The sequence below is a fragment of the Pseudomonas sp. PDM16 genome (assembly GCF_014851865.1).
Classification (GTDB): domain Bacteria; phylum Pseudomonadota; class Gammaproteobacteria; order Pseudomonadales; family Pseudomonadaceae; genus Aquipseudomonas.
Genome location: NZ_JACVAM010000004.1, coordinates 57,672 through 284,138, shown reverse-complemented (window position 1 = coordinate 284,138; position 226,467 = coordinate 57,672). Strand labels below are relative to the sequence as shown.

Genomic DNA, 226,467 nt, shown 5'->3' with positions numbered 1-226,467 from the left:
TTATCGGAGCAGGTATCGACGGAGGCTTCTTTCGTTCGCAGCAGGACTTCTCCAGTGACCGCGGCTGCCCACTGATCGTGCTGTACAGCGCGGACCTCAATGCCACCCAGAACTCGGTCGAAGCGGCTGGAGGGCAAATCCTCAAGCCGGTGTTCGCTTTTCCAGGTGGCCGACGCTTTCACTTCGCCGATCCCAGCGGCAACGAGTACGCCGTCTGGTCGGAATAAGGCGACTTATTCGCCTTTTCAGGCGGCGAAACAGCCGTTTTCGACGCTTTATCGTCAACTGTTCGCCGTCACCTCTTTGACTGGGTAAGCTGGTTGCAGGCGAAATGCCACCAGAGAGTTTGCACACTCAAGGCGCTGTGATCTTCGCCGATATGCTCGACAACTAATAAGAATGGAGCCAACTCCCATGCAACAAGGGCTGTTAGCCACGCTCGTGCCTCAGACCGAGCAGAATCACAGTGATCAGTTGCTGAGCCGCATGCTTGCCTTCTTCTGTCTATGCGGCATTGCCATCGGCCTCTACAGCGGTATCAAGTGGGGCCGCCTGGGCAACGATGCTCTTGTGCAAGGCTCCCTGCTACTGATCATCGGCATGCCCATCGCCTTGCTGGTCCTTCGCCAGGCCTGGCTGCCCGCTCGTGGGGCGGCCAACTTCGCCATGGCGCTGATCAGCAGCTACGCCATGATCCTCATCTACCAGCTCGGCGGGCTGCACTCCGCACACATTTTCTGGCCACTGGTGGTGATCGGTTTTGCCTACTTGCTGTTGGGTGGGCGCAGTGCCGCCTTCTGGGGGCTGTTGCAGCTGGTCTTCGTGTTCTGGCTGATCCGCCTGGACCGTACCGGTGCCACCCTGCCCCAGTTCGAGCTGAGCCCCCGCGATGCCATGGTCAACGAATACTCCGGCTACCTGCTTCCCGTGATCACCATGTGGCTGGCTCAGTGGTACAGCGCGCGCATGCGCCAGGAGGCACTGGACGGTGCCCAGCAGCATCTGGAAGAAGCGGAGCGGGTCGGCAAGAGTGCCACTGCTGGCAGTCAGCAACTGGCCACTCTGCTCGACGAAGTGCGCCATAGCGCTGGCGATCTGCGTCAGCTTTCGCAGCAGCTCTATCGCACGCTCGACAGCATGCGCCAGCGCTGCCAGAGCATAGACGGCGACGTGCAGCAGCAAGCCGACGCCATGCAGCAGCTCGATCTGGCGGTACATGACGTGCTCGCCAGCCTGGCACAGAGCACCGCACATATGCAGCAACTGAGCCAGGACACTCAGCACAGCAGCAGCCAGGTCAATGCCTGCGCCAGCCGCATGCAACAGGCCCAGGACAGCATGCAGGCCATACAGTCGAGCAACCAGCGCATCGCCGAATCCATGCAGATGATCAGTGCCATTGCTCAGCAAACCAATCTGTTGGCACTCAACGCAGCCATCGAGGCGGCACGCGCTGGAGAGCACGGCCGTGGCTTCGCCGTGGTAGCCGACGAGGTGCGCTCGCTGTCCCAGCGCAGCAACCAGACCGCCGATACGGTGCAGAGCGTACTCGGTCAATCCGAGCAGACGGTCAACACCGGCGCCATCCAGGTCAGCGAGGTCGGTGATGCCCTGGTCGAGAACGCCACGCTGACCGCCAACCTGTCCAGCGCCATCCTCGACCACAGCGAGGCCCTGGACAAGGCACACAGCCAACTGGTGAAAGTCCGCGACCATAGCGCCGCGCAGCGCGAGGCCAGCCAGCACCAGCGGGCCGCCACCGCCGAACTGCTCGATGCCCAGGAGTCGCTGGTGAACCTTGGCGAGCGTCTGGACCAGCTGTCCCAGCAGCTGCACCAACGGGTCGAACAGCGCTGAGCCTGCCGCGTACCGCCAGGCGACTTAGCCTGGCCCTGCTGATGCTGCTGATCGGTGCAATCGCCACAGTAGCACTGCAGATCGCCTGCTACACACCTGAGCCTGCCCCAGCCAAGGTCGATGCAGCCATCGTGCTCGGTGCAGCCGTATGGCAAGGCCAGCCTTCCCCGGTGTTCGAGGAACGAATCAAGCACGGCATACAACTGGTGCAGAGCCAGGCCGTGGATTATCTGATTCTCACCGGCAGTGTCGGTGCCGGAGATATCCACGCCGAGTCCGCCGTTGCCTATCAATACGCCCTTGCGGCCGGTGTGCCGCCTCAGCGGATGCTGACCGAGGCAACCTCGACCGTCACTGCCGAGAACCTGGCCGAGGCCTGTGCGTTGATGAAACAACATCGGCTCGGCAATGCCCTGATCGTCAGCGACCCGCTGCACATGAAACGTGCGATGACGCTGGCAGAGGACATCGGCCTTGCAGCCTACGCCTCCCCAACTCCCACCAGCCGCTACCGCAGCTGGAACACCAAGGCCAAGTCGCTGGCCTACGAGACCTTCTTCTACCTCACCCATCTCGTCAGCCGGCTCGCAGGCTCCACGCCACACTGCGCCAGCTGACCGACCTCTTCAGCCTCTAAGGCGCGACCTTGAGCTTCGCATGCCGAAACATCCCGGCACAGTGCCAGGCTTTCTTGACGGCAGGCAGTTGTCCTACAACTGCCGTTTTCCCACCGTCAGGAGTTCCCCATGCCACGGTTAAGCCACACCCTGTTGTTCGCCTCTCTGCTAGCGAGCAGCGCCCTCGCCCAGGCCGCCACGCCCAGTTATGGGGAACAGCTGGAAGGCTTCGACTACCCACATCCACAGCAGCGTTTCGAGTTCCAGTCCCAGGGCCAGACCCTGTCCATGGCCTATATGGATGTCGCCGCCAAGGGTCAGGCCAACGGTCGTACCGTGGTGCTGCTGCATGGTAAGAACTTCTGCGGCGCCACCTGGGAGCAGACCATCACCACCCTGACGGACAAGGGCTACCGAGTGATCGCACCAGACCAGATCGGCTTCTGCGCCTCGAGCAAACCCCGCGGCTATCAGTTCAGCTTCAACCAACTGGCCTTGAACACCCAGGCGCTGCTGGACAAGCTCGGCGTCAGCCAGGCTACTGTGGTCGGTCACTCCATGGGCGGCATGCTCGCCGCACGTTTCGCCATCAACCATCCACAGAGCGTGCAACAGCTGGTGTTGGTCAACCCCATCGGCCTGGAGGATTGGCAAGCGCAAGGCGTTCCGTACGCCAGTATCGATCAGCTCAACCAGGGTGAGCTGAAGGCCAACCACGAAAGCATCAAGAACTACCAACTGCGCTTCTACTACAACGGCCAATGGAAACCGGAGTACGACCACTGGGTGGACATGCAGGTCGGCCTTTACCACGGCAAGGGCCGCGAGATCGTCGCCTGGAACCAGGCACAGACCGCCGACATGCTGTTTACGCAGCCGGTGATCCACGAATTCGGCCGCATTCAGGCTCCGACCCTATTGCTGATCGGCGGCAAGGACCGCACTGCACCCGGCGCCAACCGGGCGCCCAAGGAAGTGGCCGAGCGCCTGGGCAACTACCCGGAACTGGGTCGCAAGGCCAAGGCACTGCTGGCCAAGGGTACGCTGGTGGAGTTCCCCGAATTGGGGCATTCGCCGCAAGTCGAGGCTCCGGAACGCTTCCACCAGGCGCTGCTGGAGGGTCTGGCTCAGCAGTAATTGTCTGGACATGAAAAAGCCGGCTCGACGCCGGCTTTTTTTGTGCTGCGTGCAGCCTAGCGATCAATGATCTGTCCGCGCATGGGTGCCAGGCGCGCCAGCAGGCCATTCTGCGCCGGAACCGGAATGTGCTCGGCATCCATCGCGTCGATCAGGTCCTCGACCAACGCATTGAAGTCGCCGCGATCGATGTTCAACCCCTTGTGGCTTTCCTCCATGCTGTCACCGGTGTATTCGCAGGGGCCACCTGCCTCGACGCAGATCTGCTCGACCAGCTTGTCACGCAGGCGCTCGATGTCGATATCCTGAAAGTGGTGGGAGATACGTGGATTGCGCGCCGAATTCAGCAACATGCCCTCGACGATACGGGTGATCCCTGCACGCTCGCCGAGGGCGCGATACAGGCTATCGCCCTTCGGCGGCTGGTTGGCACAGGAGGCAAGCAGGAAAACCAGCAGCAGCGACAACACGCGCATTTTCAGAAACTCCCCTGCAGCGACAGGTAAACTCCGTCCTGGTTGTCCAGGCTGGCGATCTCGCCGAGCCTGGCATAGGCCAGCACCACCGCCAGGTGCTTGTTGGGGAAATAGCCTACAAACACGTCCGACCAGTCGCTCTCGCCTGCGAAGCTCAGGTTGTCCGGCTTCTCCCGATACTCCACACCCACTGCCCAGCGCGGGTTGAGCAGCACCGCGACGGAGCCTTCCTTGAGCACCGAATGCTCGTCGCGACGGTCGCCACCGAAGCCCAGCAGCCCCTGCTCGTTGGCCCGGCTGTAGCGCAGGTTGCCGTTGACCAGCAGGTTGTAGCCGAACGCCGCACCAAGGAACAGGCGACTAGCGGCCAGGTAGGCCTCGGTATCTTCGTCACGCTGGGCGCCAACCAGGCTGGGGACCAGGAAATCGCGCTGGCGTTTGTGTTCGAGCCCCAGGGATACCTGCGGCAGGCGATCGTAGATCAGGTCGCCGAACAGGCGCACCTTCAGGCCGAGAATGTCCTGACTGAGGCTGTTATCCGGCAGGCTCAGGTCCCGCGCCAGGGTGCCCAGATCGAAACGCTGGCGGGCGTAGGACAACTCGACGCGATTGCCATAAGACACGGCCAGGCCACCGACATCGAGGCGGTAATCACCAGTCTCCACTCGCGTCAGAAAACTGGTCGCGCCCCATTCGCCCTCTTCTCCATAGCCGGCGATAACCGCCCAGGGCACGATGCCGCCGCCGGCCGCACCGTCAATACTGGTGGCGCCGCCGGTGGCCAACAGACGCCCCTGCTCCGCGAACGCCGTGACAGGCAGCAAACTGCAGAAGAGAAGGATCAGGCGTTTTCGCATGCTCAGAATACCTTTGCCAGGAGTGAGCTCTGCCACTGCCGCAGCCAGTCTTCGAAGGCCGCCGCCGGCATGGGTTTGCCAATCAGATAGCCCTGGGCGGTATCGCAGCCCCAGCGCGCCAGTAGTTCCAATGTAGACGCATGCTCCACCCCCTCGACGACTACCTTGAGGCCCAGGCTGTGGCTCATCTCGATGGTGGAACGGACAATCACTGCATCCTCGCTATGCTCGCCCAGTTCGCGAATGAAGGACTGATCGATCTTCAGCTCCTGCACCGGCATGCGCTTGAGCTGGGCCAGCGACGAATACCCGGTACCGAAGTCATCCACCGATAGCTGGATACCGCATGCCCGCAGCCTATGCAGCACTTCGAGGGCAAGCTGCTGATCGCGCATCATCGCGCTCTCGGTAATCTCGAACACCAGTTGCTCGGCAGCCAGCCCCTGAGCGACCAGTTGCTCCTCGACACGTGCGGCGAGACCGAGGTCAGCGAGATCCTCTGCGGAGATGTTCAGCGACACCTGCATGTTCACACCGCGGTCATTCCACTCGCGCAACTGGCGCATCGCCTCGCCGATCACCCAGGCGGTCAGCAGCTGGATACTGCCCGTCCGCTCCGCCAGGGGAATGAACTCCCCTGGGGAAACCATGCCGTAATGCGGATGGTTCCAGCGCAGTAGCGCCTCGGATTGCTCCACCGTGCGACTGCCGATTTCGAGCTTCGGCTGATAGTAGAGCACCAGCTCACCGTGTTCGGCGGCGTAGCGCAGATCGCGTACCAGCCGGATCTGGCGCTGGTGGGCATCATCACGGCCCTCCTGATAGATCTCCAGCCGGCCGGAGCTCTGCGCCGCGTCCTGCATCGCAATGACAGCCCGGCGTAGCAGGTCGTCGGGATTATCGCCATGGGCCGGAAAGCTGGCGATACCGATGCAACAGTCCAGCGCCACCCCCACGTTGCCGATGCGCATGGGCTTGAGCAATAGCTGCTGCAGGCGGTCACCGGCCGCAATCGCGCTGTCGGCATTGCTATTCTCGAGAATCAGCAGCATCTCGTCATTGACCATGCGCGCCAGAGTGTCCCCGGGACGCAGCGTGGCCTGCAGGCGCTGGCTGACCTGTTGCAACAGCAGGTCGGCGCCATCCACTCCACAGTTCTCCAGAACCGTGCGGAAATTCACGATACCGATGTACAGCAACGCGGTGGGTCGTGCCGCGCTGATGGCACTACCGAGCCGCTCAAGCGCCAGAGTGCGATTGGGCAATCCTGTAAGCGGGTCGTGCAGGGCGTTGTGCGCCAGCTGCCGCTCACGCTCTGCAATATCCTCCTGCATGCTGGTGAAGGCCTTCGCCAGACTACCCAGCTCATCACGCCGCTGCAGGGTGACCGGAATGCGATAATCGCCCTGACCGATACGCCGAGCAGCGTGCGCCAGCATCTGCACCGGCTGAGCCAGGCTGCGGGCAAGCAGCAGCGCCGCGAGCAGGGAGCCGCACAACGCTGCCAGTGCGATGAGCAGGATGTCATGATCAAGTGGTGCAAATGCTCTCTGCGCCTGGTCCAGCGACTTGTGCAGCAGCGCCACCACCTGATAGTCCCCGGAGCTGGCCAGCGGCCGCCACTCGCTCAGATAACGCTCATCGCTGTCTTCCAGAAGACGGCCGCTGCTGCCCTGTCCCTGTTGCAGAATTTCCTTGCGCAGACGCCCATGCAAACTGGCTGGCAAGGTGCTGAGCCAGCCGGTGGCCGCTCCCCGCTCGATGGAGATCAGCGTGAGCTCTAGGTGCGTGAGCTCACGCAGCTCCTGAGCGAAGGCGTCGTTTATACGAAAGCCCATCACCACGCGCGCGATGGGCAGCGGCGCATTCACTGTCGCCGCCACCAGCAGATAGACCTCTCCCTTGAGCGGAAGCAGAAGTACCTGGCCGGCTTGCCTGGCCACCGACGACGTCAAGCGCTCCGCAGCGGCGCTGCCGATACGCTGATCGCTGCTCACCTGCAGGCTGCCATCGAGAGCCAACAGCAACACGATGTCGGCATTGATGCGCGTGCCATGATTGGCCAGAGCCGAGCGAATAGTGTCATCGTCACCGCTGGCCACGGCTTCCTTGAAGCCGAAGTCCGCCGCCAGCACTTGCACCGCATCGCGCAGCTGGCGGCCGCGTAGCTCAATCAACTGCTCCAGCACCCGACCGCCGACCCCCAGCTCCTCGCGTAGTTGTCCCTGCACCGCCGCACTGGTCGCGGCCTTGACCGAGAAGTACAGGGCCCCGACCACCACCAGCAGGAGAAGGATCAGAACCCCGGCGATACGTGCCTGAAAGCTATGGCTGAACGTCACTCGCTGCCTTCCTGAAAGCCTCGCCAAATGCGCCGGGTTTGGGTGCAGCCGGTGCCAGCACGGTGCCTGCCAGCGCCAGAGCGAAACGCTTGCTGATGCCCGCCGCCGGTACCTCCAGCGTACCGCCCGTGACTGGCAGCATGTTCTCCAGTTGCGGATGCCATAGCGTCACCTCGTAGCTGCCTGCTGGCAGCCCGTCGAGAATCAGCCGTCCCTGCTCGTCGCTGACGGCGAACCAGGGGTCTTCGGTGACATAGATGTAGCCGATCATCCAGTCGTGAATATTGCAACCAAGCACTACCACGCCGGGCTTGTCGAACAGTACAGGCTCGCTCGGAGTGCCCTTGTACAAGCGCAGCTCGAAGCGCTTGGCCGGCGAGAAGGAGTAGACCTGGTGGCGGATGTCATCGCTATTGGGAAACTTCACCGAGGTGCCGCTGTGCACGGCCAGTACGGTGGGCATGAACTGTTTATTACGCTGGTCCATGATCGCCGGCTCGCTGTGAGCCGTGGTCCCCACACCCTTGAGGCTGAGTACGGTGTTGGCCAGGGGCTGGCCCTGGCCATCAACCATTTCTGCCGCCAGACCGGAGGCTGCGGCAGGCCGGATGATGCAGCTCAGGAGCAGAGCCAGGATGAAGAGTTGGCGCTTCATGGCGATGACGTCCACTGCCCGCTGGCGCGGGCGACTGTGCTTCGGGAGTTCTCGCAGCGTAGCCGACAGCCCGGCCAAGTTCACCTCAGGACAATACGCTGCGATCGAAAATGAACCCTCCGGCAGCCTGCGGCCGGTGCTCCAGCAGGTTCTGCGGGCGGCCCATCTTCGGCTGGTTCTTTTCCCCGGTATCGAGGATCCAGCCGTACTGTTTCATCTTCTCCAGACGTCCGCGCAGGGTGGTGTGCTGCACCGCCTGGCCAAGGCAGGCCTGGAATGCGGCCAGCGCCTCGGTCACAGTGAAACGCGGCGCCAGCAGGTAGAGAGGAAGCGAGGTGTATACCGCCTTGCTGGCCAGGCGCTCGGCGGCCTGAGCCACCAGTTGGGCGTGATCGAAAGGCAGCTGCAGCTCGCCCTGTAGCACCTCGCCCAGGGCCACGAAGCGCAGATCATCGCCCTGCAGCTCGGTATCCGGCGCCAACAGAGCCAGGTAGAAGGTGGACAGCGACCAGCCGCGTGGATCGCGCAGCGCGCTGCCCACGGTGGCCACCTGTTCCAGGTGGGCCGGCACGATGCGCGCCTTGTCCTGCAGCGCACGCTCGGCCGCGGCATCCAGGCTGATATCGGCGCAGCGGCCGTTGACCAGCACGCCAGGCAGCGCCCATTCGCCAGCAAACGGCGCCTGGGCGCGGCGGATCAGCAACAGCTCCAGCCCCGCCTCGCCCAGGCGCAGCGCGACGATATCCACCCCGGCCAGCACTTCGGCGGAAGCCATGCCCTCTCCTTCGTAATTTTCAGACTTATTTCATCTTGACGAATAAATCTCGGAGTTTCACCCCGTCGAGATAAAAATCGCTTGCCAACTTATTTCATCAGATGGAATATGTAGTCACCTCAACGGCAACAAGGAATGCCAAGATGAAAATCGCCAGCTTCGACGTCGATGCGCAAAAGGGCTTCACTCCCCTGTGCCCGAACGAGCTGCCGGTTCCCGGCGGCGATGCCATAGCCCCTGCCCTCAACCAGTTGGCCGAACGCGCCGCCATGCGCCTGGGCAGCAAGGACGCGCACAGCCCGCAAGCCGCCTGGGTGGCACCGAGCCACGCGGAGATGCTCAAGCCGTTGCCGCTGGCCAATGCCGACCTGTCCTGGGTCCGCCACTGCGTGCCGGGTACACCGGGCTTCGAGCTGCTCGACGAGCTGCCCGCCCCGCTGGACTACGACTACTTCGTCTGGAAAGGCGTGGAGCCGGACCTGCACCCCTACGGCGCCTGCTACCACGACCTGGCCGAGAAGCGCAGCACGGGCGCCATCGAGTTTCTCCGGCAGAATGGTGTGGAGCGCGTGCTGGTCGGTGGCCTGGCCCTGGACTACTGCGTCAAGACCACTGCCCTGCAACTGCGCCGCGCCGGCTTCACGGTCGATGTCTACCTGCCGGCCTGCCGGGCCATTGCCGAAGACACCGCGAACGCCGCCTGCGCCGAGATGCGCGCCGCCGGCATCGCCCTGCATGCCAGCCTGGATGAGCTGGATGCAGCGCTGAACATGGATGGAGACAACTGAGATGACCGAGAGCGTATTCGCCGAGCGCATCGTGCAGAACCTGCTGGACACCGACTTCTACAAGCTGACGATGATGCAGGCGGTGCTGCACAACTACCCCAACGCCGAGGTGGAGTGGGAGTTCCGCTGCCGCAACAGCGAGGACCTGACGCCCTACCTGGCCGAGATCCGCTACCAGATCGAACGCCTGGCCGAGCTTGAGGTCACCGCCGACCAGTTGGGCTTCCTCGAACGCATCCCGTTCATGAAGGCCGACTTCATCCGCTTCCTCGGCCTGTTCCGCTTCAATCCGCGCCACGTTCAGGCCGGCATCGAGGACGGCCAGCTGTGCATCCGCCTGCGCGGCCCCTGGTTGCATGTGATCCTCTACGAGATCCCGTTACTGGCGATCATCAGCGAGGTGCGCAACCGCTATCGCTACCGCGAAGTGCTGCTGGAGCAGGCCAGCGAGCGCCTGTACGAGAAGTTCGACTGGCTCAAGCGCGAGGCTTCGGCCGATGAGCTGGACGGCTTCCAGGTCGCTGATTTCGGCACCCGCCGGCGCTTCTCCTACCGCGTGCAGGAGCAAATGGTGCGGATCATGAAGCGCGACTTCCCCGGGCGTTTCGTCGGCACCAGCAACGTACACCTGGCTCGTGAGCTGGACCTCAAGCCGCTCGGCACCATGGCCCACGAATGGCTGATGGCCCACCAGCAGCTCGGCCCGCGCCTGATCGACAGCCAGAGTGCTGCCCTGGATTGCTGGGTACGCGAGTACCGCGGCCTGCTCGGCATCGCCCTGACCGACTGCATCACCATGGATGCCTTCCTGCGCGACTTCGATCTGTACTTCGCCAAGCTGTTCGACGGCCTACGCCATGACTCGGGCGATCCGCTGCAATGGGCGGAGAAGGCCATCGCCCACTACGATAAACTGGGCATCGACCCCATGAGCAAGACCCTGGTGTTCTCCGACGGCCTCGACTTCGAGAAGTCGCTGCAGCTCTACCGTGCACTTTCCGGTCGTATCCACGTAAGCTTCGGCGTCGGCACCAAGCTGACCTGCGACATCCCCGGCGTCGAACCGATGAACATCGTGATCAAGATGACCGCCTGCAACGGCCAGCCCGTCGCCAAGATTTCCGACACACCGGGCAAGACCCAGTGCCGCGACGAGAATTTCGTCAGCTACCTGAAACACGTTTTCCGCGTATGAGGACCCAGTCATGAGCAACCGCCAAGCCGAAATCGCCGCCGCCCTCGACGTAGTGCCGCCCTTTGCCGACGAAGCCGCCCTGCTGGCGCAGATCGACAAGCGCAAGGCCTTCATCAAGAACTGCCTGCAGAACTCCGGCCTCAAGGTGCTGGTACTGGGCATCAGCGGCGGCGTCGACTCGCTGACAGCCGGGCGCCTGGCCCAGCTGTCGGTCGAGGAGCTGCGCGCCGAGACTGGAGATTCGGGGTATCGCTTTATCGCCGTGCGCCTGCCCCACGATACCCAGCACGACGAGCACGATGCCCAGGATTCGCTGACTTTCATCCGTGCCGACGAGAACGACACGGTCAATATCGCCGGCAGCGTGCGCGGCCTCGGCGAGCAGGTCGCCCACCTGCAGAAGCTGCCCGATGCCCGCCGCGACTTCGTCAACGGCAACATCAAGGCGCGCATCCGCATGGTCGCCCAGTTCGCCATCGCCAACGCCAACAATGGCCTGGTGATCGGCACCGACCACGCCGCCGAAGCGGTGATGGGCTTCTTCACCAAGTTCGGCGACGGCGCCTGCGACCTGGCCCCGCTGTCCGGCCTGGTGAAAAACCAGGTGCGCGGCATAGCCAAATACCTGGGCGCGCCGCAGCACCTGGTGCAGAAGACACCGACCGCCGACTTGGAAGAGCTACGCCCGGGCAAGCCGGACGAAGAGGCCCACGGCGTGACCTACGCCGAGATCGACGCCTTCCTGCATGGCGAGACGGTCAGCGACGCGGCCTACGCCACCATCGTGCGCACCTACGACAACACCCGCCACAAGCGCGAACTGCCGCTGGTGCCTTGAGCAGGGTTTCAGTGCAGGGCGATTGGCGTGGGTGGCGGCTGGTCCGGAACGGTCGGCACGCCAGGCGGAGGCGGCAAGTCCGGCTCCTGCGGCAAATCCGGCGTATCCGGGTCGGGCTGGCCGGGAATGGCGCCGCTCAGTTGCCAGCCACGCGGGCCGGGTGGAAAGAAGCGGGTCGATGCTGCGTACATGGGATGCCCTCCACGGCAAACTCTGAAGGGTAGAGTCCGCCCCGGCGGAAGAATTCACAGCATTTAGGGTTCGTACAACACGCTGATAGACACCAGCACCGGCTGTTCGGGGTCATCACCCAGGTGATAGTCCGGCGCCGGACCATAGCCCAGCCAGATCTGCCGACCGTTCTTGGTTACTACATCGGAGCGCTCGTCGCCCGCCCCCTCCAGCCCGACCAGGAAGCTACCCACCTGATCACGGGGCATACCCAGGCGCAGCTGCTCGTCGACCACGAAGCCCTCGGGCTGCCCCTCACGCTGCACATCCTGTAGCCAACCGACGAACAACTCGTCGGTGAACTGCGCCACCGCCCAGCAACGCACCTCGCGCAGGCGCTCGCCTTCGAACACCAGCAGCAGTGCATTGCCATACAGCAGACCGTGGCGCCCCTGCTGCAACGGCAGTTCGACGGTCGGCGGACCAAGCCGCTCGACGAAGGAGGCCCTGGCAGCATCCGGCGCCAGACCGAAAACCTCCCCTCCCGTCTGCAAGGTCAACTCGGCACGAACTACGCCGGAGCTGGCCAGTAGCAAAATAACCATCCACTTCAGCATCTTCATCGCCCTCTCCCTGAACTTGCCCTTGTTAGCGGGTACAAAAAAGCCGGGCATAGCCCGGCCTTTCACTCTAGCGCCGATCAGGTCTTCGGCAGGGTCACGCCGGTCTGGCCTTGGTACTTGCCACCACGGTCGGCGTAGGACACTTCGCAAGCCTCGTCGGACTGCAGGAACAGCATCTGCGCCACGCCCTCGTTGGCGTAGATCTTCGCCGGCAACGTGGTGGTGTTGGAGAACTCCAGGGTTACGTGACCTTCCCACTCGGGCTCCAGCGGCGTGACGTTGACGATGATGCCGCAACGCGCGTAGGTGCTCTTGCCCAGGCAGATGGTCAGCACGTCACGCGGGATGCGGAAGTACTCGACGGTGCGGGCCAGGGCGAAGGAGTTTGGCGGAATGATACACACCGGCCCCTTCACATCGACGAAGCTCTTTTCGTCGAAGTTCTTCGGATCGACAGTAGCCGAGTGGATATTGGTGAACACCTTGAATTCATCGGCGCAGCGTACGTCGTAGCCGTAGCTGGAAACGCCGTAGGAAATCAGGCGCTCGCTGCCTTCGGTGCGCACCTGGCGCTCGACGAAGGGCTCGATCATCCCGTGATCCTGGGCCATGCGGCGAATCCACTTGTCCGATTTGATGCTCATGGCGGGAGTCCTGAAGCTATTGGCTGAAAAATGATCGCGCATCTTACCGGAGGCACACTATCGCGCAAAGTGTCGCACCACCGGTCGACGGCCAAGCTGTGCCCCGTTAGGCTGCGCAGCCTTTCAATCAGGAACGGATGCCTTCATGTTCAAGAACCTGACTCCACTGCTCTACCTGAAGCTCAGATCACAGAGCATCAGCGGCCTTCATCTGCCGTCCGGCACGGTCTTCGACGAACCTCCGGTGCTAGCACTGCAAACCATCAAGGGCAAACGCGAAGCCATCGCCGCAGGCCACGCCGCGATGAAACTGAAGGGGCAAACGCAGGTAGAAGTGCTCAATGGTTTCGACCACCCACGCTCACTGCTGGCCGACTTCACCATCGCCGAGAAGACCCTGAAGCTGCTTTTTCTCCAGCTACCCGCCAAATCCCTGCTGAAGCTGGCACCCACGGTGGTCCTGCATCCGCTGGAGCACCTGGAAGGCGGCCTGACGCAAGTGGAGATACGCGGCCTGTACGAATTGTGCCGCAGCGCAGGTGCCAAGCAGGTTCAGCTGTGGATCGGCCGCGAGCTGAGCATCGAGGAACTGCGCTCGCGGCAGTTCCCCACAGATGGCGGATCGCTGCTGACACCCTGAGGCGTCAGTCGTCGCTGATCTCGATGGTCGGCATGGCACCACTACCCAGACCACCTTGGGCGATGCGAGCCCCGACGCTGCGGGCCATCTCCTGGTAGATCATGGCGATCTGGCTCTCGATGTCGGCCACCACGGTCGGTTTGCCGCCGTCGGCCTGCATGCGGATGGCCATGGACAACGGCAACGAGGCCAGCAAGTCGACGCCATACTGAGCCGCCAGCTTCTCACCGCCGCCTTCACCGAACAGGTGCTCGGCATGGCCGCAGTTGCTGCAGATGTGCACGGCCATGTTCTCCACCACGCCCAGTACCGGGATGTTGACCTTGCGGAACATCTCCACGCCCTTCTTGGCGTCCAACAGAGCCAGGTCCTGCGGGGTGGTAACCACCACCGCACCGGCCACCGGCACTTTCTGCGCCAGGGTCAGCTGGATATCACCGGTGCCCGGCGGCATGTCGACGATCAGGTAGTCCAGATCGTCCCAGGCGGTCTGGGTCACCAGCTGCAGCAATGCACCGGAAACCATCGGGCCGCGCCACACCACCGGAGTGTTGTCATCGGTCAGGAAGGCCATGGACATCACCTGCACGCCATGCGCTTCCAGCGGCACGAAGAACTTCTGGTCGCGCACCTTGGGCCGGGTGCCCTCCGGGATACCGAACATGATGCCCTGGCTGGGGCCGTAGATATCCGCGTCGAGAATGCCGACGCGGGCGCCTTCGCGAGCCAGGGCCAGGGCCAGGTTGGCGGCGGTGGTGGACTTGCCCACCCCGCCCTTGCCGGAGGCCACGGCGATGATATTCTTCACCCCGGCTAATGTCGGCACCTGCTCCTGAGCCTTGTGCGCGGCGATGGCTACATCGACCTGTACCCGCGCCGACTCCACGCCGTCCAGGCCTTCCAGGGCCATCTGCAGCATCTGCGCCCAGCCGTTCTTGAACAGCCCGGCGGCGTAGCCCAGCTCCAGGCGTACGGTGACCTTGCCGTCCTGGATATCGACTTCGCGCAGACAACCGGCGCTGACCGGGTCCTGATTCAGATGGGGGTCGGTGAACTGACGCAGGCGGGCTTCTACCGCTTCACGGGTGACGGCGCTCATGAGCAACTCCGAAAGACTGAGCAAAACAGACGGGCATCTTACCGTAGGCAGGAAAGCCGCCGTAGGCCCATTTCGCCGCAGTGGCTATTAGCATCGCAAAGCACGGCGTATTCCCCGCGACACAGGCCCGCGGATGAAAAAAAACGTCCGCACCTTTATAGTGGCCGACTTCCTTCGTAATACCGTCACGGCCCGATCACCATGTCCGAAGCCCGCAAGATTCTCGTTACCAGCGCCCTGCCCTACGCCAACGGCTCGATCCACCTCGGCCACATGCTCGAGTACATCCAGACCGACATGTGGGTGCGCTTCCAGAAACTGCGTGGCAACCAGGCCATCTATGTCTGCGCCGACGACGCCCACGGCTCGGCCATCATGCTGCGCGCCGAGAAAGAAGGCATCACGCCGGAACAGCTGATTGCCAACGTCCAGGCCGAGCACATGGCCGACTTCGCCGACTTCGGCGTGGACTTCGACAACTACCACTCGACCCACGGCGAAGAAAATCGCGAGCTGTCCGCTGCCATCTACCTCAAGCTGCGCGACGCCGGCCATATCGCCACACGCTCGGTGACCCAGTATTTCGACCCCGAGAAGGGCATGTTCCTCGCCGACCGCTTCATCAAGGGCACCTGCCCGAAATGCGCGGCCGAGGACCAGTACGGCGACAACTGCGAGAAATGCGGCGCCACCTACGAGCCGACCGAGCTGAAGAACCCGCGCTCGGCCATCTCCGGCGCCGTGCCGGTGCTCAAGGACTCCAAGCACTTCTTCTTCAAGCTGCCCGACTTCGAGGCCATGCTGAAGACCTGGACCCGCTCCGGCACCCTGCAGGACGCCGTGGCCAACAAGATCGCCGAATGGCTGGATGGCGGCCTGCAGGAGTGGGACATCTCCCGCGATGCGCCCTACTTCGGCTTCGAGATTCCCGACGAGCCGGGCAAGTACTTCTACGTCTGGCTGGACGCACCGATCGGCTATATGGCCAGCTTCAAGAACCTCTGTGCCAAGCGCCCGGAGCTGGACTTCGACGCGTTCTGGAACAAGGATTCGACCGCCGAGCTGTACCACTTCATCGGCAAGGACATCGTCAACTTCCACGCCCTGTTCTGGCCGGCCATGCTCGAAGGTGCCGGCTACCGCAAGCCGACCGGGGTCAACGTGCACGGCTACCTGACCGTCAACGGCCAGAAGATGTCCAAGTCGCGCGGCACCTTCGTCAAGGCGCGCACCTACCTGGACCACCTCAACCCGGAATACCTGCGCTACTACTACGCCTCCAAGTTGGGCCGCGGCGTGGACGACCTCGACCTGAACCTCGAAGACTTCGTGCAGAAGGTCAACTCCGACCTGGTCGGCAAGGTAGTCAACATCGCCAGCCGCTGCGCCGGCTTCATCCACAAGGGCAATAACGGCGTGCTGGTCGACGCCAACCCCGAGCCGGAACTGTGGGCCGCCTTCCAGGCCGCCGCACCGAGCATCGCCGACGCCTACGAAGCCCGCGACTTCTCCCGCGCCATGCGCGAGATCATGGCCCTGGCCGACCGCGCCAACGCCTGGATCGCCGACAAGGCACCCTGGGCGCTGAACAAGGTCGAGGGCAAGCAGGCCGAGGTGCAGGACATCTGCGCCCTGGGCATCAACCTGTTCCGCCAGTTGGTGATCCTGCTCAAGCCGGTACTGCCGAAGCTGGCTGCCGACGCCGAGGCCTTCCTCAACGTCGCCCCGCTGACCTGGAATGATCTGGCCACCCCGCTGGCCAACCACCAGCTGAACCCGTTCAACCCGCTGCTGACCCGTATCGAACCCGCGAAGATCGAAGCCATGACCGAAGCCTCCAAGGAAGACCTCGCCGCCGAAGCCACCAAGCCAGCTGGCAATGGCGAGCTGACCAAGGACCCGCTGGCCGCCGAGATCAACTTCGACGCCTTCGCCGCCGTGGATCTGCGCATCGCTCTGATCGAGAAGTGCGAGTTCGTCGAGGGTGCCGACAAGCTGCTGCGCCTGTCGCTGGATATCGGCGACGAGAAGCGCAACGTGTTCTCCGGCATCAAGTCCGCCTACCCGGACCCGAGCAAGCTGGAAGGCCGCCTAACCCTGTACGTGGCCAACCTGGCCCCGCGCAAGATGAAGTTCGGCGTGTCCGAAGGCATGGTCCTGGCCGCCGGCCCGGGCGGCGAGGAAATCTACCTGCTCAGCCCGGACAGCGGCGCCAAGCCCGGCCAGCGCGTCAAGTAAGCTGGGCTAGCCTTGTAACAGGCGCGTAGCACCCGCCGCGCGCCTGGAGCCTAAGTGCATGAGCGACTTCCTCTTCGCCCTGATCGGCGCCGCGCTGGTCAGCAACCTGATCCTCGGGCTGCCGCTCGCCGCCGATGCCCTGCGCCATGCCCGCGCGCAGGCGCTGGGCCCGGCCGGTGCACTGCTGATTCTGCTCACCGCGCCCACTGCCTGGCTGCTGCAACAGGCTCTGTTGGCTGTCGACCTGGTTTATCTCTACCTGCTGATCGGCATACCGCTGCTGGCAGCGCTGAGCTGGCTCAGCCTGGCCCTGTTGCAGCGCCTGCGTCCTGCCCTCGACCAATCCGGCCTGTGGCCGCTGCTGATTGGCAACGGTCTGGGTGCCATGCTTCTGGCTCGTTCGCTGGACGGTTTCACCGCAGCGCTGGCCCTGGGCATCGGTGGCGGTCTGGGCTTCTGGCTGGTGTTGCAGCTGATGAGCGACCTGATCGAGCGCATCGAACAGTGCGATGTGCCAATCGCCTTGCGCGGCACGCCGATCCTGCTGATCACCGCCGGCCTGATGAGCCTGGCCTTCCTTGGCTTCAACGGCATGGGGGCGGCATGAGCAACGCCCTGCGTAGCGACGCCCGACGCATTCAGGCCATCGACGCCCTGCTGCCGCAGACCCAGTGCGGCAAATGCGGCCATCCGGGCTGCAAGCCCTACGCCGAGGGCATCGCGGCTGGCGAGGCGATCAACAAGTGCCCGCCGGGCGGCAGCGCCACCATCCATGCCCTGGCACAGCTGCTCAAGGTGCCGGAGCTACCGCTGGAACTACCCGCCGTACCGGCGCAGATCGCCCTGATCCGCGAAGCCGAGTGCATCGGCTGCACCAAGTGCATACAAGCCTGCCCGGTGGACGCCATCGTCGGCGCGGCCAAACTCATGCACACGGTGATCACCGCCGAGTGCACCGGCTGCGAGCTGTGCGTGGCGCCCTGCCCGGTGGACTGCATCGATATCCTGCCGCTGGCCGGCGCCGAGGCACTGCAGCAGCGTGAGCGCGCCGACCAATTCCGCAGCCGCCATGAAGCTCATCTGGCGCGCTTGGCTCGCACCGACGCCAAGCGCCAGGCCGAACGTGCCGCCCGCGCGCCGGCAATTCAGGCCGCAACTCCGGCGCCGACGGCAGCCAGCAACGATGACCAATACAAACGCCTGAAGATCGAGGCAGCCATGGCCAAGGTGGTGCTGACCAAGGCCGAGAAGCAACTGGCCCAGCACGGCAGCCCCGAACTGCAGCGCCAGGTGGACGAACTGCGCCAGGCCGCCGAACGTGCTCAACAGGCCCTGGAACAGGCCACGCCACCAGCCCCGGCGGCTCCCACTGCCGGCATCGCCGCACTCAAACAGGCCAAGATCCAGTTCGCCCTGCGCCGCGCCGAGCTGGACAAGGCCACACGCCAGGGCGCGGACGACGCCACGCTGCAAGCGCTGCGTGCCAACCTGGAGGCCGCCGCTCAGGCCCTGCACGCCGCCGAAGAAGCCAGCGGCAAGCCGCTGCCCGACCTGGTGCGCACCGACAAGCAGCCGGTCGACCTCAAGCTCCGTGAGCTGAAGACCGAGCACGCCTATGCCCGCGCCGAGCTGCAGCGCCTGGAGCGACGCCTGACGGCCAATCCCGCAGCGACATCGGCCGATACCCTGCAGCAGGCCCGCCAGCGCCTGGCGAATGCCGAGCAACAGCTGCATGACTACCAGCAGCCCTGAAATCGCCTTCGACCCGCGCCCGAGCATGCAACGGGTGCTGCTCGCCTGCCTGCCCGGCGTCCTGGCCCTGCTCTGGCTCAACGGCTGGGGCCTGCTGGTCCAGCTGCTACTGGCCGCCCTCACCTGCTGCGCCTGCGACCTGCTGAGCCGCCATTTGCGCGGCCAGGCGCTCGCCGATAAAGAGCGCAGCCTGTTCGAACTGCCACTGCTGGCCGAAGGCAGCGGCCTGGTCAGTGCCCTGCTGCTGGCCCTGGCCCTGCCCGGCTACGCGCCCTGGTGGCTGACCGTGGCCAGCGCCGCCTTCGCCAGCCTGTTCGGCAAGACGTTGTTCGGCGGCTTCGGCAACAACCCCTTCAACCCGGCCATGCTCGGCTACGTCTTCGCCTTGGTCGCCTTCCCGGCGCAGATGGTGCACTGGCCCGCGCCAGGGGGCGGCCACGACCTGCTCGCCGGACTGCAGCAGATCTTCGGCTTCGGCCCCGGCCTGCCAGATGGCTGGAGCCAGGCCACGGTGCTGGACAGCCTGCGCCACAACGACCGCCTGACCATCGACGAGCTGTTCGCCAGTCACCCTGCTTTCGGTGGCGTCGGCGGGCGTGGCGCGGAATGGGTCAATCTGGCCTTCCTCGCCGGCGGCCTGTTCCTGCTGCAGCAGAAGGTGATCCGCTGGCAGGCACCGGTCGGCATGCTCGGCGCCCTGTTCGTCGCCAGCCTGCTGTGCTGGAACGGCTCGGGTTCGGACTCCAACGGCTCGCCGCTGCTGCACCTGTTCAGTGGCGCCACCATGCTCGGCGCCTTCTTCATCGTTACCGAGCCGGTCAGCGGTCCGGACAGTGCGCGCGGGCGCCTGTACTTCGGCATCGGCGTCGGCCTGCTGACCTACTCTATTCGCACCTGGGGCGGCTATCCGGACGGCCTGGCCTTCGCCGTGCTGCTGATGAATCTGTGCGTCACCCGCCTGGATCGCCTGGGAGCCGCACGATGAAACGCAGCGCCGCACTCCTGCTGGCGATTGCCCTGTGTGGCGCAACCCTGCTCGCCACGCTCCAGCATTTCGCCGCGCCACGCATCGAGCAGCAGCGCCAAGCCGCCGCCGAGCGCGCCCTGCTCGACCTGCTGTCCGCCGGCAGCTACGACAATCGCCCCCTGCAACAGCCTATCGCGCTGCCGGCCGACGGCCTGCTGGGCAACGCACGCGCCGAGCAGGGCTACCTGGCCAGCCTGAACGGCCAACCCAGCGCCGTGCTGCTGCCGGTGACCAGCAAAGGCTACGAGGGGCCGATCCGCCTGCTGGTAGCGATAACCCCGGATGGCCAGCTGCTCGCCAGCAAGGTCCTGCAGCAGCAGGAGACACCCGGCCTGGCCGATCTGCTAGCTCCCAACCGCGCTGCCTGGCTACACAGGTTTGCCGGCAAGACATTGCACGACGACATAGCGACCTGGACGCTGCGTGCCGACCAGGGCCAGGTCGACCAGATCGCCGGCGCCACCATCACCTCGCGCGCAGTGACCGACGCCCTGCAACGCGCCCTGCGCTTCTTTGACGCCGAGCGGCAACGGCTACTGGAGGCGCGACCATGAAGCGCAACCTGCAGCTGCTCGCCTTCGCCCCGCTGGTGGGCGGCACCGACCTGCTGATCAAGGGCATAGGCATAGGCCTGGGCGGCCTTTTGCTGATATTGCTGTGCGGTCTGCTGCAGGCGCCGCTGCGCCGGCACCTACCCGCTCACGGCCGGCTGCTCGCCACGCTGCTGGCAGGCGCCATGCTAGTCGGCAGCCTCGACCTGCTTCTGCAAACCCTCAGCAGCGAACTGGCCGCCGCCCTCGCGCTCTACCTGCCGCTGTTGTTGCTGCCCTGCCTGGCACTGGCCCTGGATGAGCAGATGGAAGCAAAACGCGGCCTCCGGCTGGGACTATGGTTTGCCCTGTTCGCCGTGCTGCTCGGCGCCCTGCGCGAGGTCTTCGGCCATGGCAGCCTGCTGGCCCACGCCGATTGGCTGCTGGGCCCCGGCTTCTCCGGCTGGCATTGGCAAACCGGCCTGCCGCTACTGACGCAGGCCGCCGGCGGCTTTATCCTGCTCGGCCTGCTAGTTGCCCTCTTTCGCCATTTCGACCAAGACGACGCCCGATGAACGCCGCCAAACGCTTTGAGATCTTCCGTCGCCTGCACGAAGACAACCCCGAGCCCAAGACCGAGCTGGCCTACACCACACCGTTCGAGCTGTTGATTGCGGTAATCCTCTCCGCCCAGGCCACCGATGTCGGGGTGAACAAGGCCACCGCCAAGCTCTACCCAGTGGCCAACACCCCGGAAGCCATCTATGCGCTGGGCGTCGAGGGCCTCTCCGAGTACATCAAGACCATCGGCCTGTTCAACAGCAAGGCGAAGAACGTCATCGAGACCTGCCGCATCCTGGTCGAGAAACATGGCAGCCAGGTGCCGGACAACCGCGAGGACCTGGAAGCGCTGCCCGGGGTCGGCCGCAAGACCGCCAACGTGGTACTCAACACCGCGTTCCGGCAATTGGCCATGGCAGTGGACACGCATATCTTCCGCGTCAGCAACCGCACCGGCATCGCTCCCGGCAAGAACGTGGTGGAAGTGGAAAACAAGCTGCTCAAGTTCGTGCCGAAGGAGTTTTTGCTCGACGCCCACCACTGGCTGATCCTCCATGGCCGCTACGTCTGCCAGGCGCGCAAGCCACGGTGTGGCGCCTGCCGCATCGAGGATCTGTGCGAGTACAAGGCCAAGACCTCTGACGATTGATTGGCCCACGAATCAGGCATGGGCCTGATTGAAAAAATCTTTTTTACCAGCCCCAGACTTTGCCGCTATAAGGTGCGCCATCAGCCTCCGAACCCTGGAGTTGGCACATGAGCACTGACAAAGAAGAACTCGAAGTCGAAAACGACTTCACCGCCGAAGATAGCGAAGACGCTGGCGAGCGCACGGTGGAAGTCGCCAAGACCAACCTGGCCAAGCGCCGCATGATCGACAACATGCTCGCCGAACGCCGTCTACAAAGGCAGCTCAACGACTACGATTTCGATTTCTGAAGCCGAGCCAGCCTCCAACGAGTAGCCACGCCCTACCAGCGCCACCATGCTGACAGGGCGTTTTCTTTCCGGTTTTCATCCTCCTACTCGCCTTGTCCCGAGCACCGCGCCCTGAGCACGCAGGCTCTCCAACAGCACCAGTCCTGCAGGCACAACCTCTTCCACCGCCATCCCGGCCAACTCGGCTAGTCGGAGCAGATGCTCTCTGCCACTACGGTCATGCTGCTGAAGCGACCTCAGCATCGCATGCGCGAGCGGCGCAAGCCTCGAGAAATGCACCCTCTGGTCCGCCCGACGCTGGGCCAGGATCAGCGTCGGTTGCTCGGGAATCTGCGGCGGCGGATGGTCTGGGCCGATCTCCGACACCGGCCAGCGATAGGCCAGCGGCCACGCCAGCGAGGACAGCACAAGCACGCCGTCGAGCAGATCGCCCTGCGGGTCGTGGTCCGGCTCGGCCACATCGCTGAGCAGCAACAGGCTTTCCACCCGCTCGTAGTGGGCCAGCTCGGCGAGCCACTCGGGCACATCCGGTGCCCCGCCCGCCTCCAGGTAGTCGACGAATTCGCCGGCCATTTCGGTGAACAAGGGCGTGCGACAGCGATAATCGGCGTAGAAGGCCTGCACCAGGGCCTGCCAGCGGTCCGTGCCCAGGCTTGCCCGTGCCACCGGAAAAGCCCCGGACAGCAGCGATTCTAGATTACCGAAGAACAGCTGCCGATAGACCGCCAGGCGCCGCGCCTCGATACCCGGTGGCGGCGCATGGTGCTGTGGATCGCGCACATGGCGGGCCATGCGCAGCAGTTGCTCGTGCAGTGCCTCAGCCATGGCACACCTCCGGCAGCCGGGCGGCGCGCTGGTGGCCGCGAATCTGCTCGACCTCGGTCAGCAGCTCGGCCAACGGCGGGAAGTTGAAGTCCCGCTCCAGCAGGGTCGGCACCTCGCCGAAGCGCGCGTAGGCCTGCGACAGCAGCGCCCATACATCGTCCTTCACGGCAGCGCCGTGGGTGTCGATCTTAAGGTCCGGAGCCTCGTCGTAATGCCCAGCCACATGCAGACAGACCACCCGCGCGGCAGGAATCGTCGCCAGGTAGCTCGCTGCGTCGTAACCATGGTTGATGGCGTTGACGAACAGGTTGTTGACGTCCAGCAGCAGGTCGCAGTCTGCCTCGTCCAGCACCGCGCGAAGGAAGTCGATCTCGCTCAGCGCCTGGTAGGGCGCCGCGTAGTAGGAAACGTTTTCCACGGCGATGCGTCGGCCCAGCACATCCTGAGCCTGGCGGATGCGCGCGGCCACGTGGCGCACCGCCTCGTCGGTGAACGGCAGCGGCAGCAGGTCGTACAACTGGCCGTCGTCCGAGCAGTAGCTCAGGTGTTCGCTGTACAGCGGCACCCGATGGCGTTCGAGAAAGCTGCGGGTGCGCGTCAGCAGATCGATGTCCAGCGGCGCCGGGCCGCCGAGCGACAGCGACAGGCCATGGCAGGTCAACGGGATACGTTCGACCAATGCCGCGAGGCCATCGCCATGGGCGCCGCCGACGCCGATCCAGTTGTCCGGCGCGCATTCGAGAAAATCCACGCTGCCGGGCGCCATCGCCAGCAGCTCAGGCAGCAAGGCACGGCGCAGGCCGAGGCCGGCGCCATGCACGGGAGCAAGAATGGTCATAAGGCTTCTCCAGATGGACGAACGCCCTCCCGGTCGGCGACAGGGAGGGCGTGGTGACAGAGGCGGATCAGTCCTTGGCCTGGCTCATCTTGGTGAACAGCTCGGTCGGCACCGGCTTGCCGTTGCTGGTGTACTGGTTGCTGCGGAAGGTGTAGACCTCGGCCTCGGACAGGTAGCCATCATGATTGGCGTCCATGGCGTTGAATTCCGGGGTGCCGTTCGGCGCCACGCTCAGTAGTTCCTTGAGCGAGACACGACCATCGCCATCGGTGTCGGTACGGGCGAAGGACGCATCGCCGCACTTGCCTTCACCACATTTGCCTTCGGCTTGGGTGGTCTTTTCGCTACCACCGCATTTGCCTTCGCCACACTTGCCTTCACCGGCCTTGTCGGCAGCGGCCAGTTGGTAGCCCTGGGGCAGCGCCTCGACGGCGAACGCATTGGAAGCCAGGTTCATGCCACCGGCCAGGGCGACAGCGAGCAGGCCGATGCGGGTCTTGTTAGAAACGGGGGTATGGGACATGGAAGTTCTCCGGTGCTGGGCGCGATGGCTCGCGGATGTGCCACAGGGCGATTGGCCGGCAGAGCCGCGTAGTGCGGGTCTCTTTCGGGTGTCGCCATTTGGCCGCGCGCTTGTATCTGGCACGTATCAGAGAGGCGCTCGCTTTGTATGCCAGCCGCGCTCAAGGCGCGGCAGATACAGAGTGATACGCAGGGTGGCGTTCAGGCGTCAGTCGCCCACTGGCGCTGCTGTTCCATGATGAAGTCGATGAACGCGCGCAGGCGCAGCGGCATGTGCCGGCCCTGGGGATACAGCAGGGTGAAGGGCCGCGAGCGGCCGGCGAACGGCTGCAGCACCTCGACCAGCGAGCCCTCGGCCAGCTCCCGCTCGACGATGAAGCGATAGGTCTGAAACAGCCCTGCGCCATGCTTGGCCAGGGTCACGCCGCCCAGCACATCGTCCGAGCAGACGTAGCCTCCGTCGGTAAGGATTTCCCGCTCCTGGCCGCCCTCGTTGAACAGCCAGGTGATGCGCCGGCCGCTACTGGGCAGTTCGAACTGGATGCAGTCGTGCCGCGCCAGGTCGTCCAGGCCCTGCGGCACGCCGGCGCGCGCCAGGTACGCGGGCGTCGCCACCACCACCAGGCGGGCATCCTCCAGGGGCCGGGCGATCAGGGTCGAATCCGGCTGCGCACGCACGCGAATGGCCAGGTCATAGCCCTCGCCGACGAAGTCGATATTGCGGTTGCCCAGGTGGATATCGACCTGCACCTTCGGGTAGCGCAGGCGGAACTCGGGCAGCAACGGCAGGATGCGGTGGTGGCCATAGGTGGTCGGCAGGCTGATGCGCAGGGTGCCCGAGGGCTCCTGCTGCTGGCCGCTCACCGCGCGCTCGGCTTCCACCAACTGGGTCAGCGCCTGGCGGCACTGCTGGTAGTAGCCACGGCCGCCCTCGGTCAGGCGAATGCTACGTGTTGTACGCACGAACAGCCGCGAACCCAGGCGCTCCTCCAGGCGGCCGATCGAGCGACTGACCGCCGCCGGCGTCACGCCGGCCGCCAGCCCAGCCGCCGTAAAGCTGCCCAGCTCCGCCGCCAGACAGAACAGCTCGATGCTGCCGAGCAGGATGTCGTCGAATTGGCGCTGCATGATTGATTACACCATGTATCAACTGAAGTTCTCTAAGCCATATTTATCCGCATAACGCGCAAAAATATAGTCCTCCCAACGGCGCCACTCGGTGCCTCCTCATTGGGAGAAGCGACATGAGCAACAACAGAACCGTGGTGATCACCGGCGCCTCCAGCGGCATCGGCTTCGGCCTGGTCCAGGCCTTCCTGGCCAATGGCTTCAACGTGGTCGGCAATGCCCGCTCCGCCGAGGGGCTGGAAAAAGCCCGGGCGCAACTGGATGGCCCTGCAACCTTCATCGGCGTGGCCGGCGACATCGCCAAACCGGACACTGCGCGCCGCCTGATCCAGACTGGCATCGAAGCCTTCGGCCAGGTCGACGTGCTGGTCAACAACGCCGGCTTCTTCCTGCCCAAGCCCTTCATCGAATACAGCCCGGACGACATCGACGGCCTGCTGGAGACCAACCTCAAGGGCGTGGTCTACGCCTCCCAGGCCGCCGCCGCGCACATGATCGAGCGGCGCCAGGGCCACATCATCAACATCACCGCCGCCGTGGCGCTGCAGGCCAACATCAGCGTGCCGGCGACACTGCCGGTGCTGATCAAGGGTGGCCTGAACCAGGTCACCCGCGCCCTGGCGCTGGAACTGTCGCCGCACAACATTCAGGTCAACGCGGTCGCTCCCGGCATCATCGAGACACCTATGCACGACCCGGCCTCGTATGACTTCCTCAACCACCTGCAACCGGCCGGGCGCATGGGCAGGGTCGAGGAAGTCGCCGACGCCGTGCTGTACCTGGCCAGCGCCAATTTCACCACGGGTGCGGTGCTGCCAGTTGACGGCGGCATGAGCGCCGGCAAATGGTAATAGGCTGATCGATCACCACCATTCATCCACACAGGAGCAAGACCATGCCCTTCGTCAGCGTCCGCATCACCCGCGACGGCGTCACCCGCGAGCAGAAAGCTCAGGTCATCAAGGAAATCACCGAGACTCTGGAGCGCGTTCTGAACAAGAAGCCCGAACTCACCCATATCGTGATCGAAGAAGTCGACACCGATAACTGGGGCTACGCGGGCATCACCACCACCGAGCACCGCAGCAAACCACCCAAAGGCTAGCAGTGCCGCATCAACTGGTTTCGCGTTGTCGCCACTGCCGTGGCGACAAACCGCTCCAGCGTTTGAAGGCACGTGAGAAGGCACTCTCGTCGGCATAGCCGAGGTTGAGCGCAAGCTCGGTGATGGACTGGGCCGACAGCCGCAACTGCTCCTGGGCTTCGTGATAGCGCACCTGTTCGAGCAGGCTGCGGAAGCTCAGCCCTTGCGTCTGCAATTCCATCTGCAGACTGCGCGGGTGCTTGCCGAGCAGGCGCGCGATCACCTCCAGGCTGGCGTCGCCGGTAGGCAGGATCGATTGCAGGGTGTAGCGCAACTGTTCGAGCAGGTCCGGCTGGCGGTGATGACGCTGGGCGTACTGCTCGATCAGGTGCGACTTGAGCTGGCGGCGCTGCTCCAGCGGGCGTAGCTGATCGATATCGGCCTGGGTGACGAACGCGCTCACCGATTGCTCGAAGCTCACCGGACAACCGAAGAAACACTCGTACTCGGCCGCATCGCCCATGCAGCCGTGGCCAACCAGCAAACGGGACGGCTGCCAGGCCTCGCCGAACAGGGTACGCATCGAGCGCTGCACCACGCCCAGGCCCAGCTCGCGCAGCTGACGCAGGTCCACCGGCTCGGGCAGTTGCAGGCAGTACTCCACTCGCAACTGGCCGTCCTCGCTCTTCGGCCGCAAGGCAATGCCCTGGGCATGCAGGTGGATGTACTGCTGCGTCAGCCGCAGCACCTCGGTGAAGCTCTCCGCCTGGGCCAGCAGCAGGCCAAACGGGCCGAACACCAGGTAATCGTGGTACTCGCTGAGTTGCAGGCCGAAGTTGCTGATGCCGCTCTCCTCAGCCGCCAGGTTCAGCGCCTGGGCCAGGTGCGCATAGGGCACGTAGAGATCCGGGCGGCGCAGCACCACCGGGTCCACGCCACAGCGCCGCAGCAGCGCGAGCGGGTTGAGGCCGAACTTGCGGCACAGGCTGTCATAGCCGATGAAAACGGCACTTCGGGCGATACGGGTCATGCCAGAGACTCTGCCACGTTTTGCCTAGTGCGCCTGCGCGACTCGTGAAATGTCAAATTTCCATTCGTGAAATATCAGGATATGTCTGCCGCTTCGCTCCTACCCTGCGCCGAAAGGATTCGTCGGAGGTCACATGGGCACGGTTCGTTATCGTTGTGAAAACCTGGTGGTGGGTGGAGGGCTCGCGGGCATCGTCACCGCGCTGGAGCTGCTGAGCCTGGGGCGCAGCGTGCTGCTGCTGGATGCCGGCCCGCGCGAAAAGCTGGGCGGCCAGGCCAGCGATGCCTTCGGCGGCATGTTGCTCTGTGGCACCGAGGAACAGCGGCACAATGGCGTGAGCGACTCGCCCGAGCTGATGCTGGAAGACTGGCAGCGCGCCGCCTGCTTCGACCGGGACGATCACTGGGCCATGCGCTGGGCCGAGGCCTATGCCGAGCGCAACCGGGCAGACATCTACGACTGGCTGCGTCACCGCGGCATGAGCTTCTTCCCCGCCGTGCAGTGGGCCGAGCGTGGTAACCACGGCGACGGCAACTCCCTGCCCCGCTACCACGTACTCTGGGGCTGCGGCCGCGCCCTGGCGGACACCCTCGCCCAACAACTGCTCGCGCACAGCCAGGAGCGTCTGGCCTGCCATTTCGAGCACAAGGTGCTGGGCCTGCAGCAACGCAATGGCGCGGTAGTTGGCTGCCACGGTACGTCGCCAGTGGGCGACTTCCAGGTCGACGCGGAGCACGTGGTGATCTGCGGCGGCGGCATCAACGGCGACCTGGGCCGAGTGCGCCAGCACTGGGACTCGCTCTACGGCCCCTGCCCGGACGACCTGCTCGCCGGCACACCGCCACACGCCAATGGCGCGCTGCACGAGCAGGTGGTCGCCGCCGGCGGCCAGGTGGTCAAGCTGGGGCAGATGTGGAACTACGCCGCCGGCATCGCCCACCCCGAGCCGCAGTACCCGAACCATGGTCTCAGCCTGATCCCACCCCGCTCCGCCCTCTGGCTCGATGCCTCCGGCAGACGTGCGGGACCGGTGCCCATGGTCAGCGGCTTCGACACCCACGACCTGTGCAAGCGCCTCTGCCACCTGCCCGGCCAGTACGGCTGGCAGTTGATGAACTGGAAGATCGCGATCAAGGAAATGGCCATCTCCGGCGCCGACAGCAACCCGCTGTTCCGCGACCGCAAGATGCTGCGCCTGATCTGGCAAACCCTCACCGGCAACCGCGAACTGGTGAGCTGGATGATCGAGCACTGCCCGGATGTGCTGACCGCCACCGACCTGCCGGGCCTGACACGAAAAATGGCCGACCTGGCCGGCGACGACCGCCTCGACCCGGCCAGCCTGCAGGCCGATGTCGAGCACTACGACCAGCACATCCAGCGCAAGACGAGCCTGTACAACGACGAGCAGTTGCAACGCATCCGCCAGCTACGCCAGTGGCGCAGCGACCGCCTGCGCACCTGCCGCTTCCAGCCGATTCTCGACCCGTCCGCCGGGCCGTTGATCGCCATTCGCACTCGTCTCATCAGCCGCAAGAGCATGGGCGGCATGCTCACCGACCTGCAGTCGCGGGTGCTCGATGGCAGCGGCCAACCGATCACCGGCCTGTACGCAGCGGGCGAAGCGGCCGGCTTCGGCGGCGGTGGTATCAGCGGCATCCGCTCGCTGGAAGGCACCTTCCTCAGCAACTGCATCTTCAACGGTCGCCGGGCCGCCTGGTCCATCGTCGGCCAACCGGCTCTCCATTCCTGAACGAGGATTTCCCCATGCAAAAGACTGGAGCGGCGCTGGCCCGTTTCGCCCTCGAACAACTCGGCGTGACGCACACCTTCGGCATTCCCGGCGTGCACAACACCGAGCTGTACGACGAACTGAACGCCTCGGCGAAGATTCAGCCGGTACTGGTGACCCACGAATGCGGCGCCGCCTTCATGGCCGACGCCTTCAGCCGCACCGGCAGCAGCATCGGCACACTGGTGATCGTCCCCGCCGCGGGCGTCACCCACGCCGCCAGCGGCATCGGCGAGGCCGGGCTCGACGGCATTCCTATGCTGATCGTCTCCGGTGGCATCCACAGTCAGAGCGGCAGGCGTTATCAGTTGCACGACATCGACCAGCACAGCCTGCTGGCGCCGCTGGTGAAGGCCAGCTTCCGCATCGAGAGCCATGCCGAGGTCATCCCCACCTTCTACCGCGCCTACCGCATTGCCACCTCGGGCGAGCCGGGGCCGGTGTTCGTCGAGCTGCCGTACAACATCGGCAACTTCCTCGGCGAGGTCGAAGAGATGCAACCCTTCGCTGCCACCTCTGCCAGCGTACCGCTGGACCGCGCCCTGTTGCGCGAAGCCGCACGAGCGCTTGTGGCGGCCCGCAAACCCGGACTCTTCCTCGGCTGGGGCGCCCTGCCCGCGCGCGATGAACTGGTGCAAATGGCCGAACTGCTCGATGCGCCCGCCTGTACCACCCTGCAGGGGCTCAGCGCCTTCCCCGGCAATCACCCGCTGCACACCGGCATGGGCTTCGGCGCGTACGCCGTGCCAGCGGCCGAGCACGCCTTCGCCGACTGCGACTGCCTGCTCGCCGTAGGCACGCGCTTCGCGGAGATCCCCACCGGCAGCTACAGCATGCCGGTACCGGGCAACCTGATTCACCTGGACATCAACTCCGCCGTCTTCAACGCCAACTATCCAGTCGCCCTGGCCTTGCTGGGCGACTCGGAGCAGCTGGTGCCGGCATTGCTCGAAGAAGTCCGCGCCCTGCGCAGTGAGCCCGCCAACAGCGACCTGCCGGCACGCATCGCCAAGGACAAGCAGAGCTACCAGCGCGAATGGCTGCGCCATGACAGCGGCAACCGGGTGAACCCCGCGGAGTTCTGCCGGGTGCTGCGCGACAGCCTGGAGGACGAGGCCATCGTGGTCGCCGACGACGGCAACCACACCTTCCTGCTGGCCGAGCTGCTGCCCATTCACGGCAAGAGCGGCTTCATCTCGCCCAGCGACTTCAATGCCATGGGCTACTGCGTGCCGGCGATGATCGGCGCCAAGCTGGCCAACCCGCAACGCCGGGTGGTCGGCGTGGTCGGTGACGGCGCGCTGCGCATGACCGGCCTCGAACTGCTCACCGCCAGCAGCCTCAAGCTGGGTGTGGCGCTCTTCGTGTTCAATGACGGCGAGCTGTCGCAGATCGCCCAGGCCCAGGAAATCCCCTACAACCGCAAGACCTGCAGCGTGCTGCCGGGGCTGCAGCTGAAGGCCCTGGCCGAGGCCACCGGAGCTGCCTATCTCGATCTCGACGACAACGCCCAATGCGCCAGCGTCATTGCCCGCGCGCTGGAGTACGAGGATCGTCCCGTGCTGGTCAACGTGCATGTGGACTACAGCAAGCGCACGCGCTTCACCGAGGGCGTGGTCAAGGCCACGCTGAAACGCTTCACTCCGCGCGACAAGGTGCGAGTCGTCAGTCGCGCGCTCTGGCGCCGCGTCACCGGGTGAACGCCATGGCCCTGCAGATACCCGTCGGCAGCGCCGACTACCGGACACTCGCCAGGCAGCGCCTGCCACGCTTCCTGTTCGACTACATCGACGGCGGCGCCAACGACGAGCTGACGCTGGCCGCCAATACGCTCGACTTCCACAGCCTGCGCCTGTGCCAGCGGGTGCTGCACGATGTCACCCAGCTGGATACCAGCAGCCAGTTGTTCGGCCGCCCCCTGAGCATGCCCCTGGCGCTGGCGCCGCTGGGCATGGCCGGGCTGTACCGGCGGCGCGGCGAGGTCCAGGCGGCGCTGGCCGCCGAGGCCTGCGGAGTGCCTTTCGCCCTGTCCAGCGTGGGCATCTGCCCGGTGCAAGAGATCCACGCCGCAACCACCAGCCCCTGCTGGTTCCAGTTGTACATGCTGCGTGACCGCGGCGCCGTGCAGGCTATGCTGCAGCAGGCCTGGCAACTGGGCTGCGAGACCCTGCTGTTCACCGTCGACCTGGCCGTGGCCGGCGTGCGCCGCCGCGACACGCGCAACGGTATGCAGGCAGCCGACCGGCGCGGGCAACTGCTGCGGGCCTGGCAGCTGTTGCAACGCCCCGGCTGGCTGCTGGATGTCGGCCTGCAGGGCCGTCCTCATCGCTTCGGCAACCTGCCCCAACAGGTGGCCGATCCGGCGAACCTGCAAGCAGTGCGCACCTGGCTCGACGAACAGTTCGACCCCGGCGTGACCTGGCAGGACATCGAATGGCTGCGCCGGCAATGGCCGGGGCAACTGGTCATCAAGGGCGTGCTGGAGGTGGACGATGCGTTGCAGGCCGTGGCCTGCGGGGCGGACGGCATCGTGCTGTCCAACCACGGCGGTCGGCAGCTGGACAGCGTGCCTTCCACCATTCGCCAGCTACCCGCGGTGGCCACCGCGCTGAACGGGCGGGTGCCGTTGCTGCTGGATGGCGGCGTGCGCAGCGGCATCGATGTGTTCAAGGCCCTGGCGCTGGGCGCCCAGGCCGTGCTGATCGGCCGGCCATGGGCCTGGGCACTGGCGGCCGAGGGGCAGCGCGGCGTCGAGGCACTGCTGCGTAGCCTGCATGAGGAACTGCGGGTGGCCATGGCCCTGTGCGGCGTGAGCGCGCTGCAGGACATCGGCCCTCACCTGCTGCAACCGCAGTCAGGCATCACGCAGCTCAAAGTGGTCGAACAACTGCTGAAGATAGGGCCATAGCTCAGCGGCCTCGTCGGGCATCACAGCGCTGCCCAGCTGCTTGTCCAGCATCTTCGCCGGGCGTGCCAGCTGGATGGCGAAGCGCTGCACACCCAGGGCGGCGAGGCGCTCGGCCAGGCGCTCCAGGCGTTGGCAATCGAACAGCTGCCAGTGCACGGTGGTGCGGCACTCGAAGTCCACACCGCTGCCCAGCAACATCTCCAGGCTTTGCCAGTTGGCGCGGCCGCTGCCGTTCACACCGGTGATCAGCGCCACATCCTCCTCCAGCGCCTTCACATCGAAACCGACCCAGTCGCACAGCGGCAATACCCGGCGCATGGCCGTAGGCTTGATGCCCGCGCTGTGCAGCCCGACCTTGAAGCCCATCTCGCGCACCGCGCTCATGGCGTCTGGCAAGCCGGGTTGCAGCGTCGCCTCACCACCACTGAACACCACGGCCTCCAGCAGCCCACGGCGCTTGCGCAGAAACGCCAGCACCTCGCTCCAACTGATGGAGCCTGTCGCCTGCGGGCTGATCAGCTCCGGATTGTGGCAGTAGCGGCAACGCCACGCACAGCCCTGGCAGAACAGCACGCAGGCCAGGTGGTTGGGGTAGTCGATGGTGGTCATCGGCAACAGCCCGCCGATGCGCAGCGAGCAATCGTGCGGGAATTCATCTGCTGGGTTGTAGAGGGAGAACATTGTGTACTCCAGAACGGAGCCCGCCCGGACGAACCGGGCGGGCGATGCGGACTATCGCGCTTCGCAGAAATGCCGGCGCTCGCGATGCTCGGACTGCTTGCCCGGATTGAACGCCGACACCGGGCGGTGGTAGCCCATCACCCGCGTCCAGACCTCACAGCGTTGGCGTTGGGCTTGCGGGAGTTGCATGGCTTGCTTCATGGGTATTGCTCCTTGCGTGGGAAATGGGGGATCAGGCGCAGACCGTGCCGCACTGCTGTTTCTGCAGCAGCACTTCGTCGCACTTCGGACAGAACTCGTGCTCGCCGGCCAGGTAGCCGTGCACCGGACAGATGGAGAAGGTCGGCGTCACCGTCAGATAGGGCAGGCGGAACCGTCCGAGCGCCGTGCGTACCAGCTGCTTGCAGGCCTGGGCGGACGAGATGCGCTCGGCCATGTACAGGTGCAGCACCGTGCCGCCGGTGTACTTGCACTGCAGTTCGTCCTGCAGCTCCAGCGCCTCGAACGGGTCCTCGGTGAAGCCCACGGGCAACTGCGACGAGTTGGTGTAGTACGGCGCGTCCGGAGTGCCGGCCTGGACGATATCCGGGTAGCGCTTCTGGTCTTCCTTGGCGAAGCGGTAGGTGGTGCCCTCAGCAGGCGTCGCCTCCAGGTTGTAGAGATGGCCGCTGTCTTCCTGGAAGCGCACCAGCCGCTCGCGCACATGGTCGAGCACCTGCAGCGCCAACTGGCGGCCAACCGGGGTGTGCATGCCCTCGCGGTCACCGGTGAAGTTGCGCAGCATTTCGTGCAGGCCGTTCACGCCGATGGTGGAGAAGTGATTGCGCAGGGTGCCCAGGTAACGCTTGGTGTAGGGGTAGAGGCCGGCGTCCATGTGGTGCTGGATCACCTTGCGCTTCACCTCCAGGCTCTCGTACGCCATCTGCAGCAGCTCATCCAGCCGTTGCAGCAGGCCGGTCAGGTCCTGCGGGTAAAGGTGGCCGAGCCGCGCACAGTTGATGGTCACCACGCCCAGCGAGCCGGTTTGCTCGGCCGAGCCGAACAGGCCGTTACCGCGCTTGAGCAGCTCGCGCACGTCCAGCTGCAGACGGCAGCACATCGAGCGCACCTGGTTGGGCTGCATGTCCGAGTTGAGGAAGTTCTGGAAGTACGGCAGGCCGTAACGCGCGGTCATGTCGAACAGCCGGGTGGCGTTGTCGCTGTCCCAGGGGAAGTCGTGGGTGATGTTGTAGGTCGGGATCGGGAAGGTGAACACCCGGCCCATGGCGTCGCCGGCCATCATCACCTCGATGTAGGCACGGTTGATCAGCTCCATCTCGGCCTGCAGCTCGCCGTAGCAGAACGGCATCTCCACCCCGCCGATCACCGGCACCTGCTCGCGCAGGTCTTCCGGGCAGACCCAGTCGAAGGTCAGGTTGGTGAAGGGGGTCTGGGTGCCCCAGCGCGACGGCACGTTGAGGTTGTAGATGAACTCCTGCAGCGACTGCCGCACCTGCTCGTAGCTCAACTGGTCGTTGCGCACGTAGGGCGCCAGGTAGGTATCGAAGGAACTGAACGCCTGGGCGCCGGCCCACTCGTTCTGCAGGGTGCCGAGGAAATTGACCATCTGCCCCAGGGCGCTCGACAGGTGCTTGGGCGGCCCCGCCTCGACCCGGCCTGGAATGCCGTTGAGGCCCTCGTGCAGCAGCGTGCGCAGCGACCAGCCGGCACAGTAGCCGGCGAGCATGTCGAGGTCGTGGATGTGCAGATCAGCCTCGCGGTGCGCCAGGCCGATTTCCTCGCTGTAGACCTCGTCCAGCCAGTAGTTGGCGGTGACCTTGCCGGAAACGTTGAGGATCAGCCCACCCAGGGAGTAGCCCTGGTTGGCGTTGGCCTGCACGCGCCAATCCTCGCGGCGCAGGTACTCGTTCATCGAGGCGGCGACGTCGATCAGGTGCTTGCGCTCGCGGCGCAGGCGGCCGTGCCGCTCGCGGTAGACGATATAGGCCCTGGCCGTGGCGTAGTAGCCGGCCTCCATCAGCACCAGCTCGACCTTGTCCTGCACCTGCTCCACATCCAGACGACGGGCATCCAGCAACCGGGACAGCACCGCCTCGGTGATGAGTGTGGCCTCCTCCGGGCCGAATTCCTGGGTGGCATGAGCGGCAGCGGCAATGGCTCGTTCGATCTTGCCGCTGTCGAAAGTCACTTCTCGGCCATCGCGCTTGAACAGCGTCCCCGGCATTTTATCGGGATGCATCTCCTTACCCCCTAAACACATCATCTAGCTATCGAAAAACATCAGAACCACAAGATGATGTGAATTTACGCCAGGGAGCCGAGCAACAATTGACTTCGGTCAATTCCGTACACGGACCGCCGTCACGGATTTCGTTTTCGCAAGGAGGCGTCTGCGTCGCGAGGTTGCGCCGCGATCAGTAGGAGGGGCAGCTCGGGTGCGAGCGCACCGGAAGACGTCAGATCAGCGCCAGCCGCCGCGCCAGTTTGCGCAGGTTGCTCGGGTCTATCTGCAAGGCACGCGCCGCGGCGGCCCATCTGCCGTCGTTCTGCTCCAGCACGCTGCGGATCAGGTCACGCTGGTAACGATCCACCGCCTGTTGCAGGGACTCCTGCGGCGCAATGGGCTGCGGTATGGCCGCCACCTGCGGCTCGCTCGGCAGTACATCCAGCCCCAGCCAGGGTGCTTCGATGCTCAGCAGCGCGGTGCGCGACTCGGCCTGGCTAAGCACCTTGAGTGCGGCGCGGCTGATCACATGCTCCAGCTCGCGAATGTTGCCCGGCCACGAATAGGCCAGCAGCGTACGCTCGGCATCCGGCGACAGGCGCAGGCAGCGCAGGCCCAGGCGCGCCCGGTTGAGCTCGAGGAAATGCCCGGCCAGGACCAGCACGTCGCGCCCGCGATCGCGCAGTGGCGGGATATGCACCGGGTAGACGGACAGCCGATGGTAGAGGTCGGCACGGAAGCGCCCTTCCCTCACCTCTTCCCACAGCCGCCGGTTGGTCGCGGCGATCACCCGTACATCCACGTGCCGTGGCTGGTCCGCGCCCAGGCGCTGGATCTCGCCACCCTGCAACGCCCGCAGCAGCTTGGCCTGGATCGACAGCGGCAGCTCGCCGATCTCGTCCAGGAACAGGGTGCCGCCGTTGGCGGCTTCGAAGCGCCCCGCCCGGTCCTGGTTGGCGCCGGAGAAGGCGCCCTTGATATGGCCGAACAGCTCGCTCTCGGCCAGGGTCTCGGGGAGCGCCGCGCAGTTGACGTACACCAGTGGCTTGCGGGCGCGTGGCGAATGGGCATGCAGCCAGCGGGCAAACAGCTCCTTGCCGACACCAGTTTCGCCCTGCAACAGCACCGGCAGGTCGGAGTCGGCAACCACCGCCAGTTCGTCGAGCAACTGCCGCAGCATCGGGCTCTCACCGAGGATCGCGCCCTCGGTCTCGTTGCCGCTCTCCACCGTCTCGCGGCGCGCCAGGCGCAGGCTGCGCACGTCTCCCTCCAGGCGACTGACCCGCAGTGCAGTCTCGATGATCAGCGCCCAGCGTTGCAGACGCTGAGCCGTGGCGCAGTCGAAGCTGCCGGGGGTCAACGCATCGAGGGTGATGGCGCCCCACAGGCGGCCGTCCAGGTACAGACTCATGCCCATGCAGTCATGCACCGGCAGCGGCTCGTCAGGGCTGTCTTCCAGCAGGCCGTCGTACGGGTCGGACAGTTCGCTGTCAGCCGCGAACTGCAACGGCTGGCGCTGCGCCAGAATCTGCGCCAGCCGCGGATGACGCGAAAGCAGAAAGCTGCGCCCGAGTGCTTCGTGGGCCAGGCCAACCGCCGCCTGCGGACGCAGGCTCTCCCCGTCCAGACGCAGGAGCACTACCGCGCTGCAGGCGAACTCCTCCCGCAGGCTGACGACCAGGCGCTGCACGCGAATCGCCGTGGGCAACTCGCCGGTGAGATCGGCCAGCAAGGTATTTTGCAGCGGGGTCAAATCCACCATTTCGGGTATCCATCACCTGATTTCTGGCAGGTAAATTAAACCCGCCCACCGCGCCAGCCCTTGATTTACGTCAACTCCAGAGGCGGCACGGCGTTTGCGATGGAGGTATCGGACCTAGCCCGATTCAAGGAGACCTCCATGGCCACCCAACTGCTCGACGACACACTCGGCGACCTGGCCTGCACCATTCCCGGAGCCACCCGGGTGTTTCACGAATTCCATCTGGACTTCTGTTGTGGCGGCGGCAAGAGCCTGCGCCAGGCAGCGCTGGAACGTGGCATCGATGCCCGCGAAGTGCAGAACCGCCTGCTCGCTCTTGACCCGCAGGCCGAAGGTGAAGAGCGCTGGCGCGAGATGGCGCCGGCCCACCTGATCGATCACCTGCTGATGCGCTACCACGCCATCCACCGCCTGCAGCTGCCGGAGCTGATCCGCCTGGCCGCGCGCGTGGAGCAGGTTCACGGCCGCCGCGACGAGTGCCCCAACGGCCTCACCGAGCTGCTGATGAGCATCCAGCAGGAGTTGGAAAGCCATATGCAGAAGGAGGAGCAGGTGCTGTTCCCTATGATCCTGCGCGGCGCCGGCGCCATGGCCGGCGGGCCGATCACAGTGATGCGCTTCGAGCACGACCAGCACGGCGAAGCCCTCGAACGGCTGGCCGAACTGACCAACGATATCCGCGCGCCGGCCGGTGCGTGCAACACCTGGCAGGCGCTGTATCGCGGCCTCAACGAATTCCGTGTGGACCTGATGCAGCACATCCACCTGGAGAACAACCTGCTGTTCCCGCGTGTCCTCGGTCAGGAGGTGCATTCAGCGAGCGCCTGATGAAGGTGGCCTTCTGCTGGCTGAACGGCGGCCTGGTGCTGATGATCGCCACCCGCCTGCTGCCCACCGGCCTCATCCAGTTCCACGCCAGCGTCAGCAAGGGCCTGTGGTACGCCGCAGCGACGCCTTCACGCAGGACCTGCTGCAGACGCTGCGGTGCGCACCCTCAGTGACATCGTGTTCATCATCGGCGCCCTGGCCATGACCTGGCAGGTCGTCAGCGGCTTTTTCTCCCCCGTGGCCAAACCCGTGCCGCAGAGCGCGGAAGGAGGTGCCCCAACGGTCGGCTGATTAATCACATGTGTTGAGGCTAGGCTCGGCCCGCGATTGCGGGCCGAGTCTTTTCTGGGGGAAAACTGTTAGCCACAACAGCGCTGTTTTGCGCCATATTCCACTGCTCCGGTCAACGGCTCAGCCCACCCCACGATCCGAGCCAGCTGGCACCAGCAGCAGCTCGTCGTTCAAGCGACGCCGGCAACGGTCTGCAAACTCGACCAGTTCGTCGAGATTGGCCGGGTACGCATCGTGATCGGCCTGGGAGATCGCGTAGTACTCCTCGTAATCGCAGAGGCGATTGGCAACGGGGATAGAAAGGTAATAGCGACCGGAACCAGACTCACGGCCAATGCTGAATCGGCCTGCACGGTTGGTGGCGGTATCGATGAAGGTCATAGGGTTGTAGAAGCTCCGCCGACTACACGAACGGGCCATTTACTCTTCGGCCTGAGGCGCACTGAGGCTCTTGCTGTAGAACCCCGATGGATCGAAACAGCAGACACGCGCCTTGCCGGACGCCAGCATGTCACACGCCTTCTCCACTCGGCTGTTGCGCGTCTTGGCCTGCTTCGCGGACTCGACCCAGTGAACCCAGTCGATTCGAGCGATGGTCGTGGTGGCATCCCACACCGCCTTGGCCTCAGGGGCCGCAGTGAGTGCCTCCTGGAAATCTGGTGGCACCTCCGGCTCCAGCTCGGCCGCCACGGATGCGATCTCCAGTGTCACCACATCGCCCACCTTCACCCCGGCGGCCACACACAGTGCGTTGTCGATCTTCAGCCAGTGGCTCAGTTGCCCATCCGGTTCCAGCGTGGCCTGAAAGGGATGACCGTTGAGAGTGCCCTCGACGCTAGTTCTCCCTCGTCGCGGGAGCTTCTCGCTGGCAGCACGGGGCAGGACCAGAAACGTCCAGTCCTCATCCCCAACCAATTCGGCTGGGCGAAGCAGTAGTGAATCAAAGGAGGATCGGGTCGCGGTTTGGCTCATGTCGGTCACCCTACGGAGAGCGGCGGACTATCGGGAGTTCGGCTAGAGCACAGGAGAATAGCCCTCACCCTTTGGAAGTCAGGCACCATGCTCGAGCACGACGCCTGGGTCCAGATAGAACATCTTGCGCCAGCCTTGCGTACCGGTGCTGTACCGCCAGGGTAGCGGCAACAGCGAGAGGACCGTGTAGTGCAAATGAGGCTGTTTGCCTGCAGCGTTACCCGACGTGCCGACGGCCCCGATCTGAGACATCCGGAATGACATCAATGCGCCACCATTACCACTCGTCCGGCTGGCCTCACCTGCTGCCATCGCGGCTGCAGGTAAGGCCTAGAGCGATTTCATCGACCGGACTTCATCCACCCCGCGATTGGCCAACTGATCGGCACGCTCGTTGCCGGGATGGCCCGTATGGCCGCGCACCCATTGCCACTCCACCTGGTGCCGGTTCACCTGCTCGTCCAGTGCCTGCCACAGGTCGGCGTTCTTCACTGGCTCCTTGGTCGATGTCTTCCAGCCCCGCTTCTTCCAGTTCGGCATCCACTCCTGGATACCTTTCATCACGTACTGGGAGTCGGTGATCAGGCGCACCGCGCAAGGCCTGGTCAGCGCAATCAATGCACAGATCGCCGCCATCAGCTCCATACGGTTATTGGTGGTATTGGGCTCACCGCCCCACAACTCCTTTTCCGATCCTTTATAGATCAACAGAGCACCCCAGCCACCCGGCCCAGGATTGCCCTTGCAGGCGCCGTCGGTATAGATCTCGACTACTTCGGTCATTTATTTCTCTCAGAGCCACCGTCGGACCGCTCGCGAAGCACGCTCGGCGGCATTCTCGGTACGGTTGGTGATCTGCTCAGTTTTCGGAATCGCGCCGACTGACTTTGGCCACAGGCATGGGCAACAGCTTGCCCATGCTGGCTCGATGAATCGGCCGCAGCGGTCGCAGTCCGACCACGAGTTTGCGCGCCACCAGCAGATAAAAGCCCGCACCAGGAGCGTCCATACGTGCGCCCCAGTGCTCCAGTCCGGCCAAGCGGGCCTGCCAGGCTGGCGCGGAAAGCGGCGGACGATAGCACCCGAAGCGGCGTTTCTCCAGCGCGAATCCAAGCAGGCTGAGCCAGTCCGTCAACCTGCCCGGGGAGATGCAGCGCGCCCGGCGAAAGCCATCCCGAGCAAAGTAGTGACGCAGCCCCCAGGCACTCCAGGGGTTGACCCCGGTCACCAGCAGATAACCACCCGGGCGTACGCTGCGCGCCGCCTCGCGCAACAGACCATGCGGGGACAGGCTGAAGTCCAGCCCATGCTGCAGAACCACCACGTCGGCAGCATGCTCCCCCAAGGGCCAAGCCTGTTCATCGCAGGCGATGTGCACCCCCGGTAACGGCGCACCCAGGCGAACATTGCAACGAATCTGGGGGGCCTTGGGTGGCTCGGCAGCCGCCGGACCGTAGTGCACCAGGTAGCCACCGAAGTAACGAGCCAATTCCTCGTCCAGTGCCAATCGCTGCTCCGCGAGCAGCAGCTCACCCAGCGGCGACGCCAGCCATTGCCGCGCGACAGCAGTCAGTTGCAGCCAGTCGGCATCGGCCTGGGCGAATGGTTGTTCGCTCATTGCAGCCTCCATGAACAAGCAGGATGTCGGGAAACCGCCGGCCCGCAGCGGAAATGCCAACGCAGTCGCCGAATGCCTCGGCAATCGGCCTCCTTCCCCTTTGGACTACATCATGATCGACAGGATGGAGATCACGAAGGGCACCTGAGATTAAGATGCGCCATTGCTCCCAGAATGGCGACCCCGAATATGTACCAGATAGATGCCCTTCCGGCCTTTTCCGACAACTACATCTGGCTGCTGCAGGACACTCTCCAGCGTCGCTGCGCCGTGATCGATCCGGGCGACGCTCAGCCGGTCCTGAACTGGCTGGGCGCGCATCCCGAGTGGCGCCTCGATGCGATCTTGATCACCCATCACCATCCCGACCATGTCGGAGGTGTGACCAGGCTCAAGACCGAGACGGGAGCCAGGGTCTATGGTCCCGCTCAGGAAAACATCCCCGCCCGCGACGACGCGCTCGAAGACGGAGCGCAGGTCGAAGTCCTGGGCCGCCAGTTTCTCGTGTACACGGTGCCCGGCCACACCCTGGGTCATATTGCCTATTACCAGGCCGATGAGGGTTGGCTGTTCTCCGGCGATACCCTGTTCGCCGCCGGCTGCGGGCGACTGTTCGAAGGCAGCCCACAACAGATGTACAGCTCTCTGCAGCGGCTTGCGTCGCTGCCCGACAGCACCCACATCTACTGCGCTCATGAATACACCCTCAGCAACCTGCATTTCGCCCGCGCAGCCGAGCCTGGAAACCCTGCGGTCATCAAGCGCCTCGAAGAGGTCCTTGCCTTGCGGGGAGAAGGAAAGATCACGCTGCCCTCGACCATGGCGCTCGAGAAGGCAACCAACCCCTTCCTGCGCTGCAACGAAACATCCATTAATGAAAAAATCGACGAGCGGAGCGGCGCCCGGCAGCGCACGGGCGACGAGGTTTTCGCTTCGCTACGCAGCTGGAAAGACCAGTTCAAAGTCACCTGATGTGACGTCTGCAGCTGGTGAAAACTTGACCACTCCGAGGGCCATTTCTAGAATCCCCCCACTTTTTTTGTGCCGACAGATACTAGATGCCGATGTTTTTATTACCTTTCGGACCCCTTTGCTCCACCGAACTGACGAGGCGCGCAAGGGCTCTGGCGGTAATGGCATGCCTTGGGTTGGCGGGCTGCCAGAGCACGGCTCCCGTCGACGATGTCAGTGACACGGACCCGGCCATCGCCCTGCAACCCGATACGCAGTGGCTCGCGGAAGCGGCCGAGCCGGAGGAGCACAAGGACATCTGGGAGCGCGTGCGCGACGGTTTCAAGCTGCAGGACGAAATCGGCATCAACCCGCGCATCGAGAACCAGCGTCTGTGGTTCGTCAGCAACCCCTCCTTTCTCGAAAACGCCAGCACTCGCGGCAGCCCCTATATCCACTACGTGGTCGAGCGTCTGGAAGAGCGCGACATGCCTATGGAGCTGGCCCTGCTGCCAGTGATCGAAAGCGCTTACAACCCCTACGCCTACTCGCGCAGCCATGCGGTCGGCCTCTGGCAGTTCATTCCCTCAACAGGCCGCCACTTCAACCTCCGGCAGACCAACTGGTACGACGGCCGGAGAGACATCACCGCCTCGACCAACGCGGCCCTGAGCTACCTGACTCGCCTGCACAACATGTTCAACGGCGATTGGCTGTTGGCTCTGGCGGCGTACAACGCCGGTGAAGGTACGGTGAGCCGCGCCATTGAGCGCAATCAGAAGCTTGGTCTGCCGACCGACTACTGGAACCTGCCGCTGCCCAAGGAAACCCAGGACTACGTGCCCAAGCTGCTGGCACTGTCGCAGGTGGTCATGTCTCCGGAAGCCTACGGGGTCGCTCTCAACCCCATCGCCAACGAGCCCTACTTCGAAGAGGTGGCGAGTAAGCCCGGACTCGACCTGGCGCGGCTGGCGGCGATGGTCGACATGGAAGAGGACGAGCTGGAGAGCCTCAACCCGGCATTCAAGAAAGGCATCACCATGGATGGTCCTCAGCATCTGCTGGTACCCATCGACAAGGCCGAGCTGTTCAACGCCAGCCTGGCGATGATGAAGCCTCAGCAACTGGTGCAATGGCAACAGTATCGGGTGCGCTCGGGCGACAATCTGCACAGTATCGCCAATCGTCACCATGTGACGGTCAATGCCCTGAAGGACATCAACAAGCTGCGCAGCAATCACCTGCAGGTGGGACAGACCCTCACCATTCCATCAGCCGGCGGCCGTGAGCCCGTCCAGGCGCTGCATGAGCAGGTCGCCAAGGCACCTGCCAGCGCACCGCAGCGCTACAAGGTGAAGAGCGGCGACAACCTCTGGCAGATCGCCAACGCCCACGGAGTGTCGCTCAAGGATCTGCAGCGCTGGAACGGTTTGAACGCTAGCAGCAGGCTCAGCCTGGGCCAGATGCTGGAGATTCGAGGCGGCTCCGGTGGTACAGGCAACTCGGTGGCGGCGGCCAAGGACGATGATCGACAGAACATCACCTACTACCGGGTCAAGAGTGGCGACTCGATGTACCTGATCGCCCAGCGATTCAAGGTCAACGTCGAGCACATTCAGCGCTGGAACCCGCGCAGCAACAGCAGCGCACTCAAGCCTGGGCAGACACTGACCCTGTATCTGGACTGACCCGCCCGCTCAGCGCTTGCTCAATGCCTCGAAACAACGTGCGGTGAGCTGGGAAAACCGCTGGAAGGCCACGAACTGCTCGTTCTTCAGCGCCCTTCCGGAGAGGCGGCAGTCCGCATAGAGCACGCCGATCTCCCGCGTGCCCGCCAGCAACGGGGCGATGAAGAACATCCCCTGCCCCAGCACTCTCCGCATTGGTAGCGTCACCAGCTCGGCCAGGTTGTAGCTGGCCGGCACCCCCATCCAGAGGGCCTCACGGTTGCGCAACACATAGCTGAAGATGTGTGGCTGCTCAACCTGGGATGCCGGCAACTGGAAATCGCTCAGCCATTGCTCCGTGCCCTCGCCCACCACCCGCTTGGCGCGCAAACGGGTCTGCCCGTCGGCCAGTACCACCAGCATTGCCCGCTCCAGCCCCACACCACGGTGCAGGCCCTTGAGCAGGGTGTCGAGGATCATGTCCACGTCGGCCTTGCCGCTGACCATCATGCCCAGGTCCTGCAACGCCTGCTGCATCACCAGCAGGTCTGGCTGCAGTAGACGAGCCTTGCGCTCCTGCTGTTGCAGCTTGATCTGTTCCGGGTCGGTATTGGGAATCAGCTTGCACAACTGGCCCGCACCGAAAGTGGCGGCGACCTCGACTGTCTCCTGTGCGCTCTCCAGCACCTGCTTGAGCGCATCGTCGGGGCTGACGCCGGTGAAGCTCGCCAGCTGCTGCACCAGCTTCTCCATCTCCGGTGAGTCCCAGCCGTCTAGCGCTGCCTCGCTGATCTTCACGCCCAGACTGATAGCGCGCACCGCCGGATCGTGCTGATTGCCGCCATGGGCAAAAGCGGCCAGCTCACCCAGGTTCCAGCTCTTCACCAGCCCTTGGGTGAGTTGGCGGAAAGTGGTGCCAAGCAACTGCCTCGTCGCCTCATCCACCTCGACCCCAGGCTGCGCCAGGGCATCCGCCAGTTCATCCGCCTGCTCGCCACCACAGGCCCAAAACGCTAACTCGCCTACCGTATGCAGCAGAGCAGCAATGAACACCTCCTCCTGGTTCCGGGTCAGCACATAGCCGGCGATGTTGCGTGCCTGTACGGCAGCATGGAACGAGCGCGCGAGCAGCATCTGCAGCTGCTCGCGCGGCACCCTGGTGAGCAGGCTATCGATCAGGCTCACCGACATGCCGATCAGGCGCACATTGTCGAAGCCGATAAGCACGATGGCTCGGGAAATGGTCCGAATGCTTTCCTGCGAAGGGTTGTAGTAGGCACTGTTACCGACGCGCAGCACCTTGGAGGTAAGCGAGGCGTCGCGCAGCAGCACATCGGCCAGTTGTTGCACCGATGCCTGATCGGCCTGCGACAGACGATGAAGGTCCTGCACCACGGCGGCGAGAGCAGGCAATTCGGCCTGGTTCAAACGGTCTATCCATGCCTGTAACCCGATACTGCGTTCCGCCAAGACAACAACCTCAATTTCAACTTGTTTCAGTGTAGGCAAAATGATGGCACAGCCGTCGAAAAAGGCACTCTTTTTCCTGCGGATACAAGCTGTTACTGTACCGGCAAACAACCAGCCGGCATGCACAGCGCAAATAGGCGATCATCCATCGCCGAACGGCGGCGAAAACACAGCCTCCTGCCTTATACATGCCGCCAGAAAGCCCCATGGACCGGACCCCGCACCCGATGCGTCTCCTGCTCTCGCTGATTATCGGCCTGGCCATGAGTCTTCCCGCTTTCGCGACCCTCAGTGAAAGCCATGGTTATGCCCAGTTCGGCATGCTCAAGTACCCGGCCAGCTTCACCCACTTCGACTGGGTCAACCCTGACGCGCCCAAAGGCGGCACGCTTCGGGTGATGGCCTATGGCACGTTCGACACCCTCAACCCTTACAGCTTCAAGGGCAGCAGCCCTGCGGCCGCGCCCAACTTCCTGCAGTATGGCGTTAGTGAGTTCAACGAGCCGTTGATGGTCGGCACCGGCGCCTACGACCCGTCCGGCGACGAGCCGGCTTCTAGCTACGGGCTTATCGCCAAGAGCGTGGAATACAACGAAGACCGCAGCTGGGTGGTGTTCAACCTGCGCAAGGAAGCACGCTTCCACGACGGCCAGCCGATCACCGCCTACGACGTGGCCTTCTCCTACCGCACCCTGATCAAGGACGGCCACCCGCAGTACCGTACCAACCTGCAGGAAGTCAAAAGGGTCGATATCCTCAACCGCCACCGTATCCGCTTCGTATTCAAGCGTGCCGGCAACCCGCTGCTGATCCTGCGCCTCGGCGAACTGCCTGTATTGGCCCAGCACTACTGGAAGAAGCACGACTTCAAGGCCACCAGCTTCGATGTACCGTTGGGCAGCGGGCCCTATCGAATCACCCAGATCGAGCCGGGACGGCGCCTGGTGTTCGAGCGGGTCAAGGACTGGTGGGGTGAGAAACTGCCGGTCAACCGCGGCAAGTACAACTTCGACCGTGTCGAGGTGGAGTTCTACCGCGACAGCAATGTCGCGTTCGAGGCGTTCAAGGCCGGCGAGTTCGACTTCTACATCGAACACCAGGCTAAGAACTGGGCCAACGGCTACCGCTTCCCGGCCATCGCCCGGGGCGATGTGATCCGTGCCGAAATTCCACACCAGATTCCTACCCAGACCCAGGCGCTGTTCATGAACAGCCGCCGTGACCTCTTCGCCCAGCGCAAGGTACGCGAGGCTCTGGGCCTGATGTTCGACTTCGAGTGGACCAACCGCGCGCTGTTCAACAGCGCCTACAAGCGCAGCACCAGCTATTACCCCAACAGCGAGTTCTCTGCCGACGGCAAGCCAGAAGGCGGCGAGTGGCTGTTGCTCTCACCCTATCGCAAGCAGCTGCAGGCAAAATTGTTCACCGAGCCCTTCACCCTGCCCGCCACCGATGGTCGCGGCATCCCGCGCGAAACACTGCGCCGTGCGCTTGGTCTATTGGCCGAAGCGGGCTGGAAGCCATCCGGCCGCGGACTGCTGAACGCCAAGGGAGAACCGTTGCGCTTCGAGATTCTACTGGTCAACCCCAATCTGGAACGCATTCTCCAGCCCTATACCGAGAACCTGGCCAGCATCGGCATTCGCGCCAGTCTGCGCACCGTCGATCGCGCCCAGTACAAGCAGCGCCTCGACCAGTTCGATTACGACATGATCCTCATGACCCTGCCGCAGAGTCTGAGTCCGGGCCTGGAACAGTGGCTGTACTTCCACTCCAGCCAGGTCGGCGTGAAGGGCAGCAAGAACTATGCAGGTGTACGTCACCCGGTGATCGACACCTTGCTCGACAAACTCCTCGCCGCCCAGACCCGGGAGGAACAGGTGGCGGCTGCCCGAGCACTGGACCGCATCCTGCTCTGGCAGCACTACAGCATTCCCAACTGGTACATCAATCACCATCGTCTGGCGTACCGCAACCGGTTCGCCTTCGTCACCACCCCGCCCTACACCCTGGGACTGCGGGCCTGGTGGCTGAAGCCCACGGAGACCGTTCGATGAGCCCTACCCTGCGCACCCTGGGTGCCGCCCTGTTGATGTTGGCCGGAGCCGTCCAGGCCGAGCCACAACATGCCCTTACCCTCTACGGCGAGCCGCCGAAGTATCCGGCGGGCTTCAAGCACTTCGACTACGTCAACCCCGATGCGCCCAAGGGTGGACTGCTTCGCCAACGAGGGATCGGCGGTTTCGACAGCCTCAACCCCTACATTCCGAAGGGTAACCCGGTGGACGTGGAGCCCCTGCTCTATGACAGCCTGACCTTTCACTCGCAGGACGAGCCGTTCACCGAGTACGGCTTGCTGGCCGAGAAGATCGACAAGGCCGCGGACAACAGCTACGTGCGCTTCTTCCTCAACCCCAAGGCGCGCTTTCACGACGGCCAGCCGGTAACGGCCGACGACGTGATCTTCACCTTCCACACGCTGGTGGAGAAAGGCGACCCCATGTATCGCCACTATTATGCGGACGTGGCGCAGGTGGTTGCCGAAGACAAGCTGACGGTGCGCTTCGATTTCAAGCATCAGAACAATCGCGAATTGCCACTGATCCTCGGCCAGATTCATGTGCTGCCTAAGCATTGGTGGGCCAGTCGCGACTTTTCCAAGGCCAACCTGGAGCCACCGCTGGGCAGCGGCCCATATCGCATCGGCAAGGTGTCACCCGGTAGCCGCATCGAGTTCGAAAGAGTGAAGGACTGGTGGGGCAAGGACTTGCCGGTCAACCGCGGCCTGTATAACTTCGACCGCATCCGCATCGACTACTACCGCGATACCCAGGTCGCGCTGGAGGCCTTCAAGGCCGGGCAGTTCGATACCAACCTAGAGTACTCGGCGAAGGACTGGAACACCGGCTACGACTCGCCGGCATTGCGCGAGGGACGGTTCGTGATGGCCGCCATCCCCAACCACAACCCCGCCGGTATGCAGGGCTACGTGTTCAACCTGCGCCGCCCGATGTTCCAGGACCGCCGTGTGCGTGAGGCCATCTCCCAGCTGTTCGACTTCGAGTGGGCCAGCAAGCAGCTTTTCTACGGGGCCTACAAGCGCACCCACAGCTACTTCGAGAACTCCGAGATGGCCGCCAGGGGCCTACCTGACGAGGCGGAGCTGAAACTGCTCGAGCCACTGCGTGACAAGCTGCCACCGGAAGTCTTTACCCAGGAGTTCATGCCGCCGGTCAGCGACGGCAGCGGCATCATCCGCGAACAGAGCCGCAAGGCCTTCCAGCTCTTGACCGAGGCTGGCTACCGCATCGAAGACGACAAGATGATCGGCCCGGACGGCAAGCAACTGGCCTTCGAGTTCCTCAACTTCCAGCCCAACCTGGAACGGGTGATCCTGCCGTTCAAGCGCAACCTGGCTGAATTGGGCATCGACCTGCAGATCCGCCGCGTCGACACCTCGCAATACATCAACCGCTTGCGCTCGCGCGACTTCGACATGACATCGGCGATCTGGCCGCAGTCCAGCTCGCCGGGCAACGAGCAGCGCGAGTTCTGGCACTCCGCCAGCGCCGACAACCCCGGCAGCCGCAATCTCATGGGCCTGCGCGATCCGGCCATCGACCAGTTGGTGGATGGCCTGATTCGCGCCGATTCGCGGCAATCGTTGATCACCCATGCCCACGCCCTGGATCGCGCCTTACTCTGGGGCCACTATGTGGTACCTAACTACTACGTGGATACCTGGCGAGTGGCCTACTGGAAACGTTTTGGACGCCCGGCGGTCACGCCGTTGTATGACTACGGCCTGATGAGCTGGTGGGAAGAAGCGCCAGCTATCGCGCCGAAGTCCAAGCCCACGCAGAAGCCCGAGCAGGAAGCCCAGTGATGCTGGCCTATATCGTTCGCCGCCTGCTGCTGATCATCCCCACCCTGCTGGGCATCCTCCTGATCAACTTCATCATCGTCCAGGCCGCCCCTGGCGGCCCGGTGGAGCAGATGATCGCCAAGCTGGAAGGCTTCGATGCCGCCTCCGGTGGTGCCACCGGCAGGATTTCCGGAGGTGGCGGCGAAGTCGCCGTAGCCGGCTCCAACTACCGCGGCGCCCAAGGCCTGGACCCGGAACTGGTGGCCGAGATCGAGAAGATGTACGGCTTCGACAAGTCCGCCCCCGAGCGTTTCTGGCTGATGATCAGCAGCTACGCCCAACTGGATTTCGGCGAGAGCTTCTTCCGCGATGCGACGGTGATCGACCTGATCCTGGAAAAGATGCCGGTATCCATCTCGCTAGGACTATGGAGCACCCTGATCACTTACCTGATCTCGATCCCCCTGGGCATCGCCAAGGCCACCCGCCACGGTAGCGCCTTCGACGTCTGGACCAGCTCGGCGATCATCGTCGGCTACGCAATCCCCTCGTTCCTGTTCGCCATCCTGCTGATCGTGCTGTTCGCCGGCGGCAGCTACTGGGACTGGTTCCCCTTGCGCGGGCTGACCTCCGGTAACTTCGACGAACTCAGCCTGGGAGGCAAGATCCTCGACTACTTCTGGCACCTGGCACTGCCGGTGACGGCCCTGGTGATCGGCAACTTCGCCACCCTCACCCTGCTGACCAAGAACAGCTTCCTCGACGAGATCGGCAAGCAGTACGTGACCACCGCCCGCGCCAAGGGCCTGACCGACAGCCGCGTGCTTTACGGCCATGTGTTCCGCAACGCCATGCTGATCGTGGTGGCCGGCTTCCCGGCCGCCTTCCTCGGCATCTTCTTTACCGGCTCAATGCTGATCGAGGTCATCTTCTCCCTCGACGGTCTCGGCCTGTTGGGCTTCGAGTCCATCGTCAACCGCGACTACCCGGTGGTATTCGGCACCCTGTTCATCTTTTCCCTGTTCGGCCTGGTGGCCAAGCTGCTGAGCGACCTGATGTACACCCTGATCGATCCACGCATCGACTTCGAAAGCAGGGAGAACTGAGAATGACGCTCTCCCCCCTCAACCAACGTCGCCTCGCCCTGTTCAAGTCCCATAAGCGTGGCTGGTGGTCGCTGTGGCTGTTCCTCGCCCTGTTCGTGCTGAGCCTGGGCGCCGAGCTGATCGCCAACGACAAGCCGCTGGCCGTGCGCTACGACGGCGAGTGGTACTTCCCGGTGCTCAAGCGCTACCCGGAAACCACCTTTGGTGGCGAGTTCCCACTGCAGGCCAACTACAAGAGCCCCTACATCCAGGAGCTGATCGCAGAGAAGGACGGCTGGATGCTCTGGCCGCCTATCCCCTTCAACTACTCCAGCATCAACTACGAACTGCAGGTGCCAGCACCCGCGCCACCCTCGGGGCAGAACTGGCTGGGTACCGACGACCAGGGCCGCGACGTGCTGGCGCGGGTGATATACGGCTTCCGTGTATCGGTGCTGTTCGCCCTGGCGCTGACCATCGCCAGCTCCATCATCGGCGTCTTCGCCGGCGCCCTGCAAGGCTACTACGGTGGCTGGGTCGACCTGGCCGGCCAGCGCTTCCTCGAGGTCTGGTCCGGCCTACCGGTGCTCTACCTGCTGATCATCCTGGCCAGCTTCGTGCAACCCAACTTCTGGTGGCTGCTGGGCATCATGCTGCTGTTCTCCTGGATGAGCCTGGTCGACGTGGTACGTGCCGAGTTCCTCCGTGGCCGCAACCTGGAGTATGTGCGTGCGGCCCGCGCGCTGGGTATGGGCAATGGCGGCATCATGTTCCACCACATCCTGCCCAACGCCATGGTCTCGACCATGACCTTCATGCCCTTCATTCTGACGGGAGCGATAGGCACCCTGACCTCGCTGGACTTCCTCGGCTTCGGCCTGCCGGCCGGCGAACCCTCGCTGGGCGAGCTGGTGGCCCAAGGCAAGGCCAACCTGCAGGCGCCCTGGCTGGGCATCAGCGCCTTCACGGTATTGGCCCTGATGCTCAGCCTCCTGGTGTTCATCGGCGAAGCCGCTCGCGATGCCTTCGACCCGAGGAAATGAGATGACCGAGCAGAACAACCTCATCGAAGTACGCGACCTGGCCGTCGAGTTCGTCACCGGCGGCAAGGCCGTGCGCGTGATCGAAGGCGTCAGTTTCGACATCCGCAAGGGCGAGACCCTGGCCCTGGTCGGCGAGAGCGGCTCGGGCAAGTCGGTCACCGCCCACTCCATCCTGCGCTTGCTGCCCTACCCGCTGGCCCGCCATCCGGCCGGCAGCATTCAGTATGGCGGCCAGGACCTGCTCAAGCTGGCCCCGGACAAGTTGCGCAGCATCCGTGGCAACCGCATCGCCATGGTGTTCCAGGAGCCGATGACTTCGCTCAACCCGCTGCACACCATCGGCAAGCAGATCGGCGAAGTGCTGGCCTGGCACAAGGGCCTCACCGGCGATGCTGCTCAGGCACGGATCATCGAGCTGCTGGAGCTGGTCGGCATTCCCGAGCCGGCCAAGCGGCTCAAGGCCTATCCGCACGAGCTGTCCGGCGGCCAGCGCCAGCGGGTGATGATCGCCATGGCCCTGGCCAACGAGCCGGAGCTGCTGATCGCCGACGAGCCGACCACCGCGCTGGACGTCACCGTGCAGCTGAAGATCCTCGATCTGCTCAAGGAATTGCAGGCCCGCCTGGGCATGGCACTGCTGCTGATCACCCACGATCTCAACCTGGTTCGGCGAATCGCCCACCGCGTATGTGTCATGCAGCGCGGTTGCATCGTCGAACAGGCGTCGTGTGACGAATTGTTCCGCGCTCCGCAGCATCCCTATACCCAGGAACTGCTCGGCGCCGAGCCCAGCGGCATGCCTGCGGACAACCCCGCCGGCGCGCCGCTACTGGAAGTGGACGACCTGCGCGTGTGGTTCCCGATCAAGAAAGGGTTGCTGCGGCGTACGGTGGACCATGTGAAGGCGGTGGATGGTATCGACTTCAGCCTGCTGCAGGGCCAGACCCTGGGCATCGTGGGCGAGAGCGGTTCCGGCAAATCCACCCTCGGCATGGCGATCCTGCGGCTGCTGAGCAGCCAGGGCGCCATCCGTTTCCAGGGCCAGGCGCTGGACGGGTTATCGCAACAGGCCGTAAGGCCTCTGCGGCGGCAGATGCAGGTGGTCTTCCAGGACCCCTTCGGCAGTCTCAGCCCACGCATGTGCGTGAGCCAGATCGTCGGCGAGGGCCTGCGCATCCATGGCATGGGCAGCGAAGAGGAGCAGGAACAGGCCGTCATCGACGCTCTCAAGGAGGTAGGGCTGGACCCAGAGACTCGGTTCCGCTACCCCCATGAGTTTTCCGGCGGGCAACGGCAGCGGATTGCCATTGCCCGGGCACTGGTGCTGAAACCGGCGCTGATACTGCTGGACGAGCCCACTTCGGCGCTCGACCGCACAGTACAGCGCCAAGTGGTGGAACTGCTGCGCTCGTTGCAGGCCAAGTACAACCTGACGTACCTGTTCATCAGCCATGATCTGGCGGTGGTCAGGGCCCTGAGCCACCAGCTGATGGTGGTGAAACAGGGCAAGGTGGTTGAACAGGGGCCGGCCGAGACGGTGTTCGCCGCGCCACAGCACCCCTATACCCAGCAGTTGCTGGAGGCCGCATTCATGGTCCCAGCAACCGCCGACTAACTGAAAGAGGAATGACGCACATGGGTTTTCTCGCCGGTAAGCGCGTACTGATCGTTGGCGTGGCCAGCAAACTGTCGATCGCCTCGGGCATCGCCGCCGCCATGCACCGCGAGGGCGCCGAGCTCGCCTTCACCTACCAGAACGACAAGCTCAAGGGCCGCGTCGAAGAATTCGCCGCTGGCTGGGGCTCCAACCCCGAGCTGTGCTTCCCCTGCGACGTGGCCAATGACGACGAGATCGCCAAGGTCTTCGAGGAGCTGAGCAAGAAGTGGGACGGCCTGGACTGCATCGTCCACTCCGTCGGCTTCGCCCCGGGCGACCAGCTGGATGGCGACTTCACCGCCGTCACCACCCGTGACGGCTTCAAGATCGCTCATGACATCAGCGCCTACAGCCTAGTGGCCCTGGCCAAGGCTGGTCGCGAGCTGATGCAGGGCCGAAATGGCAGTATCCTCACCCTTTCCTACCTGGGCGCTGAGCGCACCATGCCCAACTACAACGTGATGGGCATGGCCAAGGCCAGCCTGGAGGCCGGCGTACGCTACCTGGCCGGCAGCCTCGGCCCAGAAGGCATCCGCGTCAACGCTATCTCCGCCGGCCCGATCCGCACCCTGGCCGCCAGCGGCATCAAGAGCTTCCGCAAGATGCTCGCTGCCAACGAGAAGCAGACCCCGCTGCGCCGCAACGTGACCATCGAGGAAGTCGGCAATGCCGGCGCCTTCCTCTGCTCCGACCTGGCCTCGGGCATCAGTGGCGAGATCCTCTACGTCGACGGCGGCTTCAACACCACCGCCATGGGCGCCATCGAAGACTGACAGGCGGCGCCAGTCACCGCCTTCCAGGCACAAAAAAGGCTCCCATGGAGCCTTTTTTGTTGGCGAGACCTTTAATCCTTGCGCGACGGCGATAGCAATTCGACCTTGTAGCCGTCCGGGTCCTCGATAAATGCCAGGATGCTGCTGCCATGCTTCATCGGGCCCGGCTCGCGGGTGATCTTGCCGCCTCGGGAACGGATGTCCTCACAAGCCTTGTAGACGTCTTCCACTTCCAGGGCGATGTGACCGTAAGCAGTCCCCAGCTCGTACTGGTCAACACCCCAGTTGTAGGTCAGCTCGATTACGCTGTTCTCAGCCTCATTGCCGTAGCCGACGAAGGCCAAAGTGAACTGGCCGTCAGGGTAGTCCTTGCGACGCAGCAGGGTCATGCCCAGCACTTCGGTATAGAAGGCGATGGAGCGATCCATGTCGCCGACGCGCAGCATGGTATGCAGCAGTCTCATCGGGTTTTCCTCATCGGTGCCCTTTTGCGGGCTTATAAAAACAGAACCCCGGCTTGTGGCCGGGGTTCGTCTGGCTCGGCGCTAGCTTATCAGAACAGCTTGCGGCCCTTGCCGGCGGCGATGCGCATGCGCAGGGCGTTGAGCTTAATGAAGCCCGCAGCATCCGCCTGGTTGTAAGCGCCGCCATCTTCCTCGAAGGTCGCGATGTTGGCGTCGAACAGCGAGTCGTCGGACTTGCGGCCAACCACGATGACGTTGCCCTTGTACAGCTTCAGGCGCACCACACCGTTCACGTTGGTCTGCGAGGCGTCGATCATCTGCTGCAGCATCAGACGCTCCGGGCTCCACCAGTAACCGGTGTAGATCAGGCTGGCGTACTTGGGCATCAGCTCGTCTTTCAGGTGGGCCACTTCGCGGTCCAGGGTGATCGACTCGATGGCACGGTGTCCGCGTAGCATGATGGTGCCTCCGGGGGTCTCGTAGCAGCCGCGGGACTTCATGCCGACGTAGCGGTTCTCGACAATGTCGAGACGGCCGATGCCGTTGGCGCCGCCGATGCGGTTCAGCTCGGCCAGTACCTGGGCCGGGCTCATGTCCTTGCCGTCGATGGCGACGATGTCACCCTTGCGGTAGGTCAGCTCGATGTACGTCGGAGTGTCAGGTGCGGCTTCCGGCGAGACGCTCCACTTCCACATGTCTTCTTCATGCTCGGTCCAGGTGTCTTCCAGCACACCGCCCTCATAGGAGATGTGCAGCAGGTTGGCGTCCATGGAGTACGGAGATTTCTTCTTGCCGTGGCGCTCGATCGGGATGCCATGCCTCTCGGCGTAGTCCATCAGTTTCTCGCGGGACAGCAGGTCCCACTCACGCCACGGGGCGATCACTTTCACGCCCGGCTTCAGCGCGTAGGCACCCAGTTCGAAACGTACCTGATCGTTACCCTTGCCGGTGGCGCCGTGGGATATGGCGTCGGCGCCGGTCTCGTTGGCGATCTCGATCAGGCGCTTGGCGATCAGCGGACGGGCGATGGAAGTACCCAGCAGGTACTCGCCTTCGTAGATGGTGTTGGCGCGGAACATCGGATAGACGAAGTCGCGGACAAACTCTTCGCGCAGATCATCGATGTAGATTTCCTTGACGCCCATGGCCTGCGCCTTGGCGCGGGCCGGCTCGACCTCTTCGCCCTGGCCGAGGTCGGCGGTGAAGGTCACCACTTCGCAGTTATAAGTATCTTGCAGCCACTTGAGGATCACCGAGGTGTCCAGGCCACCGGAATAGGCCAGAACTACCTTCTTAACGTCCGCCATGCCAATCAACTCCACGGGTTGTACGGAAAACCGAGGATTCTACCGACCGTGCGGAATGATTTACAGGGGCGCGACAGACACTAGCGACAAAGCGACAGATTTATTTTGTGTACGGCGTCAGGAATTGGCCGCCGGAGCGGCAGGAGACTCGCTCGCGGGGGGCGTGCTGGCCGGGGGACTGCTCGGGGCAGGTTCGGCTGGCGCCTCGATCACCGGCTCGCGGGATAGTGTCATGGTCACCCGGCGATTCGTCGCCCGGTTGGCCTCGCTGTTGTTCTTCACCAGCGGGTAACGCTCGCCATGAAAGCGCACGATGATCTGTTCGGGTGGAATGCCGTGGGCCTTCAGGTACTCCTCCACAGCCATCGCTCGCCGGCGCGAAGTGTCGCGATTGGTCAGGCGATTGCCGGAGTTGTCGGAGTGACCATCCAGCTGGAAGCGGTTGACGGTAGGGTCTGCCTTGATGAAGTCGAGGATGATGTCGATCTTGGCCTGGGCCAGTGGCTCCAGTGCCGCTCCGCCACCGGGGAAGCCCAGCTGGGTCTGGCGGATCTGATCGAAGTTGACCGGCAGGAGGCCGACAGTGCACTTGAGGTAGTCGTTGTAGGCCTGGTTGAATTTGACAGGCAACAGGCGCACCTCCAGGTTATCACCGCCCTGCAAGGTGCGATGACGTACCAGCGGGCTGCGACCTTCCATCAGCCCGGTGAGCAAGCGCCCAGCCTGTTCCTGATTGCTGTTGAACGGCACCTGACCATTGCCGACAGCCAGCGCGCCAAGGTTGATGTCACCGCGTCCGGGCTGCCAGGGTGCGGCAGCCGCCAGCAGGGTCGCGGAGCCGGCTCCCATCCAGCGCTCACGGACCTTGAGACGGAATGTCGCCTGTTCTCCAGCACGACGCACGAATTCACCACTACCAAAATCGGCGATGGGCTGACTCAGGCGACACTCGAACTGATCACCTTCTACCTTCCACTCCACCTTCTCCATGCGCGTCTGGAACGTGATGGCCACAGCCGGCATGCACCAGGGCACGCAGGCAAGCAGGCTGAGCAGGAGAAGGCTGGGCTGGCGCAAGATCGGCTCCGTGGGGAGATACGGCTTTCATAGCCCATATCGGCGGTCGCCGGGGAAACTTGATAGACCGTCCGTAGGGTTCACCGTCTTTTCACCGATAATCACGCTGCCGCATCAAATGGCACCAGAGCAGGCGCGGGATGCAGGCAAAGCTGGTAGCATTTCCGCACGTTTTACCTGCCGGGAATCCCCATGTCCGACCGCATTACCCTGCTGCGCCCAGACGACTGGCACATCCATCTGCGCGATGGTGCCGTCCTGCAGCATACCGTCCGCGATGTCGCGCGGACCTTCGCTCGCGCCATCATCATGCCCAACCTGGTACCGCCGGTGCGCAACGCCGACGAGGCCGACGCCTATCGTCAGCGCATCCTGGCTGCCCGCCCGGCCGGCAGCCGTTTCGAGCCGCTGATGGTGCTCTACCTCACCGACAAGACCAGCACCGAAGACGTGCGCGCCGCCAAGGCCAGCGGCTTCGTGCATGCCGCCAAGCTGTACCCGGCCGGCGCCACTACCAACTCCGATTCCGGCGTGACCAGCATCGACAACATCTTCCACGTGCTCGAAGCGATGGCAGAAGTCGGCCTGCCACTGCTGGTACACGGCGAAGTGACCCGCGCGGAAGTTGACGTGTTCGACCGCGAGAAGCGCTTTATCGATGAGCACCTGACCCGTGTGGTCGAGCGCTTCCCGACCCTGAAGGTGGTGTTCGAGCACATCACCACCGGCGATGCCGCCGCCTTCGTTAAGGCCGCCCCGGCCAACGTCGGCGCCACCATCACCGCTCATCACCTGCTATACAACCGCAACCACATGCTGGTTGGCGGCATTCGCCCGCACTTCTATTGCCTGCCGATCCTCAAGCGCAACACCCACCAGGAAGCCCTGCTGGATGCAGCCACCAGCGGCAGCCCGAAGTTCTTCCTCGGCACCGACTCGGCGCCGCACGCCAAGCACGCCAAGGAAGCCGCCTGCGGCTGCGCCGGCTGCTACACCGCGCACGCCGCCATCGAGCTGTATGCCGAGGCCTTCGAGCAGCGTAAAGCGCTGGACAAGCTGGAGGGCTTCGCCAGCCAGCACGGCCCGGACTTCTACGGCCTGCCGCGCAACACCGACCACATCACCCTGGTGCGCGAGGAATGGACCGGCCCGAGCGAACTGCCGCTGGGCGAGAGCCTGGTGATTCCGCTACGCGCTGGCGAGAAACTGCAATGGCGCCTGCTGGAGGATCAAGCGTGAGCGAAGATAACTTCGACGACGAACTCGACGGCAGCCTGCCTTCCGGCCCGCGCCACCCGATGGCCGCGCGCTTCCGCGGCTACCTGCCGGTGGTGGTGGACGTGGAGACCGGCGGCTTCAACTCCGCCACCGACGCATTGCTGGAGATCGCCGCGACTACCATCGCTATGGATGAGGGCGGCTTCCTCTACCCGGATCACACCCACTTCTTCCGCGTCGAACCCTTCGAGGGCGCCAACATCGAGGCGGCGGCGCTGGAGTTCACCGGCATCAAGCTCGATCACCCGCTGCGCATGGCGGTGAGCGAGGAGCACGCGCTGACCGAAATATTCAAGGGCTTGCGCAAGTCGATCAAGGCCAATGGCTGCAAACGCGCCATTCTGGTCGGCCACAACAGCAGCTTCGATCTCGGCTTCCTGAATGCTGCCGTGGCTCGCTGCGACCTCAAGCGCAACCCGTTCCACCCCTTCTCCAGCTTCGATACCGCCACCCTGGCCGGCCTCGCCTATGGACAGACCGTACTGGCCAAGGCCTGCCAGGCCGCCGGCATCGACTTCGACGGCAAGGAAGCGCACTCCGCGCGCTACGACACCGAGAAGACCGCCGAGCTGTTCTGCGGCATCGTCAACCGCTGGAAGGAAATGGGCGGTTGGGACGATTTCGACCAGTAAGCGCCTCACAGACCAAGAACCCGGCCCCGGCCGGGTTTTTTATTGCAATGCGAAAATCAAACATGCGGGAAGAACTGCGGTCAAGCTTTGACAAGCATTCTCATTAACATTAGTATCCGATCCCAAGAGCTACTCCACACCACTTCGAGCCTGCCCATGTACGTTTGCCTCTGCCAGGGTGTTACTGACGGTCAAATTCGCGAAGCTATCTACGAGGGCTGCTGCAGCTATCGTGAGGTGCGCGAGAGCCTCGGCGTGGGCACCCAGTGCGGCAAGTGCGCCTGCCTGGCCAAGCAAGTGGTACGTGAGACCCTGAGTGACGTGCAGAGCAGCCAGGCAGCCCTCGCCTGCAGTGCCAGCTTCGTCGCCGCCTGATACCCCTGAATACGAAAAAGCCGGACCTTGTGTCCGGCTTTCTTATGCCTGCAAGAAACGATCAGGCCTGCGGTACGCCGCTATGGAAGCGAAACTCGTCGTCCGGCGACTCGATCAGCTCGCGCTCCGCCTCGCGAACTCGCTCGACCACCTGATCAACATCAGACTCCTCACCATACTGGTAAGCCAGCTTGAGGTAACCCTGAAAGTGCCGAGCCTCGGACTTCAGCAGACCACCGTAGAACTTGCCTAGCTCTTCGTCGAGGTGCGGTACCAACGCCTCGAAGCGTTCGCAGCTACGTGCCTCAATGAAGGCACCCACCACCAGGGTATCCACCAGTTTCTGCGGCTCATGATTGCGCACCAGCTTACGCAGGCCTGAGGCATAACGCGCGGCCGATACCGGGCGTAAATCGATGCGGCGCTTCTTCATGATGCGCAGCACCTGCTCGTGATGTACCAGCTCCTCGCGGGCAAGGCGCGACATGAAGTTGACCAGATCCAGCTCCTGACTGTATTTGGCCATCAGCGCCATGGCTGTGGACGCAGCCTTGAACTCGTTGTTCTTGTGATCGATCAGCAGGGTTTCCTGATCGACCAGTGCCGCCTGTACCCAGGCAGCCGGGGTGGGACAGGCGAGAAAGTCATGTATTTCAGGGAGATTCACGAGAGTGATCCAGGGATATCGGCGTTGACCGGTGTTGGCACAGGCATCAAGGGCGGGCCATTATACGGATGAAGGCGCGCGGGGCCAGCCAGCCCGTGATGCAGGTCAAAACCACTGCCGCCTGCCGTCTCTATAGTGAGTCACATACAAGTACTTCGCACAGGGAAACGCTCATGCAAGCCATACGCAGCATTCTGGTGGTGATGAATCCTCAACACCCTGAGAACCTTGCACTCAGGCGCGCCAAGTTGATCGCAGGGGTGACCCAGTCGCACCTGCATCTGCTGGTTTGCGACAAGAAGGGTGACCATGGCGCTTATCTCGCAGAACATCAGGCGGCGTTGCAACAGGAAGGTTTCAACGTCACCACCCAGCAGGCCTGGCATGACGGGGTCTACCAGACCATCATCGCAGCGCAGCAGGTGGAAGGCTGCGGCCTGGTCATCAAGCAGCACGTTCCCGACAACCCGCTGAAGAAGGCATTGCTCACTCCCGAAGACTGGAAGCTGCTGCGCTATTGCCCGAGCCCGGTCCTGATGGTCAAGACTGATCGTCCTTGGACCGGTGGCATCATTCTCGCCGCCGTGGACGTTGGTAACGGTGATGCGGAGCACCGCACCTTGCACTCCGGACTCATCAGCAATGGCTACGACATCGCGCGCCTGGCCAACGGTACATTGCACGTGATTACGGCTCACCCCTCCCCCATGCTTTCGGCGGCCGACCCGACCTTCCAACTCAAGGAAACCATCGAAGCCAGGTATCGCGAGCAATGCAAAGCGTTCCAGGCTGAATACGATATCAGCAACGAGCGCCTGCACGTTGAGGAAGGCCCTGCCGATGTGCTGATTCCGCACACTGCTCGCAAACTCGATGCAGTCGTCACCATCATCGGCACCGTGGCTCGTACCGGCCTATCCGGAGCCTTGATCGGCAACACCGCCGAAGTGGTGCTCGACTCTCTGGAAAGCGACGTATTGGTTGCCAAGCCCGACGACATCATCGCTCATCTGGAGGAGCTGGTGGCTCAACGCTGAGGAATCGCAGCGAACAGGGCCCTGGTCTACCCAGAGCTCCGAGCCCGATGTCAGCCGGCATCGGGCTTTTTTTCTTGTGGCGTCAGCCGGCGCCAAGCGGATGTCGAGCCTCTCTTTCGCCGAAGGCCAGACGCAGCCAGTGGCGGTAGAAGCCCTCGGCCACCTTGTGCAGCGACTCGATGCGCGCCGGCAAATCGGTGAGCATCTGCCGCTGCCCCTGCTGGCTGGCCTGGGTCTCGTCCAACAGGTGCGACCAGTCGCGCAACCAGCCTCGCACCAGCTCCTCGGTCACCTCCGGATGCCCCTGCAGGGCCAGCACTTTGTCGCCCCAGGCGAACCCCTGGTTCGGGCACCAGGGGCTGGACAGCAACCACTCGGCACCGGTCGGCAGGTCGAAGGTGTCGCTGTGCCACTGGTACACCGGGAACTCGCGCGGCAGATGCACCAGCCAGGGGCTGTCGGCTTCGCGCCGCACCAACGGCTGCCAACCCACCTCGGTGTAGGGCATGCGATGCACCGCGGCACCGAGCGCACGGGCGATCAGCTGGCCGCCCAGGCAGTGGCCAATGATGGGAATGTCGCGACGGATGAAATGCTGCAGCGCGGCGATCTCCGCCCCGATCCAGGGCAGGTCGTCGTTGACGCTCATCGGCCCACCCATCACCGCCACCGCGCGGGGGCGATCCAGGTCGTAGCCGTCCAGCTCATCGAGGTCGGTGCGTAGCACCGTGAAGTCGAGGCCCTGCTCTTCCAGAACGGTAGCAAGATGGCCCGGAGCACAATAATCGACGTGGGTCAGAATCAGAATGTCGGTCATGACTACTCTTCGTTGTTCGCTTGCCAAGGCAAGGCTCGTGCCGGAACACAGGGCCATTCTCGTCTGGCGAACTTAATTGTTTGGAGCAGGCTAACCGAGGCGAAGATGACCGGCCAGTGCCGGCAATGGCCGCTCCCTTCCCGCCAGGGAAAGGAGCGGCTCGCACGCATCAGGGAATGCATACCCCCTGCTTGTCGCTTTGCGCCAGATCCATCAGCTCCCGGTTGGCCACCGCGTACATGGCGTAGTCGGTACCGGTGGCCGCGCGCAGTTCGGCGAGCATCGCCAGCCAGCGCTGCACCAGGGTCCTGTGCTGCTCCAGCCAGAAGCTGACCCGCTCCTCGATATCCTTCGGCCCTTCGGCCATCTGCAGCACGGCGATGGTGATCGCCCGCTGCTGCCAGTCCAGGTCGTCGCGGAACGCCTCGCGGGCCAGGGCCTGCCAGTTGTTCTCCACCGGCAGGCCGGTGATCTGCTGCAGGTACCAGGACAGCTCCAGCGCGCCCCCTGTGGCGAAGTACGCAGTCGCCACATCCGTGGCCGGCTGTCCGGTGACATCGGCGGCCTCGATGATCGGCAGCAAGGTGTACAGGTGGCTGGTGCCAGCGACCACGCGCGCCAGCTCTTCCGGCGCACCCGCCTCGACGAAGCTCTGGTAGCGCGCCAGCCACTGCTCGCGGGCCGGACCTTCCAGCAACTCGTCCAGGCGCCCAGCCAGCTCGGCCACGCGCGGGGCGAAGTGGCCGACATCGCGGGCGGCGTCCAGATCCTCGCGACGGCTGCGCAGGAACCAGCGGGTAGCGCGGCGCCCCAGGCGCATCAGCTCGTCCATCAGCTGCAGCTGCAGCTCGGCCGGCACCTTGTAGTCCAGCGCCTCGATCTGCTTCCACCAGTGCGGCAGGCGGAACACGTCACGCACGATGACATAGGCGCCGGCGACATTGGCTGCGCTCATGCCGGTGGACTCCTTCAGGCGCTGCACGAAGGTGATACCCATGTGGTTGACCAGATCGTTGGCGATCTGCGTGCTGACGATCTCGCGCTTCAGGCGGTGGCGGCGCATGGCCTCGCCGAACTTCTTGGTCAGCTGCGCCGGGAACGCGGTTTCCATCTCGCGGGCCAGGTAGTCGTCGTCCGGCACCAGGGATTTCAGCAGGGCTTCCTTGAGGTCGATCTTGCTGTAGGAGATCAGCACCGACAGCTCCGGCCGAGTGAGGCCGCGGCCGTTGGCCGCGCGTTCGTTGAGCTCGTCGTCGGACGGCAGGAACTCCAGCGCGCGGTCCAGCTTGCCGGCAGACTCCAGCGCCGCCATCAGGCGCTTGTACTCGGCCAGGCGCTCGCGAGCGCGGCGCTGGGCCAGGGACAGGGCCTGGGTCTGCTTGTAGTTGTTGCCCAGCACCAGCGCGCCGACTGCGTCGGTCATCTCGGCCAGCAGCTTGTTGCGCTGCTTGCCGGTCATGTCGCCGCCGCCGACGATCTCGCCGAGCAGGATCTTGATGTTCACCTCATGGTCGGAGCAGTCCACGCCGCCGGCGTTGTCGATGAAGTCGGTGTTGCTGGCGCCGCCGTTGAGGCCGTACTCGACGCGGCCGAGCTGGGTCATGCCCAGGTTGCCGCCCTCGCCCACCACCTTGGCACGCAGCTCATTGCCGTTGACGCGCAGGCCGTCATTGGCCTTGTCGCCCACATCGGCATGGGTTTCCTTGCTCGACTTGACGTAGGTGCCGATGCCGCCGTTCCACAACAGGTCGACCGGTGCCTTGAGCAGCGCGTTGATCAGTTCGGTGGGCGCCAGCTTGTCGGCGGCGATGTCGAAGCGCGCCTTCATCTGCGGGGTGATGGCGATGCTCTTGGCGCTGCGTAGGAAGATGCCGCCGCCTTCGGAAATCAGCTTGGCGTCGTAGTCGGCCCAGGACGAGCGCGGCAGGGCGAACATGCGCTGGCGCTCGATGAAGCTCTTCGCCGCATCCGGGTTGGGGTCGATGAAGATGTGCTGGTGGTTGAATGCCGCCACCATCTGCAATTGGTCCGACAGCAGCAGGCCGTTGCCGAACACGTCACCGGCCATGTCGCCGATGCCGATCACCGTGATCGGGTCCTTCTGCACGTCGATGCCGCGCTCGCGGAAGTGGCGCTGCACCGAGACCCAGCCGCCCTTGGCGGTGATGCCCATGCCCTTGTGGTCGTAGCCTGCCGAGCCGCCAGAGGCGAAGGCGTCGTTGAGCCAGAAGCCGTAGTCGATAGCGATGCCGTTGGCGATGTCGGAGAAGGTCGCGGTGCCCTTGTCCGCCGCCACCACCAGATACGGGTCGTCGTTGTCGTGACGCACCACGTTCTGCGGCGGCACCACGGCGCCATCCTTGAGGTTATCGGTGATGTCGAGCAGGCCACTGATGAAGATGCGGTAGCAAGCAATGCCCTCGGCCAGCACCTCGTCACGGTTACCGCCCACAGGGAGCCTTCTCGGGATGAACCCGCCCTTGGCGCCCATTGGCACGATCACCGCGTTCTTCACCTGCTGTGCCTTGACCAGGCCCAGTACCTCGGTGCGGAAGTCCTCCTCGCGGTCGGACCAGCGCAGGCCGCCACGTGCGACGTCGCCGAAGCGCAGGTGCACGCCCTCGACGCGCGGGCAGTAGACGAAGATTTCGAATTTCGGCACCGGCCGCGGAATCTCCGGAATCAGCCGTGGGCTGAGCTTGAAGCTGAAGTAGTGCTTGGGCTGGCCGTCGGCACCCGGTTGGTAGAAATTGGTGCGCAAGGTGGCCTTGATCAGATCCAGGTAGCGCCGCAGGATGCGGTCCTCGTTGAGCACGGCGACGTTGTCCAGTGCGGCGAGGATGGCCTGCTCGAGCTTCTGCTGCTTGTCGTCCAGGTCTTCCATCGACAGCTTGCGCGCCAGGTAGAAGCGGGTCTTGAACAGGCGCACCAGCTCCTTGGCGATATCGGCGTGGTTGACCAGGGTGGCCGCGATGTAGCCAAGGTCGAAGCCCAAGCGGATCTGCTTCAGGTAGCGGGCATAGGCGCGCAGCAGCGCCACATCGCGCCACGGCATGGAGGCGGTCAGTACCAGGCGGTTGAAGCCGTCATTCTCGGCGGCGCCCTCGACGATCTGCACGAAGGCATCCTGCAGGGTCTCGTTGAGCTCCTGAATATCGACATTCACCCCTTCGGCGGTGGTGAAGGCGAAGTCATGAATCCAGTACTCGCGGCCATCGGCGCGGCGCAGCTTGTAGGGGAACTCGCCAAGCACGCGCAGGCCAAGGTTCTCCAGGATCGGCAGCACGTCGGACAGCGGCAGCGGCGTGTCGGCGTGGTACAGCTTGCAGTGCAGCTCCTGCTCGCCCTGGGCCAGCGGTTGGTAGAAGCTCATCACCAGCGGCCGCTTCTCGGACAGGCTGAGCAGGTGCTGCATGTCCACCACCGCCGAATGCGGGGCGAAACGCTCGGTGTAACCGGCCGGGAAGCCTTTCGGGAAGTCGGCCAGCACGTTGGTGCCCTGGGCCTCGCCGAAACTTTCGATGATCAGGCTGGCGTAGTCATCCTTCCACGAACGGCAGGCCTGGATGACTTCCTTCTCGATGCGCGCCGGGTCGATCTGCACGCGGTTCTTCGGGTCGACCTTGAGGATGAACTGCACCCGCGCCAGCACCGACTCGGAGAAGTAGGTCCAGAACTCGCAGTCGCTGGCGCCCAGGCGATCCATGAGGATCTGCTGGATCTTCAGCCGCGTCTCGGTGGAGTACACGTCGCGCGGCACGTAGGCCAGGCAGTAGGCAAAGCGGCCATAGGGATCACGGCGGATGAACAGGCGCAGCTTGTTGCGCTCCTGGATCTGCACGATGGAGATGGCCGTGCTGAACAGCTCGTCCACCGGGGTCTGGAACAGATCATCGCGCGGCAGCACTTCCAGCACCTGTTCCAGCTCCTTGCCCAGGTGCGCCTTGCGGTCGAAGCCGGAACGTTCGGCAATCTCATCCACCTTGCGGCGGATGTAGGGGATGCTGCTGACGCTCTGGGCATACACCGCCGAGGTGTACAGGCCCATGAAACGGCATTCCTTGATGACCTTGCCCTTGGCATCCAGCTCACGGATCGACACGAAGTCCGGGTAGGCCGGACGGTGCACACGGCTCGGCGTGGCGGCCTTGGCGAAGGACAGCAGCACCGGCTGGCGCAGGTAGTCGACGGCCTCTTTCTCGATGTGCACGTCTTCCTTGCTCAGGCCCGGGCGAAGGCGCTTGGACAGGCCCAGCAGGGAGGCCTCGTCGTACACCAGGTGGCCACCATCCTTCTCTTCGACCACGGTGAATTCCTCGTAACCGAGGAAGGTGAAGTGGTTGTCCAGCAGCCAGGCGAGGAAGGTTTTCACTTCCGCCAGCTCGGCGCCGTCGACCTTGAGCTTGGCCTTGTCCAGCCAGGCCAGTAGCTGCTCGGCCTTGGCCTTCATCGGGGCGAAGTCCGCCACGGCAATGCGCACTTCCTCCAGCACGTCCTGGATCGCCTTCTCCAGCGCACGCAGCTCGGTGACGTTGGCGCAGCGGTCGATCTCCAGGTACATCAGCGCCTCGCGCTGTACGTCCTTGCCACCGGTGCCCTTGGTGAGGATTTCCTGCAGCTCGCCGCTCTTCTTGCGCTTCACACTGAACACGCTGTTCTGCAGGGTGTGGATGCTGTAGCCGTGGCGGTTCAGCTCCATGCGCACCGAGTCGACCAGAAATGGCAGGTCGGCGTGCAGCACCTCCACCGCGGTGTGGGTGGACTGCCAGCCATGCTTCTCGTAATCCGGGTTGTACACGCGCACCACCGGTTTGGCGGCGTCGAAGCGTTCTAGTAGACGCCAGGAAGACAAGGTGCTGCCGGCCAGGTCGCCGAGGCGGCGCTGGGTCAGCTCATCGAGGGATACGATGCCGAAGAACTGCTCGGCGAACAGCGCCACTTGTGGCAGCGCCTTGTCGCTGACGTGCTGCGCCAGGGCCGCTTGCAGTTGGTGCTGGAAGTCGGCTTTGCTGGCCGCGGTGAAGAACGCCATGGTAATGCTCCACTGGACTTGTTATTCGAGATTGGGCGCACGGCGCCGGGTTCCCAAGCAGTCTAGGCGATAGACGGAACTCGGCAGGCGTACGGCGACCACAAGGTCACACAGAGCTTAACGAGAGCCCATGGCAGCTGGATTGCGGAGGGGCGACATATTCGTTCATCGGCTCGCTGCGAGTCTTTGGTGTAAGGAACGCTTGGGAGAATCATCCGCCGCCATTAAGATGCGGCCTTTGCCCAGACGCCACCGGCCACCGGTGCAGAGCTTCCATGCCCAAAGCACCGACCTCGCCCGCCGACAGACTTTATGCACTCGATGCCTTAAGAGGCTTTGCAGCGCTCTCAGTAGTGCTCTGGCACTGGCAACACTTCTTTTATAAGGGCAGCACGCCAGACAGTTTCGACAGGGAGCGCCAACCGCTCTTCCAGTTCTTCTCGGTGTTCTACACGCATGGATCACTGGCAGTCGAACTGTTCTTCGGCATTTCCGGCTTCGTGTTCTTCTGGTTGTTCAGCCGGAGGATTACAGATGTCTCGCTCTCTCCTCGCCGCTTCTTCGTGGATCGTTTCAGTCGACTCTACCCGCTCCACATAGCGACCTTTGCGCTGGTCGCCATGCTTCAGTTTCTTTATGCACGCAACCATGCCAGCTATTTCGTCTACCCGGCCAACGACCTCTATCACGCCGTTCTGAACATCCTGCTGGTTCCGGCCTGGGGACTCGAGAAAGGCTGGTCATTCAATGCACCAATCTGGTCCGTCTCGGTCGAGGTATTTCTGTACGGGGTTTTCTTCCTGCTCTGCCTCTTCGGTCGCGGCAAGCTGATACTGATCCCGCTGCTGATCGGCCTCGGAGCAGTACTTCATTCGAACCTGCAGTTCTTCAAGCTGGGGGTCGGGCTTTTCGCGTTCTTTTGTGGTGGCTCGGCCTATCTGTTGCTGTCCAGATCGTTCGCCAGCCTAGGTGCAAGGATATCTCTAGGGATATCGCTGGCGTCGACCATCGCGGCATGGGGGTATGCCTGCGTTGCCCCAGAGCCGGAAAGGCTGATTCTGATAGGGGTTGTCTTCCCGCTCACGGTAGCGACGCTGGCGGCCATCGGGTTCATGTATCGCGGGTTCCTCAAACCTCTCGCGGCCGTCGGCGACTTGAGCTATTCGTCGTACCTGCTGCATTTTCCACTGCAGCTAGCCTTTGTCCTGGTGGCGGACAACCTCGGATACGAGCGAACGCTTTTCTACAGCCCCTGGATGCTGCTGCTTTTCATGGCCCTGCTGATTCCTCTTAGCCTGGCTAGCCATCGCTTCTTCGAAGTCCCGATTCAACGCGCCCTTCGGAGCATGCATTCGCGACACGAGGGTGGATCCATCAGAGCAGGGTAGAGGTTGAGGCTGTCAGCCTCAGGAAAAACGCGTGCTAGGGTTCAACTCCTCGCAGTTCGGTAGGGAAGCCATGCAGTACCCCATCCGTCGTCACTTGGTCATTCACTTCGGCAACCTGCTGATCAGCGCCATCGGCCTGGCGCTGATCGGTCTGGCTGCCTGGCTACGGCCATCACTGATCGAACCGTTGCTGTGGGCCGGCGTACCGGTCTACCTCGGCGCACTGCTACCACGCTGGATCGGCCGCCGCGAGCGCCTGCGCCGCGCCGCCCTGGCCCTGGCCAGCGCCGAGAAAAAGTGGGGCTTCGCCAGCCGCGATCACTGCGGGCCCTGGCTCAACTACATCGACCAACCGTTCCTGCGCCACTGCCCGGAGTTCGCCGGGCGCTACTTCTATGGCGAGTGGCTGGTGATCCACGATGGCCTGCTGATCATCAACCCCGGCCGCTCGACCGTGGACCCGCAGCGCCAGGAGGTCGCCTACGACTTCAGTTGCGCCACCACCTATGCGTGGGATGGCTGCACGCCCAAGGTGCCATTCTACTGGCTGGCGATCATCGGCGTGCCGGACTGGTGGGAGAAGCCGCACAAGGTGCTGCACCTGCATGGCAAGCAGATCTGCGAGGCCGACGTATTCTGGCCCCTGGCCCACCCGGCCAGCCTGGTGCATGACGCGCTCTACCAGTACCTGAACGCTGCACCAGTAGCCAAGCACGAGGCCGACCTGCTGTTCTTCCGCATGCTGCACGAGGCCGGCATGCTCTGGCCGGCAGCTTTTGCCTATTACCTGGCCGTGCGCCTGTTCGGCGCGCCCGACGTGGTTGGCCCACGCCCTCCGAACAGCACGCTGACCTGCACCAGCGCCCTGCCCGGCCAGGATCAACCGGCAGAAGCGAGCACCTGCGAGGAGCAGCATCCGGCCTGAACCCCGCGGCAATGGGGAACTGGTCGGCAGTGCGCACCCCGAAGCATGCAAGCCACTATCCCAATGCAGTAGAGTTAGCCCCCCGCTGGGGTGATTTCGGCAACCCGTCAGTCCCTTTCCAGGAAGATTCCCGATGGAACATCGTGAGGCGCTTGTCGCGCTGCGGCAATTTCTCGCTACCCAGATCCTCGGCCAGGAAAAGCTCATCGAGCGCCTGCTGATCGCCCTGCTCGCCGACGGCCACCTGCTGGTCGAGGGCGCGCCCGGTCTGGCCAAGACCAAGGCCATCAAGGAGCTAGCGGAAGGCATCGAGGCCGAATTCCACCGCATCCAGTTCACCCCCGACCTACTCCCGGCCGACATCACCGGCACCGAGATCTATCGTCCGGAAACCGGCAGCTTCGTGTTCCAGCAGGGGCCGATCTTCCACAACCTGGTGCTGGCCGACGAAATCAACCGTGCCCCAGCCAAGGTGCAGTCGGCGCTACTGGAAGCCATGGCCGAGCGTCAGGTATCCATTGGCCGCAGCACCTACGACCTGTCGCCGCTGTTCCTGGTCATGGCCACGCAAAACCCCATCGAGCAGGAAGGCACCTACCCGCTGCCCGAAGCCCAGCTCGACCGCTTCCTGATGCACGTGAAGATCGGTTTCCCGGACGCCAGCGTGGAACGCAAGATCCTCGCCCAGGCTAGAGGCGATGCGCTGAATGGCGAGGCCAAGCCGGAGCACCGCGTCAGCCAGCAGGCGATCTTCGCTGCCCGCCAGGAAATCCTCGGCCTGTACATGGCCGATGCCGTGGAGGAATACCTGGTGCAACTGGTGATGGCCACCCGCACCCCGGCCAAGCACGACGCCGAGCTGGCCGAATGGATCGCTTACGGCGCCAGCCCGCGCGGCTCGATCGCCCTCGACCGTTGCTCACGCGCGCACGCCTGGCTGGCTGGCCGCGACTTCGTCAGCCCCGAGGATATCCAGGCGGTGCTGTTCGACGTGCTGCGCCACCGCATCATCCTGTCGTTCGAAGCGGAAGCCGCCGGCATCGACCAGGACCGCGTGGTGCAGCGCATTCTCGACGTGGTGGCGGTGGCCTGACGGCCACCCACGAGCCCTCCCCATGCACGTGCAACCGACCCCACCGGGCATTCGCGTCAGCCTCGCCGAGCTGATCGAGATGCGTCACCGCGTGCGCGAGGTGCAGCTGTTCTCCACCCCCGCCCGGCGCAGTCCGCTGATCGGCCTGCACCACTCCAAGCTGCGCGGGCGTGGCGTCGACTTCGACCAGGTACGTGTGTACCAGGCCGGCGACGACGTGCGCACCATCGACTGGCGCGTCACCGCCCGCACCCAGGAGCCGCACACCAAGCTGTTCCACGAGGAGCGCGAGCGGCCGATCTTCATCATGGTCGAGCAGAGCCGCCGGCTGTTCTTCGGCTCGGCCCTGCAGTTCAAGTCGGTGCTCGCCGCCCAGGCTGCCAGCCTGTTCGGCTGGGCCGCGCTGGCGCACAACGACCGCATCGGCGGCCTGGTGTTCGGCGACGCCGAGCATCACGAGATCAAGCCACGACGCAGCAAGCAGAGCCTGCTGCAACTGCTCAACCGCCTGACCCGTGCCAACCAGGCCCTGCACCCGGACGCCACCGGCGAACGCGACAGCTTCGGCCTGGCCCTGCGCCGCGCCCGCGAAGTGCTGCGCCCCGGCAGCCTGGTCATCGTGATCTGCGACGAGCGTACGCTGAACGATTCCGCCGAGCAGCAGCTCAGCCTGCTGGCGCGACACACCGACCTGGTGCTGCTGCCGGTGTCCGACCCGCTCGACCACGACCTGCCCAATGCCGGCCTGCTGCGCTTCATCGAGCGCGGTGCGCAACTGGAGCTGGACACCCGTGGCGATGACCTGCGCGTGGCCTACAGCGGCATGGCCGAACAGCGCCGCGCACGTTGGCAGCGCCTGGCGCAGAAGCTCGGCGTGCCGCTGCTGGCGCTGAGCACCGCGCAGGATCTGGTGGACCAACTGCGCGAACACCTTACCGGGCAACAGGCGGGCAAGCGCGCATGAACCCGCTCGACCAGCTGCAACCGACCATCGCCCCGCCACCGGTATCCTGGTGGCCACTGGCGCCCGGCTGGTGGGCGCTGCTGGTATTGGTGCCGCTGCTGCTCTGGGGCTTGTGGTACCTGCGCCGCTACCTGCCGCGCCGCCAGCAGCAGGCGATTCAAGGTGAGCAGCCGCTCGACCCCATGCGCCAGGCCGCGCTGGCCGAACTGGCGCGTCTGGTGCGCCCATACGATGGCCAGCACGCCGGCCCCTGGCTGCAGCAGCTCAACGCCCTGCTCAAACGTCTGGCCCGCGCTGACTACCCCACCGACAACAGCCACGTGCTCAGCGGCCGTGCCTGGCTGGCTTTTCTCGACAGCCGCTGCCCGGCCGCCGGCCTGACCCGCTGGATGATCCTGGTGGAAGGCACCTATCGCAGCCATTGCAGCCTCGACGACAAGGCCATCAACGGCCTCAACCAGGCAGTCGACACCTGGATTCGCAAGCATGTTTGAGTTCGCCTGGCCCTGGGTCTTTCTGCTCGCACCGCTGCCCTGGCTGCTTCGCCTGGCGCTGCCGCCGGCAGACAGTGGCGAGGCGGCGCTCAAGGTCAGCTTCCTCGGCGAGCTGGAGGGCCTCAGCGGCCGCCGCGCCCGCGCCAACCTGCCCGCCTGGCGACAGCAGACGCCGCTCGTGCTGCTGTGGTTGTTCCTGCTGCTGGCCACGGCCCGCCCGGAATGGGTCGGCGAACCGCTACCACTGCCGGCCAGCGGTCGCGATCTGCTGCTGGCGGTAGACGTGTCCGGTTCCATGGATCATGACGACATGCAATGGGACGGTGAGGATATCTCGCGCCTGGAACTGGTGAAGAAGCTGTTCGGCGATTTCATCGAGGACCGCCGCGGCGATCGCATCGGCCTGATCCTGTTCGGCAGCCGCGCCTATCTGCAATCGCCACTGACCTTCGACCGTCACACCGTACGCACCTGGTTGGACGAGGCGCTGGTCAACATCGCCGGCCCGCAGACCGCTCTCGGCGACGCCATCGGCCTGGCCGTCAAACGCCTGCGTCAGCGCCCGGCCGACAGCCGGGTGCTGGTGCTGATCACCGACGGCGCCAACAACGGTGGCGAAATCGAACCCAAGGTCGCCGCGCGCCTGGCCGCCGAGGAGAAGGTGAAGATCTACACCATCGGCATCGGTGCAGATCCCGAGCAGAGCGGCATTATGGGCGTGCTCGGCCTCAATCCGGGCGTCGACCTCGACGAGGCATCGCTGATCGCTATCGCCGAGCAGACTGGTGGCACCTACTTCCGCGCCCGCAGTGCAAAGGAGCTGCAGCAGATCGAGGAAACCCTCGACCAGCTGGAACCGGCCGCACAGCTGCCGACCCGTGCCAGGCCGGCCCAGGCCTTGTATCCCTGGCCGCTGGCCGCCGCGCTGCTGATCAGCCTGTTGCTTGTGGCTCGCGACTTGTGGCCACATCATTGGCAGAAGCTCACCTCACGCCTCGGGGGAGCGGCCTGATGGACATGCTCTGGCCGCAATGGCTGCGCCCCTTCTGGCTGATCCTGCTGCCATTGTTCGGCTGGTTGCTGTGGCAGCTTTGGCACCGCGAGCGACGCAGTGGGCGCTGGCAACTGCTGCTACCCGCTGCGTTCCAGGCCGTGTTGCTCTCCGGTGGGCGCGTGCGCAGCAACCGTCTGCCGTGGATCGCTCTTGGCCTGGCCTGGCTGCTGAGCCTGCTGGCTCTGCTCGGTCCCAGCTGGCAGCGTATGGAGCAAGCCAGTCAGAAACGAGCAGACCCGCTGGTGGTGCTGCTCGAACTGACCCCGGCAATGCTCGCCGCAGATACCCCGCCGAGCCGCCTGGAGCAGGCCAAGCGTAAGCTGCTCGACCTGCTGCAGGCGCGCGACGACGCACAGACCGCGATCATCGTCTATGCGGGCAGCGCCCACACCCTGGTGCCGCTGTCCGACGACCTGAGTACCGCGCGCAACCTGCTGGAGGCCATCAAGCCATCGATCATGCCCGAAGCGGGGCGGCGAGCCGACCTGGCCGTGGTCAAAGCGATGGAGCTGCTGGACCAGGGTGCTCAAGGCCGAGGCCGGCTGCTGCTGATCGGCAGTGAGCTGAGCCCCGAGGAGCGCGACGGTATCCGCCGAGCTCTGGGCAGCCGTGGCGAACGCCTGGCCATTCTCGGCATCGGCACTGCCCAGGGCGCACCGATCCGAGGCGAGGACGGCAGCTTCCTCAAGGGTGCCGACGGCGCCATCCTGATCCCCCGCGTGGACGGTCCCAGCTTGCGCCGCTTCACCGAGGACCTGGGTGGCCAATATCGCAAAGCGCGCCTGGACGATGAGGACCTGCAGGCCCTTGGCCTACTCGAAGGCCCGCAGCAGCTGCGCGAAGGCGCAGAGCCGACACAGCTGCAGGCCTGGGCCGACCAGGGCCATTGGCTGTTGCTGCCATTGCTGCTGATCGCCGCCTGTGCCGGCCGTCGAGGCTGGCTGTTCTGCCTGCCACTGTTGCTGTACCTGGCGCCACAGCCGAGCTACGCCCTGGGTTGGAATGACCTGTGGCTGCGCCCGGACCAACAGGGCCAGCGCCTGTTGCAGGCGGAGAAGCCCAAGGAAGCGGCCGAACGTTTCGAAGACCCTCAATGGCAAGGCGAGGCCCTGTACCGCGCCGGCGACTATGGGGCGGCCGCCGAGCGCTTCGCCCAGATCGACAGCGCCATTGCCCACTACAATCGCGGCAACGCCTTGGCCAAAAGCAGCGAACTGGAGGCGGCCATCGATGCCTACGACCAGGCCCTCGAGCGCGACCCCGAGCTACAGCCCGCGCAGCAGAACAAGGCACTGATCGAGCAACTGCTGCGTCAGCAGAAACAGCAGAACCAAGACCAGCCACAACAGGACCAGCAGGAGCGGCAGGACGGGCAACAGCAGCCCGCCGAGAGCCCACCGCAACCCAAGCATCAGGGCGCCAGCGAGAACGCGCAGCAACAAGAACCTCAGGCACAGGATGACCAGTCACAACCGCAGAAGCCCCAGGAACAGCAACCAAAGGAAGGCCAGCAACAGGCCCAGTCGGCAAAGCCCGAGGCCGAGCAGAGCCAGTCCGAACAGAGCCAGTCCGAGAACAATCAGGCCGCCAGCACAGAGCCGCTGGGCGGAGAACAGCGCGACGCGCTGGAACAGTGGCTGCGACAGATCCCGGACGATCCGGGCGAGCTGCTGCGGCGAAAATTCCTCTATGAACAACAGCAGCGCCAGGAACAGTCTCGATGAATCGCCTGCTTTGCGCCCTCTTCTTCTGCCTGATCGGCACCCAGGTGTGGGCCGCCAGCTTCTCCGCCACCGTTGATCGTGCTCGGCTGAACGAGGGCGAGACCTTCGACCTGATCCTCGAATCGGAGGACTTCACCCAGTTCGGCACACCCGACTTCGAGCCGCTCAAGCAGCAGTTTGAAGTGGTCAGCACACGCCAAGAGAACCGGCTCTCGACCCAGGCCGGCAAGACCCTCTCAAGCACGCGCTGGATAGTCACGCTGCTGCCACGGCAGACCGGCTACGTGGTGGTCCCACCACTCAAGCTGGGAGAGGCACAGAGCCAGCCGATAACCCTGCAGGTGATCAAGGGCGATACCAGCGGCAACGGCAAGCTGGCGCCGATTTTCATCGACGCTAGCCTGGACCAGGAGAGCGTCTACGTGCAGGCCCAGGTGCTGTTGACGCTGCGTATCTACCATTCGGTATCGCTGTATGACGACAGCAGTCTGACCCCACTGAACATCCCCGACGCTCGCGTCGAACAGCTGGGCGACCCTCGCACCTTCGAGACGGACGTCAATGGCGTGCGCCATGGAGTGATTGAGCTGCGCTATGCGATTTTCCCGCAGCAGAGCGGCGAGCTGACCATCCCCTCCCAGGTTTTTAGTGCCACGCCGGCGACTCGCGATCAGAACTACAACCCGTTTGGCCCTCGGCCGGGCCGCCTGACCCGGGTGAAATCGCCAGAAATCCCGGTCACCGTCAAACCTCGCCCAGCCAGTTGGCCTGCCAACGCTCCATGGTTGCCGGCGCGCAGCCTGACCCTGAGTCAGGCCTGGAGCCCCGAGCCCGACAAACCCAGCGTCGGCGATTCGCTGACGCGCAACATCATGCTGCGCGTCGAAGGCCTGTCCAGCGCCCAGCTGCCTCCGCTGCCGGTGCAGGACAGCCCCGGCCTGCGGCGCTATCCAGACCAGCCGCAGCAGCGCAATGAAATCAACGCCAACGGGCTGATCGGCAGTCGTGAGGAAAGCGAAGCACTGGTGCCGAGCCAGAGTGGCCAGGTGACGTTGCCCGAGGTGCAGGTGCTGTGGTGGAACACCGAGCAGGATCGCCTGGAAACGGCCAGCCTGCCAGCACGCACTTTGGACGTGGCAGTCAATCCCAGCCTGGAGGTGGAGGCGCCGGTCGGTCATCAACCCGGCACCAGCGACCAAACCAACAACCCACTGTGGATCTGGCAACTGGCCTGTGCCCTGCTCGCCCTGACCACCGCGCTGGGCTTCGGTCTGTGGTGGCACGCCCGCCGCCAGCCAGCCATTCTTCCGACAGCGCAGACGGGCCCGAGTCCACGCACCCTGCTGGACGACCTCAAACGCGCTTGCCAAGCCAACGACCCACAGGCGACCCGCCAGGCCCTGGACGCCTGGGCTCGCCAGCAGCCTGAGACTCTGGCAGACATGGCTGCCCGCTTTGAGCCCCTGTCCGAAGCCATGGATGGGCTAAATGGCGCCCTGTACAGCGAGACAGGCCACCAGTGGCAGGGCGAGAGCCTGTGGAAGGCTATCCGCAGCCTGCCGGCACTGGAGGCTGCAGCCAATCCGCAGGAAGCCAACCCACTGCCCCCCCTGTATCCGCGCTGACCATCACGCGAACGGTCGGCGCCGGTACCCCCTCTGGACCACTACGGACTCATGCCATGCTCAAACGCAGCGTCAACTCCATAGCCACCACCTGGCTGGCCGGTTTGCTCGCTCTGTTGCCGCTGGCGCTGTCGCTGGCCCTTCTCGGCTGGGTGGTGAGTTTGCTCAACGGCCTGATAGGCCCATCCAGCACCGTTGGCAAGTTGTTCACCGGGCTCGGCCAGCCCTTCGTCAGCAGCCAGGAACTGGCCTGGCTACTTGGCACCGTCGCACTGGTGATTGCCCTGTACCCGCTTGGGCTGGCCGTGCAACTGGGCCTGAAGGGCCCTCTGCACAGGCTGTTCGATCGAACGCTGCGGCGCATTCCCCTGCTGGGTAACCTGTATGGTCTTGCTGACAGATTCGTCGGCCTGCTCGATCAGCAGGAGAATGCCGACGTTGCGGCGATGAGCCCGGTCTGGTGCTTCTTCGGTGGCGACGGTGCGGCAGTGCTGGCCCTGCTCCCCAACCCGCAACCAATCGAAATAGACGGCAGGGCTCATTTTGCCATCTTGGTGCCTACTGCCCCGGTTCCGGTTGGCGGAGGCCTGCTCTACGTACCGGTGGAGTGGGTCAAGCCAGCGGAAATGGGCATGGACAGGTTTACCAGCATCTATGTTTCGATGGGGATCACTCCGCCATCGGCGCCCAAGGAATAGGGAGCTTCATGGGCCCTTTCCAATGGGCTGGCCGACACCATTTTCATGCAGGACAGCCGGGTAAGATCAGGACTTTGCGGCGGCTGCCGTATCTCTCGCCGGCATCCTGGGCCTCGTATTCTTCGGAGCCTGCATTGCACCGATTGACATGATTCGAACCCGGCCGACACAGCGGCGGTTCGAGCGGCGGTGATCGCGCCGGCCAGCTCACGATGCAAATCCAGCATTGAAGGGCTAGGCTTCCCTCCTTCCGACCCCCAACAGGAACTGTTCCCGATGCGTTCTCTACTGTTTACCCTGATGCTATGCAGCTCCTTCGCCATGGCCGAAGTTCAGGTTCGCGAGATTCCTTACACGGCGGCCGACGGCACCCAGCTGATCGGTTATCACGCCTGGGACGACGCCATAGCCGGGGCTCGCCCTGGGGTGGTCGTGGTGCATGAATGGTGGGGGCTTAACGACTATGCCAAACGCCGCGCCCGAGACCTCGCCGCCCTCGGCTACAGTGCCCTCGCCATCGACATGTACGGACAAGGACGAAACACCCAGCATCCCGAGGATGCGGGTGCCTTCATGCAGGCCGTGATGGCCAATCCAGAGACCCCGAGGGCACGTTTCCAGGCTGGACTGGAACTGCTCAAGAAGCAGTCCGAAACCGACCTACAACGACTGGCTGCGATAGGCTACTGCTTTGGTGGGCGAGTGGTACTGGACATGGCTCGCCAAGGTCTGCCACTGGCTGCCGTCGTGAGTTTCCATGGGGCACTGGCAACCGATACACCAGCCACCTCAGGTAGCGTCAAGGCCAGGGTTCTGGTGGAGCACGGCTCGGCTGACAGCTTCATCACGCCCCAACAGATCGCCGACTTCAAGGCCGAGATGGACAAAGCTGGTGCCAACTACCGCTTCGTCGAATTACCCGGAGCCAAACACGGATTCAGCAACCCGGATGCCGATGCCCACAAAGGGCACGGCCTGGACCTTGGCTATCAGAAAGAAGCCGACGAGCGCTCCTGGGCAGATATGCAACAGCTGTTCGCGGAGGTTTTCCCGCGATAGCGATATGGGCGCCGGCAGGGTTTCATCCGAAACCAGCTGCCGGCGCCTGGGCCAGGCCCCGCGAAGGCCATGCCCCCGCTACAGGTGCCAGACCACCTCGCCGCCACCCCGCCCCCATGCATCGAAATGCACGCCGTAGGCATTTTCCACCGATGCGCGCTTTATCTTCAGCGTCGGCGTGAGGAAGCCGTTCTCCACCGCCCAGACCTCGGGGATCAACACCAGGCCAATCAGCCGTTCGTGCTTGTCTAACCCCAGGTTGGTGTCAGCCAGCAGCCGTTTTAGGCTGGTTTCCAGTTGCTCACGCGACTCCTTGCGTGCGACCTCGGACAGCACACACAGCGCCAGCGGCTGTGGCAGGCCGTCTCCTACCACGCAAACCTGCTCGATATGGCTGTGCACAGCCAGGCGATTCTCTATCGGCGCTGGAGCCACGTACTTGCCTTTGCTGGTCTTGAAGATTTCCTTGATTCGACCGGTCAGGCGCAGATTGCCATCGGCATCCTGCTCGCCCTTGTCGCCGGTACGCAGGAACCCTTCGTCGGTCAGCGCCTCGGCGGTCTTGCCCGGCTCCTTGTAGTAGCCCTGCATGGTCGAGCCGCTGCGCACCAGCACCTCGCCCTCCTCGCTGATACGCACCTCGACGCCCGGATTGTTCTGTCCAATCCAGCCCTTCTTGAACTTGCCGGGGCGGCAGACATGCGAGTAGCCGCAATTCTCGGTCATGCCGTAGACCTCTTGCAGGTCCAGCCCCAGGCGGCGATACCAGGCCAGCAGCGCGTCAGGCACCGGCGCAGCGCCCGACAGCGCATAACGCACGGCGTCCAATCCCAGCCCGCGCAGCACCTTGCGTCCGATCAGGCCGCCAACCAGCGGAATGGACAGGAGAAAGTCGAGCTTCTTCGCCGGCATCTTCGCGTACACGCCCATCTGGAATTTGGTCCAGATCCGCGGCACCCCGAAGAAAACGGTAGGCCGCGCGCGGCACAGGTCTTCGAGGAAGGTATCCAGGCTCTCGGCGAAGAACACCGTCATGCCGCTGTACAGCGAGTTGAGTTCGACGAACATGCGCTCGGCCACGTGGCACAGAGGCAGGTACGACAGCGCGCGGTCGCTCTCGTTGACGCCGAACAGCTCGGTGGCATGGCCGGCGGTGAAGCCGAAGTTGCCAAAATTGTGCATCACGCCCTTGGGCATGCCGGTGGTGCCGGATGTATAGATGATGGTAGCCAGTTGGTCGGGCTGGCTGCGCGGCTTGTCCTGAATCGGAGAGCAAGCCTGCAGGTCACTCCAGTGGCGGTCGAAGGTGCCTTCGGCGTGCAGCGGCAGCGCCACGGTGGTCACACTCTCCGGCACGCCGGGGGACATGGCGGGCCAGTCGTCCAGCTTGCCGATGAAGGCGACTTTTGCCTCGGCATGCTCCAGCACCTGGCGCACGGATTCGGCGGTCAGGTTGGGATAGAGAGGTACCGAGACGTGCCCTGCCATCCAGATGGCCAGATCGGTGACGATCCAGTGGGCGCAGTTCTTCGAGATGATCGCGATCTTGCTGCCCTGTTCCAGCTCCAGGCTGCGCAACCAACTGGCTGCACGACGTGCCTGTTCGCCGACATCGGCCCAGGTCAGCTGTTCCACCTGCCCCCCGCCCTGCGGCTGGATCAGATAAGTCTTGTTCGGATGACGCGACTCGCGCTCGAAAAATAGCTCGAGCGGCAAACGGACTGCACTGGCCACGGGGCCTCCTTGTTTGTTGTTTTTGTCACAGGGAGCAACCAAGCACTTGCTTGGTTGAATATTCCATGCGTCAGGAGGTGCGGCAAGTGAAGAAATGTTACAGGAGAGCAGAGGCGCTCTAGTGCGGGTGATACAGGGCGCAGAGTTGCATCAGCCCAGGGACGGGATCGCCTTCGAGGGCCACCAGACTGGCGGTGCGAAGTCCCATTGGCTGTTGCAGATGGCCGTGAACCAACAGGCCGGAGAGGCTGCCCAGCAGCGGGTTGTGACTGACCAGTAGGCATTCACCAGGATGGTCATCCAGGCGGTTGGCGGCCTCGCGTGGCGAGTCATCCGGTGTGGCCCAGTCCACCGTGGTTAACGACAGCTTCAGGCCCAGCACCTCACGAACGATCTCGGCGGTCTGCTGGGCACGCAGGTAGGGGCTGACCAGAATATGCTGCAGCGGCTGGCCACGCAGGTGCTCGGCACTTCGGCGCACCTCCTTGCGGCCGCCCTCGGTGAGGGCTCGCTCCGCGTCGCTCCGTGCACGCGGCTCGGCCTCGCCGTGGCGCAGCAACCAGAGAGTCACAGCTTGGGTTCTTCGTCGCGAACCGGGTGTGGTGCAGGAGGGATGCTGTGCGGCTCGTTGTCTTCGGGCGCACGGGGAGCCGGCCAATCGGCGAAAGGCCAGGGTTTCTCTTCGCTGTTGAAGGTACCGAAGCGACCGATCTGCTGCAGATACTGGCTGAGGCTATCGCCGAAGCCTTGTAGGCCGCCGTTGGGCGCGCCGTAGAACAGGCGATAGCCCAACTGCAACAGAACCACACCGGCGAGGACGATCTCGGCCAGTTGCCAGACGATGGCGAAGATCACCATCCACAGAATGCGCAGGGCAATGGATTCGCGTTCCAGTTCCTTGGTTTCGTCAGTCATGCCACTCTCCTTATCAGAAGCCGCTGGGGGAAATGAAGTCTACGTCGGTCTTGGGCTCACCGCGCATCAATGCCTGGATCACCTGTTCCAGGGTGCGACCCTCGAACAGGATGGCATGCAGGCCGGCAACCAGTGGCATGTAGACCTGCAGTTCCTCGGCCTTGTTCTTCAGAACTTTCAGGGTGTTCACACCCTCCGCCACCTCGCCCAGGCGCGCTACCGCATCCTCCAGCGACAGGCCCTCACCCAGGGCGTAGCCGACCTGGTAGTTGCGACTCTTCGGCGAGGAGCAAGTGACGATAAGGTCGCCTACCCCGGCCAGGCCAAGGAAGGTCATAGGGTTGGCGCCGAGCTTGACGGCAAAGCGGGTCATTTCCGCCAGGGCGCGGGTGATCAGCATGCTCTTGGTGTTCTCGCCCATGCCCATGGCCGCGGCCATGCCAGCAATGATTGCATAGACGTTCTTCAGCGCGCCGCCCAGCTCCACGCCGAAGCTGTCGCGGCTGGCATAGACGCGGAAGGTGCGGCCGTGAAGTGCCGACTGCACACGCTGGCAGAGCTCGTCGTCCTCGCTGGCAATCACCGAGGCGGTCAGGGCATGCTCGGCAATCTCGCGTGCTAGGTTAGGGCCGGATAGCACACCGATGCGCGCCTGCGGTGCAACGTCGGCGAGAATCTGGCTCATCAACCTGAAGCCATCCGCCTCGATACCCTTGGTGGTACTCACCAGCAGCTTGCCGACCAACGACACAGCAACTGGCTGCAGTACCTTGCGCAGAGCAGAGGAAGGCACGGCGACAAATATCAGCTCGCAGGCTGCCAGCGTGGCCGGCAGATCAGTCACCGGCTCGACACCCGGCAGCAACTTGATGCCTTTGAGGTAGCGCGGGTTCTCGCGCTGCGTGCGCATGGCCTCGGCCTGCTCAGGATCGCGCATCCACTGTAGGACACGCTGGCCGTTGGCGGCCAGGAGGTTGGCGATGGCGGTGCCGAAGCTACCGCCACCCAATACTGCAACGGGCTGTTGCTCGGTCATAGGAATTCCACAGCGGGCCATTTGTCGATGGCGAATGAGGCATTATCACGGACGCCCGCCCGACCGGCCAGCCCCCACCGTGACCCGCTGCGCAGAGCGTGCAATGGCAAAGTCTGTCTTCTCGGTTAACATGCGGCTGTCACGCCAGCGAACAAGGCCGTTCAGTGCACCTTCCCGTCCTGATCTCACGTCACCTCCACTCGCACGATACGCTGCTTGCGGCGATGTTTACCGGTGCCGATCGGGCGAGGACGCCTTGATGCTCTCCCGTAGATGGGACATCCATACCCGCACCCAGCTCATCAGCGTTGGCCCTGCACTGCTGCTGACCCTCCTACTGACCGGGTTCTTCACCTACTCGCGACTGGAGGATCTGCGCCAGGAGATCAACCAGACCGGCCAATTGATGGCCAACCAGTTGGCGCCAGCTGCTGCACACGGTGTAGCAATAGGCGATCCCCAATCGCTGGAGACGATGCTTCGCGCGACCCTGCAGACCCCAGGAGTACGCTTCCTGGAGGTACGCGACAAAGCCGAGAACATTCTCGTCTACGTCGAACAGCACAACGGCCAGGCGACTCAGCAGGTAGACATCTTCCATGCCCCCATCCGTCGTGGAGGCTCGAGCGCCGATGACTATATAGGCCGCGTTGTAGTCGGCATGGCCGACGAGACCCTCACCAGTCGCCAGGAGGCCATTCTGCTGAAGGCAGCGGTACTGGCGCTGATCGCACTGCTATTGACATTCTTCCTCGCGCGCCAGCTGGCACGGCGCCTGTCGCAGCCCATCAGTGCGATGGGGCGAGCGGTAGAGGCTATAAAAGCCGGAGACTACCGAGCTCAGCTGCCAGAGGACGACAGTAGCGAGCTCGGCGACCTGGCCCGGCACATAAACAACCTTGCCACTGAGCTGGACAGCGCCAGCCGGGAGCAACGCGAGGCGATTCACCAGTTGACTCAAGCCCGGGAGGAAGCCGAGCAGGCCAATCGCGCCAAATCCGATTTTCTGGCGATGATGAGCCATGAGCTACGCACCCCGATGAATGGGGTGCTGGGCATGCTGCAGCTGCTGGAAACCACCGAAATGAACCAGGAGCAGGCCGAATACTCGGCCCTGGCCATCGAGTCGACCGAGCACCTGCTCAAGGTGATCAACGACATTCTTGACTTCTCCCGCATCGAGCGTGGTGCCCTCGAACTGGAGCGCATTCCCTTCTCCCTGACGGAGCTGCTGCAGGACTCCATCCAGGTCTTCCAGCACAGCGCCCAGCAGCGCGGCCTCTATCTGCACCTGGAAAACCCTACCGATCTGGAGAGCTTCGAAGTTCAAGGCGACCCCACCCGCATCAGGCAGATTCTGGTCAACCTGCTGGGGAATGCCCTGAAATTCACAGAAGAAGGTGGCATTCGAATAGAGACCCAGTGGCACCCCCTGGACAGCGAAGTACTGTGGTTCACCTGTGCGGTGCGCGACAGTGGCATCGGTATCGCTCAGCAGCGCCTCGAACACATGTTCAATGCCTTCCAGCAAGCCGACAACTCCATATCGCGTCGCTATGGCGGAACCGGCCTGGGGTTATCGATTGCCCGCACACTGGCTGAGCGAATGGGGGGCACTCTCCATGCCATCAGTGAGGAAGGTGCTGGCTCGGTGTTCACCCTGGAGATTCCTCTACCGTTCAGCAGACGCAACGTGGAAAGCCCACAGCCGAAAAAACGCAGCGAGGAGGCCGAAAGCGGGTTGGAGGTGCTTCTGGTAGAGGACAATCCGGTCAATCAAACGGTGATAGAAGCGATGCTGCGCAGTCTGGGTTATCGCGTAGAACTGGTCGGCGACGGCGCCCATGCGGTGCAGCACTTTGATCCTCAACGCTTCGCTGCCGTGCTGATGGACTGCCGCCTGCCCATCATGGACGGCTATGAGGCGACCCGGCAGATTCGTCGCAGGACACCTCAATGCAATACCCCGATCATCGCCCTCACCGCCAATGCCCTACAGGGTGATCGTGAGGCCTGCCTGCAGGCCGGTATGAACGACTATCTCGCCAAACCTTTCAAACGTGCCGATTTGGAACGGGTATTGCTGCGTTGGCTGGGCAAACGCGGTCAGGCCTCTCCACAAGAGTACTAGACTCAGCCCGCGGGCGACTGGTCATGATCTGTGACAAGTTCAGCCGGTATACAGGTGTACACACTAACCTGTGACTTTCACCATGACGCAACAGTCTATGACTAGTCTGCCGCTACACAAGAAAACCGCGGCACAGCTTTAAACCCCGCCAAGGGGGACCATTGAGGAGTTCGCATGACCAAGCAAAACGCCTATACCCGGGAAGAATTGCTCGCCTGCAGCCGCGGCGAACTGTTTGGCCCAGGTAATGCGCAGTTGCCCGCCCCTAACATGTTGATGATCGATCGCATCGCTCATATCAGTGACACCGGCGGCAAGTACGGCAAGGGCGAGATCGTCGCCGAACTCGATATCAATCCGGACCTCTGGTTCTTCGCCTGCCACTTCGAAGGCGACCCTGTCATGCCGGGCTGCCTGGGCCTCGACGCCATGTGGCAGCTGGTTGGCTTCTACCTCGGCTGGCAAGGCAACCCCGGCCGCGGCCGCGCACTGGGTTCGGGCGAAGTGAAGTTCTTCGGTCAGGTACTGCCGACCGCCAAGAAACTCACCTACACCATTCATATCAAACGTACCATCAGCCGCTCCCTGATCCTCGGCATCGCCGACGGCAGCGTCGCCGTCGATGGTCGAGAAATCTACAGCGCCGAAGGCCTCCGCGTCGGCCTGTTCACCTCTACCGACAGCTTCTGAAGGGTATTCGCATGCGTCGCGTCGTGATCACCGGTCTAGGCATCGTTTCTTGCCTGGGCAATGACAAGGACACCGTTTCCGCCAACCTGCGCGCCGGCAAGGCGGGTATCCGCTTCAACCCGGAATACGCCGAGATGGGCCTACGCAGCCAGGTTTCCGGCTCCGTAGACCTCAATCTCGAAGAGCTGATCGACCGCAAGGTATTGCGCTTCATGGGTAATGCTGCCGCCTACGCCTATCTATCGATGGAAGCGGCAATCAAGGACTCCGGCCTTACTCCGGAAGAGATATCCAACCCGCGCATCGGCCTGATCGCCGGCTCCGGTGGAGCCTCCACCCTGAACCAGATGGAAGCCATCGATACCTTGCGCGAGAAAGGCGTCAAGCGCGTCGGTCCGTATCGTGTGCCACGCACCATGGGCAGCACCGTGTCTGCCTGCCTGGCCACACCATTCCAGATCAAGGGTGTGAACTATTCAATCTCCTCCGCCTGCGCCACCAGTGCCCACTGCATCGGTCACGCGATGGAGCAGATCCAGATGGGCAAGCAGGACATGGTATTCGCCGGCGGCGGCGAAGAAGAGCACTGGAGCCAGAGCTGCCTGTTCGATGCCATGGGCGCCCTCTCCACTCAGTACAACGAAACCCCCGAGAAGGCCTCCCGCGCCTACGATGCCAAGCGTGACGGCTTCGTCATCGCGGGCGGCGGCGGCATGGTGGTGGTCGAGGAATTGGAGCACGCGCTCAAGCGTGGCGCCAAAATCTATGCCGAAATCGTCGGCTATGGCGCCACCAGCGATGGCTATGACATGGTGGCACCGAGCGGTGAAGGCGCAGTGCGATGCATGCAGCAAGCCTTGGCGACCGTCAAGGCACCGATCGACTACCTCAATACCCACGGTACTTCCACCCCGGTCGGCGACAGCGCTGAAGCCCGGGCGGTGCGCGAAGTGTTCGGCGACAAAGCCCCGGCCATCAGCTCCACCAAGAGCCTGTCCGGCCATTCGCTGGGCGCCGCCGGCGTGCACGAGGCGATCTATTGCCTGCTGATGATGCAGGGTGGCTTCATCGCCGGTTCGGCAAACATCGAGGAAATCGACCCGGAGGTGGCAGACCTGCCCATCCAGCGCGAAACCAGCGATGCGCAGCTGAACACCGTGATGAGCAACAGCTTCGGCTTCGGCGGCACCAACGCCACCCTGGTGCTGCAGCGCTATCAGGGCTGATTGCCAGCCACATGAAAATGGCGCCTTCGGGCGCCATTTTTTTGCCTATTGGAATAGCAGAAAGAGATCATCGATCTGCTAGCAATGCACCTCAATGCACGATATTCGAGTCATATGCGAAGGCAAAAAAAATCCGACACCGGCTACCGGTGTCGGATTCTCTGGGAAATGTCAGCGAGACTGACAACTGCAAACATGCAGCTATCAGCCCCTTTTCCCTTGTGACTTACATATGGGAGATGATGGCATCGCCGAACTGCGAGCAAGACTGCAGCTTGGCGCCTTCCATCAGACGCTCAAAGTCATAGGTCACAGTCTTCGCAGCGATGGCACCGTTGGTGCCCTTGATGATCAGATCGGCAGCTTCAGTCCAGCCCATGTGACGCAGCATCATCTCGGCAGAGAGGATGACCGAACCCGGGTTGACCTTGTCCTGGCCGGCGTACTTCGGCGCAGTACCGTGAGTCGCTTCGAACATGGCGATGTTGTCGGACAGGTTGGCGCCCGGCGCGATACCGATACCACCTACTTCAGCCGCCAGGGCGTCGGACAGGTAGTCACCGTTCAGGTTCAGGGTGGCGATTACATCGTACTCGGCCGGACGCAGCAGGATCTGCTGCAGCATGGCGTCGGCGATGGCATCTTTCACCACGACGTTCTTGCCGGTGTTCGGGTTCTTGAACTGCATCCAAGGGCCGCCATCCAGCAGCTCAGCACCGAACTCGTCACGAGCAACTTCGTAGCCCCAATCCTTGAAGGCACCTTCGGTGAACTTCATGATGTTGCCTTTGTGCACGATGGTCAGCGATTCACGGTCGTTGTCGACGATATATTGCAGAGCCTTGCGCACCAGACGCTTGGTGCCTTCTTTCGACACCGGCTTGACGCCGATACCGCAGTCCTGATCGAAACGGATCTTGGTGACGCCCATTTCTTCTTTCAGGAACTTGATGACCTTGGTTGCTTCTGGCGAACCGGCCTTCCACTCGATACCGGCATAAATGTCTTCCGAGTTCTCACGGAAGATGGTCATGTCGACGTCGCCAGGACGCTTGACCGGGCTCGGCACACCTTCGAACCAACGCACCGGGCGCAGGCAGACGTACAGATCCAGCTCTTGGCGCAGAGCCACGTTCAGGGAGCGGATGCCACCACCGACCGGAGTGGTCAGCGGACCTTTGATGGACACGACGTAGTCGCGAACGGCTTCCAGAGTCTCTTTCGGCAGCCAGGTGTCCTGGTCGTAGACCTGGGTGGCTTTCTCGCCAGCGTAGACTTCCATCCAGGCGATCTTGCGGTCGCCGCCGTAGGCTTTCTGGACAGCAGCGTCGACGACTTTGATCATCACCGGGCTGATATCGACACCGATGCCATCACCTTCGATGAAGGGGATGATCGGGTTGTTCGGCACGTTCAGGGACATGTCGGCGTTGACGGTGATTTTGTCGCCGTTCGCAGGCACCTGGATCTTCTGGTATCCCATGCTGGACTCCGTTTGTTTTCGTGGTCTGACAATCCGCCGAGCGGGTGGCGCGACGGACGATACTTGGGTCGCGGAAAGGTGCCGCATTCTTGTAGTTTTTCTACAGAAAGTCACGCACTTTTCGACATTTACTGACAGCCTGGTGACAGCCTAGACTGCTTAAATCCTGGCCCAGCGCCATTCTTGTAGTCAAACTACAGAAGCGCTACAGAGCACCCCACAAGGGCGCTTTCAATCCTAGCAGCTTGGCTCCAGATTGCTTTGACTCCGGTCTCAGCCGACTGTTGACCAGCCGATTCTCAGAGGTTCCCGCAATGCGCTTTACCCCCCATGTGACAGTCGCCACCGTCGTCGAGGACCAGGGTCGCTTTCTGCTGGTCGAGGAACTGGCCGGCGGCCAGGCTGTATTTAACCAGCCTGCCGGCCATCTGGAAGCCGACGAAAGTCTGATCGAGGCGGCTTTGCGCGAGACACTGGAAGAAACCGGCTGGCAGGTCGAGCTGACTGCCGTCACCGGCATCTACCTCTACACCGCCCCCAGCAATGGCGTGACCTACCAGCGCGTGTGCTTTGCCGCCAGACCGCTGCGCCACCTGCCGGATTCGCCACTGGACGAAGGCATCATCGGCCCGCAATGGCTGACCCGCGAAGAGCTGGCCGCCCAGCCCGAGCGCTGGCGCAGCGAACTGGTGCTGCGCTGCATCGACGACTACCTGGCCGGCGAACGCCATTCCCTGAGCCTGATCCGCGACCTGGCCGATCGCGGTCCGGCCTGATTCGCCGCGCGCCGCCCGCTCCTGATAGAATCGCCCCCTTTCTGCAGTCAGCCCTCTTCGAATTCCCATGCGCGAACCAGCCAATACCCGAGTCATCGTCGGCATGTCCGGCGGCGTCGACTCTTCCGTTTCCGCCCTCCTGCTGCTTGAGCAGGGCTATCAGGTGGAAGGTCTGTTCATGAAGAACTGGGAAGAGGACGACGGCACCGAATACTGCACCGCCATGGACGACCTGGCCGATGCACAGGCCGTGTGCGACCGCATCGGCATCAAGCTGCACACCGCCAACTTCGCGGCGGAATACTGGGACAATGTGTTCGAGCACTTCCTCGCCGAATACAAGGCCGGACGCACGCCGAACCCGGACATCCTGTGCAACCGCGAGATCAAGTTCAAAGCCTTCCTCGACTACGCACTGAGCCTGGGAGCCGACCTGATCGCCACCGGCCACTATGTACGTCGCCGCGATGTCGACGGCCGCAGCGAACTGCTCAAGGGCCTCGACCCGAACAAGGACCAGAGCTACTTCCTGCACGCCGTCGGCGGCGAGCAGATCGGCCGCACCCTGTTCCCGGTCGGCGAACTGGAGAAGCCGCAGGTGCGCGCCATCGCCGAGAAGTACGACCTGGCCACGGCCAAGAAGAAGGACTCGACCGGCATCTGCTTTATCGGCGAGCGCCGCTTCAGCGACTTCCTCAAGCAGTACCTGCCGGCCCAGCCGGGCGACATCGAGACCACCGAAGGCGAGGTGATCGGCCGCCACGTCGGCCTGATGTACCACACCATCGGTCAGCGCCAGGGCCTGGGCATCGGCGGCATGAAGAATGCCGGTGATGAACCCTGGTACGTACTGCACAAGGACCTGAAGCGCAACGTGCTGATCGTCGGCCAGGGCAACGACCATCCCTGGCTGTTCTCCCGCGCCCTGCTCGCCTCGGACATCTACTGGGTCAACCCCATCGACCTGTCCAGCCCGCGCCGCCTCACTGCCAAGGTGCGCTACCGCCAGGCCGACCAGACCTGCACTCTGGAGAAGACCGAGCACGGCTACCGCGCCGTGTTCGACGAGCCACAGCGCGCTGTCACCCCCGGCCAGTCCGTGGTGTTCTACGACGGTGAAATCTGCCTCGGCGGCGGCGTGATCGAAATTGCCGAGCCCTGCGCAGAAGGAGCCCCGAGCGCATGAGCCCGATCCAGGAACAGCTGATCGCCCTCTCCGCCGTATTCCAGGCCGCCAGCCTGGTCGACAAACTGGCCCGCACCGGCCAGATCAGCGATGCCCAACTCGGCTGCCTGCTCGGCAGCCTGCTGGTGCGCGATCCGAAGAGCACACTGGAAGTCTATGGCGGCGACGACCTCAACCTGCGCGAAGGCTACAAGGCCCTGGTCAGCACCCTGGAGCGCAACCCGACCAGCTTGCAGCGCGAGCCGCTGCGCTACGCCCTGGCCCTGCTCGGCCTGGAGCGCCAACTGGCCAAGCGTGACGACATGCTGCAGACCGTCGGCAACCGACTGGACCAGATCCAAGGCCAAGTCGAGCATTTTGGCCTGACCCACGACAACGTGGTGGCCGCCTGCGGCGGACTGTACCAGGACACCATCAGCACCTTCCGCCAACGCATCCAGGTGCACGGCGACATGCGCTACCTGCAGCAGCCGGCAGTCGCCTCCAAGGTACGCGCCCTGCTGCTCACCGGCATCCGCTCGGCGCGCCTGTGGCGCCAGCTTGGCGGCCACCGCTGGCAACTGGTGTTCAGCCGTGGCAAGCTGCTCAAGGAACTCTACCCGCTGCTGCGGAGCTGACGTGAACATTCCCAGCCGCAGCGTGAAACCGGTACAGGGCGCCCTGCTTCTGGCACTCTCCGCCCTGCTCTTCTCGCTGATGGGCGTGGGCATCCGCGAGGTCTCCGGCGGCGTCAACAACGAGACAGTGGTGTTCTTCCGCAGCCTGGTCGGCGTGCTGTTCTTCCTACCTTTGCTGCTAGTGAAGGGCCCGCGCCCGCTCAAAACAGGCCGTCTGAAGGCCCATCTGTGGCGCACCATCTATGGCCTGCTGGCCATGTACTGCTTCTTCTACGCCATCGCCCATCTACCACTGGCCGACGCCATGCTCTTCACCTACTCGGCGCCGGTATTCACCCCAGTGCTGGCCTGGTGGCTGCTCAAGGAACCATTGACCAAGCGCATGCTGATCACCAGCGCCATCGGCCTGATTGGCGTGCTTCTAGTGGCCAAGCCCAGCGAGGCTCTATTCGATGTCCTGGCCCTTGTCGGCCTGGCCGCCAGCATTCTGGCCGCCTTCGCCTTCGTCTCCATCCGCGAGATGAGCGACACCGAGCCGGCGTTCCGCATCGTCTTCTACTTCTCGCTGTTCAGCGCACTGTTCTCCGCCGTGCCGCTGAGCTGGGCCTGGCAGCCACTGGACCAGCACCAGCTAGGCCTGCTACTGGTTATCGGCCTGCTCGCCACCGTCAGCCAGATCGTCATGTCCAAGGCCTATGGGCTGGCACCACCTGGCCTCATCGGCCCCTTCGCCTACCTGGCCATCGTCTTCGCGGGCATTGTCGCCTGGCTGCGTTGGGGTGAAATGCCCGACCTCGCCTCGCTTATAGGAGCTGCGCTGATCTTCACCTCCAGCCTGCTGGCCATCGCCCGCCGACCAAGCGCGCGCTAGCCGAGCGGGCGGCCGGGGCGATTTCGTGTATGATGTGCGCCCTTTTCGTTGACCGACCTGTCCGAGAACGCCTCCATGCAGCTCTCCTCGCTCACCGCGGTTTCCCCCGTCGATGGCCGCTACGCCAGCAAAACCAGCTCCCTGCGCCCGATCTTCAGCGAATACGGCCTGATCCGTTTCCGCGTGATGGTCGAAGTCCGTTGGCTGCAACGCCTGGCCGCCCATGAAGGCGTCGCCGAAGTAGCGCCCTTCTCCGCCGAAGCCAACGCCCTGCTCGACGAGCTGGCCGAGAACTTCGCCATCGAACACGCCGAGCGCGTGAAAGAGATCGAGCGCACCACCAACCACGACGTCAAAGCCGTGGAGTACCTGCTCAAGGAGCAGGCCGCCAAGCTGCCGGAACTGGCCGCCGTCAGCGAGTTCATTCACTTCGCCTGCACCAGCGAAGACATCAACAACCTGTCCCACGCCCTGATGCTGCGTGAAGGGCGCGACAGCGTGCTGCTGCCGTTGATGAAGCAGATCGCTAGCGCCATCCGCGAGCTGGCCGTCAAGTTCGCTGGCGTGCCGATGCTGTCGCGCACCCACGGCCAGCCGGCTTCGCCGACCACCCTCGGCAAGGAACTGGCCAACGTCGTCTACCGCCTGGAGCGCCAGATCGCTCAGGTAGCCGCCGTACCGCTGCTGGGCAAGATCAACGGCGCCGTAGGCAACTACAACGCCCACCTGTCCGCCTACCCGCAGATCGACTGGGAAGCCAACGCCAAGCAGTTCATCGAGGGCGACCTGGGTTTGCAGTTCAACCCCTACACCACGCAGATCGAGCCGCACGACTACATCGCCGAACTGTTCGACGCCATCGCCCGCTTCAACACCATCCTCATCGACTTCGACCGCGACGTCTGGGGCTACATCTCCCTCGGCTACTTCAAGCAGAAGACCGTGGCCGGTGAAATCGGCTCCTCGACCATGCCGCACAAGGTCAACCCGATCGACTTCGAGAACTCCGAAGGCAACCTGGGTATTGCCAACGCGATCTTCCAGCACCTGGCCAGCAAGCTGCCGATCTCCCGCTGGCAGCGCGACCTGACCGACTCCACCGTACTGCGCAACCTCGGCGTCGGCTTCGCCCACAGCGTCATCGCCTACGAAGCCAGCCTCAAGGGCATCGGCAAGCTGGAGCTGAACGAAGCGCGCATTGCCGCCGACCTGGACGCCTGCTGGGAAGTCCTCGCCGAGCCGATCCAGACCGTGATGCGCCGCTACGCCATCGAGAACCCCTACGAGAAGCTCAAGGAGCTGACCCGCGGCAAGGGCATCACCCCGGAGGCGCTGCTCGCCTTCATCGATGGCCTGGACATGCCGGCCGCCGCCAAGGAGGAGCTCAAGCAGCTCACCCCGGCGAGCTACATCGGCAACGCCATCGCCCAGGCCAAGCGCATCTGAGCGCCACCAGCCTCCTCAACGCCCGGCTGAGCCGGGCGTTTTTGTTTTAGCCATTTCATCTCTTTCAAGGGCTTAGCCATGAATCCTGATACTCCTCTGCAGCTGCTGGGCGGCCTCACTCCTCGCGAGTTCCTGCGCGACTACTGGCAACAGAAGCCCCTGCTGGTCCGTCAGGCCATCCCCGGCTTCGAAAGCCCGATCACCGGCGACGAGCTGGCCGGCCTGGCCCTCGAAGAGGAGGTCGAATCGCGCCTGGTCCTGGAGCACGGCGCGCACCCGTGGGAGCTGCGTCGCGGCCCGTTCGCCGAAGACGCCTTCAGCCAGCTTCCAGAGCGCGACTGGACCCTGCTGGTGCAGGCCGTCGACCAGTTCGTGCCGGAAGTGGCCGAAGTGCTCAAGGACTTCGGTTTCCTACCCAGCTGGCGTATCGACGACCTGATGATCAGCTTCGCCGCACCCGGCGGCAGCGTCGGCCCGCACTTCGACAACTACGACGTATTCCTGCTGCAGGCCGAAGGCCAGCGCCGCTGGAAGATCGGCCAGATGTGCGACGCCGACAGCCCTCTGCTGCAGCACGCTGATCTGCGCATCCTGGCCGACTTCGAGCAGACCGACGAGTGGGTACTGGAGCCAGGCGACATGCTCTATCTGCCGCCGCGCCTGGCCCACTACGGCATCGCCGAAAACGACTGCATGACCTATTCGGTTGGTTTCCGCGCCCCCAGCGCCGCCGAGGTACTGACCCACTTCACCGACTTCCTCGCCCAGTTCCTACCGGACGAAGATCGCTACAGCGATGCAGGCATGGCCCCGATCAGTGACCCGCACCAGATCCAGCAGGACGCCCTCGACCGCCTCAAGGCGCTGCTGACCGAGCACATGAGTGACCAGCGCCTGCTGCTGACCTGGTTCGGCCAGTTCATGACAGAGCCACGTTACCCCGAATTGGTCACCGGGCCGGAGATCGAGGAGGAAGATTTCCTCGCCGCCCTGGGAGACGGTGCGGTACTGGTGCGCAATCCCAGCGCACGCCTGGCGTGGAGCGAAGTGGACGTCGGCCTTGTGCTGTTCGCCAGCGGGCAGAGCCGCCTGCTGCCGGCTCACCTCAAGGAGCTGCTGCGCCTGGTATGCGCCGCTGACGCCCTGCACAGCGACAACCTGGCGCCTTGGTTGGCCGACGATGACGGGCGTACACTGGTGCGTGAACTGGTCCAGCAGGGAAGTTTGGAGTTTGCTGATGAGTGATATCCACGTCCGCCTCGCCCACTGGCAGAAGGACAACGCCGACCTGCGGCGCATCCGCGAGGCAGTGTTCATCGCGGAACAGGCGGTGCCAGCCGAACTCGAATGGGATGACGAAGACATCGAGGCCGTGCACTTCCTCGCCTGCGAGGGCGACTACCCGATCGGCACCGCTCGCCTGCTGGCGGACGGCCAGATCGGTCGCGTTTCGGTACTCAAGGACTGGCGCGGCCTGAAGGTGGGCGACGCACTGATGCGCGCCGCCATCGAGGCCGCCGAAGAGCGAGGCCAGCGCGAACAGAGACTCAGCGCCCAGGTCCACGCCGCCTCCTTCTATGAGCGCCTGGGCTTCTGCATCGAGGGCGACGAGTACCTCGAAGCAGGCATCCCTCACGTAATGATGGTGCGCCATAGCGACTAGGATCCAAGCATGAGCGAAGAAAACGCCCCGATCGACGAAAACGAGCCAGAGCTTCCGGCCATCGATTTCCAGTCGCCGGGGCGTTTTTCCGTGCGCAACCCGGACACGTTTCCGGCGCTGACCACGGAGGCACGCGAGCCGGCACCCTTCCTGCTCGGCCAGCACCCGCACCTCGAACGCTTCACCCGCCCGGAACAAGCCCAGGCTCACGCCCTGGCCCTGCTGCTGCAGGCACGCCAGAGCCTGAGCCTATACAGCCCGGACCTGGAAGCCTGGCTCTACAGCCACAGCAGCGTGCAGGAGGCCTGTACGCGCTTCCTGTTGGCCAGCCCGAAGAATCGCTTGCGCATCCTCGTGCGCGATGTCGGCAAGCCGGTGCGCCAGGGCCATCGCTTGCTCAACCTGGCACGACGCATCACCAGCAACCTGCATATCCGCAGGATCAATCCCGACCACCCCAGCGACGAAAGCGCCTACCTGCTGGCCGACGATCGCGGCCTGCTGCTGCGCGAGGCGCCGGAGCAGTACGCCGGCTATGCGCTGTACAACGACCCCGGCCGCGTACGCCAGCGCCAGGCACAGTTCGATCAGGCCTGGGACATCAGTATTTCCGACCCCGATCTGCGGAGCATCCTGCTATGAACCTGCGTGCCTGCCTGCTCGCCCTGTTGTTCGGCTTCAGCCTGCCGCTGCAGGCCGCCACCGAGCTGATCCAGCTCAACTACCGCACCGCCGAAGATGTGCTTCCGGTGGTGCAATCGGCACTGGACGGCCAGGGCAAGGTCAGTCCCTACGGCAACCAACTGGTGATCAACGCGTCCCCGGAGAAGATCCAGGAAGTGCGCGATCTGCTGCAGCAACTGGACACCGCACCGCGGCGGCTACTGATCAGCGTTGACACCAACGAGAGCAGCTTTCAGGACCGCGACGGCTACCGGGTCGATGGCAGCGCCAGCGCCGGAAACACCGAGGTAATTGCGGGGCGCGGTGAAGTGCATGGCCGCGACCAAGTACGCGTTATCCGCCGCTCCACCAACAGCCGCAGCGGCGGCACCCAGCAGATTCAGGCTACAGAGGGCTATCCGGCGCTGATCCAGGTCGGCCAGAGCGTGCCACTAACCAACACCAGCGTCGGCCCCTACGGCCAGGTCTACCAGAACACCCAGTACCGCAATGTCACCCAGGGCTTCTATGTCACCGCCAGCATCACCGGAGACATGGTCCACGTCAGCATCAGCAGCAATAACGACCGGGTGAACCAGTATCAGCCAGGCGTAATAGACACCCAGAGCACCGATACACGAGTCAGTGGCCGACTTGGTGAATGGCTTCCGCTGGGCGGCATCAGCGGCGAGACTCGCAATGACGATTCGGGCTTTCTGCGCCAGCAGTCCACACGCGGCGCCAACGATATGAGCATGCGCATTCGTGTCGAGGCACTCGACTAAGGTCTATCGCCTGACCATGTAGTCTCATAAAAAAAGCACTACAAAATCGTTGACGAACGCGCGTTTGAAAGCGCATGATGGCGCCGCTCCCGCTAGCCAGAGGTCCTGATTCAGGGCCTCCAGATTGATCCCGTAACACCATTCGGGTCGATCCGTGTTCTAACAGCCCACAAGGCGTTTCAACGAGGTTGCGACTGGAACGTAAGTTGTCCTGAGGGACGGGGAAGCCTTAGCGTTATTAGCCAGATCGTTTGACCAGAGCCGCATCGCCCAACGGTTTCCACGAGCCGGCAAGCCGCGAATCTGTTCCCTCGAACTGTCTCGTTTCGTCCTCTCCTCCTCTCCGCAACACTCTCGTCCCCGTCAATATCTCGAAGTACGTCCTGTGTCGCCCGCAACACTGCAAGCTTTGTTTGCACGTTGGTTTTGGGTGGGAAGTCGGTGCTCAACCAAACTCATACTTTGAAGGATTGACCATGTCAGCTTATCAAAACGACATCAAAGCCGTTGCCGCCCTGAAAGAAGCCGCAGGCAGCAGCTGGAGCGCGATCAACCCGGAATACGTTGCTCGTATGCGCGCCCAGAACCGCTTCAAAACCGGTCTGGAAATCGCTCAGTTCACCGCTGACATCATGCGCAAAGACATGGCCGAGTACGACGCCGACTCGTCCGTATACACCCAGTCCCTGGGCTGCTGGCACGGCTTCATCGGTCAGCAGAAGCTGATCTCGATCAAGAAGCACCTGAAGACCACCAACAAGCGCTATCTCTACCTGTCTGGCTGGATGGTTGCTGCTCTGCGTTCGGACTTCGGCCCGCTGCCGGACCAGTCCATGCACGAGAAAACCTCGGTTTCCGGCCTGATCGAAGAGCTGTACACCTTCCTGCGCCAGGCTGACGCCCGTGAGCTGGACCTGCTGTTCACCGCCCTGGACTCCGCTCGCGCTGCTGGCGACAACGCCAAAGCTGCTGAAATCCAGGCTCAGATCGACAACCACGAAACTCACGTTGTCCCGATCATCGCCGACATCGACGCTGGTTTCGGTAACGCCGAAGCTACCTACCTGCTGGCCAAGAAAATGATCGAAGCCGGTGCTTGCTGCATCCAGATCGAGAACCAGGTTTCCGACGAGAAGCAGTGTGGCCACCAAGACGGTAAAGTGACCGTTCCGCACGTTGACTTCCTGGCCAAGATCAACGCCGTTCGCTACGCCTTCCTGGAACTGGGCATCGACAACGGCGTGATCGTTGCTCGTACCGACTCCCTGGGTGCTGGCCTGACCAAGCAGATCGCTGTTACCAACGAGCCGGGCGACCTGGGCGACCAGTACAACTCCTTCCTGGATTGCGAAGAAATCTCCGCTGCCGACCTGGGCAACGGCGACGTCGTGATCAACCGTGGTGGCAAACTGCTGCGTCCGAAGCGTCTGGCCTCCAACCTGTTCCAGTTCCGCGCTGGCACCGGCGAAGCTCGTTGCGTACTGGACAGCATCACCTCGCTGCAGAACGGCGCCGACATGCTGTGGATCGAAACCGAGAAGCCGCACGTTGGCCAGATCAAAGGCATGGTTGACGAGATCCGCAAGGTTATCCCGAACGCCAAGCTGGTCTACAACAACAGCCCGTCCTTCAACTGGACCCTGAACTTCCGTCAGCAAGCGTTCGACGCTTTCGCTGCCGAAGGCAAAGACGTTTCCGCCTACGACCGCGCCAAACTGATGAGCGCCGAGTACGACGAAACCGAACTGGCCCAAGTTGCCGACGAGAAGATTCGCACCTTCCAGCGCGACGCCTCCGCTCAGGCTGGTATCTTCCACCACCTGATCACCCTGCCGACCTACCACACCGCCGCGCTGTCCACCGACAACCTGGCCAAAGGTTACTTCGCAGACCAAGGCATGCTGGCCTACGTGAAAGGCGTTCAGCGTCAGGAAATCCGTCAGGGTATCGCCTGCGTTAAGCACCAGAACATGTCCGGCTCCGACATCGGCGACGCTCACAAAGAGTACTTCGCTGGTGAAGCTGCCCTGAAAGCAGGCGGTAAAGACAACACCATGAACCAGTTCCACTAATAGGAACCGGCTCTGCGGCCTGGCCGCAGGTGTTATCAGACGAAGCCCCGGCAGTAATGCCGGGGCTTCGTCGTTTTCGGCCTTGCCATAAGCCGCCACTCTGCATACCAAGACCGCATCCCATTGATTGAAGCGTCACAATCGGCCGCTCAGGCACAGCCGCCGACGATCTGCTGTACCTGCTCCCCGTCGCTACGGCCAAGACATCCTCGAACAGTTGTAGGACGATCGGCACCCGCAGTTCGCCGTGGTCGACTACGACGACACACGCCTCCTTCTGTTCGAGCGCGGCAGCCTGCGCTTGGTGAGCAGTTACCGGGCAACCCACGGCGCGACTCCAATCCCGAACAAGACTGCGTCGACTCCTTCGCCTATGCCGAAGGCAGCCGCGCCAGCTCGCTGGGCGTGTTTCGCACCAGCGCTGTGTATAGTCAGTAAAGCCGGCCAAGGATTATCCATGCGTCTGCTGGGGCTGAGCGACAGCAATGCCAATGCCGAGCGGCGCGCCATCGTGCTGCACGCTCGCGATTACATGGAAGAGGATTTCGTGCGACGCCACGGTGTGGCCGGGCGCGGCTACAGCTGCCCGGTACTGGCCGACGCTGATCGAGACCTAGCCATCACCACATTGCGCGGCGCCGCATTGATTTTCGTCGTGGACAGCCGACTCACATCGCACGACTATCTGAATCGCCGCCAATAGTTTCCGAATCACACAAGCGCTGACTGAGCACTTTTTCACCTAATGAATGCGACTCACTGTAAACAATTACCGACAATTTTTTGCATAAAGGCGCCACCTGCCCACATAAGACCAAAGGAGCAAGTATCCATGCAGGCCGCGCCAATCGGGGCATAGCGACTATAAAGAGGAAAATTGCGGCTTCTCAGCGTGCACTTTTTTATTCGGAAAAATTTACTTAACGCGCCCTGCGCGCATAAAATTGCCGTCATAACTCAGCAGGGCAGCCCTACCAGGTTGCTCTACCATTATTAAAAAGCCGCCCCTTTACCCAAGGAGCTCCGGCATGCCTGATGCGGTATCGACCATGTCCCATAACTGGGCCTTCGCTGTATTCCTGCTCGGAGTCTTCGGGCTGATCGCCTTCATGCTTGGTCTGTCCAGCCTGCTCGGTAGCAAGGCCTGGGGCCGCAGCAAGAATGACCCCTTCGAGTCAGGCATGTTGCCGGTCGGTAATGCCCGGCTACGCTTTTCGGCAAAATTCTATCTGGTCGCGATGCTCTTCGTGATCTTCGACGTTGAAGCCCTCTATCTCTTCGCTTGGGCAGTCTCGGTACGCCAAAGCGGCTGGGCCGGCCTGATCGAGGCTACAGTTTTCATAGCAATTCTGTTGGCTGGTCTTGTCTATCTTTGGCGTATAGGCGCGCTCGACTGGGCGCCCGAAGGCCGTCGTAATCGGCAGGCGAAGCTAAAACAATGAGGCTTTGGCGATGCAATACAAACTTACTCGGATCGATCCGGATGCTCCCAACGAGCAGTATCCGATCGGCCAGCGGGAGACCGTAGCCGATCCACTGCTAGAGGATGAGGTCCACAAGAACATCTTCATGGGTAAGCTCGAAGATGTTCTCAACGGTGCGGTGAACTGGGGTCGCAAGAACTCCCTGTGGCCGTACAACTTCGGTCTGTCCTGCTGCTACGTGGAAATGACCACGGCCTTCACCGCGCCTCACGACATTGCCCGCTTCGGTGCGGAAGTGATTCGTGCATCCCCGCGCCAGGCCGATTTCATGGTCATCGCTGGCACTTGCTTCATCAAGATGGCGCCTGTCATCCAGCGTCTCTATGAGCAAATGCTGGAGCCTAAATGGGTCATCTCCATGGGCTCCTGTGCGAACTCCGGCGGCATGTACGACATCTACTCGGTGGTCCAGGGTGTCGACAAATTCCTCCCGGTGGACGTCTATATTCCCGGCTGCCCGCCCCGCCCCGAAGCATTCCTGCAAGGCCTGATGCTGCTGCAAGAATCCATCGGCCAGGAGCGTCGCCCGCTATCCTGGGTTGTTGGCGACCAAGGCATCTACCGTGCCGAAATGCCTTCGCAGAAGGAACAGCGCCGCGAACAACGCATCGCTGTAACCAACCTGCGCAGCCCCGACGAAGTGTGAGCCGGCCCCAGGCCCGCTCACTGACGCCGAATACCGCCGATAGCGACTAAAGACATGACTGACAGCATTCTGTCCGTTCCACCGTACAAGGCAGACGACCAGGACGTGGTTGTCGAGCTGAACTCCCGTTTCGGTGCCGAGACCTTCACCGTCCAGAGCACCCGTACCGGCATGCCGGTGCTGTGGGTCGCCCGCGATCGCCTGATCAACGTGCTGACCTTCCTGCGCAACCTGCCGCGCCCCTACGTCATGCTGTACGACCTGCATGGCGTCGACGAGCGTCTGCGCACCCAGCGCCGCGGCCTGCCGGGCGCCGACTTCACCGTGTTCTACCACCTGATGTCGGTCGAGCGTAACAGCGACATCATGATCAAGGTCGCCCTCAAAGAAGGCGATCTCAACGTCCCCACCGTCACCGGTATCTGGCCCAACGCCAACTGGTACGAGCGTGAAGTCTGGGACCTGTACGGCATCACCTTCCAGGGCCACCCGCACCTGACCCGCATCATGATGCCGCCGACCTGGGAAGGTCACCCGCTGCGCAAGGACTACCCGGCGCGCGCCACCGAATTCGATCCGTTCAGCCTGACCCTGGCCAAGCAGCAGCTGGAAGAAGAAGCCGCGCGCTTCAAGCCGGAAGACTGGGGCATGAAGCGTCAGGGCGAGCACGAGGACTACATGTTCCTCAACCTCGGCCCGAACCACCCATCCGCGCACGGTGCGTTCCGCATCATCCTGCAGCTGGACGGTGAAGAGATCATCGACTGCGTCCCGGACATCGGCTACCACCACCGTGGTGCCGAAAAGATGGCCGAGCGCCAGTCCTGGCACAGCTTCATCCCCTACACCGACCGCATCGACTACCTCGGCGGGGTGATGAACAACCTGCCCTACGTCCTGTCGGTCGAGAAGCTGGCCGGGATCAAGGTACCGGACCGCGTCGACTTCATTCGCGTAATGCTCGCCGAGTTCTTCCGCATCACCAGCCACCTGCTGTTCCTGGGTACCTATATCCAGGACGTCGGCGCCATGACCCCGGTGTTCTTCACCTTCACCGACCGCCAGCGCGCCTACAAGGTGATCGAGGCCATCACCGGCTTCCGCCTGCACCCGGCCTGGTACCGCATTGGCGGCGTCGCCCACGACCTGCCGCGCGGCTGGGACAAACTGGTCAAGGAATTCGTCGACTGGCTGCCCAAGCGCCTCGACGAGTACACCAAGGCTGCCCTGCAGAACAGCATCCTCAAGGGTCGTACCATCGGCGTTGCCCAGTACAACACCAAGGAAGCGCTGGAATGGGGCGTCACCGGCGCCGGCCTGCGTTCCACCGGCCTGGACTTCGACCTGCGCAAGGCACGTCCTTACTCCGGCTACGAGAACTTCGAGTTCGAAGTGCCGCTGGCCCATAACGGCGACGCCTACGACCGCTGCATGGTCCGCGTCGAAGAGATGCGCCAGAGCATCCGCATCATTGACCAGTGCCTGCGCAACATGCCGGAAGGCCCGTACAAGGCGGATCACCCGCTGACCACGCCGCCGCCGAAAGAGCGCACCCTGCAGCACATCGAGACCCTGATCACTCACTTCCTGCAAGTCTCGTGGGGCCCGGTCATGCCGGCCAACGAAAGCTTCCAGATGATCGAGGCGACCAAGGGCATCAACAGCTATTACCTGACGAGCGACGGCAGCACCATGAGCTACCGCACGCGCATCCGGACGCCCAGCTTCCCGCACCTGCAGCAGATCCCTTCGGTGATCCGCGGCAGCATGATCGCGGACCTGATCGCCTACCTGGGTAGCATCGACTTCGTTATGGCCGACGTGGACCGTTAATCACATGAGCCAGACTGACCTGATCCAAACCGACCGCTTCGAACTCAGCCAGGCCGAGTACGATGCCATCGAACACGAAATGCACCACTACGAGGACCCGCGCGCGGCGTCCATCGAAGCCCTGAAGATCGTGCAGAAGCAGCGCGGCTGGGTGCCGGACGGCGCCATCTACGCCATCGCCGACATCCTCGGCATCCCTGCCAGCGACGTCGAGGGCGTGGCCACTTTCTACAGCCAGATCTTCCGCGTGCCGGTCGGCCGCCACGTGATCCGCGTGTGCGACAGCATGACCTGCTTCATCGGCGGCCACGAGAACCTGCTCGGCAGCCTCAAGGACAAGCTCGGCATCGTCCCCGGCCAAACCACCGCCGACGGCCGCTTCACCCTGCTGCCGGTGTGCTGCCTGGGTAACTGCGACAAGGCCCCGGCGGTGATGATCGACGACGACACCTACGGCAACCTCGATGCCAACGGCATCGCCCAGCTGCTGGAGTCCTACGCATGAGTGCCAAGACCCTTACCTCCATCGGCCCGATCAACAGCATCGCCCGCACCGAGGAAACCCATCCGCTGACCTGGCGCCTGCGTGACGACGCCCAGCCGGTATGGCTGGAGGAATACCAGGCGAAGAACGGCTACGCCGCCGCGCGCAAGGCCCTGAGCGAAATGGCTCAGGCCGACATCGTGCAGACGGTCAAGGATTCCGGCCTCAAGGGCCGCGGCGGTGCGGGCTTCCCCACCGGCGTGAAGTGGGGCCTGATGCCGGCCGACGAATCCATGAACATCCGCTACCTGCTGTGCAACGCGGACGAAATGGAGCCGAACACCTGGAAGGACCGCATGCTCATGGAGCAGCTGCCGCACCTGCTGGTGGAAGGCATGCTGATCTCCGCGCGCGCGCTCAAGGCCTACCGCGGCTACATCTTCCTGCGCGGCGAGTACGTCGACGCGGCAGCCAACCTGAACCGCGCCATCGATGAAGCCAAGGCCGCCGGCCTGCTGGGCAAGAACATCCTCGGCAGCGGCTTCGATTTCGAGCTGTTCGTCCACACCGGCGCCGGTCGCTACATCTGCGGTGAAGAAACCGCACTGATCAACTCCCTGGAAGGCCGCCGTGCCAACCCGCGCTCCAAGCCGCCCTTCCCCGCTGCTGTCGGCGTGTGGGGCAAGCCGACCTGCGTGAACAACGTCGAGACCCTGTGCAACGTGCCGGCGATCGTCGCCAACGGCGTGGACTGGTACAAGACCCTGGCCCGTCCGGGCAGCGAAGACATGGGCACCAAGCTCATGGGCTTCTCCGGCAAGGTGAAGAACCCCGGCCTGTGGGAGCTGCCGTTCGGCATCCCGGCCCGCGAGCTGTTCGAGGACTACGCCTGCGGCATGCGTGACGGCTACAAGCTGAAATGCTGGCAGCCCGGCGGTGCCGGCACCGGCTTCCTGCTGCCCGAGCACCTGGACGCGGCCATGTTCGCCGGCGGCATCGCCAAGGTCGGCACCCGTATGGGTACCGGTCTGGCCCTGGCCGTGGACGACTCGGTCAACATGGTCTCGCTGCTGCGCAACATGGAAGAGTTCTTCGCCCGCGAATCGTGCGGCTGGTGTACTCCGTGCCGCGACGGTCTGCCGTGGAGCGTGAAAATCCTCCGCGCCCTGGAACGCAAGCAAGGCACCCAGCAGGACATCGATACCCTGCTCGGCCTGGTCAACTTCCTCGGCCCCGGCAAGACCTTCTGCGCCCATGCACCGGGCGCCGTCGAACCGCTGGGTAGTGCGATCAAGTATTTCCGTCCGGAGTTCGAGGCTGGCGTATCCAGCTCGGCCATTCCGGCACCGGCCGCCGCGCAGTTCGCGCCGGCCTGAAGCATTGGCCTCGCGGCCAAGGCCGCGAAGCAACCGTGATTCCATTAGCCAAGCCTGCTTCGGCGGGTAAAGAAGAAACCTGAACCATGGCCACTATCCACGTAGACGGCAAAGATTTCGAAGTCGATGGGGCGGACAACCTGCTGCAGGCCTGTCTGTCTCTCGGGCTCGACATCCCCTACTTCTGCTGGCACCCGGCGCTCGGTAGCGTCGGCGCCTGCCGCCAATGCGCGGTGAAGCAGTACACCGATGAAAACGACAAGCGCGGCCGCATCGTCATGTCCTGCATGACGCCAGCGACCGACAACACCTGGATCAGCATCGACGACGAAGAGTCCAAGGCCTTCCGCGCCAGCGTCGTCGAGTGGCTGATGACCAACCACCCGCACGACTGCCCGGTGTGCGAGGAAGGCGGTCACTGCCACCTGCAGGACATGACGGTGATGACCGGCCACAACCAGCGCCGGTACCGCTTCACCAAGCGCACCCACCAGAACCAGCAGCTCGGCCCGTTCATCTCCCACGAGATGAACCGCTGCATCGCCTGCTACCGCTGCGTGCGCTACTACAAGGACTACGCCGGCGGCACCGACCTGGGCGTCTACGGCGCGCACGACAACGTGTACTTCGGTCGCGTCGAGGACGGCGTGCTGGAGAGCGAGTTCTCCGGCAACCTCACCGAGGTCTGCCCGACCGGTGTGTTCACCGACAAGACCCACTCCGAGCGCTACAACCGCAAGTGGGACATGCAGTTCGCCCCGAGCATCTGCCATGGCTGCTCCAGCGGCTGCAACATTAGCCCCGGTGAGCGCTATGGCGAGATCCGCCGCATCGAGAACCGCTTCAACGGCTCGGTGAACCACTACTTCCTGTGTGACCGCGGCCGCTTCGGCTACGGCTACACCAACCGCGAAGACCGCCCACGCCAGCCGCTCTTCGGCGAAGCCAAGCTGGGCATCGACGCTGCGCTGGACAAAGCCGCCGAGCTGCTCAAGGGCAAGCGCGTGATCGGCATCGGCTCGCCGCGTGCCAGCCTGGAAGGCAACTACGCCCTGCGCGAGCTGGTCGGCGAAGCCAACTTCTACAGTGGCATCGGCGCCCGCGAGCTGGAAAATATCCGCCTGATCCGCGACGTGCTGCAGAACGGCCCGCTGCCGGTGCCGTCGATCCGCGAGATCGAAGATCACGACGCCGTGTTCGTCCTCGGTGAAGACCTGACCCAGACCGCCGCGCGCGTCGCCCTGGCCCTGCGCCAGTCGGTCAAGGGCAAGGCCACCGAGATTGCCGCCTCGATGAAGATCCAGGACTGGCATATGGCCGCCGTACAGAACGTGGCCCAAGACGCCCTGCATCCGCTGTTCATTGCCAGCGTCGACGCCACCCGCCTCGACGACGTCGCCGAAGCCTGCGTGCACGCAGCTCCCGCCGACCTGGCGCGCATCGGCTTCGCCGTGGCCCACGCCATCGACCCGAGCGCCCCGGCCGTCATCGGCCTGGACGACGAGGCCGCCGAGCTGGTGCAACTGATCGCCGACGCCCTGCTGGCCGGCAAGCGCCCGCTGATCGTCAGCGGCGCCTCGCTGGGCGAGAAGAGCATCGTCGAGGCCGCAGCGAACATCGCCCAGGCCCTGAAGAACCGCGAGAAGAACGCTTCCATCAGCCTGGTGGTGCCGGAAGCCAACAGCATGGGCCTGGCCCTGTTTGGTGGTGAATCGGTAGACGCCGCGCTGGAAGCTCTGAGCGCAGGCCAAACCGACGCCGTGATCGTGCTGGAAAACGACCTGTACCGCCGCGCCGACGCCGCCAAGGTCGATGCCGCGCTGGCCGCCGCCAAGGCGGTGATCGTCGCCGACCACCAGCAGACCGCTACCACCGCCAAGGCCAACCTGGTGCTGTCCGCCGCCAGCTTCGCCGAAGGCGATGGCACCCTGGTCAGCCAGGAAGGCCGCGCCCAGCGCTTCTTCCAGGTATTCGAGCCGAGCTACTACGACAGCAATATCCTCGTGCGCGAAGGCTGGCGCTGGATGCACGCGCTGCACAGCACCCTGCAGGGCAAGGCCGTGGACTGGACCCAGCTGGACCAGGTCACCGCCGCCGTCGCCGCCAGCAGCTCCGTGCTGGCCGCGATCACCGACGCCGCGCCAAACGCCTCGTTCCGCATCAAGGGCCTGAAGCTTGCACGTGAGCCGCTGCGTTACAGCGGCCGTACCGCCATGCGCGCCAATATCAGCGTGCACGAGCCCCGTCAGCCGCAGGATCAAGACTCCGCCTTCGCCTTCTCCATGGAAGGCTATTCGGGCAGCAAGGAAGACCGTCAGCAGATTCCGTTCGCCTGGTCGCCGGGCTGGAACTCGCCGCAGGCCTGGAACAAGTTCCAGGACGAAGTCGGTGGCCATCTGCGCGCCGGTGACCCTGGCGTGCGCCTGATCGAGTCGCAGGGCAAGACCCTGGCCTGGTTCGCCGTGCCGGGCGCCTTCGCTCCGGCTCAGGGCTCCTGGCAGGTCGTGCCGTTCCACCACCTGTTCGGCAGCGAGGAGAACTCCTCCCGCGCCGCCCCGGTGCAGGAACGCATCCAGCCCGCCTACGTTGCCCTGGCCAAGGCCGAAGCCGATCGCCTGGGCGTCAACGACGGCGCGCTGATCAGCCTGACCGTCGCCGGCCAGGTCCTGCGCCTGCCGGTGAAAGTCAGCGAAGACCTGGCCCTGGGCCTGGTCGGCCTGCCGGCCGGCTTCGCCGGTATCCCGGCCGCCGTCGCCGGCGCGACAGCCACCGGACTGCAGGAGGCCGCGCAATGAGCTGGCTGACGCCCGAACTGCTCAACGTCTTCATCGCCGTCCTCAAGGCCATCGTCATCCTGCTGGTGGTGGTGGTCTGCGGCGCGCTGCTGAGCTTCGTCGAACGCCGTCTGCTGGGCTGGTGGCAGGACCGTTACGGTCCGAACCGCGTCGGCCCGTTCGGTATGTTCCAGATCGCTGCGGACATGCTGAAGATGTTCTTCAAGGAAGACTGGACGCCGCCGTTCGCCGACAAGTTCATCTTCATGCTGGCGCCGATGATCGCCTTCGCCGCCATGCTGATGGCCTTCGCCATCATCCCGGTCACCCCGACCTGGGGCGTGGCGGACCTGAACATCGGCATCCTGTTCTTCTTCGCCATGGCCGGTCTTTCGGTGTACGCCGTGCTGTTCGCCGGCTGGTCGAGCAACAACAAGTTCGCCCTGCTCGGCAGCCTGCGTGCCTCGGCCCAGACCATCTCCTACGAGGTGTTCCTGGCCCTGGCGCTGATGGGTATCGTCGCCCAGGTCGGCTCGTTCAACATGCGCGACATCGTCGACTACCAGGCCGAAAACCTGTGGTTCATCATTCCGCAGTTCTTCGGCTTCTGTACCTTCTTCATCGCCGGCGTCGCCGTGACGCACCGTCACCCATTCGACCAACCGGAAGCGGAGCAGGAGCTGGCCGACGGTTACCACATCGAATATGCCGGCATGAAATGGGGCATGTTCTTCGTCGGCGAGTACATCGGCATCGTGACCATCTCGGCTCTGCTGGTGACCCTGTTCTTCGGCGGCTGGCACGGTCCGTTCGGCATCCTGCCGCAGATCCCGTTCATCTGGTTCGCGGCCAAGACCTGCTTCTTCATCATGATCTTCATACTGCTGCGCGCATCGATCCCGCGCCCGCGGTATGACCAGGTCATGGCGTTCAGCTGGAAGTTCTGCCTGCCGCTGACTCTGATCAACCTGCTGGTGACCGGCGCGCTCGTGCTGGCCTCGGCCCAGTAAGGAGAAACCCGCAATGCTCAAGTACATATGGGACGTGGTGGTTGGCACCGGTACCCAACTGCGCAGCCTGGTCATGGTCTTCGGCCACGGCTTCCGCAAGCGCGACACCCTGCAATACCCGGAAGAACCGGTTTACCTGCCGCCGCGCTACCGTGGCCGCATCGTCCTGACCCGCGATCCCGACGGCGAGGAGCGCTGCGTAGCGTGCAACCTGTGCGCCGTGGCCTGCCCGGTCGGTTGCATCTCTCTGCAGAAGGCCGAGACCGACGATGGTCGCTGGTACCCGGAGTTCTTCCGCATCAACTTCTCGCGCTGCATCTTCTGCGGCCTGTGCGAAGAAGCCTGCCCGACCACCGCGATCCAGCTCACCCCGGACTTCGAGATGGGTGAGTTCAAGCGTCAGGATCTGGTGTACGAGAAGGAAGACCTGCTGATCAGCGGCCCCGGCAAGAACCCGGACTACAACTTCTACCGCGTCGCCGGCATGGCCATCGCCGGCAAGCCGAAAGGCGCTGCGCAGAACGAGGCCGAACCGATCAACGTCAAAGGCCTGCTGCCCTAAGGAGAGGATGATGGAGTTTGCTTTCTACCTCGCCGCGGGCGTTGCCGTGGCTTCTACAGTGATGGTCATTACCGGGACCAACCCGGTGCATGCCCTGCTCAACCTGATCGTCTCGCTGCTGGCCGTGGCCTCGACCTTCTTCGCTCTGGGTGCGCCATTCGCCGGCGCCCTCGAGATCATCGTCTACGCCGGCGCCATCATGGTGCTGTTCGTCTTCGTGGTGATGATGCTCAACCTCGGCCCAGCTGCTTCCGAGCAGGAAAAACAATGGCTGAAACCCGGCATCTGGACCGGTCCCGCCATTCTCTCCCTGCTGCTGCTGGGTCAGTTGCTGTACGCCCTGTTCGCCAGCCCGAGCGGCGCCGCCATCGGTCTTGAGACCGTGGACGCCAAGGCCGTTGGCATCAGCCTGTTCGGCCCCTACCTGCTGGTAGTCGAGCTGGCCTCCATGCTGCTGCTCGCCGCCCTGGTCGCCGCCTACCACCTGGGCCGCCACGAAGCCAAGGAGCCGACCGTATGAATGCCGTTCCTCTGGAACACGGCCTGGCCCTCGCCGCCGTGCTGTTCAGCCTGGGTCTGATCGGCCTGATGGTGCGCCGCAACATCCTCTTCGTGCTGATGAGCCTGGAAGTGATGATGAACGCCACCGCCCTCGCCTTCGTCGTCGCCGGCAGCCGCTGGGTGCAGCCCGACGGCCAGGTGATGTTCATTCTGGTGATCACCCTGGCAGCCGCCGAGGCCAGCATCGGCCTGGCGATCCTGCTGCAGCTGTATCGCCGCTTCAACACCCTCGATGTCGACGCTGCTAGCGAGATGCGCGGATGAACCTTCTATTCCTCACCCTCCTCTTCCCGCTGCTCGGCTGGTTCCTGCTGGCCTTCTCCCGCGGACGCATCTCGGAAAACACCGCTGCCGTGATCGGCGTCGGCTCGGTCGGCCTGGCCGCGCTGAGCGCCGCCTGGGCCGTTTTCCAGTTCCTCAGCACCCCTCCGGCCGGCGGCGTCTACACCCAGACGCTGTGGCAATGGATGAACGTTGAAGGCCTGGCGCCGAGCTTCACCCTGCACCTGGATGGCCTGTCGGCCACCATGCTCGGCGTGGTCACCGGTGTCGGCTTCCTGATCCACCTGTTCGCCAGCTGGTACATGCGTGGTGAAGAGGGCTACTCGCGTTTCTTCGCCTACACCAACCTGTTCATCTTCAGCATGTTGCTGCTGGTTCTCGGCGACAACCTGCTGGTGCTGTTCTTCGGCTGGGAAGGCGTGGGTCTGTGCTCGTACCTGCTGATCGGCTTCTACTACAAGCACGTGCCCAACGGTAACGCTGCGCTCAAGGCGTTCATCGTCACCCGTATCGGTGACGTGTTCCTGATGATCGGTCTGTTCCTGCTGTTCCTCAACCTCGGCACCCTGAACATCCAGGAGCTGATGGTGCTGGCACCGCAGAAGTACGTGGCCGGTGATACCTGGCTGTGGGTCGCCACCCTGATGCTGCTCGGCGGCGCCGTGGGCAAATCTGCCCAGCTGCCGCTGCAGACCTGGTTGGCCGACGCGATGGCAGGCCCGACTCCGGTCTCCGCGCTGATCCACGCCGCCACCATGGTGACCGCGGGCGTGTACCTGATCGCCCGTACCCACGGCCTGTTCCTGCTGACCCCGGAGATTCTCGAGCTGGTCGGCATCGTCGGCGCCGTGACCCTGGTGCTGGCCGGCTTCGCCGCCCTGGTGCAGACCGACATCAAGCGTATCCTCGCCTACTCGACCATGAGCCAGATCGGCTACATGTTCCTCGCCCTCGGCGTACAGGCCTGGGACGCGGCGATCTTCCACCTGATGACTCACGCCTTCTTCAAAGCGCTACTGTTCCTCGCGTCCGGTGCGGTGATCCACGCCTGCCACCACGAGCAGAACATCTTCAAGATGGGCGGCCTGTGGAAGAAACTGCCGCTGGCCTACGCGAGCTTCATCGTCGGCGGCGCGGCCCTGGCGGCGCTGCCGCTTGTCACCGCGGGCTTCTACTCGAAGGACGAGATCCTCTGGGAAGCCTTCGCCAGCGGCCACAGCGAACTGCTGTACGCAGGTCTGGCCGGTGCCTTCCTGACCTCGATCTACACCTTCCGCCTGATCTTCATCGCCTTCCACGGCGAACAGAAGACCGAGGCCCATGCCGGCCACGGCATCGCCCACAACCTGCCGCTGGCCACCCTGATTGTGCTGTCGACCTTCGTCGGCGCGCTGATCACCCCGCCGCTGCACGGTGTGCTGCCGCAGAGCATCGGCCATGCCGGTGGTGAGGCCAAACACGGTCTGGAGATCGCCTCGGGCGCCATCGCCCTGGCCGGCATCCTCCTCGCCGCTCTGCTGTTCCTCGGCCAGCGCCGCTTCGCCAGCGCCGTTGCCGCCAGCGCGCCGGGCCGCTTCCTGTCGGCCTGGTGGTTCGCCGCCTGGGGCTTCGACTGGCTCTACGACAAGCTGTTCGTGCAGCCCTACCTGCTGATCTGCCGCCTGCTCGGTCGTGACCCGATCGACCAGAGCATCAGCCTGGTACCGCGCGTGGTGCGTAGTGGCAACGGCCTGCTGGCTCGTGCCCAGACCGGCCAGGTGCGCTGGTACGCCACCTCCATCGCCGGGGGCGCGGTGCTCGTGCTCGCCGTCCTCCTGTTTCTGAATTAAGGAAAATAGCCCGTCATGATCCTGCCCTGGCTAATCCTGATCCCCTTCATCGGCGGCCTGCTGTGCTGGCAGTGCGAGCGCTTCGGCAACACCCTGCCGCGCTGGATCGCCCTGCTGACCATGGGTCTGCTGTTCGGCCTCGGCCTGTGGCTGTGGGCCACGGCCGACTTCAGCCTGGCCCCGGCACCCGGCGCCGATCCGGTCTGGGCCGCTGAGTTCAAGGTCCAGTGGATCGAGCGTCTCGGCATCAGCATCCACCTCGGCCTCGACGGCCTGTCGATCCTGATGATCTGCCTCACCGGCCTGCTCGGCGTACTGTCCGTGCTGTGCTCGTGGAACGAGATCCAGAACCGCGTCGGCTTCTTCCACCTCAATCTGATGTGGATCCTCGGCGGTGTGGTCGGCGTATTCCTCGCCATCGACCTGTTCCTGTTCTTCTTCTTCTGGGAAACGATGCTGGTGCCGATGTACTTCCTCATCGCGCTCTGGGGTCATAGCGGCAGCAAGGGTCACTCGCGGATCAACGCCGCCACCAAGTTCTTCATCTTCACCCAGGCCAGCGGCCTGATCATGCTGGTGGCGATCCTCGCCCTGGTGCTGATCAACTACAACACCACCGGTGTGCTGACCTTCAACTACGCGGACCTGCTGAAGACCGACCTGCCAGCCGGTACCGAGTACCTGCTGATGCTCGGCTTCTTCGCCGCCTTCGCCGTGAAGTTCCCGGTGGTACCGGTGCACTCCTGGCTGCCGGATGCCCACGCCCAGGCGCCGACCGCCGGCTCCGTGGACCTCGCCGGTATCCTGCTGAAGACTGCCGCCTACGGCCTGATGCGCTTCGCCCTGCCGCTGTTCCCCAATGCCTCAGCCGAGTTCGCGCCGATCGCCATGTGGCTCGGCGTGTTCGCCATCGGCTACGGTGCCCTGCTGTCGTTCGCCCAGACCGACATCAAGCGCCTGGTGGCCTACTCCAGCGTCTCGCACATGGGCTTCGTGCTGATCGCCATCTACTCCGGCAGCCACATCGCCCTGCAGGGCGCAGTGGTGCAGATGATGGCCCACGGCCTGTCCGCCGCAGCACTGTTCATCCTCTGCGGCCAGCTCTACGAGCGCCTGCACACCCGCGACATGCGCGAGATGGGCGGCATCTGGGCGCGCCTGCCGTGGCTGCCTGCGGTGAGCCTGTTCTTCGCCGCCGCCGCCCTCGGTCTGCCGGGTACCGGCAACTTCGTTGGCGAATTCCTGATCCTGATCGGCAGCTTCCCGGCCGCTCCGTGGGTCGTGGTCCTGGCCGCCTGCGGCCTGGTGCTGGGTTCGGTCTACTCGCTAGCGATGATCCACCGCGCCTACTTCGGCCCGGCCAAGTCGGAAGCGCCGCTGGAAGCCCTCAAGTCCCGCGAGCTGTACATGGTGCTGGGCCTGGCCGTATTGCTGATCCTGCTCGGTGTCTACCCGCAACCGGTGCTCGACACCTCCGCTGCCAGCATGCACGGCGTGCAGCAGTGGTTCAGCGGTGCCTTCACTCAACTCGCCTCGGTCCGGTAATCAAGCGCTATGGAACTGACGACTCAACACTTCATCGCGCTGCTGCCGCTGCTGGTCACCTGCACCACCATCGTCGTGGTGATGCTGGCCATCGCCTGGAAGCGCAACCATGCCATGGCCTTCATCCTCTCGGTGCTGGGCCTAAACCTGGCCCTGCTGTCGGTGATTCCCGCCGTGGGCGTGACGCCGCTGCAGGTCACCCCGCTGCTGCTGATCGACAAGTTCGCCTGCTACTACATGGCGCTGGTGCTGGCCGCGACGCTAGCCTGTACCACCCTGGTCCACGCCTACCTGGGCGGCGAATCGGGCAAGCAGGGCTACCCGGGCAACCGTGAAGAGTTGTACCTGCTGATCCTGCTGTCCGCCGCTGGCGGCCTGGTGCTGGTCAGCGCGCAGCATCTGGCCGGCCTGTTCATCGGCCTGGAACTGCTGTCGGTACCGACCTACGGCATGATCGCCTACGCCTTCTTCAACAAGCGTTCGCTGGAAGCCGGCATCAAGTACATGGTGCTGTCTGCCGCCGGTAGCGCGTTCCTGCTGTTCGGCATGGCCCTGCTCTACGCCGAATCCGGCAGCCTGAGCTTCGCCGGCATCGGTGCCAAGCTGGCCGCCGACGGCCTGCCGAGCCTGATCGCCCAGGTCGGCTTCGGCATGATGCTGATCGGCCTGGCCTTCAAGCTGTCGCTGGTGCCATTCCACCTGTGGACTCCGGACGTCTACGAAGGCGCCCCGGCGCCGGTCGCTGCCTTCCTGGCCACCGCCAGCAAGGTGGCAGTGTTCGCCGTACTGCTGCGCCTGTACCAGATCTCGCCGGTCACCGCTGGCGGTTGGCTGAACGAGCTGCTGACCGTACTGGCCATCGCCTCGATCCTGTTCGGTAACCTGCTGGCGCTGCTGCAAAGCAACCTCAAGCGTCTGCTCGGCTACTCGTCGATCGCCCACTTCGGCTACCTGCTGATCGCACTGATCGCCAGCAAGGGCCTGGCCGTGGAAGCCATCGGCGTGTACCTGGCCACCTACGTGCTGACCAGCCTGGGCGCATTCGGCGTGATCACCCTGATGTCCACACCGTACAGCGGCCGCGACGCCGACGCCCTGTACGAGTACCGCGGTCTGTTCTGGCGCCGCCCGTACCTAACCGCTGTGCTGACCGTGATGATGCTGTCCCTGGCCGGCATCCCGCTGACCGCAGGCTTCATTGGCAAGTTCTACGTGGTCGCCGCCGGTGTGGAATCGCAGCAATGGCTGCTGCTGGGCACCATGATCCTGGGTAGCGCCATCGGCGTGTATTACTACCTGCGGGTGATGGTCACCATGTTCCTGGCCGAACCGAACCTCAAGCGCCACGACGCACCGTTCAACTGGGGCCAGCGTACCGGCGGCATCATGCTGCTGTTCGTCGCCCTGCTCGCCTTCGTACTCGGCGTGTACCCGCAACCATTGCTGGAACTGGTACAGAGCGCCAGCCTGGTGGCCGTGGCTCCCTGAACTGCAGCCGCATATGAAAGACCCGGCCGAGGCCGGGTTTTTTGTACGCGTGCATCAGGGCAATCGCGGCCCTTCGTTGCCGCTACGGTGCAGGTCCCAGCTGGCAATGAACAGCGCGGCGATCAGCGGGCCGATGACGAAGCCGTTGAGGCCGAACAGAGTCAGCCCGCCAAGCGTTGAGATCAGCACCAGATAGTCCGGCATGCGAGTGTCCTTGCCCACCAGAATTGGCCGCAGGATATTGTCCACCAGGCCGATCACCAGTACGCCGAACAGTATCAGCACCACGCCCTGGATGATCTCCCCACGCGCCAGCAGGTAGATCGCCACCGGGCCCCAGACCAACCCGCAGCCCACCGCCGGCAGCAACGACAGGAGAGCCATCAGAACGCCCCACAACAATGGGCTGCTGATGCCCAGCACCCAGAATATCAGCCCACCCAATGCGCCCTGCACCATCGCCACGGCAATATTGCCCTTCACCGTTGCCCGCACCACACGGGTGAACTTGATCTGCAAGCGCCGCTTCAACCTATCGGCCAGCGGTACCGTGTGGCGCACCGTCCGCACCAGCTCCGGGCCGTCGCGAAGGAAGAAGAACAACAGGTAGAGCATGACGAAGAAGCCGATCAGGAACTGGAAGGTGTTCTGACCGATATCGAATGCCTTGGTCGCAATGAACTGGCTGCCCTGCAACGCCCCTTGGGCAACTCTGTCGCGCAGGCCGTCGAAGTTGGCTAGCCCGAGGCGATCAAGCTGGCGCTGCAGGATCTGCGGCAGCATTTCCCTGGCCTGGGCGACGAAAGCACCAACATCAAGATCGCCAGACTCGATGCGCTGATACACCGCCGTGCCCTCGTTGACCAGCATCAGGGTGATGATGATTACCGGCAGCACCGCCACCAGTAGGCAGACGATCAGTGTGAGCAGCGCAGACAGATTGCCACGCCCGCCCAGGCGCAAGGCCAGGCGCCGCTGCAACGGACCAAACAGCACGGCCAGCACCACGGCCCAGAACACTGCGCCGTAGAACGGCAGGAGTATCCAACCAAACCCCAGGGTGACCAGCACCAATAGGGCGAGAAAAGCTTTCTGTTCCATACGGGTTGAATGCATCGGGCGCGCCCTGACAGGAGTGTTCCTGTTTAGTCCGCGAACCGAGCCGCTTGGTGCGGGCTATTTAGCACCGCGCGCGCATGAAAAAAGGCGCCGCAGCGCCTTTCTTCGACCCAAGAGTTTCAGGTACGGAACTGCCGAACCAGGCTGCCCAGCCGATCACCCAGATCGGACAGGCTGCGCGCAGTGGCAGCCCCATGGCGCGTTTCATCCGCCACACTGTCCACCGCCACGGCAATCTGGTGCACGCTTCGGTTGATCTCCTCGGCCACCGCAGTCTGCTCCTCGGCGGCGCTGGCAATCTGCGCGTTCATGGCGTTGATGGTACCGATCAGGCCGGCGATGGCATCTAGCGAGGCGCCGGCCTGGTTGGCTTGGGTGCTGGTGTCCTCGCCAGCGTCGCTGGAGCGGCGCATGGCGGTGACGGACGATTGAGTGCCCTGCTGCAGGCGGTCGATCATGCCCTGGATTTCCTGGGTGCTCTGCTGGGTACGGCTGGCAAGCGCGCGCACCTCGTCCGCAACCACCGCGAAGCCACGCCCGGCCTCGCCGGCCCGAGCCGCCTCGATGGCCGCGTTGAGCGCCAGCAGGTTGGTCTGCTCGGCGATGGAGCGGATCACGTCGAGCACGCTGACGATGGACTGTACGTCCTGCTGCAGGCTGTCCAGCGACTGGCCGCTACTACGAATATCGCCGACCAGCGCATGGATGCGGGTGATACTGCCGTCCACTACCTGTTTGGCAGCCTGGCCTTCACGATCGGTCTGCTGCGCGGCCTCGGCGGCGCCCTGGGCGCTCTTGGCCACTTCGTGGGCCGCGGCGGACATCTCGTTGATCGCGGTGGCCACCTGATCCGTCTCATGGCGCTGGCGCTCCATCGCCTGCTCGGAGCGCTGGGCCTGGGCCGCTACCTCGCCAACCAGGCCGGTGAGCTGGGTGGTCATTTCGGCGATCTGCCGCACCAGGCCGTGGATTTTCTCGACGAAGCGGTTGAACGAGCCGGCCAGTTGGCCCAGCTCATCATCGCCATTCACTGGCAGCCGCCGGGTCAGGTCACCCTCACCGGCGGCGATATCGTCCAGGTTGGCCTTGATCTGCTGCAGCGGGCGCACGAAGGCGTTGCTCAGAGCCAGACCGCTGATGCCAAAGATCACCAGCATCACGGCGGCGATCACCAGGATGCTGGTGAGTATGGTTTCGACGCGCTCGTCGATGGCCGCCTCGACCTCGGCCACCTGGGCCTCGACACCGTCCAGGTTGACCGCCGTGCCCAAGGCCAGATCCCACTTGGGCAGGTAGTAGCTATAGGCCAGCTTGGGCACCAGGATTTTCTCGTCGGTCGGCAGCGGCGAGCTGTATTCCACATAGTTGGAACCGTCCTTGGCTACCCGCACCAATTCGCGGTTGACGTAGACACCGTTGGGATCGCGGCGATCAGCCAGGCTCTTGCCGACATCCACCGGACTGTCGCCACGGAACAGCCGCACCACGCTCGAATCGTGGCCGAAGAAATAGCCGTCCTTGCCGTACTTGATCTTGGAGAGGATGGTGATGGCCTGCTCGCGGCTGGCCGTATCGCCCTGACTGGCGCCGTCATACAAGGTCTGCACCGAGCCAAGGGCGATCTGCATATAGCTCTTCAGCTCCTGGCGGCTCTCCTCGACCAACCGCTCGCGAGTCTGTGCCACTTCATCGACCGCCAGGTCGGTCAGGATCTTTGCTGCAGCGCCGCTCAGCACCAGAGCGAAAAGAATCACCGGCAACAGAGCCAGCAGCAGTACTTTGGTTTTCAGCGTCAGGCGCATGATCCCTATCCTTCTTGTTCTACACCGCATAAAGCGGAACGGGGTTGCCTGTGTATCGGCAACCCCGCTCTGAGCTGAAGCCTGCGAGCAGAGTCCTATTACAAAAGCATGGCAGCAGCCCAGCCAAACGCCAGCAGCGGCAGGTTGTAGTGCAGGAAGGTCGGTACCACGGTGTCCCAGATATGATCATGTTGGCCGTCGGCATTCAGGCCTGCGGTAGGCCCCAGCGTGGAGTCGGACACCGGCGAGCCGGCGTCGCCCAGCGCGCCGGCGGTACCGACGATGCAAACGATGGCCAGCGGGCTGAAACCGAGCTGCACGCACAGCGGCACGAATATGGCCGCGACGATAGGCACGCTGGAGAAGGACGAACCGATGCCAGTAGTCACCAACAAGCCGATCAGCAGCATCATCAACGCGCCGATGGCCTGGCTGTGGTCGATCCAGCCGGCTGCAGATCCAACCAGGCTGTCGATCTCACCCGTAGTGCGCATCACCTCGGCGAAACCGTCAGCGGCGATCATGATGAAGCCCATCATGGCCATCATCTTCATACCCTCGGTGAACAGGTCGTCCGATTCACGCCAGCGCACCACACCGGACAACGAGAAAATGACGAAGCCAACCAATGCACCGACGATCATCGAGTCCAACCACAGCTGCACGGCAAACGCAGCAGCAACCGCCACGCCAGCCACCAGCAGGCTGTAGGGGTTGTACTGCACGGCCACCTTCTCCACCTGCTCGATGCGCTCGATGTCGTAGTCGCGCTTGCCCCTATAGCTGAGGAACACCGCCACCAACAGGCCACAGAGCATGCCCAGCGCCGGCAGCAGCATGGCCATCGTGACGCTGACCCCGGCGGTGTCCACCCCGCCTTTACGCACGCTGGCGAGCAGGATCTCGTTCAGGTAGATGTTGCCGAAACCCACTGGCAGGAAGATGTAGGGCGTGATCAGGCCGAAGGTGATGACGCAGGCTACCAGCCGGCGATCCATGCGCAGCCGCGCCATCACGTACAGCAGCGGCGGAACCAGCAAGGGAATGAAGGCGATATGGATCGGCAGGATGTTCTGCGACGACACCGATACCACCAGCAGCAGACCGATCAGCAGCCAGCCGACCTGATTGCCGCCCTGCTCCTGTTGCCGGCCAACCAGCGCTAGCGCCCGGTCTGCCAGAGCATGAGCCAGGCCGGACTTCGAGATGGCCACGGCGAACGCGCCAAGCAGTGCGTAGGACAACGCCACGTTGGCGCCGCCACCCAGGCCCTTGTTGAAGGCCGCGAGGCTGGCCTGCAAGTCCAGTCCGCCGATCATGCCACCGGCCAGCGCACCGGCGATCAGCGCAATCACGACGTGCACCCGGCACAGGCTGAGAATCAGCATGATGCCGACGGCGGCGACCACTGCGTTCATAGACAGACTCCAGAAAATACGCAGACGGTGGGAATCGCCTGCAAAAAAGCGCCGAACTCTGCCCGAACGATCAGGATCTGTCAAAACACAAAGCGTGCAATATCCTGATCACTGCGTGCATAATTTTGCCTTGCATGTCTGGTTTATTGCTTCTGCTCCATGCCCAGTGGCTCGATATCGACGGAGAGCGGTCAAGACCGCCGCCCCTCTACCGATACAGAGTTCAGTCGTCTGCACGCTCAAGGACCCGCTCCCATGCTGTCGCGCCTGTCCATCCAGTTGAAGATCACCCTCCTCGCCGGCCTCTGCCTGTTGACCATCGTGACCCTGCTGATGGGAGCGGCGCTGTACCAATCCACCCACAGCGCCGTACTGGTCAAGCAATCCAGCGCCGAGATGCTGGAGGAGTCCGCCCGCCTACGCATGGCCGCCCGCGGCGAGTTGCAGAGCCTGCGCATCCAGCGCTACTTCATGGATGCCTACCAATACGGCAAGGGCTTCTCGCGCCAAGTGCTGTTCCTCAAGGACCAGGCCGAGAAACGCTTCCTCGACGCCTTCGACCTGCGCGAGGACCTGACCCGCCAGGTGCGCTCGGCGCTCGATGCCAACCCCAGCCTGCTTGGCCTCTACGTGGTGTTCGAGCCCAATGCACTGGACGGCAAGGACGAGCTATTCGTCGGCATGGACGAGCTCGGCGGCAACGACAAGGGACGCTTCTCCCTTTACTGGTCACAGAGCACGCCTGGCCAACTCGAGGTGGAAGCGATGAGCGAGGAGCTGTTGAGCGACACCAGCAGCGGCCCTAGCGGTGCCCCCTATAACGCCTGGTACACCTGCCCACGCGAGACCCGCCGCGCCTGCGTGCTGGACCCGTACTTCGACGAGGTCAACGACAAGCAGGTGCTGATGACCAGCATCGCCTTCCCGCTGGAACAGGACGGCAAGGTAATCGGCGTACTGGGCCTGGATATCAGCCTGGAAAGCTTGCAGCAACTGAGCCAGAAGGCCAGCAGTGAGCTGTACGATGGTCAGGCCCAGGTCAGTATCATCAGCGCTGCGGGCCTTCTCGCCGGCCACAGCCGCGATGCCGGCCAACTGGGGAAACCGTTGACCACAGCCTTCCCCAACCAGGGCGGCCAGATCAGCCAAATGCTCAGCGGCGGACAATCCCAGTTCCTCGAACTGGAGGGCAAGCTTCGGGTTTTCGAGCCGCTGCTGCCGATCCCCGAGGCCAAATCCTGGGGCGTACTGCTGGAAGTACCGAAGTCCATCCTGCTAGGGCCGGCGCTGGCACTGGAAAAACAGCTGGATGAGCGCCGTACCAGCGACACCTCCTTCTCGGTGGTGCTGGCTCTGATTGCTATCCTCGCCGGCATCGCCCTGATGTGGCTGACCGCTCTCGGCGTCACCCGCCCGATCCTCGGTGTTGCCAGCATGCTGAAGAACATCGCCAGCGGTGAAGGCGACCTGACTCGCCGCCTGGACTACGCCAAGCAGGACGAACTGGGCGAGCTGGCCAGCTGGTTCAACCGTTTCCTCGACAAATTGCAGCCGATCATCGCCGATGTGAAACGCTCGGTGCAGGACGCTCGCAGTACCGCAGACCAGTCCGCAGCGATTGCCAGCCAGACCAGCTCGGGCATGCAGCAGCAGTTCCGCGAAGTGGACCAGGTGGCCACGGCCTCCCAGGAGATGAGCGCCACTGCCCACGACGTGGCCAATAACGCCTCCCACGCCGCCGATGCCGCACGAGGTGCCGATGCCGCCGCACGTGAAGGCCTGGCGATGATCGACCGCACCACACTGTCCATCGAACAGTTGGCCAGCGAGCTCAACTCGGCCATGGCCGAAGTCGAAGCCCTGGCCAGCAGCAGCGAGCAAATCGGTTCGGTGCTGGAAGTGATCCGCGCCATCGCCGACCAGACCAACTTGCTGGCACTCAACGCAGCGATCGAAGCGGCCCGCGCTGGCGAGGCAGGTCGCGGCTTCGCCGTGGTCGCCGACGAGGTGCGCAACCTGGCCAAGCGTACCCAGGATTCGGTGGAGGAAATCCGTCAGGTGATCGAGAACCTGCAGAACGGCACCCGCGACGTGGTCGGCTCCATGCACAGCAGCCACAGACAGGCTCAGAGCAGCGTGCAGCTGGTCGAGCAGGCGGTAACTTCTCTACGCCGTATCGGCGACTCCGTCACCGTGATCAACGACATGAATCTGCAGATCGCCTCAGCCGCCGAAGAGCAGAGCGCGGTGGCCGAAGAGGTCAATCGTAACGTGGCGGCGATTCGCGACGTGACCGAGGCGCTGTCCGGCCAGGCCGATGAATCTGCGCGGGTCAGCCAGACACTCAACAGCCTGGCCAACCACCAGCAGGGCCTGATGGACCAGTTCCGCGTCTGAGCCCAAACTGCATGACCACGCCCGGCCTGCCGGGCGTTTTGCTTGGCGCCATCCGCCAGCCATCCTGGCGCTCGTTTACTTGCCCCGCCCTAGAGCGGCCGGTAGCCTGCGCGCAATCATTCTCAAGAGACTCTGCACATGCTCAATATCGCCCTGATCGCCGGCTCCAGCCGCAACGGTAGCCAATCCGCCAAGGTCGCCCGCTATCTGCGCCAGCGCCTGATCGAACTGGGCCTGACCCACAGCGAGCAGAGCAGCCTGATCGACCTCGGCGAACGCGCCCTGCCCCTGTGGCCGGCCGACGACAAGGGCCCCTGGGCCGAATACCAGCAACAACTGGCCGCCGCCGATGCGCTGGTAGTGATCGCCCCAGAATGGAACGGCATGGCCTGCCCGGCGGTGAAGAACTTCTTCCTCTATGCGAGCAAAGCCGAGCTGGCGCACAAGCCAGCGCTGCTGGTGGGTGTCTCATCGGGCATCGGTGGCACCTACCCCATCAGCGAGCTGCGCGCCTCGGGCTACAAGAACTGCCGCATCGGCTACCTGCCGGAACACCTGATCGTGCGCCATGTCGAGGCGGTGCTGAATGAAGGTGAAGCCGCCAGTGAAGATGATCTGCGCATCCGCAAGCGTGCCGATTACGCCCTGGACATCCTTGGCAAGTACGCCGAGGCATTGAAGCCGGTACGCGCAAGCATCGACCTGAGCAACCCGTCCTTCACCAACGGCATGTGATCAGCGCCGCTTGGGCAGGCGAATCTCCACCCGCAGCCCGCCCAGCGGGCTGTCGCCCAAACCCAGGGTGCCGCCCCAGGCATCGACGATATCGCGCACGATACCCAGCCCGAGGCCATGACCGGCCACCTGTTCGTCCAGGCGAGTGCCACGCCCCATGACCTCGTCGCGCCGTTCGGGCGCGATGCCTGGGCCGTCATCATCGACCCACAGGCGATAGCCGTCATCGTCCTTCGCCAGGCTCAGGCGTACCTCCGCATCGGCCCACTTGCAGGCGTTGTCCAACAGGTTGCCTAGCAGCTCCAGTAGATCCTCCCGGTCCCACGGCAGACACAGGCCGGGCTCGGCCTGCCACTCCAGCCTGAGGCCATGGCTGTGGATCATGCCAAGGGTGGAGAGCAGCCCGGGCAGCTCGGCAGCACAATCGAAGTGCGCACCAGGCAGCGCCTCGCCGGCCAGCCGCGCACGCCCCAGCTCGCGCTCCAGTCGCTGCTGGATCTGCGCCAATTGCTCACGCAGGGTCGCCTGCAACTCTGGCTGGTCGCGCAGATCATCACGCTCGCTCAGGCTGACCAGCACTGCCAGCGGCGTTTTGAGGGCATGGCCAAGATTGCCCAGCGCGTTGCGCGAACGCCTGAGCGTGTCTTCTGTGTGGCTAAGTAGGTGGTTGACCTGCCCCACCAGAGGCTCCAGTTCCTGCGGCACGCGGGTGTCGAGCTCGCTGCGCTGGCCCTGCTGCAACTGGGCGATCTGCCCGCGCACCCGCTCCAGCGGGCGCAATGCTGCGCGCACCGTATAACGCTGGGCCAGCAGGATCAGTAGCAGGGCCACACCACCCAGGCCGAGGCCCAGCCACTGCAAACGGCGAAAACTCTGCAGAATCGGTGTGTAGTCCTGCGCCACGCTAATGGTGAACGAATGGCCGAACCGCCGGTAATCGCCGCGATACACCAGCAGACGCTGCCCTCGCGGGCCGTCGCCCAAGCCATCCTGCAACCCTTCGGCAGGCGGATGCTGGAGATCACGGTCCCACAGAGAGCGGGAACGCCAGGTCTCTTCAGCGAAATCGATACGGAAATAGTGGCCGGAGAATGGCCGCTGGAAGGTCGGATCCAGACGACGCTCGTCCAGCTGTATGCCGTTCTGCCCACGAACGAGGGCGATCAATAAGGTCTGGGTTTCATCCTTCAGGTCGTCTTTCAGGTAGCTGCGCAGGCTGTGGTCGAACAGCCACAGGCTGCTCTGCGCCAGGATCAGCCCCACCAGGACCAGTACACCAGCCAGCCCCAGGCTGAGTCGCCGCTGAATCGACCTCAAGCATTCACCCCAGCGTAGCGGTAGCCCTGGCCACGCCGGGTTTCTATCACTTCGCGCCCCAGCTTGCCGCGCAGTCGGTTGACGTGAACCTCCAGTACATTCGAGTCGCGCTCGCTCTCGCCGTCGTACAGATGCTCGGCCAGGTGCCCCTTCGACAGGATCTGCCCCGGATGCAGCATGAAGTAGCGCAATAGACGGAACTCTGCGGAGGTCAGCTCAATCTCCTTGCCATCCCTACTAACACACTGCCGTCCTTCGTCCAACTGCAGGCCCGCAGCCTCCAGTTGCGGCTGGTTGGCTAACCCGTGAGAACGACGCAGTAGCGCCTGGATGCGCAGAGCGAGCTCTTCCGGGTGGAAAGGTTTGGTCAGGTAGTCGTCAGCACCCGCCTTGAGGCCGTCGATGCGTTCAGCCCAGGAGCCGCGTGCAGTGAGAATAAGCACCGGCGTGGCCAGGCCACCCGCCCGCCATTCGCGCAACACTTCGAGCCCCGGCTTACCCGGTAGGCCGAGGTCGAGAACGATCAGGTCATAGGGCTCGCTGGCCCCCTGGTAGACAGCATCGCGGCCATCCGCCAACCAGTCCACGGCATAGCCCTGGCGGGTTAGGCCGGCAATCAGCTCATCGGCCAGGGGCACATGGTCTTCCACCAACAACAGACGCATCAGTCCTCCACTTCATCCTTGAGGATGCGGCCATCGCGGGCATCCAGTTCCAGCTCGCGAACCGTGCCGTCAGAGGTCAATAGCTCGACCTCGTAGACCAGCACATCGTCATCGTCTTCCAGCTCAGCCTCCAGCAGCACGGCCCCGGGGTATCGCCCCAGGGCCTGCTCCATCAGTTTTTCCAGCGGCTGAATCACACCCTCGCGGCGTAACTTCAGCGCTTCGTCCTGATCCAGGTCGCGTGCCTGCGCATTGAGCGCAAGCACCGCCAAGACTAGGGCAACGATGCCGCTATAGCGTGCAACCAGTTTCATCAGTCATCTCGGTGTTCTTTCAGGATCTGGCCGTTGGTGGCGTCCAGTTCCAGGTCCCACTGCACGCCTTGGGCATCACGCACTTCGACCTGATAGATGTAGCGGCCATGTTCCTGCTCGAGTTCGGTATCCTCGACCTTACCGCCGGGGTACTTGGCCAGGGCTGCTGCGTTGAGCTTCTCGAAGCTCTGGATGGTACCGGCATCGCGCAGTTTCAGCGCCTCGTCCGGTCCCAGGTCACGGGCCTGAGCAACGCCAGCGGTGGCGGCTAGAGCGGCGATGGCAAAAAGGCTGGTCAGCTTGTTCATGGTGTTCTCCTCGGGGGTGTCTGTTTGTCTACGGTGCCCAAGATATCCAAGCCGACTTAATTCAAGCTGAATTCTCACGATGTCGGCTGCAGCTCACAACTGTCACGTCATTCACGTCCTGAAGCCGCTTGGCCTGCGGGACCACGCCACTATAATCGCCGGCTTGCAGCGAGGAACCGAGCATGACCGCCATCCATATCAAATCCCCCGCGCTCAGCATCCGCGCCGGCAAGCGAGCACTGGCGCGCATCCGAGAACAGGGCCTGAAACCAGCAGACGTCGGCATACTGCCAGGCGCGGCTGGAGGCCCGAAAGGCCTGGGCATCCAGGGACTGGATCTGGCGCTGTTCGGTGACTGGCTGCCACGCGCTCCACGCGAGCGCACCCTGATCGGTGCGTCCATCGGCTCCTGGCGCTTCGCCAGTGCCTGCCTGCCCGATGCCTGCACCGGCATCAAACGGCTCGGTGAACTGTATACCAGCCAGCGTTTCGCCAAGGGCGTGACCATGGCTGAGGTGTCCCGTAGCTGTGTGCAACTGCTCGACGATCTGCTCGAAGGTCAGGACGCTACCGTTCTGAATAACCCTCTTTATCGATTGAACATCGTGGTAGTGCGCAGCCACGGCCTCCTCCAGCACGACCATCGCGGCAAGCTGGGCCTGGGGCTCTCCTCGGTAATCGGCAACAACTTGCTGAGCCGCAGCCGCCTCGGTCGCCACTTCGACCGCGTCATCCTGCACGACGCCCGTCTCGCACCGCCATTGGCTGCACTTAACGATTTCCGCTCATATTTCCATACCCTGGCCGAGGGCAACCTGCGCCACGCGTTGCTCGCCTCCGGTTCGATTCCCATGGTAATGGAAGCGATTCGCGAGATTCCCGGCCTGGAGCCGGGCGCCTATCGCGATGGTGGCTTGCTCGACTACCACCTGGATCTGCCCTATCTGAGCGATGGCGTGGTGCTGTATCCGCACTTCACCGACCGAGTGGTTCCCGGCTGGTTCGACAAGAGCCTGCCTTGGCGGCGTGGTGACAGCGAGCGCCTTCAGGACGTACTGCTGCTAGCCCCCTCCCGCGAATACCTCGCCGGCTTGCCCCATGGAAAGTTGCCGGATCGCACCGACTTCAAGCGTTACCTGGGTGACGATGCCGGGCGGGAGCGCTACTGGCGCAAGGCTATGGCCGAAAGCCAGCGCCTCGGAGACGAATTTCTCGCTCTGGTTGACGGAGGGAGAATGGCCGAACACCTCCAGCCGCTCTGACCGCCGGTTCTGTCCCGATGGTCAAAATACCCAGACTTTTCACATTCTCTTCACATATTCTGGCGTTCACTACTTGGGTGAACCCCATCACAACGGATTGCCCGACTTCGGTCGGGCTTTTCGTTTTCTGGGCTTTTTATTCCCATGCAGAGCGCTCGCTCACTGGCAGGTACAATGGCCGGCCAATTGGGAGCACCGCAAGCACCGTATCCGCGGTCCCAGGCCTCTCCTCCTATCCAGCTATGTGAAAACACCCGTGGAACTGTTCAAAGAATTTACCTTCGAGTCCGCTCATCTGCTTCCCAATGTCCCAGCCGGGCACAAATGCGGCCGACTGCACGGCCACTCGTTCCGGGTCGTCATTTACATCGAGGGTGAAGTAGATCCGCATACCGGCTGGATTCGAGACTTCGGCGAGATCAAAGCGATATTTCGCCCACTGTACGAGCGGCTAGACCACCACTACCTGAACGATATTCCCGGGTTGGAAAATCCGACCAGCGAGAATCTGGCCATGTGGATATGGCGGGAACTCAAACCCGCCCTGCCAGAGCTGTCGCGCATACGTGTACATGAAACCTGCACCAGCGGCTGCGAGTATCGGGGCGATTAACCGTTCCGGCGAGTCCGTTTACTGGCGCACCAGTCGGAGGTTGCCCGGCTTGATCGACTCGGTGCTGCGGTAAGGGTTGATGTCCAGCCCGCCGCGACGCACATAGCGCGCATAGACGGTCAGCTTCTCCGGCTTGAGCAGGCGCTGCAGGTCGAGGAATACCCGCTCCACGCACTGTTCGTGGAAATCCTGGTGCTGACGGAAGCTCACCACATAAGCCAGCAGGCTGGCGGCATCCAGCTGCGGAGCGCGGTAGTCGATTACCAGAGTGCCCCAGTCCGGCTGACCGGTGACCGGGCAGTTGGATTTCAGCAGGTGGCTGTAGAGGGTCTCTTCAACCACTTCATCGCCACGACGCAGCAGCTCCGGGCGCGGATGGGCGTAGTCGCTGACCGCAATCTCCAGCTCATCGACGCAACGTCCCGCCAGCGCGGCCACACCCTCGGCGGCCACCTCGTCCAGGCCACGCACACGCACCGCCACCGGCGCACCAGCGCAGGCCGACAGGTCGCGCGCCAGCACCGCCTCAACCTCGGCACGGTCGGCGTAGGCGGTCTGGTTCAGCGAGTTGAGGTAAAGCTTGAACGACTTGGACTCGATGATGTTCGGCGAGTCGGCCGCAATGGCGAACTCACCAATGGCCACCACCGGCTTGCCGCTCGGGGTCAGCCAGGACAGCTCGTAGCAGTTCCAGTAGTCCATGCCCTGATAGGGCAAGGTGCTGGCTGTCAGCCCCAGCTCGGCCCACTTGGTGGTGCGGGAGATGGGGAACAGCAGCTCGGGAGCGTACTGGGAAACGTATTCGCTGGACTTGCCCAACGGCGAGTGTTCGGCGGGATGCTGCATGAGGGCGGCCTGGAAAGCGGAAAAACGGCGGGCATTGTACCCCATGCCCGCCGCGCGCTCAGAGCCAGAAACGCAGACCGACTACCCAGGCACCCTCCTCGTCATGCTCACCCTCGTCACGTAGCCAGTCGCCGCTGCGGCCATAGGTCTTCTCCCAGACATAGCCGACATAGGGCGAAAACTGCGGGCTGACTCGGTAATGCAGACGCAACCCGGCTTCCAGCGTGCTGCCACCGGCACCGATGCCCAGGTCGCGGTCATCGTCCAGGGCCAGGTCGTATTCCAGATTGGGCTCCAACACCCAGCGCTGGGTCAGCAGCAACTCGTATTCAGCCTCGACGCGCAGCGAGGCATCGCCGCGTTCGCTGAGGAACAGGTTGGCGTCCAGTTCGATCCACTGCGGCGCCAGGCCCTTGAGGCCGAGCACCGCATAACTGCGCGCGGGCCCTGGCTGGTCGTCGTGGCGCAGGCCGACCTGCCAGTCGAAGAATTCGCTAGCCATGCGCCGATAGAGCAGTTGGGTCTCGCTCGACTCGGTCGACCCACCCTCGCTGCGCTCACCGCTGCTTTTCAGCACCGCCTTGTGCAGGTCGTTGCCGTAAGTCGCCTCCAGCTCCCAGGCCAGGGCCTGGTCGTCACCATCGAAGCGCTGCTCCAGGTGGTCGACGGCCAGCTTGGCCACCGGCATGGCGTCCATGTGTTGTTCCATGGCCAGCGCCGGAGTGCTCAGCAGCAGGCCTAGCGCCATATTAATGGTGCGCATGTTCGCTCTCCTTCTTGGCAGCTGGCTGCGGCTCGTAGAACGGCTGAGTACTACCGTCCGCTGCCTCCACCACGATCTTGCGGAACATGCCGCTGGCCATGTGGTAGATCAGGTGGCAGTGGAAGGCCCACTCGCCCATGGCGTCCACCGGCACGTCCACTTCCAGGCTCTGCCCCGGCGCGACGTTGACCACGTGTTTGAGCGGGTTGAAGCGGCCGTTGCCCTTGTCCAGCTGCATCCACATTCCGTGTAGGTGCATGGGGTGGTTCATCATGGTCTGGTTGACGAAGCGAAAGCGCACCCGCTCGCCGTACTTGAGGCGGATTGGCTCGGCCTCGGAGTACTTCACGCCGTCGAACGACCAGAAGTAGCGCTCCATGTTGCCGGTCAGCTTCATCTCGATGGTACGGTCCGGCGCGCGGTAGCCGGCGGCCGGGCGCATGGCCTTGAGATCGCCGTAGACCAGCACGCGTCCGCCATCGACCGGTTCGGGAGCCACGCCGCTGCCTGCGGCATAGTCCGGGTTGCCGGCAGGCGCCATGGCTGAGTGATCCATCCCGGCCATCTGCGAATGATCCATGCCCGCCATAGACCCATGGTCCATGCCAGCCATATCGTGGCTCATGCCCATATCGGTCATGCTCAGCAGGCGTGGAGCGCGCAGCGGCGGTGCTTCGGCACGCATACCATTACGCGGCGCCAGGGTAGCCAGGGCCTGGCCACGGCGGTCCATGGACTCGGCGACCAGAGCGTAGGCCTTGTCTTCCTTGGGCTGGACGATCACGTCGTAGGTCTCGGCCACCGCCAGACGCAGCTGGTCGACCACCACCGGCTGCACGTCGTTGCCGTCGGCCTGCACCACGGTCAGCGGCAGGCCGGGGATGCGCAAGTCGAAGTAGCTCATGCCCGAGCCGTTGATGATGCGCATGCGCACCCGCTCACCCGGCTTGAACAGCGCCGTCCAGTTCTGCTCGGCGTCACGGCCGTTGATCAGGAAGCGGAAGCCGCCGACATCGGCGATATCGGTCTTGGCCATGCGCATGTTGCCCCAGTCCCAGCGGTCCTTGACCGTGGCTCCCAGGCCATCGCGGGCCACGTCGCGGAAGAAGTCGCCGAGGGTCTGTTGCTGGTCGTTGTAGTAGTCGGCCTGCTTCTTCAGGTTGGCCAGGGTGCGCTCGGGCTTCTCGTCCTGCCAGTCGAACAGCAGCACGGTGTACTCGCGGTCGTAGCGATACGGCTCGCGGCCCTTGGGCTCGATGATCAGCGGACCGTACAGGCCCTCCTGCTCCTGGAAGTCGGCATGGGCGTGGTACCAGTAGGTGCCGGACTGATTGAGGGTGAAGCGGTAGGTGAAGGTCTCACCCGGCGCGATGCCGGGGAAGCTGATACCCGGCACACCATCCTGGGTGTAGGGCAGGATGATCCCGTGCCAGTGCAGCGCGGTCATGCGCTCCAGCTTGTTGGTGACGGCGATCTCAACTTCCTCGCCTTCCTGAAAGCGCAGCTCCGGCGCCGGACTCTGGCCGTTGATGGTCAGCGCCGGGCGGCTGCCATCGCTGAAGCGCACCTCGCCCTCGTCGATCACCAGCTCATAGCGCCCGGCCTGGGCGCCCAGGCTCAGGCCCAGCAGCGCGCAGAACAGCAGGCGCCTCACGGCTGCACGTCCAGCTTGCCGACCATGCCGGCCTGGTAATGCCCCGGCAGATTGCAGGCGAACTCCAGGCCGGTGGCCTTGGCGAAGGTCCAGGTCAGCTCGGCGCTCTTGCCGGCGGGAATCATCACGGTATTGGGGTCGTCATGGCTCATCTGGCCGTGGTCCATGCCCGCCATGTCATGGCCCATTTTCGAGTGATCCATGGCCTGGATGCCGTTCTCACCGAGCATGCCCATCTGCTGCATCATCAGCATCTGCTTCTGGTGCTCGGCATGCTGGGCGGCGTCACCCAGGCTGAATTCGTGGAGCAGGCTGCCCTCGTTCTTCAGCACGAAGCGCACCGTCTCGCCGGCCTTGACCTGTACCGAGGCTGGCTCGTAGTACATGTCACCGAGGGTGACCTCGACAGTACGCTCGGCCTTGGCCGCATCAGCCGGCTGACCGAAGGCAAAATGGCCGCCATCGGCCAGGGCCGGCAGGCTGAAAGCGCAGAACAGCGGCAGGAACAAACGTGCGGACATGGGGCAAACTCCATCGTGGTGGTGTCGCCACTCTAGGGTGCCGCCGCTGGCGCTAAGCTGACGCGAAGATTACATCTCTGTCAGCTTCGCCCCGCCCGCCCCCGGCTGGCGTATAAAGCCGACTGCCAATGCCATGAGTCCCGCAATGAAGCTGCTGATAGTCGAAGACGAACCCAAGACCGGCCAGTACCTGCGCCAAGGCCTGGCCGAGGCCGGCTTCGCCGTAGAGCTGGCCCAGGACGGCCTGAGTGGCGAGCACCTGGCACTGACCGGCGACTTCGACCTGCTAATCCTCGACGTGATGCTACCTGGCCGCGACGGCTGGCAGATCCTCGCCAACCTGCGAGCAGCGGGCCTCGGCGTGCCGGTGCTGTTCCTTACCGCCAGAGACGCGGTTGAAGACCGGGTACGCGGCCTGGAGGCCGGCGCCGACGATTACCTGGTCAAGCCCTTCGCCTTCACCGAGCTGCTGGCGCGGGTGCGCACGCTGCTGCGCCGTGGCTCCAGCACACCGCAGGAACACCAGCTGCAGCTGGCCGACCTGTCCCTCGACCTGCTGCGCCGCCGCGCCGAACGAGCCGGCCAGCGCATCGAGCTGACCGCCAAGGAGTTCGCCCTGCTGGAGCTGCTGTTGCGCCGCCAGGGCGAGGTGCTGCCCAAGTCGCTGATCGCTTCGCAGGTGTGGGACATGAATTTCGACAGCGACACCAACGTCATCGAGGTGGCCATCCGCCGCCTGCGCACCAAGGTCGACGAGGGCTTCGCCGCGCCGCTGATCCACACGGTGCGCGGCATGGGCTACGTGCTGGAAGCGCGCACCTGATGTCCCTCGCCAACCGCATGGCCTTGCTGTTCGCCGCCTGCGCCGCTGCCGTGGCGCTGGTCGCTGGCGCCCTGTTCACCCGCGCCAGCGAGGCGCACTTCGTCGAGCTGGATCGCCATCAGCTGCAGGGCAAGCTGGCGGTGTTCGCCGAACTGCTGCAGGGCGTGACGGACACCGAGAGCCTGGCCGCGCACCGCCCACAGCTGGAGCAGGAGCTGCAGCGCCACCCCGAACTGGCCCTGCGCATCCAGGGCGCGGACGGCCAGCAATGGTTCACCAGCCAGCCGCTGCTCGCCCATTTGCCGCAGGGCAACGCGCAGATCGGCCGCTGGCAGCACCAGGGCACCGACTTTCGCGTGGTGGAAGAGCAGCTGGACGGCGGACTGCGCCTCAGTCTGCTGCTGGATATCACCCACCACCAGCACTTCCTGGCCCGGATGCAGCGGCTGATCTGGCTCTGCGTAGGTCTCTCGGCCCTGGCCACAGCACTGCTCGGTGCCTGGGTCGCCCGCCGTGGCCTGCGTCCGCTGCGGCAGATGACCGCGGTGGCAAGACAGGTTTCGGCGCAGTCGCTGACCGCACGCCTGCCGCTGGAAGGCATCCCTGCCGAGCTGCGTGAGCTGGGCGAAGCCTTCAACGCCATGCTGGCGCGCCTGGAGGACGCCTTCGCTCGCCTCTCGGCCTTCTCCGCCGATATCGCCCACGAGCTGCGCACACCCCTGTCCAACCTGCTGACCCAGACCCAGGTCACCCTCGGCCAGCCGCGCGAGCTGGCGGAGTACCGCGAGGCCCTGCACTCCAACCTGGAGGAGCTGCAGCACCTGGCGCAGATGGTCGGTGACATGCTCCTGCTGGCCAAGGCCGACAACGGCCTGCTGCAGACCCGCCGCGAGCCGCTGCTGCTGCAGACCGAGTTGAGTGCCCTGGCCGACTACTTCGCGCCGCTGGCCGAAGATGCCGGCGTGAACATCCGCGCCGAGGCCGAAGGCACACTGACGGCAGACCGTCTGCTACTGCGCCGCGCCCTGTCCAACTTGATCGACAATGCCCTGCGCTTCACCCCAGCCGGTGGCGAGCTGCGCCTGAGTGCCACGCCAACGCGCATCGAGGTGGCCAACCAGGGCGCGGAAATCCCCGTCGAGCTGCGCGAGCGCCTGTTCGACCGCTTCTACCGCGCCGACCCGGCACGCCGCGAGGGTGGCGCCGAGCACGCCGGCCTGGGCCTGGCCATTGCCCGCTCCATCGTCCAGGCCCATGGCGGCAGTCTCCGCTGCGAGTCGGCGAATGGCTGGACGCGCTTTATTCTGGAGTTTCCCACCTAGGTAAAGCCCCTATCACCGGAAATCACTGTGGGACACTCCTGGAGCCATAGGTGCAAGCCAAGCCCTGACACTGGTCGCAGAAAGTTGCCATGCACGCAGCTGCTCGACAAAATCGCGCGCCGTTCCGGCCCAACGTGCCGGTCGACCATAGTGAAAGGTGCTGCAGTTGAACGAACAGAGATTGTCCGAGCGCCTGGAACGCGTGGCCGCGCATGTGCCGGCAGGTGCACGACTGGCCGATATCGGCTCGGATCATGGCTACCTGCTCGTGGCATTGATCAAGCGTGGCGTCATCACGGCGGCAGTGGCCGGCGAGGTGGCTATAACCCCGTTTCACTCGGCGCAACGGACCGTGCACGAAAATGGCCTGAGCCAGAGAGTCAGCGTCCGCATGGCCAATGGACTGGCAGCGATTGAGCCAGAAGACGGGATCACCGCGATCAGCCTCTGCGGCATGGGCGGCGAGACGATCCGCGACATCCTCGACCGCGACAATGCGCGCCTGAACGGCAAGGAGCGCCTGATCCTGCAGCCCAACGGCGGTGAGCAGCCCCTGCGCCACTGGCTGATGGCTACCGCATCCTCAGCGAGGAAGTACTACGGGAAAACCGCTTCAACTACGAAATCATCGTCGCCGAGCGCACCGGGCCGGTGCTGTATACCGCCCAGGAGCTGTACTTCGGTCCACTGCAATTGCAGGAGCGTAGCTCGGCATTTCTGGCCAAGTGGCAACGCCTGTTGCGCCTGAAGCAGCGAACTCTGGCCCACTTCGCCCGAGCGCGGCAGGCCGTGCCCGAGGAGAAAGTGCAAGAGCTCACACAACAGGCCAGGTGGATCAGCGAACTACTTGCTCAAGGAAGCGAGACGCCTAAGGGCTGATGCACCGCACGGTGCGTTTCCGACATATGTGCGAGCAGCGCGCCGCCAGCACAGCCTGAAGGTGTCTTCTATGGCCTTCAAAATGACGCACAGCGGTCGGTGGCAACGGGCAGAAAGCGGCCAAAAGCAGCCCTTCGAAAAACTGCATCAAAGCCCACAAGCAACGGGGTAGCAGGCTGAAGCCTGCTACCCCGTTGCTTGGAAGCTCTCGAGATTGTGCTGATCCCAATGAGCGACTCCGAACTAGCTGTTCGAAAAAAGTCTTGAGGAGACTGCTCACTATGCCCTGCTTACCCAACCTTCGCTTCGGCTCCAAAGCTCCGCGGCGAGGACTGGATCGCAGGCAGTCGGCGATGGCTGTTCTTCCTTGCTATCGGCGTAGTAACGCCCGGTCTGATCAGCCACTCCTGGATCGGTTGCGCAGTACAGCGTCGTCGCGGCTCCGTCCTCTTCACTGCGCATGAAACGCTTGATAATCCAGGCCAGCGACGAAGGTAGTGCTCGCCATACATCCGTTGCCACCACGCCAGGATGCACCGCGTAGGTCGTAATGCCAGTCCCATCCAGGCGACGAGCCAGTTCCTTGGTGTGAAGCAGGTTGGCCAGCTTAGCCGCCGCGTACTCCGGTAGGGCTGCACGGCTACGGGTTGGTTGCTGTACCAAGTCGAAATCGATTCCTTTGGCATGCCGATGCGCCTTGCTGGAGAGCATGACGATACGTGCGGGGACCGACTCGACAAGCCGCTCCTTCAGCAATTCGACCAGCAGAAAGTGCCCCATATAGCAGGTGCCGAAAGCCAGCTCAAAACCGGAAGTGGTGATGCCGCGCTGTCCCGCCAGGCCCGCATTGCCGATCAACAGGTGAAGATGCAGGCCGCGCTTGAGGAAAGCATCGGCACAGCGGCGAACAGAGCCGAGATCGCCCAAGTCGAGCGGCAAGAACTCGGCCTGGGCGGTGCCGTCACTGAGTTGCTGGATTTCTTCCAGTACAGGCCGTGTGCGCGCCTCCGAGCGGCAAGCCAGGAACACCCGATATCCCTGTAGCGCCAGTTTACGAGCAGTGACCCGCCCGATACCGGAGTTGGCGCCGGTCACCAGAGCGACCTTTCCATTTGGTTGAACACGTGGCATCGGGCAGCTCCTATCTCAAGTTGGCAGTGCTTGCAGTTGTCCCTGCTGCTTGAGCAGATCCAAGGCGACATCGACGATCATGTCCTCCTGGCCTCCAACCATACGACGTTTTCCTAGCTCGACCAGGATGTCGAGAGTCTTCAGACCGTACTTGGTAGCAGCGACTTCAGCGTGACGTAGGAAGCTGGAGTACACCCCTGCGTAACCAAGACCAAGGGTTTCGCGGTCGACCCGCACCGGACGATCCTGTAGGGGACGAACGATGTCATCGGCGGCATCCATCAGGGCGTAGAGGTCTGTACCGTGGTTCCAGCCCAGGCGTTCGGCGGCAGCGATGAACACCTCCAACGGTGCGTTGCCGGCACCGGCGCCCATACCGGAGAGACTGGCGTCGATACGATCACAACCTTCTTCCACCGCGACGATGGAGTTCGCCACGCCAAGGCTGAGATTGTGGTGCGCATGCATACCGGTCTGCGTCTCCGGCTTAAGCACTGCCTTGAAGGCACGCATGCGATCGCGGATATCGCCCATGTTCATCGCACCACCGGAGTCAGCCATGTAGATGCAGGTAGCACCGTAGCTCTCCATCAGCTTGCCTTGGCATGCTAGTTCTTCGGCCGGCACCATATGGCTCATCATCAAGAAGCCAACAGCCTCCATGCCCAGCTCTCGGGCATATTCGATGTGCTGTTTAGACACATCTGCCTCAGTGCAGTGGGTGGCCACGCGCACGATGCGTGCACCTGCTTCATAGGCGTTCTTCAGATCGTGCACCGTGCCGATGCCGGGTAGCAGCAAGGTGGCGATCTTGGCGTGGCTGATCTCGCTGGCCACTGCCTCGATGTATTCGAGATCCGTATGGCGGCCGAAACCGTAGTTGAAGGAGGATCCCTGAAGGCCATCTCCATGGGCCACTTCGATGGAGTCCACCTTTGCCTGATCTAGTGTTCGTGCAATGGCGCGCACAATCCCTAGACCGTACTGGTGGCGAATGGCGTGGCTGCCATCGCGCAGAGTGACATCGGAGATGTACAGCTTTTTGCTTGGGTCGAAAGTCATCTGCTTGCTCCTCAGCCGTTGAGCATCGCGTTGTTGAGGATCGACTGCGCCATGCGCTCGGCGGTAGCCAGCGCGGCGGAGGTCATGATGTCGAGGTTGCCGGCGTATGCAGGCAAGTAGTGGGCTGCGCCTTCGACTTCCAGGAATACCGAGGTTTTCAGGCCCCTGAATGAGCCATGGCCGGGAATGTTCAGCGGAGCAGAATCAGGGATGACGTCGAATTGCACCTTCTGTTTCAGCCGGTAGCCGGGCACGTAGGCCTGCACCGCAGCAGCCATCTCCTCAATACTCGCTTCGACCTTGGCCTGGTCGGCCGCTTCGGAGAGCACGAACACTGTGTCGCGCATCATCAGCGGCGGCTCGGCCGGGTTCATGATGATGATCGCCTTGCCCTTGGTCGCACCACCGATCACTTCGATGGCTTTCGAAGTGGTCTCGGTAAACTCGTCAATATTGGCGCGGGTGCCAGGGCCGGCAGATTTGCTGGCGATGGATGCGATGATCTCGGCGTAATGAACCTTGGCCACTCGCGAGACTGCCGCCACCATCGGGATGGTAGCCTGGCCGCCGCAGGTGACCATGTTGACGTTAAGCTGGTCGAGGTTCTGCTCCAGGTTGACCACCGGCACGCAATACGGGCCAATGGCCGCCGGTGTCAGGTCGATCAGGCGGATCCCCGGCTTCACACCACGCAAGAAACCGGAGTTCCAGATATGCGCGCCGGCGCTGGTGGCGTCGAAGACGAAGTCGATCTCGTCGAAGACCGGGAGGCGGCTCAACCCCTCGACCCCCTCATGGGTGGTGGCAATACCCAGACGCTGTGCGCGAGCCAGCCCGTCGGAAGCCGGATCGATGCCGACCATGGCACCCATTTCCAGGTGCTGTGCATTGCGCATCACCTTGATCATCAGGTCGGTGCCGATGTTGCCGGAGCCGACGATGGCGACTTTGAGTTTCTTGCTGCTCATTCTGATTCTCCAGGCCGGCGGCTCAATGGAAGTGGCAGCCGACTTCGCCCAGGCGAGTCAGGCGCAGATGCAGGTGGTCGCCAGGGGCGACCTGAGTCATGGGGCCGAGGGCGCCGGACAGCAACACATCGCCGGCCACCAGCGGGCGGCCGAACTCGGCGATGGTGCGGGCCAACCACAGGCAGGCATCCAGCGGGTTGCCCAGGCAGGCGGCGCCGAGACCGATGGCGACCTGACTGCGGTTCTTCTCCAGCAGCATGCCCTCCAGGCGCAGATCCAGTGCCGACAAACGAGTGGGCTGCTTACCTAGCACGTAGAGTGCGGAGGAAGCGTTGTCGGCCACCGTGTCAGCAAGGGTGATCTTCCAGTCGACGATGGCGGAGTCGACTATTTCGATAGCCGGCAACAGGTACTCCACCGCGCTCATCAGCTCGGCCAGCGTAGTGTCGGCGCTGGGCAGGTCGCGACCCAGGACGAAGGCGATCTCGCCCTCGGCCTTGGGCTGGATCAGGCGACTGCAGTCGACGCTTTCACCATCGGCGATCTCCATGTCGGCGAACAGCATGCCGAAGTCCGGTTGGTCGACGCCCAGCTGTTGCTGCACAGCGCTGGAGGTCAGGCCGACCTTGCTCCCGACGAGGCGACGGCCCTGTTCCAGAGCGCGTCGGGTATTGATCTCCTGCACAGCGTAGGCCTCGGTCAGCGTGCTGATACCGAAGGTCGCCGAGATCTGCGCGCAGGGCTCTCGTAGCTGGCGCGCCTGGGTCAATGCATCGGCGGCCTGTTCCAGTTTCTTCAGGGCGTCGTGGCTCATGCGCTTTTCCTCATGTCGGCAACATTCGTCTGGCTGGCAGCCAGGTTTGGCTGCCAGCCCAGCTGGCGCTTGAGCTCGCTCAGTGCAGTGTTCAGTTGCTCGGCAGGTACCAGAGCGAAGACAAACTTGTCCGGGCGCACCACCGCGACCAGGTTGCTGCCGCGCCCTGCACGCTTGAACCAGCGCACCAGATCCTCAGCGGGCTCTTCGACCTCGACCAGGCCGGCAGGGCTGAAGCGCTGCACTTCCATGCCCTGAGGGCGACCGCCGAAGGGGAACAGGGTGACGTAGCGGGTATCCAGCGCCGACAGAAACTGTTGGTGCTCTGCGGATATAGCTACCCGCGGATTGTTCTCCAGACCAAGCAGGGCGAAGCCTTCACCCAGCACTTCGTCGAGCGGCACACGCTTACCCTTGAACGTGCGCACTTCCGGTTGGGGCAGCAGCTTGCCCGCAACGTCCCGACGCCCGCTTCGTGGCAGCCCCAGGTAAGAACCTGGTTTATAGGTTGGGGTGGGTTTGAAACCGCCCTCGCGCAGCCACTTGCCCAATACCGGCGTGGCATTCAAGGCTTTGACAGTGAAGTTACGCAGAGCCGTCTTGAACGGGTTCGACATGGAAACGAAGTCTTTCATCTGCACCGAGATGTCGATCATCGCCTTGGCATGGTGGTAGCGCTCGCTGCCATAGGTGTCGAGCAGTTGCTCGGCGGCTTTGCCACGCAGCACGGCCTCCAGCTTCCAGGCCAGGTTGTAGGCGTCACGCACACCGGAGCTCATGCCCTGGCCCATGAACTGCGGGGTCATGTGTGCGGCGTCGCCGGCCAACAGCACGCGGCCCTTGCGCCACTCGCGGGCGACCAGGGCGTTGAAGGTGTAGACCAACTTACGCTTGACCTCGAACTTGTCCGGATCGACGTAACGACTCAGCAGTTGGCGCACCGTGGCCGGGTCTTCCATGTACTCCTTGGTCTGCCCGGGCATCAGCATGAACTCGAAGCGGTGGAAGCGCCCCGGTTGCGGGCAGCTGACCACTGGGCAGTCCGGATCGCAGATGAAGTTGAAGTAGGGAATATGGCGCAGCGCGTCCTCGCCTTCCTTCATATCCAGATCGACTACCAGCCAGGGCTCAGGGAAGTTCTTACCGTCCATGCCGATGCCGAGCTTCTCACGCACCGTGCTGCGGCCGCCGTCGGCACCGACCAGATAGCGGGCCGTGACTGTGGCCGGCGCCAGGTCAACTTCGAGGTCGATGCGGCTGCCGTCACCATCGCCGAAGCGACAGTTCTGCGTGGCCTGGTGAGTGAGGGTTACCAGTTCGCCATCTTGTTGGAAATCAACCAGCTCACGGCCGCGCACTACCTGCACCGACGGATAGCGGGACAGCATGTCGCTGAGCTTGGTCTCCAGCCAGGGCTGGTAGAGGAAGTTGATCACAGGCCAGCCGAAGCTGCGCTTGAGCTGCCAGTAGCGGCCGATCACCCGGCCGTCCGGGAAGGTCCACTGGGCGGGGGTATCGATCTGCATGTCGGTGGCCAGTTCGGCGGCGACGCCGGCAGCCTGCATCACGCGCATGCACTCGTCGTCGGTGTAGACCGCGCGGGCGTTCCCGTAGAACACCGGCTCGCGCTCAAGTACCAGTACTGAGAGACCGCGTTTGCCTAGTAGGTGAGCCAGCGTGGCACCAGTTGGGCCGAGGCCGGCGATGACGACGTCGAAGATTGCAGAGTTGTGTGTAGTCATGGCAGTTCCTACAGCGGGGAGTACTCGGCACGGCGCAGCGAGCGCAGGCCTTGGCCGAAATTGCCCAGGTTGGTTTTGAGCTTGTTCCAGGTACCAAGCTTCTGTGGCTTGTGGCCCCACAGGCTGATGCCCTGGTAGGTCGTGACTTGCCAGCAGGCTTCGTCGACTTCCAGGGCGTTCCAGCCCAGCTCCAGTTCGAAGCCAGAGGGCGTGAGTACGTAGAACGACTGCTCGCGGTCGTTGGGGTGCTCACCAATTTCGTGAGCCATCTCGAAGCCCAGTTGGCGGCAGCGCAGGAAGGCATCGGTCAGCCCGCCGACCGAGGTGGTCAGCAGGTTCATGTGCTGGGCCTTGGTGCGAATCGGGTCGAGGGCGAGGCCACGCACCTGGGCGATGGCGATTGAGTGGTGGCGCGGGTTAACGCGGAAAAACTCGATATCGACGGTCACGCCAGCCAGTTGCTCAACGATGGTGTCGCTCTGCCGAGCATCGAAGATTTCCTGCCAGAAACGGCGCATGTCCTTGCCGCGGCGACTGGTGATCGCCAGGTGGCCCATGCCAGCTTCACCGGTTATGAAGCCCTCACTGAGCATGCTCAGCGGCTCGTCAGTGGTCAGCGGCTCAATGAACAGCTCGATGGCCATGCGTTTGGGGCCGATGACACGCCAGAAGCGCACTACGCCTCGCTCTGCTGCTTCCGCTGCGCTGCTTTCATGGACAGCAATTCCACGGGTCTTAAGCCGCTGCAGAACGATGTCCAGAGTGGCTTGGTCGCCCAGATGCCAACCAATGGCAGCGAAGTCTTCCGCTGGGCCGCTTTTAACCACGATGCGGCGTTGGTGCTGGTCCATGCGGAAAGCCAGCAGCTGACTATCCACATGCTGCAGGTGTAGACCGATACCGTCCTGCAGCAGGGCCTGCCAACGCTCGAGCTGATTCGACTCGATAACGACATAGCCCATGCTACTGGCGCCGAAGATGTCCTGTTTCATAGGTACTCCGCGTGCTCAGGCCGGGGTGTGACAGGCAAGGAAGCCGGCGGTGACGGCGTTAAATTCGCTAGCACGCTCCCACTGCACCCAGTGCCCGGTTTTGCTGAACAGGTACAGGTCGCAGTTAGGCATACGTTGGCGCAGTGTCTCGCCACCGCTGGGACGATTCACCTTGTCGTCCGCGCCCCACAACACCAGGGTCGGCACCTGGCACTGATCGAGGCGCGCGTCGCGGGTGAAGTCCATGCGCAGGGCAGCCTTCAGTCCCGGCGGACGACGCAGCGGCGGAGCGGCGACCACTTCGGGGTCGATGCTGGAGCGGTAGCGCTCCGCGATCATCGCGTCGGTAACCAGGCTGCCGTCGTAGACCAGGTAATCGCGGATGAAGCGCGTGATCTTCGCCAGCGTCGGGCCTTCACCGTTGTAGTAATCGAGCAGTTGATTCAGCCCCTTGGTGGGCAGACTGCGCGTGGTGTTGATTCCCCCTGGGCCCATCAGCACCAGAGCAGAGACCCGCGAAGGAGCCTCCAGCGCCATGCGTAACGCACAGGCACCGCCGAGAGAGTTGCCAACCACATGGGCCGACTTGATCTGCAGAGCATCCAGCAGACCGAGCATGCTCTGGGCCAGGTCGCCAAAAGAGTCGCTGCGGTCCAGGCCCTTGGTCGATTGACCATATCCAGGCATATCCACCACCAGCACACGGAACTGCTTGGCCAGTGCCTCGATGTTGCGCGAGTAGTTGGACATGCCCGATGCGCCTGCGCCGCCACCGTGCAGCATCAGCAGGGGGTGTCCCTGGCCGACTTCGCTGAGGAAGATCTGCCGCCGGCCGACGCTGACGTGGCGGGATGTGAGACCTGGCATGGCTACGTTGTTGTTCATGTGCGCTCCAGAAACACCTGCTTGTTGTTGTGAGGGTCAATCTACAGCTGCTCATAAATGAACACAAGTGTTCATTTGATGACTGTGTTGATCTTCCTCGCGGGTGCGAGGTCCGATGAACTCAAAAAAGCCGCCCAGTAGGGCGGCGAGGGTCTAGGGCGGAACGCCTTCGACTGGAGTAACCGGGGTCAGCGAATTCCTGCGTTGCGCAGAGCAGCTGGGGTGTACTCGGAGGAAAGCGAAGAGAAGCCGAACTCAACCGGGTCCTTCTCCTCGTTACGCATGCCGGAAACGATGTAGCGGCCGTTGATCAGGTCATACAGGGCTTCAGCCCCCAACCACGGCACCTGTACGTCGTACAGCGGTGTCAGATGCCCCTCAGCTGCACGCCACAGCGTGCCACGCGAGTCATAGTGATCTGCGAGGGAGATCTGCCAGGAGTCCTCGTCAATGAAGAACACGCGCTTGGCATAGATATGGCGCTCACCCTGTTTCAAGGTGCCCTCGACCTGCCATACACGGTGCAACTCATATCGGGTGTGAGCAGGGTTCAGGTGGCCAGGTTGGACGATGTCGGTGTACTTCAGCGTCGGCGAGTCCAGCTTGAAGCTGTTGTAAGGGATGTAGATCTCGCGCTTCCCAACCAACTTCCAGTCGTAGCGGTCAGGCGCTCCGTTGTACATGTCCAGGTTGTCGGCGACACGCTGCCCCTCGGAGGCTGGATATGGCCCGTCGTAGGAGATTTGTGGAGCACGGCGCACACGACGCTGGCCTGCGTTGTAGATCCAGGCCATACGCGGCTCTTTAACCTGGTTCAGGGTCTCGTGTACGAGCACTACGTCACCCGCCTGGCGCGCCGGGGCCGTGACTAGCTGCTTGTAGTAGAACAACACATTGCCGGGGCTGGCCGGATTGAAGTCCTTGATGCGGTCACGGAAGGTGAACTGCTGCTTGAAGTACACCGGTACGAACTTCCCACTAGCCAAGGGCGTGGCCTGCACATGGGTACGCTTGGCACTACCGCCGCGGTAGCGGGTGATGTGGTTCCACAGCGCCTCCAAGCCGTTCTGAGGAATCGGGAATGGAATAGCAGTGGAGAAGCCCTCCAGACCATTGCCGCCTTCAACCAGCTTGGCCTTGGTCGCGTTCTCCTGGGCTGCCTTGTAAACGGCATCTGGCAGGCTGGCACTGCGATGGCTCGGATAAACCGGGATCTGGTAAGTCGGATAGCGCTTGAGCATCGCCTGCTGACCAGGGCTCAGCTTGTCTTGGTACTGACCCGCGTTCTGCGAGGTGATGGTGAACAACGGCTGTTCGTTGGCGAAGGGGTTGCTGAGGAATCCTTCGGAACTGAGGGTTCCGGAGTTTTTGGGCAAACCACCGGTCCACGCGGGAATGCTGCCATCGGCGTTCCCGTTCATTTCAGCGCCGATGGGGGTGAGGCTGGAACCAAGCTGTTTGGCCTGATCGGGGCTTACTGCCGCCAAGGCAGCGTGGTTGGCAAGGGTGCAAGCAAGGGCGAGTGAGCACGCCGAGAGTATTTTGTTGTTCATCCTGGTGACTCCAATTAGAACGACACGGCGAAACTCAGAGCGACGTAGTCGCGATCGGCCATCGCGTTGTAGTCGCCGCCGAAGTAGTCGGTGTAGGCAAGGCTGGCGGTATAGGTATTGAGGTAGACGGCATCCAGCCCCAGGCTGATGGCCTTGGAGCCTTCGTTGAAGCCTGGCTCCGGGCCGTAGCCGTTGACGTCGTGAGACCAGGCCAGGCTGGGCTTGAGCTCGATGCCATCGATCAGGTTGCTGTACTCCCAGATCGCACGAACTCGGTAGCCCCAGGAGGTGCTGGTGGTGAAGCCGTCGTCGGTGCAGTACTGCGGGGTCTTGGTATTGATCTGGTTGGTGCAGATGCTGTTGTCAGCCAGCTCACCCATCCCGAAGGTGGTACTCCGGCCATAGCGCAGCCCGTCGCCACCCATACCGCTGATATGGGTCACACCTGCTTCGCCAACCAGAGTGAGCCGGTCTGCGCCCATGACCTGGTCGAAGAAGTGAGTAGCGGTGGCCTGGGCCTGGGTCAGCTCTTTGCGCTGATAGCCCTTGAACATGGTGCTGTTGGCACTGGTGAAGTAGCCCGACGACAGAACTGGGGAAGCGTTAGGGTCACCGAACGTTGCAGCGATGATGTCTACCGAGTTGATCTGGATAGGCATGTTCGGGCGGTAGCTGATCTCGCCAGAGAGAGTGGTGCCAGTTGGCAGGCTGGTACTGAAGCTCAGGCCATACAGCTGGATGTCTTCCGGGTAGTCGGCGAAGTACTGCGACGTGCCCAAGCGGTAGGCCTGAGCGAGCGCCTGGCCTTGAGGACTACCAATGACCGCGTTGCACATTGCCGGAACACCAATGCCGAGATTGGCGCAGAGCTCGCTGGCGAAGCCCAGATCCGCCATATGCGGACTGCTGATCCCGCTGATGTAAGGCATGCGGCTGTGGTAATTCATGAAGTAGGCGGCAAACTCGCTGTTCAGCTCTGGAGCAAACCAGCGCAGCGCCGTACCCCACTGGCCGTCATCGCGAGCATCGTTGTCACCTGCGCGCGCAACGCGGATTCCCTCGCTGGTCAGGTCAATGCCAAAAGGCGACAACGCCGCTTGAGCCAGGGCGTTCTGATCCAGCACCGGTCCCGCGACCAGCCCAGTGCAGCCATCGGCAATAGCATCGTTGGGCGCAAAGAAAGTGCCGCAATTATCGATGACGGTCTGATCCCACTCCAGCTGGTAGAACATCTCGGCGGTGAGGTTGTCCGTGAGGTTCTGCGACAGGTAGAACATGTTGACCGGAATCAGCCCCTCCTTGAGCTCGGAGCCGGGACGGCGCAGGGCAGCAACATCGACCGGGTTGATGCTGTTGATACCGCCCTGGATGAAGGTGCTCTCGCCCCAACTGACCACCTGCTTGCCGAGGCGTACCGTGCCCGGCAGATCGGCGATGGTGTAGTTGTGGTAGGCGAAGGCGTCGAGCAGCTGCACACCACTGGATTGAGCGCCCGTCTTGCGTCCGTGGTCGTCGATATCCTTGAACGGACGGCTCTCATCCTTCAGCTCGAAGTCGTACCAGTACTTGCCGCGCAGGAACACACCACTCTCGCCATAGCTCAGTTGCAGGTCGTGGATGCCCTTGAAGATCTTGGAGAAGGTCTCACGTTTCTCGAAGTTGCGCCGACCATCATCGGTAACGCTGCTACCCAGTAGGTCTGGAGAGGGATTTCTGAGCGCCCAACTGGCGCCGACTGAGAGAGTTGAATCCAGCTGGCCATCGATCTCGCCAATGGAGAAGTCGATGGCCTGGGCCGACGCGGAAAACAGAGTTGCAAGGCTGATGGCACTGGCGAGCCGGGCAGGCCGCCATTGGGGTTGCTTAAGCATCTTCACTACCTCTTGTTGTTCTTGTGTTGCGACGCAGGCCCTTTTTTCGGGGACGAGCCGGCCCGTACAGGTCATCGAGAGCTCGATGAATTCCGTATTTCTGGAAGTGGTGGGTATTTCGCCCTGCGTACTAGCGGGCGTTTGATCAGCAAAAGTGCCTGACTGGCCTAACCTGCTTGTTCACTTTTTTCAGGCAATAAGCTCCTCCTGCGCATCACATGGTGCGCTTTGCAGAACCGGGTTATCAGTCGTCTAGAGTCGGTAACTCTGGGAGCGGAGCAGTGGCAAATGCTCGAGCTTCATCAGCTGGAACACCCAACCCCCGCAGGACAAACTCAGCGGTATCAGCGCCGGCATCGCGCCACGTCTTATGCCCTTGCAGGACGAGACTGATAGCCGACAGAACCGCTCCGGCGATCAGGCCAATGGCGGACAAGAGCTGGTCCTGGCGGAAGCTGTAGCGCTGACTGGTAAGGCCTTCCAGCACGTCTCTCACAGGCGGGCCATCCCACAGAGCCTGCATCGATACATGCGAGGCTCCATAGCGAAGTAGGAAGCTACCCCAGTTGTGCTCCTCATGGGCTCTACGGACATAGAAGCGAATGCCGTTGGACAGCCGCTGCGCCGGATCTAGGCCAGGGGCTGCGCTTTTTCCAACGCGCTCGTTCATCTCGGAAGCCAGCTCAGTGGCTACCGTCTCGAACAACGTATCGATGGATTCGAGATTCTTGTAGATGGTGTTACGCGCCAGTCCTGCCTTCTGGGCCAGCTCGCTGACGTTTACGTCCACAAGCTCCTTCTGGGCAAACAGCTGGAGGGCGGCTTCGTGGATGCGCTTTTGAATGATGCTCACGGATTTAGACCTTCGAAACGTCGAATGCGCACAAGTGAACACCTCTGCTCACGATAAATCAACAATGAGATCGTCTATTTTTTAGTCTGCGGCCACCAAGAAATATCATCTAACACGTCTAAAACAAGCATTTCAGCGATTTATCGTTGCACCTTAATCAGGCTGAAGCACGGAATGCATGCGATTTCATGCATGAATCACCCTTGACCTCGGTGAGCACTACTGCTCACTATGGATCGTATGTGTTAGCGGTGGGTCGCTGGCCGACTCGAACTCCATGCTCGTCAAGGTAACTCTCATGGCTATCAAGCAAGGGCGCATAGACGTCCACCACCATGTAATCCCCCCTGCCTTCGTCGCAACCATGCAATCCAAGGGCATTGAGAAGGTCGCGGGCGCACCGCTGCCTAAATGGACGCCCGAAAAATCCATTGCCGTGATGGATGCCAACGGCATTCAAACTGCAATCACATCGCTCTCTGCACCTGGTGTTCACTTCGGTGATGGAGCAGCACAGGCTGTCCAGCTGGCCAGACGCTGTAACGAGTTCTCTGCCGGAATGGTTGCTCAGTATCCCGGCCGCTTCGGCTTCTTCGCAGTGCTACCAATGCCCTTCACTGCACAGGCGTGCAGCGAAGCTATCTACGCCCTGGATGTGCTGAAGGCCGATGGTGTGGTTCTGTTGGGTAGCACCGATGGCCACTTCCTCGGCGACCCGCTTTTCGATGAGCTGATGAGCGAGCTGGATCGCCGCCGTGCGGTGGTTTTTGTGCATCCCAACCTGCATGAGACCAGCGTGAACATCGGCCTCAACATGCCGGGCTTCCTTATCGAGTTCCTCTGCGATACCACACGTGCCGCGATCAACCTGATCCTGACCGGGACTCAGGAGAAATACCCCAATACCCGCTGGATATTGGCCCACGCCGGTGGGTTCCTGCCGTTCGTTGCAGGCCGGCTGAGCACGGTGAATATTCCCGATCTGCAGCGCCACGCCCCCCAGGGAGTGCAGCACTACATCAAGCGTTTCTACTTCGACACGGCGCTATCTCCGTCGCGCTACTCAATGGTTGCGCTGAAGGAACTGGTCGATCCTTCGCACATTCTGTTCGGCAGCGATTTCCCGTTTGCACCGGCTCCCGCCACGGCAGTGCAGTGCCGCACGCTGGATGAGTCCGACCTGTTCCACGAACCGACCAAGTACGGCATAGCCAGAGGCCATGCCCTGAGCCTCTTCCCTCAGTACCGCCACTCCGACGAGGTTGTCGCTGCTCTCCCAATCTTCGAGAGCGAGTCCGTGGCTGGACGACTGCGGCGAGCAATGACCAAGCCTATGTCATCAATGGTCGAGTCCATGCGAAACCGCTGATCTACGCGGTTTAAGTACAAGAACAAGAGGTGGTCATGAAACGTCGTACATTCGTCGTGGGCGCTGGCGCGCTCGTGGGTGCAGGGGTGCTGGCATCGAATATGAAAAGCGAACCAGAAAAGAACTTCGTGAGTCACGTTGATCCCGCTGCAGACGCAGCAGCCATAGCTGCAGTTGAGAGGTCCGGCGTGATCGATATTCACCGCCATGTCGTTCCACCTGCAATGCGGGACCTGCTCGCGCGCCGCAACTTAACGTCCCTGGCTGGGATTGAACTGCCCGACTGGTCTCCTGAGTTGTTTATCGCAACCATGCAAGCCGAGGGCGTGCAGACGGCAATCACCTCTGCAGTTCTACCCGGTATTCAGGTTGGCGAATCTGAGCTGACAGCGTTCTCTCGCGGCAGTAACGAGTTCTCACGAGAGCTTGCCGATCGTAATAGGGGGCGGGTCGGCTTCTTCGCTCACCTGCCGTTGCCGTACACCGAGCAAGCGTGTGCCGAAGCCATCTATGCGCTCGACACCTTGAAGGCAGACGGTGTGGTCCTGATGGCCAGCAACGACGGTAAGTTCCTGGGTGATCCACAGTTCGAAGAGCTGATGCACGAACTGAACGAGCGCAACGCCATTGTTTTCATACACCCGAATGTACCGGCGAATGATCCCCTAGGTCTGAGCACTCCGCTGAGCGTGGTGGAGTACCCCTGCGATATTACGCGAGCGGGACTGAACCTCATCCTGTCGGGCACGATGGAGCGCTTCCACAAGATTCGCTGGATTCTTGCTCACGCCGGGGGCTTCTTACCCTACGTCGCTTGGCGGGTGTCCCTGGCCAACACCATGGTCGAGTATGGGGACACGGCGACACAGGGGGTGCTGACTTACCTGCGGCGCTTCTACCTGGACACTGCCACATCTGTTTCGCGTTCATCGATGGCCACGTTGCGTGAGCTGGTCGAGCCAACCCGGCTGCTGTTCGGTACCGATGCGCCATTTGCCTCGGGCCCTCAAGGCCAGAAACAGATCAAGGAGCTGGTCGATTCCGACTTCTGGAGCGCAGGCGAGGCTTCCCGTATCGAACGTGGCAATGCACTTAGCCTGTTCCCCAGCTACAAGCTGCCAGATGAAGCTGTTGCTGCACTGCCCGCGTTCGAGCAGGAGTCGCTCATCAGTGAGACCACACGGCAGGTACTATCGCCACTTCGCTCACTTGCTCAAAAGCTGAGGGAGTAACAAGTAACGTCCGCTATTGGCCAGAAAAGCTCGGACACCCTAGCAACAACACATCAATGCGGTTGGGCAGGATGACAAGCTGGACTGGGCCTGCTGAGCCAGATCTTCGGTGACGTTCTGCTTGCGCGGGCGCTGGCCATGCCCGATGCACATGACCGACTATTGCGCAGCTTACTCTCTGCACTAGAAACCCAACTTCTGAATCCTCATACAGACAGACGAGAAACCTGATATGTCACTGCATTCGTTGGATGCCGCCATCGCACTGAACTCTGTGCAGGAGGGCCTGCTACGCGGCCATTTCGGCGGTAGCTATGCCAACATGGTGGGGCCATTCGGCGGCATTATTGCCGCAACCTTGCTCAACGGCGTTTTGACCAATCCAGAATGCCTGGGGCAGCCAGTTGCAATGACGGTGAATTTCGCCGGTGTTGTCGCTGATGCCGAGTTTGATGTGACAGTGCAACTCGCACGTGCAACCCGAACAACGCAGCACTGGGTGTTAGCGCTAAACCAGCAAGGAAAGACAGCGGTGACCGCGACGGTGATGACTGCGCAGCGCCCGGAGGCTGGCTGGCAGGCGACAGAGCTGGTCATGCCCAAGGTGCCTGCAGCGAGTCAGGTCTCACGTCTGGACACGCAGATGTATCCGGGGTGGGCCAAGAACTACGCACTCCACATCATTGATGGTGGTCTGCAGCCCGGTAGCGAGCCCTTAGGGGCAACAACCCGCCTTTGGGTACGCGATGAGCCGCCTCGCCTGCTGGATTTCTTGTCTTTGATGGCGATCAGTGATGTCTTCTTTCCGCGAGTATTCGTGCGTCGTCAGCAGATGATGCCGGCAGGCACAGTGTCTCTGACCACTTATTTCCACGCGGACACCGAGTCACTGGCACGCCAGGGGAATCGAGCCCTGCTGGGCGTGGCACGCGCCAACCGATTCCATCATGGCTTTTTCGACCAATCGGCGGAACTGTGGGGGGCTGATGGTGAGCTATTGGTGACCACTCATCAAATGGTCTATTTCAAGGGCTGAATGTGGGGCAATTGTTGTCTTCAGGGCTTGAGCCTTTAGGGCATTCCCCAACCCGCTACCGAATGACTGCAATTGGCCGCTCTAAACCTGTCGTATAAGGCTGGAGTCAGCCAATAGCAGACGCTGGCAACCAGCATCGCGTATTTGCATGTTGGTGGGACATCGCTAACAGCCCCACCGTCTACGGATAAGGCGTCCAGCATCTCCGCCCCGGAAGACTGGTCGCCATCTTTGCAATTGTGGTCGTCGATATCCTTGAACAGGCGGCTCTCGTCCTTCAGTTCGAAGTCGTACCAACACTTGCCGCGCACGAATACATCGGTGTCGCTGTACTTCAACTTAAGGTCATGGGTGCCTTTGAAGATTTTCGAGAAGGCTCCGCCCTTCTTGAAGTTCATGTGCCCACCGTCGTTAGCCTGGGTGAAGGCCCGACCAAAGTTGGCCATGTCGATCAGATCCTTGTCCGGACTAGCAGTGGACCCTACTTCCGATCAACCGCGCACTGCCGCCAATTGAGTCGCGGCAAAGCCGCCCAGATAATCTAAAATTATGATTTCAATCAATATTGAATAATTACTCATTTTTAAATATTCTGCGCGAAACACCCTACCCTCCAACAATGACAAGGGGTCCGCATGCGCCACAACGAGAACACCTCTGCACTGCCCGAAGCCGTTGACGTACTGGTGATCGGCAACGGCCCGGTCGGCGCCACGCTGGCAGCCCTGCTCGGCCGCTACGGCGTACAGACCCTGGCGATCGACAAGGTCCACGACATCCTGCTGATGCCTCGCGCCATTGCCCTCGACAACGAGGCATTGCGCATCCTGCAACTGGCTGGCCTGGCAGAGGATGCCTTCGACAAGATCGTCATTCCCGAGGTGCGCATGCACTGCCCCATGGTCGGCCAATTCGGCCGCGCCAACACCAGCGGCAGCCTCGATGGCCACCCCAAGCTGGTGACCTTCTACCAGCCGGACCTGGAGCGCTCGATGCGCGCGCAGTACCAGCGCTTCGACAATGTGCTCAACCTCGGAGGCTTCACCCTGGAAACCCTGAGCCAGGACAGCGACGGCGTCACCGCCACGCTGCGCGGCGAGGACGGCAGCCAGCACCAAGTGCGCGCGCGTTACCTGGTCGGTGCCGACGGCGCCAGCTCACGGGTGCGCAGCCTGATCGGCCAGGACTTCGAAGGCCAGAGCTACAGCGAAGACTGGCTGATCGTCGATGCCGCCGACCGCGAGCAGCAGGCCATCGATCACGTCGAATTCATCTGCGACCACCGCCGTCCCACGCCGCACATGCCCGCACCGGGCGGCCGCGAGCGCTGGGAATTCATGCTCCACGCCGGCGAGAGCCGCGAGGAGATGGAAAGCGATGCGCATATCGCCAAGCTGCTGGAGAAATGGATCAGCCAGGATCAGCTGAAGGTCGAGCGCAAGGCGGTCTACCGTTTCCACGCCCGCTGCTGCGACAGCTTCCAGCGCGGGCGCGTCTTCCTTATCGGCGACGCCGCGCACATCACCCCGCCCTTCGTCGGCCAGGGCCTGGTCGCGGGGCTGCGTGACGCCTCCAACCTGGCCTGGAAGCTGGCCTGGGTCCTCAATGGACGGGCCAATCCGAAGATTCTCGACAGCTACGACGAGGAGCGCCGTCCGCACGCCCAGGAAATGATCGCCCTGGCCAAGCTGATGGGGCGCATGGTGATGCCGAGCAATGCGCCTATGGCCTTCATCGGCCACGGCCTGATGCGCGTCCTACGCCTGGTCCCACCACTACGCCGCTACTTCGAAGAGCTGGAAATCAAGCCGAAGAACAACTTCAAGCGCGGGCTCTTCGTGCCGCGTGCTCGTGGTCGCCGGCTACGTCGTGGCGGGCTCTTCCCCCAGGGACTGGTGCGCAGCGCCAACGGCGCCATCGGTCTCAGCGACGACGCCCTCGGCGACAACCTGACCCTGGTCGGCCTGGGCATCGATCCACGCGCGCAGCTGGATCAGCACACCCAGCAGCAATGGGAGCGCGCCGGCGGCGGCTACCTGCAGGTGGGCCTGCACGGGCAGAAGAGCAAGGCATCGACGCCCTTCGTCGAAGACATGGGCCGGGCCCTGCTCGCCAACGCGCCGCCCTGCTCGCTGGCCGTCGTGCGCCCGGACCGCATCGTCATGCACGAAGGCTCGCAAAAGCACGCCACGACAATGGTGCGCGAAAGCCTGGCCCTGCTGGGCCATTGACCGAAGCTGCGCCGGCGCCGGTGCATCCACTATCATCAGCGCCGGTTCCACCACGAGCATCCCGATGAGCAACTCCGAGCAACCCATCGCCCCCCTGACCCGCGGCCACAAGAAGCGCGCACGCACCCGCCAGAGCCTGATCGATGCGGCGCTGCGCCTGTTCGCACGCAAGGAGGTCGGTGAGGTCGCGCTGCTGGAAGTAGCCAGCGAGGCAGAAGTCGCCAGCGGCACCATCTACAACTACTTCCGCACCCGCGACGAAGTAGTCGAGGCGGTGGGCATCGCCCTCGCCGATGAATTCTCCGAAGCCATCGAGCTGCTCAACGCCCATGTCGACAGCGGCGCCCGCCGCCTGAGCGTGGGCGTACGCATGTTCATCCGCCGCGCCATGAGCGACCCGGACTGGGCCAGCGCGGTGATTCGCGTGGTGCACTTCGACCAGGCGATCCGCTCGAAGATCGCCGGCCATGTGCTCGCCGACCTGCGCGCCGGCGTCGAGGAAGGTGCGTTCAGCTACCCCGACGAAGGCATCGCCCTCGACCTGGTGGTGTCCTGCGGGGTCGGCGGCATGCGCGCAGTGATAGAAGGGCGCGGCGTCGAGCAGCACGACAGCAAGGTCGTCGAGATGCTCCTCAAGGCGCTCGGCGCCACCCCGGCCCGCGCTCGCAAGCTGGCCGAGCAGGCGCTGCCGGGCTGAGCCGACTCAGCGACTGACCCAACGCCGGTACTCGCGCGACTGCCGCTTGGTCTTCAGCTGGTTGCCGAGCAGCGCCAGCAGCGGCGAGGTGCGCGGCCGGGTCGGCTTGCCGCGACTGAGCAGCGCCAGCTGCTTCTTGACGATCGACTGGGTCGCCGCCGCGGCGAAGGCCTTGTTCTTCCAAGCCACCACGATCGGCTCGACGCCAGCATCCTCGCCGGACTGCCAGCGCCGCGGCAGCGCCGGGTCGACCGCCAGCGCGGTCGCCATCCCCAGCATCGCCACCGGCCCTTGCAGCACCTGTTCGGCCACGGCACGGCGGCGGATACCACCGGTGACCATCAGCGGCATGCGCGCAACCGCAGCGATACGCTCGGCAAACTCGAGGAAGTACGCCTCGCGCGCCAGGCTGCTGCCGTCGCGGGTCTGGCCCTGCATCGCCGGACTCTCGTAGCTGCCGCCGGAGAGCTCGACCAGGTCGACCGCCTGCTCGTTGAGCAATTGCACCACGGCTGCCGCCTCGTCGGCATCGAAGCCGCCGCGCTGGAAATCCGCCGAGTTGAGCTTCACCGCCACACAGAACTGCGGCGAAACCAGCGTGCGCACCGCCGCCACCGTGCGCAGCAGGATGCGCGCGCGATTTTCCAGGCTGCCGCCCCACTGGTCGGTACGGCGGTTGGCCAGCGGCGAGAGGAACTGGCTGAACAGGTAGCCGTGCGCAGCATGGATCTGCACCCCGCTGAAGCCGGCGCGCTCGGCGAGCATGGCGGTGTTCACGTAACGCTGGATCAGCTCCTCGATTTCCGCCTCGGACAGCGCGCGCGGCTGGGCGAACAGCTTCTCCAGACCGGGAATGTTCACCGCCACGGCGGAGGGCCCGAGCGCCGGCTGGCCGAGGTCGGCCATCAGCTGGCGGCCGGGATGGTTGATCTGCAGCCAGGCCTGCGCGCCACGGCTGCGGCAGGCATCAGCCCAGGCGGCGAAGCGCGCCAGGTGGCGATCGCTCTCCAGCACCACGCCGGCCGGACCGGTCAGGGCATGGCGGTCGACCATCACGTTACCGGTGATGATCAGCCCGGCGCCGCCTTCGGCCCAGGCGCGGTAGAGGCGAATCAGCGCCTCGCCGGGGGCGTGGTCGGCATCGGCCAGGTTTTCTTCCATGGCGGCCTTGGCGATGCGATTACGCAGCACCTCGCCGTTGGGCAGGCGCAGTGGTTGGAACAGCTTGCTCATAAGTCAGTCCTTCAGGCGCTGCGCCAGGGCAGCGAGCGGTTGGGTGGCGGTCCGCCCCAGCCAGTGCAGGGTGGATTCGGATTGGTAACGCGGTGCGGCAACCACCGTCTCACCGTGGCCGGCGAAGCGTGGGAACAGGCTCAGGGCATGACCACGGGCGATACCGGCGAGCTGCTCCGGCGACCACGGCGAGGCGCTGTCGAGCTCGGTTAGCTGCTGCTCGACAAGGCTCGCCGACGCGAACGGGAAGTCGCTGCCGAACAGCACCTGGCTTGGCGCGACCAGCTCGCGTAGCACCGCCATCGACGGCGCGGCCGGTGCCAGCGCGGTGTCGAAGTAGAAACGCTGCAGGTAGCTCATCACCCCTTGCGGCGCCTGCTCCTGGAACTGCGGCATGGCGTTGGCGAGCGAGATCCGCCACGCCGCGTACGGCAAGAAGCCGCCGGCGTGGGCGAGAATCCAGCGGATGTGCGGATAGCGCTCCAGGGTGCCGGTGAGGATCAGATTGACCGCCGCACGGGTGGTGTCGCAGACGAATTCGAGGAGGAAGCCGGGCGTATCCAGCTCCAGCGTTTGGCTGCTCGGGTGCAAGTTGGGATGGACGAACACGGTTGCCTCGCGGCGATCCAGCTCGGCCATCAGCTCCTCGAAGCGCGGATCACCGAGGAACACCCCGGCGTTGCTGGCGAGCAGCATCACGCCGTCGACCTTGAGCACATCCAGCGCATGAATCGCCTCGGCGCAGGCCTGCTCGGTAGCCGGCAGCGGCAACGTGGCGAAACTGCCGAAGCGTCCGGGATGGCGCTGCACCAGCTCGGCGGCGTACTCGTTGCTGCTCCGCGCCAGATCGCTGGCGACGCGCGCATCACCGAACCAGACGCCGGGCGAAGGCAACGACAGGATCGCAGTCTGCATGCCCTTGGTATCGAGCAGCGCCAGCGACTGCTCCGGCGTCCATTGCGGCAACGGCACCCCGGCCACTCGATCAAGCCCCTGGCGACGCAGCGCCTCGGCGTAGAACGGCGGCAACAGGTGATGATGCACATCGATACGCCCCGCTGCAGGCAGTGCAGTCGCGGGCAGTGCCGAATCAGGTAATTGCTCCGGCTCTCCCGACGCGCCGAGTGCCGGCAGGCCATCGACCAGCAGCGAGGCGCCGGCGAGCACGCCGGCACCGACCATGAATTCTCGTCGTTTCATCTCAAACCTCAGCGACTGCGCACACGCTCGACGAAGGCACCGACCGGGCGGGTCAGGCTGCGCTTCATGCGGCTGGAGAAGGATTCGTCGGCATAGATCGGTGCCGGCGTCATCTGCTCGTCAGCCTGCCGGTACTGCGGAAACAGGCTCAGCGCATGACCACGGTGGATGCCGTAGAGCTGCTCGGCCGACCACAGCGGGTTCTCTTCGAGGGTCTGGCACTGCAGCGTGGTCAGTGGCGCCGGGGCGAACGGGAAGTCGCTGCCGAAGAGGATGTGCGAGGGCTCGACCAGCGCCTTGAGCGCCGCCATCGAGTAGCGCGACGGTGACAGCGCGGTGTCGAAGTAGAAGCGCTTGAGGTAGGCCATCACGCCTTGCGGCGCCTTGTCCTGGAACTGTGGCAAGGCATTGGCCAGCGATACCCGCCAGGCCACGTACGGCACGAAGCCGCCACCGTGGGCAAGAATCCAGCGAATGCGCGGGTAGCGCTCCAGCGTGCCGGTAAGGATCAGGTTGACCGCCGCACGGCTGGTGTCGCAGAGGAATTCGATGAGAAAACCCGGCGCCTGCATGCCCAGCTGCTCGCTGGTCTGATGCAAGTTGGGATGCACGAAAACCACTGCGGCGCGGCGATCCAACTCGGCCATCAGTTCATCGAGGCGCGGATCGCCGAGGAACACGCCGTCGTTGCTGCCGAACACCACCACGCCGTCGGCCTTGAGCACGTCCAGCGCGTGGATCGCCTCGGCACAGGCGGCTTCGGTGAACGGCAGCGGCAACAGGGCGAAGCTGCCGAAACGCTCGGGATGCTGCTGGCAGAGGTCAGCGGAATATTCGTTGCAGGCGCGGGCCAGGTCACTGGCCTGCCCCACACCGCCACCAAGGTGCGCACCAGGCGTGGTCAGCGAGGTGATGGCGCGCTGGATGCCGTTGAGGTCCATCACCTCCAGCGACTTCTCCGGCGTCCACTTCGGCAGCGGCGCGCCAGCATGCAACTGCAGGCCGTGGCGGTAGATGGCTTCGGTATAGACGGGCGGGATGATGTGATGGTGAACGTCGATGCGGCCTTGCTGGATGCTCATTGTTGTTATGTCTCGCAGGCGTTGCCTCAGGCAACAGAACACTTGCGAACAAAATTGAACACCAATGTCCAAATAAATCAAATACCCAAATTTCTGCATATTCCTCTGAAACGCTCACCGCAAAAAATATATTCGTTTAAATTCAATTATTTATTAGATAAGCGCAGCATCAGAAGCGAATAAAAATAAAATTTCGTTGACCAATTTTGGACACATGTGTTCAATTTGAGGTATCTGGAACCTGGAGCCCTAACGTCGTGGAATCTCTCAACTCAGCCCAGCGCCGCATCCACCAGGCCGCACTCCGCCTCTTCGCCGAGCGCGGCGTCAGCCAGGTGAGCATCAGTGACCTGGCTCAGGAAGCGGGTGTTGCCCGCGGGACCATCTACAACAACGTCGAAACCATCGACCATTTGTTCACGCAGGTCGCCAGCCAACTGAGCAAGGAAATGCACGTACGGGTCAGCAAGAGCTTTGCCGACCTCCAGGACCCTGCCGAGCGGCTGGCCAACGGCATTCGTTTTTTCATCCGCCGCACGCACGAGGAACCCCATTGGGGCGCGTTCCTCAACCGCTTCGCGATGAGCGACGCTTCGCTGCGCGAGATGTTCTACAGCCAGGCGACTGCCGACCTGCTGCAAGGACTGCAACAGGGGCGCTACAAGTTTCGCCAGGAGCAACTGATCGCGGTCATCACACTGGTTTCCAGCACCACGCTGGGCGCCATGTTTCTGGTCGGCGAAGGCATCAAGGCCTGGCGTGAAGCGGGTAGCGACACCGCCGAACTGGTGCTCAAGGCTCTGGGCGTAAGCGACGAGGAGGCGCGCCAGCTGGCGACCACCGAGTTGCCCGCCCTTCCACCAGCGGCCTAACCAGCACTCATCGAACATGCCAACGGCCCTGCTCTGCAGGGTCGCAGGGCCCGGCTTTGCCCGAAAAAGGCCTCGGAGAACAACAATAATGACAGCGCAAACCGCTCAACCCACGCTCGCCACGGCCCAGCCGGCGCGCCATCCGCAGCCCACGGTGAAGGCCCAGGCGCTGGCCCACCTGATCTTCGAACGCCCAGACCTGGACAAATCGGCACGCTTTCTCGGCGACTTCGGCCTGCATCCGGTGCGGCGCGATGCCAATTGCCTGTATCTGCGCGGCACCGGCTCGGCGCCCTACTGCTACCGGGTCGCCCAGGCGGACCAGGCGCGCTTCGTCGGCTTCGGCCTGCTCGTGGCCGAACGCTCTGATCTCGAACGCCTGAGCGCCCTGCCCGGCGCCTCGGTCATCGAAGCCCTGAGCACGCCCGGTGGCGGCGAATGCGTGCGGCTTACCGACCCGTCCGGCTTCTTGGTCGAGGCGATCCTCGGCCAGCAGAGCGTGCAGCCCCTACCGCATCGCGCCGCACTGCCGCTCAACGTGGTCGACGAGATTCCTCGCATCAATGCCACGCAGCGCCCACCCATTGCGCCGCCGGAGATCATCAAGCTCGGTCATGTGGTGCTCGAGGTGGCCGACTACCAGGCCACCTGCGCCTGGTACACCCAGCACTTCGGCTTCATCCCCAGCGACGTGCAGGTACTGCCCGATGGCTCGCCGGCGGTGACTTTCCTGCGCCTGAATCTGGGCAATACCCCGGCCGACCACCACACCCTGGCCCTCGCCCAGGGCTTCATGGCCGCCTACAGCCACAGCGCCTATGAGGTGGTGGATGCCGACGCCGTGGGCATGGGCCAACGCGTGCTGCAGGAGCGCGGCTGGAAACATGCCTGGGGCATCGGCCGGCACATTCTCGGCAGCCAGATCTTCGACTACTGGCAGGACCCCTGGGGCGACAAGCACGAGCACTACTGCGACGGCGATCTGTTCACCGTCGAGCAGCCGACCGAGTTGCACGCGGTGAGCCCGGAGGCCATGGCGCAGTGGGGCCAGCGCATGCCCAAGAGCTTTACCAAGCCGGTAATGAACTTCGCCGCCGTGCGCGCCCTGCTGCGCAACCTGCGCCGCAGCCCGGATGTGACCCTGCGCAAGCTGGTCACGCTGGCGCGGATGTTCGGCTAGGCCCACGCCATGCCGCACTGGAGTCGCCGCGATCTACTCAAGAGCGGCGCCGTGCTGGCCGGTGCAGCAGCGTTGCTACCCGCGGCCAGCCTGGCCGCCCAGGAACAACAAAACGCCGCCAGCGAGCGGCCCACCGCAGTACCAGGAGTCGCTTCCATGCCCGTCCATGTCGTCCACTTCGAACACCAGAACACACGCCAGTGGGGTGTCATCCGCGGCGAGCGCATCAGCCGCATTGCCGGCGAGTTCGCCAGCACCGGCGCGCTGATCGCCGGTACGCGCCTGGAGGAGCTGGCCGCGCTGCCGGATGGCGAGCTGACGCTGGGTGAGGTCAAGCTGCTGTCGCCGGTGACCCGTGACCAGCAGTTCGTTTGCCAGGGCGCCAACTACCGTCAGCACATGATCGAGTCGGGTATGGACCCGGACGTGAAGCACTTCAACATGATCTTCACCAAGGCGCAGAGCTGCATCGTTGCCGCCGACAGCGAACTGATCAAACCGCGCGAAGTACGCTTTCTCGACTACGAGATCGAACTGGGCCTGGTGCTGCGTCGCGCCATCAGCAGCAAGGTCGCGGTGACCGAGGCCAACCTGCACGAGTTCGTCGCCGGCGTGGTGATCGTCAACGACTACTCGGCGCGCGATATCCAGATCCCGCAGATGCAGTTCTACAAGGGCAAGAGCTTCCGCACCTTCGGCCCGGTCGGCCCGTTCCTCTGCCTGCTCGGCCCGCAGGACATGGGCTACCTGAAGAAGCTGCAGCTGCGCCTGACCGTCAACGGCCAGGTGCGCCAGCAGGACAGCACCGCCAACCTGGTCTACGGCCCGGCGGAAACCCTCAGCGAGCTGTCCGGTGTGCAGGACTTCTTCGCCGGCGACCTGATCGCCACCGGCACCCCGGCCGGTTGTGCGCTGTCCGTTCCCTCGCCGGGCAAGCAGCGCATCGCCGCACTGCTGCCGGAAGCGACCAAGTGGAAGCTGTTCATGAAGGCCCAGGCCGACCGCAGCCAGTACCTCAAGGCCGGCGATCGGGTGGAAGCCAGCATCCGCAGCGCAGACGGCGTGATCGACCTCGGCGTGCAGCGCAACAGCGTGGTGCAAGGCTGATGGCGGTCAAGAACCTGGCCGATATCGAGGCCATCGAGAGCATCCCGCTCGAACGGCACAACCTGCCGGCCAGCACCTATGCCGCGCTACAACGCTGCGCGGCCAAACATGCCGATGACCCGGCGCTGAGCTTCTTCGTCGACGCCAAGGCCTTCCACGACAGCCACGACTGGAGCTACGCCGAGCTGTTCGCCGACATCACCCGCGCGGCCAACGCCTTCCATGAACTGGGCATCGGTCCCAAGGATGTGGTGGCCTTCCTGCTGCCCAACCTGCCGGAAACCCACTTCACCATCTGGGGTGGCGAAGCCGCCGGCATCGTCATGGCCATCAACCCGCTGCTGGAGGCGGCGCAAATCGGCGAGCTGCTGCGCGCGGCCAACGCCAAGCTGGTGGTGACCCTAGCACCAACTCCAGGCAGCGACCTGTGGCCGAAGCTGGCCAGCCAGCTCGACCACTTGCCGTCCGTACGTGATGTCGTCTGGGTCAGCATGGCGCCCTATGTCGGCGCCCTGCCCGGCCTGGCCCTGCGCTGGCTGGCCTGGCGCGAAAAAAGCCGCCAGCGCGGCCGGCGCATCCATGACCTGCGCAACCTGATGCAGCGCCAGCCCGCTGAGCGCCTGAACAGCGGCCGGCAGATCCGTGGCGAGGAGCACTCCTCGTACTTCTGCACCGGCGGCACCACCGGCCTGCCGAAGATCGCCATCCGCAGCCACGGCTCGGAAGTGTTCAATGCCTGGGCCATGGCCGCCAACCTGCAGCCACGCGAGCCAGGCCAGGTGATTTTCTGCGGCCTGCCGCTGTTCCACGTCAATGGCCAACTGGTCACTGGGCTGATGCCCTGGACCCACGGCGACCGGGTGATCATCGGCACGCCCCAGGGCTACCGCGGCGATGGCGTGATCGCACGCTTCTGGGCGATGGTCGAGCACTTCGGCATCAACTTCTTCTCCGGCGTACCGACCGTGTATTCGGCGCTGCTGCAGCAACCTATCGATGGTCGCGACCTGTCCAGCCTGCAGTACGCGCTGTGCGGTGCGGCGCCGATGCCGCTGGAGCTGTTCCGCGAGTTCGAGCAGCGCAGCGGCGTGCGCATCCTCGAGGGCTACGGCCTGACCGAGGGCGCCTGCGTCTCGTCGAGCAACCCGCCGGAGGGCCAGCGCCCGATCGGTTCCATCGGCCTGCGCCTGGCCTACCAGGACATGCGCGCGCTGATTCTCGACGAGCAAGGTAAGTACCTGCGCGACGCCGACACCGACGAGGTCGGGATCATCGCCATCCACGGCCCCAATGTGTTCGCCGGCTACCTGGATGCCAGCCACAACCGTGGCGTATGGATCGAGATCGACGGCCGCCGCTGGCTCAACACCGGCGACCTCGGCCGCCAGGACGCCGCCGGCTACTTCTGGCTCACTGGGCGCAAGAAGGAACTGATCATCCGCGGCGGCCACAACATCGACCCAAAGCAGATCGAAGAGGCGCTGCAGAGCCACCCGGCGGTGGCGCTGGTGGCGGCGGTTGGCTGCCCCGACGCGCACGCCGGCGAGGTGCCGGTGGCCTATGTGCAACTCACCGCCGGGCAGCAGGCCGACAGCGCCGAACTGCTCGACTTTGCCAGCCGCCAGATCAGCGAGCGCGCGGCTGTGCCCAAGCGCATCGAGATTCTCGACGCGCTGCCGGTCACCCCGGTGGGCAAGATCTTCAAACCGGCCCTGCAGCAGCGCGAGATCGCCCGCGTGGTGCGCCAGGAGGCGGCCGAACTGGGCCTCACTGAGCTGCCCGTGGAAGTGGTGCAGGACGCCCGCCGCGGCCTGGTCGCACAGATCACTGCGGGCCTGCAACGCGACGGCCTGGCCCAGGCGCTGGGGCGCTACAGCTTCCAGATCGACTGGATCAACTGAACACCTAGAACAACGACAAGAACAACAAGGAATGCCTATGCGACACCTGACCCGAATGGCAGCGCTCACGCTGCTGGCCCTCACCCTCGGCGGCTGCGAACGCCTGCAGAACGCCATCATGGATGCCGAGGTCAAGGACAAGACCGACTACTCGCTGACCCAGGACGACGGCAGCATCCGCGTGATTCTCTGTGGCACCGGCACACCGCAGATCAACGCCCCACGTGGCCAGGCCTGCACGCTGGTGTCCGCCGGCGGGCGGCTGTTCCTGTTCGACGCCGGCGAGAACGCCATGCGCAACGTGGAGAACAACCATGTGCCACTGGCGGCGCTGACCCGCGTATTCATCACCCACTGGCACTCGGACCACTTCAACGGCCTCGGCGGGCTGATCAACCACACCTGGATCAACGGCCGCAAAACACCGTTCGAAGTCTATGGCCCGAGCGGCGTCGAGCGCGTGGTCCAGGGCCTGCAGCTGGCCTACCAGGAGGACGTGCAGTTCCGTCACCTGCACGCCCTGCCACCGGTGGCCAGCGCGCTGGGTTTCGCCCAGGCCCACCCGGTGAACCTCGCCGCCGGCCAGGAATCGCAGCGCATCTATGACCAGGGCGGCGTGACCGTCGACGCTTACCGCGTCGACCATCACCCGGTCGATCCAGCCTACGGCTACCTGCTGAGCTACAACGGCAAGAAGGTGTTCATCAGCGGCGACACCCGAGTCAGCGAGCGCTACCTGGCGGCCATGCAGGACGCCGATCTGGTCGTCCACGAGGCGATCAACAGCCAGATGATCCACCTGGGCTCAGCCGCGCTGCAGCGCACCGGCCAACAGGCCAAGGCCACCCAGGCGGTGCGCGTGCTGGAGTACCACGCCGACACCCTGGCGCTGGCCAAGCTGGCCGAGCAAGCCAAGGTTCGCCACCTGGTGCTGACCCACCTGATCCCCAGCCCGACCAACTTCATCAGCCGCAGGATGTTCCTCAGCGGCATGTCCGAACGCTACTCGGGCGAGATCACGCTCGGGGAGGACGCGATGGAAATTCGCCTCTAACCCACACCTGCCAATCCTGCCTTACCCAGGCCGGCGCTCCGGAGCCGGCCACAGGCTCGCTCATGCCCGGAAAACCGAAAAACGCGTAACAGACCAACCCACAAGAACAAGAGGTAGTCACGCAATGAACCCCATTCAACCCCCATGGCGGCAGGCCAGCCTTGCCCTCGCCGTCAGCCTTGCTGCGATGCCCGCGGCCGCAGTGAACTTCCAGCTCGGCGAGATCGAAGGCCAGCTCGACTCCAACCTCTCGGTCGGCGCCAGCTGGGCGCTGCGCAACCCGAGCGAGGAGCTGATCATCTACCGCAGCGGCGATGACGGGCGGCGCAATTTCGAACAGGGCAAGACCTTCTCGAAGATCTTCAAGGGCATCCACGACCTGGAGCTCAAGCACGGCGATACCGGCGTGTTCCTGCGCGGCAAGTACTGGTACGACTTCGAGCTCAAGGACGAGAGCCGCGGCTACAAGGACATCGACGACAGCAACAGCAAGGAAGGCGCCAAGTCCGCCGGCGCGCAGCTGCTCGACGCATTCGCCTACCACAACTACCTGATCGGCGAGCTGCCCGGCGCGGTGCGCCTCGGCAAGCAGGTGGTGAGCTGGGGCGAGAGCACCTTCATTCCCGGCGGCATCAACAGCATCAACCCGGTGGACGTCGCTGCCTTCCGCCGCCCGGGCGCGGAGATCAAGGAGGGTCTGATCCCGGTGAATATGTTCTACCTGTCGCAGAACATCACCGACAACCTCTCCGCCGAAGGCTTCTACCAGCTGGAGTGGGACCAGACGGTGGTCGACAACTGCGGCACCTTCTTCTCCCAGACCGACGTGATCGCCGAGGGTTGCGATAACCTGCGCAACGGCCCGGCGCTCGACCAAAATGCCGCGGCTCAGGCTGCGCTCAGCCCGTTCGGCATCCTGCTCACCGACGAAGGTGTGAAGGTGCCGCGCAGCGGCGACCGCGATGCCCGCGACGGTGGCCAGTGGGGCATGGCCCTACGCTGGTTCGCCCCGGAGCTGAACAGCGAGTTCGCCGGCTACTTCATCAACTACCACAGCCGCCAGCCGTACTTCAGCACCACCACCGGACCGAACACCACCAACCTGGATTTCGCCCCGCAGCTGTGTGCCAACCTGGGCATTCCCGGGCCGGGCTGCGCCGGCTTCATCGGCAGTGCCAATGGTCAAGGTCTGGTACAGGCCTATCGCCTGGGCACCGCGCGCTACTTCGCCGCATTTCCCGAGGACATCCGCCTCTACGGGCTGAGCTTCAACACCAGCCTGGAAACCGGCACCACCCTGGCTGGCGAGATCAGCTATCGGCCGAACATGCCGATCCAGATCAACCCGATCGACCAGGTCTCTGCCGTGGTGGGCATCGCGCCCATCACGCCGCTGGTGAGCTCCGGCGACACCCCGCTCGGCAACAACCAGGACATCTACGGTTACCGGCGCAAGGAAGTGACCCAGGCGCAGGTCACCGCCACCCACTTCTTCGATCAGGTGATGGGCGCGGATCGCCTGACCCTGATCGGTGAGGTCGGCATGACCTGGATCGGCGGCCTGGAGGGCAAGGACGGTGTGCGCTACGGCCGTAGCACGCAGTACGGCCAGGGCGCGCTGTATCCGGACAACTCGATCTGCACCGACATCACCAACGTCAAGTCGGCCGCCAACTGCAACGACGATGGCTTCACCACCGGCCACTCCTGGGGCTATCGGGCGCGTGCCATCTGGGAGTTCAGCAACCTGATCCCCGGCGTACAGCTCAACCCCAACCTGGCCTGGTCGCACGACGTCAGCGGCTATGGCCCGGAGCCGGGCTTCAACGAAGGCTCCAAGGCCATCAGCCTCGGCATCGACGCCACCTACCTCACCACCTACAGCGCCAGCCTGTCGATCACCAACTACTTCGGTGGCGATTACAACGTGAACGAAGACCGCGATTTCGTGGCGCTGAGTTTCGGCGTGTCATTCTGAGCGGAGACATAACAATGAAAAGCACACCTCTGATCCTTACCCTGCTCGCCAGCCTGATCTGCAGCGCAACACAAGCCGCCGTCAGCGCCGAGGAAGCAGCCAAGCTGGGCACCACACTGACGCCAGTCGGCGCCGAGAAAGCCGGCAACGCCGATGGCTCGATCCCTGCCTGGACCGGCGGCCTGGCGAAGGATGCCGGCACCATCGATGCAGCGGACTTCCTCAGCAACCCGTTCGAAGGCGAGCAGCCGCTGTTCACCATCACCGCGCAGAATGCCGAGCAGTACCGCGAGCAGCTGAGCCCGGGGCAGCTGGCGATGCTCAAGCGCTACCCGCAAACCTATCGCCTGCGCGTGTTCCCGACCCATCGCAGCGCCGCCCTACCCGACCCGGTTTACCAGGCCATCGCGCGCAACGCGGTGAGTTCCAGCCTGATCGCCGGCGGCAACGGCCTGCAGAACCTGGATACCGCCATCCCCTTCCCGATTCCGCAAAACGGCCTGGAAGTAGTGTGGAACCACATCACCCGCTATCGCGGCGGCAGCGCCCGGCGCAGCCATGTGCAAGCCACGCCGCTGGCCAACGGCACCTTCACCCAGGTGCACTTCAAGCAACAGCTCAGCTACCGCGACAAGGTCAAGGGCTTCGATCCGCAGAACCCGGGCAACGTGTTGTTCTACTACAAGCAGATGGTCACCGCGCCGGCGCGCCTGTCCGGCGACGTGGTGCTGGTCCACGAGACCTTGGACCAGGTCAAGGAGCCGCGCATGGCCTGGCTCTACAGCGCCGGCCAGCGCCGTGTGCGCCGCGCGCCGCAGGTCGCCTACGACGGCCCTTACCCGGCCTCCGAAGGCCAGCGCGTGGCGGACAACCTGGACATGTTCAACGGCGCCCCGGATCGCTACGACTGGAAGCTGGTCGGCAAGAAGGAGATGTACATCCCCTACAACAACTACCAGCTCGACTCGCCCAAGCTGAAGTACGCCGACCTGGTCAAACCGGGGCACATCAACTCCGACCTGACCCGCTACGAGAAGCACCGCGTCTGGGTGGTGCAGGCCACGCTCAAGGCCGGCCAGCGCCATATCTACGCCAAGCGCGAGCTGTACATTGACGAGGACACCTGGCAGATCGCCCTGGCCGACCACTACGACGCGCGCAACACCCTGTGGCGCACCGGCGAGGGCTACCAGAGCTACCGCTACGACCAGCAACTGCCCTGGCTGAGCGTGGAGGCGCTGTACGACCTGATCAACGGCCGCTACATCGTTTCCGGCATGCGCAACGAAGAGCGCGGCGGCCTGGAGTTCGGCTTCGAGTCCCTCGCCGCCGAATACACCCCCACCGCGCTGCGCAATGCCGGCGTCCGCTGATACCGAGGAGTAAGCGACATGCCACTCAGCAAGAAACAGCGCTGGGGCCTGGGCATCGGAGCCGGCGCGCTGCTCGCCGCCGGCCTCTGCGGCTACAGCGTCATCCAGCAAGCCCGGGAAACCGCTCAGGCCTACCTGTTCGGCTACCCGCTGGTGATGATGGAAGTCACCAAGCAACACCAGATGCTGATCGGCACCAGCGCCATGAACCGTTTCAACCACGCCAAGCGCTTCCCCGACCCAGGCTTCAATGGCGTGGTTTCGCCGAACATCGACACGCTCTACAGCATCAGCCACTTCGACCTGCGCCACGAGCCGCTGGTGATGGAGATCCCCGATACCAGCGGGCGCTTCTACATGCTGCAGATCATGGATGCCTGGAGCAACGTGGTGATCAGCCCCGGCACCCGCACCATCGGCACCGCACCGAAACGCTACCTGGTGGCCGGGCCGGACTGGCACGGTGAAACGCCGGCAGGTCTGGAACTGGTGCGCGTGCCCACGCAACTGGCCTGGCTGATCGGGCGCATCCGCAGCGCCAATGAGCACGACTACCAGGCCGTCACCCAACTGCAGGAGCACTTCAAGCTGATGCCGCTGAGCAGCTGGCAGGGGCAGCCGACCGGCCCGGCCACGCCGGTGGCCATGGTCGAGCTGCCACGCCTGGCACTGAGCCCGTCACCGGATCGCCAGGTGGCGACCTGGAGCCAGGACGAGTTCTTCGCCACCTTCTGCCGCCTGCTCAAGGACAACCCACCTGCCAGTGCCGATGCACCGATGATGCAGCGCATCCAGGCCACCGGCCTGCTCGGCGAAGGCTGCACGGCGCAGCTCTCGCCGCTGCAGAAGTTCGGCAGCTCACTCGGCTACAGGAAGGTGCAGGAAGCCCTGGCCAACGCCCGGCAACTGCTCGAGGAGCTGCCGACCTACAACGGCTGGCGCATCGGTTACGACCTGGGCGAGTACGGCACCCGCTACGAGCAACGGGCAGTGGTGGCGAAGATCGCCCTCGGCGCCAACCTCGCCGCAGATGCCATCTACCCCAACCTGTGGAAGGACCAGGACGGCCAACCGTTGAGCGGCGAGCATCGCTACGTGCTGCACTTCAGCAAGGAGCAACTGCCGCCGGTGCGCGCCTTCTGGTCGCTGACCCTATACAACGGCCAGCAATTTCTCAGCGCCAATCCGCTGAACCGCTATGCCCTCAGCGATGGCAGTGACCTGCACTACAACGCCGACGGCTCGCTGGATCTGTACGTGCAGCACGAGCAACCGCAGACACCCGAGCAGTTGAGCAACTGGCTGCCGGCTCCGACAGACGACTTCAGCCTGTTCCTGCGCCTGTACTGGCCCGAGGACTCGGTGCTGAACAAGCAGTGGCTGCCACCTGCTATTAAGCGCCTGCCGTAGGCTGTGCGACACCTCGGGGATATTGCCCCGTATGCCCCGAGCACTCTCTGGCCTCGGGGCTTTTTCATGCTGGCACGGGTGAGCGATTGCAACCATAGCCGCTCGACTCGCCGAATGATTCGATACTGGAAACGACCATGAACACTCCATCGCGAAAGCCAAGCCCCCTCTGGAAGAGCACGATCGCTGCGAGCCTGCTGGTACTCCTGCTGGGCGCCGGCCTGGTCTGGAGCCAGCTCGAGACCCTGCGCCTGGCGGCCCGCGGATACGTGTTCGGCTATCCCCTGGTGCTGGCCGACCTGACCCGCCACAACTTCGTCGCCGGCATAGCTCCCGCCAACCGGCTGGTACACATGCCAACCTTCCCCGACGCCGACTTCCGCGAGTTCGTCCGTCCCAACGTGGACACGCTCTACAGCCAGGCCTGGTTGGATATGGATGCCGGCCCCTGGGTCTTCGAAGTGCCGGCAAGCCAGCGCTACCTGCTGATGCAGTTCCTCGATGGCTGGAGCAACGTGTTCGCCAGCCTCGGCACCCGCACTCTCGGCAGCGAGGGTGGGCGCTTTCTGCTGGCCGGCCCCAACTGGAACGGAGAGGTGCCAGCCGGCCTGACACTGTTGCGCTCACCAACCCGCATCAGCTGGCTGCTGGGGCGCATCCAGACCAACGGCAAGGCCGACTACCCAGCCGTGCATGCGATCCAGGCCGGCATCCAGCTGCGCAGCCTGAGGGACTGGCAGCAGAACACCAACAGCCCTGCCCTGCCCTTCCCCCTGCCGGAAGAACCTGGGGTGTCGCCGCTGTACCAGATTCGCGCGCTGACGGCGCCGGACTTCTTCAGCCGCCTGGCGACACTGTTGCCGGACAACCCCGCCGCTGCAATCGACGCGGTAGCCATCGCCGAACTGGAACGACTCGGCGTAAGCAGCGATGGCGTAGCGCCAGAGTGGAACTGGTTGCAAACCCAGACCATGCGCTTTGGCGTATGGCTGGCAGAAAGGGAGATGCACAACTCGCTGCAACGCCGCGACGGGCTGGTCAACGGCTGGCGCCAGCCACCGATGCATATCGGCGCCTACGGCGAGGACTATGGTCTGCGCGCCGTCGTGGCCATGGCGGGCTTCGGCGCCAACCTGGCGGCAGATGCGATCTACCCGAACGCTAACCTCGATGGCCGGGGCCAGCAGCTACAGGGCGGACAGCGCTACCGCCTGCACTTCGACGCCGGCCAGCTGCCACCGGCCAAGGCTTTCTGGTCGGTGACCGCCTATGACGGCGACGGATACCTGATCGCCAACTCACTGAGCCGCTACGCCTTGGGCGACCGCGACCAGCTCACCTACAACGAGGACGGATCGCTGGACCTGCTGCTGCAAAGCGAGGCCCCAGGCCCCGCGCAGCACAACAACTGGATACCGATCCCCCAAGACGGATCGTTCAGCCTCACCGGCCGGATGTATTTGCCCGAACAAAGCATGCTCGACGGCCAATGGCATATGCCTGCCATAGAGCGGTTGTAGCTTTCCCCGGAGCCAGCTGCTCGCTTCCGAGCGTCCGCTTCTGGCCGATTCTGTTGAAAAACTCCCTCGGAGATTTTCTTCGCCGAAAGTGCGCGGCTGAGGCTGAAATCTGAATCGTTGCGCTGGTCGAGTTGCTCTGGATTTCGCGTAGAAGCGCTCGATTTGTACATTTTTCCGGCTACGAGCAAGTAGCTCTGTCGCACATCGAGTTTTTCAACAGAATCGGCCGGAAGCGGCCGACTGCACAGACTGCAAACGACCTAAGCCAAACCACCCTCGCCCTGCTCCACCCCCAGCGGCCGCCAGCGGCGCAGTAGGGTATACAGCGTCGGCACCACGAACAGGGTGAAGAAGGTGCCCACCAGCAACCCGCCGACGATGACCATGCCGATCTGCTGGCGGCTCTCGGCGCCAGCCCCGGTGGCGATGGCCAGCGGCAGCGAGCCGAGGACCATGGCACCGGTGGTCATCAGGATCGGCCGCAGGCGCTGCACCGAGGCCTCCAGCACCGCCTCGCCCAGCTCGCGCCCCTCCCGCAGCAAGTGGTTGGCGAACTCGACGATAAGGATGCCGTGCTTGGTGATCAGCCCGATCAGCGTCACCAGGCCCACCTGCGAGTAGATGTTGAGGGTGCCGCCGAACAGCTTGAGCGCCAGCAGCGCGCCGGCCATCGACAACGGCACGCTGAACAGGATGATCAGCGGGTCGAAGAAGCTCTCGAACTGCGCCGCCAGCACCAGGAAGATGAACACCAGGGCCAGCACGAAGATCAGCGCCACGCCACTGCTGGAGTCCTTGAAGTCGCGCGAGATACCGGTGTAGTCGAACTGGGTGTCCGGCGGGAAGATCGCCCGCGCCTTCTCTTCCAGATGATCCAGCGCCTCACCCAAGGTGTAGCCGGAACCGACGTTGGCGCTGACCGTGACCGCACGCAGCTGGTTGAAATGGTTGAGCTCGCGCGGTGCCACCGTCTCGCGTACCTCGATCAGGTTGGAGAGCTGCACCATGTTGTCGTTGCGCCCACGCACGTAGACCCGGTTGAGGTCTTCGGGGTTGCTGCGGTCGACGTCTTGCAGCTGCACCAGTACGTCGTACTGCTCGCCGTTCTGCTTGAAGCGGGTCACCTGGCGGCTGCCGAACAGGCTCTCCATGCTGCGGCCGATGGTGGCAACGTCGGTGCCCACCGCCACCGCCTGCTCACGATTGACCGTGACCTTGAGCTGCGGGGTATTGAGCTTGAGGTCGGTATCCAGGCTCTCCAGCCCTGGGTAGCCACGCACCTCAGCCAGCAACTTGTCGACGTACTGCTGCAACTCGGCATATTCCAGCGACGAGCGAATCACGAAATTGACCGGCTGATTGCGCGCGCTCTGCCCCAGCGGCGGGCGGTTGATCGGGAAGGCGCGCACGCCGGGGATGTCCTGCAGCTTGGGCAGCAACTCGTCGCGGATTTCGAATTGGCTGCGTGAACGCTTGTCCCAGTCCTCCAGCTTCATGAACGACAGGCCCTGGGCCACCGTGGGGAAGCCGACGATGACCATGTAGCGATTAGTCTCCGGCACCGAGGCGTAGGCCGCCTCCAGCTGCCGCGCGTAGCGGCTGGTGTAGCCGACGGTGGCGCCGTCGGGGCCGTTGATCGAGCCGACGATGGTGCCGGTGTCCTCGGTCGGCGCCAGCTCGCTGCGCAGGCCGCTGAACAACCAGGCACACAGCAGCAGGATGATCACCAGCAGCGCCACCACCGCCCACCAGGCACGCAGGGTACGCTCGAGCAAGTGGCGATAGTTGTAGGTCAGGCCGTTGAGGAAGCCTTCGATGAGGTTGTAGAAGCGATTGTGCTTTTGCTGCGGCACATGGGCCTTGAGCAAGTGGCCGCACATCATCGGCGACAGGGTCAGGGCGACGAAACCAGACACCAGCACGGCCCCAGCCAGGGTCCAGGCGAACTCGGTGAACAGCTTGCCCGACGTGCCCTGCATGAAACCGATCGGCGCATACACCGCCGCCAGGGTCAGGGTCATGGCGATCACCGGGAAGGCGATCTCACGGCTGCCGATGAAGGCTGCCTGCATCGGTTTCATGCCCTGCTCGATGTGACGGTGAATGTTCTCCAGCACCACGATGGCATCATCCACCACCAGGCCGATGGCCAGGACCATGGCCAGCAGGGTCAGGGTATTGATCGTGAAGCCCATCAGCGCCATCAGCGCGCAGGCGCCGATCAGCGACACCGGAATGGTCACTAGCGGAATCAGAGTGGCACGCAGTGAGCGCAGGAACAGGAAGATGATCAGGATGACCAGCACCACCGCTTCCCAGATGGTGGCCTGAACGTTCTTGATCGACTCGCGGATGAACAGCGAGTTGTCGTTGGCCACCGCCATCTCCATACCTTCCGGCAATAGCTCGCGGATCTCCGGCAAGGCCTCGTTGAGGCCATCGGATATCTCTAGCGGGTTGGCAGTGGCCTGCTTGACCATGCCTACCGCCACTGCCGGTCTCCCGGTAAAGCGCACCACCGTACGCTCGTCGGCGGCACCGATCTCGGCATGGCCGACGTCGGACAGGCGCAACAGATAGCCACGCGAGTCGTCGAGGATCAGTTGGTTGAATTCCTCCGGGGTCTTCAGGTCGGTTTCCGACAGCACGCTGAACTCGCGCTGCACCGACTCAATGCGCCCGGCCGGGATCTCCACGTTCTGCCGGCGCAGTGCATCCTCCACGTCCTGCACGGTAAGGTCGTGGGCAGCCAGCTTCTCCGGGTCGAGCCAGATGCGCATGGCATAGGTACGCGCGCCGCGCACCTGAACCTCGGACACGCCGGGAATGATTTGCAGCCGGTCCTGCACCACCCGTTCGATCACATCGGTGATCTCCATGGCGGAGAAGCGTTCGCTATAGAAGGCCAACCACACCACCGGCTGGGCATCGGCCTCGACCTTCTGCACCATCGGTTCGTCGATTTCGTCCGGCAGCAGGCTACGCACCCGGCCCAGACGATCACGCACGTCGTTGGCGGCCTCGTCGGAGTTGCTGCCAAGGCGGAACTGGGCGGTAATCTGGGTGTTTTCCGAGCGACTGATGGAGCTGACGAAGTCCAGCCCCTCGATGCCGGACAGCACGTCCTCGATCGGCTGGGCGACCTGGGACTCCATGATTTCCGGGCTGGCGCCGGGGTAGATGACGTTGACCGTGACGATCGGCACGTCGATGTTCGGGTACTCGCGCACCGCCAGGCGCTGGTAAGCCAACAGGCCGAGCAAAACGATGATCAGCGACAGCACGGTGGCGAACACCGGCCGGCGGATGCAGATGTCGGAGAGGGTCATGCGCCCTCCCCGCGCTGGACGGTGCGTACCTCATCTCCGGGGCCGACCTTCTGCCAACCGGCACTGATCACTGTCTCATCACCCTGCAGCCCTTCCACCACCTCGGCACGGCCGCGCAGGCGCTGGCCGATGCGAATCTGCCGACGCTCGACCTTGCCATCCACCACCAGGTTGACGAACAGCAGCTGGCCCATGGGCATCACCGCCTCTTCCGGAATCACCAGCGCCTTCGGGCGCTCGGCGAGGATCACCGACACCTTGACGAACTGCCCGGGCTTGAGCCGGTGGTCGCTGTTGGCCACCTGGGCGCGAATGGCCTGGCTGCGGCCAACCTCGTCCAGCCGCGGGTTGAGAGCGATGATCCTGCCCTGGAAGCGCTCGCCGCCGAAGGTGTCCAGCGTCAGCTCCACGACCTGACCGATACGCACCTGGCTGACCGCCTTCTGCGGCACGCGGAAGTCGACCTTGAGCGGGTCGAGCACTTCCAGGTTGACGATGTCTTCGCCGGGGCTGAGGTAGTCGCCGATACTGACCAGGCGTAGGCCGAGCACACCGTCATAGGGCGCGCGGATCTGCGTTTTGTCCAAGCGCGCCTGGGACAAAGCCAGGCTGGCACGGGCAGCCTGTTGTTGGGAGCTGGCTTCGTCGAGGGCCTGGGCGTTGCTGGCACCACGCTTGAACAGCATCTGCGCGCGAGCGAAGCTTTTCTCGGCAAGATCGAGGTTGGCGCGGGCCTGGGCCAGTTCAGCGCGGGCAATGGCATCGTCGAGACCGACCAACAGGTCGCCGGATTTCACTGCCTGGCCTTCCTGAAAATACAGGATGGCGATTCGGCCCTCGACTTCCGGGCGGATCATGGTGGACTCATCCGAACGCAGCGAACCGAAGGTGATCAGCTCGTCACGTACCAGCGTACGCTCGGGCTGCGCCACTTCCACCAGGGTCCTCTGCTCAGCCAGCACCAGACTACTGCCGAGCAGGCCCAACATCAGGGGCCACAGCACGCGACGGACAATCATCCACCTTGCCTCTTGTCATTGGAGTAAGCGAGGGAGTCTAACGGCTATGCCGTGACGGGATTGTCAGTGACAAGTAAATCTGGCGCCAGCCTGTGACTCCATATTTCCTGGTGATGCCGTTACTGCCGCATGCCCCTGCCGCTTTTCAGCAGGCGAATGCAGAACAGGTACAACAGACTGCTGGCCAGCAGCATCATGCCGATGGCGATGCCGATATTGATGTCGGAGACGCCGAGGATGCCGTACCGGAAGGCGTTGACCATGTGCAGGATGGGGTTGATCAACGACACGTGCTGCCAGAACTCCGGCAACAGGCTGATCGAGTAGAACACCCCGCCCAGATAGGTCAGTGGCGTCAGCACGAAGGTCGGCACGATCGAAATGTCGTCGAAGTTGCGCGCATACACGGCGTTGATAAAGCCGCCCAGCGAGAACGTGATGGCGGTGAGCAGTATCACCAGCACCGTCACGCCCAGGTGATGCACCTGCAACTGGGTGAAGAACAGCGACAACAGCGTGACGATCAGCGCCACCGCCAGGCCGCGCAGGGCGCCGCCAATGGTGTAGCCGATAAGGATGGTGTGTGGCGACACCGGCGATACCAGCAGCTCCTCGATGTTGCGCTGGAACTTGCTGCTGAAGAAGCTCGACACCACGTTGCTGTAGGAGTTGGTGATCACCGACATCATGATCAGTCCCGGCACGATGAATTCCATGTAGGAGAACTCACCGACACCACCGACCTGGCTGCCGATCAGACGACCAAAGATCACGAAGTACAACGCCATGGTGATCGCTGGCGGCAACAACGTCTGCGGCCAGATGCGCATGAAGCGGCGCACCTCACGGCGCACGATGGTCTGCAGGGCGACCCAGTTGGAGGCGAATTCCGGACTCATTTCGCCACCTTCGCCAGGTTGTTCTGCACCAGGGAGACGAACAGCTCCTCGAGACGGTTGCTCTTGTTGCGCAGGCTGAGCACCTCGATGTTCTGCATCGCCAGTTGGCGGAACAGTTCAGTGATGCCCAAGCTCTTCTCCACTTGCACCTCCAGGGTGTGGTGGTCGACCAGGCTCACCGGGTAACCCTGCAGCAACGGCGCCGCCGTCAGGCTCTCCTTCAGGTCGAGCAGGAAGGTCTCTACATGCAAAGTCTTGAGCAGCGCCTTCATGCTGGTGTTCTCGACGATGCTGCCGTGGTCGATGATGCCGATATGGCGGCACAGCTGTTCGGCCTCTTCCAGGTAATGCGTGGTTAGGATGATGGTAATGCCCTTCTGGTTCAGCTCGGTGAGGAAACTCCACATGGAGCGGCGCAGCTCGATGTCCACACCGGCAGTGGGCTCGTCGAGGATCAGCAGGCGCGGCTCGTGGACCAGCGCCCGAGCGATCATCAGGCGCCGCTTCATGCCACCGGAGAGCATGCGTGCAGCCTCGTTGCGCTTGTCCCACAGGCCGAGTTGATTCAAGTACTGCTCGGCACGCTCCTTGGCCAGACGTTGTGGAATGCCGTAGTAGCCGGCCTGGGTCACGACGATATCGAAGACCTTTTCGAACTGGCTGAAGTTGAACTCTTGCGGTACTACGCCGAGGCAACGCTTGAGCCCGGAAGGGTCGCGATCCAGGTCATGACCGAACACCTCGACAGTACCGCCACTTTTGTTTACCAGGGTGGAGAGGATGCCGATGGTGGTGGACTTGCCCGCGCCGTTAGGGCCGAGCAGGGCGAAGAAGTCGCCCTCGGCGACATCGAGATCGATGCCCTTGAGGGCCTGGAAACCGTTGTCGTAGGTCTTGGTCAGTTGCCGAATGGACAGCGCAGAACTCATGAGGGATAGCTACTCAGCGATGGGAAGGCTTAGATAGGGTCCGGGCAGGACAATTGCAACCATTGGTTTCAGGGTAGCCTGCCCGCCTGCGGCCCAGGAAAAAAGCCCGCGAGACTGATGTTAACTATCGACCTCCTTCATGCATTGACGCGGCCTCTGCCTGCAGATCGCCGCGCAGGAAGGCCGAGCCCTCTTCGAACAGATGCGGATAGCACTGGCGCAGGTGGCCGAAGAACAGCTCCAGCGGCAGGTCGTCGAACTGACCATGGTCAGCCAGATACTCCACGTAGCGCGCCCCGTCGGCGTTGAAAGGATGGAAGACGCTGTCGCTGCGCCCATCGAACTCCAGCGGCTCCACCTTGAACATCTGGCACAGCGCCAGGTTGAACGCCGGCGTGGCCTTGACCCACTGACCTTCGATGAACAGCTCGGTGTAGCCATGCATGGCAAACACCTCACTGCGCAGCATTTCGATCAAACGCGGGGTGGACAGATGGTTACGCACATCGGCCAAGCCGATGCGCGCCGGTATCTCGCAATGCCTAGCGCAAGCCGCCAGCAACAGGGCTTTGGGCACGCAGTAGGACTCGCCGGCAACCAACGCATGGCTGGCCTTGAGCGTCTCGTGGTCAGGGCTGAACACGTAGGGGTTGTAGCGGATCTGATCGCGCACCGCATAGTACAGACTCACCGCCTGCGCGCGAGGGTCGCAGCTGGGGCCACGCGAAAGCTCTGCGAACTCGACTACCCTGGGGTGGTCACTATCCACGAAGCGGCTGGGTATAAGGCTGGACTGCATCAGGATTCTCCAAGGTGCTGATTCCAGTCTATCCAGCCCTGTCACGCCGGGTACACGACGATCCGGCCAAGCTCGCCGGCCTTACCGCCAAGGCCGGTCTCACGGAGGATTGCGCATGCTCGCTGTCTGGTTGCTGATTCTGTTGTTCGGCGTCGCCTATCTCGCCTATTCCCGCATGGCCGCCCTGCCCGCTCTGGGCATGGTCGCCGGTTACCTGATCCTGCTCGGTCTGTTCGGCAATGCACCCGGCTGGCTGGAACTGCTGCTCTGGCTACTGTGGCTCGGCGTGGCCATTCCCATCGCCCTGCCGGAGTTGCGCCGCAAGCTGATTACCGGCCCGCTGTTCGGCTGGTTCCAGAAGGTACTGCCGCCGATGTCCGCCACCGAGCGCGATGCCATCGAGGCCGGCACCGTGTGGTGGGATGGCCAGTTGTTCAGCGGCCGCCCGGACTGGGACGTACTGCTGAACTACCCCGCCGCCAAGCTCAGCGACGAAGAACGCGCCTTTATTGATGGCCCGGTGGAAGAGCTGTGCGCGATGGTCAGCGACTGGGAGATCGGCCAGCAGCTGGACCTGCCCGAAAAGGCCTGGCAACACATCAAGAGCAACGGCTTCTTCGGCCTGATCATTCCCAAGGAATATGGCGGCAAGGGCTTCTCCGCCTATGCCCACTCCCAGGTGGTAATGAAGCTGTCGACCCGCTCCGGCGACCTCGCTTCCACCGTGATGGTGCCCAATTCCCTCGGCCCGGCCGAACTGTTGCTGCATTACGGCACCGACGAACAGCGCCAGCACTACCTACCGCGCCTGGCGCGCGGCGAGGAAATTCCCTGCTTCGCCCTCACCGGCCCGCTGGCCGGCTCCGATGCCGGCGCAATGCCAGACACCGGCATCATCTGCAAAGGCCAGTGGAATGGCGAGGAAGTGCTCGGCCTAAGCCTGGCCTGGGAAAAACGCTACATCACCCTCGGCCCGGTCGCCACGCTGCTCGGCCTGGCCTTCAAGGCCTATGACCCAGACCATCTGCTGGGCGACAAGGAAGACCTCGGCATCAGCCTGGCGCTGATTCCCACCGACACACCCGGCGTGGAAATCGGCCGCCGTCACCTGCCGCTCGGCGCCGCCTTCATGAACGGGCCCAACTCAGGCAAGGACGTGTTCGTGCCGCTGAGCTGCCTGATCGGCGGCCAGGAGTACCTCGGCAAGGGCTGGATGATGCTGATGAACTGCCTGTCCGTGGGCCGTTCCATCTCCCTGCCCGCTGGCGGAACTGGCGCGGCGAAGATGTCTGGCCTGGTCAGCGGCCAGTACTGCCGCGTGCGTGAACAGTTCGGCGTGCCACTGGCAGCGTTCGAAGGCATCCAGGAAGCGCTGGCACGCATCGCTGGCAACGCCTGGATGATGGATAGCGCACGCACCCTCACCGCCAGCGCGGTAGATCTGGGCGAGAAGCCCTCGGTACTGTCGGCCATCCTCAAATACCACCTGACCGAGCGCGGCCGCGAATGTATCGGCCACGCCATGGACGTACACGGCGGCAAGGCCATCATCATGGGCCCGAACAACTATCTGGCTCGCGCCTGGCAAGGGGTGCCGGTGTCGATCACGGTCGAGGGTGCCAACATCCTCTCGCGCAACCTGATGATCTTCGGCCAGGGCGCCATTCGCTGCCATCCCTTCGTACTGGACGAAATGGCACTGGCGGGTCGCGAAGACCATGAGCAGGCCCTGCTGGAGTTCGACGATCTGCTGCTCAGACACGTGGGCTTCGCCGTCGGCAACGCCGCCGGCGCCCTGCTGCATGGCCTGACCCTGAGCCGCTTCGGCAACGTACCCGGCGACAACCTCAGCCGCCCCTACTTCCGCTCGCTGAATCGCCTGGCCTCGGCCTTCGCCCTGCTGGCCGACAGCAGCATGATGTTGCTCGGCGGCGAACTGAAGCGCCGCGAACGTTTGTCTGCACGCCTCGGCGATGTACTCAGCCATCTTTATCTGGCCAGCGCCGCGCTCAAGCGCTACCACGACCTGGGCAATCCAGAGCCGCTGCAACCGCTGCTGCGCTGGGCACTGGAGGAAAATCTCGGCCTCGCCGAGCAAGCACTGGACGAGCTGCTGAGTAACTTCCCAAACCGCCTGTTCGGTTGCCTGCTGCGCATCGTGGTGTTCCCTCTGGGACGCCGGCACAAGGGCCCGGACGACGAGCTGGACGCCGAGGTCGCGGCCATTCTCGGCCGCACCCGCGGCGACCCTGCGCTGGAGAGCCTGCTCGACGGCTGTTACCGGCCACAGGGCGCCAACGATCCAATCGCCGCACTACAGCAGGCGGTCGACCTGCTCGATGGCGCTGCACCGACCCACCGCAAACTGCACAAGGCACTCAAGGCCGGCCTGCAGTTACAGCCCGGCGAGCATGAAATCGATGCAGCCCTGCGCGAGCAGCAGCTGACTGCCGAGGAGGCCGAGCAGCTGCGCCAGGCCGAAACGGCGCGACGCAGAGTGATCGACGTGGACGACTTCGCCAAGGACGACATCAAGCTGAGCCGCGGTAAGGTCCGCTAAACCTCCCAGTCGGGACAGCACGGGCGCGGAGCCTTATACTCCGCGCCCGTTTTCGTTTTACAGGACATTCCTCATGGCCACTGCCTACCTCGACCACCATCTCGCCCTGCTCGCCCATCTGCGCGGCATCCTGGTCGCCCTGGGCGAGGCCGAGCAGGTGGAAGACGATACCCATGCTCTGTTTCTAGAACGCTTCGACGATCTGCTGGCACAACTGCCGGCAGATCCGGAGAGCAGCCAATACCTGGGCCAGGACATCATCAGCCAGGTCTTCCACCGCTACCCGCAGATCGCTCACCTGGTCCCGCGCGACCTGCTGTGGTTCTTTGGCGGAGATTGCCTGCATTTCATGCCAGATGAGGAGATCGAGCTGTTCCAGCGCCTCGACGAGCGCCGCTTCGAGGCCGAGGAGAACGACGAGCCGTTCGACTGGAACCGCGAGAAACAGCTACTGGCCCTGCCCCAGGACAGCGCCAAACACTGAAGCCCCACAACTGAAAAGGCCCGCTCGGCATAACGGCGGGCCTTTTTCATGAACGCATCTAGATAGAGATAAGACCCTGAAGAAGCAGACCGACTCAGTCGTAAATGTTCTTCTTCTTCCAGTCGTCCCCCTCCAGCCCCTTCAGTCCCTCGGTCAGCTCGTTGACCTCGTCTGGTTCGGGAGCCGTGTTCTCCAGCACCATGGCATTGGCCCGGGCCAGCAGCTCTTCTAGCTGTTTGAGCTGTGTCTTGTAGCGCTGAGGATCATTCTGCTTACGCAGATATTGCACGCCACGCTCATAAGCAAGCCGCGCCTGCCCGGGCTGCCCCTTTTGCAGATACTGCTGACCCAGATTACTGAAGAACTCGAAATGCAGCTGCACCAGCATATGGCGTATCTCGCCTAGCCAGCGTTTACCCTCGGCGGCTGGCAGCAGGTGCTCCTGGGCCGCTCTCGTGATCTGGCCGTGCAGATTCTCCAACAGAAAGCGTATTTCCTTGGCCTTGGCCTCGGTTGCTATCTGCTGAGGGGGGTTGCCGACCGGAATATCGTCTTTCTTGGCCACCAACTCGCGGAGCTCGGCTAGTCGACCCTTCAGCTTCGCATCCTGCTTATCAATGAGCAGGAGCTGCTCGCCGAACTGTAGCTCGAAGCGACTGAGCAACAGCTTCAGCGCAGGAGTGATCAGTTGCCCCGGCATGCTTTCGGATACATCGCGGCTACGGCGCATCCGATCATTCAGATCCGCTCTCAGCCGTGCCTTCTCCAACTTGCTGTTTTCCACCATATGGTTCACGTAACCAATGATGAACAGCACAACGATACCGGCAATTACCAGCGCGGTGATGACGACTGGAGACACCCTGAAACCTCCCGATGCGCTTCTTTTCGCCGAGTGTAGTGCCTTAGCCATCACGCTGATAGCCACTTGTCAGTTTCTACTGCGAAGTCTTTGATTTAAAAAAAGTTTTGATTGAGGGTTGACGCTCCATGAAAGGCTTCATAGAATGCGCGCCACTTTCAGCGAGTTGGTGAAAGCCAGTTAGGTGAAAGTTGGGATGCTGTTAAAAGCTCCTGGCCACGTCCCCTTCGTCTAGTGGCCTAGGACACCGCCCTTTCACGGCGGTAACAGGGGTTCGAGTCCCCTAGGGGACGCCATTGCGGGAATAGCTCAGTTGGTAGAGCACGACCTTGCCAAGGTCGGGGTCGCGAGTTCGAGTCTCGTTTCCCGCTCCAGTTTACGAAGCGCCGCTCACGGAGCGGCGTTTTGATTAGAGTTAAAGGTCGATGGCAACATCGGCTTGAAACACCGGAAAGCTGTTGTAAGCTCCGGGCCACGTCCCCTTCGTCTAGTGGCCTAGGACACCGCCCTTTCACGGCGGTAACAGGGGTTCGAGTCCCCTAGGGGACGCCATATTTGCGGGAATAGCTCAGTTGGTAGAGCACGACCTTGCCAAGGTCGGGGTCGCGAGTTCGAGTCTCGTTTCCCGCTCCAGTTTCACAATACGCCGCTCCCTGGAGCGGCGTTTTTGTTTGCACCTTGAATAAATAGTCCTATTGATTCAGCCGGCGCTCCAAACCAGATTGCGGCCAGCCGAACTCCGGTCATCCGGCGGCGAGCGAGAACGATGAACGCCTCCAGTCATCCACAGGATGGCCACCGTGCAACTGGCAGCATGCCTATGCGACAATCTCCCCGACGTCAGGCCTGAACCCCGCCTTTATTGCTCAGCAGCTCGGGCATTCCGTGCAAATGCTGCTCTCAACGTATGCGCGCTGGATCAATTCCACTTCGGACTGGTGCGAGCTGGATAAGCTCGGAACTGGTATCAGCTCAAACACAGCGCCTCTAAGTTACTGATAGGTAAACCCCTTGATCTCCACCGCAAATATCACCATGCAATTTTCCATGGTGTTTGGTGGTGGCTCATGTGCCGGATTCCGCGGCCTCCAGCCCACTGGGGCCACCTAAAACCACCCCAAAAACACTGCTTTGCCCCAAATTTTGCCCCAAGCTTTCGCTCCCTCCTCGCCCGTTCTGGGCAGACGCTCTCCCGAAAATCCGATCCGCTTTGCCAAGGGCGCCAGCTTCGCCATCAACGTTGACGCGCTGGATTTCCAACCACTGTCGCTCCAGCCAACACATCTCGGGTCACCACGCTCCCCGCGCCGACAATGGCATTGTCACCAATGCTGACGCCCGGTAGCACCATCGCACCGGCTCCAATCCACACGTTCTTCCCAATCGTCACGGGCCTTCCTGACTCCCAGCCCTGGGCTCGTAGCTCTGGTTCTCGAGGATGGTCAGCGGTGAGAATCTGCACGCCAGACCCGATCTGTGTGCCCTCGCCTATGACAACTGGATTCACATCTAGAATCACGCAGTTGTAGTTGAGAAACACGCTCCTGCCGATACGGATGTTGTACCCATAGTCGCAGTGGAACGGAGGACGGATATTTGCACCCTCGCCGACCTCGCCAAGCAGCTCAGTGAGCATCGCATGCCTCGTTGCAATGGATTCGGCGAGGGAGCTGTTGTACCTCACCATCCACTGGCATGCACGATCAGCATCGGCCTTGAGTTCGTCGTCAGCGGCGATATACAACTCCCCCGCCAGCATGCGCTCTTTCTGCGTCCGCTTCATGTCTCTCCCCCTGGGTTCGTTTGCTGCACCACGTGCGGCCCCATCTGCATCAAACGCTTGCAGCGATGCAGGCCTTTGTTTTTTCTGCCGCACGTACAAATCGACGTACAAAAACTTCTGTTTCTCCTTGCCCCTCGAAACGCCGACCGGTGATCTGGTTTGCTGACTTATCAGGCGATCAACCAATCACAATTGATACGGTAATCGAGAATTTCTATGAAACTAAGTGTGCAGCGGCTCCAGTTGGCTCTGGAGGGAAAGTACAGCGTCGCGGTGGAGGAGTAGGCGAGCACAACAATAGTTCGCTGCGTCACCCCTGAAGGAGCAGCAATCGCCATTAGAATTTTCAGCAGCCAGCAACTTCAGAATCAAGCGCTGGTTGACCTTGTTCTCGAAGATCTGGCTAACAGCCTTCGATAAGAGGCGATTCGGCCTTTTGAAGTGCGACTAATGTCGGGTGCCCTTTGGCCCCTGGCCAGCCTAAGCGAAGCGGAATATGCTTGGTTTAGAGCGTTCGGACAGGGTTGTCAGCAATGAAAGATTGGCTGTTGGTCTACAAGACGGCAGAGGGCATAGAACGGAAAATGGTGATTCAAGCAGATGCCATTCCAAAGCTAAAAGCCGTGGCCTGGCACGCCATCATGGATGCCTACGCACAGAACCCGCCCCATCCTCTGGGGAACCTCTCCGCAGAGAAGTGGCTGGAGAAATGCGGGATTGAGCTTGTTGACCTGATGCTGATCAGCAAGAAGAGCACTAAACGACTCCCAAATCTTGCAGCCCCTGAGCCGGATCAGTAGAGGGCGCCACCTCTACTTTGGCGAGAACCGGCCATTTGTCGTTCAGCTTCCGATACTTCTCCGGCGGTATGGTCGTGACGATGAACACTCGCTCTTGCTCACCTTCCCCTACCACCAGGCATTCCAAGGCCTCACCCTTCGGCACCTCGACCCACTGTGAAAGACGCCGACCTGTAAGGCCTGGGCTTGCGCGACCGACCATGAATCTATCGATCATGCCGTAGCCGCGTCTTGGCTGCAGATATGTCCAGCCCCCTGACTCGATGGTGCTCAGTCTGGCCCACCCGCCCTGCGGCCCCGCGCCTGCTTCTTTCTTGCGCCGGCCCCACTTGATCAGTCGAGACTCACCCGTATCGGCAAAAGTGACTGGTATTGCCGCATTGGTCGACTCGAAAATCACTTTGTAAACTCGGCCGTTGTGCCGAGCTTCGATACCGCTGCACATTGCAAGCGCCTCTTGATCGTGGCCTATTCTAATCGACACAACGTCGTACGGTTTCGGTCCACCGAAGCGACGAATAGCATGCAGTAAGGAGACCAATTCACAACAGCGCCAGCCTCGGGGCCTGGCCAGCATTCGAGATATCGTTTATGGATGACCTACTCGAAATACTTAAGCGCTCCTTCAACGGCGAATACACGGTTAGGCTGGAGGAGCGCGCCGATATGACGATTATTCGGTGCCATGACAAGGCGGGTATGGTAGTTGCCAGCCGCAGCCTAACCCAGGAGCAAAAGGCAAACCGCGAACTGGCCGCTCTGGTGATCGATGATCTGGTTTTGACAGTGACCCCAGCTTCTCTAATTTTGCTCCGGCCGTCTGTCCTCCTCCGCTCCGACGTAGTACCGGCGCCCGAAGGCACGGACGCCAACCCACATCACCCGACCAATCATGGTTGAGGTCCGGTCGAGGAGTGTATCCGGCCCTTGCACTCCTCCGCTCAGCCGTCCATCTTCGAGCCGTACCCGCAACGAACAGGCTTCGCCGTGACTCTCCCCGACCTTGCCGCCGGCGTTACCGGCCTGCTGCTCCTCGGCGGCCTGCTGATGACCCAGATGCCCAAGCACTGGCAGACCACCCGCGGCTGGCTACTGGTGAGCCTGGCGGGCATCCCACTGTTCTGCATGGCGCTCGCCATCATGGTGAAGGTGCCAATGCTGCTGTTCGGTGTGATGGGCTGGGCCTGCTTCCATGCCGGCCGCAACCCGAGATTCCGACGCTGATCAGTCGTCGGCCCGCATCTTCTCGATTCGCTTCCCTGCCATTTCAGTCAGCCGGTTCTTGATCACCAGCAGCCGGTCCAGCTCCGCCCGCTTCCGCTCTCCGTCCCAGCCGTTCTGGCGCACCATGTCCATGCGGGCATTGATCGTGCTGAGCTGCCGCTGCACGCCCCCCAGCGGCTTCCGGAGCGCCAGCACATCGCGCTTCTCTCCTACCAGCTCGCGGGCCTCGTCCATCTTGCCCAGCTCCTGCAGGCGCTTCACGTCCGCATACACCCGGCCGGACTCCTTCAAGCCCTCATAGAACAGCGTGCTGTAACGGTCATACGGCGCCGGCGCACCCAGGTCCTTGTAGAAGCGCCGGATCGGCTGGTATTCGTGCCAGCGCTTCGCTGGCTCGGACTCGCCCTTGGCAGTGCGCCAGATCGTATCGACCATCCCAGCGCCCCAGGCGCCGACCTGGCCGAGGTATCCCCCTATCAGGTGGTCGGCCTGCAGCGGCGACAGCGTGAAGTCGTCACCCAGGACCGACGTCGCCTCCGAAATCAGGTGGGCCGGCGCCGTGGTGGTGGCCCTAGCACGCAGCGTCGGGCTCACCCTCTCCATGCCGGCGCTCTCGATGGGGCGGCCGGTAAAGGCGTCCTTGTTTGAGTACACGTCGAGGGCTGGCTGGAAGGCCTGCGGTACCGGCGAGAACGCAAAGGTCTGGGTAATCATCGCCCAGAGCCGGTCGCGCAGCAGCTTGCCGTTGGCCTTGTCGTCCACCAGTTGCTCGGTCAGGCGCTCGGCCAGGGTACTGACGGCGCCCACCTCAAACGGTTTGGGGATGAAGAACGCCTGGTCGCCAATGCGGAAGAACCAGTAGCTGTCCTTCTGCCAGTCCTCGAGCTTCCGGTATTCCTCGTCGTCGTGGTTCGACAGATACAGCGCGATGCTGGCCAGCGCCAGGGCGCCAGTCACAACCCCGAATCGCGCGGCGGCCTGCTTGTCGCTCTCGGTTCCTTTGCCGAAAGCAACCAGCAGCGACGGTTTCACACCTGAGCGGTACAGCTTGTCGAGCCCCTGCAGGCGCGCATTCAGGAATGGCACCACGCGAATCAGGAAGCGCACCGCTGGCCAGGCTCCTTCCTGGCTGAAGTCCATCAAATCGCGCGCCTCGTAGGCTGCTCGGAGAGAACCCTTGTCTTGGTTTTGGACGAAGATCGCGGCGCGGTTGGCATTCTCGGCGGTGTTCGCAAACTCGTTGTAGGCATCCCATCCGGCCATCAACAGCTTCGGTACCAGTTTCGGACCATCCACCAGTTTGGCCCCGCGAAGGCCACGGCGAAGGCCTGCTTTCACCTCCTCCGGATCAGCGCCGTAGATATGACCGAAGCTGAAAGCGCCGCCGCTGGCGAGCATTCGAGCGCGAGTCTTTTCGTCCCGGAAGGACTTCACGCCGTTGAACATATTGGCGATCACGTTCTTGCTTACAGGCGAAGTGGCGGCCGCCTGCATCGTGTCTCGGATGTAGTTGGCAACGATAAATTGGAGAGTGATCGTCGTCATGTTGGTGAACACGCGCTTGAAGCCTGACATCACACGGACTGCCAGGTTATTCAAGCCAGGATCTGCCAGCGAGGTCAGTGCTTCGAACACCAGAGCGTCGTCGATCTGATAGAACACCCTCTGCCCGGCCTTCAGCACGAACGTCGATGTCTTCGGATCGCGGGCAGCCTCCGGCACCTCCTTGGCGATACCAAGCTGCTCAGCGTTGGTGATCGCTTGCTGGGCGGCCTGGTTCTTCAAGCTGGCGGTCAGCAGGTGGTGGAAGTTCATCAGGGTGTTTTCCAGCAGATCGTTCAGATTCTGCTTGCCGCCCTTCAGCTTCTTGTATGCCTCCTGCCGGGTCAGCCCCTTAGCAGCCCGCGGGCCGCCGGCCTTGGCTTCCTCGTCCATCACCCGATAGAACGGAACGTAGAATTCGTCGCGCCACATGGCACGATTCTCCGGGCTGATGATTCCGGTCTGCTCGGCGATGTCCAGCACGTCGTCCCGGTACTGCTGAAACTCGCGGAACACCTCGTCGTATACCTTGGCGCGGCTACGGCCATCGGCGGTGTTGCCCCGATTGATTCCCTGTAGCGCCGCAATGTCCTTGGCATCGAACAGGTTTTCCCGGCCCTCGGCGGCGAGCTTGGCCGCGCGGTTACCCGCGATCCACCCCATGAAGCGCTCTATCTCAGCGGCATCACCCAGGCGCGAGAACACCTCGCCCAGGCCCATGCTGAAGTCGTCGCGCATACCGATTACCTTCTGCTCGCCGTCCAGAATGATGCGGCCGTTGTGCATCATGGCATTGAGGGCGCCGGCGGCGGCAGGAGCCATACGCGCCAGCACCCAGGCGCTGGACGTGATCGAGGACTCTAGGAAGTCAGTCCCGTGCAGCTCCTCGTCCATCTCTTTCAAAGCGGCGTACTTATCGACCAGGCCCCGGCGAAGCTTGGTCATCAGGCGGTCTGTGTGCTCCCGATACCAGTCGATGGCGCGTTGGCGGACAGTGCGCGGCGCAATCTTGCGCAGAGCAGCTTGCTCGTCGGCATTCAGGTCAGGATGGGCATCAGCGACATGCGGCCGGCGGGCACCGGCCAACGAGTAGAGATTCTCGTCGGGGTCTACAGATGCTTCAGTTCGGGATCCATCGCCAGCTGCTGCTTGGCCCACTCGGAAGAGGCCTGCATCTCGCGCCGCAGCGATTCGATCTCGGAGTTGCTCAGGCGATAGCTGTCCCTTGTCGAACGTGAGGAGTGTTCGAGCTTCAGATTGGGTGAGGCCTTCGAAGCTGTAGCCGAAGGTGTCACGCCACCAGGGTTCAATGCTGCCGTATTTGCCACGGACTTCCGCCAGAGTGGATGGGTCAAGCGATAGCTTGCGGGAGTAGTTCTTACCGGTCAAGGCGATAGCCCCGAGCACCTGACCACCGTTGTCCTCGATGTGGGTCTTCAGCTGAGCCAGCGTGCCGCCCTGAGTCAGGGTGTCATCGATGATCAGATAGTCGCCCTTGGCCACCTTACCGGTGAACGTCGGCTGATTGGCAATGCGCTCCAGTGCACTCGACTGGGTGCGCCCGACCTTCTCTGCCTGCACGGGGGCGGTATCAGTCTGCAGGCCAAGACGCTGTGCCAGGACTTCCGCTGCCATCAGCGGAATGCGGTTCTTCCCAGCCCCCTCGACGGCCAACACCGGCACGATTCGCGGCTGACTACCTTTCGGGATCAGTGCGCGCACCTGCTCCACGAACTCGGGAGTCACAGCGTCACGGGCCACACGCAGGGCGGCAGCATCGTCGCCGGCCTTGGCTGCCTCATAGTCCGGGTGGTTGTTCAGGAAGCTGAGCGGGTGCGCCAGCACAGTATCCGGGAACTCTTCGGACCAGCCACGGCGGGAGTACAGCACCGCGCTGTCGGCATCCGGCTGCCCATTCTGCCGACGCAGCCACGCGCGCGACTGCTCGCCCAAGGCAAGGATGTCGGTATAGGTCCAGGGTACCTGGGGGAACATCTGGCGCAGCAGCTCGCGGATCTTCGAGAGCACGCGCTGCAGCATGGTCGGGCGGTCGCCGTCCTCAAGGAGGTGCGCGACCATTTCCTGTGCAACCAGTACCCGCTGCTGCTTGGCGTCCAGCTTTTCAAGCACCGACGCATAGGCGTCACGAATTTGGCCAATACGCTGGCGTCCTTTGGCCGTCGCCTGCTGGCTGGAGTAAAGCCGCTCCATGGTGGCGTCCAGCTCCTCGCCCAGCAGTCCACGAATACCGCGGTGTCCGACCTCCTCATGCACCGCGGTGTAGATCGCGTCGGCCAGGCTGCTGTGGTTGCTGGCCACCACGTAGGTTTTCCCAGAGCTACGCACGCCGCGCAGATCACCAGGCGCCACTCCGTCACGCTTCGCCCTGGTGCGGGTCGATAGTGGTAGGTCTTCGAAGTCCTGCACCACCTGCACGCCGGCTAGCTCCGGAGAGGCCTCCAGCGCCGCTCGCAATTGTTCCGCACTCACCTGGGCCCCTGAAGGACTGGCTTCGCCCTCGGAGCCCTGGCGGTAAAGCTGATCGTTACCGCCGAGTAGATCCTGCTGGCCGCGCGCGGCTGCCAGGTCCGCCGAGCGGCCTGATCCAGTAAGGGTGAAATCGGCGCGGTCGCGATCTGCTTGCGCCTTCTGGTCGGCCTGGCGTTGAGCCTCGGCCTTAGCCTGATCGGCCGCCCGCTGCTGGGCGGCCTGCTCCGTCAGGCTTTGCTCTGTCTGCTGATCGAGCTCGAACTGTCCGCCTTTACCAGCTTCTCGCTGGCCAGGTCGCGCAGGGTCTCGCTGTTGGCGATCTTGTCGCGCATCAGCTCCCCGTACTTGCTCATCACGGGCGGCGGCACCGGCTTGGTCAAGCGGCTGGCCGTCGAGGGCGTCCTCGAACTCACCGAGTTCTTGCTGTCGTTGCTCATACTCATCCTCGAACCGCTGGGCTTCTGCCAGCACCTGTTCATCATAGGCCTTGGCTGCCTCGTCGTATGCGCGAGCCTGCGCTGCGATATCGGCGCCGTATTCGGCCTCGATGCGAGCGTACTCTGCCTCGCGCTGATCTTCCAGCCGCGCCTGTTCATCCGCAAAGCGCTGAGAAATCTCGCGCTCCATCTGCTCCTGCTGCGCCTTCGATTCAGCGGCGAAATGCTTGCTGCCGTCGAGCTCGTCACGCAGCGCCTGCTGTAGCCACGGAACACCGCCCAGGTTGTCCATCTCGCCGGCCGGAATGTAGCCGTGCTGATCCAGCAGCGATGCCATATCGTCGATGCTGGTACCGGTCTTGTCGCTCCAGAGCGCACCAACACCAGGCACATGTCGATTGCCCTTGCTGTCGCCGGTAGTGTCCTGGCGCCATTCGGTCTTGAGCCCGCCCAGGCGGATAGCCGCCTGCAGCAGCGAATCGCGATCACGGTCCACCTTGCGGCGCGGCCCCTTGGCGACCTGCGGCTTGGACGGGCGCGCCGCTGGCACGGCCGGGGCCGCCGGCTTAGCCAGGTCACCGCCCTTCAGCCAGTCCTTGAACTCGGCCACAGGCATGGCCGAAACCTTGCCCACCTGCCAATCGGCGTCGAAGTTGCTGCGGTAGGCCTCCACCGCCGACTCCTCGTCGGGGTAGCCGAGCATGACCTTGTGCTCGTCGAAAGTGCCATCCTGCTGATTCAGCTGGTCGACGACGAACACCTGCCCGCTCTCCTCCTGCGGGCCTAGGTAGACGTCGACTTGCTCGCCGTCGGCGCCAGTGGTGCGGCGAATGTATCCATAGTGATCGCTCATGGTATGGCGCCACTCGGTTCCATCGGGGCCGGTACCGCTGCGCTCGGACCCACGCGGATTCTCGATGGACAGCTCCAGGCCGTGCACACGCACCTTGCCCTTCTTGTAGTTCCCCGCCTCGATCTGGGCGGCGGTCGGCGCCGGCAGCTCATTGGTCGGTGAGGTCGCCGCCTCGTTGGCCTTGGCGTCCAGGGGGCGCATTTCATGACGCACCTGTTCGGGCTCCAGGCGAATGGCATAGCCGCCTTCGACAGGGACTACTCGCGGCTGCCGGCCGGCAGCGCGCGCCTCGCGGAATGCCTTGCTTGCCTCGGCACCTTTAGGGGCGTCGAAGGGCTTGCCGTTGGCTTTGCGCAGTAGGTCCACCTGGGCGCGGTCACGCGGCAGCGCTGTCGGTGCTTGCTGATCCATTCCGCGCCCGCCAGGCACTTGCTCAGCTCGCACTTGGGGCGCAACGGGACCGCGCTGGGCGTTGCCCTCGCCATCCACCACGATGGTCTCTGGCGCTGGCAGCGCTGCACGCTCTGGCTCAGCGTCGATGGTCAGCGGGTCGCGTGGCTGCTCGGCCTGCTGCTCGCGGGCTCCAAGCTGCAGCTGGCCCTCCAGCGGGGCCGGCTCACCGCGCGGCGTCTGCTGATCCATACCAGGGCCACCGCCCATGTTGGCTGGGTCATTCTGCGGGTTCACCCAGGCACGGGCCTGCTGGTCCGGCTGCTGCTGGCCATCGACGTTTCGCACGGGGCCGGTGTCCTGCACATTGCCCTGGCTGTCGCCGTAGAACACCTGATCGGGAGCTGGAAGCGCAGCCAAGCCCGGCGCGGGCAATGCTGCGGGGGCTGGCTCCGGGGTAGCCTGCTGCTCGGTCTGAGGGCGCGCCGATGCCCGGCCGTCGCCCAGAGCGGCACCAACGCTGGCATGGCCAGCACCGCCAAGAGCTCCAAGCAGGGCGTCGCCGAATGTGTCTTCCGTCAGGTCGCGCTGTTCGCCAAGGGCGGAGTTTGTCGAGGCGCGGGCGGCCACGGTCTCGGCCACCTCTTGCACGCCTTCAGCTGGAGCGTCGAACGCCAGGCCAGCGGCCAGGCGCTTGCCCACACCACCACCGACAGCCTGCTGCAGCGGGCCGAGGGTGATCTGTGTTGCCAGGCCACCGAGAGCACCTACCGGGGCCGCACCGCTGAACGCAGCGTCACGCCCCATCACCATCAGTTCAGCCCGGGCCGCGAACTCGTCCAGCTTCTGCCGCAGGGCACGGTAGATCTCCGACGACTTCTGCAGCTCGGCGTCTGGGGTCTCCTGAATGCGTTGCTCGACTTCGTTGGCGGCGGAACCGCCAGCCTGCAAACCACCGGCCGCCATCATGGCGGAGGACTGGGCTTGCCCCGACTTGCCGCGGGTGGCGACCATCACGCCAGCCTGCGGTACGAACTGCCCAGTCAGACCCGCCATCTGCAGGCCGTAGCCAGCTAGCGATGGGGCTTTGCCCATGTCCCAGCTGGATGGATCGAGAACATCCCCGCTCGGGGTGCTATTCGCCAGGGCGTCCTGTGCCGCCTGCGTCTTCGTGCCGGCCAGGTCCTGGCCCTTCTGATCCAGCCACCCGCCGACAGCCCGAGCAGCGGGGTCGACCTGATCAGCGATCATCTTGCGGACACTTGGCAGCTCCGGCAGCTCGGTGCCGTCCGGCATCTTGTTGGAGAGGCCGTTGTCGTCAGGCCGAATCATGTCACCCAGGCCGCTGACAATTGCGCCGGTACCTTTCAGCGCACCAGCACCGACTTCCTTGGCGTAGTCCATCGCCTCGATGCCGCCCTGCTCCTCGCCTGCCTGGCCGATGGAGCCCATGGAGTCTTGATCGAACAACTCGCGCGCACGCACCTCCATGCCTGCCGGCACGCGCGGCAGCACCACGTCTTCGAAGTAGAGTTGGCGGGCGCGCTCCTGGCGCTCAGGATCCAGCGAGCGGAACTGCTCACTGGTGGCCACCTCCGCCCAGCGGCGAGGTTGGCGGGTTTCATTCTGCATCGATGCCTCCCGGCAGTGATGTGGTCAGGGCTTACCAGAGCCCCATTTCGCGAATCTCGCTGTCAGCATCCGATCCCTGCTCGCCACCTTTGGCGGGCGCGGTGGCGTTGCTGGGAGCCTGCTGCTGGCCACCATTGAGGCGGTCGTACATGTCTAGGCCTGCCTGGAACGCAGCATCAGCAGATACCGGGTTTTCGGCCATTGGGTCCTGGCTGCTGGAAATCATCTTCGCATAGTCCAGGGCGAAGTCCTGGCGGCTCTTGCTCTTGGCCCCGCTCGCCATATTCCACGCTTCTTGTGGGCTACCGGCAGCTCCACTCTCCAGCAAGTACTTAGCCGTTTGCACCATCGCCGGCGCACCCTTCTCGTTGAACTGATCGATCAGGCCCATATGCCGCCCAAAGGCCAAAGCCTTCTCCTTTGTGCCTGAGCTACGCAGGACCCCTGACAATGTTTTGTTCGCCGCAACGCGGTTGACCAAATCCTCAATGGGAACCTGCAGCACTTCATCGTCCTCGGCTGTGCTGCGATTTTTAGTCATAGGGGCGCGGTAGCTCTGGCCATCCTCCCGAGTGACCTCCAGTTCGAAAGCGACTGTGCCCTCCTGCTGCCCTGGGTACACGCCAACAATCCGCTTCTTGCCGCCCTCCCCGCGCTGAAGGTACGGATCGAACATGAAGTTCATCGCCTCCAGTGACGCTGGGTCATTGGCGTCCGCTGGGTCATTCGGATCGAACACCTTGGCCGCCTGAGCAACTGCGGCGTCCATCCGCGGGTCGGCAATGTGGTTTGGTGCCAACCAAGGATTTCGCTTGAACGCCGCAATCTCCTCTTCGCCAAGCTCCATGCCTTCGGCGATCTTGGCGTATCCGGCGCGCAGGATCTGCATGTCCTGATCCTTGTTGCGCTCCTGCACCCGCATGCCCAGCTCTCGCTCCTGCAGGCCAAAGCGGCGATCATCGGAACGCATCTGCCGCTCGAACTGGCGGTCCTGCTGTTGCAGGCGGCGCTCGTCCATCTGCGTTTGCCGATCGAATCGCTTTTCCTGCAGCCCCATCTGCTGCTCGTCCAGGCCAAAGCGGCGCTCCGCCAGCTCTCGATGCGCCACCATTTCCCGGTCCCGCATTTCCAGACCGCGGTCCTGCAGATCGATCTGCCGGTCCCGGTCTTCCTGCGCCGCCTGGCGGGCGTTGTAGTTGTCCATCAGCTGGAAGCCTTCCCGGAAGCCGTCCCAGGCCCCGCGTGTATCAAGTCCTGCCATGTTGCCTCCCGGCAATATGCGCGCCTGTGGCGCAGTTACATGAACGATCCGGCGATCAAGCCGACAGCCGCGCCGATGGCGGCGCCCCAGGGACCGCCCGCTGTGCCGTAGCTCGCCCCGATGGAAGCACCAGCCATTGCGCCCGTCGCGGTCATACCGACCTGGGCCTGTCGGCGCTGCGACTCCTGCTGTTGCTTCTGCTGCTCGGCGAGCGCCTCGGCCTCCTGCTGCTGGCGGGCCAGGTCCTGCATTCCCTGCAGCGCCTCGTCCTGCATCTGATTCTTCATACCCAACAGTCCGTAGGACATGACTTAACCTCCCTGGGTCGATAGCTGGCCGGTGTTCGGAACATTCTTAAGGCCCATGCCGCCAGCGAGGATCTGGTCCTGCAGATCGCGCGCGGAGATCTGGGCCGCGTTGAATGCGCCCGCAGAGTCAGCAGCGCGGCCGACGCTCATCTTCCGATTCTGGGCGGCACGCTGTGCCGGGCTGACGTTCGCGCCCAGGCTCTGCTGCTGAAGCTGCAGGCCCTTGGCCGTGTTGTCGTAGGTGGTCTGCATCGCCGTGCTCGCCATCTGTCCTTGCCGGGCGGCGAACCCGGTGTCAGTCGACAGCGCTGCCAGGCGCTCGACATAGGGCTGGTACCGGGTTTTCCAGTCCTCCCACTGCGCCCGGTACAGGCGACCGAGAACCCGCGAAGCACCCTGGTCGCCCGAGTTCACTTCGTTCGGGTTGACGTAGAGCGGGTCGGAGGACGGCGCGGTAGACGGCTGTGTCACCAGCGGCTTGGCCTGATTGTTCTCGTCGAGGAACATGCTGCTCATTACATGTTCCTCACGAATGCGGAGTTGTTATAGAGCCCCTGGCTCTGCCCCTGCATGTTTGGTGCTGCCGGGGTGCTGGCCTTCATCTGGCCAAGGCCGTAGTTCGTCGCCGCACCAGCAGCCGCGCCGAGCAGCTGCAGGTTGGCCTGCTTCCGGTTGAACGATGTGACCGAGTTGCTGCGGGCGTCAGCCGCCGCAGTGCTTGCCAGATCGCTGAGACCCGCCTGCGCCTTGGTGGACTCGCCTGCCCCCATGGCCATGATGTTCTGCAGGCCTTGGACCTTCTGCGATGTCTGCTCGAACTGAGCGCGGCCGAGGGTTTCCCCGCCGCCCTGTGCTACCGATTGGGTCAAGTCGCCCATGGTGCCCTGGTAACGCCCGCTCGACGGATCGACGCCTGCCTGGCCGAGCTGCAGACCCACCTGCTGGCCGAGCTCACTCTGCTCCGCCATCGTCTCCTGATTAACCCGCCCCGCCAGGTAGCTCATGCGGCCGGCGGAATCCATGTCCTCCACGCGCTTCATGTAAACGTCTTCCAGCGGCGCGAGCTGCTGCTGGGCAAAGTTCCATTTCTCAGCCGCGACCTGAGCCGCCATCTTCTGCTCTGGCGTGTCCTTTACCTTGTTGTCACCGCCTCCGCCGCCGCTCATGCCGAAACCCTCCCTGCGCCCAGGTCGTCGATGTACTCCTGCAGCGTGTCTTCGTGGAAGTGCCGGCGCACCTCTTCACTGACCTGCTGCATCCAGGCGCTGCCGCCCACCAGATAGGTGCACTGCACCACCAGGCTCGTAAGCTGATCACGCAGCACGAACGCCAGACTCTGGCCGTGGTGATCGCCGGCACGCTCAAGGCGCACGCTGTCGCGCCAGTCCTGAAGGGCACCGGCCATCAGAGGTCGCAGATACAGATCGTTGGCCCGATAGAAGGGATTGGCCGGCAGCTCGATCATCGCCTGCCAGAAGGCTTCGTAAATCGCGTCGTCAGTTACAGGGCGATCCCGGTCGACCAGATCGTCCAGGGTCTGAGAAATGCGAAACAGGGTCTCGCAGAAGTGGATCGGCGCGGCCTGATCCTGCAGCACTCGATGCAGAAACTCGCGCTCATTTGGGCGTGGCATCGTTGTCTCCCGACAGTGATGGCTGTGTGTAGTTTACCGCCTACTGCGGCTTGGGAAACCGGTCTTTCACGGTCTTGATCATGCTGTAGAACGGCTCGGCCTTAGCCGTCTGGCCGCTGTCCATCGCATGCCATAGCGCGTCCAACTGATCACTGATATCGGGGTACTCCTGTTCCCGTCGCTCCCGGTAGTTCGCTCGGTGCCTAAGCTCCAATGGCTATGCCCTCCCAGTCTAGATACGGCGGGTGCTGGACCCGAATGGTGTAGGTGCCCGGTAGGTCGAACACCAGGCGGATATCGGTCCCGTCTGCGGTGTAGGTGCTGGTGTCGATCGTGATCAACGCACCGGCCGGAACGCCCCGCAGCACGCTGCCATCGATGCGTGCCGGCAGCGCCGGCCTGGGCATCACACGCTCGCCCTGCACATAGTCCAGACCGAGACGCCCGGTACCCTGTACCAGGCGCATTCCCTGCGGTGCACGTTGCATCTTCAGCTCTTCGTCCGTGCAGGCGCCGGTCATCACCACCAGCCCGGCAGCGTCCGCCATCACATAGTTGATCATCGCTTCACTCCAAGCACGGTGATCGCGCAGCGCATATCGCCGACGTGTTCGTGCGCCCCGATCTTGAATGTGTACTCCTGATTCGCCGGGATCTGCACCACCACCGCCATCGCTCCTGTAGTCGCCTGAATCGGTGTCTCGGTGGCCACAATGACGGTCTCGCCCGACGGGGCGATCATGTACAGGCTGACCGGCTTGGACTGCCGGCCCAGGCCCTGGGCGAACGTGCCAATCATCACGACCTTGGTGATCACCGGGGAAACCATGGTGATCTGGGCGAAGTAGAAGCCGTTCGCCGCACGCGGAATCAGCACCGCTTCGTCTGCGATCTTCAGCGTGTCGACAGCCAGGTCCTTGATGTGGGCGCGATCAATGGTCGCATCCTTGATGTGCGCGGTGTCGATGAACGCCTTCTTGGCATTGAGGTAGGCGGCGAACAGCTCGTCCACTTCGATGTAGTCGGCCTTCAGCTTGCCGGCAACGCTGGTGACTGGGAGCCCTGCTTTGTCGAAGATCTTGCCGAAGGTGATCGGCCCCAGCTGGCCCTCCTGAATCGAGGCCTCACGGATGAACGCGCTGTCGATGTAGACCTTGCCATTGACCACCATGAAAGGCTTTACGGCCGAGGAAGGCACACCAGGGCGAGCGATCCAGAAACGATCAGCCAGGATGGCGAAATCCGCCACCGATCCGTTGTTGTAGGCGCCGAAGCCGCTGATGTACCCGTTTACGTTGAGCTTGAGCGTGTACTGGGCGGAGAGCCCCTGTACTACCTTGCTCTGCTCCTCGATGGCTGTCTGGCTCCACTCGATCCCTTCCAGGCGATCACGGAGCGCCTGTTCCAGCTCAGACTCGCCAAGCTGGCCGGACAACTGTTCCAGCAGGTACCGAGCATCGGGCAATGGTATGGCGTATGTGCCAGCGCTGGAGTTGAGCGGCCCCTCGACGTCCGACTCCGACACGAAGGTGATCCAGTAGTAATACCCCTTCAGCGGCACAGGCTCGCTCGGTTCGTCGGGGTTGATTGGTGCCGGCGCATCCTGCCGCACGACGTCGGTGTAGAAACCGCCTGCCCCCTCCTGGCCGATCAGTATCGCCTGGCCGAAGTTGTCGGTCTCGGAGCGATAGATGTTCGTGTAGCCGTGATTGCCATATGTCCCGTGCGGCATATCCCACGACAGGTTGATCATGCCGAAGAACGAGCCCTGAGCGCTGAAGCCGGTGGGCTTCGGCGGCACTGTCATGTCTGGCGGCGTGTCCGGCACGATGATGTCGATTCCACCGTCAGGGTTGCCCGGGACACGGAGTTTGATCATCCCGTTGCTCACCAAGTCGCGGTAGGTAAGCTTGCGGTCCAGGCTATCGCCGCGCGAGCCTTCACCGGTTTCGATGATCTCCATAATCGCCTGGAATAGAGGCCGCATTTCGCTCGGCACCTTTGGCGATAGCGGCGGCAGAGTCCGCCTGCGGTTCGTTGCCTGCATACTCACCTCACATCAGCTCAGATGGCGACGTGGCCACCTGCACCGAGAACACTTCGTTGGTACCCCGCACCTCTACCGCCCACTCACGGACGTGTGCGTAGCCGGCCGGCAGGCGGAACAACTGCCGGTCCTCGATCTGCATCATGGCCACCACCTCGCCTTCTGCCAGCAGGCGGAACTCGACCGGGTAGCTTCGGGCAATCACCTTGGCGCAGGTGAAAGATCCACCTGGTGGGAACTCGAATGTCTTCGAGCGCCAGATCATCGACATTGGCAGACCGGCGCCCCAGGCCTTAACCACCCGCTCGCTGATCATGCACAGGCGGTCATTCAGCAGGTCGTAGTAGCCGCCGCTGGCCATCAGGTCGTAGAACTCGAAGCCGTCGGCCGGGGTGAACGCGAAGGCACCGTAGATGCCACCCACCAGATAGAACGCGATATAGCGGCCGTCGTAGCGGTAAGCGTGGATGCTGGCAGGGTTGAGCGCCTGCCACTGCTCGCGCGACATCGCCTGCGCGGTAATGACCTCGGCCTCTCGCCCACCAACGGCCACCAGGCCGCTGTGCGAGGCGTAGATGGCGAAATCACCCATATCGACCAGTGACCGCCGCGAGACGCACGGCTGGTCAACGTCCAGCACCATGTCCGCCATCGCCGCCGGCGAGGAGCCAGTTACCAGATGCGGGCGACCACGGGTCGCCACCACCAGGCCGGCCGTGGTGCTGACCACGCCCATGATGTCGTCGGAGAAGGCCAACTGATACGAAACCGGCCAGGCGTGCGGGCGGTAGCTCTCGCTGAAGCACAGCGTGTTCTCGAAGTGCCCCGCCAGGAACCCGCCAGGCAGGGAAGTCAGACCGACCATCCTATCGTCGGGCATGTCCCACTCCAGCGACTCAAGCGCCACGCTGAGACTGGCACTGGGCACCACATCGAAGTAGGAGCCGATGGCCGCCGGCAGCTCCGCCACCAGCATGTAGGTTCCCGCCTCGGCACGGTACAGGCGCTTGGTCGTGATGTTGTGCGCACCTGCTGGCAGATTCGGCAGGTTGACTTGCACTCCACCGCCGGCCGGCGCGTTGCTCACCATGTCCCAGCGCAAAACCGGGTCGCTAGGATCGGACGGCGGCCCCTCCTCGCCAAATCGGCTGACCAGCGTGGTGACGTAAACCGCCTGCACGGCGGTAAGCGGGTACTGGTCGCTGCCTACCCGGTCGTTCGGTGTGCTGACGAAGGTACCGCCATTCGGCGACGGCACACCCAGGCGAAGCGAGGCGCTCGGATACGGGCCGGAGCCCTGAGTAACCATGCTCAGATCGCCCATCTTGGGCGGACCGTCGCCGGTCCAGTACACCCGGTGCCAGTCGTCGTCGGCGAGCGGCGACTTCACGGCATGCACGATCTTGTTGTTACCCCAGGCAAACCAAAAACCCTTGCCGTTGTTGCCCTCCGGATACAGAAACAAGCTGCTCGGGCTCACCATGAGTGGCAGTCCTGCGACGGTACCCAAGGCGTTCTGCGGCTTCAGGGTGCCATGCTTCAGCGTCAGGTTGCGCGAGGACGTGGCGTTCTGCTCAGGCAGCAGGCGCGGATCAACAATGGGCAGCTCGCCGCGGAATGCGGCCAGGGCGATCTTCATGGCCACCCCGCGTCGAGCATCGAAGGCTCGAATGTACCCTCGGCAAGCTCGCCGAGCAGCGTAGCCTCGCGGTCAAAGCACGCCTGCACATGAGCACGCACCGCTCGGGCGACGGCCATGATCTGCGGGGCCGCAAGTTCGATGAACCCGCCCGCGGTCTTCCATTGCATCACATAGGCAGGGTCGACCAGTGTTTCGAGAGCAGCGCCGGCAATGAGCGTCTTGCTACGGTCGTCGGTATCGACGTGCATGCCCGCGACCTCGATGCCACTTATCTCCACTTCATAGCGCTTGGCTGCGATAGCCGCGGGCCAGAATGCTTCCGGTGCCGGGATTACGGACCAGCCGCGTGCCGCCCGACCGCCATCGATCATCAGTTCACCAGGCACCAACTGTTCACCAGGCTGCAGAACCGGTTGAGCATCCCACTCGACCACGGCATAACCCAACTCTGCGAGCGCATCTGCCGGTAGGTCAGGTGGGAGTATCAGGTGTCCATGCTCAGCCCGGAACTCATGCTCAGGCAGAACGGAGCCGGTCAATAGATTTGCTATTTCCATCTGCTTTTACCCTGCAAGTTTAAGTCGGACGGCGCCGGACTGGCCGGCAAGAGCGATCTGTGTGTCGGTAGCGCCTTGCCCACCACGGCCAGCGTTAGACGTGCCGTATGGCCATGCGGACGCCACTGGTACCGGATTTCGAGTGTTCCCGTTGCCGCCAGGCAAGCCACCGAAGCCTTGACCGCTGTGAACGATTGCCGGCGCTTGGTAGTAGGACGTATTGCCTGACTGTCCCGATGTCGGTGACGCCGACTTGTTACCCGGAGCGCCACCGGCACCAATGCGGACACTCATCAGCCGCTGGCCGAGCGTGACAAACGCCTGCGTATATTCGGACCGCATCCCCGCTGCACCTGAGTTCAGGTAGTAGAAGGGGTCCATGCCACCGCCGCCACCGCCGCCACCCACCTGCTCGATCGACCATCGACCAGGCCAGGGCACAGCGAAGTTTGTGTATAGCGTGCCAGTGGCATCGACGGTGCCAGTAACGCCAAACCCTCGTGCCGAGTCTACGGATCCGACCGTCATGCCAAGAGGCTTTGGCCTGAAGAACACTCGACTAAGCATTAGGCCACCCCAGAGTCGACAAGCATCGCGTAGATGGAGCTCCGGCCAGGCATGCGATAGAACATCAGCAAGTCGCGCGAGCCTGTCGCGTTGTTGAGCGTAGGAGCGCCGCCACCGCTCCAGACTGGCGTCAGTGCTGCGCCGTCAAGCTGAAACGCAACTGTCTTCCGGCCACCTCGCAACAGCTCAACGTGCCAAGTAGTCACCTCAGTGGCGCTGACTGGCACGCTGGTAAAGTTGAGGGTCAGTGCGCCAGTCGCATTGGCTGCGTCCATCGACGCTGAGAAGAACCGCCCTTCACCGATGTTGAGCTCTACGGTTTGAGCTGCACTCGTCGCCACTGCCCCAAGATTGGTTACCTCCTGGCCAGCGCCGCCTGATGAGCTCTCAAGTGCCTCAACTCGAGCCGGTAGATCAGAGATTCCTAGCGCCTCAAGGGCGGTCACCTTCGTTGCGCCCAATGAAAACTGGCTCGCCGAGGTGTGCCCGAATGCCCAGTCTCCATAAACCGGCCCAGCACGCAGCTGCCGCTCAAATACGCTAACCACATCGCTGGAGCCCGATACCGGCCGCGCGATCTGCCGCACCGCGGCTGAACTGTACGGGAGCACCTGCACGATGCCTGGCAGACCATTCGGGGCACCTGGCGTGCTTCCCCCGTAGCCATAGAGCCCAGCGGACAGGGTTAGATCGTTCAGGGTCGAAAGCATCCCGTTGACCAGCGCGGGCGAGCCAATCCCGAAATCGCCTCTCTTCAAGAACTCCGCAGCCGTACCGGCAGTGAAGCGCGCTTCGATCAGCGTGCCATCCGGCCAGACATACGCCCCGGACAACTCTTGGTTTCGCTCGATGGTCAGTGTGGCGCCCGAGCGAGCGGTAACCTTGACGATCTCCCAGCGCACCTCATTGCCGTTGGCATCGAAGCCCACCAGTGTCAGCAGGAAGAACTCGCCGGCGGCCAGCACCGGCATCCCTGCAGCACTGGCGACCACCAGCACCGTGACCGAGGCATTGATGGCGCCAACCAGCGCGGAAGCATAAGTGTTGATGTACAGCTGCTTCATAGGTCGCGCACCTTGCAGGTCAATTCGTCTTCGAAGATCTCGCCGCCGGCGGTCTGGACCTTCACGGTGATCTTGTAGGAGCTACCGTCCTCGCCCTCGCTGACCCAAAGGCGCACGCGGCTTCCATTCACCAGCGTTGGCACCACCACCAGGCCAGCCGGGTCCACGACGCAGGACATGACGGCAGATACCTCGTCGCCGTCATCCAGCGCATCCGCATAGGTAATCGACTTGCTCAGTCGCTCCGCAGGCTGCTTCGGAAAATTCCCAAGCTTCATTCATCGTCTCCATTCACGGACTGATTCCGGCCGAGAGAACGCGCGCTCGACATCAGGTCGGGCAAAGGTCTCTTCGGCGGGGTCTTCAGCATTGGGGTTGAGGTATGCGTCGGACTCGGCCAGAACCTCGATAACGGCCTCCCCGGATATCAGCCGGCGACGCACGCCCGTGGCCTCCATGTCCAATGTGATCCGAGTAGAACCCTGTCCAAGCGCCACCCGGGCGCCGTCCAGCTCGGTGTCGATACTGGTGATCGATGCAGCCAACTGCGGGAAGGTGCGCTTGTAGCCCGTTGCCTGAGCAAGCAGCGAGAGCACCGCCCTGCCTTCGCCGCGAACCAGAATGGCCCCGGCAGCTTCCGCCAGTAGCCGCACCGCCGCGCTGCCTTCAAAGCGGCGCTTAACGTGGAAATCGCAAGCCATGCCGAGGGTTGTTACTGCCTCACCAGCCAGCGTCGGCTTGATCAGCGAACCGCGGCCGACGCCCTGCAGCTCGAAATCCAGCGAGCCGATAAAGGCCTGCCGGATCATGCCGCCGTCCTGGGCAATCAGGGCGATAGGCGCAGCCCCCGCAAAGCCGATGTGCCGCACCCCGCCGGCATCGATATGGGAGGCTTCCAGGCCGCCCTCCATCCGGATCGGTGCAGCGGCGGCAGTGACCCGGCGAATTGCAGATGCAGCTAGACGTCCCTGCAGCCCCGTCTGCGCCGTACCGCTGCCGACCACACGCTTGGCGCCGTCCAACTCAACCTGCATCGGTCGGATAACGGCGCTGCCCTCGATAAAGACGACGCCGACGTGCCCTTGCAGCTCCAGCTCGATCAGAGCCGCACCGAAGCCCTGCACTACCCGGGAGTAGTACAGATCCGCTCCGACCTCGAGCACCGCGTGCCCGACCCCGTTCCGGACAACGGTCTGCGCAAGCTCAGCTCCCAGCGAGTGCTCCCATTGGCCATCGGCATGGCGGATCGCACTCGCAAGGAACTCACCCTGCAGACGCACCGCGGAATCACCGGCACCATGCACGACTCGCGTCGCAGCAAGGCTGGTGAGCACCTGGGCGACTGCCTGACCCGAACCAAGGACAGGCAGGCGCCTGCCCCCATTCAGCCGGCGTCGATTGAGTGCAGAACCGTTCAGGCGCACGGGCTACCCCTTAGCGGGAGATCAGGCGCAGGGCGCCCGGAATCGCCGAGAAGATATCGGTTGGGTCGATGTTCTTCGGGGCGGTCAGCGGTGCATGCGCCCACATGTTGCCGCCAGTTGGGGCATCCCAAATGCTGAAGTGGGTAACCTGCACCGTTGCCGCGCCATTGTTCGCCGGGAAGTTCAGCGTGTTGGCGTTGGTGATCTGCTTGCCGCCGCCAGCCTCGTCCGCGGATGCGGTCCACGCGGAGGACAGCGGGGTGCCAACGGTCTGGCGGACATAGGCCGGCCAGGCGACCACGCCTACTTCGTTCGGCAGCGCAGCGTCGGTCGGGTCTGCAGTGTGCAGCGCCACATAGAAGCCGGAAGGCATTGGTAGCTGAGTGCCACGGAAATGCTCGAGCAGAGAGGATTCAAGAAAGTTCGATGCAGCAGACATAATCGGCCCTCCCGGGCTGGATTGGATTGGGTAACGCGGTCAGACGAAGCGCGGGACCTGCATCTGCAGGCTTCCACGCTGATGCCCAGCCGTGGCGAGGTGCCTCGCTTCGGCTTGAGCAGAAAGGAACTTCATGCTGTAGAAGTCGGCCATGGCCGGGTCGCGCCATGGTTGGGGCATGAGGAAGAGCTGATAGCGCGCACCGTGCAGGACTGCCTCACTCCAGCGGGCCAACAGCGCGGCCGGCATGTCACGCCCCAACGCAGGTCGGCAGACAATGCCCCCATCCAGTTCGTCAGCGGCCGGCGAGACGTGAAAGGCGACAGTGGCGGCAGTTGGCTGCCAATAGTCGATGCCCGCGCGAAGCTCCCGAACGCCGTCCTTGAGCCGGAAGATGCGCAGAATCTCTGCGCCGGGGGCCGCCTCGATCTCCGGTTCATCGGAACGTGCACCCACGACAACCGGACTATCCGTGTGCACCCAGGCATTTCCTTCGGCACACAGCTCGCGCTGAGCCCAGCGCAACTGATCCCGCAGGGTGGCCAGAGGGCAGCCCGGGAACTCCGGCTGCAGGAGCTGACACAGGTCCGCGATCTTCATACCGGGGCCTCCGCTACAGCGCCGCCCAGGGCAACCACGAAGGCGCCGTGGTGCATGTTGGCCCGCGCCATGTTGGCCTGGTGCTCGGCATCCTTGCTGAAGGCGCGGAACAGCACGTAGTCCACCAGCACTGGGGCGTAGACGTCGGGATAGTTGAGCAGCTCCGTTGAACCGTCCGAGGCCTGCGCCGCCCCGTGCGGCTGTGGCGGCACGCTGTAGATGATTTCCAGGCGAACCGCATCAGTCGCAGGCGGATACACGTAGAACCGCAGCGGATCGGCTGCTGGCTCGTAGATGTAGTGCTCGACCGTTATCGAGGCTGGCTCTCCATGCCACCCGCGTCGGGCCGCATCCAGGGAAGCCCGCGCAATGCCCATAACAGTCATCCCGCCAGAGCCGGGCGCCGTGTTCCTTACGACGTCCAGCAGGCGAACAGCACCGGCCGGCAGGGACTGACGAGTACCCGAAGCACACGGGAATTCGGTCGTGACCGCTCCCACTTCCGGACGCAGGGCAAGCACCGCCAGATACCCCTCGTTGAGCCAGTCCAGCAGCTCCAGGGTCGTCCAGCGGATACCCGCGCCCTTCTCCTGCAGGACGCGCCGCGCCCTGCTCAGCACCTGGCCGACGGTGGCTGGCATGGCTTAGTACACCTCTTCCATGTGGCTAAGCTTGGCTAGCTCCGGAGTCCAGACGAACTCTCGGCCGTTCTCGCGGTTGCGCAGCAGGCGGTTGGCCGGTGCCGGCTCCTCGTCGAACCAGTCCTCCTCTTCCTCCTCAAGCTCAGGAGGCTCTGGCAGAACCTCCAGCGTTCCGGGAGTCGTTTCCAGCAGCAGCCCACCTACTACGGCGGCGGGTACAGCCGTCGGTGCAGGCACCTCGGCCACCGGTTGCCCGACTGGCTCCTTGGGCGCGATTTCGCCCTGGCCGCCAAGGTCGGAGGGCTGTTGCAGCGGCTGGCTGGTGTTGCCACCCTGCTGCTCCTGCTGCTCCTGCTGCTCCTGCTGCTGCGCATCGTCCTGCTCTTGGTCGGCGTCGGGATCCAGATCGGCGCCGAGGCCCGACAGCACGTCAGCGCGCAGATCCTCCAGCTTGCGGCGCTTGTCCAGATCAATGCTGAGCTCGGCTTTCACCAGCGCTTCCAGCTCGTCCTTGGTCTTCGCAGCTTTCACTGCGGCGATCAGTTCTTGCTCGTTCATGGATGTTCTCCGGATGAACGAGAGCCGCCCAGGGGCGGCCCCCGGGCTGCTTAGCCTTTGGTTGCGTACAGGTGACCCATCGCCTTCGGATCGATGCACTTCGAGCCGTAGACGTTCAGGCCGCGCACCAGCTTCCCGAAGTCCTGCGGGTTGGGCAGGGTCTCCATCTGGGTCATCTGGCTGGCGAAGGTCAGCGCCTTCTTGTGGCCGAACTGGATGTGGGTGCACTTCTTGTTGCCGGCAGCAACGTCGTTCACCACCGACAGGTTGTTGCTGTTGTAGACCGTGAAGCGGTCCAGCACGCCCAGTTTGCCGTTACGGATCACCGACTGGGCATCGCCCATGATGCCCGCGTCGCGCAGGTCGGACTTCTTCAGCATGCCGGACATCCAGGCCGGCAGGATGATCCAGCGGCCGGTTTCCGGCACGTTCTGCTCATCCAGTACAGTCGCGCAGTCGACCAGCAGATCCAGCACGGTGGCCTTGGTGACGACCACCGGAGCACCCGCGGCGCCCAAGTTGAAGCCGCCACTCTTGGCGCCGGCGTTGATGCCCGAGTTCTCGGCATGCGCGTCGGCATAATGCTTGGCCAGCAGGCTGGTATCGATGGCGATCTTCATCTGCTCGCCGCCATCGTCGGAAAACTCGTCCATGAGCTTGATGTCGGCCTGGTAAGCGTCGACATCGTTGACCTCGAAAGCGAAGTACTTCGCCTGGTCAATCTGCAGGGTCACCTTGTCGGAGGTCGGCTTCTCGTAGGTGAGGCCGCCACCGATCTCGTAGTCCTTGATGACGATGTTGGGCACGGTGCGAATTTCCACCGAGTCGCCCTTGCTCTTGATCTCGCCCTCGTAGTCGGTGTTTGCGATCTCACCGAAGACAGTGGCGGAGTAAAGTTTTTCGACCAACTTGCCCGACCAGATAGCCGGAATGAAACCGGCAGAGCTGGTGGAACTTACGTTGGGGTGACCTGCAGCACGGGTAGGACCGGCCATGGTGTTTCTCCTGTGTTACGCCTCCCGGCGTTACTGGGCCGCGTTATGCGGTGATGCGGCCCTGTGTTTGGGCGGCGAAGATGTCGGCTTCGAGTGCCGCCGCGTCAGCCGGGGAGTACCTGCCCTGCGCCTTGTCCTTGTAGAACTGGCCGATATCGGCAGACGTCCAGATGCGCTGCTGCGACGACGGCTGAGCCGTGTCTGGGGCAACGCGGCTGGCTGCCGGCTGGACCTGCTCCGGTGGGATTTGAGGCGTTTGAGGTACTGCCGGCTGGGCGGCGACCGGGTTGGTTTGCGTGAAGGCGTTGAACAACGCGCCCACGCGGTATGCACTGAGATCCTTCTGCGCACTCTCCAGCAGTTGCTGCCGCGACTGGCCGGTAATCGAGTCGATCTCGGCGAGCCAGGCATGGAAGCGCGGGTCGCTGTTGATCGCTTTGAAGTTGGGCACTGCCTGCCCCAAGTCCGTCCAGAATCGGGCGGTAGCGTCCTGCTGCCGCTCTTCCCGGTACTGACCGACCTCCTCGCGCAGGCTGGTCAGCTCAGCGGTGTCTGCCGGCGATGCCGGCGCGGCCGCTTTGGCAGCGATGCGTTGGATGACGGTGATCAGTTCGGGACCGAATTGCTCCAGCTCTTCCGATGACAGATCGGCGATAGCCTCTTGGGCACGCTGCGGAGCGCTTGCAGCAGGCTGCGCCTGCCTGGCGTCCTGCAGTGCCCTGGTGAGTTCGCTGACCTGGCGCTGAAGCTGGGGGACTTCCGCGGTGTACTTGCCATTGATGACGTTGAAGCGGTGCTGCCAGTAGGTGGCGTCCCGGGTTTCAACGGCCGGTTGGGCAGGTTCCTGCGTTGCCGAAGGTTCCGGCTGCTGTGCCGGCTCAGCGGAAGCGGGCTGTACGGGAGCCGCTTCATCAGCGGGGTTCCCAGCCTGCTCAGGCTGATTGAGTGCGGCAATAGCGGCTGTGGCGGCCTCGGCTTGGGCCTGGATGCTGCGGGGTAGATTGGTGCTGGACATGCGTTTCTCCATGGTGGTGAGCCGGCACTTGCCGGGGTTCACAGGTAGTGGGGGTTGCGGGTTCTCCGGCCATGGCCAGGGCCGGGAGCGCGCCCACAAAAAAGCCCCCGGGACGAATCCAAGGGGCTTTGTTGTGAGGGCTGGTGAATCACTGGAATCGCTTGAGGTTCTCCCGCGCCTGCTCGATATCGTTGAGCAGCTGCGTCAGCGCCTGCGACTGTCCTTGCAGGCGCGCGATCGATTCAATTCCATGAGTGGCTTCAAGGTCCGAACGTGCCGACTCCCTGCGTTCGCGGATCAGCTGCAGGAACATCTGCCAATCCGGATTGTTGTCCGACTGCAGGCGCGCTAACGCCTGATACAGGGGAAGGGAGTGCGCCATTGATTGCTCCTTTCAGGGTTGCGGCGCGTGCGCCAAGGTCAAAGAGAATTTCCTGGGTTTCCGCGTGGGTCTTGTCGGCCTGCGCCTGCTTGACCTCGATCTCGGCACCGGCTTTCTCCTGCTCCAGCTGCGCGACTTGCTGCGCCTGCTGGCCGGCCTGGGCATTCTCCTGGGCGATGCGTGCGGTGATCTCCTCGTCGCTCGGCACCAGGCCAGGCATGTCGAGAATCTCAGCGACGGCACGGAGCAGCTTCGCCCTGCCCTCCACGCCCAGGATCTGCATATCCATCGGGTTGGCCGTGGCCGCCAGGAACTGCTGCCGCATGGCCTGTGTCTGCTCGCGCTGCAGCATCGCGCTGGCCCCACGCGCAACCACTCGGCAATCACCCTTGATCGACTGATCGGGCGAGTAGCGCATGTTGAACAGCCATAGAGCGTTGATCACTCGACGCACCAGGCCGCGGTCGATATGGCGAATCGCATCCTTGATGCCCTTGTTGGCCGACTCCATGAGCATGGACAGGCCGCTGGCGGTGTTGCCCGCGCCGCCGACCTTCTCGCTGCCGTAGATGTAGCGCGGGATGTTGGTGGCATCGTCGGCCCGGCGCTCCCACTCGCTGTACACGGTCATCAGCTCGCCAGCCATTGAGGCCGGCTGAAAGAAGCGAATCGCCGGCGACGGCGTGGTTTGGCCTGGATGGGACTTGGTGCGCCAGCGCTTGAGCGGGAACATCTCGTTCGGATTCTCGCCGGGCTGCAGACGGGCCTCGTCGATCTCTACCTGCGGGCCAGACGAGAACGCCATGTTGTTGGCCTGGGCCCGGGCCGTTGCACAGCACATGTCCTGCACGTCGCTCATGAGTTCAGGGATGGCCATCCCCCAGAATGAGCCTGGCACCAGTTGGAAGCTGGCCTTGTGGTACGGACGCTTCCCCAGCGGGTTGCGATTGATCACGCAGCGGATGACATGCCGGCCGATCAGGATGGCGTCGATCTCGTATTCCGCCAGCGCGTCGGGCACCTGCTCCGGCGACATACCCCACTGCAGCAGCATCAGGCCCTGCGCGCTGCCCCAGTAAACCAGGCCCTCGATGGTCTCGCCGTGGTTGTTGAGCCAGTCACCGCTGCGGTCCTCGATCACAGCACGCTGGCTATCGACCGCCAGCCAGTCACGCAGACCGCCACGGCCGTGCTCCAGCAGCACCTGGCGAATCGCGCTGTCGGAGTACCCCGGCACGCCGATCAGCTTGTTCAGCTCGATACGGGTGAAGCGGACACGCTCGATCAGATACGCGCCGTCATCGACGTCGGCCGAGTCGGGCGACGGGTAGATGTCGTAAGGGCTGACGCGCTCGAACTGCGGCTTGATGGTCTCGGTTTCGATCAGCTCCCAGCCCTGCCCCCACACCATGTCCGCAGCGCGCTTGAGGATTGGCCCCTTCATGACCGCAACCGGGTAAGTCGCGAAATCGTCGATGAAGGTTTCGAGAGCCTCGTCCCAGCCGCCCTCGGCCAGTTGGTCGGCGATGACGTTCTCATGAGCGTCAGCAGCAGCGCGGGCGCGCTTCTCGACCTCCTCCAGCAGCATCGTCTCCAGGGTCTCCCTGGTGAGACTCTGCGCAGCCTCCGGGTCGCCCTGAATGCGTGCCATCAGCGACTGCTTGAAGGCCTCCAGCACTTCCGGAGGGATATCGGAAACCGGCGTCGGGTCCAGCCCCCAGGGCCGGCCGCTGGTGGGCATCAGGATGTCGCGAATCCAGGCGCCAGCGGCGCGGCACTTGGTGGTGGTCAGCTTGGGATACAGCTCGCTCCCGCCCTGGGCGCGGATCGCCATCAGCTTGTCGGCGGGATAGATGCCCTTCTGACGCTGCCCGCAGTCGATCAGGCGGCGCTCTACCTCCTGCTTGGCAGTCTTGGCAGCCTCGAAGCCACGGCGGATATGCGCAGCCAGGGAGCTCTCAACGGCCTCCCGACGGCGCTGATCATCCAGGCGATTCTGCTCGGCCTGCTGCTGGGCAAGGAGCGTGCTGGCCGGGGTGAACCCCAGCAGACCCATGTCACGCATGCTTCATACCCTCGTAGACAGCGGCCACCTCGGCCTGGCGACCCTGCCGGCGCATCCAAGCCGCGTGACGGATGCCATGCAGGTTGTCGAACAGAGCGGCCATGTAGCCGGCCGGGTCGGCAGCGATCTCGCGCAACTTGACCAGCAGCTGCACACCGAAGCCGCCAGACATGTCGAAGGACAGGCGGACGGCAGGCTCCTCGCCGGAAACCTCGCGCACCATCACCTTCTCGATCTGCACGGCCCCGACGTCCGCCCGTAGGCGCGTCGAAGGCACGGCGAACGGCGAGACCTTGGTGGCGACGAACACGGCGATTTGGTTGGCGTCGACGTAAATCTGGCTCATGTGTGTGCTTTCCAGCGCTGCTGCTGGCCTTGTTGAATGTGGTTTGTGCTGCTGCTCGGCAGCGGCGTGCCGGTGATGCCGGCGAACTCGAAGATTCCGCAACGGGCCATGGTCTCGAAGGCCTTGGCGCCGTGGCTCGCCCAGTCGTGGCGCGGGTAATCCTTGTACCGGCCAAGCTTGGTGTCCCACTCCTTCCGGTAGCTGTCGAGGCAGTCGATCAGCCTGTCGACGCCGCCGCGCGAAGTTTCGGCCGGTGCTTCTGCCTGGTCGTCCAGCGTGGTCTCGGCGAACCAGCAGAACGGCAGGAACGAGCGGACGGCCTGAATACCCTCGGCGTGGCTGCTGATCCGCGGTACCGGGTCCTCGAAGCGGATGCCGTGCTTCAGGGCGACGTCGTAGCGCGACTTACCGGTGCCGATCTCGCGGACGGCCAGGTCGTGCGGCCCGAAGTGCTTGCCGTAGATGTAGCCCTTCTTCTTCAGCTCGATGGCGTAGTACTCGATGCCTTCGCCGCTGTCCTCGAGGTAATCGACGATGTGCACCTCGCGCCCCAGGATCTGGAAGAACACGATGGACATCGCGTCGTTCATGCCGAGGTCCCACGCGGTATGCACTGGCAGCGCAGGCGTGAGCTTGCACTTGGAGGTGATCCGGCCGTTCTTCCGCAGCCAGAGCATCTGCTGCGCGTAGTAGGCGCCCTCGACGCTCTGCGCAAACGCCTCGTCCGGGGTGGACGGGTATTCGCGCTTCATGTCGTCGTGCAGGGTCTCCGCCTTCTTGGCGTACCAGGCCTGCTGGGCCGCGCTGGTCCGGATACCGAACTTGGCATCCAGTTGGGCGAAGTACTCGCGCATCCACTGCGGCACCGCAACGTCCACCGGGTCGAGCTTGTAGGCCGACTCCTGATGCCACGGGAAGAAGTGGAACTGCCAGTCCATGACGGTTGGTTTCTTGCCCCTTGCGAGCAGCGCCCGGGCGATCTGGGTGTAGTCGAAGAAGTACCCTTCGCGCCCCTCGGCGGTGCTTTCCAGCGTGACCTGATTGCCCAAGCCGACCGCCTCAAACGCACCGGTGACGATCTCCTGGGCCTTGTCCGGGTACTTCCGGCAGATCTTCCCGAACTCCGACACATGCAGGCGCTGCAAGGTGTCGCCGCGGTAGCTGGTCGATACCTGAATGCTCGATCCGTTGTCGAACACGTAGCCCAGGTCCTTGTCGCTCTTGGGCTTGGGGAAGCGCAGGCCAATCAACTTGAAAATAGCCTGCCAGGTGCTGTCCTGAGCCAGCTTCTCGTAGGCCAGCCGGATCTTGTTCCGGTAGATGTCCTTGGCGCTGTCCAGGCGGTGCGCGATACAGCCAGCGCTGAAGTTGGACGTCCAGAGGCAATCATCCAGGGCGTCGATCATCTCAAACGTCGTGAAGCCCAACTGGCGGGCCTTCAAGATGATGTCCCGGCAGTGGCCGTCGATAAAACGCTGACGCTGCGCGGCGTTCGGTCGGAACCTCCTGACCTTACCGTCCTTGTCCTTGATGCGGTACAGCGTATTCAGCCGGTACCACTTGTTGTTCAAGGCACGCACCAGCAGCTTCTTGCCCTTCAGCTGCTTGAGTCGGTGCAGTTCCAGCAGCTCCTCGCCTTCGCGGACGATTTCGGCGCGCTGCTCCCGGGCGATCACTCCTCGGCCACCTCGTCCAGCAGCTCGTCCAGGGACTTGCCGACCTTCTCGGTGCCCTCGTCGTCCAGCCCGTAGGCCTGACGCTCCAGTCGAATGGCGCGCTCCATGGAGGTCGTGGCGTTGCCGAGGGTCTTGCCGGCGTAGTCCAGCGGCAGGTCGATCTCTACTACCCCGCCTCCACGCACCTGCACCTTGATCTTGCCGGCCTCCAGCTGCTTCTCGAGCAGCTCCATCAGCTTGTCGGCCAGGCCTCGGGCTCGGCGGATCAGCTTCTGGTGGTCCTGCACGATCGATGCGCCGACCAGGGCAGCGTTCTCGACGATCTCGGCGTCGGTCTCGGCGCTCGCAATCTGCTGGGCGGCGGCGCGGTTGGTCTTCTCCTGCACGCGCTGGCGAATCTGGGCGGCCAGGTCGCGAGCCCACTTGTGGTCCGCGGCGCGCTTCCGTACGCCCGCTTCAGACACGCCGTGCATACGGCTGAGCTCGCGGTTGCTGTAGACGCCTGTTCGGTAGTCGCGCTCGACCGCGACCCAATCAATCCGGGGTCTGGTCATGTTCATAGCGCCTCCCGGCGCGCGGATAGTTCTATCTGGTAGTTCGTACCCTCTAACGGGGTCGAATTGAGCCCTTTTCGGCTTGAAGCATGGTGAAACTTCCGGTGTTCAACTCACTAGGAGCAACACCATGCACAAACAACTCGCTCTCGCGGCCTGCCTCGTACTGGTCATCATCACCGCGGCCGGCGGCTTCCCGTGGCTGCTGGAACATGCGATGCAGTTGATCACCGGCTGCCCCGACCACCTGCTGATCTGCCCAGAACAGCGTCGATGAGGCCGGCATGCCGGCGCTGGCATTCGAGGTACAGGCCCGAAGTCGCCACGTCCGCTAGGGTCAGCTCGGCAGGGTCTGCGGTACCGTCGTCAGCGACCGGCACTGGCTGCAGCTCCGGGCATAGCTCCAGCAGGCTCTGGTCGTAGCTCGCCGGCACGGGCGGAATTGACCTGGCGCATCCAGCTAGCAGGAATGCGGCAATCAGGGTCCATCGGTTCACGGACGATCTCCTGGCGAGTGCGCTGGTAGATTGTGGTGTTGGTGACGCGGATGCCGCCGATGGCCTCGACGGTCTGTTGCGCGACCTTGGCGACCAGTTGGCGCGCCAGCTTCTCCTGCGCCTGGTCGGCCCTCAGCTGCGCGGACTCGTCGTAACCGACCTTCCAGGCGTGCATCTGCCAACCGAAGGCGCTGCAGAGTGCGGCCAGGCCGACCAGCACCAGGGCGCGCAGCAGTTCGATGTTCATCGGACGCACAGCTCCGCCTCAGCTCGGCGGCGGCTGTGCAGGCCAGGAACGAACACCTTGCCGGTGGCGTTGGTGACGTAGGCCCACACGGGCGCCCTGCCATCCTCGGCCCAGGCCAGCGCCTTGCAGCCCTCGGCCAGCCTGCCGGCGTTGATCAGCCCGACAGCGCGGCTCGCGCAGGTACTGGGCACGCCGAAGTTGTGGGCGTGGCTCGACAGCGCGTCGAAGGTGTTCTGGCTGACGGGACGATGCAGACAATCGGCGAGCTTCAGTTGGCCCTTGCTGACCACCATGCGCTCCACTTCCTCGCAACGGGCGTCGGACCAGTAGTCGCCGACGACCACCGGGTAGGGGCTGGTGTGCTTGGTGATGCCCTTGCACACGGTCGGCAGGCCTCCGGCCAGCTTGTCCGGGTAGGCGACGTTCTGGCCCTCGCCCTCCCAGCGGCCGAGGAAGTCCTGCAGCTGGGGGCTGAACAGAGCCAGAGCGCCAGTCGCGATCATGCCGGCGACGACGCTTACCGCCTTGGTGCGGCTCACTTGGCGCTGCTCCAACTACGGAGCTTCTCCCAGTACTTCGGGACCAGCAGGCCTATCTGCAGAACGAGATACAACAGCGTAAGCGCCGTGATCCATTCCGATGGCGTCATGCCAAACAGCATTGCGCCAGACACTGCAACAGGCGGTGCGGCTTTCGCAGCCTCGATTGCGACATCATGAGTGGCGGACAATTTTGCACTCCTGGCGTTGGTGCCCATGGCCACCTCCGCGAAAGCAAGAAGCCCGCGCTTGGCGGGCCTCATGAATAGGTGCCGGGCGAACCCGGCGGTTTACGCGTCGTCTCCCGACGATGCCTGGCGCGTCTCCCGACGAGGCCAGAAACACAAATGCCCCGCGTTCTGCGAGGCCCTAACAATCCAGTGCTGTCTCTCCAGCTGTCCGCCGAAGGCATCCCAAACGCCGGCACCCTGCTGCACCGGTCTCGTCTGATCTACCTCGCACCCGACCCGAGTATCCGTTGGTGAAGGCCTGCGCGGGCTGCCAGTGTTTTTCGTGACACCCCACCGCTGGCTGGGGGCGTCCGGGTTCCCCCCAAAGGGCCACCCCGGCTGTGGACCGTAGTTTCGCCCATAAAAAAACCCGGCTCAGTGGCCGGGTTTCCGATGTGCTTCTGTCTCAGCGCGTAGCTTTGGACAGTGGGAATATCGTGCCGAAAGTGGCACATGAGGTCAAGAGTCTGAAGGCAAGGTGTTTAGCGCCTCAATAACCACTTCATGCATCCTCAGAAGACCACCTACGTCATTTGCCCATCGTTTTCTGTTGTGCTTGACGAGCTGATTGATTTGAGTTTCCAAATCGTCCAACTCATCAAGTATCTCCGATGGAGGATAACCTAGACCCGCGACTCTACCTGCCAATACTTGTTGAAAGACGAAGCTCATAGTTTTCGCATCCGCCTGCTTTGCAACTGCCTCCGCCACCACTTCAAACATATCAAACTTACCAAAGTGATGAGCACGACAGATATCTTCAATATCATTAACGGCACAGTAAATAATTTCATTCAGCTCAATCACGCTATTAGGAAAATCACGCGAAATATCGACCCTAACCTTGGGCGAAATCAGATCAGACACCCAACCCGCATCAAACATCCCAAAATCTGAATGCGTAACGACAACACCATAAAATTTATGACCTGCATAATCACTCAGCGATGCCATAAGGTTCGCGGTTCGGGAGATTTGAACTGGCGCCTTATTAAAATCTTGCTTGAGATGATCATTTAAAGTCCCCGGCTCAGCCTTTGATCGAACAATTGGCCCCGGCTCAAGTGCCTTACATTCAACCACCAATACCGTATCACTTCCAATCAGAACGAAATCAGCATTTTGTCCGGCCCAGCCATTGGCTCGATATAGGGCATTGACTGCCGTATCATCAAGCAGAACTCCGTCCAGCCGCGATAGAAGCCTCCCCACATAGCTTTGAAAGTCCGGCCCGAACTTATCTTTGAATCCACTCTTTAGTACTTTTTTCATTAATTCCGGCACGAACTCAGCCATTCCAGATAAGAACAGCGTGTGATCGACAGCTAATAGCCTGCTCTCCTCAATAAACACAGGCTTGCTCCTGAGAGGCGTGTCCTGAAAATACTCTGACACAGGGGTATCGCTCAGAATGTGCGATGCAAAGAAAGCCGGCAGATCTGCAACTCTCGTCCCAATCAAGCGAAAGTAGTTAAAGACCTCTTGCACTGCAATCCCAGGGCATACATGGAACAGCAATGAAACAAGGTTTATGTGCAAAGCAGTGAGCTCATGAGTGCGAAACTGCAAATGAATCAGGAACGTAATCAAGAAGAAATTACGCAATGATACGCCTGTTATCTTGGCGAACTCTTTTGTATACCAGCCACCCCGGGAGGCAAAAAACATTCTTTGGCGAAGAATCTGTCGCAGCAAATCGAGCTCAGATCGCTGATACCAAGACTGCTGCATTAACATCGGCCTGACTTCTATCATAATATTTGAATTACTGAAGTCGACCGCCAGATGCTGCAAATTATATAGCCGAGTAGCAATATCGGAAAAAACTGGCTGTGTGATTACTCTCTTCCCGCCCGGGCCGGTCAACGCAAGCTTCAAGAGAAAAAACTGAGCCCAAGGCATTCGCATGAGTACAGCTCTTTGATTCTCCTTGGGCATCGCCAGACCCGCGACTAAAGCCTCAATCACCGAGACATGCGTGAATCTCGCAAGCTCCTCACGTATTAAGTTGATCTCGCGCTGGTAACGTGTCAGCGAAGAGTTCTGGTCGTCCATCTATGCGGCACTCCTTGTTCCGTTCTCGTACTGTAAAACGACACTCAGTGGCTGTAGCGCTCGTCGGTCCAGCATATCGCACACCCTGAACAGCTCCTGCACGATCCAGCCCCACTCTCGGGACCAGTTGCGCCGGTCGAGGATCAGGCCGTGCCGATCCTGCAGCCAGCCGCGGAACAACCTGGGCGACTCCAGCGGATCAGGATTGCCCATTCCGCCCTGCACCATCCGCCGATATCGGTAGAGCACGCCGGAAGCGACCCAGTAGGCCTCGCGCTGTTTCTCCTCGGCCAGCTGCTCGCGCTTCCACCACGACTCCCACAGCAGCGCCAGAGCAACCTCCTCCCAGTTGTTCGATACGATCGTGCTCACCTCGGGCGCGTACAGGTTGTGCCCGAAGCACTGCAGCTCGACCGGCAACGACGCAATGGCCGCTTGGAACCGGCCGGCCAGCGCCTGGTGCGCGATCTGGTTGAGGCTGTTGTCGAACTCGGAGAACTGGACCTGCCCGTAAACCGAGCGGTCGACGAGGTTCTCCAGCATCGTGATGCCGCCCTGGTACATGCAGTCATGCCACGCCTGACGCGCACTGATCAGTCTCATTCTCCCCCCAAACTGCGCGTAAATCGCGCAGGTACAGCCAAACCAAAAATCCTGTTCGCCTACTGCCACGCCTGTTAGCCGGCGTTCGCGGGGGCGCACCGCGGTGTTGCGCACTGTGCGCATTACTCGCCGTTGTAGATGGGGATGATGCGGACCTTCACGCCTGGGGTTTCGGAGTAGCGACGACGGTAGGCGCCGTCGGTGTTCTGCACGTCGTCGCGCCATACAACGCCGTTACAGCCGTCGCAGATGGCCTTGAGCACGTTGTCGGTGTCGGGCTTCTTCATCGGCTTGATATCGCCTGCCAGGGCGAGCGCCTTCCGCTTTTTCGACATGGATTGCGGCACGCCATGCAGGATCTCCAGCTCGATGAACGCCGGGCCGGTGATCAGCTCGCGGCCTTCCATGGCTTCCTGAGCGGCGAACGCTACGAGGCCCTCGTAGGCCAGAGTCTTGGCTGGCGTGAACATGCGCGCATGCAGTCCTACACGGCCGATACGCGGGCGCCCCTTGCCCTGGGGCTCGCCTGGTACGGTGAACTCGACGGGGCGGTTGTCAGACATGCTTCGCCTCCCGCTTGATTCCCAGCGAAGCCAGCAGGTGCTGCCGAGCATCTGCCCCACCGGGAATGCCCTGCTGCAGCATGCGCTCCTGCAGGCGCTGCTCCTGGGTGGCGTCGACAGCAGCGACCTCGGCGCACAGACCGCCTCCCTTCCCCACCAGAAGCTTCGGTGGTGCTGGGAAGTGCTCCCCCGCCAGAACGGCCTTCATCGCGCGCTTGTAGGCGCTGGCAAAGGCGGTTTCGTGCCGAGCTGCTGGGAGCTTGCGCCACACCGGGTGATTGAGCTGCCGCCATGCCCAGTAGGTGGCTGGGTGCATCACGGATAGGTTGCGCAGATCGGCCGGCGCGGTTTCGTAGCGCAGCACCTGGGCGTAGGCCTCGTCCAGGGACGGGGCGCCTATTGCTTCGGGATCCGGATTGCGGCACAGCTCGAGGAACTCGGCGGGAGCAGTTAGCCAGACCATGGTGGCGCGCAGACGGTCTAGGCCGAACTTGAATTGCGCCTCGCTGAGCTGGCGAAACTCTCGGACAGCCAGGTACTGAGCCTTGGCGATGTTTACGCGCTGCTCGGTGGGCCATGCCTTGCGGAACGCGAATGGCTTCAGCGAGTGCATTTCGGCGAACAGCGTATTCGCACGCTCGCTGAGCATCTGCTTGCGCTGCTGCTTCGCCTCAGTCGTCAGGGATGACGAGGCGCTCTGCCCAGCTGGTGTTGAGCAATTCATCTTCGAGACTACCTTGTCCGCTATCACGCCCGCCTTGGCTTTGTTGTCGGTTGGATTCGGCATAGCGCACCTTGGTGATGAGTCGTTGAGCCAGTTCGTGCTCCCACTGGCCTTGGGATTGGTACTTGTCAGGGCGGTTGATCCAGTAGCTTCGGAACTCCCGCAGGTCTTCTTCGGTGAGTGGCTGCCTGACAGCGTTACGAACGCAGGTGGCTTTCCACCCCCTGGGGGTTGGCTCCCAGCCGTCATGCATCGGGAATCGGCCGTCGATTGGCGCAGGAGGAGGAGTAGGAAGACCGGATACCGGAGGTGTGCCCACTTTTCCGGTTTCACCCCCTCCCACTTTCCCGCCCTCTTCTTTCAGCAAGTCCCCGTCGTTACTGGGCTGCGGACTGCCCGCTTGCCTGCCCGCTTCATCTGCCCACTTACTGCCCACTTTTTTTCGGACGGATTGATCCCGTGCAGCCAGCGGAAGCTCGAAAACAAGGCGCCTCTCAGCCTGGTTAGGGCCTAGTAGTCCTACCTTCTGCAGCCAGGCCAGAGCGCGGCGCAGCTCCTTCTCGGAGGGCTCGCCACCCTTGATTCCCTGGTGCGGCTCGACATAGAGCTCCTCGGCGATGGACTTCCAAGAAACACCCCGTTTCACGCCTACCACGCCGCTGGCGTAGTCCATGAACGGGCGGAGTCCGAACACGTAGATTTCGCGGGCCAGCATCGGCAGGCCTCGCAACGCTTCGCGCTCGTCCTCGTTGATCTGGTACGCGGGCATTCACCACCCCAGGTCCAGGCCGATGGCTCCGGCCGGCTGGTAGCGGATAAGCGCGTTGTCGATGTGATCCATGAGTCTCCCCAGCAGGGGCGAACACCGCCCCGAGTAAAGCGCTGCCCTCCCGGTACCGGCGGAGGGCCACGCTCAGCTATCAGCCTTTCACCAGCTCCAAACGGCGGCCGCCCAGGGCCAGCGAGTAGAGCTGCTGCTGCAGGTTCTCCAGCGCCACTGCCATCAGGGCCTGCTGCGGAGTGCAGCCACGTCGGGCCGCCTCTTGCTGCAGCGCCTGCCGCTCGGTGTCGCTGAGCTTGCTCAGTGCCACGTCACACACTTGGTTCGAGAACATCGTGTTCCCCTCCTGTACGAGGCCCTGTCAGGCCGTTTTCAGTTCGCCGACACTCGCAGCCAGGTTCTGCTGAGCGAGCGAGGCCAGTAGTTCACCGATCTGCTCGGCATCGAGCTGCTCACCACGGAACAACGCCGCCAGCACATGGGCACGCTGCTGCACCAGAAGCGCCGCCAGGATCTGCTCCTGCTGGCCGCCCTGCTGCAGGCGGTGACCGATGAACATGCAGTCGCGCGCGTAGCCGGTCAGGTTTTCGGCGTGGGACAGTCTCGACGCTGCGATCAGCTCGTCGCGGTCGGCCTCGCACACACGGACCTTGATCGTCTCGGTCATGTGGGTGCCCTCCGCCTTCCGGCGGCGGTCTTCACGGAGTTTCACCATGGGGATTCCTCGGGGGTTGGGGATGGGGAATGCAGCAGCGCCAGGCGAGCGGTTAGCTGGCCTGGCGCGTAGGGAAATGGCGCTGGCGTCACGACGCCAACTGCTGGTCTGGCTCAACCTGGGGCTGGGCGGCAGACTGCCGCTTGACCTTGCCCTTAGTGAGTTGCTCGATCTGATACTGCCGAAGCTCTGGAACGTCCTCACCCCACATGGTGATGGCGCTCGGGCTGATACCCAGGGCTGCAGCCAGCTTCTTCTTCGAACCGAAGTGGTCGGCTGCTTGTTTCGTCTTCATCGCTGTTTCCTCATTGGGAATGCGTGAATTTCAGCACACTTAATTTCCGCTCGCAACAAGGGGCCATGAATTGCGCACGCTTAAATTAAGTTTCCTTAACCTAGAGGCCTGTCCAAGTCCCGGTCTCACAGGCATGAACCAGAGCGAAAGAATTCGTAGAGCTATCGAGCTCAGTGGGAAGAAGAAAGGCGAGATCGCAGCAGAGTGCGGTGTGAAACCGTCCGCCGTAACGCAGTGGATCACTGGCGAGACAAAGGCCCTAAAAGCCGAGAGTGTGTTTGCCCTAGGGAGGGCCACAGGATTTAACCCGGAGTGGCTTGCTACCGGCACCGGACCGGAACGTCTGCTCCAAGAGGATACTAACCTCGCGCCGATGCTCCAGCCGTCTCGAGCATCGAAGGAGTATCCAGTCATCAGTTGGGTTATCGCCGGCGAACGGGCACACTCCCCTGACAACTTCGCTCCCGGCGTCGCCGAAGAATGGCTTACATCCACTGAAAATGCTGGGTTGCACGGCTATTGGCTGATCGTGAAAGGTCCGTCCATGACCTCTCCTACCCCGCCAAGCTTTCCCGAGGGCACGCCGATTTTGATCCGGCCGGAAGGCTTCGAGCTGGTCAGCGGCAAGTTCTACATTGCTAAGCACCGTGACGGCGAAACCACATTCAAGCAGTACATCTATGATGGCGGGCGCGAGTACCTGGTCCCGTTAAACAAAGACTTTCGCCAGGTCGAAATGGATGACGAGTGGGACGTCATCGGCCGAATTGTCGACATGAAAGCGCCTAGAGGAACACTATGAATCGAAAGCTCCTCTGGGCCTTCATCGGCGGCTTTTTGACTGGAGTGGTGGCGGTTTTGCTGGTACAGGCCGCGCCTCCCAAGACGTGGGAGGAATGCATGGTCGAAAAGATGGATAGCGCCCGCACCAATAATGCCCTGCAGATACTGGCCCGAGTTTGCCGAACTAAGTATCCGACCTCTATTGCTCCCAAGACCTAATCTAGAGCCGCTTAGGCTCTAGCCCTATGCGACGCCCCGCCACAGCTCTCCTCCGCCGACGCGGCTTGAATTTGCGAAGCTCGTCACGAGATACTGTATATTCATACAGCAAAGGAGGGCCGTTGAATGGCACGCAAAGCAGTAGCAGTACTCCCCCCTTCTTCCTTCGAGCTCCTGGCGCGCCGGATCCAGCGACAGATCATGTCGCCCCGCGCTCAGCTTGAGCGTCAGGACAACATCCATCGGATGGAGGATGAGCTAGAGGAGGACTGGGCGCTGCTGCTGGAGCAGATCGGTGAAGAGGAAACAGTGACGATGACTCATCGTGAGGACGGATCCGTGCACCTGGCCTGGCTCGCTCCCCGCGCTTACTGACCACGCAACAACGAACTTGCCCGCCATTTGAGCGGGCTTTTTTTCGCCTGATAAATTCAGCGCACTTAAATACTTACTTAAGCCTGCTTGACTCGATAATTTCAGCGCGCTTAAATTCGCCCAAGCTTGGGGCGACCTGAGCCAGGCCGAAAGGCCGCCGCTCTTTAAGAATTCAGACTCCCTCCGCAGTCCCGACAGGCGCAGTGCATCGCACCTGAGCGATGGAGGTTAAACATGACTGCTGATCGCTGGGTGAGCCCCAGCCCATGCCCGGCTCTGGTTACCGGCCGGCTCGACCGTTCGTGTTCCGCGCTCCCTCTTCGAAAGCGCGCCACGGATCGCGAGCTGCTCCGCTCCCCCATGGACTCTCAGGGCCTAAGACCGGCCGCTACTGGGGGCCAGATGGGAGCGCTGATAAGTGATCGCCAAGCCCACCGTGGCGAGTAACGGGGGCACGCAACACCGATTTCCTCGATGCCCTTGGAGACAGGGGCATCCGGGAAGTCAGCCCAGGTGGGATTTCCGCCTATCTCTAGCCAGGGCCCGAAGGGCATCCCCATGGCTGTGTCGGCGCTTCACCTTGGTGTATCGGAACAACAGGACTGACCCGGCTGTTAGGAATAGCAGAAGCATCCTGAGTGCATGGGCGGCCAACTCAAGCGAGCCATTGATGCGGCTGAATCCAAGAGCCATCAGGAACAGAACAATGCCGAAAAACACCAGCTCAACCGAAACCAAGAGAACCGAGGCACGCATCAGGCGATCCGTGCGAATAGCTTTCGTGGCGAGCCTGGTAATCGCTCTGGTGATACCGGAAGCCGAAAGGGCCTTCATCACCAGCAGCACAGGGAAGTTGGTAATGCGATTGGCTGATGCGGCCACCCTGCTGGCCATCTTCTTGAGCCTCTCCAACGCATTCCTCCTCGACCGCCGCCTAAGCCGCCGAGTGTGCTGCACCCCGGACAATTCAGCCAGGAGGTAAGAAAGCTCCCTCCTCTTGAAACCTGAGCTATACCTACCTGCGCAGCGCAACGCTGCCAGGAGCTTCATCACCGAAAAGGAGATTCACCATGCTGCTACTCACCCGTCGTATTTCCGAAACCCTGGTCATTGGCGAGGGCGAACAAGTCGTCCGCGTCCAAGTCCTCGGCATCAAGGGCAATCAGGTCCGCATCGGCATCGAAGCGCCGAAGGACGTCCCGGTCCACCGCGAAGAGATCTTCGACCGCATCCAGGCGCAGAAGAAGAGCGCCTGACCCCAGTTCCCCCCGCCTAGTCGGTTCGGGGGCGCCGCCCGGGCAGCTTGGAGCTGCCCTACCTGCAAGGGGCTGGTCACCTCGGCATTCGACCCCGATTCACCTGAGAGGGCGTATCGGAGAGCGACCCGGCTGGCGGTGCGGCATGGGTGTCCAGCCGCTGGCCAGGTCGTTCTCCGATGCGCTTCCCCGCATCACTTTCCCATCAGCGACCCTTTGCCCCGCTAACCACGGGGCTTTTTTCATCTAATGATGAAGTCGGACTAGAGCGATACGGGCTGCGAAACAGCGGCTATGCGCTTCTGGCGATTTCGGGGAGGGTTGAGCTCTCCAATGAGGAAGGCTTCAAGGGCTAGAGCGAGGTATGCCGACTCTCGCGGAAAGCCAATTGCCCCAATACTGTTGACTTCCAGCCAATTCGGCTTCGGCATGTAATGATCTTTCCCCTTGCTCGGGTCCCGCATTACTACATGATTGATCAGCCTCCTAGAGATGCCTCGATCAATGTAGCGGCCGCCTCCTTTGGATGCGCCGAGGCCGATATAGACCACCTCGCCACCGGTATCGAAGAGAGCGTAAACCCCGCCTTTCTCGTAATGAGGCAAAGATCCCTTCCACGACCAGCCATGCTTCCATTCGGGCTCAGACTGCCCCGAAGCATGATCCCAATGGCGCTGGAAAAACTCTGCGGAAAGTCTGATCAGATCCTGAATGTTGGCCATTACTTACCTTAGAAAGCTGTCACAGCAAGTCGATGAATATTCACGATCTACAACCCTGAATTCGGCAACCTGCTGGCCGAGAAGTAGTAGCCCGTAACGCCACCGATCAAAGTTGTACAGAAGGCCATTATCTCGTGGAAGTAAGGGCTTCTCGCGATACCAAAGAGCCCAACCATAGCTATCGCGGACAGCACTAGGACAATTGATAACACTGGCTGAGCGCGGTTCGTGAGGCGATAGGTCATAGAGTCTGTTTTCCCCAGTCCGCCGCAGACACCACATGCGAGACCGGAGTACTGCCGCCCTTTCCTCAGCTCGTTCTTTCGGATGCAAACAGCACAGCTGTCACCCCCGGCTGAGCTACAGGTGCCGCTACCGGCGCAATGAGCACATTGATGAAGATTGTCGCTGCCAACGCTCAACTTCTACTCCTTTAAAAGCCAAGAAATCACTGAAAGCCGCCTGCCAGCTTTGCGCTGGCCTGTGGGCGAGGATAACACCAGCAACCGCAGCGGCGTCATGCCCTCCCCGCGCCTTCATTGACCCTGGTCAGCCAGACCAACCCGCCAGCACCCAATCGCGCACCAAGAGGCTGTCGTGAGGGAGTTGTGCTGCCGGCGGAAATCACCAGCGAGGTAGCTCATGCAAACATTTCAAACTCTCGAGCAGCTGGTGCATGCCGCGCTCGACAGCCTGGACCCTGAAACCATTGACCAGTATGCCGAGCACGTAGCTGACAACTACGACCGCGACCACCTTCGCGAGCTGGCTCTGGCATTCATCACCGGCGATGACACGGTCAGGGCTCTGGCGCTGATGAAAATCGCCGGCCGAATCGATCGACAACGCGCCGAATTCACCGAGTTGGAAGCCCTACGCCGCATGCGCAAGCTCGAAGAGCATCTGGATGCCCTGGACGATCTGGACGCCGAGTTGAGGGGTGCAGCATGACCCCTGCCCAGATCCGCCAGGCAGTTCGCCTACTGGCCGACCTCGGCTACACGACGGTGGCCCAGGTCATCGCCGACGGGAAGATGCTGCGGGAAGTGCGTCGTGGATAACGCCGCGTTCTACCTGTGCTTCCTGATCGGCATGGTGCTGTTCTCCGGCGAGCCGAGCCTGCTGGACGCCCTGGTCTCCAGCCTCGCCGCTACAGCGTGCACGCCATGACCAGCCGGCAGCGCGTCCGGCGCTCTCTCCTCTGGCGCAGCTTCGGCAGCGCCCTGCTCCTCTTCACCGCCTACGTCGTCGCTCTCAGCCTTGCCGACTACATCACCGCGACCTGAGACCAGCCATGAACACCATCACCACCGTGCGGGCCTCGTCCTGGGGCTCGCTGTTCGACTGTGCGTTCAAGTGGGAGGGTGTGCACCTTCTCAAGATCAAATCGCCGAGCAGCCCCCGCGCCCTGCTGGGAACAGCCATCCACGCCGGCACGGCCGTCTTCGACGCTGCGCGCATCGCTGGCCAGGACGTGTCACCGGATGACGCTGCCGACGTGCTGGTCCAGACCCTGCGGCAACCGGATTTCGACGTCGACTGGCGTGGCTCCGATATCAGCCTGCGCGAGGCTGAGGCCACCGGCTTGGCCCTGCATATTCGCTACTGCACCGAAATCAGCCCGCGCTACGAGTTCGTGGCCGTGGAGCTGGAGACGGTGCCGTTGGAGATCCAGTGCGGCGGCGGCCAGATCGTCAGGCTGACCGGCACGCTCGACCGGGCCCGCATTCGGCGCTACGGCGAAGGCGTCGGCATCGCTGACGTGAAGACGGGCACCGCAGCGGTGACCGCTGACGGCGTGGCCAAGACCAAGGGCCACAAGCCGCAGATCGGCACCTACGAGCTCCTCTATGAGCACACCACCGGCCAACGCTGCACGGCGCCGGCCGAAATCATCGGGCTCAAGACCAAGGGCAAGGCCGAGGCCGCTACCGGCGAAATCATCGGCGCCCGCGAACTGATGGTCGGCAACGAGAACCACCCCGGCCTGATCGCGTTCGCGGCGGACATGTTCCGCACCGGCCTCTTCCCCCCGAACCCGCAGAGCAACCTCTGCAGCCCCAGGTACTGCCCGCGCTGGGCGACCTGCCCCTATCACGACTGACCACCCAGGAGACGCTCCACATGAGCAACCAACCCACTCAGCTGACTCAGCTGCAGAGCAGCGCTGTCGCGCAGAAGACCGATGCGCCAATGTCCCTTCTCACCGGCCAGGGCTTCGACCAGCTCCAGCGAGTAGCAAAAGCGCTGAGCTCGTCCACTCTGGTGCCAGTGCAATACCGCGCCTTCGCCGAGGTGAAGGAGTTCGGCAAAGTGGTCGGCCATACCCCAAACGGTGCGGGGCTTCCGAACTGCATCGTCGCGCTGAACATGGCGCAGCGTATGGGCGCTGACCCCCTCATGGTCATGCAGAACTTGTACGTGATCGAAGGGCGCCCGAGCTGGTCCAGCCAGTTCATCATCGCGTCCATCAACAGCTGCGGCCGCTTCAGCCCACTTCGCTTTGACATCAGCGAGGCGGGCAAAGAAGTGGAGATCACCTACTCAGCCACCACATGGAAGAACAAGCAAAAGGTTGAGGAGCAGCGCAAGGCCAAGGTGCGGCACCAGACGTGCCGTGCCTGGGTAATCGAGAAAGAGACCGGCGACCGCCTGGATGGCCCGCTGGTATCCATCCAGATGGCCATCGACGAAGGCTGGCTGACGAAGAACGGCAGCAAGTGGCTGACCATGCCGGAAATCATGCTCCGCTACCGCGCCGCCAGCCTGCTGGGTCGCCTGTACGCCCCAGAACTGCTGATGGGTCTGCAGACTCGCGAGGAGATCGAGGACTACATCGAGCCGCGCGACACCGACATCCAGGGCGTTGTAGTGCCGGTGAACATGGACGATCTACGCAACAGCGAACCGCAGCCGCCGGCGATCCATGACGAAGACGATGGCGCCCCCGCCAACGTGAACACCGACACCGGCGAAATCATCGACGCGGAGCCTGCAGGTGCCGAGCAGCAACCGCAGGGCGAGCAGCAGGAAACGAAGCCGGCCACCAGCCAGCAGAAGGCCGACCCGCAGCCAGGTGAAACCGAAGAACTGGACATGAGCTAAGCGCCCATGGCCGCCCGCACCGTCTCCGAGCAGTTCCGCCGCCTGGACGAGTTCACCTCGCTCCTGGCGGCGGCCGAGCTCAACGCCTCCTCCGATTGGGAATGCCGGTTCACCGCCGACGTCAGCGCCAACTACCAGCGCTGGCAGGGCGACATGTACCTGAGCGACTCCCAGCTGGAAAACCTCGACCGCATCGCCAACAAGTGAGACCCACCGATGACACAAGCAGCAGCAGTACAAACCGAAACCCAGACCGAGCCGCAAGCCGCGCAGCAGATTGCCGAGCAAGTGGTGGATACCTTGGAACAGCCCGAAGCCCCGGCCAATGACGCCGCCGAGGAAGAAACCCTGCCCGCCAAGCTGAGCCCGATTCAACTGGCCAGCGAAACGATGGGCCGCGATCTGCTGCAGGTGCTCCTGCAGGAAGTGCGCGCCCTCCCCGACGTCTGGCCGAAGCTGAACGAGAAGAAGCAAGCGGCCGTGATTGAGCGCTTCACCAGCTCCATCAAGTACACCGTCACCCAGGCAGTGAAGCTGCTCGCCGCCGGCGGTAACCCGACCATCAGCGGCATTCTGGAGTCCGTCGCGATCAAGGACGGTATCAAAGCCACCTTCAAGATCAACCAGCTGGACCCGCAGCGCCACGACCTGATCGACAGCCAGGGCAAGGTCTGCTTGCTGGTGGTAGCCAACGCCGCCGATCACCTGGGCGGTATGGACGAGGTGGTACCCGATCCCGACCAAGGCGAGCTGCTCAACCAAGGCGGCGAGTTCGAAGACGATGTGGCCAACGCCGAAGCCGAGACCGGCCCGGGCGAGCAGGACCCGCTCTACCCCGAAGCCGTCCAGTTTGTTGTCCGCGAGCGCCGGCCTACGGTCAGCGCGATACAGCGCGAACTGAAGGTTGGCTACAACCGCGCCGCCCGCATGCTTGAAGCGATGGAGGCCGCGAAGGTCGTCGGCCCGGCCGACGAACACGGTACCCGCCACGTTCTGGCCACCGCTCCGGCAGTTGGCGAAGAAGCCACCCCCGCCGGCTCTCACCCGGCGAAGTACGGCACCTACAGCTACAGCGACGTGCAGGCACTTCTGGCCAAGGCAGAGCCCGAAGTCACCCAGGCCTATCTGCAGCACCGCCTGGCCATCGACCAGGCCGCCGCCCAGGGCCTACTAATCCGCATGCTCGACGACGGCACGATCGTGCTGCAGAGCGAGGCCGAAGTAGCCACCAACAACACCTACCGGGTCGCCGTTGCACTGGATGACCTGGACCTCAAAATGGAGTGATCGCCATGCGCATCGCATCTATCAACGTCACCAACTTCCAAGGGCTGCGTAATGCGGCCCTTGTTGTTTCTGAGCCTGTGCTGCTGGTCTCCGGCGGCAACGGCGCTGGCAAGTCCTCGCTACTCGATGCCATCAGCATGGCTTTCACCGGCACACCGCGCCGCGTGAAGCTGAAGAAGGACATGGCCCAGCTGGTCACCGAAGGCCAGAAGAAAGGCGAAGCCCACGTAGCCTGGGTCGACGAGGCCAACGAAGAACAGGCCTCTTGGGTGATGCTGCCGAAGGGCAACACAGCGCCGCTGCTGGACGCGCCTTACCTGCCATTCGTGCTGGATGCGCAGCGCTTCACCAGCATCGACAGCAAAGAACGCCGCCGGGCCCTGTTCGACCTGGCCGGCGCCACTGCCAGCCCGAACGAGGTAGCCAAGCGACTGCTCGAGCGTGGAGCCGACGCCACCTTGGTCGAGAAGATCAAGCCGATGATGCGTGCTGGCTTCCCGGCTGCGGTCGACCAGGCCAAGAACTACGCCAGCGAGGAGCGCGGCGCCTGGAAGTCCATCACCGGCGAGGTTTACGGCAGCGAGAAGGCCGAGAACTGGGAGCCGGATGCGGTACAGGTATCCGTCACCCAAGAGCAGATCGACGAGGCGAAGGAGCGCGTCGACGCCCTGCAGAACGATCTGGACGAGGCCAACCAGTTGCTTGGCGCTCACAAGGCCCACGCCCAAGCAGCTGAGCAGCGGCAGCAGTCACTGGATCAACTGAAGGTGACGGCCGGCCTGCTGTCACGTCGACGCGAGAAGCTGGCCGCCGACCAAGCCCGCGTCGACGAGTGGACCCCGAAGGTGGCAGAAGCCGAGCGCGCCGCCTCGGGCGAGCCGGCCCATGATCCGCTCGCCTGCCCGCACTGCCAGGGACTGGTCGAGCTGCGTGATGGCGCCGTCGTGGCCTACGTGCCACCGGAGCTGATTGCCGACCCGGAAGCCGGCAAGCGGTTGCAGGAATACAGCGGCTATCTGGAGAGTGCACAACGCGCCGTCATCAATAGCCAGCGCGACGTCACCGATTCGGAACAGGCCGCCACGCGAGTCGCCGAAATGGAGGCTGACGCCGCCTCCCTACCCTCGCCGGAAGCCATCGCCAATGCCGAGGAGACCATCGCCAGCATCCGCCAGGAGCGCGACAGCGCCAACGCCGCCTATCAGGCACTGCAGGATGCCCTGGCGCTCAGCACTGGCCGTGAGGAGCTGATCAAGAAGGCCGCCGCGCATCATGCCCTGGTCAACGCCTGGGACCAGATCGCCAAGGCTCTGGCTCCGGACGGCATCCCGGGCGACATCCTGAAAGAGGCACTCACGCCGATCAACAGCATGCTCTCCAGCATGTCTGAGTCGGCGAAGTGGTCGCAGGTAACGGTCACCGATGACGGCGAGATCACCTACGGCGGGCGCCAGTACGGCCTGCTGAGCGAGTCCGAACAATGGCGCTGCGACGCGCTTTCGGCCGTCGCCATTGCTCGACTGTCTGGCCTGCGCCTGGTCGCCCTCGACCGCTTCGACGTGCTGCAGCCCTCGGCGCGGCCTCAGATCCTGATGCTGCTCCGCAACCTGGCCCGCGCTGGCGAGATTGATAGCGCGATTCTGGCCGGCACCATGGCCGCGGCTATGTCGAAAGTCCCTGAAGGCATCCAGCAAGTGTGGGTCGAAGGCGGCCAGATCGCGGCACCCGTCGCCGCTGCGGCGTGAGGTGAGCATGCACCACCTCACTACCTTGAACCTCCCGAGTGCCGCAGCTCGGGAGGCTGAGCGCCAAGCGCTGGCCTGCCTGACCGCTGCCTACCTGGCAGGCGGCGGCGCGGTCGAGCAACTGAAGATCACCGACCGCAAGCCGGAGCCCACCGGCAGCCTGCGCGACCGCCCCCGCACCACCTCCCGCATCAGCGGCTGCAGCCGTCGCGAGCTGAAAAAGCGCGACGACGAGTTGGCGAAGCGTGCCCAGGCCCTGGCCAACGCACGCATGCCCGGCGACCGCATCCGCAAAAAACTGGGCCTGGGCCCAGTGGCATTCGAGCAATTCATCGCACGGCATGGAATCCGCCTGCCGGCACAACGGAGTACCAAATGAATCAGCCTACCCTCCTCGCTTTCTTCGACACCGAAACCACCGGCCTGCCGGCGTACAGCACGCCCAGCAACGACCCTTGCCAGCCGCACCTCGTCGATATCGCCGCCCTGCTCTACACCCCGGACGGTGAGCTGGTCGACAGCTTCGAGGCTATTGTTCGGCCCGATGGCTGGGTGATCCCAGACGAGGTTGCCGCTATTCACGGCATCACCACCGAAATGGCAATGGACCTGGGCATCCCCGAGTCAGATGCCCTGGACGGCTTCATGGCCATCCATGAGCGCGCCGGCCTGCGCGTGGCACACAACTGCAGCTTCGACGACCGCATCCTGCGCATCGCCCTGATGCGCTACCGCGGTCTGGACGCAGCGAACGAGTTTCGCGCCGGCGCCAACTACTGCACGGCGATCAACACCAAACCGATCTGCCAGCTACCCCCGACCGAAGCCATGAAGCGCTCGCGCTTCCGCAACCAGTTCAAGACGCCGAACCTCGGCGAGGCCTACCTGCACTTCACCGGTGAGCAGATGGTCGGCGGCCACCGTGCCCGCATCGATACCGAGGCCTGTGCCCGTGTCTACTTCGCCCTGCAGAAGCACCTCGCCGCCGCGTAACACCCGCCGCCCACGGGCGGCCACCATTCTCCGCTGCGCGCCCAGGCGAGCAGTTGGCCCTGCTCTGAGGTACGCATGAATCCCTATCGAATCACTGGCCCGGCACAGATCGGGCTCAGCGGCGGCCGCACTTCCGGAAAAATGACGCATGACATCCTCGATGCTCATGGCGGCAAACTCCCAGATGACGTGCACACGTTCTTTCAGAACACCGGCAAGGAGCGTGAGGAGACGCTCGTATTCATCAATGAAATGGATCAGCGCTGGAATCTGGGCGTGGTCTGGATGGAATGGTGCCGGGAATACGGCCAACCAAAGGATGCACCCTGGTACCGACTGGTGGACTTCAATACCGCGAGCCGGCAGGGAGAGCCATTCGACATGATGCTCGACTATTACGCCCGCTACCGCAGTGAGATAAAGCAGGAGCCACCGGTCCTCCCCAACTTCTCGAACAACATGTGCACCGCCTATCTCAAGATCAGGATTGGCGAGAAACACATGCGCAGCCTCGGCTATGACGAATGGGACTGCGTCATGGGAATCAGGCGCGATGAACCAGCCCGCTACCACCGAATGATGGCAGCCAATGCCAGGGGCGGCACTCGCTGGGAAAGCATCTGCCCGCCTTACGAGGCCGGCGTTACGAAAGAAGATGTGGCCGAGTTCTGGAGCCGGCAGCCATTCGACTTAGGCATCGACTCCGACTTGGGTAACTGCGACCTCTGCTGGAAGAAGTCGGAAGACAAAATCTACCGGGCAATCATCGAGGACCCATCGCGGGTGCTCTGGTGGTCGGGCACCGAAGAGAAGTTCGGTCAGGTCTTCCGGCAGGACCGCCCAAAGTACGCCCACATGGCCTGGTACGCCGAGCGCATGGCCACTCAGGACGCCTTCGACTTCGAAGCAGCCGGCCTGGTATCCGAAGACATCGACTGTTTCTGCGGGGACTGATCCGCTCCCTGTGCTCGACGCAGAGCAGTGGGCTGGAAGCTACTTCAGATTCCTCTCGCACCAGTCGTTGGCAAGCTTGGTTCCCTTCTCGTTGGCCTCCTCCTGTGTCATCAGGCCTTCGAACTTCGCTATCGGGCTAAGTACTTGCTGATCCTCGCCCTCCACTAGGCGAACTGAGAAAGAGGAGACAATCCGGTTTGGTATGTCATGCCAGACACACACGATACGAGCCTTCATGCCATTTGAGAGCTCTACGTAATCATCGCCAGCGGTTTCCGGAATTAGCTTCATAAACCCTCCCTGTACCCGGCCCCATGCCGGTACCCCACTGATACTCCATTTCCCACAACCAATGCCAGCCCGGCAGCGACCGCGGCTGCCTGGAGCAAACATGAAGAACGCAATCAACCTAGCTCAACCGGGCGCTCTCACCCTCGACTCGGTGCGTGCCTTGATCGGCGCATATGACGACTCAACCCACACTCAGCTTCGGGTGACAAAGGAGGGAGTCGCCTTCATTTCCACGTCAGATATTGGCGGTCGAAACATCAAAGACCTGGCGTTTCGCTTCGAGACCTTCCAGGCAGGGGGCGGCTTTGTTGGGCGTGCCGCCGCTGCAGATGACGCCTGGGTGAAGCGCCTGTATGAGGCGCTCAAGAAGAACTGGCCGACCCCCTCTAAGAGCTACATCGACAGTTTCTAAGCGCGGGAATCACATGAATGAGCTGGCACTTTTCGCAGGCGCTGGAGGAGGCATTCTCGCTGGCAAACTGCTCGGTTGGCACACCGTCTGCGCGGTGGAGCTCGACGCCTACCGCGCCCGACGACTCATGCAGCGACAGAATGAAGGGCACCTGTCACCGTTCCCCATTTGGGATGATGTTCGTACCTTCGACGGACGACCGTGGAAAGGCATTGTTGATGTGGTTTCGGGCGGCTTCCCCTGCGTCGACATCACCAGGGCAGGTAAGAAAGTCGGAATCGAGGGGGAAGCCAGCGGCCTTTGGGTGGAAATGGCCCGCATCATTCGCGAGGTTCGACCACGGTACGCGTACGTGGAAAACGCGGCAGAGCTGCCTCATCGAGGGCTTGGCCGAGTTCTCGCGGACCTGGCCGAACTGGGGTTTGATGCGCGATGGGGTGTGCTCGGATCAGACGACATCGGCGCCGACCACCAGCGCAAGCGGACGTGGGTCGTGGCCGACTCCATGCCGTG

Annotated in this window: 218 protein-coding genes, 4 tRNA genes and 5 pseudogenes (2 of these 227 running past the window's edge); 121 read left to right on the top strand and 106 right to left on the bottom strand. The window is 63.3% G+C overall.

What is annotated here, in order from left to right:
- From IB234_RS16215 to IB234_RS16200, 4 genes are all read left to right on the top strand, one after another.
- A protein-coding gene (locus IB234_RS16215; protein WP_192319714.1) for a VOC family protein crosses the window boundary here: on the top strand, positions 1–227 show its 3' portion. 124 nt of this gene lie to the left of the window's left edge; 227 of the gene's 351 nt are visible here — the last part of the coding sequence; its start codon lies off the left edge, out of view; it ends in the stop codon at positions 225–227.
- A 172-nt stretch (positions 228–399) separates the two neighbouring features.
- The gene (locus IB234_RS16210) at positions 400–1,857 is read left to right on the top strand and encodes a methyl-accepting chemotaxis protein (protein WP_412547925.1); all 1,458 of its coding nucleotides are present in this window, start codon (positions 400–402) and stop codon (positions 1,855–1,857) included.
- A gap of 41 nt (positions 1,858–1,898) precedes the next feature.
- A complete protein-coding gene (locus IB234_RS16205) occupies positions 1,899–2,474 on the top strand; it encodes a YdcF family protein (protein WP_192319710.1) in 576 nt (191 codons plus the stop codon).
- A gap of 129 nt (positions 2,475–2,603) precedes the next feature.
- Positions 2,604–3,611, top strand: coding sequence for an alpha/beta fold hydrolase (locus IB234_RS16200; protein ID WP_192319708.1), 1,008 nt, complete (start codon positions 2,604–2,606; stop codon positions 3,609–3,611).
- A 56-nt stretch (positions 3,612–3,667) separates the two neighbouring features.
- On the opposite strand, the gene IB234_RS16195 is transcribed toward IB234_RS16200, so the two are convergent.
- From IB234_RS16195 to IB234_RS16175, 5 genes are all read right to left on the bottom strand, one after another.
- A complete protein-coding gene (locus IB234_RS16195; protein WP_192319706.1) occupies positions 3,668–4,087 on the bottom strand; it encodes a group I truncated hemoglobin in 420 nt (139 codons plus the stop codon).
- 2 nt (positions 4,088–4,089) lie between these two features.
- On the bottom strand, positions 4,090–4,944 hold the full coding sequence (locus IB234_RS16190) for a DUF3034 family protein (protein WP_192319704.1): 855 nt from the start codon (positions 4,942–4,944) through the stop codon (positions 4,090–4,092).
- A 2-nt stretch (positions 4,945–4,946) separates the two neighbouring features.
- Complete coding sequence (locus tag IB234_RS16185) at positions 4,947–7,286, bottom strand: putative bifunctional diguanylate cyclase/phosphodiesterase (protein ID WP_192319701.1); 2,340 nt, start codon at positions 7,284–7,286, stop codon at positions 4,947–4,949.
- Entirely contained in the window at positions 7,270–7,941 is a 672-nt protein-coding gene (locus tag IB234_RS16180; protein ID WP_192319699.1) for a methylamine utilization protein, read from the bottom strand. Before IB234_RS16180 ends, IB234_RS16185 begins: the two co-directional genes overlap by 17 nt.
- Positions 7,942–8,026: 85 nt before the next feature.
- Positions 8,027–8,716 (bottom strand): NUDIX hydrolase, encoded by a 690-nt coding sequence (locus IB234_RS16175; protein WP_192319697.1) that lies wholly within the window; start codon positions 8,714–8,716, stop codon positions 8,027–8,029.
- Between the two features lie 101 nt (positions 8,717–8,817).
- Between IB234_RS16175 and IB234_RS16170 the strand changes: the two genes are divergently transcribed.
- The 3 genes from IB234_RS16170 to nadE are packed head-to-tail and all read left to right on the top strand — an operon-like array spanning position 8,818 to position 11,537.
- On the top strand, positions 8,818–9,504 hold the full coding sequence (locus IB234_RS16170) for a nicotinamidase (RefSeq protein ID WP_412547924.1): 687 nt from the start codon (positions 8,818–8,820) through the stop codon (positions 9,502–9,504).
- A 1-nt stretch (position 9,505) separates the two neighbouring features.
- On the top strand, positions 9,506–10,699 hold the full coding sequence (gene pncB, locus IB234_RS16165) for a nicotinate phosphoribosyltransferase (protein WP_192319692.1): 1,194 nt from the start codon (positions 9,506–9,508) through the stop codon (positions 10,697–10,699).
- Between the two features lie 10 nt (positions 10,700–10,709).
- A complete protein-coding gene (nadE, locus tag IB234_RS16160) occupies positions 10,710–11,537 on the top strand; it encodes an ammonia-dependent NAD(+) synthetase (protein ID WP_192319690.1) in 828 nt (275 codons plus the stop codon).
- Between the two features lie 8 nt (positions 11,538–11,545).
- Here nadE and IB234_RS16155 read toward each other — a convergent pair whose 3' ends face one another.
- The 3 genes from IB234_RS16155 to dcd form a co-directional block, all read right to left on the bottom strand.
- The gene (locus IB234_RS16155) at positions 11,546–11,728 is read right to left on the bottom strand and encodes a hypothetical protein (protein ID WP_192319687.1); all 183 of its coding nucleotides are present in this window, start codon (positions 11,726–11,728) and stop codon (positions 11,546–11,548) included.
- A gap of 63 nt (positions 11,729–11,791) precedes the next feature.
- On the bottom strand, positions 11,792–12,331 hold the full coding sequence (locus IB234_RS16150) for a hypothetical protein (RefSeq protein ID WP_225580629.1): 540 nt from the start codon (positions 12,329–12,331) through the stop codon (positions 11,792–11,794).
- A gap of 77 nt (positions 12,332–12,408) precedes the next feature.
- Complete coding sequence (gene dcd, locus IB234_RS16145) at positions 12,409–12,975, bottom strand: dCTP deaminase (protein ID WP_192319685.1); 567 nt, start codon at positions 12,973–12,975, stop codon at positions 12,409–12,411.
- A gap of 145 nt (positions 12,976–13,120) precedes the next feature.
- Here dcd and IB234_RS16140 point away from each other — a divergent pair, with 145 nt between their 5' ends.
- The gene (locus IB234_RS16140) at positions 13,121–13,615 is read left to right on the top strand and encodes a rod shape-determining protein (RefSeq protein WP_192319683.1); all 495 of its coding nucleotides are present in this window, start codon (positions 13,121–13,123) and stop codon (positions 13,613–13,615) included.
- A gap of 4 nt (positions 13,616–13,619) precedes the next feature.
- Here IB234_RS16140 and apbC read toward each other — a convergent pair whose 3' ends face one another.
- A complete protein-coding gene (gene apbC / locus IB234_RS16135; protein ID WP_192319681.1) occupies positions 13,620–14,714 on the bottom strand; it encodes an iron-sulfur cluster carrier protein ApbC in 1,095 nt (364 codons plus the stop codon).
- Positions 14,715–14,915: 201 nt separating this feature from the next.
- On the opposite strand from apbC, the gene metG reads away from it, so the two are divergent.
- The 8 genes from metG to IB234_RS16095 all read left to right on the top strand — a co-directional run bounded on the left by metG (position 14,916) and on the right by IB234_RS16095 (position 21,761).
- Positions 14,916–16,952, top strand: coding sequence for a methionine--tRNA ligase (metG, locus tag IB234_RS16130; protein ID WP_192319679.1), 2,037 nt, complete (start codon positions 14,916–14,918; stop codon positions 16,950–16,952).
- Between the two features lie 58 nt (positions 16,953–17,010).
- A complete protein-coding gene (locus IB234_RS16125; RefSeq protein ID WP_192319677.1) occupies positions 17,011–17,559 on the top strand; it encodes an Rnf-Nqr domain containing protein in 549 nt (182 codons plus the stop codon).
- Positions 17,556–18,704 carry an RnfABCDGE type electron transport complex subunit B gene (locus IB234_RS16120; RefSeq protein ID WP_192319675.1) on the top strand — a complete coding sequence of 383 codons (1,149 nt, stop codon included), beginning with the start codon at positions 17,556–17,558 and terminating at the stop codon, positions 18,702–18,704. Before IB234_RS16125 ends, IB234_RS16120 begins: the two co-directional genes overlap by 4 nt.
- Complete coding sequence (locus tag IB234_RS16115) at positions 18,685–19,689, top strand: RnfABCDGE type electron transport complex subunit D (protein WP_192319673.1); 1,005 nt, start codon at positions 18,685–18,687, stop codon at positions 19,687–19,689. Before IB234_RS16120 ends, IB234_RS16115 begins: the two co-directional genes overlap by 20 nt.
- Positions 19,686–20,285: an RnfABCDGE type electron transport complex subunit G gene (locus tag IB234_RS16110; protein WP_192319671.1), complete on the top strand. Its 600-nt coding sequence runs from the start codon at positions 19,686–19,688 to the stop codon at positions 20,283–20,285. The genes IB234_RS16115 and IB234_RS16110 overlap by 4 nt, the downstream gene beginning before the upstream one ends.
- Complete coding sequence (locus IB234_RS16105) at positions 20,282–20,836, top strand: Rnf-Nqr domain containing protein (protein ID WP_192319669.1); 555 nt, start codon at positions 20,282–20,284, stop codon at positions 20,834–20,836. Before IB234_RS16110 ends, IB234_RS16105 begins: the two co-directional genes overlap by 4 nt.
- Positions 20,833–21,471 carry an endonuclease III gene (nth, locus tag IB234_RS16100; RefSeq protein ID WP_192319667.1) on the top strand — a complete coding sequence of 213 codons (639 nt, stop codon included), beginning with the start codon at positions 20,833–20,835 and terminating at the stop codon, positions 21,469–21,471. Before IB234_RS16105 ends, nth begins: the two co-directional genes overlap by 4 nt.
- Before the next feature lie 107 nt (positions 21,472–21,578).
- The gene (locus IB234_RS16095) at positions 21,579–21,761 is read left to right on the top strand and encodes a PA3496 family putative envelope integrity protein (protein ID WP_192319665.1); all 183 of its coding nucleotides are present in this window, start codon (positions 21,579–21,581) and stop codon (positions 21,759–21,761) included.
- 75 nt (positions 21,762–21,836) lie between these two features.
- Here the strand turns inward: IB234_RS16095 and IB234_RS16090 are convergent, their stop codons facing one another.
- From IB234_RS16090 to IB234_RS16075, 4 genes are all read right to left on the bottom strand, one after another.
- A complete protein-coding gene (locus IB234_RS16090) occupies positions 21,837–22,586 on the bottom strand; it encodes a DUF2063 domain-containing protein (RefSeq protein ID WP_192319663.1) in 750 nt (249 codons plus the stop codon).
- Positions 22,579–23,424, bottom strand: coding sequence for a DUF692 domain-containing protein (locus tag IB234_RS16085; RefSeq protein WP_192319661.1), 846 nt, complete (start codon positions 23,422–23,424; stop codon positions 22,579–22,581). Before IB234_RS16085 ends, IB234_RS16090 begins: the two co-directional genes overlap by 8 nt.
- A gap of 67 nt (positions 23,425–23,491) precedes the next feature.
- Positions 23,492–23,947 carry a hypothetical protein gene (locus IB234_RS16080; protein WP_192319659.1) on the bottom strand — a complete coding sequence of 152 codons (456 nt, stop codon included), beginning with the start codon at positions 23,945–23,947 and terminating at the stop codon, positions 23,492–23,494.
- Between the two features lie 200 nt (positions 23,948–24,147).
- Positions 24,148–25,074: a LysR family transcriptional regulator gene (locus IB234_RS16075; RefSeq protein ID WP_192319657.1), complete on the bottom strand. Its 927-nt coding sequence runs from the start codon at positions 25,072–25,074 to the stop codon at positions 24,148–24,150.
- Between the two features lie 116 nt (positions 25,075–25,190).
- On the opposite strand from IB234_RS16075, the gene IB234_RS16070 reads away from it, so the two are divergent.
- Together IB234_RS16070 and IB234_RS16065 are read left to right on the top strand one after the other, a co-directional pair.
- Positions 25,191–25,925, top strand: coding sequence for an SDR family NAD(P)-dependent oxidoreductase (locus IB234_RS16070; RefSeq protein WP_192319655.1), 735 nt, complete (start codon positions 25,191–25,193; stop codon positions 25,923–25,925).
- 44 nt (positions 25,926–25,969) lie between these two features.
- Positions 25,970–26,179 carry a tautomerase family protein gene (locus IB234_RS16065; protein ID WP_192319653.1) on the top strand — a complete coding sequence of 70 codons (210 nt, stop codon included), beginning with the start codon at positions 25,970–25,972 and terminating at the stop codon, positions 26,177–26,179.
- A gap of 10 nt (positions 26,180–26,189) precedes the next feature.
- Here IB234_RS16065 and IB234_RS16060 read toward each other — a convergent pair whose 3' ends face one another.
- The gene (locus IB234_RS16060; RefSeq protein ID WP_192319651.1) at positions 26,190–27,188 is read right to left on the bottom strand and encodes an AraC family transcriptional regulator; all 999 of its coding nucleotides are present in this window, start codon (positions 27,186–27,188) and stop codon (positions 26,190–26,192) included.
- A 133-nt stretch (positions 27,189–27,321) separates the two neighbouring features.
- Here IB234_RS16060 and IB234_RS16055 point away from each other — a divergent pair, with 133 nt between their 5' ends.
- Genes IB234_RS16055 through IB234_RS16045 form a run of 3 tightly spaced genes read left to right on the top strand, consistent with a single transcriptional unit; the run spans position 27,322 to position 31,888 of the window.
- Positions 27,322–28,941 carry an FAD-binding dehydrogenase gene (locus IB234_RS16055; RefSeq protein ID WP_192319649.1) on the top strand — a complete coding sequence of 540 codons (1,620 nt, stop codon included), beginning with the start codon at positions 27,322–27,324 and terminating at the stop codon, positions 28,939–28,941.
- Between the two features lie 14 nt (positions 28,942–28,955).
- On the top strand, positions 28,956–30,680 hold the full coding sequence (locus IB234_RS16050) for a thiamine pyrophosphate-binding protein (protein WP_192319647.1): 1,725 nt from the start codon (positions 28,956–28,958) through the stop codon (positions 30,678–30,680).
- Between the two features lie 5 nt (positions 30,681–30,685).
- Entirely contained in the window at positions 30,686–31,888 is a 1,203-nt protein-coding gene (locus IB234_RS16045) for an L-lactate dehydrogenase (RefSeq protein WP_192319645.1), read from the top strand.
- Here IB234_RS16045 and IB234_RS16040 read toward each other — a convergent pair.
- From IB234_RS16040 to norR, 4 genes are all read right to left on the bottom strand, one after another.
- Positions 31,835–32,569 (bottom strand): anaerobic ribonucleoside-triphosphate reductase activating protein, encoded by a 735-nt coding sequence (locus IB234_RS16040; protein WP_192319643.1) that lies wholly within the window; start codon positions 32,567–32,569, stop codon positions 31,835–31,837. The genes IB234_RS16045 and IB234_RS16040 overlap by 54 nt on opposite strands.
- A 51-nt stretch (positions 32,570–32,620) precedes the next feature.
- Positions 32,621–32,770 (bottom strand): anaerobic ribonucleoside-triphosphate reductase, encoded by a 150-nt coding sequence (nrdD, locus tag IB234_RS24160; protein WP_192319641.1) that lies wholly within the window; start codon positions 32,768–32,770, stop codon positions 32,621–32,623.
- A gap of 31 nt (positions 32,771–32,801) precedes the next feature.
- Positions 32,802–34,808 carry a ribonucleoside triphosphate reductase gene (locus IB234_RS16030; protein ID WP_192319638.1) on the bottom strand — a complete coding sequence of 669 codons (2,007 nt, stop codon included), beginning with the start codon at positions 34,806–34,808 and terminating at the stop codon, positions 32,802–32,804.
- Between the two features lie 217 nt (positions 34,809–35,025).
- A complete protein-coding gene (gene norR, locus IB234_RS16025; RefSeq protein ID WP_192319636.1) occupies positions 35,026–36,555 on the bottom strand; it encodes a nitric oxide reductase transcriptional regulator NorR in 1,530 nt (509 codons plus the stop codon).
- Positions 36,556–36,693: 138 nt separating this feature from the next.
- On the opposite strand from norR, the gene ytfE reads away from it, so the two are divergent.
- The 3 genes from ytfE to IB234_RS24155 are packed head-to-tail and all read left to right on the top strand — an operon-like array spanning position 36,694 to position 37,674.
- Positions 36,694–37,383 carry an iron-sulfur cluster repair protein YtfE gene (gene ytfE / locus IB234_RS16020; protein WP_192319634.1) on the top strand — a complete coding sequence of 230 codons (690 nt, stop codon included), beginning with the start codon at positions 36,694–36,696 and terminating at the stop codon, positions 37,381–37,383.
- Positions 37,383–37,556 carry a hypothetical protein gene (locus tag IB234_RS23985; RefSeq protein WP_225580628.1) on the top strand — a complete coding sequence of 58 codons (174 nt, stop codon included), beginning with the start codon at positions 37,383–37,385 and terminating at the stop codon, positions 37,554–37,556. Before ytfE ends, IB234_RS23985 begins: the two co-directional genes overlap by 1 nt.
- Positions 37,540–37,674, top strand: coding sequence for a hypothetical protein (locus IB234_RS24155; RefSeq protein ID WP_263864197.1), 135 nt, complete (start codon positions 37,540–37,542; stop codon positions 37,672–37,674). Before IB234_RS23985 ends, IB234_RS24155 begins: the two co-directional genes overlap by 17 nt.
- 120 nt (positions 37,675–37,794) lie before the next feature.
- Here the strand turns inward: IB234_RS24155 and IB234_RS16010 are convergent, their stop codons facing one another.
- The 5 genes and pseudogenes from IB234_RS16010 to IB234_RS15995 all read right to left on the bottom strand — a co-directional run bounded on the left by IB234_RS16010 (position 37,795) and on the right by IB234_RS15995 (position 40,264).
- Positions 37,795–38,094 carry a hypothetical protein gene (locus IB234_RS16010; protein WP_225580627.1) on the bottom strand — a complete coding sequence of 100 codons (300 nt, stop codon included), beginning with the start codon at positions 38,092–38,094 and terminating at the stop codon, positions 37,795–37,797.
- Complete coding sequence (locus IB234_RS16005) at positions 38,095–38,646, bottom strand: YdeI/OmpD-associated family protein (RefSeq protein WP_192319632.1); 552 nt, start codon at positions 38,644–38,646, stop codon at positions 38,095–38,097.
- A 78-nt stretch (positions 38,647–38,724) separates the two neighbouring features.
- Positions 38,725–38,895, bottom strand: a pseudogene (locus IB234_RS24250) (M23 family peptidase); the annotation flags it as partial.
- Positions 38,896–38,976: 81 nt separating this feature from the next.
- Positions 38,977–39,429 (bottom strand): ribonuclease HI, encoded by a 453-nt coding sequence (gene rnhA, locus IB234_RS16000; RefSeq protein WP_192319630.1) that lies wholly within the window; start codon positions 39,427–39,429, stop codon positions 38,977–38,979.
- Positions 39,430–39,505: 76 nt separating this feature from the next.
- Entirely contained in the window at positions 39,506–40,264 is a 759-nt protein-coding gene (locus IB234_RS15995) for a class I SAM-dependent methyltransferase (RefSeq protein ID WP_192319628.1), read from the bottom strand.
- Between the two features lie 10 nt (positions 40,265–40,274).
- Between IB234_RS15995 and IB234_RS15990 the strand changes: the two genes are divergently transcribed.
- The 3 genes from IB234_RS15990 to IB234_RS15980 all read left to right on the top strand — a co-directional run bounded on the left by IB234_RS15990 (position 40,275) and on the right by IB234_RS15980 (position 42,903).
- Complete coding sequence (locus IB234_RS15990) at positions 40,275–40,412, top strand: hypothetical protein (protein WP_192319626.1); 138 nt, start codon at positions 40,275–40,277, stop codon at positions 40,410–40,412.
- A gap of 41 nt (positions 40,413–40,453) precedes the next feature.
- A complete protein-coding gene (gloB, locus tag IB234_RS15985) occupies positions 40,454–41,236 on the top strand; it encodes a hydroxyacylglutathione hydrolase (RefSeq protein ID WP_192319624.1) in 783 nt (260 codons plus the stop codon).
- Positions 41,237–41,328: 92 nt separating this feature from the next.
- Positions 41,329–42,903, top strand: coding sequence for a LysM peptidoglycan-binding domain-containing protein (locus IB234_RS15980; protein WP_192319622.1), 1,575 nt, complete (start codon positions 41,329–41,331; stop codon positions 42,901–42,903).
- A 9-nt stretch (positions 42,904–42,912) separates the two neighbouring features.
- Here IB234_RS15980 and IB234_RS15975 read toward each other — a convergent pair whose 3' ends face one another.
- On the bottom strand, positions 42,913–44,352 hold the full coding sequence (locus IB234_RS15975) for an HDOD domain-containing protein (RefSeq protein WP_192319620.1): 1,440 nt from the start codon (positions 44,350–44,352) through the stop codon (positions 42,913–42,915).
- 227 nt (positions 44,353–44,579) lie between these two features.
- Here IB234_RS15975 and IB234_RS15970 point away from each other — a divergent pair, with 227 nt between their 5' ends.
- Genes IB234_RS15970 through fabI form a run of 6 tightly spaced genes read left to right on the top strand, consistent with a single transcriptional unit; the run spans position 44,580 to position 52,775 of the window.
- Positions 44,580–46,409, top strand: a complete 1,830-nt coding sequence (locus IB234_RS15970) for an extracellular solute-binding protein (protein ID WP_192320068.1) — start codon at positions 44,580–44,582, stop codon at positions 46,407–46,409.
- A complete protein-coding gene (locus IB234_RS15965; RefSeq protein ID WP_192319618.1) occupies positions 46,406–48,238 on the top strand; it encodes an extracellular solute-binding protein in 1,833 nt (610 codons plus the stop codon). Before IB234_RS15970 ends, IB234_RS15965 begins: the two co-directional genes overlap by 4 nt.
- Positions 48,238–49,323 carry a microcin C ABC transporter permease YejB gene (locus IB234_RS15960; RefSeq protein ID WP_192319616.1) on the top strand — a complete coding sequence of 362 codons (1,086 nt, stop codon included), beginning with the start codon at positions 48,238–48,240 and terminating at the stop codon, positions 49,321–49,323. Before IB234_RS15965 ends, IB234_RS15960 begins: the two co-directional genes overlap by 1 nt.
- A 2-nt stretch (positions 49,324–49,325) precedes the next feature.
- Positions 49,326–50,345 (top strand): ABC transporter permease, encoded by a 1,020-nt coding sequence (locus IB234_RS15955; RefSeq protein WP_192319614.1) that lies wholly within the window; start codon positions 49,326–49,328, stop codon positions 50,343–50,345.
- Between the two features lies 1 nt (position 50,346).
- Complete coding sequence (locus IB234_RS15950; protein ID WP_192319612.1) at positions 50,347–51,960, top strand: ABC transporter ATP-binding protein; 1,614 nt, start codon at positions 50,347–50,349, stop codon at positions 51,958–51,960.
- A gap of 20 nt (positions 51,961–51,980) precedes the next feature.
- Entirely contained in the window at positions 51,981–52,775 is a 795-nt protein-coding gene (fabI, locus tag IB234_RS15945; RefSeq protein WP_192319610.1) for an enoyl-ACP reductase FabI, read from the top strand.
- Positions 52,776–52,846: 71 nt separating this feature from the next.
- Here the strand turns inward: fabI and gloA are convergent, their stop codons facing one another.
- The 3 genes from gloA to IB234_RS15930 all read right to left on the bottom strand — a co-directional run bounded on the left by gloA (position 52,847) and on the right by IB234_RS15930 (position 55,623).
- On the bottom strand, positions 52,847–53,239 hold the full coding sequence (gloA, locus tag IB234_RS15940) for a lactoylglutathione lyase (protein WP_192319608.1): 393 nt from the start codon (positions 53,237–53,239) through the stop codon (positions 52,847–52,849).
- Between the two features lie 89 nt (positions 53,240–53,328).
- On the bottom strand, positions 53,329–54,546 hold the full coding sequence (locus tag IB234_RS15935; RefSeq protein ID WP_192319606.1) for an argininosuccinate synthase: 1,218 nt from the start codon (positions 54,544–54,546) through the stop codon (positions 53,329–53,331).
- A gap of 117 nt (positions 54,547–54,663) precedes the next feature.
- Positions 54,664–55,623, bottom strand: a complete 960-nt coding sequence (locus IB234_RS15930) for a flagellar protein MotY (protein ID WP_318652029.1) — start codon at positions 55,621–55,623, stop codon at positions 54,664–54,666.
- A gap of 192 nt (positions 55,624–55,815) precedes the next feature.
- Between IB234_RS15930 and pyrC the strand changes: the two genes are divergently transcribed.
- The 3 genes from pyrC to IB234_RS15915 all read left to right on the top strand — a co-directional run bounded on the left by pyrC (position 55,816) and on the right by IB234_RS15915 (position 57,908).
- Entirely contained in the window at positions 55,816–56,862 is a 1,047-nt protein-coding gene (pyrC, locus tag IB234_RS15925; RefSeq protein ID WP_192319604.1) for a dihydroorotase, read from the top strand.
- Positions 56,859–57,533 (top strand): ribonuclease T, encoded by a 675-nt coding sequence (gene rnt / locus IB234_RS15920; RefSeq protein WP_192319602.1) that lies wholly within the window; start codon positions 56,859–56,861, stop codon positions 57,531–57,533. Before pyrC ends, rnt begins: the two co-directional genes overlap by 4 nt.
- Positions 57,534–57,689: 156 nt before the next feature.
- Complete coding sequence (locus IB234_RS15915) at positions 57,690–57,908, top strand: bacterioferritin-associated ferredoxin (protein WP_192319600.1); 219 nt, start codon at positions 57,690–57,692, stop codon at positions 57,906–57,908.
- A 61-nt stretch (positions 57,909–57,969) separates the two neighbouring features.
- Here IB234_RS15915 and IB234_RS15910 read toward each other — a convergent pair whose 3' ends face one another.
- Positions 57,970–58,575 carry a tRNA-(ms[2]io[6]A)-hydroxylase gene (locus IB234_RS15910; RefSeq protein ID WP_192319598.1) on the bottom strand — a complete coding sequence of 202 codons (606 nt, stop codon included), beginning with the start codon at positions 58,573–58,575 and terminating at the stop codon, positions 57,970–57,972.
- Between the two features lie 173 nt (positions 58,576–58,748).
- Here IB234_RS15910 and IB234_RS15905 point away from each other — a divergent pair, with 173 nt between their 5' ends.
- On the top strand, positions 58,749–59,612 hold the full coding sequence (locus tag IB234_RS15905) for a universal stress protein (protein WP_192319596.1): 864 nt from the start codon (positions 58,749–58,751) through the stop codon (positions 59,610–59,612).
- Positions 59,613–59,694: 82 nt separating this feature from the next.
- Here the strand turns inward: IB234_RS15905 and IB234_RS15900 are convergent, their stop codons facing one another.
- Both IB234_RS15900 and IB234_RS15895 read right to left on the bottom strand, forming a co-directional pair.
- Positions 59,695–60,429: a type 1 glutamine amidotransferase gene (locus IB234_RS15900; protein WP_192319594.1), complete on the bottom strand. Its 735-nt coding sequence runs from the start codon at positions 60,427–60,429 to the stop codon at positions 59,695–59,697.
- Between the two features lie 169 nt (positions 60,430–60,598).
- Positions 60,599–65,461 carry an NAD-glutamate dehydrogenase gene (locus tag IB234_RS15895; RefSeq protein ID WP_192319592.1) on the bottom strand — a complete coding sequence of 1,621 codons (4,863 nt, stop codon included), beginning with the start codon at positions 65,459–65,461 and terminating at the stop codon, positions 60,599–60,601.
- Positions 65,462–65,736: 275 nt separating this feature from the next.
- Here IB234_RS15895 and IB234_RS15890 point away from each other — a divergent pair, with 275 nt between their 5' ends.
- From IB234_RS15890 to IB234_RS15845, 10 genes are all read left to right on the top strand, one after another.
- Positions 65,737–66,849 carry an acyltransferase family protein gene (locus IB234_RS15890; protein WP_192319590.1) on the top strand — a complete coding sequence of 371 codons (1,113 nt, stop codon included), beginning with the start codon at positions 65,737–65,739 and terminating at the stop codon, positions 66,847–66,849.
- Between the two features lie 31 nt (positions 66,850–66,880).
- A complete protein-coding gene (locus IB234_RS15885) occupies positions 66,881–67,774 on the top strand; it encodes a DUF1353 domain-containing protein (protein ID WP_318652028.1) in 894 nt (297 codons plus the stop codon).
- Positions 67,775–67,907: 133 nt separating this feature from the next.
- Positions 67,908–68,867, top strand: coding sequence for an AAA family ATPase (locus IB234_RS15880; protein WP_192319588.1), 960 nt, complete (start codon positions 67,908–67,910; stop codon positions 68,865–68,867).
- A 22-nt stretch (positions 68,868–68,889) separates the two neighbouring features.
- Positions 68,890–69,831 carry a DUF58 domain-containing protein gene (locus tag IB234_RS15875; RefSeq protein ID WP_192319586.1) on the top strand — a complete coding sequence of 314 codons (942 nt, stop codon included), beginning with the start codon at positions 68,890–68,892 and terminating at the stop codon, positions 69,829–69,831.
- Positions 69,828–70,325 (top strand): DUF4381 domain-containing protein, encoded by a 498-nt coding sequence (locus tag IB234_RS15870; protein WP_192319584.1) that lies wholly within the window; start codon positions 69,828–69,830, stop codon positions 70,323–70,325. The genes IB234_RS15875 and IB234_RS15870 overlap by 4 nt, the downstream gene beginning before the upstream one ends.
- On the top strand, positions 70,318–71,337 hold the full coding sequence (locus IB234_RS15865) for a vWA domain-containing protein (RefSeq protein WP_192319581.1): 1,020 nt from the start codon (positions 70,318–70,320) through the stop codon (positions 71,335–71,337). Before IB234_RS15870 ends, IB234_RS15865 begins: the two co-directional genes overlap by 8 nt.
- Positions 71,337–73,103, top strand: a complete 1,767-nt coding sequence (locus IB234_RS15860; protein WP_192319579.1) for a VWA domain-containing protein — start codon at positions 71,337–71,339, stop codon at positions 73,101–73,103. The genes IB234_RS15865 and IB234_RS15860 overlap by 1 nt, the downstream gene beginning before the upstream one ends.
- A complete protein-coding gene (locus IB234_RS15855) occupies positions 73,100–74,728 on the top strand; it encodes a BatD family protein (protein WP_192319577.1) in 1,629 nt (542 codons plus the stop codon). The genes IB234_RS15860 and IB234_RS15855 overlap by 4 nt, the downstream gene beginning before the upstream one ends.
- 56 nt (positions 74,729–74,784) lie before the next feature.
- A complete protein-coding gene (locus IB234_RS15850; RefSeq protein ID WP_192319575.1) occupies positions 74,785–75,426 on the top strand; it encodes a DUF502 domain-containing protein in 642 nt (213 codons plus the stop codon).
- A gap of 276 nt (positions 75,427–75,702) precedes the next feature.
- Positions 75,703–76,485, top strand: a complete 783-nt coding sequence (locus IB234_RS15845; RefSeq protein WP_192319573.1) for a dienelactone hydrolase family protein — start codon at positions 75,703–75,705, stop codon at positions 76,483–76,485.
- 78 nt (positions 76,486–76,563) lie between these two features.
- Here IB234_RS15845 and IB234_RS15840 read toward each other — a convergent pair whose 3' ends face one another.
- The 4 genes from IB234_RS15840 to IB234_RS15825 all read right to left on the bottom strand — a co-directional run bounded on the left by IB234_RS15840 (position 76,564) and on the right by IB234_RS15825 (position 80,170).
- Complete coding sequence (locus IB234_RS15840; protein WP_192319571.1) at positions 76,564–78,219, bottom strand: AMP-binding protein; 1,656 nt, start codon at positions 78,217–78,219, stop codon at positions 76,564–76,566.
- A 118-nt stretch (positions 78,220–78,337) separates the two neighbouring features.
- On the bottom strand, positions 78,338–78,790 hold the full coding sequence (gene sixA / locus IB234_RS15835; RefSeq protein WP_192319569.1) for a phosphohistidine phosphatase SixA: 453 nt from the start codon (positions 78,788–78,790) through the stop codon (positions 78,338–78,340).
- A complete protein-coding gene (locus IB234_RS15830) occupies positions 78,787–79,134 on the bottom strand; it encodes a DUF4389 domain-containing protein (protein WP_192319567.1) in 348 nt (115 codons plus the stop codon). Before IB234_RS15830 ends, sixA begins: the two co-directional genes overlap by 4 nt.
- A 13-nt stretch (positions 79,135–79,147) precedes the next feature.
- Positions 79,148–80,170, bottom strand: a complete 1,023-nt coding sequence (locus IB234_RS15825; protein WP_192319565.1) for an NAD(P)H-dependent glycerol-3-phosphate dehydrogenase — start codon at positions 80,168–80,170, stop codon at positions 79,148–79,150.
- Positions 80,171–80,429: 259 nt separating this feature from the next.
- On the opposite strand from IB234_RS15825, the gene IB234_RS15820 reads away from it, so the two are divergent.
- From IB234_RS15820 to fabB, 3 genes are all read left to right on the top strand, one after another.
- The gene (locus IB234_RS15820; protein WP_192319563.1) at positions 80,430–82,301 is read left to right on the top strand and encodes an ATP-binding protein; all 1,872 of its coding nucleotides are present in this window, start codon (positions 80,430–80,432) and stop codon (positions 82,299–82,301) included.
- 174 nt (positions 82,302–82,475) lie between these two features.
- Positions 82,476–82,991, top strand: a complete 516-nt coding sequence (gene fabA / locus IB234_RS15815; protein WP_192319561.1) for a 3-hydroxyacyl-[acyl-carrier-protein] dehydratase FabA — start codon at positions 82,476–82,478, stop codon at positions 82,989–82,991.
- Between the two features lie 11 nt (positions 82,992–83,002).
- A complete protein-coding gene (gene fabB / locus IB234_RS15810) occupies positions 83,003–84,217 on the top strand; it encodes a beta-ketoacyl-ACP synthase I (protein WP_192319558.1) in 1,215 nt (404 codons plus the stop codon).
- Positions 84,218–84,443: 226 nt separating this feature from the next.
- Here fabB and icd read toward each other — a convergent pair whose 3' ends face one another.
- Positions 84,444–85,700 (bottom strand): NADP-dependent isocitrate dehydrogenase, encoded by a 1,257-nt coding sequence (gene icd, locus IB234_RS15805; RefSeq protein ID WP_192319556.1) that lies wholly within the window; start codon positions 85,698–85,700, stop codon positions 84,444–84,446.
- A gap of 314 nt (positions 85,701–86,014) precedes the next feature.
- Between icd and IB234_RS15800 the strand changes: the two genes are divergently transcribed.
- The 24 genes from IB234_RS15800 (at position 86,015) to nuoN (ending at position 111,653) form a co-directional block, all read left to right on the top strand.
- A complete protein-coding gene (locus tag IB234_RS15800) occupies positions 86,015–86,476 on the top strand; it encodes an NUDIX hydrolase (RefSeq protein ID WP_192319554.1) in 462 nt (153 codons plus the stop codon).
- A gap of 67 nt (positions 86,477–86,543) precedes the next feature.
- Positions 86,544–87,662, top strand: coding sequence for a tRNA 2-thiouridine(34) synthase MnmA (mnmA, locus tag IB234_RS15795; protein ID WP_192319552.1), 1,119 nt, complete (start codon positions 86,544–86,546; stop codon positions 87,660–87,662).
- On the top strand, positions 87,659–88,279 hold the full coding sequence (gene hflD, locus IB234_RS15790) for a high frequency lysogenization protein HflD (RefSeq protein WP_192319550.1): 621 nt from the start codon (positions 87,659–87,661) through the stop codon (positions 88,277–88,279). Before mnmA ends, hflD begins: the two co-directional genes overlap by 4 nt.
- Position 88,280: 1 nt before the next feature.
- A complete protein-coding gene (locus tag IB234_RS15785) occupies positions 88,281–89,150 on the top strand; it encodes a DMT family transporter (RefSeq protein ID WP_192319548.1) in 870 nt (289 codons plus the stop codon).
- Between the two features lie 75 nt (positions 89,151–89,225).
- Positions 89,226–90,596 carry an adenylosuccinate lyase gene (gene purB, locus IB234_RS15780; RefSeq protein WP_192319546.1) on the top strand — a complete coding sequence of 457 codons (1,371 nt, stop codon included), beginning with the start codon at positions 89,226–89,228 and terminating at the stop codon, positions 90,594–90,596.
- Positions 90,597–90,674: 78 nt separating this feature from the next.
- Positions 90,675–91,841 carry a cupin domain-containing protein gene (locus IB234_RS15775; RefSeq protein ID WP_192319544.1) on the top strand — a complete coding sequence of 389 codons (1,167 nt, stop codon included), beginning with the start codon at positions 90,675–90,677 and terminating at the stop codon, positions 91,839–91,841.
- Positions 91,834–92,259: a GNAT family N-acetyltransferase gene (locus IB234_RS15770; RefSeq protein WP_192319542.1), complete on the top strand. Its 426-nt coding sequence runs from the start codon at positions 91,834–91,836 to the stop codon at positions 92,257–92,259. The genes IB234_RS15775 and IB234_RS15770 overlap by 8 nt, the downstream gene beginning before the upstream one ends.
- A 9-nt stretch (positions 92,260–92,268) precedes the next feature.
- Positions 92,269–92,901, top strand: a complete 633-nt coding sequence (locus IB234_RS15765; protein ID WP_192319540.1) for a histone acetyltransferase HPA2 — start codon at positions 92,269–92,271, stop codon at positions 92,899–92,901.
- The gene (locus IB234_RS15760; protein WP_192319538.1) at positions 92,898–93,707 is read left to right on the top strand and encodes a secretin N-terminal domain-containing protein; all 810 of its coding nucleotides are present in this window, start codon (positions 92,898–92,900) and stop codon (positions 93,705–93,707) included. The genes IB234_RS15765 and IB234_RS15760 overlap by 4 nt, the downstream gene beginning before the upstream one ends.
- A gap of 476 nt (positions 93,708–94,183) precedes the next feature.
- Complete coding sequence (locus IB234_RS15755) at positions 94,184–95,779, top strand: isocitrate lyase (RefSeq protein ID WP_192319536.1); 1,596 nt, start codon at positions 94,184–94,186, stop codon at positions 95,777–95,779.
- Positions 95,780–96,152: 373 nt separating this feature from the next.
- Complete coding sequence (locus IB234_RS15750) at positions 96,153–96,482, top strand: murein L,D-transpeptidase catalytic domain-containing protein (protein WP_225580649.1); 330 nt, start codon at positions 96,153–96,155, stop codon at positions 96,480–96,482.
- A 325-nt stretch (positions 96,483–96,807) separates the two neighbouring features.
- Positions 96,808–97,221, top strand: coding sequence for an NADH-quinone oxidoreductase subunit A (locus tag IB234_RS15745; RefSeq protein WP_192319532.1), 414 nt, complete (start codon positions 96,808–96,810; stop codon positions 97,219–97,221).
- Between the two features lie 10 nt (positions 97,222–97,231).
- Complete coding sequence (locus IB234_RS15740; protein ID WP_192319530.1) at positions 97,232–97,909, top strand: NuoB/complex I 20 kDa subunit family protein; 678 nt, start codon at positions 97,232–97,234, stop codon at positions 97,907–97,909.
- A 54-nt stretch (positions 97,910–97,963) separates the two neighbouring features.
- On the top strand, positions 97,964–99,742 hold the full coding sequence (gene nuoC / locus IB234_RS15735; RefSeq protein ID WP_192319528.1) for an NADH-quinone oxidoreductase subunit C/D: 1,779 nt from the start codon (positions 97,964–97,966) through the stop codon (positions 99,740–99,742).
- Positions 99,743–99,746: 4 nt separating this feature from the next.
- Complete coding sequence (gene nuoE / locus IB234_RS15730; protein WP_043311295.1) at positions 99,747–100,247, top strand: NADH-quinone oxidoreductase subunit NuoE; 501 nt, start codon at positions 99,747–99,749, stop codon at positions 100,245–100,247.
- Entirely contained in the window at positions 100,244–101,602 is a 1,359-nt protein-coding gene (nuoF, locus tag IB234_RS15725; protein WP_192319526.1) for an NADH-quinone oxidoreductase subunit NuoF, read from the top strand. The genes nuoE and nuoF overlap by 4 nt, the downstream gene beginning before the upstream one ends.
- 86 nt (positions 101,603–101,688) lie before the next feature.
- Positions 101,689–104,397 carry an NADH-quinone oxidoreductase subunit NuoG gene (gene nuoG, locus IB234_RS15720; RefSeq protein WP_192319524.1) on the top strand — a complete coding sequence of 903 codons (2,709 nt, stop codon included), beginning with the start codon at positions 101,689–101,691 and terminating at the stop codon, positions 104,395–104,397.
- Positions 104,394–105,386, top strand: a complete 993-nt coding sequence (gene nuoH, locus IB234_RS15715) for an NADH-quinone oxidoreductase subunit NuoH (protein ID WP_192319521.1) — start codon at positions 104,394–104,396, stop codon at positions 105,384–105,386. The genes nuoG and nuoH overlap by 4 nt, the downstream gene beginning before the upstream one ends.
- Before the next feature lie 13 nt (positions 105,387–105,399).
- A complete protein-coding gene (nuoI, locus tag IB234_RS15710; protein WP_192319519.1) occupies positions 105,400–105,948 on the top strand; it encodes an NADH-quinone oxidoreductase subunit NuoI in 549 nt (182 codons plus the stop codon).
- A gap of 10 nt (positions 105,949–105,958) precedes the next feature.
- On the top strand, positions 105,959–106,468 hold the full coding sequence (gene nuoJ, locus IB234_RS15705) for an NADH-quinone oxidoreductase subunit J (RefSeq protein ID WP_192319516.1): 510 nt from the start codon (positions 105,959–105,961) through the stop codon (positions 106,466–106,468).
- Positions 106,465–106,773, top strand: a complete 309-nt coding sequence (gene nuoK, locus IB234_RS15700; protein WP_192319514.1) for an NADH-quinone oxidoreductase subunit NuoK — start codon at positions 106,465–106,467, stop codon at positions 106,771–106,773. The genes nuoJ and nuoK overlap by 4 nt, the downstream gene beginning before the upstream one ends.
- Complete coding sequence (gene nuoL / locus IB234_RS15695; RefSeq protein WP_192319512.1) at positions 106,770–108,620, top strand: NADH-quinone oxidoreductase subunit L; 1,851 nt, start codon at positions 106,770–106,772, stop codon at positions 108,618–108,620. Before nuoK ends, nuoL begins: the two co-directional genes overlap by 4 nt.
- Before the next feature lie 15 nt (positions 108,621–108,635).
- Positions 108,636–110,165 (top strand): NADH-quinone oxidoreductase subunit M, encoded by a 1,530-nt coding sequence (gene nuoM, locus IB234_RS15690; RefSeq protein WP_192319510.1) that lies wholly within the window; start codon positions 108,636–108,638, stop codon positions 110,163–110,165.
- 9 nt (positions 110,166–110,174) lie between these two features.
- Positions 110,175–111,653 carry an NADH-quinone oxidoreductase subunit NuoN gene (nuoN, locus tag IB234_RS15685; protein WP_192319508.1) on the top strand — a complete coding sequence of 493 codons (1,479 nt, stop codon included), beginning with the start codon at positions 110,175–110,177 and terminating at the stop codon, positions 111,651–111,653.
- Positions 111,654–111,707: 54 nt separating this feature from the next.
- Here nuoN and IB234_RS15680 read toward each other — a convergent pair whose 3' ends face one another.
- From IB234_RS15680 to IB234_RS15670, 4 genes and pseudogenes are all read right to left on the bottom strand, one after another.
- On the bottom strand, positions 111,708–112,769 hold the full coding sequence (locus tag IB234_RS15680; RefSeq protein ID WP_192319506.1) for an AI-2E family transporter: 1,062 nt from the start codon (positions 112,767–112,769) through the stop codon (positions 111,708–111,710).
- Between the two features lie 122 nt (positions 112,770–112,891).
- Entirely contained in the window at positions 112,892–113,596 is a 705-nt protein-coding gene (locus IB234_RS24435; protein ID WP_412547926.1) for a methyl-accepting chemotaxis protein, read from the bottom strand.
- Positions 113,597–113,797: 201 nt separating this feature from the next.
- A pseudogene (locus tag IB234_RS24430) lies at positions 113,798–114,574 on the bottom strand (cache domain-containing protein); the annotation flags it as partial.
- 98 nt (positions 114,575–114,672) lie between these two features.
- Positions 114,673–115,992, bottom strand: coding sequence for a Na+/H+ antiporter family protein (locus tag IB234_RS15670; RefSeq protein WP_192319504.1), 1,320 nt, complete (start codon positions 115,990–115,992; stop codon positions 114,673–114,675).
- A gap of 255 nt (positions 115,993–116,247) precedes the next feature.
- Between IB234_RS15670 and IB234_RS15665 the strand changes: the two genes are divergently transcribed.
- Both IB234_RS15665 and IB234_RS15660 read left to right on the top strand, forming a co-directional pair.
- Positions 116,248–118,389, top strand: a complete 2,142-nt coding sequence (locus tag IB234_RS15665) for a methyl-accepting chemotaxis protein (protein ID WP_192319502.1) — start codon at positions 116,248–116,250, stop codon at positions 118,387–118,389.
- A gap of 138 nt (positions 118,390–118,527) precedes the next feature.
- Positions 118,528–119,124, top strand: a complete 597-nt coding sequence (locus tag IB234_RS15660; protein ID WP_192319500.1) for an NADPH-dependent FMN reductase — start codon at positions 118,528–118,530, stop codon at positions 119,122–119,124.
- On the opposite strand, the gene IB234_RS15655 is transcribed toward IB234_RS15660, so the two are convergent.
- From IB234_RS15655 to IB234_RS15640, 4 genes are read right to left on the bottom strand one after another with little or no spacing between them, the layout of a single operon-like run.
- Positions 119,125–120,441, bottom strand: a complete 1,317-nt coding sequence (locus tag IB234_RS15655; protein ID WP_192319498.1) for a sensor histidine kinase — start codon at positions 120,439–120,441, stop codon at positions 119,125–119,127.
- The gene (locus IB234_RS15650; RefSeq protein WP_192319496.1) at positions 120,438–121,106 is read right to left on the bottom strand and encodes a response regulator transcription factor; all 669 of its coding nucleotides are present in this window, start codon (positions 121,104–121,106) and stop codon (positions 120,438–120,440) included. Before IB234_RS15650 ends, IB234_RS15655 begins: the two co-directional genes overlap by 4 nt.
- Positions 121,106–121,420 (bottom strand): PepSY domain-containing protein, encoded by a 315-nt coding sequence (locus IB234_RS15645; protein WP_192319493.1) that lies wholly within the window; start codon positions 121,418–121,420, stop codon positions 121,106–121,108. The genes IB234_RS15650 and IB234_RS15645 overlap by 1 nt, the downstream gene beginning before the upstream one ends.
- A complete protein-coding gene (locus tag IB234_RS15640) occupies positions 121,420–121,728 on the bottom strand; it encodes a PepSY domain-containing protein (RefSeq protein ID WP_192319491.1) in 309 nt (102 codons plus the stop codon). Before IB234_RS15640 ends, IB234_RS15645 begins: the two co-directional genes overlap by 1 nt.
- 182 nt (positions 121,729–121,910) lie before the next feature.
- Here IB234_RS15640 and IB234_RS15635 point away from each other — a divergent pair, with 182 nt between their 5' ends.
- Positions 121,911–122,990 carry a patatin-like phospholipase family protein gene (locus IB234_RS15635; protein WP_192319489.1) on the top strand — a complete coding sequence of 360 codons (1,080 nt, stop codon included), beginning with the start codon at positions 121,911–121,913 and terminating at the stop codon, positions 122,988–122,990.
- Positions 122,991–123,246: 256 nt separating this feature from the next.
- Positions 123,247–123,603 (top strand): 6-carboxytetrahydropterin synthase QueD, encoded by a 357-nt coding sequence (gene queD, locus IB234_RS15630; protein ID WP_192319487.1) that lies wholly within the window; start codon positions 123,247–123,249, stop codon positions 123,601–123,603.
- 18 nt (positions 123,604–123,621) lie between these two features.
- On the opposite strand, the gene queF is transcribed toward queD, so the two are convergent.
- Genes queF through IB234_RS15610 form a run of 4 tightly spaced genes read right to left on the bottom strand, consistent with a single transcriptional unit; the run spans position 123,622 to position 127,387 of the window.
- Positions 123,622–124,449: an NADPH-dependent 7-cyano-7-deazaguanine reductase QueF gene (gene queF, locus IB234_RS15625; protein WP_192319485.1), complete on the bottom strand. Its 828-nt coding sequence runs from the start codon at positions 124,447–124,449 to the stop codon at positions 123,622–123,624.
- A gap of 58 nt (positions 124,450–124,507) precedes the next feature.
- Positions 124,508–125,212, bottom strand: coding sequence for a copper resistance protein B (locus tag IB234_RS15620; RefSeq protein WP_192319483.1), 705 nt, complete (start codon positions 125,210–125,212; stop codon positions 124,508–124,510).
- Complete coding sequence (locus tag IB234_RS15615) at positions 125,199–126,866, bottom strand: copper resistance system multicopper oxidase (protein ID WP_192319481.1); 1,668 nt, start codon at positions 126,864–126,866, stop codon at positions 125,199–125,201. The genes IB234_RS15620 and IB234_RS15615 overlap by 14 nt, the downstream gene beginning before the upstream one ends.
- Positions 126,863–127,387 (bottom strand): plastocyanin/azurin family copper-binding protein, encoded by a 525-nt coding sequence (locus IB234_RS15610; RefSeq protein ID WP_192319479.1) that lies wholly within the window; start codon positions 127,385–127,387, stop codon positions 126,863–126,865. Before IB234_RS15610 ends, IB234_RS15615 begins: the two co-directional genes overlap by 4 nt.
- 145 nt (positions 127,388–127,532) lie before the next feature.
- On the opposite strand from IB234_RS15610, the gene IB234_RS15605 reads away from it, so the two are divergent.
- The 3 genes and pseudogenes from IB234_RS15605 (at position 127,533) to IB234_RS15595 (ending at position 130,411) form a co-directional block, all read left to right on the top strand.
- The gene (locus tag IB234_RS15605; RefSeq protein WP_192319476.1) at positions 127,533–128,210 is read left to right on the top strand and encodes a heavy metal response regulator transcription factor; all 678 of its coding nucleotides are present in this window, start codon (positions 127,533–127,535) and stop codon (positions 128,208–128,210) included.
- A complete protein-coding gene (locus IB234_RS15600; protein WP_192319474.1) occupies positions 128,210–129,532 on the top strand; it encodes a heavy metal sensor histidine kinase in 1,323 nt (440 codons plus the stop codon). The genes IB234_RS15605 and IB234_RS15600 overlap by 1 nt, the downstream gene beginning before the upstream one ends.
- A gap of 166 nt (positions 129,533–129,698) precedes the next feature.
- Positions 129,699–130,411, top strand: a pseudogene (locus IB234_RS15595) (tRNA (adenine(22)-N(1))-methyltransferase).
- Positions 130,412–130,690: 279 nt separating this feature from the next.
- On the opposite strand, the gene IB234_RS15590 reads toward IB234_RS15595, so the two are convergent.
- The 10 genes from IB234_RS15590 to IB234_RS15545 all read right to left on the bottom strand — a co-directional run bounded on the left by IB234_RS15590 (position 130,691) and on the right by IB234_RS15545 (position 142,282).
- Positions 130,691–131,542: an SDR family oxidoreductase gene (locus tag IB234_RS15590; RefSeq protein ID WP_192319472.1), complete on the bottom strand. Its 852-nt coding sequence runs from the start codon at positions 131,540–131,542 to the stop codon at positions 130,691–130,693.
- Between the two features lie 15 nt (positions 131,543–131,557).
- Entirely contained in the window at positions 131,558–132,604 is a 1,047-nt protein-coding gene (dmpG, locus tag IB234_RS15585; RefSeq protein ID WP_192319470.1) for a 4-hydroxy-2-oxovalerate aldolase, read from the bottom strand.
- Positions 132,605–132,615: 11 nt separating this feature from the next.
- Positions 132,616–133,572: an acetaldehyde dehydrogenase (acetylating) gene (locus IB234_RS15580; RefSeq protein WP_192319468.1), complete on the bottom strand. Its 957-nt coding sequence runs from the start codon at positions 133,570–133,572 to the stop codon at positions 132,616–132,618.
- A gap of 22 nt (positions 133,573–133,594) precedes the next feature.
- On the bottom strand, positions 133,595–134,386 hold the full coding sequence (locus IB234_RS15575; RefSeq protein ID WP_192319466.1) for a 2-keto-4-pentenoate hydratase: 792 nt from the start codon (positions 134,384–134,386) through the stop codon (positions 133,595–133,597).
- The gene (locus IB234_RS15570; RefSeq protein WP_192319464.1) at positions 134,383–136,128 is read right to left on the bottom strand and encodes a bifunctional 3-(3-hydroxy-phenyl)propionate/3-hydroxycinnamic acid hydroxylase; all 1,746 of its coding nucleotides are present in this window, start codon (positions 136,126–136,128) and stop codon (positions 134,383–134,385) included. The genes IB234_RS15575 and IB234_RS15570 overlap by 4 nt, the downstream gene beginning before the upstream one ends.
- A gap of 8 nt (positions 136,129–136,136) precedes the next feature.
- A complete protein-coding gene (locus IB234_RS15565; protein ID WP_192319462.1) occupies positions 136,137–137,120 on the bottom strand; it encodes a VOC family protein in 984 nt (327 codons plus the stop codon).
- A gap of 15 nt (positions 137,121–137,135) precedes the next feature.
- On the bottom strand, positions 137,136–138,005 hold the full coding sequence (locus tag IB234_RS15560; RefSeq protein ID WP_192319460.1) for an alpha/beta fold hydrolase: 870 nt from the start codon (positions 138,003–138,005) through the stop codon (positions 137,136–137,138).
- Positions 138,006–138,193: 188 nt separating this feature from the next.
- On the bottom strand, positions 138,194–139,558 hold the full coding sequence (locus tag IB234_RS15555; RefSeq protein ID WP_192319458.1) for a DUF1329 domain-containing protein: 1,365 nt from the start codon (positions 139,556–139,558) through the stop codon (positions 138,194–138,196).
- A 14-nt stretch (positions 139,559–139,572) separates the two neighbouring features.
- Positions 139,573–141,429 carry a DUF1302 domain-containing protein gene (locus tag IB234_RS15550; protein ID WP_192319455.1) on the bottom strand — a complete coding sequence of 619 codons (1,857 nt, stop codon included), beginning with the start codon at positions 141,427–141,429 and terminating at the stop codon, positions 139,573–139,575.
- 244 nt (positions 141,430–141,673) lie between these two features.
- Positions 141,674–142,282, bottom strand: a complete 609-nt coding sequence (locus IB234_RS15545) for a TetR/AcrR family transcriptional regulator (RefSeq protein WP_192319453.1) — start codon at positions 142,280–142,282, stop codon at positions 141,674–141,676.
- A gap of 298 nt (positions 142,283–142,580) precedes the next feature.
- On the opposite strand from IB234_RS15545, the gene IB234_RS15540 reads away from it, so the two are divergent.
- The 3 genes from IB234_RS15540 to IB234_RS15530 all read left to right on the top strand — a co-directional run bounded on the left by IB234_RS15540 (position 142,581) and on the right by IB234_RS15530 (position 145,919).
- Positions 142,581–143,651: an amidohydrolase family protein gene (locus IB234_RS15540; protein WP_192319451.1), complete on the top strand. Its 1,071-nt coding sequence runs from the start codon at positions 142,581–142,583 to the stop codon at positions 143,649–143,651.
- A 35-nt stretch (positions 143,652–143,686) separates the two neighbouring features.
- Positions 143,687–144,883 carry an amidohydrolase family protein gene (locus IB234_RS15535; RefSeq protein WP_192319449.1) on the top strand — a complete coding sequence of 399 codons (1,197 nt, stop codon included), beginning with the start codon at positions 143,687–143,689 and terminating at the stop codon, positions 144,881–144,883.
- Between the two features lie 232 nt (positions 144,884–145,115).
- Positions 145,116–145,919: an acyl-CoA thioesterase gene (locus IB234_RS15530; RefSeq protein WP_192319447.1), complete on the top strand. Its 804-nt coding sequence runs from the start codon at positions 145,116–145,118 to the stop codon at positions 145,917–145,919.
- A 35-nt stretch (positions 145,920–145,954) separates the two neighbouring features.
- On the opposite strand, the pseudogene IB234_RS24425 reads toward IB234_RS15530, so the two are convergent.
- Positions 145,955–146,383: pseudogene (locus IB234_RS24425) on the bottom strand (DUF1302 family protein); the annotation flags it as partial.
- Between the two features lie 171 nt (positions 146,384–146,554).
- On the opposite strand from IB234_RS24425, the gene IB234_RS15520 reads away from it, so the two are divergent.
- Together IB234_RS15520 and IB234_RS15515 are read left to right on the top strand one after the other, a co-directional pair.
- Positions 146,555–148,150, top strand: coding sequence for a bifunctional 3-(3-hydroxy-phenyl)propionate/3-hydroxycinnamic acid hydroxylase (locus IB234_RS15520; RefSeq protein ID WP_192319443.1), 1,596 nt, complete (start codon positions 146,555–146,557; stop codon positions 148,148–148,150).
- Positions 148,151–148,214: 64 nt separating this feature from the next.
- The gene (locus tag IB234_RS15515) at positions 148,215–148,847 is read left to right on the top strand and encodes a TetR/AcrR family transcriptional regulator (protein ID WP_192319441.1); all 633 of its coding nucleotides are present in this window, start codon (positions 148,215–148,217) and stop codon (positions 148,845–148,847) included.
- A gap of 6 nt (positions 148,848–148,853) precedes the next feature.
- On the opposite strand, the gene IB234_RS15510 is transcribed toward IB234_RS15515, so the two are convergent.
- The 3 genes from IB234_RS15510 to IB234_RS15500 are packed head-to-tail and all read right to left on the bottom strand — an operon-like array spanning position 148,854 to position 152,362.
- The gene (locus tag IB234_RS15510) at positions 148,854–150,080 is read right to left on the bottom strand and encodes an NADH:flavin oxidoreductase/NADH oxidase family protein (protein ID WP_192319439.1); all 1,227 of its coding nucleotides are present in this window, start codon (positions 150,078–150,080) and stop codon (positions 148,854–148,856) included.
- Between the two features lie 3 nt (positions 150,081–150,083).
- Complete coding sequence (locus tag IB234_RS15505) at positions 150,084–151,280, bottom strand: amidohydrolase family protein (RefSeq protein WP_225580625.1); 1,197 nt, start codon at positions 151,278–151,280, stop codon at positions 150,084–150,086.
- 8 nt (positions 151,281–151,288) lie between these two features.
- Positions 151,289–152,362, bottom strand: a complete 1,074-nt coding sequence (locus tag IB234_RS15500; protein WP_192319436.1) for an amidohydrolase family protein — start codon at positions 152,360–152,362, stop codon at positions 151,289–151,291.
- A gap of 257 nt (positions 152,363–152,619) precedes the next feature.
- Between IB234_RS15500 and IB234_RS15495 the strand changes: the two genes are divergently transcribed.
- From IB234_RS15495 to IB234_RS15455, 9 genes are all read left to right on the top strand, one after another.
- The gene (locus IB234_RS15495; protein WP_192319434.1) at positions 152,620–153,234 is read left to right on the top strand and encodes a TetR/AcrR family transcriptional regulator; all 615 of its coding nucleotides are present in this window, start codon (positions 152,620–152,622) and stop codon (positions 153,232–153,234) included.
- 88 nt (positions 153,235–153,322) lie between these two features.
- Complete coding sequence (locus IB234_RS15490; RefSeq protein ID WP_192319432.1) at positions 153,323–154,414, top strand: VOC family protein; 1,092 nt, start codon at positions 153,323–153,325, stop codon at positions 154,412–154,414.
- 156 nt (positions 154,415–154,570) lie between these two features.
- On the top strand, positions 154,571–155,521 hold the full coding sequence (locus IB234_RS15485) for a fumarylacetoacetate hydrolase family protein (RefSeq protein WP_318652033.1): 951 nt from the start codon (positions 154,571–154,573) through the stop codon (positions 155,519–155,521).
- Positions 155,521–157,422: an acyl-CoA synthetase gene (locus tag IB234_RS15480; RefSeq protein WP_192319428.1), complete on the top strand. Its 1,902-nt coding sequence runs from the start codon at positions 155,521–155,523 to the stop codon at positions 157,420–157,422. Before IB234_RS15485 ends, IB234_RS15480 begins: the two co-directional genes overlap by 1 nt.
- Positions 157,423–157,459: 37 nt before the next feature.
- A complete protein-coding gene (locus IB234_RS15475) occupies positions 157,460–158,476 on the top strand; it encodes an MBL fold metallo-hydrolase (protein WP_192319426.1) in 1,017 nt (338 codons plus the stop codon).
- A gap of 124 nt (positions 158,477–158,600) precedes the next feature.
- Positions 158,601–160,454 carry a DUF1302 domain-containing protein gene (locus IB234_RS15470; RefSeq protein ID WP_192319424.1) on the top strand — a complete coding sequence of 618 codons (1,854 nt, stop codon included), beginning with the start codon at positions 158,601–158,603 and terminating at the stop codon, positions 160,452–160,454.
- Positions 160,455–160,468: 14 nt separating this feature from the next.
- The gene (locus IB234_RS15465; protein ID WP_192319422.1) at positions 160,469–161,827 is read left to right on the top strand and encodes a DUF1329 domain-containing protein; all 1,359 of its coding nucleotides are present in this window, start codon (positions 160,469–160,471) and stop codon (positions 161,825–161,827) included.
- An 18-nt stretch (positions 161,828–161,845) separates the two neighbouring features.
- Positions 161,846–163,237 (top strand): DUF1254 domain-containing protein, encoded by a 1,392-nt coding sequence (locus tag IB234_RS15460; protein ID WP_192319419.1) that lies wholly within the window; start codon positions 161,846–161,848, stop codon positions 163,235–163,237.
- Between the two features lie 137 nt (positions 163,238–163,374).
- Positions 163,375–164,757 (top strand): DUF1254 domain-containing protein, encoded by a 1,383-nt coding sequence (locus IB234_RS15455; RefSeq protein ID WP_192319417.1) that lies wholly within the window; start codon positions 163,375–163,377, stop codon positions 164,755–164,757.
- A 260-nt stretch (positions 164,758–165,017) separates the two neighbouring features.
- Here the strand turns inward: IB234_RS15455 and IB234_RS15450 are convergent, their stop codons facing one another.
- From IB234_RS15450 to IB234_RS15430, 5 genes are all read right to left on the bottom strand, one after another.
- Positions 165,018–168,086, bottom strand: coding sequence for an efflux RND transporter permease subunit (locus tag IB234_RS15450; RefSeq protein ID WP_192319415.1), 3,069 nt, complete (start codon positions 168,084–168,086; stop codon positions 165,018–165,020).
- Positions 168,083–169,105: an efflux RND transporter periplasmic adaptor subunit gene (locus IB234_RS15445; RefSeq protein WP_192319413.1), complete on the bottom strand. Its 1,023-nt coding sequence runs from the start codon at positions 169,103–169,105 to the stop codon at positions 168,083–168,085. The genes IB234_RS15450 and IB234_RS15445 overlap by 4 nt, the downstream gene beginning before the upstream one ends.
- A gap of 119 nt (positions 169,106–169,224) precedes the next feature.
- Positions 169,225–170,004: an ABC transporter permease gene (locus tag IB234_RS15440; protein ID WP_192319411.1), complete on the bottom strand. Its 780-nt coding sequence runs from the start codon at positions 170,002–170,004 to the stop codon at positions 169,225–169,227.
- Positions 170,001–170,933 carry an ABC transporter ATP-binding protein gene (locus tag IB234_RS15435; RefSeq protein ID WP_192319409.1) on the bottom strand — a complete coding sequence of 311 codons (933 nt, stop codon included), beginning with the start codon at positions 170,931–170,933 and terminating at the stop codon, positions 170,001–170,003. The genes IB234_RS15440 and IB234_RS15435 overlap by 4 nt, the downstream gene beginning before the upstream one ends.
- Before the next feature lie 124 nt (positions 170,934–171,057).
- On the bottom strand, positions 171,058–171,732 hold the full coding sequence (locus IB234_RS15430; RefSeq protein ID WP_192319407.1) for a transglutaminase-like domain-containing protein: 675 nt from the start codon (positions 171,730–171,732) through the stop codon (positions 171,058–171,060).
- A gap of 115 nt (positions 171,733–171,847) precedes the next feature.
- Between IB234_RS15430 and IB234_RS15425 the strand changes: the two genes are divergently transcribed.
- Together IB234_RS15425 and IB234_RS15420 are read left to right on the top strand one after the other, a co-directional pair.
- Complete coding sequence (locus IB234_RS15425) at positions 171,848–174,292, top strand: acyl-CoA dehydrogenase (RefSeq protein ID WP_192319405.1); 2,445 nt, start codon at positions 171,848–171,850, stop codon at positions 174,290–174,292.
- Between the two features lie 73 nt (positions 174,293–174,365).
- Positions 174,366–174,776: a PA2817 family protein gene (locus tag IB234_RS15420; protein ID WP_192319402.1), complete on the top strand. Its 411-nt coding sequence runs from the start codon at positions 174,366–174,368 to the stop codon at positions 174,774–174,776.
- A 94-nt stretch (positions 174,777–174,870) separates the two neighbouring features.
- Here the strand turns inward: IB234_RS15420 and IB234_RS15415 are convergent, their stop codons facing one another.
- Positions 174,871–175,638, bottom strand: a complete 768-nt coding sequence (locus IB234_RS15415; protein ID WP_192320057.1) for a hypothetical protein — start codon at positions 175,636–175,638, stop codon at positions 174,871–174,873.
- Between the two features lie 220 nt (positions 175,639–175,858).
- On the opposite strand from IB234_RS15415, the gene IB234_RS15410 reads away from it, so the two are divergent.
- From IB234_RS15410 to IB234_RS23975, 5 genes and pseudogenes are all read left to right on the top strand, one after another.
- Positions 175,859–175,934: transfer RNA gene (locus IB234_RS15410), tRNA-Glu, on the top strand.
- 2 nt (positions 175,935–175,936) lie between these two features.
- Positions 175,937–176,012, top strand: a tRNA-Gly gene (locus IB234_RS15405).
- Between the two features lie 102 nt (positions 176,013–176,114).
- A tRNA-Glu gene (locus IB234_RS15400) sits at positions 176,115–176,190 on the top strand.
- A gap of 5 nt (positions 176,191–176,195) precedes the next feature.
- Positions 176,196–176,271 (top strand) — tRNA-Gly (locus IB234_RS15395).
- 162 nt (positions 176,272–176,433) lie between these two features.
- A pseudogene (locus IB234_RS23975) lies at positions 176,434–176,637 on the top strand (site-specific integrase); the annotation flags it as partial.
- A gap of 235 nt (positions 176,638–176,872) precedes the next feature.
- Here IB234_RS23975 and IB234_RS15390 read toward each other — a convergent pair.
- Complete coding sequence (locus IB234_RS15390; protein WP_192320055.1) at positions 176,873–177,421, bottom strand: sugar O-acetyltransferase; 549 nt, start codon at positions 177,419–177,421, stop codon at positions 176,873–176,875.
- Positions 177,422–177,954: 533 nt separating this feature from the next.
- Between IB234_RS15390 and IB234_RS15385 the strand changes: the two genes are divergently transcribed.
- From IB234_RS15385 to IB234_RS15375, 3 genes are all read left to right on the top strand, one after another.
- On the top strand, positions 177,955–178,221 hold the full coding sequence (locus IB234_RS15385) for a hypothetical protein (RefSeq protein ID WP_192319400.1): 267 nt from the start codon (positions 177,955–177,957) through the stop codon (positions 178,219–178,221).
- 591 nt (positions 178,222–178,812) lie between these two features.
- Positions 178,813–179,121: a hypothetical protein gene (locus IB234_RS15380; RefSeq protein WP_192319398.1), complete on the top strand. Its 309-nt coding sequence runs from the start codon at positions 178,813–178,815 to the stop codon at positions 179,119–179,121.
- 27 nt (positions 179,122–179,148) lie between these two features.
- The gene (locus IB234_RS15375) at positions 179,149–179,445 is read left to right on the top strand and encodes a hypothetical protein (RefSeq protein ID WP_192319396.1); all 297 of its coding nucleotides are present in this window, start codon (positions 179,149–179,151) and stop codon (positions 179,443–179,445) included.
- Here the strand turns inward: IB234_RS15375 and IB234_RS15370 are convergent, their stop codons facing one another.
- From IB234_RS15370 to IB234_RS15255, 24 genes are all read right to left on the bottom strand, one after another.
- Entirely contained in the window at positions 179,446–186,789 is a 7,344-nt protein-coding gene (locus IB234_RS15370) for an LPD38 domain-containing protein (protein ID WP_192319394.1), read from the bottom strand.
- 31 nt (positions 186,790–186,820) lie between these two features.
- Positions 186,821–188,050: a hypothetical protein gene (locus IB234_RS15365; RefSeq protein WP_192319392.1), complete on the bottom strand. Its 1,230-nt coding sequence runs from the start codon at positions 188,048–188,050 to the stop codon at positions 186,821–186,823.
- 35 nt (positions 188,051–188,085) lie between these two features.
- The gene (locus IB234_RS15360) at positions 188,086–188,358 is read right to left on the bottom strand and encodes a glycine zipper family protein (protein WP_192319390.1); all 273 of its coding nucleotides are present in this window, start codon (positions 188,356–188,358) and stop codon (positions 188,086–188,088) included.
- 3 nt (positions 188,359–188,361) lie between these two features.
- Positions 188,362–188,874 carry a hypothetical protein gene (locus tag IB234_RS15355; RefSeq protein WP_192319388.1) on the bottom strand — a complete coding sequence of 171 codons (513 nt, stop codon included), beginning with the start codon at positions 188,872–188,874 and terminating at the stop codon, positions 188,362–188,364.
- Positions 188,874–189,524, bottom strand: a complete 651-nt coding sequence (locus IB234_RS15350) for a hypothetical protein (RefSeq protein ID WP_192319386.1) — start codon at positions 189,522–189,524, stop codon at positions 188,874–188,876. The genes IB234_RS15355 and IB234_RS15350 overlap by 1 nt, the downstream gene beginning before the upstream one ends.
- Positions 189,521–189,991, bottom strand: coding sequence for a hypothetical protein (locus IB234_RS15345; RefSeq protein WP_192319384.1), 471 nt, complete (start codon positions 189,989–189,991; stop codon positions 189,521–189,523). Before IB234_RS15345 ends, IB234_RS15350 begins: the two co-directional genes overlap by 4 nt.
- 203 nt (positions 189,992–190,194) lie before the next feature.
- The gene (locus tag IB234_RS15340; protein WP_192319382.1) at positions 190,195–190,554 is read right to left on the bottom strand and encodes a hypothetical protein; all 360 of its coding nucleotides are present in this window, start codon (positions 190,552–190,554) and stop codon (positions 190,195–190,197) included.
- Entirely contained in the window at positions 190,551–192,038 is a 1,488-nt protein-coding gene (locus tag IB234_RS15335; RefSeq protein WP_192319380.1) for a DUF1983 domain-containing protein, read from the bottom strand. The genes IB234_RS15340 and IB234_RS15335 overlap by 4 nt, the downstream gene beginning before the upstream one ends.
- A 7-nt stretch (positions 192,039–192,045) precedes the next feature.
- Positions 192,046–193,677 (bottom strand): hypothetical protein, encoded by a 1,632-nt coding sequence (locus IB234_RS15330; protein ID WP_192319378.1) that lies wholly within the window; start codon positions 193,675–193,677, stop codon positions 192,046–192,048.
- Entirely contained in the window at positions 193,674–194,237 is a 564-nt protein-coding gene (locus IB234_RS15325; protein WP_225580624.1) for a DUF4376 domain-containing protein, read from the bottom strand. The genes IB234_RS15330 and IB234_RS15325 overlap by 4 nt, the downstream gene beginning before the upstream one ends.
- Before the next feature lie 566 nt (positions 194,238–194,803).
- Positions 194,804–195,868, bottom strand: coding sequence for a hypothetical protein (locus IB234_RS15320; protein ID WP_192319376.1), 1,065 nt, complete (start codon positions 195,866–195,868; stop codon positions 194,804–194,806).
- Entirely contained in the window at positions 195,865–196,146 is a 282-nt protein-coding gene (locus IB234_RS15315; RefSeq protein ID WP_192319374.1) for a hypothetical protein, read from the bottom strand. The genes IB234_RS15320 and IB234_RS15315 overlap by 4 nt, the downstream gene beginning before the upstream one ends.
- Complete coding sequence (locus IB234_RS15310; RefSeq protein WP_192319372.1) at positions 196,147–197,292, bottom strand: hypothetical protein; 1,146 nt, start codon at positions 197,290–197,292, stop codon at positions 196,147–196,149.
- Positions 197,293–197,302: 10 nt separating this feature from the next.
- Entirely contained in the window at positions 197,303–197,731 is a 429-nt protein-coding gene (locus IB234_RS15305; protein WP_192319370.1) for a hypothetical protein, read from the bottom strand.
- A 39-nt stretch (positions 197,732–197,770) separates the two neighbouring features.
- Complete coding sequence (locus IB234_RS15300; RefSeq protein ID WP_192319368.1) at positions 197,771–198,331, bottom strand: hypothetical protein; 561 nt, start codon at positions 198,329–198,331, stop codon at positions 197,771–197,773.
- On the bottom strand, positions 198,328–198,972 hold the full coding sequence (locus IB234_RS15295) for a DUF6682 family protein (RefSeq protein WP_192319365.1): 645 nt from the start codon (positions 198,970–198,972) through the stop codon (positions 198,328–198,330). Before IB234_RS15295 ends, IB234_RS15300 begins: the two co-directional genes overlap by 4 nt.
- Before the next feature lie 3 nt (positions 198,973–198,975).
- Positions 198,976–199,530 (bottom strand): hypothetical protein, encoded by a 555-nt coding sequence (locus IB234_RS15290; protein ID WP_192319363.1) that lies wholly within the window; start codon positions 199,528–199,530, stop codon positions 198,976–198,978.
- 50 nt (positions 199,531–199,580) lie between these two features.
- Positions 199,581–200,525, bottom strand: a complete 945-nt coding sequence (locus tag IB234_RS15285; protein WP_192319361.1) for a hypothetical protein — start codon at positions 200,523–200,525, stop codon at positions 199,581–199,583.
- Between the two features lie 43 nt (positions 200,526–200,568).
- Positions 200,569–201,552 (bottom strand): hypothetical protein, encoded by a 984-nt coding sequence (locus IB234_RS15280; RefSeq protein ID WP_192319359.1) that lies wholly within the window; start codon positions 201,550–201,552, stop codon positions 200,569–200,571.
- A gap of 136 nt (positions 201,553–201,688) precedes the next feature.
- Positions 201,689–201,853 carry a hypothetical protein gene (locus IB234_RS15275; protein WP_192319357.1) on the bottom strand — a complete coding sequence of 55 codons (165 nt, stop codon included), beginning with the start codon at positions 201,851–201,853 and terminating at the stop codon, positions 201,689–201,691.
- Complete coding sequence (locus tag IB234_RS15270) at positions 201,801–203,987, bottom strand: hypothetical protein (RefSeq protein ID WP_192319355.1); 2,187 nt, start codon at positions 203,985–203,987, stop codon at positions 201,801–201,803. Before IB234_RS15270 ends, IB234_RS15275 begins: the two co-directional genes overlap by 53 nt.
- Positions 203,980–204,333: a hypothetical protein gene (locus IB234_RS15265; protein ID WP_192319353.1), complete on the bottom strand. Its 354-nt coding sequence runs from the start codon at positions 204,331–204,333 to the stop codon at positions 203,980–203,982. Before IB234_RS15265 ends, IB234_RS15270 begins: the two co-directional genes overlap by 8 nt.
- Complete coding sequence (locus IB234_RS15260; RefSeq protein ID WP_318652027.1) at positions 204,330–206,009, bottom strand: terminase; 1,680 nt, start codon at positions 206,007–206,009, stop codon at positions 204,330–204,332. Before IB234_RS15260 ends, IB234_RS15265 begins: the two co-directional genes overlap by 4 nt.
- Positions 206,006–206,563 (bottom strand): hypothetical protein, encoded by a 558-nt coding sequence (locus tag IB234_RS15255; RefSeq protein WP_192319351.1) that lies wholly within the window; start codon positions 206,561–206,563, stop codon positions 206,006–206,008. Before IB234_RS15255 ends, IB234_RS15260 begins: the two co-directional genes overlap by 4 nt.
- A 130-nt stretch (positions 206,564–206,693) precedes the next feature.
- On the opposite strand from IB234_RS15255, the gene IB234_RS15250 reads away from it, so the two are divergent.
- Positions 206,694–206,840: a hypothetical protein gene (locus IB234_RS15250; protein ID WP_192319349.1), complete on the top strand. Its 147-nt coding sequence runs from the start codon at positions 206,694–206,696 to the stop codon at positions 206,838–206,840.
- An 89-nt stretch (positions 206,841–206,929) separates the two neighbouring features.
- Here the strand turns inward: IB234_RS15250 and IB234_RS15245 are convergent, their stop codons facing one another.
- The 11 genes from IB234_RS15245 to IB234_RS15195 form a co-directional block, all read right to left on the bottom strand.
- A complete protein-coding gene (locus tag IB234_RS15245) occupies positions 206,930–207,307 on the bottom strand; it encodes a hypothetical protein (RefSeq protein ID WP_192319347.1) in 378 nt (125 codons plus the stop codon).
- Positions 207,304–207,810, bottom strand: coding sequence for a lysozyme (locus IB234_RS15240; protein WP_192320050.1), 507 nt, complete (start codon positions 207,808–207,810; stop codon positions 207,304–207,306). The genes IB234_RS15245 and IB234_RS15240 overlap by 4 nt, the downstream gene beginning before the upstream one ends.
- Positions 207,811–207,842: 32 nt before the next feature.
- The gene (locus IB234_RS15235) at positions 207,843–208,064 is read right to left on the bottom strand and encodes a hypothetical protein (RefSeq protein WP_192319345.1); all 222 of its coding nucleotides are present in this window, start codon (positions 208,062–208,064) and stop codon (positions 207,843–207,845) included.
- 471 nt (positions 208,065–208,535) lie between these two features.
- Entirely contained in the window at positions 208,536–210,131 is a 1,596-nt protein-coding gene (locus IB234_RS15230) for a hypothetical protein (RefSeq protein ID WP_192319343.1), read from the bottom strand.
- Positions 210,132–210,734, bottom strand: coding sequence for a hypothetical protein (locus IB234_RS15225; protein ID WP_192319341.1), 603 nt, complete (start codon positions 210,732–210,734; stop codon positions 210,132–210,134).
- Between the two features lie 122 nt (positions 210,735–210,856).
- Complete coding sequence (locus tag IB234_RS15220) at positions 210,857–211,297, bottom strand: RusA family crossover junction endodeoxyribonuclease (protein ID WP_192319339.1); 441 nt, start codon at positions 211,295–211,297, stop codon at positions 210,857–210,859.
- Positions 211,290–211,946, bottom strand: a complete 657-nt coding sequence (locus IB234_RS15215; protein ID WP_192319337.1) for a replication protein P — start codon at positions 211,944–211,946, stop codon at positions 211,290–211,292. The genes IB234_RS15220 and IB234_RS15215 overlap by 8 nt, the downstream gene beginning before the upstream one ends.
- A gap of 22 nt (positions 211,947–211,968) precedes the next feature.
- A complete protein-coding gene (locus tag IB234_RS15210; RefSeq protein ID WP_192319334.1) occupies positions 211,969–212,790 on the bottom strand; it encodes a DnaT-like ssDNA-binding domain-containing protein in 822 nt (273 codons plus the stop codon).
- 151 nt (positions 212,791–212,941) lie between these two features.
- A complete protein-coding gene (locus tag IB234_RS15205; protein ID WP_192319332.1) occupies positions 212,942–213,136 on the bottom strand; it encodes a hypothetical protein in 195 nt (64 codons plus the stop codon).
- 27 nt (positions 213,137–213,163) lie between these two features.
- Complete coding sequence (locus tag IB234_RS15200; RefSeq protein ID WP_192319330.1) at positions 213,164–213,517, bottom strand: hypothetical protein; 354 nt, start codon at positions 213,515–213,517, stop codon at positions 213,164–213,166.
- A gap of 88 nt (positions 213,518–213,605) precedes the next feature.
- Positions 213,606–213,812 (bottom strand): Cro/CI family transcriptional regulator, encoded by a 207-nt coding sequence (locus tag IB234_RS15195; RefSeq protein WP_192319328.1) that lies wholly within the window; start codon positions 213,810–213,812, stop codon positions 213,606–213,608.
- A 133-nt stretch (positions 213,813–213,945) separates the two neighbouring features.
- On the opposite strand from IB234_RS15195, the gene IB234_RS15190 reads away from it, so the two are divergent.
- From IB234_RS15190 to IB234_RS15180, 3 genes are all read left to right on the top strand, one after another.
- Positions 213,946–214,614, top strand: coding sequence for a LexA family protein (locus IB234_RS15190; protein WP_192319326.1), 669 nt, complete (start codon positions 213,946–213,948; stop codon positions 214,612–214,614).
- A complete protein-coding gene (locus IB234_RS15185; RefSeq protein ID WP_192319324.1) occupies positions 214,611–214,814 on the top strand; it encodes a hypothetical protein in 204 nt (67 codons plus the stop codon). Before IB234_RS15190 ends, IB234_RS15185 begins: the two co-directional genes overlap by 4 nt.
- 126 nt (positions 214,815–214,940) lie before the next feature.
- Positions 214,941–215,189, top strand: a complete 249-nt coding sequence (locus tag IB234_RS15180; RefSeq protein WP_192319322.1) for a DUF1654 domain-containing protein — start codon at positions 214,941–214,943, stop codon at positions 215,187–215,189.
- Between the two features lie 504 nt (positions 215,190–215,693).
- Here IB234_RS15180 and IB234_RS15175 read toward each other — a convergent pair.
- Positions 215,694–216,101: a hypothetical protein gene (locus tag IB234_RS15175; RefSeq protein ID WP_192319320.1), complete on the bottom strand. Its 408-nt coding sequence runs from the start codon at positions 216,099–216,101 to the stop codon at positions 215,694–215,696.
- A gap of 158 nt (positions 216,102–216,259) precedes the next feature.
- Between IB234_RS15175 and csrA the strand changes: the two genes are divergently transcribed.
- Positions 216,260–216,445 carry a carbon storage regulator CsrA gene (gene csrA / locus IB234_RS15170; protein ID WP_192319318.1) on the top strand — a complete coding sequence of 62 codons (186 nt, stop codon included), beginning with the start codon at positions 216,260–216,262 and terminating at the stop codon, positions 216,443–216,445.
- 263 nt (positions 216,446–216,708) lie between these two features.
- Here the strand turns inward: csrA and IB234_RS15165 are convergent, their stop codons facing one another.
- Positions 216,709–217,167 (bottom strand): GIY-YIG nuclease family protein, encoded by a 459-nt coding sequence (locus IB234_RS15165; RefSeq protein ID WP_192319316.1) that lies wholly within the window; start codon positions 217,165–217,167, stop codon positions 216,709–216,711.
- Between the two features lie 642 nt (positions 217,168–217,809).
- Between IB234_RS15165 and IB234_RS15160 the strand changes: the two genes are divergently transcribed.
- The 9 genes from IB234_RS15160 (at position 217,810) to IB234_RS15120 (ending at position 225,251) form a co-directional block, all read left to right on the top strand.
- Positions 217,810–218,118 (top strand): hypothetical protein, encoded by a 309-nt coding sequence (locus IB234_RS15160; protein ID WP_192319314.1) that lies wholly within the window; start codon positions 217,810–217,812, stop codon positions 218,116–218,118.
- Between the two features lie 343 nt (positions 218,119–218,461).
- Entirely contained in the window at positions 218,462–219,271 is an 810-nt protein-coding gene (locus IB234_RS15155; RefSeq protein ID WP_192319312.1) for a RecB family exonuclease, read from the top strand.
- Between the two features lie 20 nt (positions 219,272–219,291).
- Positions 219,292–220,272, top strand: coding sequence for a hypothetical protein (locus IB234_RS15150; RefSeq protein ID WP_192319310.1), 981 nt, complete (start codon positions 219,292–219,294; stop codon positions 220,270–220,272).
- 6 nt (positions 220,273–220,278) lie between these two features.
- Positions 220,279–220,479 carry a hypothetical protein gene (locus tag IB234_RS15145; RefSeq protein WP_192319308.1) on the top strand — a complete coding sequence of 67 codons (201 nt, stop codon included), beginning with the start codon at positions 220,279–220,281 and terminating at the stop codon, positions 220,477–220,479.
- 9 nt (positions 220,480–220,488) lie between these two features.
- Positions 220,489–221,559 carry a DNA translocase FtsK gene (locus IB234_RS15140; protein WP_192319306.1) on the top strand — a complete coding sequence of 357 codons (1,071 nt, stop codon included), beginning with the start codon at positions 220,489–220,491 and terminating at the stop codon, positions 221,557–221,559.
- A gap of 5 nt (positions 221,560–221,564) precedes the next feature.
- The gene (locus tag IB234_RS15135) at positions 221,565–223,304 is read left to right on the top strand and encodes an AAA family ATPase (RefSeq protein ID WP_192319304.1); all 1,740 of its coding nucleotides are present in this window, start codon (positions 221,565–221,567) and stop codon (positions 223,302–223,304) included.
- A 7-nt stretch (positions 223,305–223,311) separates the two neighbouring features.
- Positions 223,312–223,683, top strand: a complete 372-nt coding sequence (locus IB234_RS15130; protein ID WP_192319302.1) for a hypothetical protein — start codon at positions 223,312–223,314, stop codon at positions 223,681–223,683.
- Positions 223,680–224,297 carry a 3'-5' exonuclease gene (locus IB234_RS15125; protein WP_192319299.1) on the top strand — a complete coding sequence of 206 codons (618 nt, stop codon included), beginning with the start codon at positions 223,680–223,682 and terminating at the stop codon, positions 224,295–224,297. Before IB234_RS15130 ends, IB234_RS15125 begins: the two co-directional genes overlap by 4 nt.
- Positions 224,298–224,372: 75 nt before the next feature.
- Positions 224,373–225,251 (top strand): hypothetical protein, encoded by an 879-nt coding sequence (locus IB234_RS15120; protein ID WP_192319297.1) that lies wholly within the window; start codon positions 224,373–224,375, stop codon positions 225,249–225,251.
- A gap of 39 nt (positions 225,252–225,290) precedes the next feature.
- Here IB234_RS15120 and IB234_RS15115 read toward each other — a convergent pair whose 3' ends face one another.
- Positions 225,291–225,542, bottom strand: a complete 252-nt coding sequence (locus IB234_RS15115; RefSeq protein ID WP_192319294.1) for a hypothetical protein — start codon at positions 225,540–225,542, stop codon at positions 225,291–225,293.
- Positions 225,543–225,642: 100 nt separating this feature from the next.
- Between IB234_RS15115 and IB234_RS15110 the strand changes: the two genes are divergently transcribed.
- Both IB234_RS15110 and IB234_RS15105 read left to right on the top strand, forming a co-directional pair.
- The gene (locus tag IB234_RS15110) at positions 225,643–225,954 is read left to right on the top strand and encodes a hypothetical protein (protein WP_192319292.1); all 312 of its coding nucleotides are present in this window, start codon (positions 225,643–225,645) and stop codon (positions 225,952–225,954) included.
- A gap of 13 nt (positions 225,955–225,967) precedes the next feature.
- Positions 225,968–226,467, top strand: the 5' portion of a protein-coding gene (locus tag IB234_RS15105) for a DNA cytosine methyltransferase (protein ID WP_192319290.1). It continues 211 nt past the right edge of the window; only the first 500 of its 711 coding nucleotides appear in the window; it begins with the start codon at positions 225,968–225,970; its stop codon lies beyond the right edge, outside the window.

Excerpts from the sequence above, each read along its gene's own strand:
- IB234_RS16140 (WP_192319683.1), top strand. The coding sequence starts at position 13,121 with ATGTTCAAGAACCTGACTCCACTGCTCTACCTGAAGCTCAGATCACAG.
- IB234_RS15185 (WP_192319324.1), top strand. The coding sequence starts at position 214,611 with ATGAATCGAAAGCTCCTCTGGGCCTTCATCGGCGGCTTTTTGACTGGA.
- IB234_RS15135 (WP_192319304.1), top strand. The coding sequence starts at position 221,565 with ATGCGCATCGCATCTATCAACGTCACCAACTTCCAAGGGCTGCGTAAT.
- IB234_RS15755 (WP_192319536.1), top strand. The coding sequence starts at position 94,184 with ATGTCAGCTTATCAAAACGACATCAAAGCCGTTGCCGCCCTGAAAGAA.
- IB234_RS16055 (WP_192319649.1), top strand. The coding sequence starts at position 27,322 with ATGGGCACGGTTCGTTATCGTTGTGAAAACCTGGTGGTGGGTGGAGGG.
- IB234_RS15515 (WP_192319441.1), top strand. The coding sequence starts at position 148,215 with ATGAGCAACTCCGAGCAACCCATCGCCCCCCTGACCCGCGGCCACAAG.
- dcd (WP_192319685.1), bottom strand. The coding sequence starts at position 12,975 with ATGAGCATCAAATCGGACAAGTGGATTCGCCGCATGGCCCAGGATCAC.
- IB234_RS15750 (WP_225580649.1), top strand. The coding sequence starts at position 96,153 with ATGCCGAAGGCAGCCGCGCCAGCTCGCTGGGCGTGTTTCGCACCAGCG.
- IB234_RS15860 (WP_192319579.1), top strand. The coding sequence starts at position 71,337 with ATGGACATGCTCTGGCCGCAATGGCTGCGCCCCTTCTGGCTGATCCTG.
- IB234_RS16045 (WP_192319645.1), top strand. The coding sequence starts at position 30,686 with ATGGCCCTGCAGATACCCGTCGGCAGCGCCGACTACCGGACACTCGCC.
- IB234_RS15740 (WP_192319530.1), top strand. The coding sequence starts at position 97,232 with ATGCAATACAAACTTACTCGGATCGATCCGGATGCTCCCAACGAGCAG.
- IB234_RS15950 (WP_192319612.1), top strand. The coding sequence starts at position 50,347 with ATGACCGAGCAGAACAACCTCATCGAAGTACGCGACCTGGCCGTCGAG.
- IB234_RS15250 (WP_192319349.1), top strand. The coding sequence starts at position 206,694 with ATGCACAAACAACTCGCTCTCGCGGCCTGCCTCGTACTGGTCATCATC.
- IB234_RS15535 (WP_192319449.1), top strand. The coding sequence starts at position 143,687 with ATGAAACGTCGTACATTCGTCGTGGGCGCTGGCGCGCTCGTGGGTGCA.
- IB234_RS15450 (WP_192319415.1), bottom strand. The coding sequence starts at position 168,086 with ATGACCCTCTCCGACATCTGCATCCGCCGGCCGGTGTTCGCCACCGTG.
- IB234_RS15880 (WP_192319588.1), top strand. The coding sequence starts at position 67,908 with ATGGAACATCGTGAGGCGCTTGTCGCGCTGCGGCAATTTCTCGCTACC.
- IB234_RS15905 (WP_192319596.1), top strand. The coding sequence starts at position 58,749 with ATGCAAGCCATACGCAGCATTCTGGTGGTGATGAATCCTCAACACCCT.
- IB234_RS15520 (WP_192319443.1), top strand. The coding sequence starts at position 146,555 with ATGCGCCACAACGAGAACACCTCTGCACTGCCCGAAGCCGTTGACGTA.
- IB234_RS15350 (WP_192319386.1), bottom strand. The coding sequence starts at position 189,524 with ATGAGCGGCGGCGGAGGCGGTGACAACAAGGTAAAGGACACGCCAGAG.
- IB234_RS15635 (WP_192319489.1), top strand. The coding sequence starts at position 121,911 with ATGACCGCCATCCATATCAAATCCCCCGCGCTCAGCATCCGCGCCGGC.
- IB234_RS16065 (WP_192319653.1), top strand. The coding sequence starts at position 25,970 with ATGCCCTTCGTCAGCGTCCGCATCACCCGCGACGGCGTCACCCGCGAG.
- IB234_RS16080 (WP_192319659.1), bottom strand. The coding sequence starts at position 23,947 with ATGTCCCATACCCCCGTTTCTAACAAGACCCGCATCGGCCTGCTCGCT.
- IB234_RS16200 (WP_192319708.1), top strand. The coding sequence starts at position 2,604 with ATGCCACGGTTAAGCCACACCCTGTTGTTCGCCTCTCTGCTAGCGAGC.
- nuoK (WP_192319514.1), top strand. The coding sequence starts at position 106,465 with ATGAATGCCGTTCCTCTGGAACACGGCCTGGCCCTCGCCGCCGTGCTG.
- IB234_RS15850 (WP_192319575.1), top strand. The coding sequence starts at position 74,785 with ATGCTCAAACGCAGCGTCAACTCCATAGCCACCACCTGGCTGGCCGGT.
- icd (WP_192319556.1), bottom strand. The coding sequence starts at position 85,700 with ATGGGATACCAGAAGATCCAGGTGCCTGCGAACGGCGACAAAATCACC.
- IB234_RS15760 (WP_192319538.1), top strand. The coding sequence starts at position 92,898 with ATGAACCTGCGTGCCTGCCTGCTCGCCCTGTTGTTCGGCTTCAGCCTG.
- IB234_RS16010 (WP_225580627.1), bottom strand. The coding sequence starts at position 38,094 with ATGGCCCGTTCGTGTAGTCGGCGGAGCTTCTACAACCCTATGACCTTC.
- pyrC (WP_192319604.1), top strand. The coding sequence starts at position 55,816 with ATGTCCGACCGCATTACCCTGCTGCGCCCAGACGACTGGCACATCCAT.
- IB234_RS15955 (WP_192319614.1), top strand. The coding sequence starts at position 49,326 with ATGACGCTCTCCCCCCTCAACCAACGTCGCCTCGCCCTGTTCAAGTCC.
- IB234_RS15300 (WP_192319368.1), bottom strand. The coding sequence starts at position 198,331 with ATGAAGATCGCGGACCTGTGTCAGCTCCTGCAGCCGGAGTTCCCGGGC.
- IB234_RS16070 (WP_192319655.1), top strand. The coding sequence starts at position 25,191 with ATGAGCAACAACAGAACCGTGGTGATCACCGGCGCCTCCAGCGGCATC.
- IB234_RS15230 (WP_192319343.1), bottom strand. The coding sequence starts at position 210,131 with ATGGACGACCAGAACTCTTCGCTGACACGTTACCAGCGCGAGATCAAC.
- IB234_RS15900 (WP_192319594.1), bottom strand. The coding sequence starts at position 60,429 with ATGACCGACATTCTGATTCTGACCCACGTCGATTATTGTGCTCCGGGC.
- IB234_RS15825 (WP_192319565.1), bottom strand. The coding sequence starts at position 80,170 with ATGACCGAGCAACAGCCCGTTGCAGTATTGGGTGGCGGTAGCTTCGGC.
- IB234_RS16190 (WP_192319704.1), bottom strand. The coding sequence starts at position 4,944 with ATGCGAAAACGCCTGATCCTTCTCTTCTGCAGTTTGCTGCCTGTCACG.
- nuoL (WP_192319512.1), top strand. The coding sequence starts at position 106,770 with ATGAACCTTCTATTCCTCACCCTCCTCTTCCCGCTGCTCGGCTGGTTC.
- IB234_RS15235 (WP_192319345.1), bottom strand. The coding sequence starts at position 208,064 with ATGGGCACCAACGCCAGGAGTGCAAAATTGTCCGCCACTCATGATGTC.
- IB234_RS15505 (WP_225580625.1), bottom strand. The coding sequence starts at position 151,280 with ATGAAACGACGAGAATTCATGGTCGGTGCCGGCGTGCTCGCCGGCGCC.
- IB234_RS15240 (WP_192320050.1), bottom strand. The coding sequence starts at position 207,810 with ATGATCGCGACTGGCGCTCTGGCTCTGTTCAGCCCCCAGCTGCAGGAC.
- IB234_RS15990 (WP_192319626.1), top strand. The coding sequence starts at position 40,275 with ATGAACAAGCAGGATGTCGGGAAACCGCCGGCCCGCAGCGGAAATGCC.
- IB234_RS16180 (WP_192319699.1), bottom strand. The coding sequence starts at position 7,941 with ATGAAGCGCCAACTCTTCATCCTGGCTCTGCTCCTGAGCTGCATCATC.
- IB234_RS15470 (WP_192319424.1), top strand. The coding sequence starts at position 158,601 with ATGAACCCCATTCAACCCCCATGGCGGCAGGCCAGCCTTGCCCTCGCC.
- IB234_RS15335 (WP_192319380.1), bottom strand. The coding sequence starts at position 192,038 with ATGCAGGCAACGAACCGCAGGCGGACTCTGCCGCCGCTATCGCCAAAG.
- IB234_RS15125 (WP_192319299.1), top strand. The coding sequence starts at position 223,680 with ATGAATCAGCCTACCCTCCTCGCTTTCTTCGACACCGAAACCACCGGC.
- IB234_RS15960 (WP_192319616.1), top strand. The coding sequence starts at position 48,238 with ATGCTGGCCTATATCGTTCGCCGCCTGCTGCTGATCATCCCCACCCTG.
- nuoJ (WP_192319516.1), top strand. The coding sequence starts at position 105,959 with ATGGAGTTTGCTTTCTACCTCGCCGCGGGCGTTGCCGTGGCTTCTACA.
- IB234_RS15475 (WP_192319426.1), top strand. The coding sequence starts at position 157,460 with ATGCGACACCTGACCCGAATGGCAGCGCTCACGCTGCTGGCCCTCACC.
- IB234_RS16060 (WP_192319651.1), bottom strand. The coding sequence starts at position 27,188 with ATGACCCGTATCGCCCGAAGTGCCGTTTTCATCGGCTATGACAGCCTG.
- IB234_RS15345 (WP_192319384.1), bottom strand. The coding sequence starts at position 189,991 with ATGCCACGCCCAAATGAGCGCGAGTTTCTGCATCGAGTGCTGCAGGAT.
- IB234_RS15620 (WP_192319483.1), bottom strand. The coding sequence starts at position 125,212 with ATGCGCACCATTAATATGGCGCTAGGCCTGCTGCTGAGCACTCCGGCG.
- csrA (WP_192319318.1), top strand. The coding sequence starts at position 216,260 with ATGCTGCTACTCACCCGTCGTATTTCCGAAACCCTGGTCATTGGCGAG.
- IB234_RS15220 (WP_192319339.1), bottom strand. The coding sequence starts at position 211,297 with ATGTCTGACAACCGCCCCGTCGAGTTCACCGTACCAGGCGAGCCCCAG.
- IB234_RS15570 (WP_192319464.1), bottom strand. The coding sequence starts at position 136,128 with ATGACTACACACAACTCTGCAATCTTCGACGTCGTCATCGCCGGCCTC.
- nuoG (WP_192319524.1), top strand. The coding sequence starts at position 101,689 with ATGGCCACTATCCACGTAGACGGCAAAGATTTCGAAGTCGATGGGGCG.
- IB234_RS16175 (WP_192319697.1), bottom strand. The coding sequence starts at position 8,716 with ATGGCTTCCGCCGAAGTGCTGGCCGGGGTGGATATCGTCGCGCTGCGC.
- IB234_RS15330 (WP_192319378.1), bottom strand. The coding sequence starts at position 193,677 with ATGAAGATCGCCCTGGCCGCATTCCGCGGCGAGCTGCCCATTGTTGAT.
- IB234_RS15575 (WP_192319466.1), bottom strand. The coding sequence starts at position 134,386 with ATGAGCCACGACGCCCTGAAGAAACTGGAACAGGCCGCCGATGCATTG.
- IB234_RS15915 (WP_192319600.1), top strand. The coding sequence starts at position 57,690 with ATGTACGTTTGCCTCTGCCAGGGTGTTACTGACGGTCAAATTCGCGAA.
- IB234_RS15370 (WP_192319394.1), bottom strand. The coding sequence starts at position 186,789 with ATGCAGAATGAAACCCGCCAACCTCGCCGCTGGGCGGAGGTGGCCACC.
- hflD (WP_192319550.1), top strand. The coding sequence starts at position 87,659 with ATGAGCCCGATCCAGGAACAGCTGATCGCCCTCTCCGCCGTATTCCAG.
- IB234_RS16170 (WP_412547924.1), top strand. The coding sequence starts at position 8,818 with ATGGAATATGTAGTCACCTCAACGGCAACAAGGAATGCCAAGATGAAA.
- IB234_RS16090 (WP_192319663.1), bottom strand. The coding sequence starts at position 22,586 with ATGGCTGAGGCACTGCACGAGCAACTGCTGCGCATGGCCCGCCATGTG.
- IB234_RS15775 (WP_192319544.1), top strand. The coding sequence starts at position 90,675 with ATGAATCCTGATACTCCTCTGCAGCTGCTGGGCGGCCTCACTCCTCGC.
- apbC (WP_192319681.1), bottom strand. The coding sequence starts at position 14,714 with ATGAGCGCCGTCACCCGTGAAGCGGTAGAAGCCCGCCTGCGTCAGTTC.
- IB234_RS16085 (WP_192319661.1), bottom strand. The coding sequence starts at position 23,424 with ATGACCATTCTTGCTCCCGTGCATGGCGCCGGCCTCGGCCTGCGCCGT.
- nuoH (WP_192319521.1), top strand. The coding sequence starts at position 104,394 with ATGAGCTGGCTGACGCCCGAACTGCTCAACGTCTTCATCGCCGTCCTC.
- IB234_RS15110 (WP_192319292.1), top strand. The coding sequence starts at position 225,643 with ATGAAGAACGCAATCAACCTAGCTCAACCGGGCGCTCTCACCCTCGAC.
- IB234_RS15305 (WP_192319370.1), bottom strand. The coding sequence starts at position 197,731 with ATGTCTGCTGCATCGAACTTTCTTGAATCCTCTCTGCTCGAGCATTTC.
- fabB (WP_192319558.1), top strand. The coding sequence starts at position 83,003 with ATGCGTCGCGTCGTGATCACCGGTCTAGGCATCGTTTCTTGCCTGGGC.
- IB234_RS15530 (WP_192319447.1), top strand. The coding sequence starts at position 145,116 with ATGTCACTGCATTCGTTGGATGCCGCCATCGCACTGAACTCTGTGCAG.
- IB234_RS15765 (WP_192319540.1), top strand. The coding sequence starts at position 92,269 with ATGAGCGAAGAAAACGCCCCGATCGACGAAAACGAGCCAGAGCTTCCG.
- nuoE (WP_043311295.1), top strand. The coding sequence starts at position 99,747 with ATGAGCCAGACTGACCTGATCCAAACCGACCGCTTCGAACTCAGCCAG.
- IB234_RS15610 (WP_192319479.1), bottom strand. The coding sequence starts at position 127,387 with ATGTCCGCACGTTTGTTCCTGCCGCTGTTCTGCGCTTTCAGCCTGCCG.
- IB234_RS16150 (WP_225580629.1), bottom strand. The coding sequence starts at position 12,331 with ATGAAGATGCTGAAGTGGATGGTTATTTTGCTACTGGCCAGCTCCGGC.
- IB234_RS15340 (WP_192319382.1), bottom strand. The coding sequence starts at position 190,554 with ATGATCAACTATGTGATGGCGGACGCTGCCGGGCTGGTGGTGATGACC.
- IB234_RS15130 (WP_192319302.1), top strand. The coding sequence starts at position 223,312 with ATGCACCACCTCACTACCTTGAACCTCCCGAGTGCCGCAGCTCGGGAG.
- IB234_RS16030 (WP_192319638.1), bottom strand. The coding sequence starts at position 34,808 with ATGCATCCCGATAAAATGCCGGGGACGCTGTTCAAGCGCGATGGCCGA.
- IB234_RS15160 (WP_192319314.1), top strand. The coding sequence starts at position 217,810 with ATGCAAACATTTCAAACTCTCGAGCAGCTGGTGCATGCCGCGCTCGAC.
- IB234_RS15540 (WP_192319451.1), top strand. The coding sequence starts at position 142,581 with ATGGCTATCAAGCAAGGGCGCATAGACGTCCACCACCATGTAATCCCC.
- IB234_RS15155 (WP_192319312.1), top strand. The coding sequence starts at position 218,462 with ATGAACACCATCACCACCGTGCGGGCCTCGTCCTGGGGCTCGCTGTTC.
- IB234_RS15845 (WP_192319573.1), top strand. The coding sequence starts at position 75,703 with ATGCGTTCTCTACTGTTTACCCTGATGCTATGCAGCTCCTTCGCCATG.
- IB234_RS15640 (WP_192319491.1), bottom strand. The coding sequence starts at position 121,728 with ATGAACAAGCTGACCAGCCTTTTTGCCATCGCCGCTCTAGCCGCCACC.
- IB234_RS15670 (WP_192319504.1), bottom strand. The coding sequence starts at position 115,992 with ATGAACGCAGTGGTCGCCGCCGTCGGCATCATGCTGATTCTCAGCCTG.
- IB234_RS15565 (WP_192319462.1), bottom strand. The coding sequence starts at position 137,120 with ATGAAACAGGACATCTTCGGCGCCAGTAGCATGGGCTATGTCGTTATC.
- IB234_RS16050 (WP_192319647.1), top strand. The coding sequence starts at position 28,956 with ATGCAAAAGACTGGAGCGGCGCTGGCCCGTTTCGCCCTCGAACAACTC.
- IB234_RS15855 (WP_192319577.1), top strand. The coding sequence starts at position 73,100 with ATGAATCGCCTGCTTTGCGCCCTCTTCTTCTGCCTGATCGGCACCCAG.
- IB234_RS15460 (WP_192319419.1), top strand. The coding sequence starts at position 161,846 with ATGCCACTCAGCAAGAAACAGCGCTGGGGCCTGGGCATCGGAGCCGGC.
- IB234_RS16210 (WP_412547925.1), top strand. The coding sequence starts at position 400 with ATGGAGCCAACTCCCATGCAACAAGGGCTGTTAGCCACGCTCGTGCCT.
- IB234_RS15455 (WP_192319417.1), top strand. The coding sequence starts at position 163,375 with ATGAACACTCCATCGCGAAAGCCAAGCCCCCTCTGGAAGAGCACGATC.
- IB234_RS15650 (WP_192319496.1), bottom strand. The coding sequence starts at position 121,106 with ATGCGTCTGTTGTTGGTGGAAGACCATGTGCCCCTGGCCGATGAGCTG.
- IB234_RS15665 (WP_192319502.1), top strand. The coding sequence starts at position 116,248 with ATGCTGTCGCGCCTGTCCATCCAGTTGAAGATCACCCTCCTCGCCGGC.
- nuoF (WP_192319526.1), top strand. The coding sequence starts at position 100,244 with ATGAGTGCCAAGACCCTTACCTCCATCGGCCCGATCAACAGCATCGCC.
- IB234_RS15165 (WP_192319316.1), bottom strand. The coding sequence starts at position 217,167 with ATGGCCAACATTCAGGATCTGATCAGACTTTCCGCAGAGTTTTTCCAG.
- IB234_RS15360 (WP_192319390.1), bottom strand. The coding sequence starts at position 188,358 with ATGTCCTACGGACTGTTGGGTATGAAGAATCAGATGCAGGACGAGGCG.
- IB234_RS15895 (WP_192319592.1), bottom strand. The coding sequence starts at position 65,461 with ATGGCGTTCTTCACCGCGGCCAGCAAAGCCGACTTCCAGCACCAACTG.
- mnmA (WP_192319552.1), top strand. The coding sequence starts at position 86,544 with ATGCGCGAACCAGCCAATACCCGAGTCATCGTCGGCATGTCCGGCGGC.
- pncB (WP_192319692.1), top strand. The coding sequence starts at position 9,506 with ATGACCGAGAGCGTATTCGCCGAGCGCATCGTGCAGAACCTGCTGGAC.
- nuoM (WP_192319510.1), top strand. The coding sequence starts at position 108,636 with ATGATCCTGCCCTGGCTAATCCTGATCCCCTTCATCGGCGGCCTGCTG.
- IB234_RS16040 (WP_192319643.1), bottom strand. The coding sequence starts at position 32,569 with ATGTTCTCCCTCTACAACCCAGCAGATGAATTCCCGCACGATTGCTCG.
- IB234_RS16155 (WP_192319687.1), bottom strand. The coding sequence starts at position 11,728 with ATGTACGCAGCATCGACCCGCTTCTTTCCACCCGGCCCGCGTGGCTGG.
- IB234_RS15255 (WP_192319351.1), bottom strand. The coding sequence starts at position 206,563 with ATGACCAGACCCCGGATTGATTGGGTCGCGGTCGAGCGCGACTACCGA.
- IB234_RS15140 (WP_192319306.1), top strand. The coding sequence starts at position 220,489 with ATGACACAAGCAGCAGCAGTACAAACCGAAACCCAGACCGAGCCGCAA.
- IB234_RS15275 (WP_192319357.1), bottom strand. The coding sequence starts at position 201,853 with ATGTTCCTGCAGCTGATCCGCGAACGCAGGGAGTCGGCACGTTCGGAC.
- IB234_RS15280 (WP_192319359.1), bottom strand. The coding sequence starts at position 201,552 with ATGGAGAAACGCATGTCCAGCACCAATCTACCCCGCAGCATCCAGGCC.
- IB234_RS16115 (WP_192319673.1), top strand. The coding sequence starts at position 18,685 with ATGACTACCAGCAGCCCTGAAATCGCCTTCGACCCGCGCCCGAGCATG.
- IB234_RS15265 (WP_192319353.1), bottom strand. The coding sequence starts at position 204,333 with ATGAGCCAGATTTACGTCGACGCCAACCAAATCGCCGTGTTCGTCGCC.
- nuoC (WP_192319528.1), top strand. The coding sequence starts at position 97,964 with ATGACTGACAGCATTCTGTCCGTTCCACCGTACAAGGCAGACGACCAG.
- metG (WP_192319679.1), top strand. The coding sequence starts at position 14,916 with ATGTCCGAAGCCCGCAAGATTCTCGTTACCAGCGCCCTGCCCTACGCC.
- IB234_RS15425 (WP_192319405.1), top strand. The coding sequence starts at position 171,848 with ATGCTCGCTGTCTGGTTGCTGATTCTGTTGTTCGGCGTCGCCTATCTC.
- IB234_RS15480 (WP_192319428.1), top strand. The coding sequence starts at position 155,521 with ATGGCGGTCAAGAACCTGGCCGATATCGAGGCCATCGAGAGCATCCCG.
- IB234_RS15195 (WP_192319328.1), bottom strand. The coding sequence starts at position 213,812 with ATGAAGACGAAACAAGCAGCCGACCACTTCGGTTCGAAGAAGAAGCTG.
- IB234_RS15285 (WP_192319361.1), bottom strand. The coding sequence starts at position 200,525 with ATGGCCGGTCCTACCCGTGCTGCAGGTCACCCCAACGTAAGTTCCACC.
- IB234_RS15555 (WP_192319458.1), bottom strand. The coding sequence starts at position 139,558 with ATGAACAACAAAATACTCTCGGCGTGCTCACTCGCCCTTGCTTGCACC.
- IB234_RS15115 (WP_192319294.1), bottom strand. The coding sequence starts at position 225,542 with ATGAAGCTAATTCCGGAAACCGCTGGCGATGATTACGTAGAGCTCTCA.
- IB234_RS15820 (WP_192319563.1), top strand. The coding sequence starts at position 80,430 with ATGCTCTCCCGTAGATGGGACATCCATACCCGCACCCAGCTCATCAGC.
- nth (WP_192319667.1), top strand. The coding sequence starts at position 20,833 with ATGAACGCCGCCAAACGCTTTGAGATCTTCCGTCGCCTGCACGAAGAC.
- IB234_RS15660 (WP_192319500.1), top strand. The coding sequence starts at position 118,528 with ATGCTCAATATCGCCCTGATCGCCGGCTCCAGCCGCAACGGTAGCCAA.
- IB234_RS15485 (WP_318652033.1), top strand. The coding sequence starts at position 154,571 with ATGCCCGTCCATGTCGTCCACTTCGAACACCAGAACACACGCCAGTGG.
- IB234_RS15875 (WP_192319586.1), top strand. The coding sequence starts at position 68,890 with ATGCACGTGCAACCGACCCCACCGGGCATTCGCGTCAGCCTCGCCGAG.
- IB234_RS15490 (WP_192319432.1), top strand. The coding sequence starts at position 153,323 with ATGACAGCGCAAACCGCTCAACCCACGCTCGCCACGGCCCAGCCGGCG.
- IB234_RS15980 (WP_192319622.1), top strand. The coding sequence starts at position 41,329 with ATGTTTTTATTACCTTTCGGACCCCTTTGCTCCACCGAACTGACGAGG.
- IB234_RS15190 (WP_192319326.1), top strand. The coding sequence starts at position 213,946 with ATGAACCAGAGCGAAAGAATTCGTAGAGCTATCGAGCTCAGTGGGAAG.
- IB234_RS15120 (WP_192319297.1), top strand. The coding sequence starts at position 224,373 with ATGAATCCCTATCGAATCACTGGCCCGGCACAGATCGGGCTCAGCGGC.
- fabA (WP_192319561.1), top strand. The coding sequence starts at position 82,476 with ATGACCAAGCAAAACGCCTATACCCGGGAAGAATTGCTCGCCTGCAGC.
- IB234_RS15440 (WP_192319411.1), bottom strand. The coding sequence starts at position 170,004 with ATGAGTCCGGAATTCGCCTCCAACTGGGTCGCCCTGCAGACCATCGTG.
- IB234_RS15380 (WP_192319398.1), top strand. The coding sequence starts at position 178,813 with ATGGATGACCTACTCGAAATACTTAAGCGCTCCTTCAACGGCGAATAC.
- IB234_RS15200 (WP_192319330.1), bottom strand. The coding sequence starts at position 213,517 with ATGGTGAAACTCCGTGAAGACCGCCGCCGGAAGGCGGAGGGCACCCAC.
- IB234_RS15800 (WP_192319554.1), top strand. The coding sequence starts at position 86,015 with ATGCGCTTTACCCCCCATGTGACAGTCGCCACCGTCGTCGAGGACCAG.
- IB234_RS15145 (WP_192319308.1), top strand. The coding sequence starts at position 220,279 with ATGGCCGCCCGCACCGTCTCCGAGCAGTTCCGCCGCCTGGACGAGTTC.
- IB234_RS15315 (WP_192319374.1), bottom strand. The coding sequence starts at position 196,146 with ATGAAGCTTGGGAATTTTCCGAAGCAGCCTGCGGAGCGACTGAGCAAG.
- IB234_RS15445 (WP_192319413.1), bottom strand. The coding sequence starts at position 169,105 with ATGATTGTCCGTCGCGTGCTGTGGCCCCTGATGTTGGGCCTGCTCGGC.
- norR (WP_192319636.1), bottom strand. The coding sequence starts at position 36,555 with ATGGTGGATTTGACCCCGCTGCAAAATACCTTGCTGGCCGATCTCACC.
- IB234_RS15890 (WP_192319590.1), top strand. The coding sequence starts at position 65,737 with ATGCCCAAAGCACCGACCTCGCCCGCCGACAGACTTTATGCACTCGAT.
- IB234_RS15355 (WP_192319388.1), bottom strand. The coding sequence starts at position 188,874 with ATGAGCAGCATGTTCCTCGACGAGAACAATCAGGCCAAGCCGCTGGTG.
- IB234_RS15225 (WP_192319341.1), bottom strand. The coding sequence starts at position 210,734 with ATGAGACTGATCAGTGCGCGTCAGGCGTGGCATGACTGCATGTACCAG.
- IB234_RS15970 (WP_192320068.1), top strand. The coding sequence starts at position 44,580 with ATGCGTCTCCTGCTCTCGCTGATTATCGGCCTGGCCATGAGTCTTCCC.
- nrdD (WP_192319641.1), bottom strand. The coding sequence starts at position 32,770 with ATGAAGCAAGCCATGCAACTCCCGCAAGCCCAACGCCAACGCTGTGAG.
- IB234_RS15180 (WP_192319322.1), top strand. The coding sequence starts at position 214,941 with ATGGCACGCAAAGCAGTAGCAGTACTCCCCCCTTCTTCCTTCGAGCTC.
- IB234_RS15295 (WP_192319365.1), bottom strand. The coding sequence starts at position 198,972 with ATGCCAGCCACCGTCGGCCAGGTGCTGAGCAGGGCGCGGCGCGTCCTG.
- IB234_RS15205 (WP_192319332.1), bottom strand. The coding sequence starts at position 213,136 with ATGTTCTCGAACCAAGTGTGTGACGTGGCACTGAGCAAGCTCAGCGAC.
- IB234_RS15385 (WP_192319400.1), top strand. The coding sequence starts at position 177,955 with ATGAAAGATTGGCTGTTGGTCTACAAGACGGCAGAGGGCATAGAACGG.
- IB234_RS16125 (WP_192319677.1), top strand. The coding sequence starts at position 17,011 with ATGAGCGACTTCCTCTTCGCCCTGATCGGCGCCGCGCTGGTCAGCAAC.
- gloB (WP_192319624.1), top strand. The coding sequence starts at position 40,454 with ATGTACCAGATAGATGCCCTTCCGGCCTTTTCCGACAACTACATCTGG.
- IB234_RS15550 (WP_192319455.1), bottom strand. The coding sequence starts at position 141,429 with ATGCTTAAGCAACCCCAATGGCGGCCTGCCCGGCTCGCCAGTGCCATC.
- IB234_RS15645 (WP_192319493.1), bottom strand. The coding sequence starts at position 121,420 with ATGAAACTGGTTGCACGCTATAGCGGCATCGTTGCCCTAGTCTTGGCG.
- IB234_RS23985 (WP_225580628.1), top strand. The coding sequence starts at position 37,383 with ATGAAGGTGGCCTTCTGCTGGCTGAACGGCGGCCTGGTGCTGATGATC.
- IB234_RS16195 (WP_192319706.1), bottom strand. The coding sequence starts at position 4,087 with ATGCGCGTGTTGTCGCTGCTGCTGGTTTTCCTGCTTGCCTCCTGTGCC.
- IB234_RS15600 (WP_192319474.1), top strand. The coding sequence starts at position 128,210 with ATGTCCCTCGCCAACCGCATGGCCTTGCTGTTCGCCGCCTGCGCCGCT.
- IB234_RS15605 (WP_192319476.1), top strand. The coding sequence starts at position 127,533 with ATGAAGCTGCTGATAGTCGAAGACGAACCCAAGACCGGCCAGTACCTG.
- ytfE (WP_192319634.1), top strand. The coding sequence starts at position 36,694 with ATGGCCACCCAACTGCTCGACGACACACTCGGCGACCTGGCCTGCACC.
- IB234_RS15680 (WP_192319506.1), bottom strand. The coding sequence starts at position 112,769 with ATGCATTCAACCCGTATGGAACAGAAAGCTTTTCTCGCCCTATTGGTG.
- IB234_RS15510 (WP_192319439.1), bottom strand. The coding sequence starts at position 150,080 with ATGAGCAAGCTGTTCCAACCACTGCGCCTGCCCAACGGCGAGGTGCTG.
- IB234_RS15435 (WP_192319409.1), bottom strand. The coding sequence starts at position 170,933 with ATGAGTTCTGCGCTGTCCATTCGGCAACTGACCAAGACCTACGACAAC.
- IB234_RS15500 (WP_192319436.1), bottom strand. The coding sequence starts at position 152,362 with ATGAGCATCCAGCAAGGCCGCATCGACGTTCACCATCACATCATCCCG.
- IB234_RS15965 (WP_192319618.1), top strand. The coding sequence starts at position 46,406 with ATGAGCCCTACCCTGCGCACCCTGGGTGCCGCCCTGTTGATGTTGGCC.
- IB234_RS16110 (WP_192319671.1), top strand. The coding sequence starts at position 19,686 with ATGAAACGCAGCGCCGCACTCCTGCTGGCGATTGCCCTGTGTGGCGCA.
- dmpG (WP_192319470.1), bottom strand. The coding sequence starts at position 132,604 with ATGACTTTCGACCCAAGCAAAAAGCTGTACATCTCCGATGTCACTCTG.
- IB234_RS15995 (WP_192319628.1), bottom strand. The coding sequence starts at position 40,264 with ATGAGCGAACAACCATTCGCCCAGGCCGATGCCGACTGGCTGCAACTG.
- IB234_RS15870 (WP_192319584.1), top strand. The coding sequence starts at position 69,828 with ATGAACCCGCTCGACCAGCTGCAACCGACCATCGCCCCGCCACCGGTA.
- IB234_RS16105 (WP_192319669.1), top strand. The coding sequence starts at position 20,282 with ATGAAGCGCAACCTGCAGCTGCTCGCCTTCGCCCCGCTGGTGGGCGGC.
- IB234_RS16005 (WP_192319632.1), bottom strand. The coding sequence starts at position 38,646 with ATGAGCCAAACCGCGACCCGATCCTCCTTTGATTCACTACTGCTTCGC.
- IB234_RS15270 (WP_192319355.1), bottom strand. The coding sequence starts at position 203,987 with ATGCGTGACATGGGTCTGCTGGGGTTCACCCCGGCCAGCACGCTCCTT.
- gloA (WP_192319608.1), bottom strand. The coding sequence starts at position 53,239 with ATGAGACTGCTGCATACCATGCTGCGCGTCGGCGACATGGATCGCTCC.
- IB234_RS15215 (WP_192319337.1), bottom strand. The coding sequence starts at position 211,946 with ATGCTCAGCGAGCGTGCGAATACGCTGTTCGCCGAAATGCACTCGCTG.
- IB234_RS15325 (WP_225580624.1), bottom strand. The coding sequence starts at position 194,237 with ATGGAAATAGCAAATCTATTGACCGGCTCCGTTCTGCCTGAGCATGAG.
- IB234_RS15290 (WP_192319363.1), bottom strand. The coding sequence starts at position 199,530 with ATGAACGAGCAAGAACTGATCGCCGCAGTGAAAGCTGCGAAGACCAAG.
- IB234_RS15245 (WP_192319347.1), bottom strand. The coding sequence starts at position 207,307 with ATGAACATCGAACTGCTGCGCGCCCTGGTGCTGGTCGGCCTGGCCGCA.
- IB234_RS15935 (WP_192319606.1), bottom strand. The coding sequence starts at position 54,546 with ATGGCGGACGTTAAGAAGGTAGTTCTGGCCTATTCCGGTGGCCTGGAC.
- IB234_RS15830 (WP_192319567.1), bottom strand. The coding sequence starts at position 79,134 with ATGACTGACGAAACCAAGGAACTGGAACGCGAATCCATTGCCCTGCGC.
- IB234_RS15745 (WP_192319532.1), top strand. The coding sequence starts at position 96,808 with ATGCCTGATGCGGTATCGACCATGTCCCATAACTGGGCCTTCGCTGTA.
- fabI (WP_192319610.1), top strand. The coding sequence starts at position 51,981 with ATGGGTTTTCTCGCCGGTAAGCGCGTACTGATCGTTGGCGTGGCCAGC.
- IB234_RS15150 (WP_192319310.1), top strand. The coding sequence starts at position 219,292 with ATGAGCAACCAACCCACTCAGCTGACTCAGCTGCAGAGCAGCGCTGTC.
- IB234_RS15390 (WP_192320055.1), bottom strand. The coding sequence starts at position 177,421 with ATGAAGCGGACGCAGAAAGAGCGCATGCTGGCGGGGGAGTTGTATATC.
- IB234_RS15590 (WP_192319472.1), bottom strand. The coding sequence starts at position 131,542 with ATGCCACGTGTTCAACCAAATGGAAAGGTCGCTCTGGTGACCGGCGCC.
- IB234_RS15580 (WP_192319468.1), bottom strand. The coding sequence starts at position 133,572 with ATGAGCAGCAAGAAACTCAAAGTCGCCATCGTCGGCTCCGGCAACATC.
- IB234_RS15420 (WP_192319402.1), top strand. The coding sequence starts at position 174,366 with ATGGCCACTGCCTACCTCGACCACCATCTCGCCCTGCTCGCCCATCTG.
- IB234_RS16095 (WP_192319665.1), top strand. The coding sequence starts at position 21,579 with ATGAGCACTGACAAAGAAGAACTCGAAGTCGAAAACGACTTCACCGCC.
- nuoN (WP_192319508.1), top strand. The coding sequence starts at position 110,175 with ATGGAACTGACGACTCAACACTTCATCGCGCTGCTGCCGCTGCTGGTC.
- IB234_RS16120 (WP_192319675.1), top strand. The coding sequence starts at position 17,556 with ATGAGCAACGCCCTGCGTAGCGACGCCCGACGCATTCAGGCCATCGAC.
- IB234_RS15865 (WP_192319581.1), top strand. The coding sequence starts at position 70,318 with ATGTTTGAGTTCGCCTGGCCCTGGGTCTTTCTGCTCGCACCGCTGCCC.
- IB234_RS15210 (WP_192319334.1), bottom strand. The coding sequence starts at position 212,790 with ATGCCCGCGTACCAGATCAACGAGGACGAGCGCGAAGCGTTGCGAGGC.
- IB234_RS15320 (WP_192319376.1), bottom strand. The coding sequence starts at position 195,868 with ATGAAGCAGCTGTACATCAACACTTATGCTTCCGCGCTGGTTGGCGCC.
- rnhA (WP_192319630.1), bottom strand. The coding sequence starts at position 39,429 with ATGACCGAAGTAGTCGAGATCTATACCGACGGCGCCTGCAAGGGCAAT.
- IB234_RS16205 (WP_192319710.1), top strand. The coding sequence starts at position 1,899 with ATGCTGCTGATCGGTGCAATCGCCACAGTAGCACTGCAGATCGCCTGC.
- nuoI (WP_192319519.1), top strand. The coding sequence starts at position 105,400 with ATGCTCAAGTACATATGGGACGTGGTGGTTGGCACCGGTACCCAACTG.
- IB234_RS16075 (WP_192319657.1), bottom strand. The coding sequence starts at position 25,074 with ATGCAGCGCCAATTCGACGACATCCTGCTCGGCAGCATCGAGCTGTTC.
- purB (WP_192319546.1), top strand. The coding sequence starts at position 89,226 with ATGCAGCTCTCCTCGCTCACCGCGGTTTCCCCCGTCGATGGCCGCTAC.
- IB234_RS15365 (WP_192319392.1), bottom strand. The coding sequence starts at position 188,050 with ATGGCAGGACTTGATACACGCGGGGCCTGGGACGGCTTCCGGGAAGGC.
- IB234_RS15560 (WP_192319460.1), bottom strand. The coding sequence starts at position 138,005 with ATGAACAACAACGTAGCCATGCCAGGTCTCACATCCCGCCACGTCAGC.
- IB234_RS15430 (WP_192319407.1), bottom strand. The coding sequence starts at position 171,732 with ATGCAGTCCAGCCTTATACCCAGCCGCTTCGTGGATAGTGACCACCCC.
- IB234_RS24435 (WP_412547926.1), bottom strand. The coding sequence starts at position 113,596 with ATGTCCGCCGCGGCCCACGAAGTGGCCAAGAGCGCCCAGGGCGCCGCC.
- IB234_RS15770 (WP_192319542.1), top strand. The coding sequence starts at position 91,834 with ATGAGTGATATCCACGTCCGCCTCGCCCACTGGCAGAAGGACAACGCC.
- queF (WP_192319485.1), bottom strand. The coding sequence starts at position 124,449 with ATGCAGCATCCCGCCGAACACTCGCCGTTGGGCAAGTCCAGCGAATAC.
- IB234_RS15465 (WP_192319422.1), top strand. The coding sequence starts at position 160,469 with ATGAAAAGCACACCTCTGATCCTTACCCTGCTCGCCAGCCTGATCTGC.
- nadE (WP_192319690.1), top strand. The coding sequence starts at position 10,710 with ATGAGCAACCGCCAAGCCGAAATCGCCGCCGCCCTCGACGTAGTGCCG.